This window comes from Paenibacillus sp. KS-LC4 (assembly GCF_036894955.1).
In the GTDB taxonomy this organism is placed as follows: Bacteria; Bacillota; Bacilli; order Paenibacillales; family Paenibacillaceae; genus Pristimantibacillus.
In genome coordinates, this window is record NZ_CP145905.1 from 317,501 (window position 1) to 548,186 (window position 230,686).

Below are 230,686 nucleotides of genomic sequence, written 5' to 3' on the forward strand. Positions count from 1 at the left end.
GCGAAAGCGGATTAGCCCAAACCAAGGAGCTTGCTCCTTGGGGTTGTAGGACGTCTCACATGGAGTTACAAAGGTGTGTATTAGGCGAAGAGGTCTGGAAAGGCCCGCTAGAAGAGGTAAAAGCCCTGTAGCCAAAAATACACACTCTCTGAGACGGATCCTGAGTACGGCGGGACACGTGAAACCCCGTCGGAATCCGGCAGGACCATCTGCCAAGGCTAAATACTCCCTAGTGACCGATAGTGAAGCAGTACCGTGAGGGAAAGGTGAAAAGCACCGCGGAAGCGGAGTGAAAAAGAACCTGAAACCGTGCGCTTACAAAAAGTCAGAGCCCGATCTATGGGTGATGGCGTGCCTTTTGTAGAATGAACCGGCGAGTTACGTTCACGTGCAAGGTTAAGTCGGGAAGACGGAGCCGCAGCGAAAGCGAGTCTGAATAGGGCGAATAAGTACGTGGTCGTAGACCCGAAACCGTGTGATCTACCCCTGTCCAGGGTGAAGGTGCGGTAACACGCACTGGAGGCCCGAACCCACGCACGTTGAAAAGTGCGGGGATGAGGTGGGGGTAGCGGAGAAATTCCAATCGAACTCGGAGATAGCTGGTTCTCCCCGAAATAGCTTTAGGGCTAGCCTCGAGGTATGAACGTCGTGGAGGTAGAGCACTGATTGGGTGCGGGGCCCGCCAAGGGTTACCAAGTCTAGTCAAACTCCGAATGCCATAGACGTGCTTCTCGGGAGTCAGACAGTGAGTGCTAAGATCCATTGTCAAGAGGGAAACAGCCCAGATCATCAGCTAAGGTCCCCAAGTGTGTGTTAAGTGGGAAAGGATGTGGAGTTGCAAAGACAACCAGGATGTTGGCTTAGAAGCAGCCACCATTTAAAGAGTGCGTAATAGCTCACTGGTCGAGTGACTCTGCGCCGAAAATGTAACGGGGCTAAACACACCACCGAAGCTATGACATGTACCGAATGGTACTTGGGTAGGGGAGCGTTGAATATAGGTTGAAGGTATACCGTAAGGAGTGCTGGACTGTATTCAAGTGAGAATGCCGGTATGAGTAACGAAAAGACAAGTGAGAATCTTGTCCGCCGAAAGCCTAAGGGTTCCTGAGGAAGGCTCGTCCACTCAGGGTAAGTCGGGACCTAACGCGAGGCCGAAAGGCGTAGTGGAAGGACAACAGGTTCAAATTCCTGTACCACCGTAAACCGTTATGAGCAATGGGATGACGCAGAAGGGCAGTGACGCGGACTGATGGAATAGTCCGTCCAAGCAGTGAGGCTGATGAGTAGGCAAATCCGCTCATCATAAGGCTGGGCTGTGATGGGGAGCGAAAATTACAGTAGCGAAGGTCATGCACTCCGGCTGCCGAGAAAAGTCTCTAGCCAGGTGAAGGTGCCCGTACCGCAAACCGACACAGGTAGGCGAGCAGAGCATGCTAAGGCGCGCGGAAGAACTCTCGTTAAGGAACTCGGCAAAATGACCCCGTAACTTCGGGAGAAGGGGTACCTCGGTAGGGTGAATAGCCCGAGGGGGTCGCAGTGAAAAGGCCCAAGCGACTGTTTAGCAAAAACACAGGTCTGTGCGAAGCCGTAAGGCGAAGTATACGGGCTGACGCCTGCCCGGTGCTGGAAGGTTAAGGGGAGCGGTTAGGAGCAATCCGAAGCTGTGAACCGAAGCCCCAGTAAACGGCGGCCGTAACTATAACGGTCCTAAGGTAGCGAAATTCCTTGTCAGGTAAATTCTGACCCGCACGAATGGCGTAACGACTTGGGCGCTGTCTCAACGAGAGATCCGGTGAAATTTTAATACCTGTGAAGATGCAGGTTACCCGCGACAAGACGGAAAGACCCCATGGAGCTTTACTGTAACTTGATATTGAACTTTGGTACGATCTGTACAGGATAGGTGGGAGCCTAAGAAGCATGAGCGCCAGCTTGTGTGGAGGCGACGTTGGGATACCACCCTGATCGTATCGGAGTTCTAACCTAGGACCGTGAAACCGGTTCGGGGACCGTGTCAGGTGGACAGTTTGACTGGGGCGGTCGCCTCCTAAAATGTAACGGAGGCGCCCAAAGGTTCCCTCAGAATGGTTGGAAATCATTCGGAGAGTGCAAAGGCATAAGGGAGCTTGACTGCGAGACCAACAAGTCGAGCAGGGACGAAAGTCGGGCTTAGTGATCCGGTGGTACCGAATGGAAGGGCCATCGCTCAACGGATAAAAGCTACCCTGGGGATAACAGGCTTATCTCCCCCAAGAGTCCACATCGACGGGGAGGTTTGGCACCTCGATGTCGGCTCATCGCATCCTGGGGCTGAAGTAGGTCCCAAGGGTTGGGCTGTTCGCCCATTAAAGCGGTACGCGAGCTGGGTTCAGAACGTCGTGAGACAGTTCGGTCCCTATCTGTCGCGGGCGCAGGAAATTTGAGAGGAGCTGTCCTTAGTACGAGAGGACCGGGATGGACGTACCGCTGGTGTACCAGTTGTTCCGCCAGGAGCACCGCTGGGTAGCCAAGTACGGACGGGATAAGCGCTGAAAGCATCTAAGCGCGAAGCCCCCCTCAAGATGAGATTTCCCAATTTAGTAAGACCCCTTGAAGACGACGAGGTTGATAGGTTCGGGGTGGAAGCGCAGCAATGCGTGCAGCTGACGAATACTAATCGGTCGAGGGCTTATCCTAATAAATACGCTAAAGTTTCAGAGCTTGTCTTTCGCATCCAGTTTTCAATGTGTAAATCACGTTGATATTGCAGTACAGCCCGAGGTCTGCAATGTAAGTAATCGGGAAAATGTGGCGGTGTAGCTCAGCTGGCTAGAGCGTACGGTTCATACCCGTGAGGTCGGGGGTTCGATCCCCTTCGCCGCTACCATATTTTCGGAGGCTTAGCTCAGCTGGGAGAGCATCTGCCTTACAAGCAGAGGGTCGGGGGTTCGATCCCCTCAGCCTCCACCATATATGTTTGACAATGACGCGGGGTGGAGCAGCCCGGTAGCTCGTCGGGCTCATAACCCGAAGGCCGCAGGTTCAAATCCTGCCCCCGCAACCAATTTTAAGCAATCATTTATGGAGCTGTGGTGTAGAGGCCTAACATGCCTGCCTGTCACGCAGGAGACCGCGAGTTCGAATCTCGTCAGCTCCGCCATTTTATTTTCGTTATAAGGCTCGGTAGCTCAGTCGGTAGAGCAGAGGACTGAAAATCCTCGTGTCGGCGGTTCGATTCCGTCCCGAGCCACCATTTTTATGGAGGGCTAGCGAAGTGGCTAAACGCGGCAGACTGTAAATCTGTTCCTTCGGGTTCGGTGGTTCGAATCCATCGCCCTCCACCATTTCTTTCACATCGAGAGTCATTAGCTCAGCTGGTAGAGCACCTGACTTTTAATCAGGGTGTCGTAGGTTCGAATCCTACATGACTCACCATTTTTAAAAAGCTGATTTGCAGAAAATAATCTGCGAATTTTTTTATTTATATGCAATTTCAAAAGCTCGGTATTGGTGTTATCACTAATACCGAGCTTTTTTTGTGTATTTTTATTAGGAGCGAAGCTTTAACTCTGCTAGTAGTTCAGTTAAGGAAGCGTCAAGACGAAGCTTTAATTCGTCACTTAGCTCATATCCGGCTGCCCCACCATCCAATTGTACGCGAGAAATTTGAGAGTCTACCGCATAGACGCCGCTGGAAAAATGCTTAGCACCCATGGAAGCAAGTACAGGCTTCAGGGAGTAATCAATAGACAGCAGGTGGGCCAGAGAGCCCCCAATGAAAAAAGGCGTAATGATTTTTTCTTCCAAACCCTTTTGAGGCAATAGATCGAGGAATGTTTTAAGAACACCAGTGAAAGAGGCTTTGTAGACTGGACTTGCGATAATAACGGCTCTAGCGCCTTCTACTAACGCTGTTGCTTCTACAATAGCAGGGCTGTCGAAACGGGCGTTAATGAGATCTTCCGCTGGTAAAGAAGCAACGGTAATATGGCGGAGTGTTACATTTTGGCTAATGAGCTGCTGCTCAATATATTGAGTAATGCCGGTTAGACGGGAACCAGGATTCGGGCTGCCCGATATGATGACAATCGTTGACATAATTATCGCTCCTCAAATCAATTACTTTTATTATTCCGATAAATTAACTTTTTTTTATCATAACACTTCAATCTTTTCGACGTCAATGACATTTATAGTAGGTGTTCATGATTATTAGCTCATTAGGGAATAATAGGCGGAAACAAGCTGATTAGCGATGCAAAGGGGTCCGTCTATGATGATATATGGGTTGGCGGCTTTTATAAGTTTGGCTATTGTGAGTGCAATGGTTCCGATTGTGAGAAGGTTCGCTTTGCAGCATGGGATTATGGATCGGCCGAATTCACGGAAAATTCATCGGCAGCCCATTCCCTTGCTCGGAGGGATTGCGATTTATGTGGCATGCACCGTTACGATTATTGCTTTTCAGGGAATGACATCGTTAAGCTGGACGATTGCAGTTGGTGGTGCGGTGCTTGTCACCGTTGGATTATTAGATGATAAAGCGAAGGCGGATGGAAAGGATTTCCCTGTCTGGCCTAGAGTGCTCGTTTATGGCGCAGTGTCCACGCTCCCCCTCTGGTTCCATATTCAAATAACAGGGGTGACGAACCCTGCTTCGGGCCTGTTCTTTTTTCTCCCACACTGGGTAGCCTGGCTTGGGACGTCAATCTGGATATTCGCGCTTATCAACATGATTAATTTCATGGATGGAGTGGATGGATTGGCATCCGGAGTATGTGTTTTATCAGCGGTCACGCTGTTTATTACTGCCTTGCTCAAAGGGCAGGCTGAAACGGCGATTTTAGCTGCTATTGTTGGAGGGGCGTGCTTGGGCTTTCTTTTGTTCAATTTTTATCCGGCCAGAATTTTCATGGGGGATGCAGGAGCTACGTTTCTTGGTTATACGCTCGCCGTTGTGGCCGTGGACGGAGCTTTCAAGAAAGCAACCTTCATTACAGTGCTTGTGCCGCTGCTTGCGCTAGGGTTGCCCATTATGGATACTTCCATCGTCATGCTGCGGCGGCTCGCTCGTGGCAAAGGACTGCATCATGCGGACAAGCTGCATACCCACCATGCGCTGATGAAGTGGGGATTGAACCAGGTGCAAACCGTATCCTTTCTATATTTAATTGCTGCATTGTTCTCTATGCTGTCGATCATTCTTTTACTGGTCATGGGCTGAATTACCTGTCCCAATATGTTACAATGACGAGAAAAAGCGTTCATTCGTGAGGCTTGCGATAGGAGATAGCAGAAAATGAGCACGACAGAATGGTTGAAACCGCTGGAGCGCATTTTGGACTGTCCAGTTCGTCTAGTAAAAATACAATTGTCCGAGTGGAATGATATAGCAGATAAAGATCACTATCTACAGGCAGAGGAGCCAGGACGCGCCCCAGTCTTGCAAGGACAACGTGTCCAGCGCAAGGATAAAATGTGGGTGGCTATTCGAGCAGTAGAGCATGAAGTCGAGGCTTTAGAAATAGAGGGCAGTCGCTTTGAGGCGAGCACGCTGGATTTACTAAGCTTTATGCTGCGTTGGAATGAAGCGATGCCGGCGCATGCTAAGGCTGCTGGCAAGCTTACGGAAAGCGAGAAGACTGCCCGCAGTATTGGCGAGTGGATTCAGGAGCAGTTCGAATCAGGAGAGCCGGGGCAATCAATGCCGGATCACTTGACAGCGGGAGGCAAGCTGTTTGCCGATATGATTCCTTTTTTACTAGTAACGGAATATTCGAATACGAAGCAAGCGGCATATGTGGAGCTGGAGAAGCTGCTGCGTTCCTTTCTCGCAGAGGAAATTTTATTAATACCGCTGCGGGAGCAGGAATGGCTCATTTGGGGCCCTGTTTCGTTGCTTAAGGAAGCGGATTCGGAGTTGTTTGATGATGACGATGAAGAATCGGTGGAGGATAACCTGGCTTCTATTTGTCTTGGGCTGCATGAGATGCTTGCCAGCGAGTGGATCGGTGAATGCCATCTGGCGGTCTCGCATCCGATCAGACCGGCGAAAGGCATTATAGAGACGACGGCTGCGCTGCGCGAAACGATAAATTTGGGACGGAAATTCCACGTTGGCAGCAATATTCATTTTCCGTGGAATTTGCAGCTGGAGCGTCTGCTGAATAGCATACCGGAGAGCCAGCGAGCCCGATATTTGGAGCAATCGCTAAAGCGTACAGAGCTTTTCGTAGAGGCAGAAATGCTTGCTACACTGGAAACCTTTTTCTCATTGGACTGTAATGTAAGCGAAACCGCGAAGAAGCTTTATATCCACCGCAATACATTATTATATCGTCTGGACAAGCTAAAACAGGAGACAGGGCTTGATGTTCGACAATTTCGTGATGCCGTCTTAGTCAAAATTATATTGCTATTGTACAAAGTTACGAAAAGACATTAGTTTTTTTGTAAAGTTTGTGCATAGTCATCTGAGGGCATGTGGGATAAGATAGGTCTATAAGAAAATTTCTTTTAGGGGGAAATTCACATGGCAGGCGTACGTTTAGAAGGTATTTACAAAAAATATCCGGGAACTGATAAAGCATCGGTAACTGACGTTAACTTAGATATCAAGGACAAAGAATTTCTAGTGCTTGTAGGTCCATCCGGCTGTGGTAAATCGACAACTCTTCGTATGATCGCAGGTCTTGAAGAAATTTCCGAGGGTAAATTGTTTATCGGCGAGCGTCTTGTTAATGACGTAGCTCCTAAAGATCGTGATATCGCGATGGTATTCCAATCTTACGCTCTTTACCCGCATATGAACGTATACCAAAACATGGCTTTTGGTTTGAAGCTTCGTAAATTCAAAAAAGCAGACATCGACAAACGCGTTCGTGAAGCTGCTAAAATTCTAGATATCGAGCATTTGCTTGACCGTAAACCGAAAGCTCTTTCCGGTGGTCAGCGTCAACGTGTCGCTCTTGGTCGTGCGATCGTTCGTGAGCCGCAAGTATTCTTGATGGATGAGCCGCTTTCCAACTTGGATGCGAAACTTCGTGGTCAAATGCGTGCTGAAATTTCCAAGCTGACTAAACGTCTTGAAACAACGACAATCTATGTAACGCATGACCAAATCGAAGCAATGACGATGGGTGATCGTATTGTTGTTATGAAGGACGGCTTTATTCAACAAACAGCTTCTCCGGATCACCTTTATAACCACCCAGTTAACATTTTCGTTGCTGGCTTCATCGGCGCTCCTTCCATGAACTTCGTTAAAGGTTCAATTACGGAGCAAGGCGGTACTGTTCGTTTCAAAGCGACAGGCGTAGATGTAGTTGTACCTGAAGGCAAAGCGGCTACGCTTCGTTCCAAAGGCTACATTGGCAAAGATGTAATCCTGGGTATTCGTCCAGAGGATCTGCATGAAGAGCCAGTATTCCTGGAAGCTTCGCCTAACACAATCGTTAACGCTTCGATCGAAGTTGCGGAGAACCTGGGTCACGAAATGTACCTGTACCTTAACGGTATTGGCACAGATTCAGTTATCGCACGTGTAGACGGACGCTCCGCTCTGCGTGATGGCATTACGGTTAAACTTGCTCTAGACATGAACAAAGTTCACCTGTTCGATACAGAGACCGAGCTTAACATTTTCGAAAACTAATTGCTAAAGCCATTATAGATTTCATAAAAGAGCTGTTGGATTCGTCCAACAGCTCTTTGTTATTCCACTGAGGATGACTTTGCGAAGAGGCTCATTCATTTGAGCGTCAGAAAGCGGGAAGACGTTGCTTTCGGCGCTTTTTTCCTATACGATGAGGTTATTGGTAATTAGCTTACATAAGCTGTTGTGATATAAGGAGGCCATGCTATGCCTAAGAAAGTGAAAGTATCAGAATTAGTACAGCATTTTTCATTGGAAATTATATCGGGTGAAGAAGGCTTAAAGCGTGCTATTACGGTTGATGACCTATATCGTCCGGGGCTTGAAATGGCCGGATATTTTGATTATTTTCCGAGTGAGCGAGTGCAGCTGTTAGGAAAGACGGAAATTACGTTCCTCAGCACATTGACGTCAGAGGAGCGCAGTCTGCGTATGGAGCGTCTGTGCCATTCAGACACGCCTTGTATTATTTTGACCCGTGGACTGGAGCCGCCTGATGAACTGATTGCATATTCGAACAAAACGAAAATTCCCGTGCTCGGCAGCCATGTGGCAACTACAATTTTGACCAGCCGGATTACAGATTTTCTAGAGAAAAAGCTTGCGCCTACCGCGACCATTCATGGTGTTCTGGTAGATATCTACGGAGTGGGCATGCTCATAACGGGCGGCAGCGGCATCGGTAAGAGCGAGACGGCTCTTGAGCTTGTAAAACGCGGACATCGGCTTGTTGCCGATGATGCAGTTGAGATCAGACAAACGTCTGACAGCCAGCTCCATGGGACTGCCCCGGAATTAATCCGTCATTTACTGGAAATTCGCGGCTTAGGCATTATTAATGTCATGACGCTGTTCGGTGCTGGTGCCGTACGTACACAGAAGCGGATCGCATTAGTCATCAGGCTTGAAAATTGGCAGCAGGACAAACAATATGACCGTTTGGGTCTGGATGAAGAGAAGACGCGTATTATTGATACCGACGTTCCGCTTGTAACAGTTCCTGTAAGGCCGGGTCGTAACCTTGCGGTTATTATTGAGGTTGCGGCTATGAACTTCAGGCTGAAGCGAATGGGCTATAATGCTGCGCTGCAATTTACTAATAAGCTGACCGAAACCATTGCCGAAGATACGGATGATTACGACTGATATGAAGGAGCTAATAAAAGATGCTTACATCGCTAATTGACCCCATTGCTTTTTCACTGGGGCCCCTAACTGTTCGTTGGTACGGCATTATTCTCGGCACAGCTGCCTTAGTAGGCTTGCTGCTGGCGATACAAGAGGGCAAACGCTTTGGCATTAAGCCGGATTTCTTTATGGATATGCTGCTGCTTGGCGTTCCATCCGCTGTTATCTGTGCTCGCATATATTATGTTGCCTTCAAATGGGAGGATTATAAGGAGAACCCGCTTGATGTGTTTAAAATTTGGGAGGGCGGCATAGCCATTTACGGCGCTCTGATTGGTGCCTTCCTTTGCGGTTTCTTCTATTTCCGTTATAAGGGCTACAGCTTCTTAAGACTCGCCGATGTGTGCGTGCCAGGCCTGCTTGCTGGTCAAATGATTGGCCGTTGGGGCAATTTCATGAACCAGGAGGCATATGGCGGTCCCGTAGAGGAAAGCTTCCTGCGTGACACGCTTCACCTTCCTAATTTTATTGTGAATCAAATGAATGTGAACGGCATCTTCCATCACCCGGCTTTTTTGTATGAATCGCTGTGGAGCCTTGTGGGAATCGTGCTGCTGTGCGTGCTGCGTCGTCAACGTTTCCTGCGTGCGGGTGAATTGCTAGCTAGCTATTTCATCTGGTATTCCCTTGGCCGCTTCTACATTGAGATGGTGCGCACGGACAGCTTGGCCTTCCATGGCCCAGCGTGGCTGGTAAACCTTGTGGACGCTCTTTGGTCGCCGATGACGATTTTGTTCCAGCCTGGCTATTTGGACCCGTCATATGGTAACCTGAGGATTTCTCAGCTGCTTGCGCTGCTGCTTATTGTTGGTGCCATCGCTTTTATCGTCATTCGCCGCAAAACAGGAGCTGCCAAAGAGCATTATTCCGATCCAATCGTCTCCACGAAGGTGGAGCATGCGGCTATTGCAACGGATGATGCTCCGAAAGCATAAAGGTAAAATTTAAATTCGGATGAGACGAGCTATTGCCTTCTCGAAGGCAATAGCCGTTATGTTTTTGTAAGGCTTTTTTGTAGGGCCTTTTGTAAGGCTTATAGATAAGCATTAAAGTGGACTTAGGAGGAGACAGATGTGCTAGGTAACATAAAAACGATGCTGTTTGATTTGGATGGTACCATTATTGATACGAACGAATTGATTATCCGCTCGTTTCTGGATGCGCTGCAAGGCTTCGTTCCGGCGAATTTCAATAGAGACAATATTATTCCAAGCATGGGACAGCCTTTAACGATGCAAATGCAGCAATTTTCGGGGCTTGAGGATGTAACGCATCTGGTGGCGGCTTACCGCGAGGTCAACCTTCGCCTGCATGATGAATATGTGAAGCCTTTCGACTATGTTGTAGAGGTTATTAAAAATTTACATGAGCAGGGCATCCAGATCGGGATTGTAACGACGAAAATGCGCCTGACAACCGAGCGAGGCTTGAAATATGTAGGTCTTAGCGATTATGTCGACACGGTTGTGACCATTGATGATGTCACGCATCCTAAGCCGCATCCAGAGCCAGTCAGTATGGCTATTGCTGCACTTGGCGCAGATCCGGCGACGACCTTAATGCTGGGTGACAGCTCGGTCGATATATTATCCGCTGAGGCGGCTGGCGCTTTGCCAGTTGGTGTAGCTTGGTCGATGAAGGGAGCGCAGTTGCTTCGAGATTGTGGCGCTCAGTATGTCATTGATGATATGCGGGAGTTGTACGCTTTCGCAGGATTGGAGCGGAAATAAATTGCGTAATGTCGAACGTTATCCGGTAGAGGGGCCTAATGCGCTCTGGCAGGTCTATCGTACGGTCAGCCGATTTAAGGCGGTACGTAATTTCATATTCATTCAGCTGGCACGTTATTGTCCGGTTTTGCCGGTCAAAAATATGATCTACCGTCGTGTGCTTGGCATGAAGGTCGGTCAGCACACCGCATTTGCGCTAATGGTGATGGTGGATGTTTTTTTTCCGGAACGGATTGAGGTTGGGGATAATACGATTATCGGATATAACACGACGATTCTTACGCATGAGTATTTAATTCGCGAATATCGGCTTGGTGATGTGAAAATAGGGGCAAACGTTATGATTGGCGCGAATACGACGATTTTGCCGGGTGTTACAATCGGCGATCATGCGGTGGTAGCCGCTGGCTCAGTTGTTTACAAGGATGTGCCAGCCCATGCCTTCGTTGGCGGGAATCCCATACGTGAGATTGCCAAGGGGAGTCGCCCCGCGGATCATAGCTAAAACTGCCAATGCTGAAACGCGAACAAAGCTGGTGCTGATCATGAGCAGCAGCTTTGTTCATGTCAGGCAAGGAATTCATAATATATCTCCTATTCAGCAAAGCTCTAATCTTGACGGAGCAGAGGCTTCATGTTACCATAACGTCTAGGTTCTTTATTTTGGCAGATTGCTAATATGGCAACGCGTTAACATACTAAAGTAAATTGTGGGTGAAAATAGATGTCTAAACCAAAAGTATTTGAGAAACCGATTGGTGTTAAAGATTATCTTCCAGAGGCTGTTGCAAAGCTGCGCCGAATTGAGCATGCGGCTCTTGCTTGTATGCAGGGCTGGGGCTATGAGCAGATTATTACGCCAACTATGGAGTATTACGACACCGTAGGGGTAGCAAGCTCTACCTCTGACCAAAAGCTGTTTAAGCTGCTCAACAACCGTGGAACGACGCTCGTGCTGCGTTCGGATATGACAGCGCCTATTGCGCGAGTAGTATCCTCGTTATTGAAGGAGTCCCCATTTCCGCTGCGATTGTCGTATCATGCGAATGTGTACCGTGCGATTGAGGAGGAAGCTGGCCGTGAGGCCGAGTTTTTCCAGACGGGCGTTGAGCTTGTTGGCGATGCTTCGGCTGATGCGGATGCGGAGGTTGTGGCGCTCGCTATTGCTTCCTTGAAGGCCGCCGGCGTCAAACGTTTTAAGATTGCTATCGGTCATGTCGGCTTCCTGAACGGACTGTTCGAGGAATCGCTTTCTGGACGCGAGGAGGAGCAGGAGCAGCTTAAAGCGTGTCTGCTGGGCCGCGATTACGTCGGCTATCGGGAGCAACTGCGCCAGCTGGCGCTGGAGGAGCCTGTACAGCGCGAGCTGGAAGGGATTTTAAGGCTGCGCGGCGGCCAGGAGGTATGCAAGCAGGCGCTTGAATTAAGCGCAGATGAGACGGCACAGGCGTCTATCCAGCATTTATGCGAGATGTGGGACGTGCTCGACGCTTACGGACTAAGCGAGCATGTGCTGATTGATCTGACGATGATCGGCGATTTCTCTTATTATACCGGCATGACCTTTGAAGGTTATGCGGCGGATCTTGGATTCCCAGTAGTGAGCGGCGGAAGATACGACAATTTGCTTGCTCAATTCGGCCGTCCGGCTCCAGCGACAGGCTTTGCGCTGAAGACGACGCGGATACTGGAAGTGCTCGGCAATGAAGATGAGCCAGCGAAAGCTGAGCGAGTGCTGATTGGCTATGATGAGACGGAGCGCAAAGCGGCTCTGGCCATCGCGCAGCAGCTCAGAGGCCAAGGAACGGCAGTTGTGACAGAGCGTATTGGGCTAGAGGAAGCAGCGGAGCTATCGAAGAATACGTCTGGTCGGTTTATTTTCAAAGGCGTAGAATATGTGGAGTTTTTACTATTTACCGAGGCTATGAACGAAACGCTTGGAGGGGATGGCAAATGAGCGGAGCAGGCAGGGAAATTTTGAAGGTGGCTATGCCGAAAGGCCGGATTTACAAGCAGGCATCAAAGCTGTTTCGCGAAGCGGGCTTGCCGATTCCAAGCGATTTTGACGATACGCGTAAGCTGATCATTGAGCTGCCGGAGGCAGGCATGGAGTTTATTATGGCAAAGCCTGTAGACGTGCCTACTTATGTGGAATATGGTGTCGCGGATATTGGAATCGTTGGCAAGGATGTGCTGATGGAGGAAAATAAAGATGTTTACGAGCTGCTGGATCTCGGCATTGCCAAGTGCCGGATGTCGGTAATCGGGCTGCCGGACTGGAAGCCGGTTATTAATCCGCGGGTGGCGACGAAATATCCGAATGTGGCCTCGCAATATTTCCGCGAATTGGGACAGCAGGTCGAAGTGATTAAGCTGAATGGCTCGATTGAGCTAGCGCCACTAATTGGCCTTGCTGACCGCATTGTTGATATGGTAGAGACAGGGCAGACGCTGCGTGAAAACGGCTTGGTCGAAATGGAGTCCATCTTCGGCATTACGAGCCGCTTGATCGCGAACCGTGTCAGCTATCGGATGAAGAATGAGGCGATTCAAAGCCTTTGCGATAGGTTGCAGGAAACGCTTGGTGCGAAGCTTTAGGAGTGCAGGAGCACGAGCGCGAGCATGAGGGAATAAAGCTATATATGGATGGGACAAAGCATTGAAGGAAAGGGGTTGGCGATTGTGAGAATTATGCGAGCAGAGCAGTTCGGTTTGAAGCGCGAGGTGGAATACGGATCGCCGGAGCAAAATGAAGTGGTGCGGACAATTATCGCAGACGTCCGCAACGAAGGAGATGCAGCTTTGCTGCGTTACACAGCAAAGCTGGACAGGGCTGAGCTGACGGCGGCAGAGCTTCGCGTGACGCAGGAGGAAATTGATGCGGCGTATGAGCAGGTGGACGCCGCTTTTCTGACAGCGATCCGCGAGGCCGCTGTCAATATCAGGTCTTTCCACGAGAAGCAGAAGCGCAACTCGTGGATGGATTTGCAGCCGGATGGGACGCTGCTCGGGCAAATATTGCGTCCGCTGAAGCGGGTCGGCGTCTATGTGCCCGGAGGCAAGGCAGCGTATCCGTCGTCCGTGCTCATGAATGTCATTCCGGCCCAGGTCGCTGGCGTGCCGGAAATCGTAATGGTCACGCCTCCGTCGACTGGCGGACGTGACGGCATTGATCCAGGCATTCTCGTTGCCGCTGCTGAAGCAGGGGTCAAGGAGATGTACCGCGTAGGCGGAGCACAGGCGATTGCCGCACTCGCTCACGGTACGGAAACGATTGCGCCCGTTGATAAAATTTGCGGGCCGGGCAATATATATATCGCGCTTGCGAAGCGCGAAGTATTTGGCGCTGTCGATATTGACAGCATCGCAGGACCGAGTGAAATTGTCGTGCTTGCCGACGAAGCGGCTGATCCGGCTTATATCGCCGCTGACCTGCTGTCACAAGCGGAGCATGATGAGATGGCATCATCCATCCTCGTAACGCCGTCGGAGCAGCTTGCAGGTGCGGTAGCCGCCGAGGTGGAGCGTCAGCTGGCGACGCTGCCGCGTCAAGCGATTGCACGGGCTTCAATCGACAGCTACGGCGCTGTGCTGATGGTCGATTCGCTGAAAGAGGGCATCGACGTCGTGAATAAGCTGGCGCCTGAGCATCTGGAGGTGCTGACAGCCGATCCAATGAGTCTGCTTGGCTTGATCGAAAATGCCGGAGCAATCTTCCTCGGACCTTACAGCTCGGAGCCGGTTGGCGATTATTTCGCTGGGCCGAACCACATCATCCCGACGAATGGGACAGCGAGATTTTCCTCGCCAGTCAACGTGGATGATTTTTTGAAAAAATCAAGCTTGATCTATTATAGCAAGGAAGCGCTGCTTGCAAATGGCGACAAAATTATGACGCTGGCTCGGCAGGAGGGGCTTGAGGCTCATGCACGGGCGATTCAAATCCGTTTGGAGCGCGAGGGCCGCTAACGAGCAAGCCCGGCTCATTCAAGGTTATCGCAGCAAAGCAAAATAAGGCACTTAATTAAGCTTAAGCACAACTAAACAAAGCGAACATTTATTTTACGGGAAGAAAGAAGGAATCGGTAATGGCGGAATTGACAGGACGCGTATCGGAAGTAGCTCGCAAAACAAATGAAACAGACATTAAGCTGGCGTTCTCGGTAGACGGAAGCGGAGCAGCCAGCCTTGAGACGGATGTGCCTTTCCTGAACCATATGCTGGATTTGTTCACGAAGCACGGTCAGTTCGACCTGACGGTCAATGCGAAAGGCGATATTGAAATCGACGACCACCACACGGTGGAGGATATTGGCATCTGCCTCGGGCAAACGCTGCGTGAAGCACTCGGCGACAAGCGCGGAATCAAGCGTTACGCGAGCGTATTCGTGCCGATGGATGAAGCGCTGGCACAGGTTATTATTGATGTGAGCAACCGCCCGCATTTCGAATACCGCGCGGAGTATCCTTCAAGCCAAGTAGGCAGCTTCTCTGTAGAGCTGGTACAAGAGTTTCTATGGAAGTTTGCGCTAGAAGCGCGCATTACGCTGCATGTTATCGTACATTACGGCCAGAATACGCATCATATGATTGAAGCGGTATTCAAGGCGCTTGGTCGAGCGCTGGATGAGGCGACTAGCATTGATCCTCGCGTACAAGGAGTGCCTTCGACGAAAGGAGTGCTGTAGCATGATTGCGATCATTGATTACGGCATGGGCAACCTTCACAGCGTCAGCAAGGCGGTTGAGCGTCTAGGCTATGAGGCGGTTGTAACGGCTGATCCGCAGGAGATTTTAGCAGCGGATGGCGCGATTTTGCCAGGTGTCGGCGCTTTCGGTGATGCGATGGGTAATTTGCGCGAGACGAAGCTCGATGAGGTGGTCAAGCAGTATGCCGCCTCTGGCAAGCCGCTGCTGGGCATTTGCCTCGGCATGCAGCTGTTGTTCACCGCGAGCGAGGAATACGGCGACAACGAGGGCCTCGGTCTTCTGCCAGGCAAGGTCATCCGTTTCCAAGGCGACTACAAAATTCCGCATATGGGCTGGAATAAGCTTAGCTTCGAGCAGGGGCAAAGCCCGCTATTCGCAGGCCTTACAGAGGGCCATGTGTATTTCGTCCACTCCTTCCATGCGAGGCCGGAGCAAGGCAGTGATTTGCTGGCTACAACTGATTATTATCAGCAGGTAACGGCTATCGTTGGGCGTGAGCAAGTATACGGCATGCAGTTCCATCCGGAAAAAAGCGGAGAGCTCGGCATGCAGCTGCTGGGCAACTTCCTTGCTTTGACGGGAAGCAGCAAGGCTTAGTCTAGCCGCTGGCTCGATCACTTGGAAGTTACTTTCAAGCACCATGTATGTATCGAACGAAAACGTTATTTTCCCATGAAATCAATGTCTACGGGCTGTCGCAGGTGAAGCCTTAGATGAGTCTAATATAAGGAGCGTGCAATATGCTGGCAAAACGCATTATTCCATGTCTCGATGTCAAAGACGGCCGTGTCGTGAAGGGCGTAAATTTCGTTAACTTGCGCGATGCGGGCGATCCAGTCGAGCTGGCATCCACCTATGATCGCGAGGGCGCGGATGAGCTCGTATTTCTCGATATTTCCGCCTCGGTTGAGGGCAGGGCTACGATGATTGAGGTCGTCAAGCGGACAGCTGGCGAAATTACGATTCCATTCACTGTTGGCGGCGGCATCTCGCATGTGGATGACATGAAGCGGCTGCTGCGGGCAGGAGCAGACAAGATCGGCATTAATACGGCCGCAGTTAAAAATCCTTCGCTCGTGCGCGATGGCTCGCGCAAATTTGGCTCCCAATGCATCGTTGTCGCGATTGATGCGAAGTTCAACGAGGCATGGGGCGAGTGGGAAGTGTACACGCACGGCGGCCGCCAGGCGACAGGCATTAAAGCGCTGGAGTGGGCGAGCGAGGTGGAGAGACTGGGCGCTGGCGAGATTTTGCTGACGAGCATGGATGCCGACGGCACGAAGGATGGCTTTGATCTTCCGCTGACCTCTGCTGTATCTGGCAAGCTGGGCATTCCGGTTATTGCCTCGGGCGGAGCAGGCCGCATTGAGCATTTCAGTGATGTTTTCGATCAGGGCAGGGCGGATGCAGCGCTGGCGGCAACGATTTTTCACTATAAAGAAATGACGATTCGCGAAGTGAAGGATGATTTGCGGCAGAAGGGCGTGGAGGTTAGATGACAGACTGGTTAAAGCAGATTAAGTGGAGCGAGGACGGCCTTGTGCCAGCGATCGTACAGGATGTGCAGAGCAAGGAGGTGCTGATGCTCGCTTATATGAACGAGGAGTCGCTTAAGCTTTCGGTGGAAACAGGCTCAACCTGGTTCTGGAGCCGCTCGCGCAGCGAGCTGTGGAACAAGGGCGCAACGAGCGGCCACACGCAGCGCATTGCGTCTTTATCCTATGACTGCGACGGCGACACGCTGTTGGTACGTGTTCAGCAAGTAGGTCCTGCTTGTCATACAGGAAGCTATAGCTGCTTTTTCAATGCTATCGAGCTGGCGGATAAAGCAAAAGGGGCCAATTCCAACGTAGACCCTGCGTTAACCGGGGCAGCTGCCGATGCAGCCGACCAAGGCGGCGATCGCTTCGCGATATTGGGAAGTCTGGAAGCCGTCATTGCCGAGCGTCATGCGGAGCGTCCAGAAGGTGCGTATACGACATATTTATTCGATAAAGGCATTGATAAAATTCTAAAAAAAGTTGGCGAGGAAGCAACCGAAGCGATTATCGCGGCGAAAAATCAGGATAACGACGAGCTGCGCTCTGAGGCGAGCGATCTGATATTCCATCTGCTCGTGCTGCTCAGAGAACGGGGCCTGCCACTCGATGATGTGATGCAGGAGCTTGTGCAGCGCCACGGGAAACCAGCCAGCAATAATGCAATGAAACGCGAGCAGTCCAAAGCCTAGCCAGGCGGGGTGCCGCGTTTTGCGGTTTTCATTCATATCAGTAAGAGGGGAAGGCGGGGCTGTATTATGCTAATCGATTACCACACGCATCATGTTCGCTGCGGGCATGCAGTGGGCACGCTGGAGGAATATGTTCAGAAGGGCATTGAACTGGGGCTTGATCAGCTCGGACTGTCCGACCATCTGCCCCTTATCCATGTCGATCCGGCAACGTATTATCCAGAGATGGCTATGCCGATGGAAGAGCTGCCGCGTTATGTCGAGGAATGTTTGACGCTTAAGGAGAAGTACAAACATCAAATTGATATACGTGTTGGGCTAGAAGGAGATTATATCGAGGGCTATGAGCGGCAGATCGAGGATATTCTTAAAGCATACCCGTTCGATTACGTAATCGGCTCGGTGCATTTTCTAGGTGAGTGGGATATTACCGATTTTCGCCAGACGCATGGCTGGGAAGGCAAAAACCGGCTGGCGGTGTATGAGCAGTATTATGATGCGGTGCAGAAGGCGGCGGCCACAGGGCTGTATGATTTTATCGGGCATATTGATGTAATCAAGCGTTTTGGCTTTAAGCCGGAGGAAGATGTTACGCATTTGGAAAATGCAGCGCTCGAAGCCGTCAAGCGGCATGGCGTCGCGATTGAATTGAATGCCTCGGGCTTGCGAACGCCTGCGGAGGAAATGTTTCCGAGCCGCAGAATGCTTGAATATGCGCATAGGCTGGGCATCCCAATTACGGTCGGCTCGGACGCGCATCAGCCAGAAAGACTGGCACAATACCTTGATCAAGCGCGTCTGATGTTGAAAGAAGTCGGTTTTTCGCAGCTCGCGACCTTTGATCGTCGAAAATTAGTCAGTATTGATTTTTGAATTATTCGCAATTCGATGTATAATGGTATTGACCAAGCGCAAACGGGCTGTGCCCAAAGCACAAGCTAGGGCAAGCAGGCGTTGCGCATTGAAAGCCTAGTCAGGTAAAACTTATCTGGTTTAAACGCTCAGGAGGGTATTATGTTAAGCGACAAGTTGCGTATTTTCTCGGGATCGTCTAATCCGGAACTAGCTCAGAAGATTGCTTCGGATTTAGGATTGACGCTCGGTGCCATTAAGATGTCCAGATTCAAGAGTGGCGAAATTTATGTCCACTATGAGGAAACCATCCGGAACTGCGACGTGTTTCTGGTTCAATCGTTTTCGCATCCGATCAACGAATATTTCGTGGAGCTGCTTGTCATGATTGATGCGGCGAAACGGGCTTCGGCGAAAACCATCAACATCATTATGCCGTATTACGGTTATGCCCGTCAGGAGCGTAAATCCTCGCCGCGGGAACCGATTACCGCAAAAATGGTTGCAGACGTATTGACGACAGTTGGGGCGACCCGCGTCGTTACGATTGACCTGCATGCACCAGCGATTCAGGGCTTCTTTAATATTCCAGTTGATCATATGACAGCTCTTGATCTGCTCAGCGATTATTTGAAATCGAAGAATATTAAAAACCCAGTTGTCGTTTCGCCAGATGCAGGACGTGCTTCAACTGCCGAGAAGCTTGCCAACTACTTGGACACTTCGTTCGCGATTATGATCAAGAAACGTCCGGCACACAATGAATCGTCGATTACCCATGTTATTGGTGATGTTGAAGGTCAGACACCGATTATTATTGAGGATCTGATTGATACCGGCACAACGATTGTTAATGTAGTGGAAAGCCTGAAGGAACGTGGTGCGGAAGATGTGTACGTGTGCGCTACTCACCCTCTGTTTTCCGGCAATGCAATTGAGCGTTTGGATATTCCAAGTATTAGAGAAGTAGTCGTAACCGACTCGATTCTCCTGCCTGACAATCGTCCTGACCGTTTCACTGTGCTGTCGGTTGCTCCACTTCTTGCGGAAGCGACCCGCATCATTATTGAAGGCGGTTCGATCAGCACCCTGTTCAAAAACGCAGGCGTGTAACGATATTTTTTTATGGACTCCTTACCAAAAACAGCATAAATACTTATATGAAATCGCGGGCGGTTATTAAAACGTCCGCGATTTTCATAGCTTTTTGCCTGTTGCCCCAAGGGAGCGCGGGCAATAGCAGCCACGGAGCAGCGTTTCCTTTAGTTTGAGTGCGCGAGTTGACCGTTCCTATGTTATAATCGTAGAAAATGAAGTTTCCGGGAGGTGCCTTGCCAATGAAGGGAAAGAAACGCGCAGCCACAGCTGACCCAAAGACGAAAATCATACCTGTTCAGTGGGATGCCACATTCTTTTTCGAACGGGCTGTCCGCTCGTTGGACCGATACCACTATGACAAGGCACTTAAATATTTTCGCCGTGCTGTGGAATATGAGCCGGAAAATCCGGTTAACCATTGTAATATGGCAGGCATTTTATCGGAAATGGGCAACTATGAGGAATCCAATAAAATTTTGCATTGGATTGTCGATGTGCTTGATCCTACGATGACGGAATGCCATTTCTATATGGCGAACAACTATGCTAACATGGAACAATATGAAGCCGCTGAAGGGGCACTGGTACACTATCTCGAAGAGGATGCGGATGGGCAGTACCTCGATGAGGCGGAAGAAATGATGGAATTGCTCGATTATGAGCTGGAGCGTCCAACGCGGGTAACGAGCATTAAGGCGCGTGAAGGTCTGTTCGAGCATGATCAGGCACGCACGCTGCTAGAGGAAGGCAAGTTCACCGAGGCGGTTCGCCTGCTGGAGGACATTATTGCGGCGCAGCCGGAATTTCTGGCAGCACGCAACAATTTGGCGCTCGCTTATTATTATATGGGTCTGTTCGATAAAGCAATGGGAACGATACATGAGGCGCTTGATATTGATGCAGGCAATCTGCATGCCTTGTGCAATTTGGCGATCTTCTACCAGCATGCCGAGGATGAGAAAAGCTTGGCCCCGCTAGTGGAGCTGCTGCGCAAGACGGCCCCTTTTCACGAGGAGCATGTGTTCAAGCTGGCTACGACGATGGGCATTCTTGGCGAGCACGAGGCGGCTTACCGTCACTTCCTTCGCTTGCTGAAGGACCCTGATCTGAATCAGGACCCGTGCCTTTATCATTATGCGGCTGTAGCGGCCTGCAATATTGGGCGATTCCATGAAGCTGAGCGGCTATGGCGGCAGACAGCAAAGCTCGATCCAAAATCGAATATTCCTCGCTATTACATGGAACAGCTGGAGCTGGTGAAGCAAGGGCAGCACAAATCAACGGTCAGCTACCATTATCATTTGCCGTTTGAGGAGCAATTCAAGCTTTGGGAAAATTCCTCGGATGGACTGCCCGATCATTTGAAGCGTGATCCGCTCGTTCGCTCCTCCTTCTTCTGGGCGCTGCGTCACGGCGATCGCAACACGAAGCTGCAGGTTATTCAAGCGCTCGGCATGATTGCCGACAACGAGGTAAAGGATGCGCTCAAAGCGTTTCTGATTGAACCGGGCGAAGATGATTATTTGAAGCGGATTGCGATATTCGTTCTGCGTACGATTGATGTACAGGAGCCATTGCAGGCCGTATTGGAGGGCAAGGCAACGGTCATCGAACCGAACCGTGTTCCTTCACGACTGCCCGTATGGGAAGCCAAATGGCAGGAAGTTGTCGAGGCCGCGCTTTCGCGCATGAACAAGCGTTATGATTTAATTCAACAGCATGATCTCATGACGCTGTGGGTCGAGTTTCTAAGTCGGGTATATCCGGACGTTCCGAAGCTCAGCAAGGTGGAAGGCTGGGCAGCAGCGCTGGAATATTTGACGGCTAAGATGCATCGTCGCACGATTTCGTATCATGAGGTATCTGTTCGTTATGGCACTTCCATTGCAACGGTCAGCAAAAATGCGAAGCGAATCGATCAAGTGTGCGGCATCAAGGAAAAGATGCGTTCGATTAATTCGGTATTTGCGCCAGATGAGCCGCTGGAATAGCGAGCAGGCGTGTTCTGTAAAATATAATACGGATAGGGCAAAATTGAAGGAGGGTTACAGCATGTATAAAGCGATTATTATCGGTACGGGTCCTGCGGGACTGACGGCTGCGATTTATTTGGCTCGTGCTAACATGAAGCCGCTAGTTATTGAAGGACCGGAGCCGGGCGGTCAATTGACGACAACGACGGAGGTAGAGAACTTTCCGGGCTTCCCAGAAGGCATTATGGGTCCAGACTTGATGGCTAATATGCGCAAGCAAGCGGAGCGTTTCGGCGCAGAGTTTATTACAGGCTGGGTAAACAGCGTGGATACTTCCGCGAGACCGTTCAAGCTGCAAGTAGAAGGCAAGGGCGAATACGTAGGCGAGTCGCTTATTATTTCGACAGGCGCTTCAGCTAAATACCTAGGCATTCCTGGGGAAAAAGAAAACGTTGGCCGTGGTGTCAGCACTTGCGCCACTTGCGACGGATTTTTCTTCCGCGGCAAGAAAATCGTTGTAGTTGGCGGCGGAGACTCCGCTATGGAGGAAGCTAGCTTCCTGACTCGCTTCGCAACGAATGTAGAGCTTGTTAATCGCCGCGATGAGCTGCGTGCTTCCAAGATTATGCAGGACCGCGCACGCGAAAATGAAAAAATCGACTGGAGCCTAAACCGTACGCCAGTTGAGGTTGTAGCTGGGCCAATGGGCGTTACTGGTCTTAAAGTGCGCAACAATGAAACAGGCAGTGAAGAAATCATTGAGACGCACGGTATTTTCATAGCGATCGGACATACGCCAAACACCGCCTTCCTCAATGGACAAATTGATACCGATGAGCATGGCTACATTAAAGTGAAGCCGGGCACTTCCGAGACGAACGTCCCGGGTATTTTCGCTTGCGGCGACGTGCAGGATAGCAAATATCGCCAAGCGATTACCGCTGCTGGCAGTGGCTGTATGGCGGCGCTTGACTGCGAGCGTTTCCTTGAAGGCAGCATGACGCATGACTGGAGCCAATCTCTGTAAGCTTAAATTAAAGCACAGCAAATAACCCTTTGCCGGATAAATAAGGCAAAGGGTTATTTGCTGTGTGATCATTTGTCTGAACCGTACCCTAGAGCAAAAGAACGAAGCTCAAGCATATGCTGGTAGTACAAATGGAGCCGAGCGCTATTGAACTGCTAAATAAAGCTATTGGTTCTTAGAAGCGAAGTGCGTCCACAGCTCGCTGCGCGAGGTGGTCACTGCTGAAGCGCCAGCCGCAATCGCATTTTCAACATCTGCTACAGTACGAATCAGTCCGCCAGCAAAAATCGGGATGCCCGTCCGCTCGAAAACCTCGCGAATCATGTGCGGCATGACGCCTGGCAGCACCTCAATATAGTCAGGCTTCGTGCGCTCCAGCAGCACATAGCTTTTCTCCAATGCGTGCGTGTCCAGCAGGAACAAGCGCTGTATCGCAATGAGGTCGTTTTTCTTTGCGGTACTAATTACGGCGCTGCGCGTAGAAATAAGCCCGGCCGGGCGAATCATCTGGCACAAATATTCGGCGGCGTATTCGTCATTTTTGAGACCGCCAATTAAATCGGCGTGGAGCAGAATTTTTTTGCCATGGGCATTGGCCAGCTCAAAAATGCTCTTCAATTGGCTGATATGCGTCTCCAGCAGCACGATATAGGAGAAGTCAGAAGTCATCAGCTTTTCCAAATCCTTTGTTTTTCTTGGAGCAGGCAATATTTGCTGGTTGTGAAAGGGCAAGGATGAATACCTCCTTCTCGCGGATGTGAATTATGGATATATGGGTTGGACTCAAGCTTGCAAATCCAGCGGCAGCAAGGAGCTTCCCGCCTTGACCAGAGGGAGGAGCTTCGCTTATAGTGGACAGAGAAGATTAACATATTAATGAGGTGGACTGCAAATGTCTCAAAAGATTTACGTTGGAATCGATGTTGGCGGAACGGCAATTAAGGTCGGATTGTGCAACGAGAACGGGGATTTGCTTCATACGTATGAAGGTCCCACAGAAACGAGTAAAGGTACGGATGTCATCCTTGAAAATATTGCCACTTATGCGCGTGCCATCGTCGCTGAATCTTCCTATGAATGGGAGCAGGTTGGCGGCGTAGGCGTTGGAATAGCCGGTTTCTTGGACATTCCGACGGGCTATATTAAGTTCGCGCCGAATTTGAAGATTCGCGACGTAAATTTGAAAGATTATTTGGAAGCCAAGCTTGCAACTAAAGTGCTGGTTAACAATGATGCTAACGTGGCAGCGCTGGGTGAAGCCTGGGCTGGCGCAGGGAAGGGCATCGATCACTGCGTATGCTATACGCTTGGTACGGGCGTAGGCGGCGGTATTATTATCGGCGGCAAAATCGTCGAAGGTTTTGCGGGTATGGCTGGCGAGCTTGGACATATTGCAATTGTGCCGGACCTGGAAGCCATTCAGTGCGGCTGCGGCAAAATGGGCTGCTTGGAAACTGTATCCTCTGCAACGGGCATTATCCGTATGGCAAAGGATGCCGTGGAGCGTGGCGATCGTACGACGCTTGCTCAAGTGACGGACATTATGGCGAAGGACGTTATTGATGCAGCAAAAGCTGGAGATGAAGTGGCTATACGCATTGTAAGCCGCGCTGCGTATTATTTGGGACGCTCGATGGCGCTCATGGCCGTCGTGCTGAATCCGGAATGCTTCATTATTGGCGGGGGCGTATCCAAGGCCGGCGATTTTCTGTTCGATCAAATTCGCGAAGTATTCGAGAAGTATACACAGAAAGAAGCGCAGGATGGCGTGAAAATCATCCCTGCTACGCTCGGCAACAATGCAGGTGTCGTTGGCGCTGCTGGATTGATTTTGCGCTCGTAGCGATAACATAGGATAACAGGGACATTTTCCCCGCTTGTGAGGAGGAGAAGAAGATGGAGACGGCAGCAGCACTAGCGAAGCTTGTTATTATTACAGGGATGTCAGGTGCGGGCAAAACGATTGCTGTACAAAGTCTGGAGGATCTTGGCTTCTTCTGCGTCGATAATTTGCCCCCAGTACTTATCCCGAAGTTTGCTGAGCTGATTGAGCAATCAAACGGGAAAATCGGCAAGGTTGCATTGGTTATTGACTTGCGCGGCAGGGAGTTTTTCACAGCTTTAGCGGAGTCTTTAAGTTATATTAAAGACCATTCTACCATAAGCTGTGAGATACTGTTCCTGGATGCGACGGATGGCGTGCTTGTTCAACGCTATAAGGAAAGCCGCCGTCGCCACCCGCTTGTGCCCGATGGCTTGCCGCTGGACGGCATTAAGCTGGAACGCAGAATGCTGGAGGATCTGAAGGGGTCTGCTTCGTTGGTTATTGATACGAGCAGCATCAAGCCCGCGCAGTTGAAGGAGCGCATCATTTCCAAGTTCACGAACCTGGAGCAAAACAACTTATCAGTCAATGTCATTTCCTTCGGCTTCAAATATGGCATTCCGATTGATGCAGATTTAATTTATGATGTCCGTTTTTTACCTAATCCTCATTATATAGAGCATCTGCGCCCAAATACCGGTCAGACGCCAGAGGTTTATGAATATGTGATGAAATGGCCGGAAACGCAGGCGTTTCTGGCTAAGCTGGTTGACATGCTCCAGTTCCTTCTTCCACTTTATCATAAGGAAGGGAAGAGCCAGGTCGTTATCGGCATTGGCTGCACCGGAGGAAAACACCGCTCGGTGGCGATTTCGGAATACTTGGGCCGTGTGCTGGGGAGCAGCGATACGGAACGGGTACGCGTCAGCCATCGCGATTCCGACCGCGACAAGCATTAACGGAGGGAACATATGCAGAACAGGCACAAAATAGGAGCGCCCCCCAAGATCGTGGTCATTGGCGGAGGTACAGGATTATCCGTTATGCTGCGCGGGCTTAAGGAAAAGCCTATGGATATTACAGCCATCGTCACAGTTGCTGATGATGGCGGCAGCTCCGGTGTGCTGCGCAATGAGCTGCAAATTCCGCCTCCAGGCGATGTTCGCAATGTGCTGATGGCGCTTGCTGATACCGAGCCGCTGCTCGCAGAGGTGCTGCAATACCGATTCAATTCAGGTACAGGGCTTGCCGGGCATAGCCTCGGCAATTTAATGCTGGCTGCTATGGCTGACATCACGGGCGATTTTGTGACGGGCGTACGCGAGCTGAGCAGGGTACTGGCGGTACGCGGACGGGTTTTGCCTGCCGCAGCCCAGGCCATTGTGCTTAAGGCGGAAATGGCCGACGGCTCGATCGTCATTGGCGAGTCGATGATTCCAAAGGCGGGTCAAGCGATTAAACGTGTATTTATTGATACGGAGAATGCGCACGCGTTGCCGGAAGCGGTCAAAGCGATTGAGCAAGCAGATGCCATCTTAATTGGGCCGGGAAGCTTGTATACGAGTATTATGCCGAATTTGATTGTTCCGATGCTTGCACAAGCGATTACGGAGTCTTGCGCCGTCAAGCTGTTTGTATGCAATGTGATGACGCAGCCGGGTGAGACGGACAATTATACGGTATCGGATCATATGAATGCGATTGAGGCCCACATCGGCCTGCAATTATTCGATTATGTCATTGTGAACAATGGTGAAATTTCACCGCAAGTGGAAGCCAAATATGCAGAGATGGGCGCAAAGCCCGTCGCTATTGATTTGGAAGCTATTCGCAGCAAGGGCTGCGAGATTATTGCGGATCGTTTTGTTTTATTCCAGACGTTTCTAAGGCATGATGCCGAGCGTCTAAGCCATCATATTTATAAGCTAGTGGAAAACTGGATAATTAGAAAGAGGTGACAAACCATGTCGTTTGCGGCACAAACAAAAAAGGAACTCACGCTTATTGAAGCGGATTCCTGCTGTGAGCTTGCAGAGCTATCCGCGCTCATTCGGATGAATGGTTCTGTCAGCTTATCCAGCCGCAAAGTCATTTTGGACATCTCAACAGAAAATGCTGCAATAGCCCGTCGTATTTATTCTCTGGTCAAAAAGCACTTTGAGGTACACACCGAGCTGTTGGTTCGGAAAAAAATGCGGCTGAAAAAGAACAATGTGTATATCGTACGTATACCAACAATGGTACAATCTATATTAAGCAAGCTTCATATCGTTTCAGAGGGCTTCGTATTCAACTCCGGAATTGATAAGGCGATGATTAAGAAATCGTGCTGCAAACGTTCCTATTTGCGTGGCGCATTCCTTGCTGGAGGTTCAGTGAATAACCCTGAGGGCTCCTCGTACCATTTGGAAATCTCTTCGATGTATGAGGAGTATTGCGGCTCATTAGTGGAGCTGGCCAATAAGTTCGAGCTGAATGCCCGCTGCATCGAGCGGAAGAAAGGTTTTATTTTTTACATTAAGGAAGGCGAGAAAATTATTGAGTTGCTGAATATTATTGGCGCTCATCAGGCGCTGTTTAAATTCGAGGATGTTCGAATTATGCGCGACATGCGCAATTCCGTTAATCGAATCGTCAATTGCGAGACAGCGAACCTGAACAAGACCATCGGCGCTTCCGTGCGGCAGATTGATAATATCAAATTGCTGGACCGCGAGCTAGGGCTTGAAAACTTGCCGGATAAGCTCAAGGAAGTCGCTGAAATCCGCTTGCAGCATCCCGATCTGAACCTGAAGGAAGTTGGAGAACTGCTCAAAGGGTCAGTGAGCAAGTCAGGCGTAAACCACAGGCTTCGCAAAATTGACGAACTTGCTGAAAAAATACGCAACGGCTAAACTTTTAACTTCATGTTTCCGATGGTATAATGATACAATGAGTTTAAAATTATCGGCATAATTAAGGATTGAATAAGATATAGGGGGTATGGTTTCCATGACAAGGCTTCCGGTTGTCGTTCGACTAAAAACGGGTCTTCATGCAAGACCAGCAGCATTATTCGTACAAGAAGCTAATAAATTTTCATCTGAAGTATTTGTCGAGAAAGACGACAAGAAAGTGAATGCCAAATCGATTATGGGAATTATGAGCTTGGCAATCAGCTCGGGCACTGAAGTTTTCATTAGTGCGGAAGGTTCGGACGCAGAACAGGCTGTAAACGCTTTAGCTGCATTAGTCAGCAAGGAAGAGCTCGAGAACCAATAAAAAGCCGTATGCAGCAGAGACTCGTCTGCTCGTAACCATATCTGTTGGCTATGCCGCCTTTTGGATCAGATTGATCCAGGGGCGGTTTTTTTGCGTGATACGCATACTGAAATAGAAGCTCATAACAAAACAAACCCGATTCGCCTGAACCGGGTTTGTTTTGTTTATACACCCATAGGATTAATGGATGATTTAGATTTTCTCAATAACCTTGTCAACGAGACCATATTCACAAGCCTCTGCTGCACTCATGAAATAATCGCGATCGGTGTCTTTCTCCACGCGCTCAAGCGGTTGGCCTGTGCGCTCGGATAGGATGCCGTTCAGGTGATCGCGCATTTTGATAATGCGGCGAGCACGAATCTCGATGTCGCTCGCTTGGCCTTCAGCGCCGCCCAGCGGCTGGTGAATCATAACCTCGCTGTTCGGAAGTGCGTAACGCTTGCCTTTGGCGCCTGCTGCAAGCAGGAAAGCGCCCATCGACGCTGCCATACCTACACAGATGGTAGATACGTCAGGCTTGATGTATTGCATCGTATCATAGATAGCCATACCCGAGGTAATCGAACCGCCAGGGCTGTTAATGTAAAGGGAGATGTCTTTCTCAGGGTCATCTGCTGTCAGGAACAGCATCTGTGCGATGATGGAGTTGGCTACAACGTCATTGACGCCCGAGCCCAAGAAGATAATACGATCCTTCAATAACCGGGAATAGATGTCATAGGAGCGCTCTCCGCGATTAGTTTGCTCAATAACCATAGGAACGAAATTCATATCCTGTAAACCTCCTCCGAAAAATAACAAGATTGATATTGCCGTAACAACATAATAGCGGATAAAAAGTTAAAAGTCAAAGATAGTCAGACAAATCAGATTTTTCTCAGGCACCAGCCATTTCATAGCTGAAAAATGAAATAAAAAAACCACCCTTTCATCAGGGTGGCCACATTGTCGGCATCATAAACGCCTATTGCTTGCTGTAAGCTGGTATCAGTCAATCAGAACGCGCCCGCTAGGAATCGAACCTAGATCTCAGGCTCCGGAGGCCTACGTCATATCCATTGGACCACGGGCGCATGTATAAAAGTAACAGCAAGATTTAGTATAGGTTAAATACGTATAGAAATCAAGCCAGCTAACAAAAATAAATTTGAAAAAAACGTGTCAGTAAACGGTTTCATATGAAATTGTTGACTTGAAATGTGAGATCAAGTTCGGTAAAATAGAGGTGGGACTTAAAACGGGAGTGTGGGACGTTTCATGTCCACCGCAATGCTTGAGTATCAGTTTCGCTTAACTTAGTACGGGTGGAGTGAATAATTAGAAGATGCGCCAAATGATTGAATTGCAGCAGCAGCTTCTGCCAGATTTGCTCGACGTGATGAGGAAGCGCTACAGGATACTGCACCAGGTTATGCTCTCTGATCTCATCGGCCGCAGAACGCTTGCGACAACGCTTGGTATGACGGAGAGGGTGCTGCGAGCAGAAACAGACTTTCTAAAGTCACAGGGCTTGCTTGAAATCCATGCTTCCGGCATGAGGATCAGCGAACCTGGCAAAGAACTGCTTGAACAGTTTGAGCCTTTTGTGCCGACGATTTTCGGCTTGTCTGAGCTTGAGGAGAAGATCAGAAGTTTTTTTGGCCTTAGTCAGGTTGTAGTTGTGGCTGGCGACTCTGATGTATCCGCACAGACGAAGCGGGAGCTTGGCAGAGCAGGAGGACAGGTGCTGCGTAAAGCGATGGAGCAAGGCGATGTCATTGCCGTTACAGGCGGGACGACGACGGCTCAGGTAGCGAATCAGCTTTCGGCTGTGGCGCCGCTCAAAACCAATTGGTTCGTGCCAGCAAGAGGCGGACTTGGCGAAAGCGTCGACTATCAGGCGAATACGATTGCTTCCACCATGGCGAAGCGAACAGGTGCCAATTATCGGCTGCTTCACGTTCCTGACCATCTTGGAGAGGAAGCTTATGCTCCCATTATGCAGGAACCGAATATCCAGGACATTATAGAGGTGATCCGCAGGGCGCGTATTGTCGTGCACGGCATCGGAGACGCTATGGTGATGGCTCGGCGCAGGAAGCTTGATGAGGCGACGATGCAGGGTATTGAAGCGGAGGGCGCGCTTGCAGAAGCCTACGGTTTTTATTTTGACCGCAGAGGGCAGGTCGTCCACAAGATGCCGACGGTAGGATTACGGCTCGAGGATATTGTTAAGACTGAAGTTGTTATCGGAGTAGCTGGAGGCAAAAGCAAAGGCGAAGCGATCGCAGCAGTGATGCGCTTTGGACACAATGATGTTTTAGTTACCGATGAGGCTGCCGCATTAGAAATCATTGCAATAATCGAAGAATCGGATCCATAATCATATTTTTGGCAAGTGATCTTGATGCTTCGCGCCGGGCGAGACAATGGCACTCGGCATGCGAAATGTCTTGAAATATATTTTTTTATCCCAAACACACTTTAGGAGGAAACAACAATGGTTAAAGTAGGTATTAACGGTTTTGGTCGTATTGGTCGTAACGTATTCCGCGCAGCTCTGAACAACGCTGATGTTGAAATCGTAGCAGTAAACGATTTGACAGACACAGCTACACTGGCTCACCTTTTGAAATATGACACAACTCACGGTACTCTTGATGCTACAGTTGAAGCTAAAGAAGGCGCGATCGTAGTTAACGGCCGCGAAATCAAAGTTTTCGCTGAGCGCAACCCTGAAAACCTGGCTTGGGCTTCTGTAGGCGCTGAAATCGTTGTTGAGTCCACTGGTATTTTCACAGCTAAGGATAAAGCTGAGCTTCACCTTAAAGGCGGCGCTAAAAAAGTTATCATCTCCGCTCCTGCTACTAACGAAGATATCACAATCGTTATCGGCGTTAACGAAGATAAATACGATGCAGCTTCCCACACAATCATCTCCAACGCTTCTTGCACAACGAACTGTCTAGCTCCGTTTGCAAAAGTATTGAACGATAAATTCGGCATCGTTAAAGGTATGATGACAACGATCCACTCGTACACAAATGACCAATCCGTTCTTGATGTGCCGCACAAAGACCTTCGTCGTGCTCGTGCAGCTGCTGAGAACATCATTCCTTCATCCACTGGTGCTGCTAAAGCGGTATCCCTGGTACTTCCTGAGCTGAAAGGCAAGCTGAACGGTATGGCTATGCGTGTTCCTACACCTAACGTTTCCGTAACTGACCTGGTAGCTGAGCTGAAAGTTAACGTAACCGTTGAAGAAGTTAACGCTGCTTTGAAAGAAGCTGCTGACGGCGCTCTTAAAGGCATCTTGAACTACAATGAATTGCCGCTTGTATCGAGCGACTACAACCACGATCCAGCTTCTTCCACAATCGACGGTTTGTCGACTATGGTTGTTGAAGGCAACATGGTTAAAGTTGTTTCTTGGTACGACAACGAGTGGGGCTACTCGAACCGCGTAGTTGACCTCGCTGCTTATATCGCAAGCAAAGGTCTGTAAGAGCAAGGGAAATATCCCCCACAATTACATGGAACGCTTTACGTCCCAGGCCGGTCTTGCACCGGCTGCGGGATACGCTTAATCCGCGGCGCTCCCGGGGCATCGTATGCGATTCAAGCGAAACCTTAACGGGGCGCGATTTTGTCTTCACGACAAAGCGCGCCTTCAGGTTCGCGACCCTTTGGGCCGCGCGCCAAGAGGGAGCGTTCCTTCTTTTGATAAAGAGGGAACGCTTCTTTTTGTTTGAATATAGCTAGGGCATGTCTGAAAACCCGTTCAGTGGCCCCTTTCACCGCCTTTCCGCCCCCTGCATCGTTCCGTTTGTTTGACGTACCCCCGGTACGCCTTCACAAACGCGCCTTGCATGGAACGAAAATTCGGCAAAATTGGCTGCCCTCAGAGTTCTCAGACACGCCCTAATAACAAGCTTTGCACGCTAAAATCAGGAGGTTACATTCATGGCTAAAAAAAGTGTTCGTGACGTAGAAGTAGCAGGCAAACGGGTATTCGTACGCGTTGATTTCAATGTACCGCTCGAAGATGGTAAAATTACCGATGACAAGCGTATCCGTGAGACGCTTCCTACGATTAACTTCTTGATCGAAAAAGGCGCGAAAGTTATTTTGGCAAGCCACCTGGGCCGCCCAAATGGTGAAGTTGTAGAAGAGCTTCGTCATACAGCATCGGCAGCGCGTCTGTCCGAGCTGCTTGGCAAGCCTGTAGTAAAAGCAGATGAGTCGATCGGTGAAAATGTTAAGGCGCAAATCGCGGCTTTGAACGCTGGCGATGTATTGCTGCTTGAAAACGTTCGTTTCCATGCGGGCGAAGAGAAAAATGATGCTGAGCTGGCGAAAGCTTTCGCTGAGCTAGCTGATCTTTATGTGAATGACGCATTTGGCGCCGCTCACCGTGCCCACGCTTCGACTGAGGGCATTGCGCACCACCTGCCAGCAGTATCCGGCCTATTGATGGAGAAAGAGCTTGATGTTCTTGGCAAAGCGCTGAACAACCCTGAGCGTCCTTTCACAGCTATCGTTGGCGGCTCGAAGGTTAAAGACAAAATCGACGTTATCAACAAAATGATCGAAATCGCCGACAACATCATCATCGGTGGCGGCTTGTCCTATACATTCTTCAAAGCACAAGGCCATGAAATCGGCAAATCGCTCGTCGACAACTCCAAGCTGGATCTTGCGCTTGAGTTCATCGAAAAAGCAAAAAAACTCGGCAAAAACTTCCTTATTCCGGTTGATATCGTTGTCGCTGATGATTTCAGCAAAAACGCCAATACGCAAGTCGTTGACGTTGACGGTATTCCAGCTGATTGGGAAGGCATTGACATCGGTCCTAAAACGCGCGAAATTTACGCAGAAACGATCAAAAACTCTAAGCTGGTTGTTTGGAACGGACCAATGGGCGTATTCGAAATCGAGCCTTTCTCCCACGGTACACAAGCAGTAGCGAAAGCATGTGCAGAAACAACTGGCTACACGGTTATCGGCGGCGGCGATTCGGCAGCAGCAGCTGAGAAATTCGGTCTTGCTGACAAAATGGACCACATTTCCACTGGCGGCGGCGCTTCCTTGGAATTCATGGAAGGCAAAGCATTGCCGGGCGTTGTAGCTCTTAACGATAAATAAGCAACCCATACAGTACAGGAGGGTAAATACATGAGCAGAAAACCAATTATTGCAGGCAACTGGAAAATGTTCAAAACGGTTTCCGAAGCAGCTTCTTTCTTCGCAGATGTAAAAGGCAAAGCAGAGGTTGACGGCGTAGAGAGCGTAATCTGCGCGCCGTTCACTGCGCTTCCTTCCCTTGTTGAAGCAGCTAAAGGAACGACTATCGCAATTGGCGCACAAAATCTTCACTTTGAAGACAATGGCGCATTCACAGGCGAAATCAGCGGCGTAATGCTGAAAGACCTGGGCGTAAAATACGTCATTATCGGCCACTCCGAGCGCCGTGCTTATTTTGCTGAGACTGACGAAATCGTTAGCAAAAAAGTACATGCAGCATTCAAGCATGAGCTGACTCCTATCGTATGTGTAGGCGAGAAGCTTGAGGAGCGCGAAGCTGGCGAAACCAAAAATGTGTGCAACGTGCAGACGGTAGCGGCATTCCAAGGCTTGTCCGCAGCGCAAGCAGCTGAAGTAGTCGTAGCTTATGAGCCTATCTGGGCGATTGGCACAGGCAAATCGTCGACTTCTGAAGATGCACAAGACGTTATCGGTTATATCCGCAGTGTAATTGCTGGTCTTTATGACGATGCAACAGCAGCAGCGGTTCGTATCCAATACGGCGGCAGCGTTAAACCTAACAATGTTGCTGAATATATGGGTCAGCAAGATATCGACGGCGCGCTTGTAGGCGGAGCTAGCCTTGAGCCAGCTTCCTATATCGCACTGATCGAGGGGGCCAAGTAAGATGGCTGCTCCAGTTGCATTAATTATTCTTGACGGCTTTGGTCTGCGCGATGACGTGACAGGCAATGCAGTTGCCCAAGCAAAAAAGCCTAACTACGACCGTTATTGGTCGACTTACCCTCATACGCAGCTTACAGCGAGCGGTGAAGCGGTAGGCTTGCCGGATGGACAAATGGGCAACTCCGAGGTTGGTCATTTGAACATCGGCGCTGGGCGCATCGTCTATCAGGATTTGACTCGCATCAGCAAGTCGATTCGCGATGGCGAGTTTTTCGACAATGAAACGCTGCTTGGCGCCGTGCGCCATGCAAAAGCAAATAGCAAGAAGCTTCACCTGTACGGCCTGCTGTCCGATGGCGGCGTACACAGCCACATTGCTCATTTGTTTGCCTTGCTTGATCTGGCGAAGAAAGAGGGACTTGAGGATGTATATATCCATGCATTCCTTGATGGCCGCGACGTTGCCCCTGATAGTGCAAAGGGTTATATGGAGCAGCTTCTCGCTAAAATCGAAGAGGTTGGCGTAGGCCAAGTCGCCACGGTGCAAGGACGTTATTATGCAATGGACCGCGACAAGCGCTGGGAGCGGGTAGAGAAATCTTACCGCGCTATGGTATATGGCGAAGGTCCGCAATATAACGATCCGCTTAAGGCGATAGTTGAATCGTACGAGAAATCCGTTTATGATGAGTTTGTTATGCCAACGGTTATCGTGGGCGAGGATGGCAAACCTGTGGGTCTTGTCGAGTCGGAGGATGCCGTTATTTTCTTCAACTTCCGTCCTGACCGTGCGATTCAACTGGGTCAAGTATTTACGAATGAGGATTTCCGCGGCTTTGAACGTGGGGAGCAAGCTCCTAAAAATCTGTATTTCGTATGCTTGACGCTGTTCAGCGAGACGATTGGCGGCTTTGTCGCTTATTCGCCGAAAAACCTGGATAATACGCTTGGTGAAGTGCTGGTGCAAAATGGCAAGAAGCAGCTTCGCATTGCGGAAACGGAGAAATATCCGCATGTAACGTTCTTCTTCAGCGGTGGCCGTGATCATGAATTGCCGGGCGAGACTCGCATTCTGATCAATTCGCCTAAAGTAGCGACTTATGATCTGAAGCCAGAAATGAGCGCTTATGAAGTAGCGGCGGCAGCAGTCAGCGAGATTGAGGCAGACAAGCATGATGCAATCATCCTGAATTTTGCCAACCCTGATATGGTAGGTCACTCCGGCATGCTGGAGCCGACGATCAAAGCGGTGGAAGCAACGGATGCATGCTTGGGTCAAGTCGTTGAAGCTGTGCTTGCTAAAGGCGGCGTATGTATTATTACAGCTGACCATGGCAATGCCGATATGGTATTTGATGAAAATGGACGTCCATTCACGGCGCACACAACTAATCCGGTGCCTTGCATTGTGACGGTTGCTGGAGCGACGCTGCGCAATGACGGCATTTTGGCAGACCTTGCACCAACGGTGCTTGATCTGATGCAGCTTTCCAAGCCAGCTGAAATGACGGGAGTTTCCCTGATTCAGAAGTAGTAACGATCATCAAACTAAGAGGAGTGTTCAAACATGTCTATTATCGTTGACGTATATGCACGCGAAGTATTGGATTCCCGCGGTAATCCAACAGTAGAAGTAGAAGTATCCCTAGAGTCCGGCGGCCAAGGCCGCGCTATCGTTCCATCCGGCGCATCCACTGGCGCATACGAAGCAGTTGAGCTTCGTGATGGCGACAAAGGCCGTTACCTTGGTAAAGGCGTAGAAAAAGCAGTAGATAACGTGAACACGGTTATCGCTCCTGAAATCATTGGTCTGGACGCTCTTGATCAAGTAGCTATCGACCGTAAAATGATCGAGCTTGATGGTACGCCGAATAAAGCTAAGCTGGGCGCTAATGCGATTCTTGCTGTATCTATGGCTGTAGCTCGCGCTGCTGCTGATGCACTGAACGTATCCCTGTACACTTACCTGGGCGGATTCAACGCTAAAGTTCTGCCAGTTCCAATGATGAACATCATCAATGGCGGCGAGCACGCTGACAACAACATCGACGTTCAAGAGTTCATGGTTCTGCCAGTTGGCGCTCCAACGTTCAAAGAAGCTCTTCGCATCGGTGCTGAAATTTTCCACAGCCTGAAATCGGTTCTGAAAAACAAAGGCCTGAACACAGCTGTAGGCGACGAAGGCGGCTTTGCTCCTAACCTTGGTTCCAACGAAGAAGCAATTACTACAATTATTTCCGCTATCGAGAGCGCAGGCTACAAGCCAGGCGTTGACGTATTCCTCGGTATGGACGTAGCTTCGACTGAATTCTTCAAAGATGGCAAATACCACCTGGAAGGCGAAGGCAAATCCTTCACGCCTGCTGAGTTCGTTGACCTGCTTGCTTCATGGGTTGAAAAATACCCAATTATCACAATCGAAGACGGTTGCTCCGAAGACGATTGGGATGGTTGGAAATTGCTTACTGAAAAATTGGGCGACAAAGTTCAACTCGTTGGTGACGATCTGTTCGTTACAAACACTGAGCGTCTGTCCGATGGTATCGACAAAGGCGTAGGTAACTCGATTCTGGTTAAAGTTAACCAAATTGGTTCCTTGACTGAAACTTTCGACGCAATCGAAATGGCGAAACGCGCTGGTTACACAGCAGTTATCTCCCACCGTTCCGGCGAAAGCGAAGACAGCACAATCGCTGACATCGCAGTTGCAACAAACGCTGGTCAAATCAAAACAGGTGCTCCATCCCGTACAGACCGCGTAGCGAAGTACAACCAATTGCTTCGTATTGAAGACCAACTGGGTGCTACAGCTCAATACGCTGGCAAATCCGCATTCTACAACCTTAAAAACTTCAAATAAGCCCAAACCAATGACTACTTGCTCATTATGATCAGCCAGTACTCTGATTCTGACCTTTTCAAGGTGAGCAAGCATCAATGCGAATAGGCTTCAATGCACTTCAAAAACCCCTGCCCACAAATATTGTGGAGCAGGGGTTTTTGGTAAGTAATAAGGTTTAAAGGGGTAGAAGGCTGTTGAAAAGGCAAGCGGAGTAAAAGGGTTGGGGTGGAGAAGCGCAGCGTTCGCTTAAAGCTTTCCGTAGGAAAGCAGCTTCGTAAGCATATGCTGGTGTCTATGGAATTCTACCGTTAAAGCACTTATTGTTCGGGGAATTCAATGGGCAACAGCGATCGAACCCCAACCCTTTTACGCAGCGCAGATCCTTTTAAGCAGCCTTCCACCTACCGCCGTACCGTTCTACGTCCAACAGCCAACTCAACAGCCAACTCCACACGATGCACAACAATGTAGACAACCAGCAAACCTATAGCAAGCAATAACGAGCCTTCCGAATACTGCTGAAACAGCCGAATCGACCAACCATCATCCCCTATAATCCAATAAGCAATAAAATTAGAAACTGTAATCCCATCCTCAAATGAGGGAATCAGACTATATAAATAATTTTGTGAAAGACCTATTGCGGCTATAAGAGTAAGGATGACGGAAAGGAAGACACCTTTGGAATAGATGTATAAGGCGCCCGCTTTTTTGAGAACAATCATGGTTAGGATAATCCCGGCCAAGCAAATAATAATAAACATAGCAGTATCCCCCTCTGCATAAGTAGTGTGTAAATCCACGCCCGGTTTTTGAAATATAGGAAAGGATATGATTTCGCCATCCTTTCTCTCTATTTCCCGGACCAAAACGTGCTGTGCCGCCAGAGGACGGCGACAGCCGCTTCACCTTGAAATATAAGAATTTATAAGTTTTGCACTTATAAATAGGCTTATATTTCTCCGACAAAGCTCTTCGCACGTCCTAGAAAGACGACGAAGTCGTTTTTGCTTGGTTACCTCTAATGACGAGCCTGTTCTATAAATGGTTGCTGGTTTTGAGTAGAAAAGGAGGTGTTATTTATTGGATGCACAAGTGCTGAGCCTGCAAATGTACTCCTTGCGGGATATTACGGAAAGCGATCTATTGGGATCGCTGGATAAGGTCGCTGAGATCGGCTATAAGGCAGTCGAATTCGGGGGCTATTTTCACACACCGGCAAGAAGACTGAAAGAACGTTTGGATGCACTGGGGCTTGTGGCGCCGTCCGCCCATATTCCGCTTAATTTTGAAAATTCGAAAAAAATCCCTTCAGACTTCGAGAGGCAGGTTGAATATGCCAATGAGCTGGGACTTAAATATATGGTCGTGCCGTGGGTTCCGGTGCCAGAAGTGCCAAAAATGGACGATATCAAATATTTGGCGGAGATTTTGGAGCGATGCGCTTGGCAGACGAAGCAGCAGGGTATGAAGCTATGTCTGCATAACCACGATGCGGATTGGAAAAAGGTTGAAGGCAAGCCGCTATATGTCCACCTGCTGGAGCTTGTTCCCGAAGACCTGCTGGAAGCAGAGCTGGATCTGGGCTGGATATACATGGCGGGTTATGATCCTGCTGAATACGTGAGGTATTATTCGGATCGGTTGCCGCTTGTCCATTTTAAGGATTTTCAGGTGGGGCGCAAGGATACGGAGCTGGGGAGAGGGGATGTGGGTTACGCCGAGCTGTATGAGGTGGTTAAGCAATCGGGAGTAAAATATATCATTATCGAGCAGCAGCAGTTTACGGAAACGTCACTCAAAAGCGCAGAGATGAGCTTTCATTTTATGCAAAGGCTTATGAAAAAAAAGCAGCCAGCAAAAGGGTAGCCGTTAACAGGAAATGTCAGGGTAAAACAGCAAAGTATTGTTTTCAGCAAAACGCTGTGATACAATCATTTTATATGTTTTAATGGAGCTCCTATGCTGGAGGTGGATTGAATGGATATAGCTTTGAAAATACTACTGGTTATTTTTTCGGTTGGCCTAATTGCTGTCGTATTGCTGCAAAAAGGTAAAAGCGCGGGATTGTCCGGAGCCATCAGTGGCGGCGCTGAGCACTTGTTCGGCAAACAGAAAGCTCGTGGTTTGGACTTGTTCCTGCAACGTTTGACGATTGCATTGGCTGTTGGATTTTTCGTCCTGTCGCTTATTGTTGCTTATGTCGTACAACAGTAATATTTTGTCATGAATGCGAAAAGTGGGGGAGCTTCCTCCACTTTTTTTGTTGTTTCGCGGATGCGATTGGGTAATTTCGTGTATACTAAATGATATATGATAATCTATCAACCGGTTGCAAGTGCTGATAGAATGGCCTCCGGTATATGAGGTGACGAGGAAACTAATGATACAAGAGCAGGAATTGCTTGATTTTATGCGGGAGACCGCTTATAAACCGATGACTTATCGGGAGCTGGAGCAGCATTTCGGCGTGATGGAGGCTGTTGATTTTAAAGCTTTTTTGCAGCTGCTTACCCATCTGGAGGATAGCGGAAAAATCCTTCGTACGAGCAATGACCGTTATGGCGTCCCAGAACGAATGAACCTGCTGCGGGGGAAATTACAGGTTCATGCGAAAGGCTTTGCGTTTTTGCTGCCTGACGACAAAGAGCATCCTGATATTTATATTCATGCCAATGACCAGCTCAGCGCGATGAACGGAGACATAGTTCTTGTGCGTGTGACATCCAAGAGCCAGGCGGGAGGCCGTCTGGAGGGCGAGGTTGTCCGCATTGTACAGAGAGCGGTTACACAGGTGGTCGGCACTTTTGAAAGCCATGAAGTGTATGCCTTTGTTGTGCCGGATGACAAACGGATTAACCGCGACATTTTTATCGCCAAAAATGAATTCAAAGGCGCCGTATCTGGACAAAAGGTTGTCGTGCGCATTGTAACCTATCCGGAAGGCCGTTCAGCGGCGCAAGGAGAAATTATTGAGATTCTCGGACATAAGGATGACCCGGGCATTGATATTTTGTCGATTATCCGCAAGCATCAGCTGCCGGAAGGCTTCCCGGAAGAGGTCGATGCAGAGGCGGAAGCGGCTCCTGATTCGATAACGGAGGAAGAAATTGTTCAGCAGGGGCGTCGTGACCTGAGGGATGAGGTCATTGTGACGATTGATGGCGAGGATGCCAAGGATCTCGATGATGCCGTCCATGTTAAGGTGCTGGACAACGGCAATTATTTGTTGGGCGTCCATATCGCGGATGTGGGCTATTATGTGCGTGAAAACTCCGAGCTGGATCAGGAAGCTTTCCGCAGAGGCTGCAGTGTTTATTTGGTGGACCGAGTCATTCCGATGCTGCCGCATCGTCTATCAAACGGCATATGCTCGTTGAATCCGCAGGTGGATCGGCTGACGCTTTCCTGTGAGATGGAGTTTGAAGCCAAAACACTGAAACGCGTACGTCATGATGTGTTCACAAGCGTGATACGTACGAAGGAGCGCATGACGTATACAAATGTACGCAAGCTGCTGACTGCAACCGAGGAAGAGCCGCAGACTGAGCTGAGGGAGCGTTACGCCGATTTGCTGGATATGTTCACGCTGATGGAGCAGCTGGCGATGAAGCTTCGCAAGCAGCGGATGAAGCGGGGCGCGATTGATTTTGATTTTCAGGAATCGAAGGTCATCGTTGATGAGCAGGGCAAGGCTGTCGATATTGTGAAAAGGGATCGTTCCGTTGCGGAGCAGATTATCGAGGAATTTATGCTTGTGGCGAATGAGACGGTTGCCGAGCATTTCCACTGGCTGCGCGTTCCTTTCCTATACCGAATCCATGAAGACCCGGATCAGGAGAAGCTGATGCATTTCATGCAGTTTGCCGCGAACTTCGGCTATGTTGTGAAGGGCAAAGGCAACTCGGTTCATCCGCGTGCGCTGCAAATGCTGCTGGAGGAAATTAAAGGCGCGAAGGAAGAGACGGTTATTTCCACCGTTATGCTTCGTTCGATGAAGCAGGCGAAATATGATGCGCAAAGCTTGGGACATTTTGGGCTGGCTGCGGAATTTTATTCGCATTTCACTTCGCCGATCCGCCGCTATCCTGACTTGGTAATCCACCGCATTATTCGTGAGGTGCTGGAAGGCGGTGGAGCGCTTAGCGAGAAGCGCAATGAGGCGTTGACTGCTCGTATGCCAGATATTGCTCAGCATTCGTCTGAGCGCGAGCGGGTAGCTGCCGATGCTGAGCGTGACACTGAGCAGATGAAAAAATGCGAATTCATGCTGGATAAAATCGGTGAGGAATTCGATGGGATCATCAGCAGTGTTACGAGCTTTGGGATGTTTGTCGAGCTGGATAATACAGTGGAGGGGCTTATTCGTCTGAGCGATCTGACGGATGATTATTACCACTTCCAAGAGCAGCACATGGTGCTTATCGGCGAACGCACCTCTAAGGTATACCGAATTGGCGATGAGGTGAAAATCCGTATTGGCAATGTAAATATGAATGATCATACGATTGATTTTGAAATGGTCGATATGAAGCCTCGCAGCGGCTTTAAAGGCATCGCTGATGCCGGATTCGGCGCATCGCGCGGCGGGCGCGGGCGCAGCGGCGGCTTTAACAAAGGCGGACGCAGCAGCGGTGGCGGTGCGGGAACCGACGCTAGAGCGAGGGGCGATAATACCGCAGCTGGCAGCAGAGGCGGAAATGGCGGCTATGGTGGCTTTAAAGGCAAAGGCGCCAATGCGGGTAATGGTGTGCGTGGCTCTGGAGCAGGCAACGGAGCAAGAGGCGCTAAGGCTGATGGGCAAGGTGGAAGAACAGGGAAAAATAGGAAAGACGGAAGAGCGGCAAACAGCGGTAGAGTGAGAGATGGCGGCCAGCATAGCATCGGCCAAGCAGGTAACGGGCAGAACCCGTGGCAGCAGGAGGTTGCTGCTGGGACGCGTCGTCGCGGTAAACGCGACGACCTTGGTGCGGGGCAGCGGCGCGAGTTCGATGGCGCCGCGATGGGATCGCCGGACGCGCTAGGCCGTCCGGCGGGAGAGAGCCAGCGCCAGGATGGCGGCGCTGGTGAGGAGCAGCTGTGGTGGAGCTCAGCTGCTCAGGCCGGCGGAGCCGGCCAAGGCGCGAAGCGCCAGCGCAAGGGCGCTGGGCGCGGAGCTGCGCCAGGCGCAAGCGGCGGCGGGAACGCGCCGCGCCGCGGGCGCAGGGGCGACGCCGGCGGCAGCTTTGCGCCGGCGGAGCAGACGCAGCGGATCGTGCGGGCGGAGCCGCAGGATCGAGGCGATGGGCGCGGAGGCGAAGGCGCGCCGCGCACGGATATGTGGGGGCTGCCGATTAGAGGCGGCAGCCGTCGCAGCGATGGCGGCGAGCGAAGCGGCGGCGGAGCTGGTCGTGGCTTTGAAGGCGGCAAGCGTCGTCAGGCGGCGCAGCCAGGCTCAGCGTCAAACGGCGCGAATCCTAGCGGTCATGCTTCGCGAGACGCTGCTGGTGCAGGCGGAGACGCGGCTAAGAGAAAGCGTAAGAAGAAGAGCGGAGGCGGCAATTCAACGGCTGCTTTTGTTAGAAAAAAACGTAAATAAAACATAATCGTTGAAAATTCCCGTGCATCAGCGCTGCCCCTTATACAGAGGCTCAGCAGCGCTGGTACAGCGGGCCAAGCTTTAGAAATTATTTAAGCTTGTCGCTTGCTTTTTGAATATGGGTATAGTACACTCAAAGCAATTGATGATATGGACCTGAATTCACATATTGAAAAGGGTGTCATTACAGTCATGAACCTTTTTCAATGTGTGAATTTTTTGTTTCTCAAAACGAAACAGGCGCATATTAATTTTATTTTTGGAGGTTTTACAAATGCAACAAGGTACAGTTAAATGGTTTAACGCTGAGAAAGGCTTTGGCTTCATCGAAGTTGAAGGCGGCAACGATGTATTCGTACATTTCAGCGCAATCACTGGCGAAGGCTTCAAAACGCTGGAAGAAGGACAACGCGTAGAATTTAACGTTGTTCAAGGCAACCGCGGACCACAAGCTGAAAACGTAGTAAAACTGTAGTAGTTTAATCAACTGCGAAATTTAGCCGCTTTCGACCGTAAGGTCGGAGCGGCTTTTTATGGTCTTGACGAGCAAACCATATTTTACAATATGGCAGCTGCTTTCTTGCTTTCATTTTCAAAAATTGCTACAATATATATCTAGCGGCTTTTTCAAGTTTCTGGAGCTAATAATGATGTCGAGGTGATAAGAATGGGCAAGAAAAACGACGGCAAGCAGCTTGCACAAAATAAAAAAGCTTCCCATGATTATTTTATCGAAGACACGTATGAAGCGGGAATGGTGCTAATGGGGACGGAAATTAAATCGCTCCGTAACGGACGAGCCAATATAAGCGACGCATTTGCGACGATACGTAACGGCGAAATTTTCATCCATAATTTGCACATCAGTCCTTTCGAGCAGGGGAATCGTCACAATCCAACGGATCCGACGCGTGCCCGCAAGCTGCTGCTTCATAAAGCTCAGATTCACAAGCTGCTCGGCCAATCCAAGCAGGAAGGCTACTCCATTGTTCCGCTCAAGATTTATGTGCGCAATGGCTACGCGAAGCTTCTGATTGGGTTAGGTAAAGGTAAGAAGCAGTTCGACAAACGCGATTCCGCGGCAAAACGCGATGCCCAGCGCGATATTCAGCGGGCGCTGCGCGAGAAGCAGAAGATTATACGTTAATCGTGTTGTGCGCAGGCGCAGTTCAGAGCAAACGTATGTTTTAAAGGAAAGCGTGTTGAATTTTACTAACGGTTCCAACAACATTTTAAGGATTAATCCTTGAATCGTGTTATACTAAGCAAGTAACGAAGCAAGTTCTTAGCTAAATGATGATCTGTTTGCGGCTCTTATGAGCTGGCTAGGATGAGTCATTTATGCCAACTCGGGGGCGTTCTTGGATTCGACGGGGATAGGACGAGCGCGGGTTGCGGGTAGTGGGGACGCGTCCACTTCATCAACGCTAAAGCCTATTAAATGGCAAACAACAAACAAACTACGCTTTCGCAGCCTAAGAAACTGTGAGCGTGCTCCTACCTAGCATCGCCCATGTGACTAGACTAGGGGCTAACAAGTAGTGGGATACGCTGTCTCATCTCCGCCTGGGGTGAGCTGAAGAAGACAATCAGGCTGACCTTGGAAGAAGCCGGTTACGAGGCGTCCTCCTAGGTGACATCAAAATCGTGACTACACCCGTAGATGCCTGTGTGGCGTGATCTTCGGACAGGGGTTCGACTCCCCTCGCCTCCACCAACCTTATCAGAAAAGACACCGTGTCAGGTGTCTTTTTTGTTTGTGCTGCTTACATGGTGGTTTAGAAAGGTTTAGAAAGTCATATAATTAAAGTGATATGACAGTAATCATAGATCACAATTATCGCTACTCAGAACTATGTGCTGTGAAAAATACCATACAAATATGACTAGAATTCTCTCCAGAACTCTCTCCAGAACTCTCCCTAGAACTCATAATAAGTCTAAGGGAATTATTTTTAAAAATAAGAATATCAATGAAATCCTCCATGACAAATCCGATGAGCATCACGTATAATTTTATCGGCATACAAGCAGCTTAGGCACTAAATACCATAGAGGATGTACTGTTAATGGATGGTACTTCAGAGCAAAGCTTACGCCTCCGTACAAATTCTTTTGAGAGTTCACAAAGTTGTGAAATTTTTCACATTCATATGTATCAAAGTATGTTATATTAAAGGTGCAAGAAGAAAGCAATGCTTAGCAGCAAGAAGAGAGGAAGAATGAATCATGAAAAATTACAATCCAAAGCGTTCCTGGTTCAAGCGATCTAGTCTTTCAGAACATCCTAGTTTATCAAGTAAGAAGGAAGAATACCTATCTTTTTAAAATAATATGTGAAAAAAATCACAATATAATTGGAGTTGATTATGATGTTAGCATGGCTAAAAAATAATAAATATGTTGCAATGCTTATGGTGTTCGTTCGTGTCTACCTCGGTTACCAATGGGTTGTAGGGGGCTGGCACAAATTAACGGGCGGATTCGATGCCACCGGGTTTTTGACAAACGCAATCAATAACCCGGTAGCCGATAAAACGACTCAAGAATTGGTGTATCCGAACTTTGTAAACTTCATCGAGCACTTCGCGATGCCAAACGTAAAGCTCTTTAACTTCATCATCCCAATTGGTGAATTACTCGTGGGCATCGGATTGATAGTCGGGGGGTTAACGGCCGCGGCAGCCTTCTTCGGACTTTTGATGAACTTCATGTTCATGTTCGCAGGAACGTTAAACACTAACCCATGGCTTGTTCTTCTCGGTGGAATTGTACTCATTGCAGGCACCAACGCAGGGCGGTATGGATTGGACTACTACCTGCTTCCGCTTTTGCGTAAAACACTCAAGATTAGGAAGCCTGATGGGGGCGGAAAATACACACCTACCGGCACCGCAAAAGCCCACTAACTAAACTGCGTCAGGGAAAAAATGAACCTCCTCGTGCGATCCATACGATGGGGGTTCTTGCTTGTCGTCTTTCAATATCAGGTTAAAGTCGTTGTAGTAGCTTCTATGCTCCAGTTTCGAGACGCCAATCCTTCCTTTCAATTGTGAGGTGAATTAGGGTACAATTTAACTATGTAGCTTCATAGTAAAGGGGTCTAGGAATGGAATTGGAAAAAGAAATGCTGCAACTGAATATTAACAATGCGATCAAAGGTGCGGTTGTGACGAGCTTAAAGGGTATTCTTGCGCAGTTAACTAAAGATCGTTTAAATTTCATTGCGGCTAATTGCGCGCTAGCGGGTCGCTCCAAGCTGAAGAAGCAGGAGCTTGTGGATGCGCTTTACGATCGAATTACAGATGTAACTCAAGTGCGCGCTGCTTTCCTTACAGCGGAGAAGCAGGAATGGGAGCTGATGAGCCGGCTTCTCAAGGCTCCGTATATTCAGGACAATACTGTATTTGCGGATGCTTATTTATTTTTAATGGATAAAGGCTTGGTATTCAGTTTCCTGGAGCAGGATAAGCTATACTTCGTCATGCCGGAGGAAGTTAAGGCCTCATATCAGAAGCTGGATTTGAAATCATTCAATCAAGAACGCACCGTAAGCCAGTTGGTTCTGCGATATTCAGAGGCTGCGTCTAACTTGTATGGCATTATCTCCGTACAGAAGCTCATAGAAATTATTAATGATCAGAATGAGGGCAGCTTGACGAAGGAGCAGTTTAATCATGTGTGCTTATCTGTCTCTGATAAGGTGCGGACTTGGAATGTACAGCATGGGATGCTATTTAACGATGAATTAGATGAAGAAAGTTTGCACGAATATGAAAAGTTTTTGGAGAGCGTGAAGGACAAGCCGTACTACATTCCTCCTAAGGAAGAGCTGCTACGTTATGCGGAGATTGACTATTTCGAGATGACGCCGCAGCTAGAAGCGTTGAAGAACTATATCATGCAGCACTTGGGCAAAGTTGAGCAGATGGCTGAGGCGATCATTGATGATATTCAGCTTGTTTGTTCAATGGAAGAGCCACTTAGCGTCATCATGGAAGAGTTTGAGCGCCGCAAAATTCGTTTGAACAAGAAGCAGCTGAATGAAATTGTGCCGTTAATTATTCAGGTCAATAATACGACTAGAATGTGGTCCAATCGCGGTTATACCCCTGCTGAACTAAGCCAGGAGCGGAGTCGGAGCACGAATGCCAACAATGTGCTTCAACACACGGCGGCATCCTCGAAAATTGGCAGAAACGATCTGTGCTCGTGCGGGAGCGGGAAAAAGTATAAGAAGTGCTGTCTATAGCGTCATTGATTGATAAATATTGTTCTGTGCCTCAAGCTCGACCAGATGAATTACGGTTTTGCACCGTCGCAGTTCATTTCCACCATGTAAATCCACAACCGCAAGAGGTTGTGGGTTTTTGTTGTTTTCTTTAGGCGGTGTTCTATAATATTGTTGCTTTACATGATGGAAATAGTGGTATAATTTAAATAGGAACATTTGTTCTTAAATTACTTATAAAAGGAGATGTATCATGTGTTTAAGAAATTAGAATGCGTGTGTATTCATACAAAAGATATTGAAAAATCACTCTCGTTTTACATTTCAATGGGCTTAACAGAAAGCTGGAAGATAGAACGTAGCTTAGATAACGGTTCGACCTGGACATTGATAGGTTTAAAATTCCCTTTAAAAGATAGTTCTGAACTTGTATTGAGTAATCACCCTGAAAATAACTTTACCGAAATTGAAATCTATGTTGAAGATGTTCGACAAGCATATGATGAGTTAAATAAAAACGAAGAAATCCAATGGATTAGGACTCCTTTTGCAACCGAATCTGGGCATATTGCCGTAATGGAAGCTCCTGATGGGAATGTATTTGTATTAGTTGGTAAGTAACCGATCAGACATTTTAAATGTGCTAATGGTGGTGAATCTCGTTTCTTGGCTTTACCGCCATGATTACGAGGTTTGCGATGGGCGATGCCACCCTTTTCGCCTTTTTCACGCTCCATAATATAAGTTTTATCGCTTTCTACAATGCCACTCAAACGAGAGTGACCCAATGAACGCAAGGCATTTAATATCTTGAGTCTCCAATAAAATGCGGTCGAAACATGGATTTCGAGTTCAACTGCAATTTTGGGCAATGACTTCCCTTTGTTTCCAACCATCATCAAGGAGTAACGCATCCACTTTTCTTGATTGTGTGTGCCAGAGAGAGGAGTTCCGCTAATTTAGGTTCGGCGTTCACATCATTTTTAATGGATTCTGTAATTTATTTTTAACCTATTGTAATATATAATTGACCTTAAGTAAAAAATAAATTACAATGTCTATAAAGGAGGGGGTAACTTGTCAGAATTATTATCGAACAACATTTATATGCAGCGTGCCGAAAGAAGGTGGTCGCAAAAGCATTTAGCCGATCTAGTCGGTGTCAGTAGACAGACCATCATCTCACTTGAAGCAAATCGCTACAATCCTTCCTTAGTTTTAGCATTTCGCATTGCAGAGGTTTTCGAGGTGGGAATTGAGGACGTATTCCAATATCTCCCTCAACAACCGAAAGGGGGTGAGTGATCTGGTTATGACTTATTTGCTGCCGGCCGCTTTGTTTATCTTCTTTTTGTCCAGCTTATATTTTTTGTTTGTTTTTCCGCGGGAAAAGGATGAGCGCTACAACTTGATTATGATGTATGCTTTCAAGTATGCCTACTATGTCCTAATGGTGACGCTGCTTGCAACATTTATACTTTCTAAATTATTGCATTTTGAAGTTGTAAATGAATACTTTACAGAGGCCATTCTGATCGATCTGCTTGTAGCCCATCTCGCCTTTACACTAACGGCCATAATTTTAAATCAAAGGATATAGTCAGATGTCAAGAGAGTTATAGCCATATACTATAAGGCCTTGAGGACGTTCAAATGCATATAGACCGTGCTACATCTCGTGTCGAGCAAGGTGGACATTGGATTGCAGTGGACGATATTCGTTGCCGATAGGGTTAGTCATTACAGAATCTTTTAGCCATTGCAGATCAGGCTATCATCATTGAGAATACATACGAGCCTTTAATTGTTGCGGAAATCATGCAGGGTAACTTGACCAATTGTTTAGAGGCAATACCTGTTTGGTCTAAATCTGCTCTTGTTGGATACTGATAAAAGTGTGACATCTAATCTGTAACTACACCCGTAGAAAGCCGTGTGGCCTGATCTTCGGTCAGTGCTTCAACTCCTCTGGCCTTCACAATAAAAACCCCGACCGCAAAAAAGGTCGGGGTTTTCTCCATAATGGTTTGAAGCTGTTCTTCAGGGGAGTGATGCTGTTCATTGGTCAAGGGCAACGCGCAATTGAGGCCTGTATGAAGAAGGTAGGGCATGATTCGAAAAAAACGAGCGCTATTAAAGCAGAGTCCAAACTCAGCTATCTTATATATAATCGCGACAACTATCTTGATTAACACCGATCATAGGCTCGTCAGCATTGAATTATACCGAAATACACAATAATAATTTAATTATCAAATAAAATACGAGTTGTTAAGAAAAAAATAATTATTATATTAGAGTATATACGCTTTCATAGGTTTTTTAAGTCGTCGACAACCTGAGTGAAAGGCGAGTATGCGGCTGCAATCATCATATAGAGCGAACTCTCTAAAATCACCACCTTTTGGAATTAAATATCATTAATTTTAATTAATCCAATTTACAGCAATATATCCATAAAGTATAATTAGATCCATAAGGAGGTGAACATGCGCTCTGAGGTCTATATCGAGGGTCAGCCTTTTTTAAAGCTTCAATAAGTAAGCGCTTCCCTTTCTGAGGCCCAGTTACATGTCCTGAAGCTTGTACACTGATGATCACCCGCATTTACCCACAAGCGGTACCCCTCACCAAGGAAACTGATCTGCATATTCAGTCACCCACTTCTGTTTCTCTGTTTGCAGTTTTAAAGGGGATCTGCTCGTCTTGTTGCAAGCGCAATCATTTTTAGCCGGAGGTGAAAAACCACAGTTCATCCGCACGTTCTCTAGGATGCATACACATCATGTTGACACAGAGGATCAATTATGAATATGTAATAAATTTAACCAAAGGAAAGGTGGATCCATGATGACAAAATTAAAAACCAAATTTAATGCCGGTAAGTCTCTCCACGAAGGTATTAAGCAAATACTTGTAATCGCTATGCTTGTCGGGGGGATTTTCTATGGCATGGCCCCGGGGACGATTAAGGCTGCGGAAGCGCATCAGAATAATCCGTTTGTCGGAGCTACGGGGTACCTAAACCCGGATTATTCCAGCCTTGTCGATTCATCCATCGGGCTTACCAGTGATGCGTCGCTAAAGGCAAAGATGGAAACGGTTAAATCTTATCCAACGGCAGTCTGGATTGACCGAATTGACGCCATTAATGGCGGAGCGAACAATGCCGGACGCAAAAGCATCGAGGAGCATCTGGATGCTGCTCTGGCTCAAAAGATAGCAGGCACTCCGATTACCGCTTCATTCGTCATTTACAATCTGCCGGGCCGGGACTGCCATGCGCTTGCATCCAATGGTGAATTACCACTGACGCTGGCCGCATTGCAGACGTACAAAACGGACTATATTGATGTTATCGCAAGTATTTTTGCTAAACCCAAGTATCAGGACATTCGCATCATTGCCATTATTGAACCAGACAGCTTGCCTAACCTGGTCACCAATCTCAATACACCAGCCTGTGCTCAAGCCAGTTCGACAGGCATCTACGAAGCTGGCGTAAAATATGCGTTGGACAAGCTGCATGCCATTCCGAATGTGTACAACTATCTGGATATCGGTCACTCCGGCTGGCTCGGATGGGACAACAACCGGACAGCTACAATCTCGCTGTATACGAGCGTTGTCCAAGGGACGGCAGCTGGTCTGAATAGCGTAGACGGCTTCATTACCAACACGGCGAACAGCACACCGTTGAATGAACCGAATCTGTCCAACCCGGATCTGAACATCGGAGGACAACCGATCAGGTCATCCAAGTATTATGAGTGGAATCCGTATTTTGATGAAACCGATTTTACGGCTGCATTGTATAGCGGTTTTGTACAGGCAGGCTGGCCTGCCAGCGTAGGCTTCCTGATTGATACGAGCCGCAATGGTTGGGGAGGGGTAAATCGTCCGACAACGGCTATAGGCAGTGATATTAACACCTATGTAAATTCTGGGCGTGTCGATCGCCGGAATCACCGGGGGAACTGGTGTAACAACAGTGGAGCAGGTATAGGTGAAGCACCTAAGGCGGCACCAGGGCCTGCCCATTTGGATGCCTATGTGTGGGTGAAGCCTCCAGGTGAATCTGATGGCTCCAGTTCGGAAATTCCGAACAATGAAGGCAAGGGGTTCGACCGGATGTGTGATCCAACGTATATAACTAGTGATGGAGTATTGACGGGTGCGCTTCCTAACGCTCCAGTATCCGGCCACTGGTTCCATGATCAATTCGTCATGCTGGTGCAAAACGCATTCCCTGTTCTTCCAGCTACTAATGTCGGCGAACCTACCGCTCCATTGGCTCCGGCAGCACTGACTGCGACAGCAGGCAATGCACAGGTGTCACTGAGCTGGACGGCTTCCGCAGGAGCGACGAGCTATAACGTGAAACGCGCGCTGAACGCGGCCGGACCGTTCACAACCGTTGCCGCCAATGTGAGCGGCACATCGTATGTCAATACAGGCTTGACCAATGGAACAGCCTACTATTATGTGGTCAGTGCCGTAAATGCGGTAGGTGAAAGTGCGAACTCGGCTGTGAAAAGTGCTGTGCCGGTAGCTGGAGCGACCGCTCCTGCTGCACCTACTGCATTGACGGCCACAGCAGGCGATGCGCAGATCAGCTTGTCCTGGACGGCTTCCGCAGGGGCGACGAGCTATAACGTGAAACGCGCGCTGAGTGCGGCCGGACCATTCACTACGGTTGCTGCCAATGTGAGCGGCACATCTTACACGAATACAGGTTTGACCAACGGCACGACCTACCACTATGTTGTAAGTGCTGTGAACGCTGCGGGTGAAAGTGCCAATTCTGCCGTTGCTTCCGCAACTCCGCTAAGCGTGGTTGTTCCTACTGGCGATCTGGTTTTGCAATACCGTGCTGGAGATAGCAACGCGACAGACAACCAGATCAAGCCGTATTTCAATATCAAAAACAATGGCAGCACGGCTGTAAATCTGAGTGATCTGAAAATCCGTTATTACTTCTCAAAGGAAGGCACCGCAGCTATGGACTCAGCCATTGACTGGGCTCAGATTGGCGGTACCAACATCCAGCGCACGTTTACCGATACGTATGTAGAGCTCAGCTTTACTTCCGGAGCCGGTGCGATTCAGGCAGGTGGACAATCCGGGGATATCCAGCTCCGCATGTACAAAACGGACTGGACCAACTTTGACGAAACGAATGATTATTCCTACGATTCAACCAAAACATCTTATCAGGACTGGAATAAGGTGACCCTCTATAAAGGCGGCAGCCTAGTTTGGGGAATTGAGCCTTAAAGCACGAGATAAGAATCTCCAAAGCTGATTAACAAATCAGTTGGAGATAAAGACTTACGCAGACCATCATCACCATGCAGGGGCGTTTCAAAGTCATGCTCATGACTTTGAAGCGCCCCTCAACTATTTTTGGACATACTAACAGCTATTTTTAGCTCCATTTATATCAGTTAATTAAAAGGTTTTAATACATAACGCTGAATGATTTCCTCTTGAGAAAAAGGTTTTTTCCTGCCCAGTTGCCTAACCTTTACGATAAAAGGGCTTTTAGGATTTTTCATATGGAAAAAGCCAGGTATACGCACGACTCTTGATAAATTAGTTATCAGGGCATCAGAGCTGAATTTTTAGGCTAATGCTTTTTGAAGCTGGTGTGGCATGATCTTCCTACAGGGGCTCGACTCCCCTTGCCGAGTGTCTTTTCTATTTATGTGATACTATTTATGAAACAAGCAATGAAGCAGGGCAGCTTAAGTGAGACAGAAGGAGGGAGAGCGTATGGATTGGGAAGCCCATATCGAACGGTGGAGCCGGGCCGCCGTTAGACTGCTGGGTATTAGAAAGTATAATGTTGAAAATGACACGCCTCCCACTCGCTATGTGGCGCATTCGAGCTTTTTCGTAGTTACCACTCGTGGAGAGGCGAGAGTGGGGTTGTCGGGAGCGATCTATCAGGCTCGGGCACCGCACATTCTGCATGGGGGAAAGGAAGCAGAGCTGGGGATTATGCCGCAAGGAAACGACTTTGAATGCTATTTGATTGTGTACAAAGCCGACAGTGAATCGCCGGAGGAGCGGGAGAGCTTCCATGCGCCTTATGCTGTCACTCCTTTTGCGTTGCTGCCATTGCAGGAGAAGTGTAAAGCGATGAATGACCTGTGGCAGCAAACCGCCCCAATGGAAAAGCTTCAGGCGCAATCTCTCTTTCTGCCGTTTGTATACGAGGTTATGCGACAAATCCGCACGTTAAAAATGGAAAACAGCAGACCGAACCTGGTAACCGAAGCGATTCATTATATTCAGGAGCATTACAGGGATTCGATTACAGCCGAGAAATTAGCCGGGATCTACAGCTGCAGTGCGAGCTACTTATCTCGCTTATTCAAAAACCAGATAGGAACAGGTCCAATTGAATACCTGATTCATGTGCGAATTCACAAATCGAAGCAGCTACTGCTGAAGTCGGAGGCGCGTATTCAGGAAATAGCTAGCAGCGTTGGCTATGCCGATGTCTATTATTTTAGCCGCTTGTTTAAAAAGCATACCGGCCATTCACCTCTTCAATTTAGAGAGAGCAATCGGCAGGTGGTTCAGAATAATCCATTACGTCTATTAAAATCGTCTATTGTTTCCCCGCAGCTAGTTTCCCATAATGAGAATGAGAGTTGTTATCAATGCAATGTGGAAGGGGAAGCATCAATGTTTAGATTTTCAAGACCGGCGTTCGGCGCCATGCTGCTATTATGCACAGCTATGCTGCTTAATGCATGTCAGACAAGCAGCAATACAGGGGCAGAGGCCTCCCAGCCTGCTTCAGCAGGAGTCGCTACAGAAAGCGCAGCTGCAAAAACGCGTATTTACGAGCATCTGAAAGGCAAAACGGAAATTCCCGTGAACCCTCAGCGGGTAGTCAGTCTCTTTCATTTGGGTGAGCTAATGGCAATTGGCGTAAAGCCAGTAGGCGCAACCACCTACATTCTGAGTAACCCGCTGTTAAGCGATACTTCCGGAATTGAAGATGTTGGTGTTCCTCCTGATCCTGAGAAAATTCTTTCGCTTGATCCGGATCTGATTGTTACAACGGCACCATTCGCAGAGGCTGTAGAGGGCGGGTATGAAGCACTGAGCCAGATCGCCCCAACGATTGTTGTAGAGCAGCACAACGATCCGATACAGGATGTTGAAATGTTTGGTGATATTCTTGGCAAGCAAGAGGAAGCCAAGCAATGGAATGAGGCATTTGCGGCAAAAATAGCCGATTATAAGGAGAAGGTTAGCCCGTTAATTGGGGCAGATGAAACCTTTTCGATTTTAAATGTACGTCCTGATGCTATTTTTATTTACGGTGATACCAACATGGGCGGCAACATTCTTTACAAGTATCTGGGTTTGAAGCCAACCGAAAAAGTAAAGACGGACGTCATCAATGGCGAAACGTGGGAAATATCTACCGAGGTCATTCCTGATTTCATAGGCGATCGGTTATTTCTAGCTGTAAATGAAGGGGCAGAGGAACAATTGAAGAAAGTGGAGAAGCTCATTAAAAACACTCCAGCAGGGAAAGCAGGAAAGATCTACAATATTGATTTCGATACATTTCTTCTCAGTGATCCGATCTCAGTAGACCATCAGTTGGATATCATCGTTGATTTGCTGGTTAAAGGTGAAAAATAATAAGCAAAATAGTTGTTAATACCTGACTCACCTCATGGTAGAGCATCCAAAATATTTCACATAAAAAACATTGACTCCTATAGTCAGTGTTTTTTTATTTGGCAAGAAATATGGGAATGGACTCGCTAAAACTTTTAGAAGTGAATTTAATAAACCTTTTGATTTTTCGATTCTTAACCATGAAAAAAATCAGGTGTCGTTGAGGCGGATATGCTTGCGGTTTTATCGAAGGATGAATAATTACTTTATAGTGGGAGGATGTAAAGATTTGCTCTTTCTAACTCGATGGAGACTCCTATTTAAAATCATAAAATCTGGCCTTTTGTGGTCGGCTGTCATCATTGCGGTTATTCTCACGAACGTGTTTGAAAGTTTATCTAGAACTTTACTAAACAACAGAGGGCTTTGAATCACAAAAATAGTGCCCTAAACTCCCTCTGTCGTAGCGTTAGTTATAAATACCATTACGTATAGCTAATATATGAGCAAGTGTTTTTTACTTCAACTCATACTTCGCAAGGCGCGTACCCATATCCAGATAAAAGGTATCCGTATTTAGGAAGCGAATGTTTCTCTCGGCAAATCGAGCTTGTTCTAGAATTAATGCGTTTTGCGTTTTGAGCGTGCGAGCATCTACTACGTAGAACACTGCTTTTGAAGGTTTTTCGAAATCATACCAGTAGCCTTTGGATTCGACGCCACCGAAGGCAATGCTCTGGCTTCCTAATGGCTGCAAGGTGTATTGGTCAGGCATGTTATCAAAAGTTCTCGTTGCGACAAGCTTATTATTTGTATCGTATACGGTAAGCGTGTTTTTATCCTGAACGAGATAGTGATTCCCTATGGACATAAACAATCTATCTTTGCGATCAGAGTCAGGTGTTGGCATAATACGGCTCCATTTCTTGTTTCCATCAGGTGAATAGCCGTATAAGGTTTCAATTCCGGTCTTTGCATCTAATACCGGAACAAGCAGTGTTCCGCCACTGAGAACATCAAATTCGGCATGTATATAGCTGAAATAATCCTGCGGGTATTTAGCAGTCGTCATTTTTTTGTTAGCGGAAATAGAATAGATATCTAAAATCGTAGCAGCCCCTACATAGTTAACGGAGCCGACATAATTACCTTGGATGTGCCGTATAATGCCATCATACTCTCTATTAAGAAGCTGTTTGCCCTCCGTTGAATAAAGAACTAAATGGCTCTTGTTTTGAATCGTATCAATTATGGCGATACGCCCATCATCAAGCACGTACCAATTAAAGCTAGAAGCAAGGGTTTTTACCCATCGCTGCTTATTGTTAGAATCAAGGGCGACTAGTTTTCTGTAAGTTTTCTTGTCGATCTTCACCTGTTCTACATAGTACAGGTTTCCTTTACGGTCTATATCGAATGCATTGTACGCGTGTGGCGAGTTGCGTGTCCATGTTTGCTTTCCTGTCGTATCGTCAAAAGCCATCATCTTGTAAGTGGATTTTCCTTTTACGCCGGGGTTGTAATATTGAAACATATATCCAGTACGTGAACCGTTATGCTCAGAAACGATAGGGAAATATTTTTTTCCTAGAAAGTAATAATTTTTGTCTAAAACAGTGGTTGATGTGTGATCTGGAAGCGTTATGGTCCATTGTGGCTCTGGAAGCTCTGTGAAGTCAGCGGCAGATGCGTTATGCGAAAAGAAGGTTGTCGCAATGGCCATCAGAGCGAATAATTGAATGCGTAAAGCAAACTTTCTCATTAAAGTAAAATCGCCCTTATAATATGCCCTATAAAAATAGGTATTACGCCAATCTATCATCCCGAACGCCGATTGTCAATTTATGGACGCTAAGGCGATACGGAAGGTTACAGCGTAACTCTTTATAAAAGTTGAGTACATATGAAGAAGCCCTACAGCTACCTTGAGGTTGTAGGGTTTTTCATTTTCAGTAAAAATACTGTAGCACCTAACTTGTATTTATTTTTTCGTGCAAAATGATCTAATATTTAGAAAGCGGTATTAATGCAAGAATTAACCTGAAAATATGAAAATTTCACCACAATTATTAAGGGATATTTTTCTATAAGAAAACCTTTATATATGGTAAAGTGAGTATCAGCTACCATTTCCAAACGTGGGAATAAGCTGCAAATATTAAACCCATCATGTCTTACGAAAACGGAGTGAGAGAGTATGAATTTTAAAAAAATGACTTTGTTGTTCATGGTTTTTATTATGCTTGCCGGGGGGATAGAGGCCTGGACAGGAACGGCGAGTGCCTATGCCTCGTTCGAGTATCGGCAAAACGATTACCTCGTTAATCTTCTGGAAGATGGAGACGGACAAAACCGTGTATTTAAATTCGAGACTCCCAATAAAATTACGGCCAGTAATACCAAGCTGCGTCTGTTTATCAATGCCAGAGAAATTGAAACTGAGGAATATACGGTTGATTATAATAACTATGCGATTACCATTAATAAAGCACCTGATCCGGGAGCGGAGCTTGCAATAAAATACTTAATAATTCCAACCTTTGAATGGGGAGAAGGGATTTCGGGCGGGTCATATATAGGAAATGCTCTTTCCTATGGGGATGGTTCAACAAGGGTTTTTAAACTAACTACAAAATATAATTTAAATTCGAGTAAAAAAGTTGTTCTCGAAATCGACGGATACAAGGTTCCCAACTCGGAGTTCGCTTTTAACCATGAGGATTATACTATTACCATATTAGCAAAACGCCGGGCGCCTAGTGCCGATAATAAAATATACTTTTATTTCCCTGAAACTTCTATTGTGGGTACCCAAACGTCCCCTGGTGCGACAGTAGAGGAGCCAATACCGAGCGGGGCAACAGAGCAGCCGGTTGCTGGAGGGACTACGGTGAGTCCTCCTTCTGGGGAAACAGGAGAGAGTCCTGTCTCAGGTGGTACTGGACCTACAGGTACAGAGGCTGAACCCGAATTTAAGCTGCTTGGAGGCGAAAGCTACCCGGGCTCTATTACGATAAACAAAAATTATACGCTTACAGTTAAAATAACCATTCAGGCTAAACAGCCTGCCTACTCTTCTTATTTAATGGTCAAAAATGCGAGTGGTGAGGTTGTTAAGCGAATCAGTGTGAAAGCAGGCAGTACTAAAACGTATTCACTGAGGAAAATAGGACTGGCCTCAGGCGGATATTATGTTTATTTGAAAACCATTAATCAATCAGGCGGAGTGGCAGCTTCAATCCCTATATTCGTTCCAATTAACAATGAAGCTAAACAGATTAAAGTGTTTATTTCAGGATATATGCAGGCGTATGCCCAAGCTCCGGTAAATTTAAAGGGGAATGTACTCGTTCCATTCCGATCTATTTTTGAATCGCTGGGAGCAAAAGTGGAATGGAATAACGCTACTCAAACGGTTACCGCAACGAAAGACGGAAAGACCATCGTATTAACAATAGGTTCTAAAATCGCCTATGTGAACGGTGTTGCTATTACGCTGAGCGCAGCACCGCAATTAGTCAATGGAATTACAATGGTTCCCGTTCGATTCGTGAGCGAGGCACTTGGCGGATTGGTAGAGTGGAACATTGCAGCTAATTCAGTTGTTGTTTTTCAGAGTGAGCCGATCATCGCTACAACTGTGGAAAGTGAGAAGGAAGCGGAGTCTGAAGCGACTAGTTCATCGCCTATTTTAACCAAAATATCGAAAGGTATTACCGCTCCTACGGATATTGTGTTTGTTTTTGACGTGACGGGCAGTATGGGGGGCGTCATTGATTATATGAAAGAAACGGTAAGGAACTTTGTAGATTCAGTCCCATCCGGCTCCAATTTTGCGATTGTTGCTTATAGGGATATTAATTATGTTGATCAAAACAAAAATCTGGAGTTTTATTCTTTTACCAGCAATAAAAATGCCTTAAAAACTAATTTAGGTCAGCTTAAGGCGGCTGGTGGAGGGGACGAGCCGGAGTCGGGACTTGATGCTATCCATATGGCAGTGAGCAAGTTATCAGGCAGAAAGAATGCCAAAAGAATCATTTTTATAACAGATGCCTCCGTTCATGATAAAAGTGTTACTCCTGCAAAGTCAGGCTTCACGCTTAGTCAGGTAACGGCCGAGCTGAAGGCGAATAAGGTTGCCCTTGATGCAATTGCTCCAAAGAGCGGGCCAGCGTATAAGCAAATTATTCAGCTTGTGAATAGCAATAAAGGCAAGTTGTTCGATATCAATGATGCTAATACTTTGTTGCTGAACAAATAGGTATGATTTCAAATGTTGGCTTGATGATTAATGCCTAGCTGAGGCACCTCTTTACGAGGTTCAATTAAACGGAAAAATGTTATAATAATAATGAATGGAGCTGATGCCGATGCCGATGCCGATGGATTTGCTGGACCCGCGTGTAGATTTTGTATTCAAACGAATATTTGGAAGTGAAAACAATAAAGATGTGTTGTTAGCGTTTTTGAACAGTATTTTTATTGAAGCTGGAGAACCTCCGCTGACTGAGATTATTCTTATGAATCCTTATACGGATAAAGACGATCCACTTGATAAACAGTCCATTTTTGATGTTTATGCCAAGACTGCGGAAGGCAAGCTGATAGATATTGAGATGCAGCTTTTCAATAAGTATGATATAGAGAAACGAACGCTTTTTTACTGGAGCAAACGGTATGCGAGCCAACTTAGTGAGGGTGACAAATATCCGGAGCTTAAGAAATGCGTGACAATCAACATTTTAAACTATTCGTTTTTGAAGAACGATCAATATCATAATGTGTTTCATTTACGTGAAGATAAGACAGGAATACCTTTAATTGATGATATCGAGGTTCATTTCTTGGAGCTGCCTAAGCTGGATGAACGCATCGTTCCATCAGAGGGGGGGTTGATCAACTGGCTGCTGTTTTTAAAAGGGGCTAATACATCACAATGGGAGGTACTGAGAATGAATGAGCCGAGCTTAGAGAAAGCGATGGATACACTGCAATATTTGAGCCAGGATTCGGACGCTAGACGATTGTACGATGCTAGGCAGAAGTATCTGCATGATGAAGCGTCCATGATGGATAGCGCGATGAAAGCGGGAATGAAGGCAGGCATGGAGGAAGGCATGAAGGCAGGCATGGAGGAGGGCATGAAGGCAGGAATAAAGGCAGGCATGGAGGAAGGCGTGAAGACGGGTATAAGAGAAGTGGCGGAGAATATGTTAAGCCTAAATATAGACCTAGCAACGATAGCCAAAGCCACCGGGCTAACGGAGAAGGAAATTGCCGATCTGAAAAAATAAATAAGGACTGTTCTTGAAGGGCATACGCTTGCTTTGAGATTTTTAGTCTAGTTCATCATGAAAAAAGAAGTTCGAGTGCGCATCCTTTTGGGTGCGCACTATTTGTATTTACCCATACATATAACAATAAGAGAAGCTAGAAAAAGCCCTCCCATGAAATTCACTCCGGCACCACAAACCAATGATGACTTCTAATTGACGTATAGTGTCCAGCCTATTAGACTGATGGTGCATAATGAAGATCATATATTTCATAACGAAATTAATAAAACGAATCGTGCTGGCAAGCCTCATTTTACCAAAAGGGGATGAGTTGGAGGTCTTTATAAGGAACAGGGTTTACGTTGATGTGAGGCTGCAAACATGCGGGAGAGGATGAGGGAAGAGATGAAGGTAGGACTTAGCACATATAGTCTTCAGCAAGCTTTGGATAAAAAAGAAATGACCGTGTTGGATGCCATTCGTTTTATCGCGGGGCAAGGCGGGGAGCATGTGGAAATTGTTCCTATTGGCTATAGCCTAATCGACAACCCGATGTTGGTTGATCAAATTGTGCAGACAGCCAAGGAAGTGGGCATCGACATTTCTAATTATGCTATCGGAGCAAATTTTGTTGCAAATGACGGACCCAAAGCGCTGGAGAACGAAATTCAAGCCGTCAAGAAGCATGTCGATGTAGCTAGAGCGCTTGGTGTCACCAACATGCGCCATGACGTCGCTTTCCGCCCCGCGCATGAGGGAACGGTCGCTCAGTTTGAGGCGGATCTGCCGATTTTTACAGAGGCATGTCGTACCATTGCAGATTATGCAGCCGGCTTCGGCATTACAACAAGCGTAGAGAATCATGGGTATTATGTACAATCCAGTGAGCGAATCCAACGATTATTGCATGAAACAGCGCGAGATAACTTCAAAACGACACTGGACATCGGCAATTTCCTCTGTGTAGATGAAGATCCTGTAAGCGCTGTTAAAAATAACATTCCTTATGCCTCGATGGTTCATGCCAAGGATTTTTACCATAGACCCTCCTATCGCAACCCGGGAGCAGGCTGGTTTCAGACGGCGCATGGCAATTATTTGCGGGGGGCCATAGTGGGGCATGGAGACATCGACATGTACGGGGTGTTCCGTGTGCTGAAGCAGTCTGGCTATGACGGTTATATTTCCGTTGAGTTTGAAGGCATGGAGGATTGCAGAATCGCTTCAAAAATCGCAATGGACAACGTACGCCGTTTCTGGCAAGAAGCGTAAGCATCAAGCCCAGCAGCAAATGAACAGGCCGAAAAGCAGATCATGGAGGGAAGCAAAATGTCCAAAATAAAAATCGCCGTCATCGGCGCAGGCTCTATATCTGATTGCCATTTGCAGGCATATGCCAGCAACTCGGAGGTTGAAATCTACGCCATTTGTGACTTGAACGAAGGCCGGGCGCAGGAAATGGCGAAAAAATATAAGGCTTCTAAAGTGTTCAGCTCTTATAAGGAGCTGCTGGCGCTGCCTGAAATTCACTCGGTCAGTATTTGCACGTGGAATAATTCGCATGCCGAAATTAGCATTGCCGCCTTGGATGCTGGCAAAAACGTTCTATGCGAAAAGCCGCTCTGCCAAACTGTCGAGGAAGCGCTCGAAGTGGAGAAGGCAGTGCATCGTAGTGGAAAGCTCCTGCAAGTAGGGTTTGTGCGGCGATATAGCGACAATGCCCAAATTCTGAAAAAATTCATCGAAGAGGGCGAGCTCGGCGAAATCTATTATGCAAAAGCATCCTGTTTAAGACGGCTTGGCAACCCTGGCGGCTGGTTCTCGGATATCGCGCGTTCCGGTGGCGGCCCCGTTATTGATCTGGGTGTGCATATGATTGATATTTGCTGGTATTTGATGGGCAAGCCCAAGGTCAAGTCGGTATCCGCCAACCTTTCCCATCTCTTAGGCAACCGTTCCAACATCCGCCATCTGTCGTTTTATAAAGCCGCCGACTATGATGCGAAGAAGAATACGGTAGAGGATATGGCCAATGCGATGATTCGTTTTGAAAATGGCGCAAGCTTGCTGGTAGACGTCAGCTTCACACTGCATGCCAAGCAGGACGAGATATCCGTCAAGCTTTATGGAGACAAGGGCGGCGCTGAGCTGGAGCCGGAAATTTCAATCATCGGGGAGAAATTGGATACGATCCTGAATATGACGCCGCAGGTCGATTCTAAGTCCTTTGATTTTATGGGCTCGTTTAGCAATGAAATTAACCATTTTATCGACAGCGCTTTGGGGCGCAAGGAGACGCTCAGCCCGGTTGAAGATGGCGTTGAGGTCATGAGGATGCTTTGTGCAATCTACGAGTCGGCTCGTCAAGGACGTGAAATTCAATTTTAGGAGATGACGGTGATAAGCGGGCCTTATGAAACAATAATCTCTCTTTTACTTAAGTTTTTAAACACAGAATAATCCTGATCGGACTTAATAAAATTTAATATTTTATCGGCACATTGTGCTGGACTCAGCTCTTCGGTATTGACTTCAAGATCATATTCATTATAGGAATATACATTGTCGAACTGGGAATGTGCGAGTCCAATCAAGCGATCTCCCCTGCTCTGTTCTCTTCTTGTGAGCTCTTCTTTCGAGCAGCGTACCCCTACAAATAATATAGGATGATCAACAAGTCCATTATAAAAATCATTAAACGACCTGTCATTTTCGATTACGGTGTCTACTATTACATTAAAACCCATTTCTGATAACAATTTAATTGTGGATACGTACACTGAAAATATGGAATGATCAACTATTTGCGAGACGACTTGATGATCAATTTCTCTCGTAGGTTCATCCGGAAATTTATTATTCACAAAATCATTGTAATGACTAAAAAATTCATCAATTGATAGATGGTAAAAAGAAATCGCCTTCTGATTGACCAGCTCAGTCGATATGGAGGTCTTTCCAGCACTTGACGTTCCGTTCAAAAACACAATGAGTCCTCGCTCCACATGAATCACCCTCATCTATATGATTTGCGTTTCATTCAGACAACCTTATTTCATTAAATTATTCAATTCATAAAAATATTCGAGGGACGATTCAACAATCCTGCCTGTTAATTTAGGATAGCTGGGAGATTTTGCTTTTATAGAAGGGTAGCTTGTATAGTAAGAGGGTGGATATAGAGGCTTGAGAGGAACAGGAGGAAATCAATTGAGCATACAGCATATTGGAGTGCCATTAGAGGGCTTTGCAGAATTCAGCCGGACGGTAGCCGCAGAGGGCGCCGTATTATTGAAAAATGAAGGACAGGTGCTTCCGTTTAAGGATGGCGACAACGTTGCTATTTTTGGCAGAACCCAGGTGAACTATTATCGCAGCGGCACTGGCTCGGGCGGCAGCGTTCATGTTGCTTATACAACAAATTTGCTTGACGGGCTTCGCGGGAAAAATAACGTTGCCGTCAATGAAGCGCTGGCCGCTGTTTATGAGAAATGGATTGAGGAAAATCCATTCGATAACGGCGGAGGCGGCTGGGCGGCTGAGCCATGGCACCAGAAGGAAATGCCTTTAGCGGATGAGCTGGTTTCGGAGGCTAGACGGAAGTCGAGCAAGGCTGTTGTGGTCATTGGACGTACAGCGGGCGAAGATCAGGACAATGCCGATGAATCTGGAAGCTATCAATTAACAGTTGAAGAAAAAGCGATGCTGAAGCAGGTGACGGCTTATTTTGAACAAACCGTTGTCGTGCTTAATGTATCAAATATTATAGACATGAGCTGGCTGAACGATGACAGCTACGTGCATCCCATTGCGAGTGTCATCTATTCCTGGCAGGGCGGTATGGAAGGCGGAAATGCAATTGCCGATGTGCTGGCTGGAGACGTAACGCCAAGCGGTAAATTAACGGATACGATCGCTTATTCGATCAACGATTATCCATCGACCCGCAATTATGGCAATGAATTTAAAAACGTGTATGAGGAAGATATTTATGTGGGCTATCGTTATTTTGAGACGTTTTGCCCGGATAAGGTTCAGTTCGAGTTTGGCTATGGCATCTCGTATACGTCGTTCGACCTCCAATCGGAGGATGCAAGGCTGATCACTAATGCAGGAGAGCCATACGTAGAAGTAGATGTCAACGTGACGAATACGGGAGCTGCCTTCGCGGGTAAAGAAGTGGTGCAGGTTTATTATGAAGCGCCGCAAGGCAAGCTGGGTCAACCCGCTAAAGCGCTGGCCGCATTCGGCAAAACAAAATGGCTTCAGCCAGGCGAATCGCAGCGAATTACGGTGAGTTTCCCAGTTTCTGCGATGGCTTCTTATGATGACGCTGGTGTGACGGGTCATGCTTCCGCTTATGTGCTTGAGGCAGGCACTTACCGTATATATGTAGGAACGAGTGTGAAAAAGGTAGCTGAAGTGGCTGTCGAGGGCCAAAATGGCTATGTCGTGGATGCTCTCCAAGTTGTGGAGCAGTTGCAAGAAGCAATGGCTCCAACGGAAAGCTTCACGAGAATGAAGCCGGGTGCTCGGAAAGCAGATGGCTCGTATGAGCTCATCACTGTAGAGGTGCCGCAGCGGAAAGCTTCTATGGCTAAACGGATTGAGAGCAATCTTCCTGCAACACTGGCGCAGACGGGCAATCAGGGATATACGTTAAGGGATGTTTTTGAGGGCAAGATCGGTATGGAAAGCTTCATCGCGCAGCTTAGCGATCAGGATTTAGCGGCAATCGTCAGAGGCGAGGGCATGAGCAGCCCGCTCGTTACATCGGGGACAGCGTCAGCCTTCGGCGGAGTCAGCGACCAGCTGTTCAATTATGGCATCCCCGTTGCTTGTACAGCAGATGGTCCGTCGGGCATTCGGATGGATAGCGGTCAGAAGGCGACTCAGGTCGCCATCGGCACCTTGCTCGCGGCTACGTGGAATACGGAGCTTGTCGAAGAGCTATATGTCATGGAAGGCAAGGAGCTATTAAGAAACAACATTGATACGCTGCTTGGGCCTGGTCTAAATATACGCCGGAGTCCGCTTAATGGACGGAACTTTGAATATTTTTCAGAGGATCCATTCATTTCGGGTGTATTTGCGGCAGCTTGTACGAAAGGGATTATGAAGGGCGGCTCTAACGCCACGCTGAAGCATTTTGCCTGTAACAATCAGGAGAAGCATCGCAGCAAGGTCGATGCGGTTGTCTCTGAACGCGCTTTGCGTGAAATTTATTTGAAAGGCTTTGAAATCGCCGTGAAGCAGGGCGGTGCAAATTCGATTATGACCTCCTACAATCCGATCAACGGACATTGGGCCGCCTCCAATTATGACCTGAATACGACGATTCTTCGCGGCGAATGGGGCTTCACAGGCATTGTGATGACGGACTGGTGGGCGATTATGAACGATGTCGTAGTTGGCGGGCCAGCAGATCGCAAGCTGACGAACTGGATGGTTCGTGCGCAAAACGACTTGTACATGGTGGTGCCGAACTACGGTGCGGAAATCAATGGCTGGGATGACAATACGATTGAATCTCTTGAAAATGGTACGTTGACCCGCGGTGAATTGCAGCGCTCTGCGATGAATATTTGCACGTTTATTATGAACGCGCCTGTATTTTCGAGAAAGCATGAAATCGTAGAGACGGTTGAAGCGTTCAAGGCGAATGCTTCGCTTGGGAAGGGGGCTTCCTCAGAGCAAGTGCAGGTGCTTTCGCAAAATGCACAGGTTAAGCCTGTTGCGGTCGAATCGACCTTTATACGGGTGGATCAAGCTGGGCAATATCGAATTATTGTCAGCCTGATGTCGCCAGAGACGGAATTGGCGCAAAGTGCTTGTAATGTAACGCTGAACGACCAACTGATGACGACCATTCAAACGAATGGAACCGAAGGCAAATGGATCAGACAGAAGCTTGTGAAGGTGGAGCTCGAAGCAGGCTTCTATGAGCTGAAGCTGGAATTTATCAAGCCAGGCTTGCAGCTGGAGTGGATTGAGTTTAAACAGGTGTAGGGTATAGCAGGTTCAGAGGCAGGTACGACAGCAATTATAAATAAATAGCCTAATTCAAAGCCCCGACCAATCCCGGTCGGGGCTTTACAAGGATTTTTACCTATTTTGTCGAATGATAGACGAGATGCTCTAAAGAGCGAATGAAAGGTAGGTTCCGTCGTGGATACGAGATTGTGGATGTCAGTATTACTATGCTTAGCGACGGCGCTGATGCTGTTTGTGTTGGTACTGTCCTATCGGAAACGCCATTTGCAGGTGGCGAGAACGATGGTTTACATGATGGCAGCGGCGTCCTGCTATGCGCTTGGCTATGCATTTGAAATATTGAGTGTTACCTTGGATGGCGTAAAGCTGTCGCTTCAGTTCGAATATTTAGGCATCCCCTTCGTCTCCGCCTTCTGGCTGCTTATGGTGATTCAGTTTACCGGGCTTGCAGCCCCTCACCGAAAGTGGCTTGCGCTGCTGTTATTTCTCATTCCTTCGGTCACATTTCTTCTGCATCTTACTAATGAATGGCATCATCTTGTATACGATGCCTATTTTCCGAACCCTAAAGATACCGTTCCGTTGTACAATACTATAAAAGGCCCTTGGTATTCGGTGCATGGCGTTTATAATTATACGATTTTGCTGCTGGGCATTTTGCTGTTTATTCCGATGTATATACGAGCGTTGCCCATTGTGCGGAAGCAGATTGTTCTCTTAATTCTCGGAGCGGCTGCACCGATGCTATTTAATATTGGCTATATGTTTAATGCGATTATTGACTTTACACCGCTTGGATTCGCTGTATCTGGTGTCGTGTATGCTTGGGGCATTTTTAGGTTTGGCTTGCTCCGATTAACGCCGCTTGCTTATGCTAAAATGTTTGATACCGTTCGTGACGGTGTGGTGCTGCTGGATTATGACAATCAAATTGTAAACCATAATCTTGCAGCCGAAGAAGTGTTTCCCGAGCTTATGCAAACGAAGAGCCTCCCTGCCATCGGCATGGACATACTATCGACTAGCCCCGAATTGCTACAGCGGATATCCGCAGCGGATTTCCAGGATGCACGTTTTTCATTCCAGCGGTTGCTAGGTGTCCGGCAAATGTATTACATTTGCAGCTTAACGTATATTTACGACACGGGGACGACACCGATTGGTAAAATGCTGATGTTCAGCGATATTACGGAGCTAAAGGAGAATGAGGAGCGACTTCGTGAAAAATCTCGGCAGTTGTCCCAACTGAACGCCTTTAAGGATAAGCTGTTCACCGTTATGGCTCACGATATTCGCGATCCCATTGCCCTTCTCGTCAGCTTAACCGAGCTGCTGGGCGAGGAGCCGGCAGAAACTGAGATTGCCGGCGCCGAGGTATTTCAAGAGATCAGGCGGCAGGTACGCGGTACCTACCATCTCGTCGATAATTTGCTGGACTGGTATCGCAGTCAAAATGGCAAGGTTGCGTTTCGGCCGCAGGACTGGAATCTGCAGCAGGTTGTGCGCCAAGCTTTATCACTGGCAGGGGCTCGGGCGGCGATGAAGAACATTCAAATCTCCGAGCTTATCGGCGAGAGGCTGACGGTGAATGCCGATAAAGAAATGCTGGACTTGATTTTTCGAAATTTGCTGTCCAACGCGATTAAATATACGGATATGAATGGGGAAATTGAGATCAGCGCTTCTATTGAGCGAAATGAGGTAACGGTATCCATTAGCGACAACGGGAGCGGGATTGATGAGGAGACGGCGCGACTGCTGCGTCATGATGAGCTCTTTTTCAAGGAGCCTGGCTTGGCAAGTGGGAGGGACGGAAGCGAAATGAGGTTTGGCCTCGTATTGACCCGGGAATTTCTCCGCATGCATGGCGGCAGTCTCCGATTTGAGAGCTCTAAGGGGCAAGGAACGACATTCCGATTTACATTGCCAGGGGCCGTCAGCAGCAGGACTGAAAGTGACAGTGAGGAAACGGTGGTGAAAGCTTATGAAGGTCATCTTAATTGATGACGAACCCGTCATGCATTTAATTATGCGTAAAATGCTGGAGAAATACACGGAACTGCAAATCGTTGGGGCATTCGTGAACACGCATGCGGCGGGCGATTTTCTCGCTGTAAATACCGATGTCGAGCTGGCGTTTGTAGACATCTCCATGCCGGGCGACAGCGGGCTTGCGTTTGCTTCCAAGCTGGATGGGGAAGGCTGCAAAACACAAATTGTGTTCGTTACCTCGCATAAAGATTATGCCGTGGATGCTTTTGAGCTTTCGGTGCTCGATTATTTGGTAAAGCCCGTAACGCAGGAGCGGCTGGAGCGGACGATTCATCGTGCACTGGAGGGCAGGAAAAGGATAGGTGATTCCCCGACCCCGACGGGCAGCGCTCTCGTTCAAAACCCTAATCGGGTCAGAATCACAGCATTAGGCGACTTTTCGGTGCAAAATGAACGGGGACGCGTGAAATGGATTTCCAGCAAATGCGCCGAGCTGTTTGCCTACCTGCTGCTGAACCGTGGCCGCAGAATTTCGCGTGCCAGGCTCGTTGCAGATATTTTCGCCGGCATGACGAGTTTGAATGCAGAAAAGTATTTGAATACGACGGTCTATCAGCTTCGCAAGTCATTAGAGCCGTTAGCGCTTCGGGATGCTATTCGCTCGGAAAATGACGGCTACGCGCTGGAGCTAGCCGATGCGATAATTGATTTTGAGGAATTTGAGCGTCAAACAAGCAACTGTAAAAGGGTTGATGCCGTTAATATGGAGGACGCTCTGAACGCGGAAAGGCTCTACACGGGGGATTTGTTCGGCAGCAAAGCTTACGTCTGGGCTATACACGAGACGGATCGGCTGGCGGAAATATACACCTCGTTCGTCAAAAATGTAGTGGAGGCGCTCTTCGTGCTCTCCAATACGGCAGCAGCGTCGAAGCTGCTGCTGAAGCTATATGCACAAAATCCCCTTGATGAGTCCGTTCTGAGCCTGCTGCTCCGCAAGCATGCGCAGGACGGAAACAAGAAGGGACTTACGGCTCAATACACCGACTATGTGAGACTGATCAAAAAAGAGCTCGGCATTCGTCCATCCAAAGAACTGCTCCTCCTATACGATTCTCTTGTCGGTGCATTATCTGATCGCTAAATAATGTAAATGATGCTCGTAACCTACGCGGAGCTACGCATACCTGCACTGACCTTAAGCTGATTTAAGCTTTAACGGTTTCCGGTCGTGTATACATATTCAGCTCCTGCAGCTGAATCAGCACCTTGCCATAACGCCCGCTCTGATGAATAATCACTTTGCCATCCGGATAAGTGCGGTGTACATATTCCGTAACGATTTGGCGGGCAGACACATCAGGAGTTAAGTTATGGGTTTTCAGCGCTTGCATGACCTCCTCTATTGCTTCTTCGTAAGTGGACTCGGTCGATTTGGTTTCTTTCGTAATAATGGATTGGAAGGAATAACCCTTCAAATAGAGCAGGTGGGTCAAGTAGGCCGTATCTGAGCTTTCCGGATGAACCTCCTTGCCTGTCAGCAAAGGAAGGACAGCTTGCAGCAGACTATGCTCTCTAGGCCCTGCGCCTACACTAATGTAGCAATACTTGCGAGCCGTGCTGAGTACCCGCTCTACGCTTGCCCAATCGACAATGACCGGACACATGGACACAAATACGAAATCAAAGGCGTTGCTCCAGCCTCTTGCCGCAAGATCCAGCTCCTCAAACACATCATGCACGAGTTCGATCTGTCCTTGATCAAACCTTGCTGTATTCTCTACGAACAGCTCGCTTAGCGGAACGTTAGGCTCTACAGCCGTCACCCGCGCCCCCCTGTCGGCAAAAGGAACCGTGAAGCCGCCCGAGGCAGCGCCAATATCGAGTACAGACAGCCCTTGGAAGTCGACGCCCTGCCCTTCTATCCAGCGAATAATGCGCTCGCTGCGGTGTCTTCCCCCTTCACTGAATACCTCTGCATTAAAGGCTTTTGCTTTATGGTCAAAGGACGTGCGGCCAATGCCGGCCTTCTTCATTTTATTGCCCGTCGCATTCGGGTCCTCCGTCCAGGCTTTCTCCCATATAGCTGCATTAAACAAATCGCTTTTCATATCCCTTCATTCCTCTCCTGATTATATTATGATCTTCATATTGCAGACTTTAAAGACTCTGTATATCTACAATAACCTTTAATGCAGTGAAAAGCAACTGCTCATTATTGCTCGGTACGAAACGTGCTGCGTCGTCGGAGGACGGCGGCAGCCGTATCACCGTGGGTTCAAGCACCGCGCCGTGTCCCAAGACAAGCCCGAAAATAAAATGGAACCGGACAAATAACGTGGAAGTAATTAGAGTATAAATAGAATCTAAAGAGATATTAGCAACATTTAGGAGCTTGTTCGGTTATTCTCTGTTAAAATTAAATATACAGGCAAATGATGCTGTTGCTTTTACAAATAGAAACAAGTTACCGCATTCGTGGAGGAATTATTTATGGGGAATAATTCGAAATGGTTGAAGCTGCTCGGACTCATAGGCGGCGTTGTCGCTCTAAATATTGTTATTTTGTCACCGGGACTCGTCGGGGTAGTCATAGGGGGTGAAAGTGTTCTTGCAACCGCATCAGGCGTAACCTTATTGGTCAGCAGCTTTCTGACTCTGACCTATGGAAGCTATATGCTGCTGCTTAGGCCCGCCTCTGTGCCGCAGATCGGTTCGATTGCCACACGCGAGGATTTTATGGCGGCGCTTTCCTATTACAAAAACGTTAAAGTACTGCATAAGGATATCGCACTGTCCCTCGACCAATTGGAGCGAATAGCGAAGAAGAGAGCGATCTTATCCGATATTCTCGGCCAAAGATTTGAGCAGACGGAAATCAGCTACAAGAAATTCGACTCCGTCATCGCTGAGGTCGAGAAGCTTTTTTACTTGAATATTAAAGCCATGCTGAATAAGCTCGGCGTGTTTGATGCCAATGAGTTTGCCTCCTTGGAACGGCAGCGGAGCGCGAGGATATTCTCGAATAAGCTGATGCAGGAAAAAATAGAGCTTTACCAGCAATATCTGGACTACGTGTCCGGTTATCTGGGAGCGAATGAAGAGATTTTGCTGAAGCTGGATCGTTTAGCACTCGAAATTTCACTGCTAGGGAGTGCGGATTACAAGGCGGTCGAGGAAATGCCCTGCATGAAGGAGCTGGATGTATTAATTAAGCAAACCAAATTATATCAACAATAAGAAGGTGAAGCATATGGCGAATAAAGGAAAAGCTTTTGTAGTCTTGGCACTTATTGCGTTTGTCGTTTTTGCTCTCGTTTATTTTGGGATTAACTTGACCTCGAACATAGGCAAGACGGATACGCAGATTTCATCGGAGGATGCGGGCAAGCAGCTGAATAAGCTTTATCAAGGCATTTCAGTTACGACAGCGGAGCCGATTAAAGGACAAATCGATCTTGATCCTGCCGATGTCGGGGACTCCTTGCCGGATATTTCAAAGTTTCCCGTATCGGTGACAAACACCACAGACCAATTTGTCGAGATTTTTTCCTCGACCGAGAAGTCGGGTACGGATATGGATGGCTGGCTGAACGAGGTGGCCACCGCCTTTAATCAAGCGAAGATTAAAGTGAACGGGAAGACGGTCTCGGTCAAAATCCGTAATATTGCCTCAGGCACCGCAACCGATTATATACGTTCAGGCAAATATGTGCCCGACGCCTTCACCCCGTCCAATGAGCTATGGGGTGAAATGGTAGCGGCGAGCGGCGTTCCAACGAAGCTCGTGTCTAAACGGCTTGTAGGCAATGTAGCTGGCGTTGTGTCTACTCAAGCAAAATACGATGAGCTGATTGCCGAATATGGCGCGCTCAATGTGAAGACGCTCACCGATGCGATTGCAAGCAATCAGGTGGCCATGGGCTATACCGACCCTTTCGCCAGCTCAACGGGCCTCAATTTTCTGGTGACGGCCCTTGCAACCTTTGACAGCCAGAATCTGCTGGGAGAGAAGGCGGTGCAGGGCTTTGAGAAGTTTCAGGCCAATGTGCCATTCCTTGCTTCTACTACGCTGCAAATGCGTGAGGCCGCCAAGACGGGGATGCTCGATGCCTTTGTACTGGAGTATCAAACCTATGTAAACGCGGCGGATTTCCAGAGCGGCTACGTGTTTACGCCGTTTGGCGTGAGGCATGACAGCCCGCTCTATGCGCTAGGCAAGCTGCCCCAGAATAAGCAGGATATTATCAAGAAATTTGCTGATTTTGTCGCACAGGAAAAATACCAGAAGAGCGCTGAGGAAAAGGGCTTTAATGGACTGAACGACTACAGATCCGAGATGGAAGCCGTGAAAGGCAAGACGCTGGCAGCGGCGCAGAAGCTTTGGAAGGAGAAGAAGGATGGCAGCAAGCCGATTGCCGCTGTTTTTGTAGCCGATATTTCGGGCAGCATGGGCGGGGAGCCGCTTAATCGCTTGAAGGAATCGCTGCTCAAGGGGCAGAAGTTTTTGGGCAGGAGCAACAGCATCGGATTCGTATCGTACTCCAGCGACGTTGCGATCAACTTGCCAATTGGGAAATATGACACTAACCAGCAATCCATGTTTGTAGGTGCGATCAACAGCTTGCAGGCGAGCGGAGGAACGGCCACCTTTGATGGCATTGTAGTCGCTCTAAAAATGCTGCAGGATGAGCTCGCCGTCAATCCGGATGTGAAGCCGATCATTTTTGTGCTAAGCGATGGGGAGACGAATGAAGGGCATTCGCTCAAGGATATTAAAGGGCTCATAGAAACGTACAAGGTTCCGATTTATACGATTGGCTACAATGCGAATATTAAGGCGCTGCAAAGCATTTCAAGCATTAATGAGGCGGCAAGCATCAACGCCGATACCGACGATGTCGTCTATAAAATTGGTAACCTGCTAAACGTTCAAATGTAAGTTTATATGGCGGATATAGGTTGAAGAGGAGGGGTTGCAATGTCATTTACGATGGAAGTAGTCAGTGAGGAGAAGCTGAAATCGGTCATTGAGGAGCAGGTGAAGCCTGAGCCTGAGGAGGTCGCCCAACTGCGGGAGCTGGCGACGAGCAATGTATCGTCGATTTTGGAGCTGGATTTGGATTCGCTGGAAAAGCGGAAAGCGATTTTGCAATCTATTGACCAGTTTGGCATTCAGTCGATGAGATCATCCTCGGAGAAAAATGCGCTGTTGCAGGTGGCGGTCGGCAATTTGTCTCAAACGGGCGACGAGGGCGGCCAAGTGGCGAAAGATTTGACGGAGCTGCACATCCAGCTCAAGGATTTGGACCCGAGCGTCGTCGATTTTGCCAAAAGCGGCGTGCTGGGTATGTTTTTTAATCCGTTACGTCGTTATTTTGCCAAATACCAGAAGGCGGATACGGTCATTTCGGGCATTATTTTATCGCTGGACAAAGGCAGTACGATACTTAAAAATGACAACACCACGCTGGAACTGGAACAGCATGCGCTTCGCGAGCTAACGAAAAAGCTGCAAAAGGAAATTCAACTCGGCATGCTGATGGATGAGGGCATAGAAACGCAGATTGCAGCCGCCAAGGCACGTCAGGAGTCGGAGGATAAAATCCGCTTCATAACGGAGGAGGTGCTGTTCCCGCTCCGCCAGCGCGTCATGGATTTGCAGCAAATGCTCGTCGTGAACCAGCAGGGCATTATGGCGATTGAGGTTGTGATACGCAACAACAAGGAGCTGATCCGCGGGGTAGACAGAGCGAGGAACATCACCGTGTCGGCGCTGAAAATCTCCGTCACTGTAGCAAGCGCGCTCTACAATCAACGAATCGTCCTGCAAAAAATCGAGCTGCTGAATCAGACGACCGACAGCCTGATCAGCGGCACCTCCAAAATGCTGAAAAACCAAGGAGCAGCGATTCAAAAGCAGTCGATGGAAGCGAATATCTCCGTTGATACGCTCAAGACGGCCTTCGCCGATGTGCTTTCGGCAATGGATTCCATCAGCACCTACAAGCAGGAGGCGCTGCCTAAAATGCGCCAAACGATTCAGCAGTTCAGAGAGCTGGCGGATACCGGCGAGGTGCAAATTCAGCGGCTGGAGAAGGGGCAGAAGCTGGGGCTATAGAAATGAATAAAGAGCAGGGGCGGCGGCTAGAAATCGGGATGCGCTCCTGTTCTTTTTTGTCGTTTGGGAGACGCTTCACAGCATGGACACATCTTGAGATTTTTTATAGAATGAAGCAGCCGCTATTATACTGCCAGTATTCCATGCAGAACACTAAGCTAATTCGCTGGCAATTTTGACCGAAGGTTTATTGGTTTACAATGAAGTTCAAAATGATCACAATAGGCGTCTATGTCATGCTTATTGATTGGCTGTCCCTGCATTTTTCGTTTCTGGATACGTTATTTATGACTTATGGGGTAATCAGTAGGGGATCATGCTTGAAGCATAAGCCAATAACAAGGATTCAATGGGAGGGTTGGATCAGTCGGAATTGCCGTGGTATTGTATCCCACAACAGGGCTTAAAGGATCATCTGTTGCCGAGGCCCATCCCGTTGTAAAGGAACTCAAGGCAAACTGATTGTCCGAACTATAAATATTCGTTGTACCAATGTAACTGGAATCAATACCAATGAACCCTTTTCCGGCAGTGTTTTGAAGTATATTTCCGTAAGCCGCAATAAATTTAAAGATGTTCAAGTCTGCGTTAAACAGCAGGACAGGCACATTTCCTTCTTTAGATGTGGTGTTTTTAATAAAATACAATCCAAAATCCGTTCCCACAAATTCTTCCATTACTAGTAAATGCCTGAGCGTAGCAGGTGAGGCAGGGTCCTGAGTATTATTGCTTACTACCAAATCCCCCCGGAGAGTTCCAGAGCTAGCCGTAATATTGGTGATGATAATAAATCTGCAATTCGTATTGGTTGCAGCAGATACAAAAGTATTGCCGTCAATAAAGCTTTGGCCAGAGGTAGAGGAAATATTGATATAGAAATATCCGTTCGGATTCGAAGCAAGAGGAGCGTAGGTAAAGCTGCAATTCGTTATTTGAAATTCCTTTGCTATAACGGCAATACCCAATTCGCATACGGATATTTCGCATTGGTCGACATATAAACCCGTAGCCGATAAATTTTTAAATGAAATAACGGTTTCCACGCTTAAAACCATAGGGAAGTTCTGTATAATGGACATTTTTTGGAAAACAACATTGGGCACAGTGACATAAAATATATTGACTACCGTATTCGTAGTCGTAATCACGGTCGTAAGTCCCATTCCTTGTCCCTCGATGGTCACAGGCGTGGTAACATTAATCGTGGCTGTAATGATAAAGGTCTCCGCATCCAGCAGTAGTCTGTCGCCTGGGTTAGCCGCGGCTAAAGCGGCATCGATTGTAGTATACGTTCTTGTCGAACCCACATTAAGCGTGTTGCCTGTTGCCTGAGGAACCGTTCTGGGTATGGGAGGAACTGGTTTAGCGAGCTTGTAAAAGGTATTCCCCGTGGAGAGATCAATATAAATATCGCCCAAATTTCCAATCGCGCATGCAGGATCACCTGTTCCTGTTAAAACCGGTGTTCCGGGAGGTCCCATTGGTCCAGGCGGACCAGTCACCCCCGTTGGTCCTGTAGGGCCGGTAAGTCCTGTTGGTCCAGTCGGTCCAGTCGGTCCAGTCAGTCCGGTAAGTCCGGTCGGACCAGGTGGTCCGATTATGAAATTGTTACCCTCCAAATTGTTCACCTTCCTCTGAAATATTACTATATTCTATGAATGTATCATCTAATCGGAACTAGATGTCCAACTATAAATACGATTTTCACTTCTTCTATGAGACTGCACTTTAGTCAAGTGACCTCGACCGGGTACCTTCATTTTGTATGATCTACGCAAAATCACCAAGATGAAACCCTCCTCCTGCCCAATATGGATTTTACCGGAGCTCAGATGCTCTACCCGATAGACGCCATTACCCTTATTTCCGTAATAAGGTTTAAAATATAATGTTTTATGAAACGCTTATAATGAAATGAGGTTTGCTTGCTCGATTTGTACGAATGATTGCGCTAACAAGTCATTCAAGAAAATAACACAAAGTATTCAACCTCTCCATAGGTAGTCTTATAATAAAAAATATGATAACATGTAGTATTAGATGAGGAATGTGAACAAGGATAAATTTATTCCGTTCATGCCTGTATGTCTGTCGTTTATGAGCGTGATTTTAAGCAGTAGATCAATGGGCATGATTGAAAGTTCTATTCATTAAATTGCAACTACACTGAAGGAGGATTTATCATGGCATTGGTTTCGATGAAAGATATGTTGAACAAAGGTTTAAAAGAAGGTTACGCAGTTGGTCAATTCAACATTAATAACTTGGAGTGGACGCAAGCTATTTTGAGCGCAGCTCAAGAAGAGCAATCCCCAGTTATTTTGGGCGTATCTGAAGGCGCAGCTCGTTACATGGGCGGTTTCACGGTTGTTACTGCAATCGTTAAATCCCTAATCGAGGAAATGAAAATTACAGTTCCAGTTGCGATTCACTTGGATCACGGCTCCAGCTTTGAGAAATGTAAGGCAGCAATCGACGCTGGCTTCACTTCTGTTATGATTGATGCTTCCCACTCGCCATTCGAAGAAAACGTAAAAATAACGAAGCAAGTGGTTGAATATGCACACGAGCGCGGCATTTCTGTTGAAGCTGAACTGGGAACAGTTGGCGGACAAGAGGATGACGTTATTGCTGATGGCGTTATCTACGCTGATCCACAAGAGTGTAAGCAACTGGTTGAGCTTACAGGGATTGATTGTCTGGCTCCAGCACTTGGTTCCGTTCACGGTCCTTACAAAGGCGAACCAAACCTGGGCTTCAAAGAAATGGAAGAAATTTGCCAAACGATCAAGCTGCCATTGGTATTGCACGGTGGTACGGGTATCCCTACTGAGCAAATCAAAAAATCCATTTCCCTTGGAACAGCTAAAATCAACGTGAACACAGAGAACCAAATCGCCTTCACTAAAATTGCTCGCGAAATTTTGACTTCGGATTCGGAAGTATTCGATCCACGTAAATTTTTGGCTCCAGGCCGCGATGCAATCAAAAATACGGTTATGGGTAAAATGCGCGAGTTCGGATCTTCCAACAAAGCGTAAGCTCATATATAAATGAGAAAGGGCCAGTCCGGCTGCTGCGTGCAGTTGGACTGGCCCTTTTTTGAATGGTAAGCATTTATAAGTTTCACATGTATAAATAGGCTTATATTTCTCGGACTGAAATGCGCCGCGCCGCCAAAGGACGGCGTTAGCCGTTTCACCTTGCCTTATGCCGTTCTTTTGGTTTATCGGTACGCTGGCAGCCAGCTGCCATGCGCTTCAATCAGCTCGTCGCAAAGTGAGACGATATCATCCATAGACAGCTCCGCCGACGTATGCGGGTCAAGCAGAGCGGCATGATAAATATGCTCGCGCTTCAAGGTTTTAGCGGCTTCAATCGTGAGCAACTGGGTATTAATATTTGTGCGGTTTAACGCTGCCAGCTGTGGCGGAAGGTCACCAATGAAGGTTGGAGAAATGCCGGAACGGTCGACCAAGCAAGGTACCTCGACGCAGGCTTCCCTTGGCAGGTTCGTGATCAAACCCGTATTCATGACGTTACCGGCGATTTTATATGGGTTATTGGTCTCCATCGCTTCCATAATATGCGAGGCATATTCATGACTGCGCGTATGCTCAATCTTTTTATCGCCAAGCATCGAGTCCCGTCTTTCCTCCCAGCCTTTAATTTGCTCAATACAACGACGCGGATACTCATCGAGCGGAATATTAAGACGTTCAATCAGCTCTGGATAATTCTTTTTAATGAAGTATGGATGATATTCCGCATTATGCTCGGAGGATTCTGTTACATAATAGCCGAATTTCAACATGAGCTCGTAACGCACCATATCGTGATGCTTCTCAGCTTGCTTTTCCGCTGCGAGACGTTTAATTTCCGGGTACAGGTCTACGCCGTCCTTCGTTGCTTCCAGCAGCCAGGCCATATGGTTAATGCCAGCGATCTTTGTTTTGACACCTGCTGTATCAATGCCCAAATGCTCGAATAGATGCGGTACACAAATTTGTACGCTGTGGCAAAGTCCTACAGCCTGCAAGCCGCCTTGCGAAATGAGCACATTCGTTAGTACAGCCATAGGGTTGGTGTAGTTGAGGAACAGGGCGTCTGGACAAACCTCCTGAATATCTGCTGCAAAATCAAGTACGACCGGAATGGTGCGCAGATTGCGGAAAATACCGCCGATGCCGACTGTATCGGCAATGGTTTGGCGTAGGCCGTATTTTTTCGGAATTTCGAAATCGGTTATCGTACAAGGATCGTAACCGCCAACCTGAATGGCATTGACGACATATTTGGCTCCGCGAAGCGCCTCCTTGCGGTCGGTATACGCTTTAATGACGCAGCTGCTTCCGAGTGATTCCTTCATGTTCAGCAGCAGCTGCTCAGATTCACGCAGCCGTCCCGCATCAATATCAAACAAAGCTAACTCGAAGCCTTGCAGAGCATCTGTAAGCATGACATCACCCAATACATTTTTCACAAAAACAGTGCTGCCCGCACCAAGGAATGTAATTTTCGCCAATGAATTCGCCTCCGTTTATGAATAGCCTTGACTCCTTAACTATAGTCCTGAAGAGACCTTGGGAACATGGAGTAATTCCTGAAAAACCTGTCATAATGCCTTTTCATTGCATGGTTTCATTTGATCCACTATACTATTACCTGTCATAATGAGGGGGGATGCCCTATGTCTCTGACCGAGGTCAGACATATTCAGGAGACGCCGCAGCGGCAGATGGAGCTGCTTTTGCGATTTTTCGGCAAGGAAGAATGTGAGCCTCTGCATAGCTGGGGACCGGGCTTGCGCGACTTATATATTATCCATTATGTCATTAGCGGCTCAGGTGAATTTAGTACCGGGGGAGAAGCCTACCAGCTGTCACAAGGCGAGGGCTTTCTCATAACGCCAGGTGCGATTGTTCATTATACAGCGGATGAGTCTGATCCTTGGGTATATACGTGGGTTGGCTTTGACGGGCTTCATGCCAGAGCTTTTATGCAGCGGGCCGGGCTTAGTGTGACGCGGCCGATCTTTCGTGCAAAGGGCGCCAGCTGGTTCGAGACCAGCCACCAAGAGCTTGTGGCTGCCCATGGAATGGGCAGTCGGGACATTTTGTACCAGAGCATCTTATACCGTCTAATCGGTGAATTAATAGAATGTGCAGAGCCTGCATTAGCAGAGGAGCAGTCGCTGCGTGCCAACTCCAAGGAAACCTATATTAACGAAGCAATCACCTATATCGAAAATAACTACAGCCAAAAAACAACGGTTGAGCAAATCGCTCAGGCTGTTGGCTTGGATCGGACTTATTTGTCCAGCTTGTTCAAGCAGCAATTTGACCTGTCGCTGCAAGCCTTTTTGCTGCAATTTCGAATGAATCGGGCGGTAGAGCTGCTGAGCAGCACGCAGCTGTCCGTGAGTGATATTTCACGCTCGGTCGGCTACACCGATCCCTTCCTTTTCTCCAAAATGTTCAAAAAGGTTATTGGCCAATCGCCGCGCCGAACGCGAGAGCTGCTGGAGGAGCAGGGCAAGCTTTAAGCGAGGGGTTAATGGGGTAATATTCGATTATGCATACGAGGATGCCTGTCCACCATATGCACATATTCCTTAATGAAAAAGGGCTGGGCATTGGCAATTAAGCCAAAACCTGCCCGGCGTTAGCCGCGAAGCGGTGCCCGTTTCTTTTTCCCTGCCCGCATGGACAGAAGGAAGCACAGCAGAAGCACGATACCAGCGGAGGCGTATGGGAAATTGATATTCACATCAAACAATACGCCCGCAGCGATTGGTCCAAGAATGTTGCCTAAGCTCGTAAAAGCGGAGTTCAAGCCAGCGAGGTAGCCTTGCTGATCATTAGCCATTTTTGAAATTTGGGTGCCTATGGCTGGGCGCAAAATATCGACGGCAAGGAACAGGAAGAAGGTGACGACAAATACCATCCAGTAGTTGTTTGTCAACAGCATCAGCAGAACGAATAGGCCCGCAATAAACAAAGACCACGTAATGACGTTCTGCTCGCCAAACCGATTCAAAATCCAGCCGAAGATCGTTACCTGTACAACCGCGCCAGCGATGGAGCCGAATGTAATAATAAAAGCGATGTCGGTTGCTGTAAACCCGAAGCGATGGTCAACGTACAAGCCGAATACCGTCTCATAGTTCGCAAGCCCGAACGAAGCGACAAGCACGATGACTAAGCTGAAAAAGTAGGGCTGTTTGTAAGAGGACAGCAGCTGGGACATAAAGCTGGGCTCATCAGCCGAGGCCGAGGTCTTAGAAAGAGCTGAAGCGGCAGGCGTTAGAGCTGGATTCGGCTTGGATTCTGGCAGAACGAGCAGTGTAACAATGGCGGCAACACCGCCGGCAATTCCCGCTGCATAAAAGGGCACCCGTACACCAAATTCGGCCAAATATCCTCCGATGCCTGGGCCGATAATAAACCCAGTCGTAATCGCGGCATTGATGTAGCCCATGCCTTTGGCGCGTTCTTCGTCGCTAGTAACGTCAGCGACATAGGCCATAATGGAAGGCATGCTGAAGGCGGCCCCGATTCCGCCAAGGATGCGAGAAACAAACAGCAGCCACGGCTCGCTGACCGCGCCGAACATCCATTCCGAGAGGGCGAACAGCGTGACGCCAGCTACAATCATTTTTTTTCGACCGATAGAATCGGAAAGTCTGCCTGCAAGCGGTGAAAATATGAGCTGGGCTAGGGAAAAGGCCGCTACCATGAAGCCTAGTATGCTTCCATTCAAATCCAGCTCCCGCATATAGGCCGGCATAACGGGAATCACGAGTCCGATGCCTGTAAATACGAGCAAAATATTGCCCATCAGAAGGAGTATAGCCCCTCTGTTTCGTAGTAGTAGTGACATGTTCAAAATCCTCTCATCCTGATCTAGGCTGCTTTAATCATTGGGCTTGCTCGCTTTTGGTGCTTGCGATGCCGTGAAGGACGACCTTTACAGCAGTTCTATAAATGGTCAAAACCTCATCCATCGTAGAAGAGCGTCTGGACAGCTGATTCAAGCCGAAAAACAAGCCTTCCAATATGATCGCCAAATGTTCAACCTGCATCGGCTCTAATTCGCCTCGGTCAATGCCTTCCTGAATAAGGCGTTTGTTGAATTCCAAATGCCGGTCGATCATGGCCGTCATTCGCTTCTCCACCTCACTCGTTTTCTCCTCATGATTGAAAAATTCATCTGCCGCTTTCGTAAGCGGGTGGCTGAAATCATCCATCACCCCTTGCTCAACGATGGCGTAGAGCTTCTCGGTGGACGTCTCATAGCGCGCCTGCTGCTCGTTCCATTTTTGCTCCCATTCCAAATCCCATTCCTCTAATAGATAGAGAAACAAGCCCTCTTTACTCTTAAAATGGTAATAAATATTGCCCTTGCTGCTTTCGGTCGCCTCTACAATATCTTCAATCGAAGTGCCTTTATAGCCCTTCTGGGCAAAAAGCGCTCGTGCGGCGCTTGCGACTTTCTTCTTCGTTTGTTCGCTTTGCAGCTGTTTCTTATTCATGAGGGGCTGCCCCTTCCTCTTAATTATACTGAACGTTCGTTCTATAATAATAGCAAAATATAAAGGGGAAATGCAAATGAGAGATGAAGAAGGTTTTATAGTTAAGAAACTGCCAAAAATTTTATGAACAAATACAGTTTATATGTAAAGAATTTCTGACCAAATGCCGATAATGGAAGAGTAGAATATATAATGGAGGGATTTTCAAGTGGTAAAGAGTGATAAAAATTTTGTAGCAGCAATATTATTATGTTTCTTTTTAGGATCTTTTGGCATTCACCGTTTTTATGCGGGAAAAGTGGGTACAGGTATTTTGATGCTGATTACATTGGGTTGCTTTGGTATCTGGACACTAATCGACTTGATTATGATCATTTGCGGGGCATTTAAAGATTCGGAAGGCCGTCAAATTAAAGCCTAATAATCTTTTTATACGTTAAAAGGGAAACAGAGCTCATAGGAGCTCTGTTTTTGCGTCCACGTATTTAAGCAGGCTGTGTAGCAGTGGAAGGTAGAATCAAGCCTCTTCCTTTTTAATTTTCGCAGGGTTGTTGATTTTGTAAGCGACGGGATGCTTGGTCAGCTTTTTGGCGACGATTTTAGCCTCGAAGGTGATAATATCGCCAATTTCCAGCTCCTGCTTTTTGAGCGTGGCGCTGTGGCTGGACCAGGCTTCGCCCACGGGCGTTTCTGGATCGGTAATGGACACGGCCTCATAAATGACAACCTCATCATCATTATCCGAAAAATGGTTCGGCACCGTCGTAAACTCCTTAACGGTCGCGATCATTTTTACTTTATCCTCCGGCAGCTCAAGCTTCGGCGCTTTTTCCTTTTTGGCTTTGCTTTTCGGCTTTTCTTCCGTTTGCTCTACTGCCTCTGGAATTGCTGCTGCACTTTCGACCGAGTCGATTGCAAAGCCTGCCTCCGCAAGCATTTCCTCGACCGTCTTGGCAGAGCCCCTATCGCTCTTGGCAGTAGCCGCGGAATCGCTGCTAACGGTAATGCCATTTTCGATATTTTGGGCTTCAACAGCTTCTATTTCATTACTTGCGGTTTCCTCGCTAGCCTCGTCAGCCTCAACACCAGCCGCCTGCTTCGCACCATAACCAGCCGCTTGCATTTCTTTCAAATACGAAGGGTGGATACAGTGCAACTGATCGTTACCTAGCTGTATGACGGCGGTCATCTTATCGACGAAACCGATAATGCTGCAAACGATATTCAGACCATGGCCTTTATAATAAAAGGTTTTTGTTTTGCTGGCTTTCCCTGAGAGCAAGCCCCACTCCTGGCATTTCTCAACCTGCTGCTCATCATTTTCAAAGGGCTGGTAATTTTGCGGTTCAATTACAAACGCATATTCCATCCTATTCCCGCCTTTCCGTCATTCCGGCTAAATTGTTTTAGGTACAACCAGTTTAGCATAAAAACGGCCCAACCAGCATCTTGGCTGCCATCCGTCCATGAAGCTGGCGGCGCGAGGTCACCTAGGCATCTCCAGCCCAGTCTTGCTTCAGTGTAACGAGCTGCTGGAGCGCAGCGTTGTCGAGCTCGGTAATCCATGTCTCGGAGCTGCTGGATATGACATTTTCACTCAACTGCTGCTTGGATTCCAGCATTTCGTCGATCCGCTCCTCCAGCGTGCCGAGCGCGATGAACTTATGCACCTGCACGTCGCGGGTTTGCCCCATGCGGTAGGCGCGGTCGGTCGCCTGATTTTCCACGGCGGGATTCCACCAGCGATCGAAGTGGAACACATGATTCGCCGCTGTTAGATTAAGGCCGACACCGCCCGCTTTAATCGACAAAATAAAGACGTTCGGCTGCTCGGACGCCGGGAGTGTGTTCGACTGGAACTGCTCGATCATACGGTCGCGAGTTAGTTTGGTTGTGCTGCCGTTCAAGTACAGAACCGGCTCCTGAAGCTCCCGCGCAAGGATGCCCTGCAGCAGCTGACCCATGCCGATATATTGCGTAAAAATAAGGCAGCGCTCGCCTTCGGCTCGCAGCTCCTTCACCATCGCCATCAGCCGCTCCAGCTTGGATGAACGGCTGATTAGCGACTCCATTGCAGCCTCTTCCCCGGTCGTGCCGCTGGCGATTTCCGCTTCCATGACCTCTAGCGGCATTCCATCCTCCAGCAGAGCGGGATGATTGCAAATCTGCTTAAGCTGCGTCAGCACGGACAAAATCGCGCCTCGGCGCTTGTTGCCCTCCACCCGCTGCACCTTAGCCATCAGCTCGTTGACGGTTTGCGTATAAAGCGCGCCTTGCTCGGCGGTGAGATGAACATACGTTTTCATCTCGTTCTTATCCGGCAGATCAAGCTGAATCGCCGGATCTTTCTTTTTGCGGCGAAGCATGAACGGCTTGACCAGCCGCTGCAAATCGACGACGCGCTCCGGGTCCTGCTCCTGCTCGATTGGCGTAGCGAAGCGCTTCTGGAAGCCCTGTGCGCTGCCAAGAAAGCCGGGATTCATAAAATCGTAAATCGACCATAGCTCGCTCAGCCGATTTTCAATCGGCGTTCCGGTCAGCGCAATGCGATGCTTGGCGGGGAGGCTGCGAATGGCGGCGGCCTGCTTCGTTTGCGCATTTTTAATATTTTGCGCCTCATCGAGGCAAATTGCTTCCCATGTACGGCCTTGCAGCAGCTCTTGATCGAGCATGGAGGTTGCGAACGATGTGAGAATAACATCCGCCTCGCCGGCGGCTTCGTAGAAATCGTCGCCCGTCAGCCGTTTGCTGCTGTAATGCAGCATGACGTTCAGGGATGGTGCGAAGCGGCTAATTTCCTTCTGCCAGTTGCCGAGCACCGAGGTTGGGCAAATGATGAGTGCAGCCGCGCGGCCAGCCCCGCCCGCTTCCTTCATCTGCATCAGGTAGGCGATGAGCTGCACCGTCTTGCCGAGTCCCATGTCGTCGGCGAGACATGCGCCAAGCCCGAGCTGACGCATAAAGGCAAGCCACGAGTAGCCCTCCTGCTGATAAGTGCGCAGCGTTGCTTGCAAGCCAACAGGAACGGGGAGAGGCGGCGCCTCTTTTTGCTGCACAAGCTGGTCCATCATCTCCTGCATATAGCTGTTCAGCTCGACTTCCAGCCGCAGCTGCTCGCTTGCATCCTCACCCTCATCCGCCGATGCCTCTGCGCTTTCTTCCTTGCGGGCGAAGTAGTCCTTCCGCGAAAGCAGATGGAGCTGAAGCACATCTTGAAAGGAGAGTCCTTGGGCGCTGTTCATGCCCTTCATCATTTTGCTGATTTGCTCCAGCAGGCCGGGATCGAGCGTCACCCACTGCCCGCGAAATTGCAGCAGCCGCTCCTGACGGGCGAGCAGCTCTGCGAACTCTGCTTCCGTAAGGGTAAGATCGCCGACGGAAACGCGCCAATCAAATTCAATAATGGCGTCCAGCCCGAAGAAGGAGCGGCCTTTCGCCGGGTTTTCCTCTTCCTTGACCTTGGCGCGCAGCTTAGGCTTTTTGCGGCGGGCGCTTTCCCACCAGGCAGGGAGCAGCACCTGCCAGCCTGCCTCGAGCAGACGGTTGCTGCCCACCGTCAGGAAACGCCAAACCGTGTCGCTGCTGAGCGGCGCTCGCAGCACATCGTATTTCTCGCCTGCCAAATGCTCGTCAGGCAGACTGGCGCGCAGATGATCCAGCCATCCGGCGGAGCGATCACGCACAGCATGAACCCAAGCCGCCGGAACCTCTCCGGCGACATCGCCATGCTGCGACAGCCTGACGGGCCGCAGCACCGAAGGGTCCAGCTTGTCCTGCAGCACCAGCCGCAGCTGCCACGCCTCATCGGTTTCCTCGCCCGGCTCAAGCAGCTGCAGCATAGGGCGGAACGGCGCATGGTCTGCCTTCCAGCCGACGGCCACCAGCCAGCCGGACGGATCAAGGCCAGCGAAGATCGCCTTCTCCTTCACGAACAGCAGCGGATATTCCGCGCGCAAATCAGCGGAGGCTGCTTCACTGTTATAATAGCGCTGGAACACCGCCGCCGAGAAGGCGGCCTCCAGCATGCCGAGAAAGCCATTCGACAGGCGTCCGTCCTTCACTTTCTCCTCAGCAAGCGCAAGCTCGGTAGCCAGCTCCTCTGAAGCGGAGCTGTCCCACACCCATTGCAGCTGTCCGGCACGCCATGCGGCGTGGCTTGGCAAGTAGCGCTTAGCCTCAGCGAGCTCGTGGAGCAAGGGCGCGAGCCGGATGAGCGCAGCCGACTGCTCGTCCCATTCCCAATGAATATGCGCCAGCAGGCGCTGCTCGGCAAAGAAGGGAAGCACGTGCTCCGCAGGAAGCACGACCAGCTCCACCTGCTCCATTTGCCGAATTTCAAGCTCCGTTCCATAGGTGGTGGCCGCATGCCAAGCGAATAGGCTTTGCTTGAGGCGAACGCCGGAAAGCAGATCCTGACGATCATCCACCGCATACAGCAGCGCATCGCCAAAATCGGTCAAAGCCAAATGTACCGTTATCGTCGTCCATAAAGGGCTCTTCGCCAGCTCGTTGCTCATGACAGCAATTTCCCCTTTCGCAGCTCTTCCTGTAAAGCCCGCAAGCGGCTGTAGCGCCCGGCGAAGGCAGTAATGAACGTTTCCCAGCCTTCCTCGTCCTTGCGTTTTTTGTACAGCTTCGCTAATCGCTTCAGCAGCTTGACCGCCGACTTGTAGCCGTCTCTGTTTTTCAGCAGCACATAGCGCTCCGCAGCCTGATGATAGAAGGGCAGCAGCAGCTCAGGCGCATTCTTCTCAATAGGAGCGAACATGGCGACGCGATAATACAGCGGGTCGATGCCTTCACTTAGCTGGTAGTCGATCCAATCCCGCCATCGTTCATAATGATGCAGCTTGTCCGCATAAATGGAGCGTGAGGCGGGCAGCAGGAGCAGCAACTGCTCCCACATCGCTTCCTCCTCCTGCGGCATTTCCGCCAGCACCGCGTCCCAATAGGCGAAAAAAGCGTTCAAATGCACGCCATGCTGATCCGCCAGCAAGCTCGCCGTTTGTTTCAGCCAGTGGAGCAGTCGAGTCCATTCCTTGCGCTGCTCCAGCTCATCCAGCAGGGCATAATAATCATGAATGCGCAGCTTGGAGTTGCGGTCCAGTGCAGTTAACAGCGCCTGTGCCTCCTCATCACGGCCTAATAGAAAGCAAAGCCAGCATTTGGCGAACAGCCATTGATAGCGGGTCTGGGCAATTATCTGCTGGGGCTTCAGCGCCTCCAAATGTACAAGCTCCTCGGCAAGCAGCGGACTGCCTGACAGGCGCGGATAGAGCCATTGTCTCCACAGCGCATAATAAACAGGTGAAAAATAATCCGCATACCGCTCCTCCGCGAGCAGTCTTCCACGCAAATCCGCCGTCGTTTCCGCCAGGCGGTCCCAAAACGTCGGCTCGGCATCAGCGAGCGCCGGCGACTGCTCGAACAGCCTGCTGATGCGGCGCTGAACATCCTCCATTGCAACTCGCGTATGGTAGCCGACGAACGTACCCGTATGCAGCTGCTCCATAATAAACAGGAGGCTGTGCAGCTCAAACAGGCATTCCATTGCAGGGGAAAAAGCAGGCCGCGATTGCTGAATAAGCTCAGCTGCGCGGCCGGCATAGTCGCTGTTTCTCGTTTGTGCGGCCAGCGGCTCCAGGCATTGCAGCAGCCATTTGCGCCACTCCGAAATCGGCAGCGTGGGCAGCTGCTGGAGTAAGTCGTTTTTTCTTCGCTCGTTCTGTTTATTTATAGGCATCATTTGAATCAATCTCCTGAGTCATTTCTTGAAGGCGGGCCTGTTGGCCAGCTTTATTCAGCTTCCATATCTTCAAAAAGTGCGGGGTATAGACATGTATGGTTAACCATTTTATGTATTTGGATCAGTTGGAATTTTGATGGACACAGAAGCCGTTATTCTCCGCAAAAATGGTTTTTGACCGTGTGCACAAGTATGCTGCTCTTGTTCGTTCACCGTGCTTCTAACCCTAACTATACGCGAATAAAAATAGAGTTGGCAAATCGCCTATACAAAAGCAATCGCCATGCTCCTAAACGATTAGGAACGCGGCGATTGCTTACTTAGGCCAGTATAGAGCGCGTGTTGAGCTGCTCTTCATTCGTTCCTTGCGATAGTAGTATAATGATTACTACGGAAGCAGGATGCGAAACAGGGAAAGAGGGATTGGATGTTTACTATTTTTCGGCTTGAAACGGTTCGTGGGCTTGGCTATCGACTTGAGGTGCAAAAATGATTAAATCATTATATACACGTGTAGTTTTAATCTTTCTGGTGTCTGTAATTGGAGGCACGCTCATTGCTTTTTTTGCAGCCACTTGGTTATTCGAAGATCAATTGAACGAAAATTCGCAAATCCTTTTGCGTCATTTTGGACAGGACATCGCCTTGCTCTACGAGACCATTCCGTCACGTGAAGCGGACGATATAGTAAGTAAAATGAAGCAGCTCAACTCCTTTCATATTCGAATTTATGAAGCAACGGATCGCTTTCAGTCTTTCGGAGCGCTGGGCGGACACAACCCTGCCGATATACCTGCGGAGCATGTGGAGAAAGTGTTAGATGGAGTAGGGGTTCAAGGCAAGACGGAGGGTGTTACGGTTGCCTACATTGGATTTCCGTTGAACACAGATAGGGGAATGAAAGCGATGTTTGTGGAGACGCTCTCCCCTCCTTCCACCGCATTCGTCATAAAGTGGGGACTGAACATTGCAGCGTATTCGTTAATTACAGGAAGCTTATTTGTGCTAATTGCTTCCTATTTCATAATAAGGCCGATTAATAAGCTGACAAAAGCAACCAAGCGGATAGCGGCTGGAGACTTCAACGTCAAGCTGAATATTAAGCAGACGGGTGAATTAGGCGCTTTGGCTCGCAGCTTCGAAGAAATGATGCATGATCTCCAGCGACTGGAGCAGATGCGCAGGGAATTTGTAACGAACGTGTCGCATGAAGTGCAAACGCCGCTCACCTCGATATCCGGGTATGCTATTGCGCTCAAGCAAGAAGGCATCGAGCCTAATGAGCGCAGCCGTTACCTCGATATTATTATTAATGAAGCGAAGCGAATGTCCAAGATGAGCGATAATTTGCTCAAGCTAAGCTTGCTCGAATCACAGTCACATCAGCTGCAGCTGGCAACGCTCCGTCTTGATGAACAACTAAGGCGAGTTATCGTCGCCATTCAGCCGCAATGGTCGGCGCGAAACATCCAATTTGAGCTACATTTAAAGGCGGCCATGCTAACGGCCGATCATGATCTGCTGAATCAGGTATGGACCAATATCATTGGCAATAGCATCAAATTTTCCAAGGACGGCGGCATCATTCAAGTCAGCATCAAGCAAGACATTAAACAGATTACCGTTCGAATATCAGACAACGGTATTGGTATTTCGCTAGAGGATCAGAAGCAAATATTCGAGCGTTTCTTTAAGGCAGATCGTTCTCACAGTCGAAAATATGAAGGCAGCGGCATGGGGCTGGCTATCGTTAAACAGATCATAACGCTTCATCAAGGCGATATCCGAGTGGAAAGCGAGCCGGGTCTAGGAACAACCTTTATCGTCACCTTGCCCGTCACAATGCTGGCTGAATAAGCAGGTTATCCATCAACTCACCATGTCACCATCTTATCTCTCCTCAAGCCTGCGTCATCAGGTGGCAAGCCTCCTTGCCTATGCTGACGCAGGCTTTTTGTGCTTGTTCATATTCCGTTCATCCTGCCGGCACGAGGAGTACATATTCGTCATGTAAGCTCTGCTTAACGAATTTTAAAAGCAGTCCAATATAGAGATGACGATAGGAGAAGATGCAAGTGGAAATACGAGAGGTAAACAAGATGGAGCTGGACACAACAGCAGGTAAAAAGCCAACCAGCGGTTTGAAGAAATGGCTGCGCAGGCTGCTTAAAATAATAGCGGCCCTAGGAATAGCAATCTTCGTTTTTATAGCTGTCGTTTTTTTTGTGAATAGGTTCAGCAGCAAATCAGAGCAAGCGAAATTATTGCCGTATGGCCAGTCAGTAGCTGTAGATGGGAAATATATGAATGTATCGACCCATGGACAGGGAGATGAGACCATTGTGCTCCTGCCCGGTTATGGCACAGCAGCGCCAGCCCTTGATTTTAAGCCGCTAATTGAACAACTGTCACCTTTTTACAAAGTCGTCGTAATTGAGCCGTTTGGTTATGGATTAAGCGATTTAACAGACAAGGAACGAAGCACAGATAATATTGTAAGTGAAATTCATGAAGTGCTGCAGAGTCTTGAAATCAATCGTTATATTTTAATGGGCCACTCTATTTCCGGATTATACAGCTTAGATTATGTGAACAAATATCCAAGCGAGGTGAGCGCCTTTGTCGGACTCGACAGCAGTGTCCCCACGCTCAAAGAGCAGAAGATAGGGGCTTCCCTATTAAAGCAGCTTAGTCTGCTCAGAGAATCAGGCTTCGCCAGATTGCTTTTGAAATTAGGCGATGACCCTTATGCTGAATGGCCATATGATGAGCAAACAAAAGAACAATTAAAAATACTCATTCACAAAAACATATATAATGCCAATCAATTAAATGAGGCGGAAAATATGTATGCTAATTTTGAAGCAGCAGAACCATTAACTTTCCCGAAAGCTCTTCCCGTTATGTTCTTTATCCAAGTGAATCATCCAGTAACAGATAGATGGATACCAGAGCATGAGAAGCAAATCAAGGATTCTGTTCATGGAAAAATAGTGTTATTGGAAGCGGACCACTATTTATATCGTACTCATTCGGCAGAAATCGTTGAAAACCTCAGAATGTTCATGGAACCATTAAAACAAGACAAGTAGTTGATTTCTATTGTGCTATGTAGCAATTTGCTGCGTATTGCCCTGTTTTGCGCCGGGGCGCTGCACGATTTTCACTGCACGGCTTTGCACGAGTAAAATATATCCAACATCAAAAAGGAAAATAAGGACGTACATGATCATCAGCAGCACGGAATCCGGGTAGAGCTTGTAGCTGAGCACGGAGGCGCAGAGGGTGCCGAGCATTTTCGCCCAGGCGATAAAACGGGACTGCCCTAGCAGGTCCTTCTGGAACAGCATTTGAATAAACAGGATCGACATCATCAGATTGATGCCAAAGGCGGTATATTTTCCCTCCGGGTCATGGAATTCGACCGACACGCCATAATGCAGCAAGAAGGCGGTAGCGAGCAGAGAGCCTACGATGACGGCCATTTTTTTCGGTGAATACTCATTGCGGGAGTAATACAAAAATTGCAGCAAAATGATGATGTCGAGCGCGAACCAGACGATTGTAATGATTTGCTGAAGCGGATTAAATGGCATGAGAAAGCCAAACAGCAGCTCCCACGTCAGGTTGGCGCAGAGCGCAGCCAAGGGCATGCCGCAGGTGCGGTCCCTAAAGCCTCGATAAATAATAAGCAGATAGGTGATTGTCCAAAAAAACGCCATTCCGAGCAGCAGCAGCAAGTCCATCAAGCCTCATCGCATCCTTTCCAAAAACGGTTGTTATAAAAACGTATGTTGGAGGCGGCTCGTCTATGTCTTATGTTAAAATAGAATGCAACGAAGCTGGCAGGGTGCCGCCGGGCACATTACAGCCAGAGCAAGGAAAGAAGGACGAACGTATGGCAATCTATGAAATCGAAGAGGATGAATGGCTGCGTCTAGCACGAATCGGCAATGGGAAGGATGCGTTGCTGTTCTCCAGCCCCTTCTGCGGAACGTGCAAGGTAGCCGAGCGAATGCTGGACATCGTTCAGGCAGCGGAAGTGCCAACGACGATGTATAAAATCAACATCAATTACGCGCCCAAGCTGCGCGAGGCTTGGAAAATTACGAGTGTCCCCTGTCTGGTGCTGGTGAAGGACGGCGAGCCTCAGCGGTTCGAATACGCGATGCGTTCTGTCGATTATCTTTACAAGCTGCTGAAAGAGGAGGAGTAGCGCTTTGCATTTTTAAAAAGGGTACATCGGAGCATGCTGCGATGTGCCTTTTGATTTTTCTAAATACTCGAAATGAAATGTGCCGCGTCCCCAGAGGATGGTGACAGCCGTTTCACCTTGCCTAAAAAAAACAGACAGCACCTGAAATAAACAACGGTAGGAAAATAAGCGGCTCTCCATTACGATGAAGGAGAATCAGGTGGGTATACTAGAATGATTAGAAGGTGCTTTGCAGGGAGGATGGGGAAAGATGCTGAGAGCGGTTGTATTTGATGACGAATATATTGTTCGCCACGGACTGAGCCAGATGATCGACTGGCAGCGTTATGGCGTCGAGCTGGTAGGAACGGCGGGGGATGGCTTATCGGCACTTGCGATGTTCCGCGAGCTGCGCCCAGACATTGTGCTGACGGATATTCGGATGCCGGGGATGGACGGACTTCGGCTCATTGAGACGGTGGCTGCCGAGGCGGGGGATACGATGTTTATCGTGTTCAGCGGCTTTAATGAATTTGAATATGTGATGCGGGCCATTGGGCTTGGGGTTGTCGATTATTTGGAGAAGCCGGTTACGGTAGAGAAAATAGATGAAGTGATGCGTAAAGCGATAGAGCGGATCGGCAAGCAGCAAGCATTCAGCTCCATGAAATCCAAATGGGAAGCGTCTCAGCAGGAGCTGCTGGAGAAAGCGACGTTGAATTTGCTGTTAGCAGGCGATAGTGCGCTAGGCAAATGGAAGCAAAGCTATGGCCCGGATTGGGAAGCAATTGCGGGTATTACGGTGCTGGCTTTTTCCTCGGAAGGTGTGAAGCTGGTGGAAAGCCCATCCTATCGCATCGTTGAGGTGACGAATGGAGCAGACCGGCTGTTAGCGGTGCTTCATTTCAAGCTGCCGGCAGATGAGCTATGGGAGCAGTTGATGCTGCGGGGTGAAGATGGCGAGCTAATCGCAGCTGGAGGAACCTATGAAACGTTAGCAGAAGCGCCAAGAAGCTGCAAGGAAGCACGGCGAGCGCTTCGCTACGGTCGGTTTTTGGAGGAAAGCGGCTTAGTTCGCATTGAGCAAATGGAAGGCAGCGATGAGCTGGCTGGCAACTTGACGAAGCATGAGGAAGCTGTCATTTTTTCCTTGCGCACAGGGGATAAAAAAGGACTGTGGGCTGCCTTAGATGAATTCGAGGCGTCAGTTGGGCAGCAGAAGCTGGACCCGGAGCAGGCGGAGTGCGAAATTTTGCAGCTCGTTTATGTAGGTCATGAGGTGCTGAAGGAAACGGGGCGCGATACGCGCTCCCTCGGCAAGGTCGCGCATCAGGAGCTAGGCGTCATGCATACGCGCGAGGAAATGTTCCGCTGGCTGCGAGGCAAGGTAGAGGCGATGCTGACGACGATTACTGAAGCGCGGCGTTCTACGAAGCATGCGGCTGTCGAAAAGGCGCTAGCCTATATGGAAGCCCGCTTTGGGCAGGACATTTCCTTGCAGGAGCTGGCGGAGCATGTTGGCCTGAATGCGACGTATTTCAGCCTGCTTTTCAAAGAAGAGATGGGCATCTCCTACATTAAGCATTTGACCCATGAACGGATGGAGCATGCGAAGGTGATGCTGCGAGAAGGGCTGCTGGTCAGCGAGGTCAGCGAGAAGGTCGGCTATCTTAACTACAGACATTTCACGGAAACGTTTAAGAAGCTCGTGGGCATGACGCCTAAGCATTACCGGGAAGCCCATGCTGTCGAGCGTAAGGATGACGGCCATGTCTAAAAAACGACTAGTGAAATGGCTGCGGTTCAAAAAAATCCGAAGCCGGTTTCTGGCGGCGATGATTTTGCTCATTGTGCCTTCGATTATGCTGCTCGGCTATATTTCCTTCAATATCACGAAGGACACGCTGACGGATATGAATGAAAAAACGAATTTGGATCATTTGCGAACGTCCAGCGAGGTGGCCGACCTATTATTTCGGAATATTAACAATTTTCATTTATCCATCGTTGTAAATGATGCCATTCGGCAGAGCCTGCGCAGCAGCGGGGAAAACCCCGGCATACAGCCCGATACGGTGAACGGCAGAACCTCCTCGCGGCTCCAGCGATTAATCAGCAGCAGCTTTGCGGATACGCGCTATGTGACCTCGGTCTGTCTGCTTGATCTGAAGTTTCACACCTACTGCTTTGGCCGCTCCGACGATGCGGGCGTGTATGAAGGAAGCGATAAAATAGCCAAAATTACAAGCTCGGATTGGTACAAGGGGGCGTATGAGAGCAAGGGAAGGGTTGTATATTATCCAACTGATCTTTTTGACGAATCGAATAAGTCCTTTTCCAGCGTGAAGCTGTTTCGCGATGCGGAGGAGCCGAGCGGCGAGCCAATCGGCATTCTCATCGTCAACGTTTCCAAGACGATTTTTGATAAAGTGTTCGGCGGCAGCAAGGACAATGGCTCGTTCATGGTGCTTAGCGAGGGAGCCGGCCCGACAAAAGCGGTATACAGCCATAATGATATCGTTCCGCTTGCTGGTGGGACAATCTCGGAGACGCTGAGCCACTTGAAGGATGAAGGCTTTCTAGTTAATCCTTATTATAATCAGACGACAAGCTGGACGTTTGTCCATCTCGTTGAATCGAAGGAGCTGCTGAAGCACACCCAATACATTGGTCTGGCGACGACGCTTATTGCAGCAGCATTCGCGGTGACGGCGCTGATCCTCTCCTATTTCATATCGGGGACCATCACAAGGCCGCTGCTGCGGCTGAAAAAAATGATGAACGACTGGACGCTCGGCAAGCGCGATTTTCCGGCGGAATTTGCCCAGGATGAGGTCGGTGTCATCGGTGAGACGTTCAAGCGTATTGCCCACGAAAATGAGGAGCTGAATGCGCGGCTCATCCATTCGGAGCTGAAGGAGCGGGAGGCTGAGCTTAGGGCGCTGCAATCGCAGATTAAGCCGCATTTTTTGTACAACACGCTGGATTCGATTTATTGGATGGCGATTTTGCAAAATAATAAAGAGGTCGCCCAAATGGCAGTTTCCCTCTCCGAAAGCTTCAAGCTCAGCTTGAACAAGGGTAAGGAGACCATCCTCGTGTACAACGAATTGAAGCATATCGAGCATTATTTGAACATCCAGAACATTCGGTTCAACCACCGCTTCCACTATATCGAGGAGGTGGAGGAGTCGATCAAGGGGCAGGAAATGATGAAGCTGCTGCTGCAGCCGCTGGTCGAAAATGCGATCTACCACGGCTTGGAGCCAAAGGTCGGAGAAGGAACGATTCGCTTGAGCGGTGAAGCCGACGGGTCGTATTGGATTTTTACGGTGGAGGATGATGGTGTAGGAATGGCAGATATCACCCAGACAGAGCAGGGCTACGGTATGCGCAACGTCAAGGAGCGGCTGCTGCTGTCTTATGGGCCGGATAGCTCACTAACCGTCTGGAGCCGTGAAGGAGAGGGTACCCGTGTGACCTTGCGCTTCAACTGGACGAACCTACCTAAAAAAAACCGACATTCACCTGAATAATGAAGCGCTTTCATTAAGGGCGTTTCCTCTCTACAATAAAGGTATAGAAAGCCACTTAACAGCATCTGCGACAACGAACGAGGGGGAACAACACATGAAGAATATGAAGCTTAAATCGCTCGCAATGACGGCAACCGCACTTGTGCTTACTGGAACGCTTGCGGCATGCGGGGGAGGCAATTCCGGCAGCAATACGGGGACGAATGCGGCGGCTGGCGGCGAAGGCGGCAATACAGAAAAGAAGGTAACGCTCTCGCTGCTGGTTGATAATACGCAGGATTCGGTCAATTTGGCGAATGCTTATGTCGATGCTTTCCAGAAGAAATATCCGAACATTACTGTGGAGATGGAAACAAGGCCGGGTGGCGGCGAGGGTGACAATATTGTCAAGACCCGTCTGGCGACAGGCGATATGACGGACGTTTTCTTTTATAACTCGGGCTCCTTAATGCAGGCGTTGTCTCCAGAGAAAAATATACTGGACCTGACGAATGAAGCGTTCATGTCGAACATCGTGGATTCCTTCAAGCAGACGGTTGCCGTGGATGGAAAAGTGTACGGAGTGCCGACCTCTTCCACGATTGCTGGCGGCTGGTTCTACAACAAGAAGATCTATTCCGACCTTGGGCTGAAGGTGCCAACGACTTGGGCTGAGCTGATCGCAAATAGCGAGAAAATTAAAGCGGCAGGTATTTCCCCTGTCATTGGCTCCTACAAGGATTCCTGGACCTCGCAGCTCGTTGTGCTGGCCGATTATTACAATGTACAGGCACAGGTACCGTCGTTCGCAGAGGATTTTACCGCTCATAAGGCGACTTTTGCAGGCACGCCCGCTGCGCTGAGAAGCTTCGAGAAGCTACAGGAGCTTTATGATAAAGGCTTTATGAACAAGGATATGCTGGCGACAACCTATGATGCAGGCCTCAAAATGCTTGCTGATGGCAAGGGAGCACAATACCCGATGCTGTCGTTCGCAGCGCCATCGCTCGTGCAGAACTTCCCGGACCAGATTGAAAATATCGGATTTTTCGCCCAGCCTGGCGACGATGCCTCGAAAAACGGCTTGAGCGTTTGGATGCCGGGAGCAGGCTATATTTATAAGGAAACCAAAAATGTAGAGGCAGCCAAGCAGTTTGTAGCCTTTATGGCTTCTGTAGAAGGGACAGAGGTTGCGGCTTCCGTCTCGAAGCCAACCGGCCCTTATTTGATTAAGGATGCGAAAATACCAGATGATGTGCCAACGCTAGTAAAAGACATGCTGCCTTATTTCGAATCGGGCAAAACAGCGCCAGCGCTTGAATTCGTTTCCCCCGTTAAAGGACCTAGCCTGGAGCAGATTACCGTTGAGGTTGGAGCGGGCATTAAGAAGGCAGCGGAAGGCGCGGCTGCTTACGATAAGGATGTTGAGAAGCAAGCGAAGCAGCTTGGATTGGCGGGCTGGTAAGCTATAGCTTGAATAGTAGTGAAAAATAGCTAGTGAAGTCGGCCCTGCTTGCAGGGCCGCTTTACTTCAAAATATACGCTTGAAAGTATAGGAGTGATAACGATGAACCGTATTTTTAAACGAACCTACTCCTATTGGTTCCTGCTGCCTGCAGCCATCATTTATTTTATTATTTTCATCCTGCCGACGATGATGTCGTTCTTCTTTAGTATGACGAGATGGACGCTGTCGGATTGGGAGTTCATCGGATTTGAAAATTTTATTACGTTTTTTCAGGAGCAGTCCTTAAGCATTGGCTTTAAAAATACACTGATCTACGCGGTCGTTACCTGTACGCTCAAGGTTGCGCTCGGATTGCTGCTAGGCGTATTGCTAACCTCGAAAATTCGGACCAAAAGCTATTTGCGGTCTGTCATATTTTTCCCTACCCTGGTGAGTACGATTGCTGTTGGTATTGCCTTCAGCATGATGATGCACCCGACACAAGGCGTCATCAATACAGCGCTTGCCGCGATTGGCATTGATGGGCCGGATTGGCTCGGCGATACGAGAATCGCGCTGCTGTCGGTCGCTATGGTCGATGTGTGGAAGGGCTTAGGCTTTGCCACGGTCATTTACATTGCCGGAATTTTGTCTATTCCCGCGGAATATTATGAAGCCTTGCAAATCGACGGCGGCAACAACTGGCATAAGTTCTGGAACATTATTGTGCCGCTGAGCCGTCCAGCTACGAACTCGGTTATTATTTTAGCCTTCATCGGCGGCCTGCGCTCCTTCGATCTAGTGTGGGCGATGACCAAGGGCGGCCCAGGCTTCACGACCGACCTGATCGCGTCGATCATTTACAAGCAGTATCAAGGCGGGTTCTATGGCCTCGCTACTGCGGGCAATGTGATTTTGTTCCTCGTTGTGACAGCGCTCGCCTTCCCGCTCTATACGTATTTGAACCGCAAGGAGGTAGACCTGTGAGAAAGATCAGACAATGGGGCTTTGAAATCGGTGCCGTCTTGTTCACGATTGTCGTGTTCTGGATTCCGTTCTACTTCATATTGGTCAATTCGGGCAAGGACCCTAAGGAGTCTTCGCTGCTCACGATGTCGTGGGCGTCCAATAGTCAGTACTGGGAAAATATTAAAACCGTCGTTGCGGCCCGTGATTTTATGCTGGTTCGCGCCTTCATCAACAGTACGGTGCTGACGGTGGCCTCCATCGCTATTTTGATCGTATTGTGCGCGATGGCGGGGTATGTGTTGCAGCGCCGGACAGGAAAGCTGTCTCCCTTGTTCAACTTTTTGATTCTCGCCGGGCTGATCATTCCACCTGCAATTGTTCCGACGATTTGGGTCATGGATGGGCTTGGCCTGTTTAAAACGCTGATTGGCCTAATTTTAATCGAAGTCGCACTAGGCTTTCCATTCGCGGTTCTGCTTTATAAAGGCTTCATGAGCGGCATTCCGCGTGAAGTGGATGAGGCGGCCGTTATTGACGGCGCTGGCGGCCTGCGGCTGTTCTTCGGCATTATTTTGCCGCTGCTCCAGCCCGTAACGGCAACGGTCGTCGTATTGTCCTCGGTTACCATCTTCAATGATTTCACGAACCCGCTGTATTTTTTGCCGGGCTCGGACAATGTGACGGTGCAGTTGACGCTTTATAACTTCCAAAGCCAGTATGTAACGCAATACAATTTGCTGTTTACGAACATTTTGCTCATTACGATTCCGCCGCTGCTGCTCTTTATTGTTTTTAACAAGCGGATTGTGGCCGGTATGACTGCCGGTTCGGTTAAAGGCTGATGGATGATTATAAATACAGTAAAAAGGGGATAGCTACATGTTGAATGTTCAATCCGCAAGCTGTGAATATAGAAGTGCCTTGCTCGGTACGGATATTAAGGAGCCGCGTTTTAGCTGGAGGCTGGAGGCGGGAGAGCGCAGAAGTGTTCGCCAAGCAGCTTATCAGCTGCAAGTGGCAGAGATATCGGACGGCTTCGAGACAAGCCTTTGGGATACGGGCCGGGTCGAAAGCGAGCAATCGCTTCATATTCGTTATGGAGGCCCTGCGCTTGCAGCCCGTACTGCTTATCGCTTTCGGGTTAAAGTATGGGATACAGCAGGAGAAGAATCGCCTTGGAGCGAGGAGGGCACCTTCGAGCTGGCCCTTGCTGGCGGGGCGGACTGGCAGGCAAAATGGATTACGCCGGAAGCGTCTTCTATTGCGGCAGATGCGGCTCCAGCCTATTTGCTGCGCCGGACCTTCGATGTCAAACCAGTGGGCGTCCTGTCCGCTCGGGTGTACGCAACAGCGCTTGGCGTATACGAGCTGTACCTGAATGGCGGCAAGGTGTCGGATGATTTGCTCGCTCCAGGCTGGACCAGCTATCACACCCGTGTGCAATATCAGACGTATGATGTGACAGCGGGGCTTAAGGAGGGTGCGAACGGCATCGGCGTTATGCTGGGCGATGGCTGGTATCGCGGCGGTTTAGGCTTTGAGGATAAAAATTATATGTACGGCGACAACCGTGCCGCACTGCTGGAGCTCCATATCCGTTATGTAGATGGCACGGAAGAGATCATAGCGACAGACAGCTCATGGCAAGCGGCGCTTGGCGCGGTTCAATATGCAAATATTTATCATGGCGAAACGTATGATGCGCGTTTGGAGGTCCGGGGCTGGAGTGAAGCCGGTGTTGCGGGAGGAGCAACTGGAGCGGAAGCCTCGGGTGATGCAAGGCTGGCAGCAGGGAACTGGTCGGGTGTGCAGGTGCTGGATTTGCCATACAGCCAGCTTGTAGCGCAAGAAAACTGGCCGACTAAAGTTACCGAGATCATCAAGCCGATCTCCTCGTTTATTACACCGGCAGGCGATCATGTGCTGGATCTAGGGCAAAACATCGTCGGGCGCATGAGATTTACCGTCGAGGCGCCGGAAGGAACGCAAATCGTTCTGCGCCATGCTGAGGTGCTCGACAAGGACGGCAACATTTATTTCGGCAATTTGCGTCCTGCCAAGCAGACGCTGACCTATATCGCGAAAGGCGACGGCATGGAAAGCTATGCGCCCCATTTTACCTTTATGGGCTTCCGTTATGTGCTTGTTCAGGGCTTTCCGGGTCAGGAGGCAGGAGTTCCGCTGTCGGCAGATGCTTTCCAAGGCGAGGTTATCCACTCCGACATGCCTTCATCGGGTGATTTCGAATGCTCCGACGAGCGGATTAACAAGCTTCAGCAAAATATCCGCTGGGGACAGCGCGGCAACTTCCTCGACGTGCCGACGGATTGCCCGCAGCGCGATGAACGGCTGGGCTGGACGGGAGACGCGCAAGTATTTATTAGCACGGCCTTGTTCAACTTCCAAGGGGCGCCGTTTTTTGCGAAATGGCTGCATGACCTGAAGGCGGAGCAGCATGAGGATGGCGGCATTCCCTTCGTAATTCCTGACATTGTAGGCGGAGCCAATTCGGCTGCATGGGGAGATGCCGCAGTTATTTGCCCGTGGACGGTCTACCAATATTATGGCGATGAGCGCCTGCTCTCCGAGCAGTATGAGAGCATGAAGCAGTGGATCGAGTACATCCGGGCGCAGGGCAGCGAGGAATATTTGTGGAATACCGGCTTTCATTTCGGGGATTGGCTTGCGCTCGATGCGAAGGAGAACAGCTATATTGGCGCGACTCCAACCGCATTGGTTGCTACGGCCTACTATGCCTACTCCACGCGCATTGTTCGCGATGCAGCGAAGGTGCTTGGGCATGATGAGGACGCGCAGCGCTATGGCGAGCTTCACAGCCATGTCATCGCTGCGTTCCGCGACGAGTTTATGACCAAGAGGGGGCGTATCGCCTCGCCGACGCAAACCGCACATATTTTGGCGCTTATGTTCGACTTGGTGGATGGGAGCGCGAGGGAGCGGGTAGCGGAGGATCTAAACAACCTGATCGTCGAAAATGACTATCACCTGACGACCGGCTTTGTGGGTACACCGTATCTATGCTTTGCCCTGTCAAACAGCGGCTATCATACGACGGCCGTTCGCTTGCTGCTGCAAGAGAGCTATCCGGGCTGGCTGTATTCAGTATCGAAAGGCGCGACGACGATTTGGGAGCATTGGGACAGCATTAAGCCGGACGGCTCGTTCTGGAGCGACGACATGAACTCGTTCAACCATTATTCTTATGGCGCAATCGGCGATTGGATGTACCGCAAGGTGGCGGGGCTGGATATGGACCCTTCTAAGCCTGCCTTCAAGCATATTCGAATCGAGCCGTTGTTCGGATCGACCGTGCTGACTTATGCAAAGGCCTCCTATGACTCCGTATATGGACGAATCGAGTCGGGGTGGCATGTGGATGGCAGCCGTATAGAGCTTCGAGTGGTCATACCAGCGAATACGACCGCGGATATTGTTTTGCGGGGAGCGACGCTCGCCGGCACGACAGAAGGCGGGACCTCGCTTGAAAATAAAGCGGGCATCGCATCGGCGGAGGAAACCGCAGCTGGCTTGATCATCCGTGCCGGCTCGGGTACGTACCAGTTCGTCTATGAAAGTGAAGGCTTGTTCCGCTCGCAGTACAGCGCCAAGACGAAGATGAGCGAAATTTGGATGGATGAGCGGGCGATTGCCATTGTGAGTCGGCATCTGCCAACTCTGTTCAGCGGCGCACAGGCAAACATTGCTAAGCCGTTCTCGCTTCAGCAAGTCAGCGAAAATGGCATGTTCCGTATTTCCAAAGAGACGATTGATCAGGTGTTGGAGGAGCTTGCAGCGCTGTAGTTGTTGGAGAACGATTGAGATGTAAATAAGGAGTAGGAAGAGGATACAAGTAGGGTGTAAATAGTAGGGTTTATATAGAACGAAGCCGCACGGCATCAGCCGTGCGGCTTTATTCTGTATGAATGTATTGCGAATACGTAAAAATCATGGTCAATCTATGATGAAGCTTATTCTGCTCCGGTGCCCAGCATCGTCTGGATCGTCATTTGCTTGAGTCCATGAATATAGTCCTTCTGCCAATCCCTTAGCATAAATTTCGGAAGATGGGCTATAGGCACATAAGATGCGCTGCGGCTCTTGACGTCCTCCAGCTCTTCCTCGGATAGGTTGATGCTGCAAAAAATAAAAATATCCGGATTCAGCGTCGCCGTGAAAATCGCAACCAAGCGGCTCAGGGCATCGCTCAGCTTCGGGTCATGCGGCTGTTTTTTGGAGCCAGCGGCCAGCTCCTGAATAATATCGCCAAAGCTTTGCTGTTCAAACAGGGGCAAATAAAAAATCTCGCCGGCAAAATAAGAATGGCCTCTAACCAGCTCGCCATTAACGATGATGCCTGCACCAGGGCCATTCCTTCCAAAGTAAATATAGACGAGCGACAGCTCCTGATTGTTGTCCAACTGATTGTGATAGCCAAGTACAGTGATATTCATATCATTTTCAATCCGAACTTGAAGCTGATATCGGCTTTCATAAACGGCCTTCAAATCATAGCCGTTAAATTTCTCATAGCTGGGAATATGGAAAATTTGTCCGTTCGTAACGCTTGCAGGAACGCCAAAGGTTAAGGCGCGGATGTTCGGATAGCGCTCTAAATAATCCTTCATTTGCCGCTCCAGCGCTTCCGGTCCTTCATCTAAAATACCGGGCAGCGTGTCCTGCAAGATGACCTCGCCTACATAATTCAGCAAAGTGTAGATCGTATAGTCCTTCTCCAAATAAACGGCTAGGCCCGACATATGCGCTGCATGCAGCATATAGCTTTGCGGCCTGCGGCCTCCGCTGGATTCCCGCAGACCCGACAGCAAAACCTCGCCATCCGCCTTCATTTCCTCCATCGCTTTGCTCACGGTGGGGAAGGTCAGTCCCGTGATTTGAGCGATTTCGACCTTGGTCGACTCCTGCTCATAATAGAGCGCGGTGCGGATTTGCTGCCGGATCATTTCACCCATTAGCTTTGGATTTACAAATGGAAGCTTTATTTTTGTCACCCTCCTGACGGTTATAAAATGTGAGACCTACTTGGTTAATGGCGCTTCCTTCTCGCCAATTGGCCTTGCAGCATGGGAGGTTAATCCTGCGAATACAATACCTACAAGCACGACGATTAAAGCCATTCGCAAGCCAATTGAATCGCCAACCATGCCTAGAAGCGGGGGGCCAACGAGAAAAGCTAAATAGCCGGCTGTTGCTACAGCCCCGACTCTGACGGCTACGCCATGCGGATTGTCGCCAGCGGCTGACAAAGCGACAGGGAAGCCGAAGGCTGCGCCAAAGCCCCATAATACAACGCCGATAGAAGCGATAATGTAATTGTGGCCCAAAATCACGATAAGCAGGCCGGCAATAGCGGATACAGCCGACGCCCGCAGCATAGCTACTCGTCCGAACTTATCGAGCAGCATGCCGCCAGTTGCCCGAACGATCGTCATGGCAGCTACAAAAATGCCATAGACGAACGAGCCTGTTGAAGCAGAAGTATCGTAGCCATCAACCATAATTAAAGGAAGCCAGTCATTGGCCGAGCCTTCGGCGAAGGTCATGCCCAAAATAATAATGCCAAGCAGCAGAGTGCGCGGTTCCTTCCAGATCGCGAGGCGTTCTTTCGTCGTTAGCTTAGGAGCATTTTTGTCTGTTTTACTTTCTTGTCCTGTTCCTTTAGGCACGAATCGGGATAAATAGACGATGAGCACAGCTAATAGAAGGAGAACAATACCCAAGTGTATGATGACGGGCACCTGAGACTTCGTTGCTAGCCAACCCACGACAGCGCCGATAAAGGTTCCTAAGCTGAAGGCAGCATGCAAGCCGGTCAGCAGCGATTTTTTCGTTGCGCGCTCCAGCATGGTGCCCTCAACATTCATTGCCACATCACAAATGCCGAAGCCAAAGCCGAAGATGGCTAAGCCTATGAACATAACAGAAGCATAGGTAAAAAAAGAGCTTCCAAGAACAATGATGGCGAGGCCTCCAGCAGCAATGAGCATTCCGTTCATCATGACAAAACGTCCGCCCTTGCTGGCAATAAAATGTCCTGCACCAAGCAGGCCGAGGATTGAGCCGACAGACAGTCCGAAAATAATCCAGCCCATCTCGCCGGTCGAAGCGCCGAGTGTATCACGAATGGCCGGCGTGCGGGAAATCCATGATGCTGTGGCAAAGCCGCATAAAGTAAAAATCACATAAATGGCATTACGCCATAATTCAAGCTGTCTTGCATTTAATTGTTCGTTCATAGGAAGCTCCCCTTATTCGCTGACATACTTTTTAAAGATATTTAATAACTAGGCAAGCTAATCATAACGTATTAAATCCGCATTAAAAAGCGGTCTTTTTGCGGAAATTATATGGGATTGTGGGTTTGGCATAATGTCCTGCTTCGTAGTGGTGCTGACACCGAGTGAATATTTCATTGCAATCGGCTCTTATAAATTTAAGGTTTTCCAAGCAAACTATTTTAATTTTGATGGTTTTAAAGCTGATTTAACTTAATTGCCTTATATAAATGAAAAAACTTATTTTATATAATTTACTTATAAAAACAAAGCGCAAAGGCTTTAATTTTTCGAAAGGATGAATACTGATGAGCAAGATGGACCCAAGTAAAATGAATCCGATTTTTTTACAACGCCGAATGGATGAAGTAATTGACCAAGCGATTGCTGACAAGCGTCTGGTCGGTGCTGTTATTAAAGTGGCGGTAGATGGAAAAAGGGTTTACAGCCGCGCTGCTGGTCTTTTCGACCGCGAGATGAATAGGCCCATGCGAGAGGATGCCTTGTTCCGCCTAGCTTCCGTTTCTAAGCCTATCGTTTCAACCGCCGCTCTAGTGCTGATAGGGCAAGGGCGCCTACAACTGGACGACCGCGTTGATCGCTTTCTTCCAGAGTTCCGACCACGATTACAAAACGGAGAGCTTGCAGCGTTGACGATTCGTCATTTGATGACGCATACCGCAGGTCTGACTTACCGCTTCTTTCAAGAAGAGAATGGCTCCTACCAACAAGCCGGGGTATCAGATGGCATGGATCAATCTGGTATTACGCTAGAGGAGAACCTTCAGCGTATTGCCTCTGTTCCGCTACTTTATACGCCAGGTGCCGAGTGGAAATATTCCATCGCGACAGATGTGCTGGGAGCAGTCATTGCAAAGGTGACGGAAACAACGCTCAGCGAGGCCGTGCATTCCCTCGTGACAAAGCCGATTGGCATGACCGACACCGATTTTATCGCAGTGGACCCAGACAGACTGGCTATTGCATATACCAATGATAGTCCAGAGCCGAGACCGATACTGGACCCTGACGAAATCGACTTTTTGGAAGGCACGGCAGGCTTCCGGCTTGCTCCAGGCCGTGCACTTGACCGTACAGCCTACCCTTCGGGAGGAGCTGGTATGGTCGGCAGCGCCGAGGACTTTATGCGACTGCTGGAAACGCTGCGTACGGGAGGGGCACCCCTGCTGCCGGAGACTTTGGTTCGTGAGCTGACTGCCAATCAGATTGGGGATTTGCCTATGGCCTATTGGCCAGGGCGCGGCTTCGGCTTAGGCATCACGGTGCTCAAGGACCCTATTGCGGCAAATACACCGGAATCACCGGGTACATGGCGCATGGGCGGCACCTACGGTCATTCGTGGTTCGTCGATCCAAAGCAGCGGCTCAGCGTCGTTGCGTTTACCAATACCGCATTGGAAGGCATGTCGGGCCAGTTTACGGTTGACCTTTGTGAAGCTGTTTATGATGGTATCAAAAAATAGTCATTCCAAGTAAGCTGAATCAGACGACTTTCTTCAAAATAAAAAGGATTGAAGCAGCTTCATTCAGGGGACTGACCCCAGGCTGCTTCAATCCTTTTTAAATTTCGATTAATCCTGAATGATTAACTATGCGTCTAGGACGTGTCTGAAAACTAGTTAAATTTCATTTTTGGAAATACCATTTAAGCTTGGGACATAATCGGCAGCCTTATTGCTTGTCAGCGTCTGTGCTTCTTCCGTTAAATGATCGTTATTTTGTTGATTGTTTTTCTTGTCTGCACGATTATTTGAACGGTCCAATTTGGAATCGGCGCTATTTTTGGGCATCCTATTCACCTCCATCTTTTCAATACATAGTATGAGAGGGTGGTTTGAATTTTATGCGAAAGCTCATTCACTGCCGATCAAATTGACTACAGCCACTAAGGGGCCGACAGAGTAGATACGCAGGGTTACTGTTTCAATGAAATTTCAAACGTGGAACCAGCCTCGCCTGCAAAAACAATACTGCCGTTCTCCGGCAATATGACCTGATTATTATTGCTGATCACGGTATGGTTGATACATATACCGGCTTGATTATAAACTGCAAAGGAGCCCTTCGCAGGCATTTTAACCGTCATGATCTTTCCTTTGTTTTTTGCTGAAACGGAAAACCATCTGGCTTCGCCGTCGGCTTGAATCGTTGCCCGGGATTGTTTACCCGAAAAAAGCGGTTTGACCAGCGCTTCGTTGGCGTATATGTTGCCTGCTGCTGAAAGATACTCGACTCCATTTTTCTGAAAAAAATTAATTTCCATCGTGTCACGACCGTCCATGACAGGAATTTGCAGTTGGTTAACAGCTTGGTTGGGGCCAACAATCTTATTATTCAATACATACCCGGGAGCCTCTTTAAAGGTTTGAAAGGGTATAATGGGTGTGGAATTAAGGTAAAGCATAGAGGTATATTTCCCGCTTACCATATAATATTTTTGGCCTTCGCGCTTTGCCCAAGCGTCAGCTACATCTTTGGATAATGGATTGGCTTCGAGCTTTTCAGCGTTATATTTGGAGACGGCCGTTTGTCCCAGACCAGGAATGTTTATATATAAGCGGGACCACATATAGGTACGACCATTTTTCTCAACGACGAATTTCAGCTTTTCTGTGCCCGTCTCGTTCACAAACGAACCATCAGCTGTATAAATATACGTTTCGGCAGGACTATTCGGTATGACAACCGAGGACACAGACAATTCACCATTAGGGTTCATTTCGACCTTCATTAGACTGCCTGAGCGACCACCATAAATACCTGCATATTGGGATAATTCCTTCGGCATATTTGCCTTTATCGGCACAGCATACGATTTATCCGGTTTCCGTTCTTTAATCACGCCTTTCTCCTGAAGGGCGCTAAGCAGCAGCTCGTTCGCGATTAATTGATCGAATGCGCTTGAACCACCCGAAGAAATAACGGCGGCAGACATATTGTATTCAGGCAGCACGACTAAGGAAGAATGATAGGAAATCGTGTCTCCACCTTTTGAGAGTGCCTGAATGCCGTACTCGTTGAAGGGGAACAAGCGGACACTGTCCCAGCCTAATCCGTATGACAGGTAGGAGGGAGCGGCTTCCTCTGGCCACATGCCGCTTTTATACTCCTCTTGTTCCATAGCTTCTACCGATTTAGCAGAAATAATGCCCTCGACCTGTCCCGTGAAAATTTGTGAAAAGACAGCGAGATCTTCAGCTGTGGAGTAAATGCCTCCCGATGCGATAATATTATAATTCTCTTGTGGGAGCTGTCCCTCATACACAGGAGAATAGATGCCAGCCAGCGCCATCGGATCAATGGAATCCTGCGGTGTTTTTGTATGCAGCAGGTTGAGAGGCTCAGTCAAATATTTGTGAATAAACGCCGTAAAGTCCATGCCGCTAACTCTCTCTACTAAAATCTCAGCTAACGTAAAACCATCATTGCAATAGACCGAAAAAGCTCCCGGGTCTGCCTTTAAGCTTTGCGCTGCTAATTGCTCTAGAAATGTATCATGTGCATAAGTATCATTATCTCCGTATAGGGTTGCATTGCTGGCTGTCGTTCCGAGAAGGCCGGAAGAATGATTCAGCAGCATGCGCGGAGTAATTTGCGTGTAGCGGCTGTCCTTCATTTTAAAGTCAGAGATATAGTTCACAACGGGCGAATCCAAATCGACCTTACCCTCGTCTACAAGCTTCATTACAGCTGTCGCGAGAAACATTTTACTTGTCGAACCGATGCCGTATATCGTATTTGAGGAAAGTGGAGTCGCATCCTCGCTATCATTTTTGCCTGCATGCCCTGAAATCGTCATTTCCCCAGCATCAATGAGCGCATATTGCACGCTTGTAACGCCGTACCTTTCTGTCAGCAGCTTGGCTTTCTCAGCAGCTATTTTCTTAGTCGCCTCAAAAGCATGAGGCTTGCTATCCACAGCAGCATTTGCGGCCATTGGGGCGAGCAGCGTCAGCGCGAGGGTAACAGCAACAATAGAAGTTCGTTTCACTCGTATCTTCTCCTATCCTCTTTGGTATATTTAGCTGCCTTAGAGGGCATCTAAGGAAAGTTTACAATGCTTGGATGTCCTCCCCGTGACGTCAATATGAACGGAGTATGAATAGGTGGCGAAAAAAAAGGCCATGGCGTCATAGGCAAGAGACCTTGCACATATGGCCATGGCGTGGAGATGAAGAGGAGCGCTTATCCGCTTCGCTCGACAGTCGGTTTACTTGGTTTCTTCCATAAAAGACTTAAAGTTTTCAGCAATCTCTTTGGATTTGGTATGGTGCAAATAATGTCCGCCTTCAAAGGTCATCACTTTTCCATGCACAGAATCTTTGACCTGCTCTTCATGCAGCGGCACCCAGGTTGGGATTTCTGCATTGTGAGCTTGGATAAAGAAAATAATCGGCAGCTCTTTCGGGAAGGTGAGATGCTCTGCTGCTTTAAAGTTAGAAGCAATATTTTTCATTTCATTCAGCATGGTAGGACTATTGCTGTTCTTGAGAGAAAGCAGGGTCATTTGCTCTTTGGTTGCTTCGTCATAAGGCAATCCAGCATAAGGGCTGTCCCCTACCTTCATAGCCAATCGAAGGAAGCCGGATTCTTTTAGAAGCTTAAACATGTCTATAGGAAGCTCGACGTCCATGCCAGGCTGTGTCGGAACACTGCTATCAACGCCGGCAAATGCGCTCACTTCGTTCGGATATTTATTCGCATATTCGATCCCATAAATGCCGGCTATGGAGTGGCCCATTAAAATATAACGGTCAATGTTAAGAACCTGCAACGCTTCATGGAGCTCATTGACTATATTTTCTGTCGTACGCTCTTTGTCCGTACCGTCACTTAATCCATAACCAAAAGGTTCAACTGCAACTACTTTATAATAAGGTGAAAGCTCATCAATTAGCGGTTTGAAATCGAGCGCTGGCGCTGCTGTTCCATAACCTGGCAAGAGCACGATGGTCTCCTCGCCATCCCCCTGAATCAGCACATTCATCTTTTTCCCGTCTACGGGCACGAGCATACCATAGGCGTGTATTTTTCCTAGCTCAGATTTGCTGCTGACCTTATTCACTATAAATACAATGGCGATAAAAACGACGATTGCTATAACAATTGCTGCTAATATTTTTAGTAGAATCCTAAGCCATTTTTTCATAATCGTATCTTCTCCTGTCGTTATCTCGGTAGTGGACTGCCTGAAAGGCTGTTAATGTAAGCTTATACTGCAAAGATGTCCTAGCGATGACGACAATGTGAACGGAAGATGAACGAGTGAAATAAATGCTGCGGCAGTGCAAAGAGACGTTCCACAGAACAGAATTTACTCCACTTCAATCTCTTTTACCGTTTCCCCTTCAACTAACACGGGCTGGTAATACGTGCTCACGGGCAGGTCTTTTTTTCCTTGCAGGTTTTTAATGACCCAATCCGCGGCGTCTCTTCCCATTTGCTCTTGGGGGTGAGTAAGAGTCGTAAGCTTAATATTGGCTGTTTTGGCGATATACGAATTGTCTTGGCCAATGATGGAAAGTTCATCTGGAATGGATATTTCCAGTTTTCTACAGGCATGGACAACTTCCAAGCCTACCTCGTCATTGTAGCAAACAAGAGCAGTCAGAACATCCCTATTATCGCTCAGAAACTCCTCCAAGCTGGTGGAAAGGTCCGGCTTCGTCGCCGTATCGAAGGAAAGCACCTGCTCGGGGTGAAACCGTAATTTGGCTTCGCCCAGCGCTTTAATATATCCCTTCATCCGATATTTCCCTTGTAGATCGTCCATCTTGGCAATAATGCCGATCTGGGAATGCCCTTTAGCAATCAGCTCCCGGGTTGCGAGATAGCTGGATTGCACGTCATCCAAACAGAAGAAAGGAACCTCCAGCTCTTCATAGTAGGCGTTAATCATAGTGAATGGAACCTCCTGCTCCTTGAAGGACAGGTAATAAGCAATATTGGGGTTGTATAAATTGCTTTTGGTTGGCTCAATAATAAGACCGTCCACGCCGTAGGACAGCATCATCTCCAGCGCTTTTTTTTCCTGCATAATATCATTATTTGTACTGGCTAACAGCAACGAATAGTTGTCTTCGTTTAAACGGCCTTCAATGCCACGGATAATAGAGGGGAAAATGTAATCGGAAATATAGGTCGTAATGACGCCAATCGTTTTTTTTGCGCCATTCCCCCCGGCTCTGGAGCGGTATTGACTGCTGACATACGTGCCAGATCCCTTCTCGCTTCTTAAGAACCCTTCGTTAGACAGCTCCAAAATTGCCTTTCTAACCGTCTGACGGCTAACGTTATAGCTGCTCTGCAAAGCAGACTCTGTAGAAATTTGTTCTCCCGCTTTATACGTACCCGATAGGATATTGCTTTTTATATCATCAATGATGATTTGATATTTAGGCTTCATGCAATCCACTTCTTTCGTCTTTGTTCGGAAATTTGTACGTACACATTCTAACATGATTTGCAGTGAATGAAAATGCAGTGTCATTTTTCACGAAATAAAGGGTGTCATTTCATGCTTGCTCTACGATTTTTTACATAGGAGCACGTCTGATAAAAGAGCGCTGGCTCTAGCAATTAAGAGGTAATGGCGTCGTTGTTGGTATAACTATTTGTTAGTGTTGACAAATGTACGTACAAAAAATATACTAAGGCTGTCAGCAATGGAAAGCGCCTTCTTTTGATTGAATCATTATGCTTCTTTTGTGGGATAAACGGTTCAGTCTGAAGCAGCTATCATACGAAGCAATATAAACAAGTGATTTTAAATTTTCATTCACTTTATTTGCCATCCTTCAGGTTTAACAACCGCGAACAGAGAGGGGACTTGCGTGATCATGAGTCATGAACAGTTGAAAGAAGCGATAGCTAAGGGAGAAACCTCGCTAGGTATCGAATTTGGATCTACGCGAATCAAGGCGGTATTGATTGATCATCGTTTTGAGACCATCGCGTCAGGAAGCTATGAATGGGAAAATCAATTAAAAGACGGATATTGGACATACAGTCAAGAGGCTATTATAACAGGCCTTCAGACGGCATATCGTGAAATGAAGCAAGACGTGGAACGTAAATACGAAGTCACGCTCAAGACGGTGGGCTCGATCGGGTTTTCCGCAATGATGCACGGCTACATGGCGTTCGACAGCAAGGGCGAGCTGCTTGTACCGTTTCGGACTTGGCGCAATGCTACAACGGGCGAGGCAGCAAGGGAGTTGACGGACAAGTTCCAATTCAACATCCCTGAGCGCTGGAGCATCGCTCATTTGTATCAAGCGATATTAAACAAAGAGGAGCATGTGCCTCGTATTGAATTTGTGACGACTTTAGCTGGCTATATTCATTGGCTGCTTACGGGCAATAAAGCGATTGGTATTGGGGATGCCTCTGGTATTTTCCCGATTGACGAAGCAACGCATAACTACCATCCCGCAATGGTCAAGCAGTTCGATGAGCTGATTGCGGCAGGCGGCTATTCCTTGAAGCTGGAGGAGCTTCTGCCGAAGGTGTATCTCTCAGGCGAGCAGGCTGGTGAGCTGACTGAGGCGGGTGCCCGTATGCTGGACCTGTCGCAGGACTTGCAGCCAGGCATTCCGCTTTGTCCTCCAGAGGGTGATGCCGGGACAGGCATGGTTGCCACCAATAGCGTGAGAAAACGTACGGGGAACATCTCCGTAGGAACCTCCGTTTTTGCGATGCTTGTACTTGAGAAGGAATTATCCAAGGTCTATCCGCAAATTGATATGGTTACGACTCCAGACGGAAGTCCGGTCGGCATGGTGCATGCCAATAACTGCTCCAGCGATATCAACGCATGGATGGGCTTGTTCCGTGAGTTCTCTGTAGCCATGGGCTACGAAGTGGACAACGAAAAATTGTTCAGCGTAATGTTTAACAAGGCTTTGGAGGCCGACCCGGATGGCGGCGGTTTGCTCAGCTACGGTTATTACTCAGGCGAAAATCTTACCGGAATTGACAAAGGCCGACCGCTATTCGTCCGCTCGCCTGAGAGCAACTTCAATTTAGCTAATTTCATGCGCACTCATCTGTTCACTGCTTTTGGAGCGCTTAGGCTGGGCATGGATATTTTGACCGAAAACGAGCAAGTCGCCATTGACAGCATTTTGGCTCACGGCGGTCTATTCAAAACTCCTGTCGTCGGACAAAAGATGGTAGCAGCGGCGCTGAATGTTCCTATTTCGGTCATGTCCACAGCCGGTGAAGGCGGAGCTTGGGGAATGGCGCTTCTAGCTTCTTATTTGATCAACAAGGATCAGCAGGAGAGCCTGGACGACTTCCTTGAGCAGAAGGTGTTTAAAGATGCTGAAGGGCAGGAAATTGCTCCGGACCCATCTGATGTATTGGGTTTTGAAGTATTTATGGAACGCTACAACAGCGGGCTGGCTATTGAGCAGGCAGCTGTAGACCATCTGCTGGAGAACGGGAGGGACTAACGATGTTAGAGCAACTGAAAGAAGAGGTATATGAGGCGAATCTGGAATTGCCGAAGCACGGACTCGTAAAATTTACATGGGGCAATGTAAGCGCAATGGATCGGGCAAGCGGTCTGTTCGTTATTAAGCCAAGCGGTGTCAGCTATGACAAGATGAAGGCGAGCGATATGGTCGTTGTCGATCTCGATGGCAATGTAGTTGAGGGAGAGCTTAGACCTTCCTCCGACACGGCAACTCATGCTGTCTTATATAAGCATTATCCGGAGATCGGGGGCATCGTGCACACTCACTCCACTTGGGCAACGATTTGGGCACAAGCAGGACTTGATGTGCCGGTAATGGGAACGACGCATGCGGACACCTTTTATGGAGCTGTTCCATGTGCGCGTTTCCTGAATCAAGAAGAGATTGACCGGGGGTACGAGGCTGAAACGGGACGTGTCATCATCGAAACGTTCGAGCAGCGCGGTCTGGATGTCATGGCCATACCGGCTGTCCTGCTCCATGGTCATGCACCATTTACTTGGGGCAAGGATGCGAAGTCGGCAGTTGTGAACAGCGTTGTGCTGGAGGAAGTTTGCAAAATGAATTTGTATGCGCGGCAATTGAATCATTTTGCCAAAGAGCTGCCGCAAGGCATTTTGGACAAGCACTATTTACGCAAGCATGGGAAAGACGCCTACTACGGGCAGAAGTAATCATTTTATCTACTATTAAATTTAGAAAAGAGGATGATTGTAGTGACAGTAACATTAGCTAAACAGTTCTGGTTTGTCGTAGGTTCTCAAAACCTGTATGGGGATGAGGCATTGGCCGAAGTAAAAGCAGATGCACAGAGAATGACGGATGCGTTGAATGCAAGCGGTGTGCTGCCTTACCCGCTAGTATTGCAGGACCTGGCTATCAGCGCAGATAAAATTACAAGCATCATGAAAGAGGTTAATTATCGCGACGAAGTAGCGGGCGTTATTACGTGGATGCATACGTTCTCGCCTGCAAAAATGTGGATTCGCGGAACGAAATTGCTGCAAAAGCCGTTGCTTCACCTGGCTACACAATACAACGAAAGCATTCCTTGGGCCACGATTGACATGGACTTCATGAACCTCAATCAGGCTGCTCATGGCGACCGCGAATACGGCTTCATCAATGCCCGTCTGAAGAAGCAAAACAAAATCGTCGTAGGCTACTGGGAACGCCCTGAGGTGCATCAGCAAATTGCCGACTGGATGGACGTAGCGGTTGCCTATAACGAAAGCTTTAACATTAAGGTAGCTCGTTTTGGCGACAATATGCGTAACGTAGCCGTAACGGACGGAGATAAAGTAGAAGCTCAAATTCAGTTCGGATGGACGGTAGATTATTACGGCATCGGCGACCTCGTGCAATACGTGAATGCCGTTACGGAGCAAGAAATCGACGATCTGATGGGAATATATGCGGAGCTATATACCTTTGATTATGGCACGAACAGCAAAGAGTCTTGGGAAGCTAGCGTAAGAGTGCAAGCGAGCTACGAAATCGCCATGAAACGCTTCTTTGAAGAGAAGGGCTACAATGCCTTCACTACAAACTTCGAGGATTTGCATGGCATGAAGCAGCTTCCGGGTCTGGCTGTCCAACGTCTGATGGCACAGGGCTACGGCTTTGCCGGCGAGGGCGACTGGAAGACGGCTGCGCTTGATCGCTTGCTGAAGGTGATGAGCCATAACCAAAACACAGGCTTTATGGAGGACTACACGTACGAGATGGCGGCTGGGCAAGAAGCGATCCTGCAATCTCATATGCTTGAGGTAGATCCGACTTTGGCTAGCAACAAGCCAACCATCATCGTTTCCCCATTGGGTATTGGCGACCGCGAAGATCCAGCGCGTCTCATTTTCGACGGTAAAGCGGGTGAAGGTGTCGTCGTTTCCATGGCTGATTTCGGCACGCATTACAAGCTGCTGATTAACGAGATTTCCGCATTCGAGCCGACGGTTCCAGCTCCTAACCTTCCTGTAGCGCGTGTGCTGTGGACCGTTAAGCCGAACTTCCAGGATGGAGTCAAAGCTTGGATCGAGAATGGCGGCGGTCATCATACTGTCGTTTCCTTGAACCTGACGACAGACCAAATCGTAACGTATGCGAAATTGGTGAACCTGGAGTACGTTATTATTAAATAACATCGTTATGCATTCAAGCAAATAAACGTTTTCTTTAAGGCCGGGGGTGATCCTCCGGCTTTTTATTTTGCTCTAATAAAGTGTTGTTTCAGCAGAAGTATGAAACAACAGATGAGCTTTTGTCGTCTTATAAGTATGAACCCAAATTTAGTTAATATGATTCGACTACAGGAGGAGTATAGTCATGAATTTAAAGCAATCATTTTCGAATCGAGTGAAAGATTATGTTAAATATCGTCCGACCTATCCTAGCGACGCAATAGATTATTTGTATAATATTGTAAAACTTGATGAGCATTCGACCGTTGCTGATATTGGAGCAGGGACAGGAAAGCTATCTGAACTACTGGTTGAAAGAGGTACTCATGTTATCGCAGTAGAACCAGATCAGGAAATGCGGCAAGCTTGTATACAAATACTTGGACATGAGTCCAACTTTCATGCGGTGGAAGGTTCAGCTGAATCCACATGTCTGCATGACAATTCCGTGGACTTTATCGTTTGTGCACAGGCGTTCCACTGGTTCGATCGTACGGTTGCAAACAAGGAATTTAAACGAATTTTAAAAGACCGTGGTAAGGTTATTTTAGTATGGAATACACGTCAAACAAAAGGAACCCCTTTCTTAGAAGGGATAGAGCATTTATTGTTTAACTATGGAATTAATTACTCTGAGGTGAATCACAAAAACATTTCAGAAGATGAAATGCAGTTGTTTTTTCGAGAAAATACGATGGAGAAGTCCGTTTTTAAAATGCAACAATTATTTGATTTTGAGGGTCTAAGCGGGAGAGTCATGTCCTCCTCCTATACTCCTACGCCTGAACATCCTAACTACGGACGTATGAGGGAAGAATTGAAAAAGCTATTTAATCAATATGAGGAAAATGGGAAAGTAACTTTTATATATGATACAGAGTTATATTGGGGAGAGCTTTAATATTCACTTAAGGAGCTATCATGCCTATTGCAGGGAACAACATTTTATAGGAGCGTGGTATGAATGATGGAGCCCTACAAGGTTCTATCTGAACTTCTAGCCCGAATAGAAGAAGATGTTTCTGGTACGATGGAGACAGACTATTGGGCTGATCTCCCGATCTCCGTTGTTCATTTGCGTCGACTCTTCAAGTTCGCTTTCGGCGTGCCGCTGCAAAGCTATATCCGCTCTCGAAGGCTGGCCGTCAGCTTGGAACATTTGATGCTAACGGAGAAACGGGTTCTCGACATTGCAATCGAATGCGGTTATGAACATGAGCAAACCTTCATACGCGCGTTTAAACGGGAGTATGGGCTTACGCCCGGCGAATGCAGGCATTGTGGCAAGAGCATTCACGTAACACCTCCGCTTCATTTATTTCCAAAGAACAATGTTGGTGGAAATTTGGTTTACGGGCCGGAAATGGTCATGCTGCCAGCCCTCCATTTAATCGGTCAAATGTATCAAATTGAAATCGCCGAAGCGCCGACAAAAGCACCCGAGGCTGCCAAGCAGTTTTGGTGGAGCAAACGGCACGAAGTGCCTAATCCCATGGAGCCCGATATTTATTACGGTTTAACGAGGACCCCTGACCCAGCGCTGAGTTGGACATCCTACATACCATCTATGCGCGTAAACAATCTGAGGCATATTCCTGATGGATTTACGGGCGACACCGTACCTGCTTCCTTGTGCGTCGGGTTTCGATATATCGGGAATCATCATTATGAAGAGCTTGATGAATTTCGCGCAGAGTCGCTATATAAAGCTATAGATAGGCTTGCACAGGAGCACAACGGGAAATATGAGCTTCTGGACAGCGAGTTCTTCCTAGAGAAAATTGATACGGGCGCCTATGATGGACAGTTTTGTCAAATGGAATGGTATACACCTATTAGAGTGAGGCACGCTTAAAATGATCAAAAAAGTCCATTTAATGTACCGCTATTGTGGTAGATTTTGTTGTATAGAAGCATAAAATAGATGCTTGAACGAAAGGAGACAGAATGAATTATAACGAGACGGTTTTAATCGGGGATACCTATTTGATTCCAGCAGTAACGGAATTGTTCGGATTAGAAGGCTATGAAATGAAGCTGATTCCGGCACATGAAGGAGGAAGGAATGTCGTATATAACTGTGAGAAAGGAGGGAGTGCTTCAAAAATACTCAGAATATCTTTCTTGCCCGACAGGAGCCGGGAGGATTTCCTAGGGGAAACGGAATACATTCGGTATTTATTTGAGCATGGAGGCAGTGTCTCGAATGTAATCAGCTCCCGGAAGGGGAAGCTTCTGGAGGAAATCAGCTACAACAACCATACCTTTTTTGTTTGCCTGTTTGAAAAGGCCAAGGGGAAAATGCTTGTAGAAAATAATTATCGGTACCGAGAAGGGGTGCCAATTACCGAATATTATTATAATTGCGGTAAGGTCTTGGGGAAGCTGCACCAAATATCGAAAGGGTATACGCCTGCTCATCGTCGGCATAGTTTTTTTGATAAATACAATGTGGACTATATGGATAAACTGATACCAAGCTCCTTACCTCTGCTGAAGGAGAAGCTGGTAGAGCTTCTCCATACCTTAAAAGGAGTGGACAGCAACGAGGATACATTCGGTATGATTCATTTTGATTACAACGATGGGAATTATTCAATAGACTTTGATAACGGGCAAATCACCGTATATGATTTCGATAATTCTTGTTATTGTTGGTATATGTTTGACTTGGCTGGTCTCTGGACGCACGGAGTGGGATGGATACAGTTCGAGCCAGACGCCGATAAGCGTAAAAAGTTTATGGATGATTATTTTGAAACAGTCCTCGCGGGATACACCTCCGAGACCAAGATCGAAAAGTCGATGTTGGATAAGCTGCCCTTATTTATTAAAGTTACGCTCATGGAAAATATCGTTGACGCCTTCGAGGTGATGCGTAACAACGGTGAGGAGCCGGAATGTGATGAGGAGCTGTCGTATCTTATAAAATGTTTGGAGGATGATATTCCGTATAAGGGATTTTTCCACGAGATTTACGATTGTGAAGAACCCTTTGAATATGAGGAACGAACGATTTAAATAGAATAGCCAGCACTTAGGCCGCGAGTACTTCGACGGCCTTTTCGTGCATGCAACGAAACATTAATCCTATTACTTATGCATAGATAGTTCAGAAATATCACGAAGCTCAAAGTCTTGGCTTCGAGTTAGGTATTGATTGAAAAAGCTGGCATCAATTCCTGTGAGCTGATGGAAGAAGGGGATTTCGGCTTTCCAATCATTCTCAAGCATTCGACCAATGTCGATAACTCCTTTTTTTGAAACAAAATCAATGATCGTTTTCATTTTCATTGGTTTCTGAATTGGAATTACGTTATCAAGCGGTTCGAGCTCCAAATAGCCTTTCCGATGCAAGGCTGCATAGAAGTTACGATGATCCTTTGGCTGAATGATTCCTAGATTAGCTGCTCTATACCCGAGTACCTGAAGCGAAGTTTTCCATTTCTTTTTTAAATCTAAATAATCATCTGGATTAGTAGGATGGGACACGTCCTGCATATCGGTGGTGAATTCGTCTTCAGGTAATAATAAGGCTCCAGCAAACATATTGGCTTCATTCTCAATAAGCTTGTGTTCTTTCCGGTCTAAATTCGTAAACTCCATACGATAATGCAGTAATAAATGACCTAATTCATGAGCGATATCAAAGTTCCTGCGAACGGCTGAACGCTTCATATTGCCTAAAATAATATACGGCCGATCATCCAGCGTCCAAAGGCTATAGGCATCAATTTCCTCACCAATAGCCTTTTCAAACACGAAAACACCGCTTTTCTCAATTAAAAACATAAGATCATCATTATTCGTTTTGGATAGCTCAAGCCTTTGTCGCGCCAAAAGAGCAACATGATTGATTTGAGCAGCTCTATCATCCTCGGTATGATTTAAATACGCTATAACCTCATTACGTAATTTAATCATTTTAAGGGTAGGATAACTAAGCTTGGTGGTGAGATAATTTACAAATACATCCAAAAATTCAACATGCTTAGCCTCTGCTTGCGTTTTTGAGATGACATTCAGCACTTTAGAGCGATAAGCAATATTCGATAAGTCGATATTGGCGGAAGTCATATTGTTTTCAAGCATGTCCTCTGTATAAAAATATTTACTCTTCACTTGAAAAATCCGTTTTAATTCATTTACGATTTGCATTTTAGGAGATGTATAAGCATTCTCATATTGCCAGACTGCTTGTTCGGTTACGCCTAACTTTTCGGAGAGCTCTTTACGCGAATATCCGTGCATGATTCGTAAATTGGTTAGGTTCTTACCAATAAACATGCCTGCTGCCTCCTAATTGATTTAACATAATGCTATTTTATATATCCTGTTGTTTGTCTTTTTCGATAATACCGATATCAAATGCCGCTGGGTCCATACGATCATCATTGGGTTCAGGTGCGATTACTTCTCGGTCCTCATCAGATAATGCAGCCCCTGAGATGAAATCGGACAGATCCTCGACCAGGTAAGCCATGTTATCATTTGGATTGGGCAAATAGTGCAAAATCTCGGAAATTTGATACGCTTCATCAATCGCATAAGTGAGTATGTGAAACTCATCGTAAGAAGATTTGAAATCATCCAACTCAGGCTTGACCGCACTTTCTAATATAAATAAGGAGAGCTGCTCGACTTTCTCGGTTCGTGCCCCTCTTCTTGGCGATTTTTCTGAGGCGGAAAACACCAAATTTTTATTGATTTTTGAAAGCTCATGAAGATAGGTGCGAATAGAGCCGTTACTTACGATCTCATCTGGGAGTGTAGCTTGTGAAAAACAATCTTCATTGAAGTAAGCGGCATTTTTAATCAGAAAAAGAACCTTGGAATCTCCATTGATAAATTGGAGGTAGTCCCATGTTAATCCAGCCTTTGCTTTCTTATAAGTAAAGCCATGAGCGATACATTCTTCGGCGAGCTTGCTCTCGATAAAATTACCCTTCGTCCAAGAAAACGCAGAGCTGATTTTCATTTTCGATTTTCTGTCTTTGCGATGATCAACGTAATCACGATATCCTTCGACAATCGCATCAACAATCATATGATTATGTTCAGGACTGAACTTGTATGTATCCATAGAAAACACCCCAGTTCGCTAAAATGAAGACAGTTAATATTGTAATCGAAGTTAGGGTGTATTGGAATGATTTTTTTTGTTTTTCTTAAAGTTTCAAGCTATATCTTGCTATATCTTTATAGTGGATTGTTTAAATGATGTACTGTTCTTCTTGAATCTATTCATAGGCTGCCTAAGATTACACCAATCAATGGCAACAAAGAGCAAAATGCAAACGTCTAGTTATTGCAACTCTCAATAACGACTTTAGAATAAACGGGGCAAGAGGAGAAAACGCATGAAATTAAATGCTGGAAAAATCGTAGTGCTGGGAATTGTTGCCGCGATTGTTATCCCTATTTTGCTGTACGCGGAGTTTCAACATGGCTTTTATCAAAAATTTCGCTTCGAGCAGCGGGCGGAGCATTATTTGGCGGATACCTATAAAGAAGAAATGACGATTGTGAACGTTCGCTATTTATGGGATAACATAGAGCCGCTAGCAGCGACTGTGCATCCAAAATCCGATCCATCGCTCCAGTTTTATATTTACCCCAATGAGGATCGGGAGCTCGGGTTATCGGACGATTATGCGACCACTTTATGGAAAATACAGGCGTTGAAGGAAGTGGAGACACGGCTTCAACTCGTGCAGCCGGAGTACGCCCGCCACGCGAGTATTGATTTCTCCTGCTGCAAGGTCAGTGAATATGATTTTGCGTCTATTCGCGGGGAAGTTCCACATTACGGGACGACACAGCTGCCCTTCGATTTAGCAGTTACGCTGGAAAGGGCGATGAAGGCAAGCGATATGGATCATATGTATCAAGCGGTGGCGGCTCTTCGGGAATCCTCGTCACTTGTACTAGGGAGCCTTGTTTTCCTTTTTCCGCTTGCGGAGGCAGACGCTTTCGCTGTATTTGAGCTTCCAGGTGCTGCCTTAAATGCTGTCACCTCCGCAGCGGATATGGAAGCCTACAATGCAACGAGGATACCTGCACAAGAGATGGCTGAGCGCATCGGAGCCTCTCTAGAGTGGGACGAGCAGAGAAGCGAGGCGATCTTCACCCGGGAGGATACGACATTGGTCGTTCGCAGCTGGGGAAATGAGGCGTTTCTGAACGGAGAGCCCATTGCTGATCCAATAGGCGCTTATATTGGCGACTTCATGCAGCTCATGGTGCCGGTCTGGTTGGTCGAGCACGCTTTTGATCAGAAAATAGCTCTGTGGTAGCTCACCAAATCCGAATTGAGAAAGGAGTATAGCAGCCAATAGAAGATGGCTGCTTTACTCCTTTTTGGTCTCTCCCTCCCTCAATAAACCTTCTTCTGCTCCCGATCCTCCTTAATGATCTCTACCGCTTCCTTGAAGCGCATAGCATGCACGATCTCCCGCTCACGCAAAAACTTCAGGCTGTCCTGCAAATCGACGTCATCGGTCATATCAATCAGCCACTGATAGGTGGCTCGCGCCTTCTCCTCAGCCGCAATATCCTCGTATAAATCGGCGAGTGGATCTCCTTTCGCTTGTATGTAGGCAGCGGTGAAAGGAACACCTGAGGCATTGTTGTAAAATAGCGCGCTGTCATGACTAACATAATGCGGCCCAAGCCCAGCTGCTTCAAGCTGCTGAGGAGTTGCGTCCTTAGTCAGCTTATAGATCATTGTAGCGATCATTTCTAAATGCGCGAATTCCTCCGTTCCGATGTCCGTTAGCAGACCAATGACCTTGCTTGGAATCGTATACCTTTGATTCAAATAACGCAGCGCTGCTGCCAGCTCGCCATCGGCGCCGCCATATTGCTCGGCGAGATAACGCGCCATTCGGGGATCGCATTTGCTAACCCGAACAGGGTACTGGAGCTTTTTCTCATACACCCACATGCCGTTGCCACCTCCAATAAGCTAAGCCGCCGCTTTTTGAGCCTGCATAGCCCGCCCAGATTGAGCGGCAGCCCGCTGTGCTTCATATTGACTGTCTGACAGGCTTATTAAACCTGCCAAGGCCAAGGCGTATCCGGCCACTGAAATGGAAAGCCAGAGAAGCTGTGTCCGTAGTTCATCAGCGGCCCGTACTGCATCTCGAACTGCTGGGCGCATAGTCGCCGCTGCTGGGCTAAGTAATTGAACTGCTGCAAGGCTTGATGGTCATGTGGATGGGTATCGAGATAGAGGTTCAGCTCAAGCAGGCCAAAATCCAGCTGCTGCAGCTCCAATAGCTTGGCATAGTAGGCTGTATCGCACACGATAGGCTGCTCACTCATGGCTAATAGCTCCCCCCTCCGCATTTCGATTCGTAAGGGCTGTAAAGCGCCGGCCATAAGGTTCCAAGCCGCAGCGCCTCCTCTAGCGAAAACTGCGGAAGGTTCGTCGGCTGAAAAGGAATGTATTGGTTCGGCGGAACGACATACGTCCGCACAATCATCGGCTCACACGGATCATGCGGTCCGACGAAAGGGTACCATCTTCGAATTTGTGAATTGCTGTTCATGCACAGCCTCCTTCATCCAGCCAGAGCCGCAGAATTTCCCGCGCTGCCTTGCATCCGTGCTGGAGCAATTACTTATATGTATGAGCAGCGCCCAGCTATATTGCCTGTCTGCTGCAAACTTTCCAACGCTCGGCTTGAAAATATGACTTTTTTTAGGGAGGGACAGCCCCTGATTACCCTATATCTGGAGGCAGCATCTGATTGCGCTCAAGCAGCACCCATAGCTCCTTGGCTAGTCAGGACGATAAGCGGAAGATAAAAAAAGGACAGCGCGGCTCCGATCAAGCCCGCTGTCCTTGCTTATTGGTTTTTCAACAATGGATGTCCAGCGGTGCCTGTCGCCGTTCCAGCTCCAGTTCCAGTTCCGCTGTCGCCCCCGATCCGCTTGAAAATGAGCCGAAGCAGCGGCGGAACCGCAAAGTAGATAAACCAAATGCGGAACAGCTGGTAGCAGCTGACGATAGCCACATCGGCGTGAATTTCCTTCGCCATAATGCCCATTTGATCCATTCCGCCGGGGGCCATGCTTAGGAAGGCAGTTGCAGGCGCAATCGCATGCAGCTTCTCAAGCAACATGGTAAGGCCGAATGCGCCGACTAGCAAAACAATCCCGCTGGCGACAGCGAGAAGCATCATGCGCACTTTGTTTTTCATAATCTCAGGTCGCAGCAGCAGCCCCACATAAGTGCCAATCATCAATTGTGCAGCGTTAATCATCGCTGAAGGCAATACGGGGGCATCTGCGCCCACGCCGTGAATAATTGCCGTTGCGATCATCGGCCCAAGCAAATAGGCGGAGGGCACTTTGAGCTTTTTCGCCAGCAGCGCGGCCGTCACACAAGCGATGGCAAGCGGCACAATGCTGGGAAATAATGCGGCCCAGTGCGCTCCCTCAGCACCATCCGTTATTGCTTTAGCCGTCTCATGCACGCCGCCAAAAAGAGGGCTGAACACGAGCAGCGGCACACAGAAAATAATCATCATTAATCGCGATACCTGCAAAAAGGTGACGACCGTAACATCAATCCCCTTCGTATCCTCCGCCAAAATCACCATTTGCGACAAGCCGCCGGGAATAAAGCCCATGAGCACGGTCGGCAGCGGCAGTCCGGACAGCTTGGCGAAAGTTACGGCGATTAAACCGCTGAACAGTAAAAGCAGCACGGTCATCAGCACCATGGTCGGCAGCTGATGACCCATCTGCCTGATTGTATCCAGCGTTAGCGACAGACCGATCGAGTAGCCGATCATAATGAGTGCAGTATCGCGTATAGGGCGGGGCCACTCTGGCCGCAGCTTCTCCTTGAGCAAGCGGGAGCCGAGGAAGGCGAAAACCATCGGGCCGAGCAGCCAAGACAGCGGCACCTGAAGCAGCGTGAAGAGAAAACCGCCAGTCAACGCAAGTGCAAGTGTAATAAGAAAGCGGATCACAGCTGATCAGCCAGCTCGGCAATCCGTTTGTTTGCATCCCCTTGGAATAACCCGCCGTGGTAGCAAATCACTTGCTTGATGTCAAAAGCTTTAAATTTGCCGAGGGAACGGATAGCCTCAGCCATATTAGGTGTAGCGGCAGGCACTGGCCCAGATAGCTGGCCATTGATAACGACCATGGCATCGCCCGCAAGAAGCGTCTTGCTCGGCTGGTGGTATAAAGCGACATGCCCTGGCGTATGGCCGGGTGTATGAATGACGGTAAGACCGCCGCCGAAGTCAAGCGTATCGCCATCTGCAATCGTCAAATTGACGTTCGGCCGGGATGGGTGTATGAAGGTGTTTTCAAAGGCATTCCGCTGTGGTTCAGGCATTGTCTCTAGCAGCTGCGCGATCCTTTCAGGAGATGCCTTGAGCAGCGGCTCTTGCCCGTCAATGGCCGCCTGATCTCCAAGATGAGCGTAAACGACAGGCAGCTTGCGGCTCTTGGACATAAAGCCTGGCAAGCCGCCAATATGATCTAAATCCTGATGGGTAAGTATAATTGCGCTAGGCGGTACATCGGGGAACCCCGCTTCTACGACGATTCGCTGAATGGCTTCGGCAGAGCCGGGCAGACCAGTATCCACCAGCACCCAGAAATCCGGTCCCCATATTGCTGTGGGATGGAATACTCGTTGATTGCCACCCAAGCTTAAAGTCAATTCCAGCATTTCAATTCCTTCAGCTATGCGCATGTGCAGGCCGCCGCGTCTTTCCTAATTATATGGAGACAAGCGGCAGCGCACCTCCTTTAACAGTAAAGTAAAACTTATGAGTTCAATATAAAACTTATTAGTTTCAGTGTCAACTCCACACATTGACCTTGGTCTCTCCCCATGTCAAGATAGGAGTGAGGTGGGCATACAGATGGAGGAGTTACGAAAAGGAAAAATATTGGACGCTGCTTTAGCGCTTTTTCGAGAGAAGGGCTACAGCGCTGTATCCATGCAAAATATTGCTGAAGCTTGCGGCATGGCGAAAGCTAGCATTTATAAATTTTTTGCTTCCAAGGAAGATTTATTCACCGAGGTGTTTACCGTCTGCTACCGTTCTTTACTGGAGCAGGAGGCGGAGCTTGACCGCGTGCAATCGCAGCAGGGCCTTGCGCCAAAGGAGAAATTTCGCCGGAAAATTGAATTCCAGCTGTATTATACAATGGAGAATCATTTGTTCATGCTCGACTTTAAGGAGCTGCCGATTACGGCTAATGACAAGTTTTTGACCGCATGGCAAAATAAAAAAGCCGCTATGCTGTCGTGGCATCGGGAGCTGCTTACAGAGGCGTACGGTGAGCAAATCGACCACATCATATGGGATGTCGTCACGATTTTTCGCGGCATGCTGCTGCAATATTTATCCTATGCGATTCAGAAGGTTCTAGCTGTGCCGATGGCTGAGCTGGCGGCTTTTCTGGTGGACCGGATGGACGCTGTCGTCCGCGATATGGCGGCCAAGCAGCCGAAGCCGATTATAGACGGCGCCAATGTTTATTTTAACCATTTGAACCCAAGCAATAAGACAGTACGGCAGGAGACGATCCAGCAGTTTCTGTACACGCTAGCAGAGAAAATAGACGAGCTGCCTAAGCCAGAGGCGGTTCGCGCAGAGCTGCGGGAAGTCGTTTCGCTTATTCAGCAGGAGGCTCAGGCAGAGCGGCGAAATCCGACCCTTTTGCGTGCGCTTGCAGCGTATTTGAACAATGTCTTCGAGCTAAGGGCAGATGTGCGCCAGCTGAATCTCCTGCTGTTCTGACCGTTTTCAATGGTGAAAGGATGGATTTAAACACATAAAACTATTTTTAACAACGATTGTAAAAATAGGCGGCAAATACAGCAGTAGAGTTAGAAAATTTATTTTGTCGGCGTATTCACTCCCTCCCTAAGAATGTCGATATACATATCACATATATCTTGTGAGGAGTGAATTTATGAGATTTAGCATTCGATTCAAATTGCTAGCGGGTTTTATTTCGGTAGCATTACTGCTTGTTGCAACAGGGCTATTCGCTATACTTGCAATGAACGGGATGGGCGACAAAGCAAAGGAAATGAATGAAAGATGGATGCCAAGCGTGGCGCTGCTAGGCATTATGAATGGGGATGTGTCTGACATTGAGCGTCTTGCCTTAAACATCATCGTAGAAGAGGACGCAGATGAGCTCGACAAAATGAACACGGCATTGAATGAACTGCAAGATAAAATTAAAACTGAACGGGAGCAATTAGCAGCGCTGACCCAAACGGAAGAAGAAAAGGCGCTATTGGATGAATTCGGGAAAAGCTTGGATCTTTATCTAGCCAAAATGCCCGAGTTTGTTGCATACGGAAAAGAAAATAACTTTGCTAGAGCGAGTGAGCTGCATACGGCAGCCTATCCGCTTTGGTATACAGCTAATGATAATATTACCAAAATGATCAATCTGGGAATAGAAGGTTCGAAAAATGCTGCGGATCAGTCGGTCGACTTGGCTGTGTCAAGCACAAATACCATTATTGCTGTAGTCATCGTAGCTGTAATACTGGCGCTTGCTATTGCAATCATTATTGCACAGATGGTATCCAAGTCTGTGCAAAAGGTAAGCAGAGCAGCAGAGCAAATTGCTCAAGGCGATTTGACTGGGGAGACAATCGTTGTTAAAAACCGTGATGAGATCGGCGATTTGGCTAAATCCTTTAATGCCATGACCCATAGCTTGCGCGAGGTTATTCATTCCGTTTCGATGACCTCCTCGCTTGTTGCCGCCTCCTCTGAGGAGCTGATGGCAAGCGCTGACCAGAACAGCAAGGCGTCGGAGCAAATTTCCGAGACGGTCGAGGAGCTGGCTGTCGGGACAAACGAGCAGGTCGAGATGGTGAAGCGCTCCTCTCAAGCTATCGACGAAATGTCGATTGGCGTCGAGCAGATCGCCTTGCGTGCGCAAAGCGTATCCACATCGGCGCTCGATGCGGCGACTCAATCGTCAGAGGGTAATCGGACGATTCAACAGGCCGTTGTGCAAATGGACTCCATTCAGCGCTCGATCTCCTCACTTGCTGAGCTGGTTACTGGACTTGGCGAGCGTTCGGATGAGATTGGCAAAATTACCGATGTCATTACGGCTATTGCTACGCAAACCAATTTGCTGGCTCTAAATGCGGCAATTGAGGCGGCAAGAGCAGGCGATCACGGTCGCGGTTTTGCGGTTGTAGCGGATGAGGTCCGCAAGCTAGCCGAGCAATCCTCCGCTTCGGCTATGCAAATTACCGGATTGGTTAGCGTGATTCAGAAGGATACAATTAACGCAGTCCAAGCCGTGACAATGAATAAACAAGAGGTATCGCAGGGCATCTCCGTTGTGACAAATGCTGGAGAAGCGTTCGAGCAAATTTTAGAGGCTGTTAACAAGGTAGCTGGCGAAATTCAAGAGGTTTCGGCTAGCGCGGAGCAAATGGCAGCAAGCACGGATGAGGTTGTCGGCTTCGTGAAGCAGATCTCCCACATTGCGGAGGAAGCTTCGGGCGGCGCGCATAATGTGTCAGCAGCGACACAGGAGCAGCTTGCTTCGATGGAGGAAATAGCTTCCTCGGCAGCATCGTTGTCCAGCATGGCAGAGGAGCTTCAGGATAAGATCAGCAGATTCAAAGTTTAAGCAAGTAACGCTCCTAAGCGTTATTTGAAATAATAGCAAAGAGACAGCACCCGTTCATATAAGGGTGCTGTCTCTTTGCTATTTGCGAACGTATTCCTGCGGCGTGACGCCGATAACGGCTTTAAAATCCTTAATAAAATGCGACTGGTCGTGGTAGCCAAGCTCAAGCGACAGCTGCGTCCAGTCGTGGCTGGGATTGCGATCCAGCATTTCAGCGGCATTTTGCAGCCGATACAGCTGAATGACCCATTTAGGCGAAACGCCGACATATTGGTCGAATAGACGCTGCAGCGATCTTTTGTTGATATGAAAAACCGTACACAGTTGGTCAACCTTCGTAGCGTCGCGCTGTGCTATAATCCAATCGACCATTTGATTAATGAGCGTGACCGATTCATCCTGCACGGGCAGCTTCGGTTTAATGATACGCTCGGCGAGTTCGACCATTGCTGCTCCCCCTTCCTGTGACAGCAGCAGTTCCTCCATGGCTGCACCATCGACATCGAAGATTTCACGAATGTCCAGCGGGCTGCCAGCTAGAGAGGACACCGGCTGCTGTATAAAAGGGTAGAAGCCGCCAGGGCGAAATTTTGCCCCGAAGACGCAGCCTTTGCCTTTTACAAGATAACTATACTTCTGCTTGGCTGCGCCGAAAATACCGCTTCTTCCCTGCTGAATAATAAGGTTCACGCAAGGGTTAGGCACAACCTCCTGCAAATACTGCTTTTGCTCAGACAAGTCCCAGCTGACGATCCAGAAATGCTTGACGAAAAAGGCGATATCCTCGGAAGGCGCGTAACGCGTAAGCTGAAAATTTTTCTCCCCTTCCTGCAAATGCAGGAGGCCCATGCTTGGTCGATGCCCGTGTGTGCTCATCATCCATTCCTCCGCCGTTCATTGTCATTGTCGCGTTTTTACAATACATGCTCCTGCTTGAACATTATAATAATTTTAACACAGCCAAGCATACTAGCGAGATAAGGGGAATCGGCTTTTGCCATCCTTTAAAGAAGGAGTGTAGGTATGGATCTGAGATATGATTTTTATGTTAATGCCGAGCCGGAGGCTGTATGGAATGCGTTCATGAAGCCGGAAAACACGCGCAAAATCTTTTTTGGCAGCACGCTGCATTCGACGTTTGAGCCTGGCGCCCGTTATGAATACAGGGGGCCGAATGAAAAGGGCGAAGAGGTTGTCCATGTATACGGAACGGTGCTGGAATATAAGCCGAATGAGCTATTCAGCTGTACGGAGCATCCGGGGCCCTCTTATCGTGACAATCATGCGGAGCTGGAGACGCGTCTTACCCTGTCGCTCGAGAAGGTCGGCGGCTGCACGAGGCTGACGCTGGTGAATGATAAGTGGCCAGCCGACCACCCGTCGTATGAAAATACGAAGGCGAGCTGGTGGATGATTCTCAGCAATATTAAGACGCTGGCGGAGACGGGCAAGACGCTTGATTTTGGCTGGTAGGCGCACAAGCGCAACGGGATAGAGAACTAGAGTAGTGGGAGAACCAGAGCCGTAGGCGGCTTTGGTTCTTTATGTTTTCATTAGTCCGCTGCTGGCTCGCTTCCGAGCGGCTGCTGCCTTTTCTGCTGCTTATGCAAAAGCGGCCTGACCACATACCAGAAATAGAGGGCGCTAATAAGCATAACGATAGCGGTAATAAGAAAAGGGAGCTGGATATTGTTGTGCTCCAGCATTAATCCTGTCGCATAGGCAGCCGCCGCTCCGCCTATACTGCGAAACAGAGAGCGCAGACCAGCAAAGCTGTTGCGGTCCTCGTCCGGGAGCGACGACATTGTGTTGCTGTCAATCAGCGTATTAAGGAAGGCGAACAGCCCGCCTCGCAGCAGCAGAGCGCCAGCAAACAGGCTAACGGAGCTCGTTGCGGACAGCACCGCTGCACTTATAATAGTAAGTGCGAACAGCAGCATATACGTTTTCACCTCGCCGAGCCTCGACAAGATAGAGGGCACGAGCAAGGTGCCGATGAATAAGAAGGAATAATGGGCTGCGAGCAGCGACGATACCGCTTCATTTTCCCAATTGAGCTGGTACTTTACGATCACGTTCAGGAAGGGCATGGTTAAAGCGCCAGCGATGCCGGTTATGAAAATAAACCCGGACAGCAGCCAAACCTGCTTCGTTGGCCATATTGGAGCGAATAAGCGAATGAATTTACGCGAAGCGGATTTTCCCGCCACTGTCACTGCCGCCTGATTCACGCGACCGGCTCCCGTTTTCCTAGCCTTCGTTGCCGCTGTCGGCCGAACCTCTACGGGGTGGTGCGCCTCCTGCGTTTGCTGCTTCACCGCAGCGTGGAGGTCAGAAGGCAGCTTCCAGCCGCGAATGATCGCAAGCAGCAGCATGAATATTGCCGCCAGCCACAGCTGCGGCTTAAAGCTGTCTTCAGGCGTGCCGAGCCAGCGGGGCATATACCCGCCAAGCAGCGTACCGCCAATGTTAAAGAACATAAATACAGCAAAAAACAGGCTGTAAGCCTGCGTTTCCGATTCCCGTGACCGATTATATTGAAACAACAGCTGGGTTTCTGTTGCGACAATGAACACGATGCCGCAGGACAGCATAACCTGAGCGCAATAATATAGAAGCAAGTGATCGCTCACTGCAAACAGCGCAAAGCTGCCGGACATTAAGCTGATGCCAATGACCATAATGCGTTTTCGCCCCAGACGCCCTGCAAGCATGCTGGCAGGAATGCCGACGGCTCCCCCCATTAAGGTGCTTACTGATGTCAGGTGTCCGATTGCTTCTTCATTTACGCCGTTGGACAAAAAATATAAATTCAGCACAAGGCTAGACAGCCCCATCGTCATTCCAAAGCATATTTCGCTAAAAATCAGCCATTTTGCAGCAGGAGCAAGCTGTTTAATGGCCTTGCCATATCCAAACATAACGTTCCCCAATCTGAAGTTGTACCGTATTTTCGTTAAACGATTCTACTGCTTCCCATGTGACATTTTAATATCCATGAAGTATAACATGAGTGGTTAGGAGCGTATAGAAGTATAACCGATGAACGATTATAATATATTTATCCATTCTACTTAAGAAAGTGGTGTGAGCATGAACAGCTCTGTGTACGTAGTCATTATTTTAATCGCCGGACTGATTTTATGGAGGAGAATGCGCAGCTTCTATCGTCCGATTCGCGGCAGCGGCGTCCGATTGCTGCTTCCCGTGCTTTTCATGCTGCCAGGCATAATGCTTTTCTTTAATCCCCGCATTCATGCACCGCTGCTGGAATGGGTTATCGCTGTTGTGATTGGCTTAGCGCTGTCGATACCGCTCATCTGGACGACTAATTATGAGGTGCGCGAGGATCAGCAAATTTATGCGAAAAAGAATAGGGGCTTCATCGTCGCGTTTCTAGCGATTTTGGGCATTCGCCTGCTGCTGCGAAATTACGTTTCAATGCTTGAGCCGGAAACGTTCGCGGCCTTGTTTATGGTGATCGCCTTTTCCTATGTGATTCCGTGGCGCGTCATGTCTTATCTTAAATTCAGAAAGCTCGCCAGAGGACGGCTTGTCGCATAATCTTCTGATGTATACAAGTAATAAGCAAGGCAGTTGGACCTTTAGGAGGTCTGATTGTCTTTTTTCACTTTATTCACAAGGAAGCGCATTGACAGCTTATCTGCTTTTCTCTATTATTAGTGAGAATCATTATTACTGAGCTGAAATGGAGATAACGACAACATGATTAGAACAACCAAGAAAACGCTGCTATCTATTGCAGCTATGATTTTCCTTGTATCAACCGTGCTGATGGCATGTGCGAAGCAGGAAGCGTCTCCAAGCGCTAGCAATGGAACTGCTGACAACGCAGCAGTCGCAGCAGAGAAGGCCATTACGCTATCTTGGCCGCGCGATATTGGAACGATGAATCCTCATACCTATAACCCTTCACAGCTATTTGCCCAATCCATGATTTATGAGCCATTGGTCAGCTATAAGGCAGGAGGCAAGCTTGAGCCGATGCTGGCTGAATCATGGACCATTTCGGAGGATGGCAAGGAATATACGTTCAAGCTTCGTCAAAATGTAAAATTTTCCGACGGTACATCTTTTAATGCAGCAATCGTGAAGAAAAATTTTGATTCCGTTATGAAAAACTCGAATTTGCACAGCTGGCTTGGCGTTATCAACGTTTTGGACAAGACGGAGGCTATTGATGAATACACCTTCAAAATGACGCTAAAGCAAGCGTATTATCCAGCTATTCAGGATCTTGCGGTCGTTCGCCCCGTTCGTTTCTTGGGTGAAGCCGGTTTTCCTGATGATGGAGATACTTCTAAAGGAATTAAGAAGCCTGTTGGAACAGGACCGTGGTTGCTGGCTGAATATAAGAAGGACGAATATGCCGTATTTACGCGCAATCCGAATTACTGGGGCGAAAGTCCAAAAATTGATAAAATCACTGTCAAAATCATTCCTGATCCAGAAACACGCGTATTGGCATTTGAAAAAGGCGAGCTTGATTTGATTTATGGAGAAGGTGTCATCAGCATGGATGCCTTCCAGCAATTGAGAGAATCCGGCAAGTATACTACTCAATTGTCCGAGCCGGTCGCAACAAGAAGCCTGCTGCTGAATACAACCAATGACAAGCTGTCCGATTTGCGGGTGCGTCTGGCGCTTCAATCTGGCTTTAACAAGCAGGCGATGGTTGAAGGAATTACGCTCGGCCTAGAAGAGAAGGCGGATACGATTTTGTCCAAAAACTTCCCTTACACGGATATCGACGTACAGCCTGTCGCATACAATACGGATCAAGCGGCTGCTTATCTGGATGAAGCGGGCTGGAAGCTTCCTGCCGGCAAAGCGGTCCGCGAGAAGGATGGACAGGCATTAGAGCTGGAATTAATTTTTGATAAGACCGATCCGATTCAAAAAGCGATGGCTGAAACGATGCAAGCCGAATGGAGCGCGATTGGCGTTAAGCTGAATATAACGGGCCTTGAGCTCACGACGCAAATAGAGCGCCGGAAAGCGGGCAATTATGACCTTGATTTCTGGAGTAACTATGGAGCGCCTTATGATCCGCATTCCTTCATTAATGTTGTAGCAGAGAAAGGCTGGGGCGTTGCGGAAGCCAATGCCGGCTTGCCAATGAAGCAAGAGCTCGATCAGCAAATTCATGAGGTGCTTTCCTCAACGGATGAGACGAAGCGCCAGCAGCTTTACAGCTCGATTTTGCTGACTTTGCAGGAGCAATCGGCGATTGTGCCCATTTCCTATATTAAGAAAACAGTAGTATTCCAAAACAAGGTGACGGACTTTGCGTTCCCTGCGAACCGAGACGAAAATCCTTTTGAAGGAATAAACATCAGCCAGTAGCAAGCAGCCAGCAGGGAGGCAATCCATGATTAGCTATATCGGGAAGCGATTGCTCGCAATTGTTCCCATTATTCTTTTTGCCATTCTAATAACATTCGTGCTCATTCATGTTTCGCCTGTAGATCCAGCGGAAGCCTATTTAACTGCGGCCCACATTCATCCGACGGAGGAGCTGTTGGCTGAGAAGAGGCATGAATTCGGGCTGGATCAGCCGCTGCTTGTGCAATATTGGCATACGGTCGTCAAGATGGCACAGCTTGATTTTGGACTATCCTTTATGACCAATGAGCCGGTATGGGAGGATGTGGTGTCGAAAATGCCCGCGACGGTGCAGCTCGCCGTCAGCAGCATTTTGTTTGGGATGCTCGTCAGCATCCCGCTCGGCTTTTTATCGGCCATTTATAAAAACAGCGTGATTGATTATTTTAGTAGAGGGCTTTCCTATTTCGGAGCGTCCATCCCGCAGTTTTGGCTCGGTTATTTATTGATGTTCTTTTTCGCTGTTAAGCTGGATTTGCTTCCCGTAGAAGGCAAGGGCTCTTGGGACAATCTCGTGCTCCCGACGCTCACGCTGTCACTTGCTCTTATCGCTATTTATACCCGGCTGCTGCGTGCGAGTGTGCTGGAGCAATTGCAGGAATCGTATGTGATCTATGCGAAGACGCGTGGAATCAAACAGCGGATTATTATGCTCAAGCATGTGCTGAAAATAGCGATTTCGCCCGTCATTACCGGACTTGGCATGAACTTTGGCAAATTGCTGACCGGGACGATTATCGTGGAGCAGGTCTTTTCCTGGCCGGGATTTGGACGTTATTTTGTCGATGCGATTTTCAATCGGGATATTCCGGTCATTCAGTGCTATGTGTTCCTAGCGGCTTGCTTGTTCATTATTTGCAACCTAATCGTTGATTTGATACAGCTTTATATGGATCCTCGAATTTCTCTGAAAGGAAGAACCGACCAGTGATTGCGAGACTACGCACCTTCCTGAGGGGACAGAAAGCGATTGCCATCTGCACAGCCATTTTACTCGTTTTCGCAATGGTGACCCTTTTAGCTCCATGGATTTCGCCACATGATCCTATTAAAGTCAATTTGGCGCTTAAGCTGCAGCCGCCCTCGGCACAATATTGGCTCGGTACCGACCATTTAGGACGCGACACTTTTTCGCGTCTGCTGCATGGCGCCCGGATTTCGCTTGGCCTCGCTTTCCTGATTTTCATTGCCTCTCTTGGGATTGGCTTAGTGATAGGAACCATCGCAGGGTACAGAGGGGGCTGGCTGGATGCTTGGCTCATGCGCTTTTGCGAAGCGGTCATGACGATTCCGAATCTCGTGCTCGTGCTAGGTATGGTCGGCATTTTTGGACCGGGGCTGCTGCAGGTTGTGCTCGCATTAATGCTGGTACAGTGGGTATATTACGCCCGCATGTTCCGCGGAATGGTTATCAGCTTGAAAGAACGCCAGTTTATTACTGCCGCTCGCATTAGCGGCTCCTCCGAGTGGAAGATTATTAGGAGGCATATTATTCCGAACGTGCTGCCGCCGATTTTGGTCATGGGAACGCTCGAAATGGGCTGGGCGATTATGGATATATCTGCCCTATCATTTCTAGGCCTAGGCATTCAGCCGCCGACACCGGAATGGGGAGCAATGATTCATGAAGGCAAAGCCTTTATTCGCAGTCATCCGGAATTGATGTTATATCCGGGCTTAATGATTTTGTTCGTAGTCATTACATTCAACGTATTAGGCGAGGCGTTGTCGGAGCGGTTTGGGGTAAAACGACGGATGTGAATAGAGGAATGAGACCCATGGTGGAAAAATCTCGCAAGGTACTTCAGGTAAGCGGCTTGCGTGTGAAAGTAAAGTCGGAGCAAGGAATGCTGTCTCTGATCGAGGATATTCATTTTAATATTGAGCGCGGCCAGGTGCTAGGCCTTGTTGGAGAGAGCGGCAGCGGCAAGTCGGTAACCTGCAACTCCCTGCTGCAGCTAATGGACCCGAAGCATACGACCGTCGAAGGCAGCATTCAATTGAATGGACGTGAGCTGAATGGTCTGAAGGCGGAGGAAATGCGGCGAATACGCGGCAAAGAAATATCCTTCATTATGCAAAATCCGATGAATGCTTTTACGCCGGTGTATACGATCGGCGTTCCTTTCATTGAAACGATTCGCACGCATACCGCCCTTACGAAAAAACAAGCTGCGGAGCTGGCCATCACCGCGATGGAGGCGATGAATCTGCCTGATCCTGCGAAGCTGTTGAATTTGTACCCGTTCCAGCTTAGCGGCGGCATGCTGCAAAGGGTCATGATAGCCATATGCATGGTTCTGCGTCCTGCGCTCGTCATTGCCGATGAACCGACTACAGCGCTTGATGTCGTGAATCAATTGCAGGTGCTGAGGGAGCTGGATCGTCTCCGTGTGGAGCATGGCACCTCGATTCTGCTTATTTCTCATGATTTAGGCGTCATTTCGGAATTGGCAGACGAGGTTGCCGTGATGCAGCATGGGCGAATCGTAGAGAAGGCGGACGTGTTTCAATTGTTTGACCATCCGCAGCATCCGTATACGCAAAGGCTGCTGAATGCGCGGCCGAAGCTGCCTGACCATTTGAGCGGGTATTTTGAAAATAGGGGGTAACGTATGCTGCTACAGGTAAAGGAAGTCACCCATACGTATGGAGAAACGAGGCTGCTATGGCGTTCTTCCAAGCGTACCCCTGTACTATCGAACGTTTCTCTAGCTCTGGAGGAAGGCGAGTGCCTCGGTCTGCTCGGAACGAGCGGTGCGGGAAAAAGCACATTAGGCAAAGTGATTCTCGGCTTGGAAAAGCCGCAGGCAGGACAGATTCTTTTTCAGGGACATGATCTTTATCAAGCGGATAAAGCAGCTCGCCGAGCATTGCGCCGGGATTTGCAGGTCGTGTTTCAGGATTGTTATTCATCCGTTAATCCGCGCGCGACAGCTGAGCAGATCATTGGCGAGCCATTGGAAAACTATGAGCGCCTGTCCCTACAGGAGCAAAAACGAACGATTGGCGGACTGCTCGAACGGGTCGGCTTGAAGCCGGAGGATATGCGGAAATACCCCAATCAATTTAGCGGAGGCCAATTGCAGCGTATTAATATTGCGAGAGCGATTGCCTTGAAGCCAAAGCTGATTGTGCTGGATGAATCGGTCAGCAGCCTCGATATGGTCAATCAAACGCATATTTTGAGCTTATTAAGCGAGCTGCGGGCGGATTTTGGGCTTTCGTATATGTTTATAACACATGATATTAAAGCAGCCTACTCCATATCGGATAAGCTTGCAGTAATGGAGCATGGGCAAGTCGTTGAGATGTGCGAAGATAAAGATCAAATTTTTGCATCCCCTCACAGGGCCGTGAAAAAATTGCTTGCTGCGATGCTGCCTGAGCATCCTCGCTATCGTTCACGTTCGTTGAGCGGCCGCGCAGAGGCTTAATCGCAAACGAAGAAGATCGTAAGAAAAGAAGACTCCAGTCCCACTTGTAAAGTGGATTTGGAGTCTTCTTTGTTTGCATGATTATTGACGGATTCCGCTAAGCTCGAATGCGGCAAGTCGATTCGCGGCGGCAGCGAGTACGCGGCCTTGTCACATCGCCTTGCTCCCTACGTATTGCTTCTTGCGCACATAGAAGCGGTTAGCCGCCATGCGAACGAGCTGATACGTGACCTCAGCGACGAGTATGCCGCCAACAACATCAAGCAGGGAATGCTGCTTAATGAATACGGTAGAGGCGATGATCAACCACAGGAGGACGCTCCAGGCGATACGGGAAACAATGCCCAGCTTCAGGTCCCGGTTGATCGTAATGAACAGCAAATAGCTGGTGAGGCAATGCACGCTTGGGAAGCAATTAAGCGGCGCATCATTGTTATAAATAAACTGTACCAGCGTCAGCGCCAAATTACTTGGTTCAATGTCCGGGCGCGGCACATACGTAGCAAACAATAGAAAAATCACATTGCAGCCCATAACAGCAATATTGTAGGCAGCTAGGACGCGCCAATAGATTTTGCGGTCAACAATGGCAAAGTAGATAAATGCCAAATACATAACAGGCATCCAACTCATATAAGGAAAGACAAACCAGGAGAGGAAAGGAATCTTTAAGTCAATCCAATAATAGTTGTAATGGACGGATTCAATGGAACCTACGTTTCTCCCAATCCATAAGTAAATCAAGCCTTGTATATAAATAGTTGAAACACCTAATACATGCCACCATCGTAAAAAAAACGACTTCATCACGGCCTCCTTAAGCGACGCACTTGCAATTTTCAATCATTTCTCTGCCTTAACTATAGACAATTTAGCTTCCTATTTCAAATGTTATGCGATTTCCCTGATTTCTCCTGCAACGTAATCGCGCTTTCGTGGGCAGGGCATATAGGCAGTGTGAGCCGGATTGGTACGTTATCGGGAGAATATGGCAGGATGTTTCTGAATGCCTCCCATGAGCTTATGAGATAGTGGCTAAGCGTATATTATCGGACCTGAGGCAGTCTGACCGAATTTTATACCTCCTCCAAAGTCCGCTATACTTAAAGAAACCCGATCGCTTGGGTAATTCTTATATTTGAACAAAATGGAGGTTACTCACTTGACTTACAAGAAAATGCTGGGACGCCGAAACGAAATTCTAAAACGACACCTGAACTCATTCATTCTTAAAAATAACCGGGAAGGCTTGAACGGCCAAGAGCATAACTTTTACCAAAGCATGCTCAAGGAGCTGTATCAAGGCGAATCACAGCTCAATTCGATGAAAAGCTAACGCTTAGTAAATACAAATATGCATGCATCAAAAGATATGCGGAAAAATCCAATATGGTTCCTGTAGGCTGCTGGGAAATACCCAGCGGTCTTTATTTTGTCGTTTTTGTAGATGCCAACGCTTTACCTTGCTTAAAGGTTTATGATGGCTATAGGCATTTGTAAAATTAGAGAAAACGAACCATTTGCCCATAAGGAGCCAATATAGAGTGAATACCCGTTAGGAGGCGCCCCTATGAAGGATCAAGACATTCATCCGTGGTTAACGCGGATGATCCAGGGTGATTCGGAAGCATTTCGCTATGTGTATGAAGCAACAAGTGATCATGTATACCGAACGCTGTATGTATTGTTGAATAATCGGGAGGATGCAGACGATGTGATGAATGAGGTGTACATGCAGCTTTTTAAAAGCTTGCCAAGCTATCAAACGACACAGCCGTTCCGTCCTTGGCTCAATGGCCTGATAATGAGACAGGCGAGCAATTGGCGGCGCAAGCAGTGGCGAAAAGGGAGGCTGCTAGAGCGTTTGAAGCTGTTCCATCGGAGCGGGCATGACCAAGCTGTAGCAGATGAGCCCTATCAAGCGGAAGAACAGCGGAAGGAGATGATGGATCTCATTAATGGGCTTTCCTATAAGCTGCGTGAAGTCATTGTGCTGAAGTATTATCAGCATTGCACACTGGAGGAAATAGCGGAAGCGCTGCAGCTGCCGCTCGGGACGGTCAAATCACGACAGCATGCTGCGCTGCGCAAGCTTCGTCAGCTGTCGGAGCAGCAGGGAATAGGGAAGGAGACGATTTTTCATGCCGATTGAGAAACGAATTACAGAAGCTTTGGAGGCGCGGGCCATGGAGGCAAAACGCTCACCGGAGCTTGATAACCGTATTGGCGCATGGTTTGCAGAGCAAGCAAGCATGAACAAAGGGGGGGCAAGGATGAAAAAAGGGAGAAGCAAAGCGGCTATTCTCGCCATGGTTGCTCTAATAGCCATCGTGGTAACCGGATTCTCGGCAAAATACTTTTTCTCCATTGGCGACGACCGCATACTATTGAATTACGCGACAATGGATCAGGCTCGTTATGAGCCAGAGCTGGCAGCGGAGGCAAGATCGCAGGTCGAGGAGGTTCGGCGGCAGCTTGCAGTAGGTGAATCTGCCTTGGTATATTCCAAGGCGTTAAATGAGCTTTTGCCCAACGCTGTGAATCTTCAGCTGCCAACAGGCGTATCCAATCCATTTTTGTATACCGACCTGAAGGAATGGCAGCTGGAATTGCAGCAACAGGTTCCCGGTTACCGGACATTCGATGCCGAGGCGCTTGGGCTTGCTTTTATTAATGGGAAGTCGGAGCGGGCCTTTGGAGAAGTGATAACGCCTGACCAGGATGAAGCCGTGAGCCAGCTGCGCGAGGAGTTGAAGGAAACAGATCGTGCGTATGTTTGGAAGAAGCTTGTCGACACTGGCGCTAATAAGCGTTTTCCGGCTTATACGTCTACTTACCAAAATGCACAGGGTCAAATATTTACGATCATGATGGAGGTAATGAAAGAGAAGGTCGTCATGAAAAGCCTTATTCAGGGGAAGGACATGGAGGAGGTAAACTTGAATGGCAAGCAGGCTTTGTACGGGGAAAGCCATTCGATCTGGTTTAGTCCGACAGATGAAAATCGCAGCTTGATCTTTGTGGATACACAGCAGGATTCATCAATTATTTATACGATCAGCAGCTTTGCAGTGGATGTGACAAAGGAACAGCTAATCGCCATTGGAGAGCAAATGAAGTAATGAGCTGAGGAAAAATCATTGACGGGAGAGTACGTCATAGTCGAGCATAAACACAGTAAAGACTGCTCGGCTATGGCGTTCCTTTTATAGAAAGCTTAAAATGCTTAATATCGCTTCTCCGCGAAAACCGTAGCGAGGCTGCTGTCGACCCCTTCAATATATAAAGGAACCGCGTAGACCATGCCTATATTGGTTAAGTTATGGTCTAAATTCATATCCTCAATTAGCAGGATGAATCGGCCATCCACCCGGTCCTTCCCAAGCATGGTTTGATGGAAGGCGATGCCTTCATCCATATGCAGCGGCGATGCAGAAGAAATAAAATCCATGCCTACAGCCCGCAAGGAATCAAACACCATTAAATAATTAGCGGCAGATGCAGAAAAGCCGGGGTTCTGATTGCCATAGCGAACAGGGTCCGACTCGCGAATTTCACCGAAGCCTGTGCGAATGAGCAGTAAATCTGATCCGGCGATTGCGTTGGCGAAAGGCTCTAGGTCTGCTTTAGTGATTAGTTCATTATCAGTTTTGGGAATATCGAGTACGGTCACATGGGTGAAGACGAAATAATCAATGGGAAGTTCGCTTAATTTTTTGCCTTGCGGATTAAAGTGCCAAGGGCCGTCGATGTGGGTGCCGCTATGATTGATGATCGTTATAATAAACTGATTAAATAAATCCCCTTTTTCGATGCTGAATTGCTGCTGGATTTGGACTGGTGGATTGCCTTTGTATACGGGAGTATTTACACTTAGCGGATAAGACAGGAGCAATCGCTTCATTTGGTAACCATCCCCCTGCTTTTATTTTAAAGTATGACTTGCGCGCGCTTGTCATTCTTTCGTTCAAGCAAGCAGCACGCGGCTCACTGATACAGCATGGTACTATCTTATGATGCAGCGGCATGTTCATGCTTAATGAACTCGAAAAATAACGAATAAATCCGCTGTTTCCGCGCTTTTTTTAATCGCTTACATTTACGCTGGTGTTTTATAAACAGATGTGTTATGATAAGGGTAATAAAAATTAGACCTGAATTCACATATGATAGAAGGTTATGGTTTTTGAGGTTATAGCCTGCTACCATATGTGATTTCTTATTTTTAACGAAATAAAGGGGTCATGTTTTATAAAGAAGGAGGTGCTCTTATGCAAACAGGAACAGTTAAATGGTTTAACGCTGAAAAAGGCTTTGGTTTCATCGAAGTTGAAGGCGGAAACGATGTATTCGTACATTTCAGTGCAATCACTGGCGACGGATTCAAAACTTTGGACGAAGGTCAACAAGTTGAATTCAACGTGGTTCAAGGTAACCGTGGACCGCAAGCCGAGAACGTTGTAAAGCTGTAGGCTTTAAAACGGACTAAATTCCCGCAAGGGATCAAAGACAGCTGTTCGGGATTTTTCCCGGCAGCTGTTTTTTTGCCTTGGTAATAATCAGCGCAAACGCCTCATTGCATGTGCGTTGACGAAAGGCAGGGCTAGCGCTACACTGTAAGGGAATCATGTTTAGAATGATGAAAGCGCTTACCGAAATGAGAGTCTCTTCCAATAGACTAACGGGCTGGTGAAGAAAGTGGAAAAAATAAAAGTAGGCGTAATTGGAGCGGGCTTTATCGGTCCCGCGCATATAGAGGCCTGCCGAAGGCTAGGCTTTGTAGAAGTGGTGGCGGTGTCCGGCTCGGATCAAAGCTCGACTGACAAAAAGGCAAAGGAGCTGGGTGTGCCGCTCGCTTATGGCGATTACCGGGACATGCTGAAAAATCCCGATATTCAGGCCATTCATAACTGCACGCCGAACCATTTGCATTATCAAATAACGAAGGAAGCTATTGAAGCGGGCAAGCATGTGCTTTCAGAAAAGCCGCTGGCGATTTCTAGTAGGGAATCAGCAGAGCTGCTGCGGCTTGCGAAGGAGAAAGGCATTGTCCACGGCATTAACTTCAATTATCGCCAGTTTCCGATTATTCAGCAGCTTGCATCTATGGTGAGGGATGGCGATTTAGGCAAGGTTAATTTGGTTCACGGCAGCTATTTGCAGGACTGGCTGCTGTACGAAACGGATTATAACTGGCGGATGTCGTCGGATATCGGCGGCAGATCCAGAGCGATAGCAGATATAGGCTCGCATTGGTGCGATTTGATCAAATATGTAACGGGCAAAAAGATTGACGCGGTATTTGCGGATTTCTCCACCGTGCATCCCGTACGGAAGAAGCCGAAGCAGGCTTCCGAAACGTATCAGAAGCATGGAAACAATGTAGAATATGAGAATGTAGCGATTGATACGGAAGACTATGCGACCGTCTTGCTCCGTTTTACGGATGGAACGAAGGGCGCCTTCTCCGTATCGCAAGTGAGCGCGGGGCGTAAAAACCGTCTTAGCTTCGAGCTGAATGGCACAGAGAAATCAACCTTCTGGAACCAGGAGGAAGCGGAAAAGCTGTGGATTGGCTATCGGGACAAAGCTAATGAAGTGCTGATGGCTGATCCGGCGCTTTTTGCAGCAGATGCACGTTCCTCCATTCATCATCCGGGAGGCCATAATGAAGGCTGGCCGGATGCGGTCAAGAACATGATGCAGCATTTCTATGCGTATATTCGCGACGGCAAGCACCTGAGCGGCGAAGAGCCGCCTTTTGCAACGTTTTTGGACGGGCATATTTCGATGAGCACGACGGATGCGATTTTGCAAAGTCATGAGACGGAGAAGTGGGTTAAGGTTGAGATTTTGGAAGTATAGCGGCAATAGAGACATGGGCTTCTTCTTAGGGAGCGCCATGTCTTTTTTGTTAGTATTATTAAGGAACACTCTATAAAATTAACCCTGCTGTCGATATTATAGTATAACGCTTTTAATAAAGGGGAAATGGAAATTATGACTACCGTTCAAGCTCTGATTGAAGCGATGCCTTTCATTCGACAAATGATTCGTGAAGATGTTTCGCTATCCATCATTGATGAGAAATCCTATGTTTACTATGATACAGAGGACCTGTTCAAGCTCGGATTTAAATCCGGCGACCCTTTGCTGGAGGCTAATCAGAACTATAAGGATTTGAAGAATGGCAACGAGAGGACGGTAGCTCATATTCCGAAGGAAATAGCTGGTATTCCGCTGGATTGCTTATTTCTGCCTATAAAAAATGAACAAGGCGAAATGCAAGCTTGCCTGTGCGTCGCCTACAAAATGGATAATCAAGAGCTGCTGAAGCAGCTCATGGATAAGACGGAGCTTTTTAATGGAAAATTGCTTGATGGTGTCCAGCATCTGGCTGCCCATTCGGAGCAGTTGAACTCCACATCCGAGGAAATTTTAATTAATACGAAGGAAGCGGTCGACAAGTCACGCGATGTCAATAAAGTGGCAGGCTTTATCCGCGAAATTTCAGAGCAAACCAATCTGCTTGGGCTCAATGCAGCAATTGAAGCAGCACGTGTAGGTGAAGCGGGAGCAGGCTTTGGCGTGGTAGCGTCGGAAATTCGCAAGCTGTCCGTGGATACGAAGGGGGCGACCACGCGAATTGAGCAGTCGCTCAAGCTGGTGCAGGAGTCAATCAAGCTGATGGAAACGGAAATTGCTGAAATCACATCCTCCTCCCAAGAGCAAGCAAGGCTGGTCAGCGATCTCATGGAGGTTATTGAACAGATCAACGAAACGGGGCTGGAAATGCACGGCTTTATTAAAAAAGTCATCTCGTATCAGCAATAAACCGATAGCAAAGGGCGATTTTACTCCATTTGCGCATGTATGCTATGATTCGAGCATACCCTACAACTGGAATGAAATCAGGTGAAAGTTATTAAAATCGGTTTTCGGACGATTAAGACGGCAGTTGGCGTCAGCCTGTCGATCTTAATCGCCCATTATTTGCAGCTTGAAAACTTTACGGCAGCGGGCATTTTGACGCTTCTTTGTATTCAGCGCTCTCGCCGTCAGTCGAATCAAGCAGCCATCAGCCGCTTTCTTGCTTGTATGACGGGCATGCTTTTCTCGATGCTCATGTTTCAATTGCTCGGCTACCATGCGTATGCTTTTTTGGTCGTGCTGCTGTTGTTCATTCCGTTTTGCGTGAAGCTGCGCATACATGAAGGCATAGCAAGCAGCGCGGTTATTATGATGCATGTATTTGTCCATGGCAAGGTCGAGGTATCTTTTCTGTTCAATGAGCTGTTCGTCGTCGTGATTGGCCTTGGCGTTGCGCTGCTGGTTAACAGCTACATGCCGAGTATTGATAAGGAAATGACCCGCTACAAGCAGGAGACGGAGCGTTATATTGCCGTCATTCTCAAGGAATATGCTTGTTATTTGAAGAAGGGGTATACGCTGTGGGATGGAAATGAGCTGCTGCAGCTGGAAACGGTGCTGCGGAAGGCGAGCCAAATTGCCCAACTGGATGCGGAAAATTACCGATCACTCAAGAAAGGGCCGAGCTATCGTCAATATTTTGAGCAAAAGCGCAAGCAATATGATTTGCTGGAGCGTCTGCTGCCGCTGGTCTCGCAAATTACTTCGCAGTTGGAGCAGGGTGAACGGATTGGCGAATGTATGGAGCAGCTCGGCGCTTATGTTGGCGAGGCAGAGTCTTCACGAGAAGACCGTTACGATTATTTTTATGAAATGCTGCGCGGCGTGCGCGAATATCATAAGCTGCTGCCTTTGCCGCAGACGAGGGATGAATTTGAAAACCGCGCCAGCCTGTTTGCGGTAGCTAATGAGCTGGAGCGGTTTGTCAATACACTTTAGCCCTCCGAAGCGGCAAGCAAAACAATAAAGCCAAGCTATTCTCTTCCTGTACTCTGGGAGAGGGTGGCTTGGCTTTTTTATAACGGGCTGACAGGAGCCGCTTTCAGAAGAAGGAGAAGGGCAGCCGGAAGAGATTTTTTTTCTTATTCTGCTTGCGCTCCATGCTCGCTGCAGCATTTTGCAGAGCAACAAGCGAGGAAAGCTGCCTATTGCGCTCCTGCATGCTCGATAGGGAAGCCGCCAATTGATTAAGCGTTTGACGAATTTCCTCCAGCTCCTCGCGGTGATGAAGCAGCTGAACGCCAATGACCTCGTCTGCTTTGCGCGCTAACGTTCCTTCTATGCGCTCCAGGCGTTCTGCCAGCTCTTCCTGCGGATTTTTGAGATCACAGGCGGAATCGAGTCTGTTCTCCGCAGCCTCCAGGCCGAAAGCGGGAAATTGAGCGGAAGCATCAGCGGCACTGGCAGCCACTTGCTGAAGCCCGGTGACATCGACCGTTTGAATGAGCGCAGGCAAGGTCATCTCATGAAGCAGCTCACCCGCCTCAAGCTTCGTCTTTACGCTTTGCAGCTTCTCTAAAGCAGGCTCATCAAAAATATAATGACCGAACATATCCTTGCTAAAGGAGGCGGGAAATAGGGCAACCCAGCGTCTGATCGTCGTTTCGCTCACAGCGAGCTGTCTGGCAGCATCTTTCGTTTTTAACAGATTCATTAGCGAGCACCTCGTTTCATTCGTCTTTGCTGTTAAGTATTCGTGGTGGATGAGGTACTCCCTGCTAGGGTGACAAAGGTAGTGTCGAATCGCTAAAACTAGTGTGAAACTGCCGAAAAATGCAACTGCCGCGCGAGCTTACGCGCTTTCTCCCGTAATTGGGAAATCCCTTTGTGAATATGGCGTCCAAACGTACGAGGGTTGCTTTTTTTCGACAGCAAAAGCCGGGTTTGCGCTATTCTTTTTACCTAAAAATAGGTAGTATAGAGAAAAGGAAGTTTTTCCAGCTTTACTGAGTGTCCCATTTGTATTTTTCATTATAGATTTCGGAAACCTCCGCGCCAAGCGCTCCCCAATTATGCTGCGGGTTATTGCGAATGACATTGTAGAGCCGCAGAAAGCGGTCCTTCGGCAGCTTGCGTGCATAGCGCATAACCAGATGCGGGTATAAAATGACGTAGCGCTTCAAGCGAACGGCTGCACCGGCAATGCCGACGAGAATAGGCTCCCCGCCCTTCATTCGCAAAATTTGCGCTTCATGAATGAGGGCGTAGCGGAACGCTTTCTCCTTCAGCAAGCCTCGATTCAGCTTGGCAAGCTCGCCCATATATTGGACAAGGTCCGGATTGAAGTGGTCGAGCAGCAGCGGCTCCAGCATCAGGTCCATATCTTTGCGCAGTACAAATGATTGCAGCAGCAAAATTTGCTCTACCTTAATTTGGTCCGTGCGAACGAGCGTGCCGATCTCGCGCAGCATCTCATATGCTCGCTGCTTCTCGCCGTTATGAAATACCGCGATTGCGGCTTCGCGGTCGAGCCGCAGCCCGTCCACCAGCTTAAACGACTCTCTTTGCAGCAGCTTCCCTAATTGGAAGCTAATCCGCTCGGCACGCGTGCTTCGGCGCATCATCCATAACAGGGCGAGAGACGTTACGCCGCCAGCGGCGCAAAGACTTGTCTGCAAAGTTGACTCCGAAAAGAATATTCCAGCGGCAACAAGGGCAAGGATGAGAATAGTTTCCTTAACGATGCTGCTTCGTTGCAGCGACAGCGCCTTTTTCTCCAGTTTAATGAGGGAGGATTTCCCACAGGAGGGGCAGGTTTTGTAGCCAAGTATAGTGAAGCGGCCGCAGCTGCGGCAAATTTTAAGCTTTTCATAAGCTTGTCGTGTTTTAATGTAGGGATTCAGCTGAACGGGTATTTTTTTCATCATGAGTTCCCCCGGTCGTTGCTCTTAAAGATAGCTAAGGCAAGCTGATCAAGCTGCTCTGGCGTGGGTGCTTTCTTATGCTGATTATAGTAGTGGACACCCCGGAGTAAGACGAAAAGAAACAATATTCCCAGACATACGTATGTAACCATAAGCGCGAGTCCTCTCTTATGCTTGAAGTGATTTAAGCCATTCTATCAGGTATACTGACAGTATATCATTATTGAGACAACAAGGACCAATATGCTTAATTTGTGGAGAAGGAGCCAGAAGATGATTCAAATATATCGTTACCTCACCCTGTTATTACTTATAACGTTACTTCCACTAGCCGGATTTGCTCCCGCTCCAGCACATGCAGCTGCGCAGAGCTCGCAAATCGACGCCGTTCTGGTACTGGATGTCAGCCAGTCCATGAGCACAAGTGATCCGGCCGGCATCGGCAATGAGGCGATGAAGATGTTCATCGACATGCTGTCCGAAAAGGGCGATCAGGTGGGCATCGTATCCTATACCGATCAAATCCAGCGGGAGAAGGCGCTGCTCGAAATTAGCTCGGCTGCGGATAAGACGAACCTCAAGCAGTTCATCGACCAGCTCAAAAGAGGGGCCTATACCGACATCGCTGTCGGCGTGAAAGAGGCAGTGCAAATATTGAATGACGGTGCCGACCCCGATCATGAGCCTTTGATCATCGTGCTGGCGGACGGAAACAATGATTTTAATTCGAAGTCGGGACGCACGCAGGCCGATTCGGATGCCGATATGGCCGAGGCGCTCAAGGAAGCGACCAGCAAGGGCTATCCCGTCTATACCATTGGACTGAATGCGGATGGCAAGCTGAATAAAGCGGCACTGGAAAGCGTGTCCCAACAAACGGGCGGGAAATCGTTTTCCACAAATACAGCGGCTGATCTGCCGCAAATTCTAAGTGAAATTTTCGCCAGCCACTCACAGCTGAATGTCGTGCCTGTCGATTCTTTTACAGCGGATGGCAATTATCAGGATGTCAAAATCACGGTACCAAACAGCAACGTGCTTGAGGCGAATATATCTATTACATCCTCCAAGCAGGTTGAGGCAAGGCTCATTGATCCGGCGGGCAATAAAATAGCCATTCCAAGCGATCAGGTGCTGCTCTCCACTTCCAAAACGTATTCCTTAATGAAGCTGCTAAAGCCGGAGGAGGGCGATTGGACGCTTCAAGTGAAGGGGGCGGATCGCGACAAAATCGACATCAATCTTATTTTCAACTATGATCTGGCGCTGGAGATGGATAAGCTGCAAAGCTCGTCATACAGCAAGGGAGACAGCATTCCTATTAACGCTTATCTGGTAAGCGGCGGGAGCAAGTTAAGTGATCAAGAGCAATATCGCAACATGAAGGCGGTTCTGTACGTCAATGATTTGGATAGCGGCACGACAGAGGAAGTTCAGCTGAGCAATGCGGGTGATCATTTTGAAGGCACCTACAAGGTGGCAGATAAGCATGATTATGAGCTGAAGGTTCGTGCGGAGGAGGCAAGCTTCTACCGTGAAACTGCCGCCGTAAAAATTAGTGCCAAAGGCGGCGCTTCGGCGAGCACAGGCACGGGGACTGCTGCGGAAAGCGAGAAGCCATTCCCGCTCATTCCCGTCATTATCGGAGCGCTTGTTCTAATAGCGCTGCTGGTCGCTGCATATTTCATTATGCGTTACTTGAAGCAAGCGCGGCGCGGCTTTGTCGGTCAGATCATCATAGAGATTCGCGATGAGAATACGGGCGACAAAACGTTCCCGCAATATAAAAAGCTGAATGCCTTCCGCGGCAAATTCTCGCTGCATCAGCTGCTGCAGCTGGCGCCGGAGCTGAAGGAAACGGAGAAGCTCATTTTCGTACCGGGCAACGGCGACCGCCTTGTTCTTCGTAATGGCTCGCCGTGTACGGTGGAGAAATCCGGTCGTGCGGTTGATGCCAGCGGCAGCGGCGGCCTTGAGGTCAAGAGCGGGGAGCGGTTGACCATTCCTTTGCAGCAGATCGATAAAACGATTTTTATCGAATATATAGTGTGATGGTTTTAGGGTTCGTAAAACCGCTGGGGATGGTGAAGGGTGGAGCTGCGCGGCGTGAAAGGTTTGGCCTACGATCGTCATTGCCCTTGGAATTGTTGAATAAACCGCCGAGCGGTACAATTCCAAGGACAAAAACGAACGCTCCGCTTCTCCAGCTCAAACCTTTCACTTCGCTGCGCTCCCCCTTTCACCGCCATGGTTTTAAAGAACATTAAAACCGTGGGGGTTCTAGCGGGGGAGATCACCCCGTGAACCTAACAGATGTAAAGACAAAAGATAAAAGCAGAAAACACAAAGCACAAAGATGAAAGCAGAAAGATGAAAGCAGAAAGCACAAGGCAGAAAGCAGAAAGATGAAAGCAGAAAACACAAAGCAGAAAGCAGAAAGCACAAAGATGAAAGCAGAAAGATGAAAGATAAAAGATGGAGTGCAAAAATTAGGGAGTGTGAGCAATCTGGAGTCGGCTTGCTGAGATTATAGCCGAGATCGTGTCGCTCAGGACACTTACTCCTTTTTTGAAGGACTGAGATTCCGCTATTTTGGTTTTTAAGGCGATTTCAAGGGGCAAGCGGACTGGAAAGCCGTTATCCTACCCATTATTCCGTCAAAATAGCCATTTTCAGCGCATTAACGGCTCCTGAGTCCGCTGCTTATGACTAACCCATCATTTAGTTGATATAGCGTCTCCTGTGTCCGCCAAGTCTTTCTTTGTACAAGGAGCAGGTCTCAGTCATAAGGGGCATGGAGAAAAAATATTAGAGGATTTGCGAGGGGGGAGGAGCCTTGCGGTCGTCTATTGTAGATAAGCTTTTGCGGCAATATAGGGCCGGCGGGAAGAATGGTGAGAAAAGCGGACTGGGATGAAATGAAAAGATTAGCTTAGCCTTGCGAAGCGTTAGCGCTCGTTTAAAGCTTCCCTTAGGAAAGCAGCTTCGTAACCATATGCCGTTAACTCTTAAATTTCCTCCTCGGGGAATCATGAATAGAAATTCAGGGGGAAGGACGTTTGGAGATCGGAAGTGAAGTCAAACTTTGCCTACAATGCAGCTTCCTTCTCACCATCTTTCTCATTATCCTTCTAAACAGCCATACAGCCATACAGCCATACAGCCATATAGCAATTACAGCAATGATTCATACCATTTGGAGGTAGAACAATGAAGCCGATTGTTAGAGAACATATCCAGCAGCTAGATGTTTCATTAGGCGGAGGTATCGTCAGTGAAAAAATTCGCGTCGATACGATTGATAATCCGATCCTCATTATTGGCCTCGGCGGCACAGGCATTGATGCGCTGTTGCGCCTTAAATACCAGATCAACCGCCGCTTTAAGCTGCCGGAAGATCCCCTGTCCAAACGCAAGCTGGAAAAGCCAAATAACGTGGAGTTTCTAGCCTTTGAGACCAATGAACAGGACCGCAACAAAAAATATAAAGGCATTGGTCTTGATCCAATCAATGAGTTTGTGCTGCTCTCCAATGCCGAAGTCGGCGGCTTGCTGCAAAATCGCAGCATTTTAGAGCCATATATTACGGACTGGCTGTCGCCAGAGCTAAGCATTACCGATGGCATGAACGGTGCCGCCGGCGTACGTCAGGCAGGACGTTTATTGCTTTTTACAAAGATCAACCAGGTTGTGCAAAGCATTGATAAAAAAATCAAGACGCTTTCCGTCGGCACAAGCAAAAAGCTGATGGTATTCCTGCTCACCGGTCTATCCGGCGGTACGGGCAGCGGCTGCTTCCTTGATATTTCATATATCGTGCGCGGTATAATTGAGCGCGATCATGGCTCGGCTGGCGTTGACCGCGTCAACACGCTGGGGTACCTTTTTACGCCGGATATTAATCTCGCGAACAAAAGCTTAAGCGAGCATACGAGAGAATATATTAAGAAAAATGGCTATGCCGCGCTCAAGGAGCTCGACTACTGGATGAATGTTGATGCCCGCGGCGAGCGCTTCAAGCAGCAATACGGCAGCATTCTCAGCGTCAATTCGCCGCTTCCGCCGTTTAACCTTTGCCATCTGATTTCGGCAACGAATACCGAGGGCAAGCTGCTGGAGAACGCATATGACTACTGCATGAACGTGACAGCGGAAAATATTACGAACTTCATGGCCAGCGAGGATAAGCAATCCGGCGAGGAATTTGCTATTCATGACTATATCAGCAACATTCGCACGAATATTGCACAAATGAACAAGCAGTATCCGGCGAACTACGATTACAACATTATTGGCGCTTCATCGGCGGTACTGCCGATTGAGGAGATGACGACCTTTTTGGCGTATCGCCTGTTTAGCAAAATGGACAAAATGTTCCACAAGGCACCGACGCAGGACGATGTGGAGAAATTCGCCCGCAAGCTAGGCATTGATCTCGATACGATGATCAAGACGTTCGAGTCGCGCGTGCCCGAGCCGCTTCCCGGCTTTGAGAACAGCGAGCGTCTGAACTACAGCAATGTAGTGAAAATGCAGGTGGTTAACATGGATACGGAGCTGGAGCAGACGTTTCTAGCCCGTGCCCGCGAGGAATATGTGAAGGCGAAGAAGCAGCTGCCAGGGGAAATCGTCGGCCAGTTCACCGAGCAAATACGCCGTACCTTCCTGCATCCAGAGCAGGGGCCGTTTTACGTGTCACGCCTGCTGCATACCGAGAAGGGCTTCTGCCTGCTGAAAATGCTGCTATCCTATATTGAAGTGCTGCGCGAAACGCTGCTGCGCCTGCCGCGCGACATTGAGTCGGCCAGCATTCAAGCGGAGGAGCGGATGGGCGATGCGAAGAGTGCCTTCGTGTCCAAGGACAAGAAGAAAAACAGCTACATCGAAGCAAAAATCAATGAATATTGGCTGCGCGCCGATGTAGAGCGCACCGAGCAGATGATTGAGTTCTATGAGGATCTATATCAGCTGCTGAACAACGAGAATAATCGCTTCTATAGCGTATTTACCGAAGTGCTGAACGTGCTGAACGGCATTTTTGCGAAAAATGGCGATATTTTGATCAATGGAGACGAGCAAGCCGATCACAAGGGCAACAAAACCTACTATTGGAATTTAGTTGGTGTGCCAGATATTTCTGATGTGATCGCCCGCATTATGGATAAGAAGGATGTCGATGATCTCATTCGCGACTTCTCGCAGGGGCTGCTCGATCATTCCGACCAGTGGGTGAAGGAGAAGGATATTGATATTGTTAATTCCATCTCCAACTTCCTGACCGATAAATTCGGCGATTTGATTACGAGATCAATGGAAGATTTCCTTATTATGAAATATGGCAATGACGAGTCCATTGAGAAATTTGTCGAGCGCTTTATAGCGACTAAGCTGGATGAAGAGGCGGTTGCGGTATTCAATTTGAGCAACAGCTCAGGCAACCTGCATTTCCCTTCATGGGGCTTCGTATCGGTGCCGCAGCATGCGCCAAGCATACTCAAGGGCATTCGCAATTACCAGAGCAATGCTGTAGGCAAATCGCATTTTACCATTAAAGAGAGTGAAGTGAAAAACCGGATTTTCTGGCTGAATACGAAAAACGGCGTGCCGCTGTTCGTCTATACGCCGCTCAAGGTATATGAGGAAAGCTATGAACGGACGATTCTCGATAAGGAAGGCGTCGGCCGCCATCTCGTCATGACGGAGAAGGTTAACTGGACGAATCTGCCTTCGCCAATTCCTGAGAAATCATGGGGCGATACGTACAGCAACGCGAGGGTGAAGGGCTATAATGCCCGCGTTCGCGCCGAATTCCAGCGTGCGCTGGGGTATCGGATTATTAGCGAGAAGGGCGTCGACAACAGCATGAGCAGCCGTTATGCGGTGCAGTTCACCCAGCCCTTCCAGCTGCAAACGCTTCTTAGCTCCTACAATATGGAGGCCGCTGCCGCTAAGCCGAATCTTGGCGAAGTAAAGCGTGCCGTCATTGAGCTTCGCCGCTTGCTGGCTGAAGGCTTGGCACCGGATGGAGTGAAGGATATTTTCGGCAGCCTGAATGAAGATTTGGCGCAGGAAAACCTTATTCGTTCGCCAGAGCTGCTGGCGCGTGTGCGCGAGGAACTGGCGAAATACGACGCGATTAGCGATAAGGTTGCCGAGCTTGAGAAGCTGCTGAGCCTGCATCAGGATGAGGAAAAGTGGCTGGATCAATTTATTGAGGCGCTTTATACGGAAACGATTGTGAAGAAAGGCGCGCTGTACGTCTATGACCGCGACCCAGAGGAAGAGGCGTGGGCGCCATTCGCTAATCTGATGAAGAGCAGCAGCTTCGTGGAGCATGAGGTGTTCGAGAGCTTCCGAGGGCTGGATGAGAAAAGCCGTGCCGCTCTTCTGCGCAAAGCATCGCGCCGGGTGACGGATTTGACGGCGACGGAGGATACGAAGCTGCTCGTTCATAAGCTGGATGAGCTGTTTAATGCCTTCCTCGACGCTCGCGACCGTCTGGAATACGAGCGAATTGAACTGGCGAACGGAGAAGATTTGTACCAATTCTACAAGCAAATGACGAGCAAACTAAACGACATACGCAGAAAGTTGAAGTAGGCCTATGAGAGAGCTTCTGGAGCGGTATGCAGCTGATTATGCGGCTGCCGAGCAAATGCTCAGCGGTCATGGAGACGATCAGAGCATCATTCATTATCCGACTGTATTTTTGTATATTGGCGACGAGGCGGGCCAAGCGATTGAGCCGATGATACAGATGAATGCGGCGAAATGGGAAAATAGCGCCGGCGTCATTTATTTTCACGCCGCGTCCGCTAGCGGGAAAGGACGGCAGGCGGCAAGCGCCGCCCATACCGCCAAGGTGACAGAGGTTGTGCTCAGCGGCTTGTCGCCGCTCGGCAGCGACCATAAGGCGGGGCGCAAGGAGCTATGGGAAGCCTTCCGCGGCAATGCCGGCTACTTGGCTGACCTAAACCGCGCGCTCCGCGGTGTCAGTGATACGATTGCCGATTATGGGAGGCTGTATGCCTCCTTTGATCGGCTGCATTTGGCGGTTATTACGCGTGCCGATGACCCGATGAATGCGCTGGTGCCGGATATTTCCTTGCTGGCACAGGCGATTTTTCAGCAATCGTTCAAATCCGTGCAGATGGATCTTTATACGCTAATCAGCGAGCGTGAGCAAATGGATACCTTCGCTCACGCCAGCGCGATTGGCGTGAGCTTTCTGCGCGAGCTGGAAGGGATGCAGCGGCCGGATTATACGTTCTCGGCGCTGCTTGAGGTGACGGGCGACGGGCTGGCGATTCCGGTCGTTCATCCTCCGTCACCGCTGTTCGATCTCGTCTATGTGCTGTCGGACCGCAACGAGAAGGGCATGACCGCCGTCAACGGCATTCGAGACAATTACGATATTATTTGCCACATTCAGCTGCTCAAAAACCGCAAGCGCAAGGATGCTCAGGCAGATGAAGCCTACGGCGGCTACAATAACTCGACGTTCAAGAACAGCCTGCGTACGGAATCAGGCAGGCAAGGCTTCGTCTCGGCGGGGCTGTCCAAGGTGAAGCGCCCGAATTATTCGATTGCGCTGACGGTGCTGTATCATCTTCATATGCAGCTATCCGAGCTGTTGGCGAAGGAGCCTGAGCTCAGCATGCGGGAGAAGCTTGCCTGCTTCGGCATCGACCCGGCCTCGGTCGATGCGATGCTGCTACAGCTGCTGCCGAGCGATGAGCAGCTTGCCGACATGACGGGACTTCTAACCTCCGGCGTTCGTTATGAGCAGTTGAAGCCGTTATCGCTGCGGGACGCTGAGGAGGCGCTGTTTGGGGACGGAGCCTCCGTCTTTTTCCATAATCATTTCGCCCGCACGGCGCAGCAGCGGCTGTCCGAATTTGGCGCGGCAGCGGAAATGCGCCGTGCTGTTGCCAAGTTCGAGCGGGAGCATACTGACATTAGCTTCTACCAGCTATGTGCTTGGACGGAGCCAAGCGGCGACGATGGCAGTGTGCTTGCAGGTGTGCGCAGCCGTATTAAGGAGCTGGCGATTGCCGTGGAGCAGGCGCGCGAGGAGCTGGGGCGCACGCAGTCGGGACGCGCGGAGGATGTCCGCATTCAGCGGCTGCCTTTTATGGATAAGCAAAATTTGCGTTCGTTTATCCGTGCCTTTTTTCAGCTGGTGTATGGTCAGAAGTGGGAGCTGCTGCGGCTTGAGCTGGAGCTGTCGCTGTATCGCCGCTTGGCGGATGAGCTGGAGCAGCTTCATGAGCTGTACCGGCTGCGCGTCAAGCAGATGGCGGATATGGCAGACGTCATGAAGCAGACGGCGCTGCAAAGCATCAAGACCGCTGACGATTACATCGGGCAAAATATTTTTGAATATTATGCTCGGGTAACTTGTGATATCGTGCTGGAGGTTCAGGATAAACGGGGTGCAGGCATCTGGTTTGATGAGCGTTATCTCGGCTCTGCGGCGGAGCTGCTGGAGCAGGGCAATGAGGCTTACGTGAATAAGCTCGCGCAGCTAGGCTTGAGGCATGTGCTGACGGCGGAGCCATTCGCCCAGACGTTTGAGGAGGAGCTGCTTCGCAGAGCGAATGTGACGATTGACTACACGAACCGCCAAGCGCTGGCGAAAGAGGATTTGTTCAAGCGCCTTTACCGGACGCTGGAGGAGAACGCATCGATTAACGTTCGGCTGCTGGACTACACGCATGAGCATCGCTACGAGGAAAAATATATGTTCGGCGATGCGGAAAGCGAATTTGTGCAGTACGCGCTTGGCGTCGACGAAACGTCGCGAATCTACAAGCTCGGCTGCATTCACGAGAAGCGCAGCAGCGGTGTGGAGAAGCTGAATCTGATGGGTGGCTTCCACCTGGAAGACCTGTTGTATTATCGCAATGGCAAGGTGTATTACGAGACATATAGAGAGAACGGCTATGCGTTCCACGGCGTGGACCCGGCAGGCTTGCCGGAGCTGCGCTAGAGGCACAGCGAAAAAGCCGAATGCACGTAAGAGAGGATGCTATACACATGCAGCGAAAAATAAACCTGCTACTATTGTTGTTTAGCTTAATAGGGGGATTCATCGGCTACGCCATCGGAGAACTGATGCTGACGCAGTGGACGGGCGATATGCCGCGTTCGGTTCTTATGGGCTTATATTTTGGCGTACTCGCATTATTTATCGGGCTAGGCTGCTTTGTTGCAGAGCTGGTCAATCCGCATTTGAACGGCTCATCCTGGCGCCAGCGGTACACGGGGCTTTCATGGAAGCTGTTCGTACCGGCGACCTTTGCGCTGCTATTTGTAGCGGGCTTGGGCCTGCAATTTTTTTACGGCTTGAATATTGGCGGATTAAAGCAGGTGAAAGACATCGTCCTCGTCATCGACAATTCCGGCAGCATGGCGGAGACGGACCCGGACAATCAGCGTTATGTGGCGGCGAAGCAACTGATTGACCAGATGGACAATGACAAGCGCGTTGCGATTGTAGGCTTCAGCGATTTGGCGCAGCAGGTGCTGCCGTTTACGAGCGTCGACTCGGCTGCCAATAAGGCGGCAATTAGTACGGCGATTGACTCGCTTGTGCCGACGGATGGCGGTACGGATTTCAGCCGCGCGCTGGAGGAAGCGCTGAATACGATTGAAGCGAAGGCGGATACAAAACGCGGTACGATGGTGATTTTGCTGTCCGATGGCTTCAGCGAATCCGATGTGGCTCCGCAGCTGGCGCTCTATAAGGAGCAGCAGATTGCTATTAATTCGGTCGGCCTCAGCCTCGTAGATTCGAGAGGGGCGGATTTGCTGCGCAACATCGCTGAGTCAACAGGCGGTGCTTATTACGATGTGCAGAAGGCAACGGAGGTATCTACGGCCTTCCAGACGATCTACGAGACGATTGATGATCGTACGCTCGTAACCGAGCGCACAGGACCGATGGCCGATGCAACGTTTTACAAAATCGTTCGCGTTATCTCCATGCTGCTGATCGGTGGTGTGCTGGGCGTGGCGATCGGATTGTTTTTCGACAATCGCTATTTGGCGCGCAGCTTTGGCATCGGCGGCGCAGTTGGCGGCTTGCTGTCTGGCCTCCTGCTGGAAGCGTGGCTGTCTGGCCATTCTCTCAGTGATTCGTTCACTCGCTTTGTGGCGATTGCGCTGCTTGCGCTTATGATCTCTTTATTCACCTTAATCGTGCCGATTAGGGAGAATAGCCGTCCGGTAAGCGACAGACGCCGCGGGGCTCCAGTCCCAAGGGAGCGCGGAACATCTGGCGGCGACGGAAGAGCGAAGGATAGCCGCAACCATGGATTTTAAAAGTCAGCTAGGGGGCGATTGACAGATGCGATTTGTGGAAGCAGAGGGCGATTCGCCGCGAATCAAAGGCTTGACTCATACGCTGAATGGCGACCGCTGCACGCTGCAATGGCTGTGGCCGAGCGGCGTCGAGGCGGTTTATATCGGCAAGGCGGAGGCTGAGCAGGCGGCATTCAGAGGAACGCCGGACCTTGCATCATTAAAGCTCTATACGAGGGCTGAATACAAGTCAAACAACGGCTATCATATACGGCTGGAGGGCATCGGGCGCTACCGCTTTACCGTCTACATTTATGAAGAGGGAGCGGAGGATGGCAAAGTCATCTGGCTGCAGAGCGATGGCCAAAGCGAGCTGGATGTGAGCGCCGGCAGAGCGAAGATCCGCTATTCCGTCAAGCAGAAGACCGGATTTCTTCAGCGGTATAAGACGGTTTCGATTCAGGTGACGGCGGAGGTGCCGATTGCCAAGGATGTATTATGTTATGTGAAAAAAACGGGCGGCTATCCGGCAAACAAGGATGATGGCATGATGTATCCATTTGCCGCTGCTTTCGCCTCCGGGCGGAATGTGCTGCCGCCAATCGAGGTCGGCAAGCAGGACTTCATCCGTGTATTTTTCACCGATGGCCCGCGTTTCGCACAGCTGTACGAACTGGTGCCGGAATGACAGCAGGAAGGGGAGATAAGACATGGGCTTTTTTGATTTTTTGAAAAGAAAACCGCAAGCAGAGCAGCTGCAAGGCTCTTACGATATTGTATGCCCATTTTGCTTCGGCAAATTTTCGCCAGAGGATGTCGTATTTCGTGCCACGCACAGCCGCGAGGACGATGAGGATTACGCTTTGGGCGAGGATGAGCAGCTGAATCGGTACAGAGAGCGCTTCGGCCTTGATTCCGTGTATGACATAGAGGCGATTATTCATCCCGAGGATGTGCCGGAGGAGAAGCATCTCTACGCAGGCGAAGTACTAATCGGCTTGAACGACCGCTACGGAGAGCTGACGCGCAGAAGGCTGTGTCCAAAATGCCATAACGAGCTGCCGGTAACATCGGGCAAGGTGCCAAGCAATATTATTTCGATTATCGGCGCTTCTCAGGTTGGCAAATCGGTGTATATGACAGCGCTCATCCATACGCTGCAAAATACAACCGCCGATCATTTCAACGCGGCTTGCATGCCGCTTACGGCGGAGATCAGCCGCAAGTTCCGCACGAACTATGAGGAGCCGCTGTTTGGGCGCGGCGATCTGCTGGCTTCCACACAGAAGGAAAAAATGCAGGAGCCGTTCATTTTTCAATTCGTCTTCCGCGATGAGTCCAAGCCGCCGCTGACGCTTGTATTTTTCGATGTGGCGGGCGAGGGCATGGTCGAGGAGGATTATTTGGGGCTGCATGGGCAGCACATTAAAAACTCCTCCGGCATTTTGTTCATGGTCGATCCGCTGCAAATCCGCTCCATCCGCGAGAAGCTGCGCATTAACCACGGCGACAAGCCGGGCGAGTGGGCGCCGCAATATGACGAGCCAAGGGATGTCGTGCTGACGATGTTCAAGGATTTTATCGCCTATCAGGACAACAGCAAGACGGATATCCCAACCGCGGTCGTCTTGACGAAGAGCGATATGCTGCATGCGCTTAAGGATGAGGAAGGCGAATATATTAAGTCGAACAGCAATATTTTTCACAATATGGTTCATCGCAATTATTTCAACTTAACAGAGTTCGAGAACATAGATGGCGAAATGCGACGCTTTATCGAGAAGGTTGATCGCCCATTTAAAGGGACGATGGACGTTTATTTTAAGGATACGGCCTATTATGCGGTATCGGCGCTCGGCAGCAATCCAGTCAATCAGAAGATGGAAACGGTCGTCAGTCCGATTCGAGTGGACGAGCCCTTTATATGGCTGCTGTATAAGCTGGGTTATATAGAGGGGAGAAGAGAATAGTGAAGCATTCTACCTCTATGATTGGCCAGCAGCTGTATACGCGGGAGCGGCGGGGCATTTTTCGTTCGACGGAAGGTTATGACACGGTGGCTAAGTCCGACGGGCTGGATCAGCAGTTTGTGAAAAAGCAGCTGCATCCGCTTTGCGTCTATGACGCTCCGGCCGAGCTGGCAGCAAGCGGCGAGAAGGATGGCGCCGCTTATCCAGAAACGGCATATGTGCTGCGCTTGGAGGGCGGCGAGGCGGTTGTTGGCCGCAGCGTCTATCAAGCTGTGGACTTTACGGGGCTGCGCAGCGCCTTCTTCACACACAATTATGTAATTCCAGCCGCGATTGCAGATGCAGACCCAGATAGCTATAAAGCCTACCTCGGCGCTGCCTTCGTGGACAGCTATGACATAGAGCAGGGCATGGAGCTGCCTGATTTGGCGGCGCTCCCGCAAGTGGCGGGCAGCGCTTGGACGGCCCGAGAGGCCGGGGCCGCAAGCGCTGCGGCAGGCGGCGCTGGTGCTGGTGCTGGGCAAGCAGGCTCTGGCGGAAGCGGTCAGCGGGCGGCGCTCGCTGCGCTGAACATAAGCGAGCAGCGCTTTAAGCAGCTTCTATTTGCCGTTATGGCCTCCGTTGGCGGACGCAAGAAGGTGTATGTGGCACTTGATGTGCCTATCGGACAGCTGCCTGAGCAAGCGAAGGCGCTGCTGGCGGTGCTGTATGCGAGCTTGCCTTATGCCTTCCGCAAGCAGCTTGGCTTCATGACGTTTGCCAAAGAACCGCAAAGCCGCAAAGGGATTCATCTCACCTTCGTCGAGAAGGGCAGCCTGCGGGCAGGTGATCGCAATGTAGATAAGGACTACATCTTCGATTTTGCGAATGACCGTTTCCTCAATGTGGATTTGGATAAGGGAGAGCATCCTTATTTGGATTTTGCCTGGGATGCACTGGACGAGCCGGATCGCGCCGAGCGATTTTATCAGTTCGCCGAGGAAATGCTCAGCGGCATGGGGCAGGAGCGGTTAATGGGGCTGGGCTCCTACCACGAGCTAAGCGTCCTCTTCCAGGTTGAGGAAGGCAGCGATGAGCTGTATGAGCTGCATAAAAGCGCGGTGCTGCGCGGGATGCTGGAGTATTTGCGGCCAGCAGGAGCGCTTGTGCAGCGCATTCGAATGAATGACTTATTTTTGTCCCGCTTCGATTATGAGTTTGATGCTGTTCGTGGCGGTCGCGTGCCGGAGCCATTCATCGCGGAAAGCTTCAAGGATTATTATCTCATTGATAGTAAATATAATGGCAGCAAAATCGTCGATTATTTCATTCGCTCCTTGCTCGCTGCCCAGCAGCAGGGTCAAGCGGCAGCGATGGCGGCCTACTACGGAGCGTTAGAGACTGAGCCTCTCCTATTGAAGGAGTTTGTCAGCAAAATGCTGGCAAGCGGGGCGCTGCTGGAACGGCTGCTGCTCCCGTTTCTGGATGGCAAGCTGCGGGATGCAAGATCAGCGAAGGATATCATTATTTTTATGGGCAAATGGGGCAAGGACTTCCCAGCCATACTCGATAATGATGTCGTGCACAAGCTCGTCAGGCAGCAGCTCAAGGATAAGCTGATGGATGAGGCGCAGCCTGTGCAGGTATTCCAGCAGGTGCATGAGCAACTGGACAAGCTGAGTGCCACTGCTTTCGACAGCGACGAGGGCCGCGTGAAGACGAACCATTTGACGGCGGGTATTGGCGTCCGTCTGTTCGAGCTGGAGCTTGTCGCTTATCGTACGCTGCTGACGGAGCTGGATTTGGATCGGCTGTCGCAGCGGGAGCTGCATAAAGGCAGCTTTCTGGAGAAGGCGGATCGGCTGGAGCAGTGGAACGCTCAGTTGACTGATCCTAGGCAAAGGTCGACGGCGCTTATTATTAAAGCGGCTTACGATTGGTTTTTCAAACCGCAGCCGAAGCCGAGCTTGTTCGCCAAGCTGTCCCCCGTCGAAATCGATCGCGCCCAGCAGCTTGGACGGCGCTGGATGCTGACGGTCGATTCGGAAATGAAAGCGGAGCGGTTCGAGCAGCTTGTGCTCGCCTTTTATCGCAGCTCAGACATGGAGACGATTGATTATGCAGGGCTGCTGGATACGCTGCGCAAGAGCGCAGGGGAAAAAGAGCTCATTTATCAATTTTTTGCATGGTCGGAGCGCCATGAGGATTTTATGCGGCCGCGAGGCTTCGTGCCTGCGTATGCAACCGCCATTACGAATTATTTCAGGCAGCATGACCGCGATGCCTTCAAGAGCCGCGCGAATCGGAATGAGTATTTTTCCAAGGCAGGCCCAAGGCTGCAGGCTGTTTACAATCAGGTAAGAGGGGATCTGTCTTCGCCTCTGGCGAAAATGTTTCGGCAAAATCGCAAGCCGTTTCTCTTCTCCATAGTTATAGCCTTTGCCATACTAACAGCAGGCATAGGCGGCTTGCTTGCGCTTGGCGGCGGTGACGAGCCTGCGGAAGGAGACAATCTTCCTGGCGCGACGAATAGCCCTGGCCTGACTGCTCCAGACGCAGCAATTCCCGATACACTCGTATATGCGGCGAAGCAGGAGGGTGTTGACGGCAAACAAACAACAACACTCGTATTCCGGTTCACGGATGCTGCCCTATGCAGCGCCTTCTCCCCGGATACGATAGCTGTTGTCGCAGCAGATAGAGAAACTAAGGAATATAGCGGTCTAACGTTCATTCCTAGCTGTACGGCTGCCCCTGCGGAATCCCCTGCCGGGACAGGGACGGATGAAAGCGGAGCTTCTGCCAGCCCGGGCGATATTGCATCGCCTACTCCTACAGCAACTAGCGATGCAGCGGCACTTAATACAGGCAATGTAGAAAATGCTGCCGTTGGTACAGCAGATGGCGTGTCGGCAAGTCCCGGCATCGTCTCCCCATCGCCGGATGCAAGTGCAGGAGCAGGCGACGATGCAGCCTCCAGCGGCGGAAGCAGTGCAAGCCCAAATGGAACAGACACCAGCGAGCCGGGTTCTGCTGGCAGCATAGCGCAGCCTAACCCGAGCGATTATCCGAACCGCGTCGTTGTCGATTTAGGCGAGGATGTGGAGCTGCTTCCAGCGAGCAAATTGAAGGTGGGCAGCGTTGATTATACGCTGTCCGAGCCTTTTGCTGATGCAGGCCTATCTGCTACAGATGATGCCACTAGCACTAGCACTAGCAACAGCAATAGCGAAGAGACACCATCAGCCAATCCAACAAATTAAGCATGCAGTAGCAGCCCTCTGTCAAGTTAATAGACAGGGGGCTGTTTATTGTGCAGCTGGAAGCAATATTTTTTGCTAAAGTTCATCCCAGAGCATGCCCAAGCGGCGCATTCTGAATTATAATAAAAGACAGGATAATTTTACATATAAGCAAGGGGATATAAATTATAAATTATAAATGAGAGAGATTAGAGGCGGCTGCTATGGAACGTGCAATTAGTCAATCAGCCTGCCTTGAGAGGGGAAAAACAATTGAAGATCAAGCTTAAGCATGTCATGGCTGCTCTGACGGCGCTTGCTTTGCTGTGTCTATATCGGGGGACCTTTTCGCAGGCTGAATTTTATTTCCAAGATCGCGTGATGCAGCGGGAAAGCCCGGTCGATACACAAATCGTCATTGTCGCTGTCGATGATCAAAGCTTGGAGGATTTCGGCAGCTGGCCGTGGAGCCGCAGCGTCCATGCGCAGCTGGTGGATACGCTGAGCGAGGGCAAGCCGGAGGTAATTGCCTTTGATGTCACCTTTGCGACGAGCTCGGATGAGGAGGCGGACAGCGAGTTTGTCGATGCGGTTGCGAGAGCAGGCAATGTCGTGCTGCCTGCCTACGGAACCTTCGCCGCGTCGGCGCGTTTAGGCGCGATTGAAGCGGAGGAGCTTTCCGAGCCGTTCGAGGGCCTTAAGGAAGCGGCCGCAGCGACTGGCCACATCAACACGATTACCGATTCAGATCGGGTCGTGCGCAAGGCGCTCTATTCTTTTAATAAAGAGGGCATACAGATCAATAGCTTTGCATGGGAAATTTACAAGCTGTACATGCAGCGTTTAGGCAAGCAGGCGGAAGCGTCCAAGCCGCCGCTCGATGGCTTTCAGCGTTTCCCAATTGCCTATACGAGCGGTCCCAATCAGTATGAGGCGATCTCTTATTCGGCCGTGCTGAGCGGTGACGTTCCGGCGGACTATTTTGCCAATAAAATTGTCTTGATCGGTCCTTATGCGGTCGGCTTTAACGATGATTATTTGACGCCAATGAACGATAAGCAAGCGATGAACGGCGTAGAGATTCATGCGAATATTGTCCAGCAGCTTATGGAGCAGGATTTTAAGCGGGAGCTGGATTGGAAATGGAATGCGCTCGTGCTGCTCGCGGCTGTCGTGCTGGCCTATTATTTGTTCCGCAAGCTAAATATGCTGCTTTCCTTTCTGTCGGTTGCGGTGCTTATCGCCGTATTTATCGTAGGCGGACGTTATTTATATGGGCAGGGTATTTTGCTGTCGCTTGGATATGTGGTGCCGCTGCTGACAGCCAGCTGTCTAGCGGTCGTCATTTTCAACTATGTAAGCGAGCTGGCGGAGCGGCGACGGGTGACGGATATTTTTGGCCGCTATGTGGCGCCGCAGGTCGTCAGCCAGATTTTGAAAAATGGCGAGGACGGCTTGAAGCTGGGTGGGAGCAGGCGCGTTCTGACGGTGCTGTTCGTCGATATTCGCGGGTTTACGCCGCTGTCGGAGAAGGCTGAGCCGGAAGAGATTGTTGAAATTTTGAATCAGTATTTGGATTTGACCGCCAGCTGCATCTTTGAGCAGGAGGGGACGCTCGACAAGTTTATTGGCGATGCGACGATGGCGATCTTCAATGCCCCGCTGCTGATGGAGGATCATCCGATGAAAGCAGTACGCGCCGCATGGGCGATGAAGCAGGGTTCAGTGGAGCTGGAGAAGAAGCTCATCGAGCGCTTCGGCTTTGGAGTGAAATTCGGCATTGGCATCCATACGGGGCCTGCGGTTTTCGGCAACATCGGCTCCAAAACGCGGATGGACTACACGGCAATTGGCGATACGGTCAATACAGCCGCCCGGCTGGAAAGCCATACAAAGCCGGGACAAATTGTGCTTAGCGAGTCTACATATGAGGCAGTCAAGGATCGAATTTTGGCGGAATCTCTTGGAGAAATAAAGGTCAAGGGCAAGGAGCAGGGCATTCATATTTATGAATTGGAGGGGTTAAAATGAGAGGCTTCAAATTCAAATGGCTGCTTGTATGGATAGTTGTGTGTTATGCAGCACTGCCTGCAGCAGCATGGGCGAAGGATACCGATAAAGTCGGCAAGCTGACGTCTGTTTCGGGCAAAGCCGAGGTGAAGAAGGGCGGCGGCACAAAAAGCTTCAATGCGTTCAAGGGCATGGCCATTACGCAGGGAGATACGATTAAGACGGGAAGCAATGGGAAGGTCAGCATGGATCTCGACAGCGACAAGGAAGTGACGATTGGAGCAAGCACGACACTGCTTATCAGCGAGCTGGTCAAAAGCGCCAGTGCGCTTGGCGGCAAGACAAAGCTGACGCTCCAGAATGGGTCAGTCATTATTCAAGTGAAGAAAAAGCTCACTGGCGATTCCCGCTTTGAAATTGAGACGCCAACAGCGACAATGGGCGTTATGGGCACTACATTCGCTGTTTCGTATGAGCAGGACAACACCTATGTCGGCGTGCTTGAAGGTATCGTAAGCGTTACCGGAGAAGATGGCGAGCGAATCGCAGCGCTAATGGCGAATGAGCAGATTGAGCTCAATCAAGCAGGCGAGGGCGCGAAAGAGCCGCTTATGCTCGTCGATCTTCCGCTGGCTGCGCTGGAGAAGATGCTGGAGGAGCTGGAGCAGCAGGCGGATACGGTAGCGAACGCAGCGCTCAAGCAACAAATAAGCGAGCTCGTGAAGCAAAAGCAAGCGGAGCTGGAGCAGGCGGCACAAGCAGCAGGGCAGCCTTTCAGCAAGCCGACTATTGTATATGATCAGCGCGCTTCTAGTGTGCCAGCGAGCGGTGGAGGAAACAGCGGTTCTGGTTCGGGCGGAGGCACAGCAACGCCGACGCCAACACCAGTGCCGACGGAAACACCGGCTCCGACGCCAACGCCAACACCAGTGTCGACGGAGACACCGACGCCAACACCGACGCCAGTCGTGTATGAAGGAGCGCCTAAGGCAGATACGTCTGCTTTTTACAGCAATCTAAATCATTATTTTATAAATAGCACAACGATCGTTATTCCTTTTACGACGCTGCTTGCTTACAATGAGCAGGAGGATGATCCAAATCGGACGCTTTTGGACGGCGTAATATTTGCCATTAATGATCCCGAGTTTTTCTGGGAAGCCGAGAGTGCAACGATAGATGGCAAAAATTTGGTTATCCAATTAGCTAATGAGATTCCTATCAATTCCAGACTGTATATATCTGTACGTGGAAATTATTTGAAAAACGCTCAAACAGGTGAGGTGCAGGCGGACTTTACCGAGCTTGGCCGGGATGGCAATGTTATAGATTTTAAGCCAGCGCTTAGCCAAACGAATCTTCGCTATGTACAGAATCTGAGCGAATCGACTGAATTGGATGATATATTCATCTATCATCTCGGCTATAGCAATGCCACTATGACAATGACTTTGACAAATGCAGCAGGCCCGGTAGCTTTTGATTCCGAGGTAGCCTATCACACTCAAGTGAGCGGGGAAAATCATTTCACCTTCTCCTTTAATCATCAATGGCTCGAAACTTTGGATGCAGCAGTGCCTTATACGTTGTCGGTTAAGCTGGATTTGGAGGGCGAAGAGATTGCAGATTTGACCATGAGCATTGTGGTGGAGAATTAAGGGACGTGCCTTATTTTAACGAGAATCGTGGATGCAGCGGATTATAAGATTGAATAGGAGCCGGGCAGAGAACCTACGATTACGCTAACAGAAGCCTTTTATAATCGCTTGGATGTGGGAAGCCATTTCGTTGAAGTTCTTATTATGCAAAAAGGGCAAGAGGTAAGCGCAGCGCTCATTGAAATTTTAATTGTGCCGTCATAAGTATAACCAGCTTAAAGGGAGTGGAAATTCAAATGAACAAAAAAGGAATGCTGCTAGCAATCAGTGCGCTGTTGGTCGCATCGCTGCTGCCGCAAGGAGGCATAGCCGCGGCTGCTGGGGCAGCCACGGGAGCAACAGCCAGAGCAGAAGCAGCTATGGAAGCGTCAGTCGTGGAGGCGACGGCTTCCGCAGTAATCTATGAGCTGCAAGGCCTTAAGCAGCCATGGGGCTTGACGGCAGCAGCGGGCGGCGGCGAGCTGCTTGTCGTGAGCTCGGGCAGCCATAACATCGGTCGCTGGAGCGGTGCTGCGGGTGCAATCACTGCTGCCGCTGGCAGCGGAGCAGCGGGATATATGGATGGGGATGCAGCAGCGGCCTCATTCCGCTCGCCTTCTTTTGCTGCGACGGATACGAAGGGCAATGTGTATATTAGCGATACAGACAACCATGCTATTCGCAAATTAGCGGGTGGCAGGCTGACGACACTGGCGGGAAATGGAGAAGCTGGCTACATGGATGGCGAGCAGAGCAAGGCGCGTTTTAACTCGCCAACGGGTATTGCGGTTGATACGGAGGGCAGCGTTTATGTGGCCGATACGCTTAATCATGTTATTCGCCGGGTTACGCCGGAAGGTATCGTATCGACATTTGCTGGACAGGTGCCTTCAGGAGAAACAGGTGATTATGTAGATGGGACGGCAGCGCAGGCGCGGTTTAATGAGCCCACAGGGCTTGCTTTTGACGAAGCGGGGCGCCTTTTTGTCGCAGATAGTGGGAATCATGTAATTAGGGTAATAGATAAAGGAAAGGTTACGACGCTTGCAGGGCAAAAGACAGCTGTCGATCCTTTGACCGGCTACCGGATGGGAGGCTATCAAAACGGAGCTGCTGCTGATGCGCGCTTCAATCGCCCGCGAGGGCTTGCTTATGCAGATGGTGTCCTGTTTGTGGCGGATAGCCTCAATCACCGAATTCGCGCTGTGACAGAGAGCGGCCGGGTGGTGACACTGGCTGGAAGCCATGCGGCTGGCGACCGAATCGGCACAGCTGGTCAGTCTCAGTTCAACCAGCCCTCGGGTCTGTTTTACCGCTCGGGAAAGCTGTATATTTCCGATCCACCGAATGGCAATGTGAAGGCGCTAGCGGTTGATCCGGCTAGGCTGCAGCCTGTGCGTAATGCGGAGGATCTATTGTCTGGCATTGATTTGTTGCCTGCGGGAACAGCCGTACAGCTGTGGCTGGACGGCAAGCAGCTGACGAGCGGTCCTTCACCTTACACGAGCGAGAACAAGGTGTATATCCCGGTTCGAAGCGTATTTTCAGCATGGGGAGCTGAGCTGAATTGGCATGCCGAATCGAAAACCGCCAAGCTGCATAAAGGCGATTGGTCACTGAGCCTTAAGCCGGATTCCAGTGGCAAGGTTGTCATAACGAGAGGCGTGCTTTATATCGAGGCAAGCCACTTGGAGGCCTTGACTTCATTCCTTGCCGTCTATGACGACGAATATCGCGCCGCTGTCCTGGACAGCGGGCAATAATAGGACGTTTTTATTTGGGAAGTTAAGCGTCGTATGATATGATTATAAGAAATGTGAAGCTACTTTTGGAGGGAACACTCATTACTAACGTCGTCCTTAATGATGCTATGACCATGCTGCAGCAAACGAGCCGGACTTTTTATATTCCTATCAGCCGTCTCGTGCCCGGCTTGAAGGAAGCTGTGGCATCTGCATATCTGTGTATGCGGGCTATTGATGAAATAGAGGATCATAACGACATCTCAGACCAATTGAAAGTCAAGCTGCTCGTCGGAATGGAAGAAGCTTTCCAGTCTCCTGACGTGACAGCCGCCACACAGAAGCTTTTGTCCCCTTATGAGGATGTTTTGCCAGCTGTATCGATGCGGGTAAATGAATGGGCGGAGCTGTGTCCGTCGACTGTTGCACGCACCATCTATCGCTATATCGCGATGATGTCGAAGCAAATGGCAGAATGGGTGGAGAAAGGCTGGCACATCCATACGGAGGAGGATCTCGACCGTTATACATACAGCGTAGCTGGAATGGTAGGTGAGATGCTGTCGGAAATCTGGTTATGGTTTGATGGTACGAAGTCGGATGCAGTGAAGGCGGTCGCTTTTGGCCGTGGGCTGCAAGCCGTCAATATTCTTCGCAACCGCGATGAGGATTTGGAACGGGGCGTGGACTTCTACCCAGATGGCTGGGGGCCTAAGGAAATGCTGGCGTATACGCGTCGCAATCTGAAGGTAGCGGATGCTTATATCGCGGATTTGAAGAAGGGGCCCGCGCTAAGCTTCTGTAAAATTCCACTCACGCTGGCTCATGCTACTGTGAACCTTATTGCCGCAGGCGGCAACAAGCTCACGCGCGATGCGGTGCTTAAGCTGGTTAACCGATTGAACTAGTTGCCGATTGGACAGGTCGGCGCTCATTACCCGCAGGGATAACGACTTTGCACGTAAAGCCGCTATCCCTGCGGGTTATTTGTTATTTTTGTATATATTCTGCATGGATTCTATGCTGTTTAACTTATCCTTTATTGCGCTTAAAGCGTCTGATTAATCACAATCGACAGCTTGTAATTGGCATGCTCGTTCAGGTCAGTGAGAAACTGGTCAAGCGCGGCATTGGATGGGAAGCGGCATTCCATCATGTAGCAGGTTTCGCCGCTCGTTTTGTAATGATGGAGGATGACCGTCTGCTGCTGTACAAACGCCAAATAAGGCCCATGATATAGCCCGCGTATATAAACGTGGATGAAAGCATGGACCGCAAGTCCAGCTTTAGCCTGATTGAAACGAATCGTATATCCCTCGATAAATCCCTCTGCCTCCAGCCGGCTGACACGATTTGCAGCGGCCTGACCGGTCAAATGAACGAGCTTGCCGAGCTCCTTCATCGAGATACGGCCATTTTTCGACAGCTCCTCAATAATGCGTTTATCCGTATGATCCAGCATAAGCGACAACCTCTTTCAAAAATCAAGTATTTGGTGCAATTTAAATGATTGCTGCTATGTTCATGCCATTTCTTTGATAGTAACCTATTAAAGAGCAATAATAAAGGAGGAGCAGCCTATGCAAATTACCCAAGTTCGCAATGCAACTTTGAAAATAAACTACGGTGGCCTGAGCTTTTTGATTGATCCTTTTTTGGCGCCAAAGGGTACTTATCCGCCGATTCCTAATACAGCTAATCAGGAGCAGTCTAATCCGACGGTCGAGCTTCCCTTTCCAGCAGAGCATCTGCTCCCTGTAGATGTGGTCATTGTTACACATTTGCATATTGATCATTTTGATCAGGCGGCGATTGAGCTGCTGCCGAAGAAAATGCTGATTTTAGCACAAAATGAGCAGGATGCGGCAGCCATTCGTGAAAAAGGCTTTCAGCAGGTACAGCTGTTTTCACCATCGGCGCAGCTTGGGGAAGTGAGCCTCAGTCGAACCTATGGACGGCACGGAACAGGGGAAATCGGCGATCAAATGGGCGAGGTGTCGGGAATTATTTTTCAGCATGCGCAGGAGCAGACGCTTTATGTGGCGGGCGATACGATTTGGTGCGAGGAGACGGGAGCGGCAATTGATAGCTATGAGCCGTCGGTCATCGTCGTAAATGGAGGCGCGGCCCGCTTTTTGCAAGGCGATCCAATCCTTATGACGGAGGAAGATATTTATGCCACGCATCTTGCGGCGCCGCAAGCGGTCATTCTCTCCTCCCATATGGAGGCGGTCAATCATTGCATGCTGTCTAGAGATCAATTACGCGAATATGCAGCCAGCAAAGGGCTCAGCGGCGTAATCCTTGCGCCAGAGGACGGAGAGACAATTACGAGGTAATTATAGAGTTCATGAAGTTAAAAAATCTCCAGCCTCGCTTTAACAGCGGTCGGCTGGAGATTTTTTTCTATTTATTGCTAGTTACTTAGTAAGGCTTTACAGTCTGCATGATCTACGTAAACAGTACAAGCAGCAGCGTAATTAGCGCAGGCAGCCCCTGCATAACCAAGATGGAGCGCTTAGTAGTAAGACCGCCGTACAAAGCGGCAACGAGTACGCAAATGAGGAAAAAAAGCTGGATTTGATAGCCGAAATCGGCATTCGGATGCACAAGACCCCAAATCAGGCCGGCAGCCAGAAAACCGTTATACAAACCTTGATTGGCGGCAAGCGACTTGGTTTGCTCAGCAAACTCTGGCGTTGTGTTGAATGTTTTGCGCGTCCGAGGCTTCGTCCATAGGAACATTTCCAATGCCAATATGTACAAATGCTCAGCAGCTACAAGGCCAACGAATATTGCAGCTAACATAATAAACCCTCCTGAATCCATTCAAATATTGTAAAAACATACCTATTCATCTTACTCCTAACCTCCCCCACAATCAAGCGCAGAAAATGACTTTACACGATCTTCGCATGGCTGGATTTGACAGTGCTGTGAGCAGGTGATACGTTGAGTATACGATAGCATAAGGTCAGAAGAAAGAGGCAGGTAGGCAACAGATGGATCATACTTATGAAATCATTCAGACGGATCATGAGCTTCCGCTGCACATCTTTTTTCATAATGTCAGATACGTTCCAAATCATTGGCATGACAGCATGGAGCTGCTGTTTGTGCTTAAGGGAAAGGCGATTATTGCTGTACAAGGCAAGCCATTCGTGCTTAATGAAGAGGATATTATTCTTATCAATAGCAATGATATTCACACGATTCAATCGGAGCAGGAAAATCTGCTGCTGGCGCTGCAAATTCCCGACTCCTTTCTGCGAGAGCAGGGGGTAGACACGGAGCAGACCGCCTTTGAGTGCAATTCCTGCTTTCATGCTCAAGGCGATCAGCAGAAGTTCATTGAAGTTCGCACGCTGCTGTCTAGCATTATGTGGAATTATAATAAAGCCGGATATGGCTATGAAATTAAAGTCCGCTCCCTGCTGCTGGAGCTGATATATTTGCTGCTGCGCAAATTCAGAAGCACGCAGGAAACGCGGGAATATTCTATTAATCGCCGCACGATGGCGAGGCTGCTTCATTTAAATGAATATATTCAGGAGCATTACAATCGTCCGTTGACGCTTAATGAGCTTGCTGAGCGCGAAAATTTTTCAGTCTCTTATTTATCCAGCTTTTTTCAGAAAAGCATGGGCGTGAACTTCCGTACCTATATTACGCGCATTCGGCTGGAGCATGCGGTCAAAGCGATGCTTACGACACAGGAGCCGATCATTAAAATCGCTCTGGACAGCGGTTTTCCCAACTTAAAGGCTTTTCACAAGGCGTTCAAAGCGGTTTACCAGATGACGCCTACGGAATATCGCGGTCACCGCGGACAGCCTTCCTCAGAGGCGGAATTGTCCGAGCCCTCCAGCGATAATTATTTGGCTTTTGACCGGGAAAATGCTTACACCAGCTTGTTTAAATATTTGCCAACGGAGGCGAATGCCGGAGCGATTGTTGCTGCTGCTGATCAAGGCTCCATCTACCGGTTCGTACATATCCGCGCCTCTGGAAGCGGGCGGACGCTCAAGCACACTTGGCGAAACCTATGTACAATCGGCAAGGCAAAGGAGGCGCTGTTTGCTCCCGTTCAGCAGCATTTGCGGATGGTGCAGCAGTCCATTGGCTTTCAATACATACGCTTTCATGGCATCTTCGATGATGAAATGATGGTGGCGCGGCTGGGGCCAGACGGCAAGCCCATATTCAGCTTTGGCTATGTAGATCAGGTGGTTGATTTTTTTAGAAGCATTGGGCTTCGTCCCTTCTTCGAGCTTGGCTTTATGCCGGGCGATTTTGCAGACCAGTCAAAGTTTTTCTTCCATAAAAAAAGCTATATGAGCATGCCCAAGGAGATGTGGCATTGGACCGCGCTACTGGAAGCCTTCATGCAGCATCTCTTAAATCGTTATGGCAGCGCAGAGGTGGGCAGTTGGCGCTTTGAGTTTTGGAATGAGCCTGATGGCGGATTGTTCTGGCCGGGAACCTTTATCCAATTTCTTGAGCTGTATGAAGCGAGCTTTAAGGCGATTAAGCAGGTGTTTCCGCAGGCGCAAATCGGTGGTCCCTGCGTGCAGGGAGATACGCTCGTATACCGTGGCCGCTGGATGGAACGGTATTTGGCCTATTGTACCGAGAGGAAATGCTTGCCGGATTTTCTGACGATCCATATGTATCCGTTCGAATACAGGATTGAAGAAAACGAGGATAATGGTGAAGTCCAGATGAGCGATTTCAGCTACGCAGGCGAGGATTATGTTGCCGAGATGCTCGGCAAGGTGAAGCGCAAGCTGTTGGAGCTAGGCTGGACGGGCACTGAGCTGCATGTGACGGAATGGAATGCAACGCCCCATCATCGTGAGCTAACGAATGATACCTGCTTCAAAGCAGCATACATTGCCAAAAACATCGTGGAAACGTTCGACGAGATAAGCAGTCTAGGCTATTGGACAGTAACGGATTTATTGGAGGAGCTGCCGCTGCCGCAGGAGACATTCCATGGCGGACTAGGAATGATTACAAATAATGGAATAAAGAAAGCGGCCTTCTATGCCTATGAGCTTCTCGCCAAGCTGGGCAGCAAGCTGCTGGATCGCGGCGATGGCTATTGCCTGACGATGTCGAAGGAGGGGACGTACCAGCTGCTGCTGTTTCATTACGCTCATTTTGACCAGATGTATCTTAAAAATGATATTTCAGCCATTCAGCCTCATAATCGTTATGCGGTGTTTAATCATAACGACCAATTGGAGCTGAGCATACAGCTCGAGGGGTTGGAGCCGGGGACTTACCGAATTCACCAACATATCATTAACCGGGAAGCGGGCAGCTCTTATGATGAATGGCTGCGAATGGGAGCGCCTGCCGAGCTGATGCAACCCGACATTGATTATTTGAACCAGTGCAGCGTACCGAAGCAGCATATGTGTACCGAGATAGCTGGAGATGTATGGACGCTGAAGTTTTTTCTTGCGCCTCATGAGGTGAGGCTGCTGGAGTTCAGGCGAGAATGGAATCGAGCATAATGTTACGAAAAGATGGGACAGGTGAAGGGGGAGCTGAACAAAGCTCTCCCTTCTTCTATATAAACGCCTCGCGACCGAATGTTTTATTGGTGGCGGGGTGTTTTTTTATGAAGCAGATCGCTGCGCTTTTACGGAAAATTTTCTACATGTTTACATTTTATTATTTTAATTGCCAATTTGTTATATGGAAGGAACACCCAAATGATCTATAATGCAAGTGTTCGGTTATGAAGCGTATATGTCAGCCGGGCTATGCTGAATCGGGAAGGACACATCGGGAGGTCCCCCCTGGATCGAAAGGCATTTCTCGTAATCGTTCCCTCTCGTTCAGCCATTTGAGCATTGTATGCGCTTTCTTTTAGAGTTGAACAATCGAAATGAGGAGGAGATCGTTTCATGTTTTACACAGGAAGGTACACCAGAAAACTCGCAGCTATCGTACTTGTATTTTCATTGCTCGCCGCAACAGCGTTTGCTGGGCCGGTAGTCACTTATGCAGAGGAAGAGCCTGCAATTATTCTCACTTCAGATTTTGAGGATGCTACCTTGCAGGGGTGGAAGCCCCGGATCGGCGGGGAGCTTCTGACGGTTTCAAACCAAACGGCAAATGACAGCACTTATAGTATGCTGGTTGAGCAGCGGGAGCGTTCCTATTATGGACCGATGCTTGAGCTTATTAACGTGCTTGAACGCAATGTGGAATATGAATTTAAAGCATATGTACGCTTGAAGGAGGAGCCGACAGAGAATAAGACGCTGCAAATGACTGCTTATAAAAAAGAGGGTGCGGAAAGCTGGAATGCACTCGATTCGGTCGTTATCGAGCGAGCAGATTGGCAGCAATGGCATGAATTAAAGGGCCAGTTTCAATACAGCGATAATCCGACAGAGCTGAACCTGTTTATTGAGACACCTTATATATCGGAGGAAACGGTTGATACACTATCTTTTTATGTGGATAATTTTACGATTAAGAGAGCTTCGCCGCTTGTCATAGAAGAGCAAATTCCTTCGCTGAAGGAGCATTTCTCAGAGGATTTTCCAATCGGCGCAGCAGTCTACACTTGGCAGATGGATGGCGTCTATGGTGAACTGCTCAAAAAGCATTTCAGCAGCTTGACGGCAACCTATGAAATGAAGCCGAAATTTATTGCGCCAGCTGAAGGCCAATATGTGTTTGATGCAGCGGATCGCTACGTTCAGTTTGCAGAGGATAATAATATGCAGATACGGGGCCATGCGTTGCTCTGGCATATTGACGCTGCGGAATGGATGCTGAAGGATAGTGCGGGTCAGCCAGCAAGCAGGGAGCTGCTGCTCGGCCGTATTCAAAGCTATATTGAAACGGTAATGACACGTTATAAGGGTAAGGTTGATGCCTGGGACGTTGTTAATGAAGCGATAGCCGACAATGGCGGCGATGAGAACGGCATGCGGATCAGTCCGTTTTACACGCTAATTGGACCTGATTACGTCGAGAAGGCATTTGAGTTTGCACGTGCGGCTGATCCCGATGCCAAGCTGTACTATAACGAATATTATACAGAGGTTCCAGAAAAACGAGCGTATATGTACCAGCTTGTAAAAGGGTTGAAGGAGAAAGGGCTGATCGACGGTGTAGGCCTGCAATCTCACTATGGTCTATACTCGCCGCCAATTGATGAAATTGAGAAAACGCTCAATATGTTTATTGACCTGGGACTCGATATTCAAATTACGGAGCTGGATGTTGATAGCGTCATTCCATTTGGTCAGACGATGCCCTATGATATAGCGATCAAGCAAGCACACCGCTACAAGGAGCTGTTTGAGCTTTATAAAGAGTACAAGGCGCACATTTCCTCCGTGACGCTTTGGGGCCTTCAGGATGAGAAGTCCTATAACAATCAAGCGATGCTGTTTGATGCCAAGCTGCAAGCGAAGCAAGCCTATTGGGGGCTAATTGATCCGTCGCTGCTGCCTGTGGAGACGAATCGTGTCGTTTCACTCGCAGGGACACCGGCAGCTGGTGCTGTACAGGCTAAAGAGTGGAGCCATGCGGTTGTAAGCAAGCTGAAAGGGAGCCATTCGCTGTCGGGCACGTTCCGTACGTTCTGGGATGAGGATTACTTGCATGTTTTGGTGGACGTAAACGACGTGACCTTTAATGCTAATGATCAAGTTGAGCTGTTTATTGATGAAAATAATGCTAAATCCAGCGGATATGAGCAAGATGACCGTCATATTACGCTCAAGCGCTCCGGGCAGGCGCCAAATGGGATCACCTCCATGACGAGAGAAATAACAGGAGGCTATACTATGGAAGCTTCTATTCCATGGGAAAGCGTCCAAGCGGCATTGGGTGCTGATGTTGGATTTGATATTCGGATAACGGATACAAATTCAGCTAATGGGGAGCAAGTGATTTATTGGAATGATAGTACGCTTAACCAGCAGAGTGATCCGAGCAAGTTCGGTATCATTCAACTGGAGAGCATGCCGAAAATCGCAGAGTCGGTTAAAGGTGAAGCCCAAATTGACGGGATCATGGAGACAGCTTGGAGTCAGGCAGTACCGTTCCAAGTGGACATTTTGAATCAGCCTGGAGGGGCGACTGGAGTTGCACGCTCCATGTGGTCGGATGACAGCCTATATTTGTTTGTTGAGGTGAACGACCCTATTGTATTGACTACTGGACTCAACCCTTGGGATCAAGACTCGGTAGAAATTTTTATAGATGAAAACCATCAGCGGACGCCTTTTTATCAATATGATGATGTGCAGTTCCGTGTGAATGCCGATAATGTAGCAACTTTTGGCGGAGGGGCTGCGCCATCGCGGCTGGAAAGCGCGGTAGTCCGCACGGATAATGGCTATAACGTTGAGTTGAAGATCAAATTAAACAGCCTTCAGCCAGTTCCTGGTTCCGTAATGGGCCTTGATTTGCAAGTGAATGACGATAAAGGAACGGGACAAAACAGCAATGCAAAATGGAATGATCCGACGAATGAAACGTGGAGAAACACCTCGAAATTTGGTATTTTAACGTTTGTATTACCTGAAGCAGGCGGCGGCACTGACCCTGGACACGGCCCCGGACACGGCCCCGGACACGGCCCCGGGCACGGCTCTGGGCACGGCTCTGGACACGGCCCTGGACACGGCCCCGGACATGGCCCTGGGCACGGACATGGCCCTGGACACGGACATGGCCCTGGACACGGACCTGGTCCTGGAAAAGGTCGCTAAAGGGTATATTAATAATTTGTTATAAGAGCCACTCTTTTATCATATAGACGCAAACCTTTTGTCTTTATACTGAGTACAGACGTTAATTTACATCGTTTGTAGTACGGAATATGAACAGAAGGGGAGCGCCAATATGAAGTATTCAAGTACCCAGGCAGTGGAAAAAATAGCAAGCGCACCATCGCTTCCGGATGTACGCAAGAGTAGGAAGTGGAGAAGGACGATTGTGCTGGATTTGCTGCTGCTGCCGGCGGTCATTTTAACATTCGTTTTTGCTTATATTCCGATGAGCGGTCTTGTTATTGCTTTTCAGGACTATAAGCCGTGGCTGGGCTTTGCCAAATCATCGTGGATTGGTCTTGAGCATTTCGAATACCTGTTTAGCACAAAAGAGAATATGCAGGTCATTTGGAATACGCTCATTATTGCCGGAATGAAGGTTGTTGGCGGGCTGATTGCCCCACTCGTATTTGCTCTTCTATTAAATGAAGTGAGAAAGGCGGCATTTAAACGAACCGTACAAACCTTCGTCTACTTGCCGCATTTTCTCTCATGGGTTATTTTGGGCGGCATTTTAATCGACATGCTTTCCACTAAAGGGCTGATCAATCAGTTTTTAGTAGCCGTGCTTCACATCGAGCCGATTTTCTTTCTTGGTGAAGGCAACTGGTTCCGCGTCGTCGTTGTTGTCAGTGATATTTGGAAGGAATTCGGCTTTGGCGCCATTATTTTTCTAGCCTCGCTTGCCGGTATTAATCCTTCGCTGTATGAAGCGGCGGAAGTAGATGGAGCGAATAGATGGCAGCAAACATGGTCAATTACACTGCCTTCACTTATTCCAATTATGATCGTAGTAGGAACGCTGTCACTAGGCAACATTTTGAACGCAGGCTTTGATCAAATTTTTAATCTGTATAATGCACTGGTATTTGATAAAGGCGATATTATAGATACCTTCGTGTATCGCGTAGGAATTGTGGATGGCAAGTTCGGATTCTCCGCTGCGGTTGGACTGTTTAAATCAGTCGTTGGCTTCGTACTAATCGTCGCAGCTTATCGCGCTGCATACAAATTCGCCAATTACCGCATTTTTTAAAGAGGAGGAGCTGAATTTATGTACCACAAAACGAATTCTTATAAAGTATTTTCAATCTTTAATTATACGCTGCTTGCTGTACTGTCGCTGATCTGTCTAATTCCGCTCATCCATATTCTCGCCGTTTCGTTCAGCGGTAAAGCGCCAGCTAATGCCAATCTGGTAGGACTGCTGCCGGTGCAATTTACAATTGATGCTTACTCTCAAACGCTGGCTAATGAAAACTTTTTACGCTCACTGTGGGTTTCTTTTGTTAGAACGGGGCTCGGAACGCTAATCAGTATGGTCGTTGTCATTTGTGCAGCTTACCCATTGTCTAAGGAAATTGGAAATTTCAAGCGCAAAAAAGTGTATACATGGTTTTTCGTGTTCACGATGCTTTTCAACGGGGGACTCATTCCCTTTTATATTTTGATTCAAAACCTTAATATGATGAATACGCTGTGGGTGCTTATTTTGCCAGGAGCAGTGTCCGTCTGGAATATCATTTTGCTGCTTAACTTCTTCAAGAATGTGCCGAAGGAGCTTGAGGAAGCGGCATTTATAGATGGGGCGGGTTATTTAAGAACGCTGGTCAGCGTATATCTCCCGGTCTCTATGCCAGCAATTGCTACCCTGTCATTGTTTGCGATGGTCGGCCACTGGAATTCATGGTTCGATGGAATGATCTTTATGACCGATTATAAAAACTATCCACTGGCTACCTTCCTGCAAACGATTATTGTCCAGCAGGATTTCAGTAAAGTGTCGGTACGTCCCGAGGATTTGGAAAATATTTCACAAAGAACGGTGAAGGCGGCACAAATCTTCATCGGCATGGCACCTATATTGCTCGTATATCCGTTTCTGCAACGCTTCTTCGTAAAGGGCATCGTCATTGGGGCGGTCAAGGAATAGGAAGGCGAGGAAGCGGGAGGTTGGTGAAGGGGAGGTGCTGCCTTAGCATAAAGCGAAAGGAAGAACGTGAAAATATTTATTTTGCAATTACAGCTTTCAAAAAGATATTAAATTGGGGGACGCAACTATGTTGAATCAACTTAAAAAGCCTTTTACCGTACTGATGTCTGCTGCGATGCTTGCTGGTGTACTTGCTGCTTGCGGCACTAGCTCAGAGGCAGACCCAACGAACAACAGCAGCAGCAGCGACAGCTTCTATTCTGCAAGCTTTGAGAATGGGAAATATACCGAGCCAGTTTCCATAACGACTGTATTTCCAATCGGCAGCAATGTGAAGTTTAAAAATGGCGAAAACATCGACAACAACGTTCATACGAAGTGGGCAAAAGAGAGACTTGGCATCGACATTAAATATTTATGGACGGTCAGTGATCAAAATAATGCTTATCAAACAAAGCTCCGTTTAATGCTTACATCAGGTCAGGAGATGCCGGATATTATTGCCTTCCGCGGCGAGCCGACTCTAATTAGCGACTTAATTGAATCGGGACAATTTACGGATGCTGGAGAATTATTCGACAAATACGCTTCCGAAACGTATAAGCAGGCGATGGCAGAAGATCCATCGGTATGGAATCCTTATATTCGCGATGGAAAAAGGATGGGTATTCCTATATTGGAGAACGCCTACAATAACGACCCGGTTATGTACATACGTGAGGACTGGCTGAAGGCGGTTGGCCTCGAAGCGCCAACTACGCTGGACGAGCTGGAGAAGGTTATGGACGCATTCGTTAATCAGGACCCGGATAAAAATGGAGAGAAAGATACGACAGCCCTTTCTGTAGGCTTCAAAGTCAACCTGAATACATGGATGTCTGATTCAGGCTGGATTTTTGGTATGTTTGGCGCAATGCCGAATCAATGGAACATGGGAGCGGACGGAACGCTAGTGTATGGTTCTATCCAACCGGAAATGAAGCCAGCGCTGGCCAAAATGCAGGAATGGATGGCAAAGGGCTACATCGACAAAGAAGCGGGCCTCTATGATGAGGTTAAGGCGACAGAAGCATTTACGGCAGGTAAATCCGGTATTATCGTCGGTCCTTACTGGATGACAGGCTGGCCGATCCCTGACCTGCTGAAAAACGTTAAAGGTGCGGATTACAAAGCTTATCCTCTGCCAGCAGGCCCAGATGGCAAGATTGGACGTCATGGCACCTTAACGAGTACAGGCGCGGTTCTGATTAATAAAGATATGAAAAATAAAGATGCCTTTTTCGTCTACCAGAACTATTTGTTCGACAACTGGGCGAATCCGAAAGAAGGCGGAGAGTTTGAAAATGGCTTCGCTGAAAACTATGATTTTGCGCTCGATCCGAATGGAAAACCTTATCCTGCTACAGATACCGATAAAGTTCCTGGCGGCTGGGTCGATCCAATACGTTACACCTTGACGTTCGACGGTGCCATTATTCCGTCCTTGCGTCTCAATACGCTGGCTAAGCTTGCAGGCGGAGCAGAGCCAACGACGCGGTTCGAGAAAAACCTGTCTATGTCGCTTCCTAAGCAGCTTGAGGCTGCTAAAATCGTCATTGATCAGAAGGATACTATTATGCCGCAAATGTTTACAGGGGTTCCAACGAAAACGCAGCTGTCGAAAAACGATATGCTGACTAAGCTGGAGAAGGAAGTTTTGAATAAAATCATTTACGGCAAAGCCTCGGTGGACGAGTTTGACACCTTTGTTGAGCAGTATCTCGCCTCTGGCGGCAAGAAAGTTACGGAAGAAGTTAATGAGTGGTACGCTACGGTTAAGTAAGCTCGAACTTTAGCATTAGAATGAGCTTAAGATCGGTGTATGAGTAGGCGAATAGGGAAAGAAGAAAGGGCGGCTCCTGCTTGGGAGCCGCCCTATTTGCCATACTTTTCTACAATGAAGCTTATGCCATTTCCCGGTATTCCTGTGGCGTCATGTCGAATTTATCGCGGAATACCTTAATGAAATATTGCGAATTGGAATAGCCGAGCTTATCGGAAATTTCATAAACTTTATCGCTGGAATGGCGAAGCAAATAGATGGCAAGATCCATCTTCACTCCGAGAATGTACTCACTTAGGCTAATGCCCTTTAGCTGCTTGAACAACTTGGATACATAGACCGGATGCAGCCCAACATGATCGGCTATCGACTGAAGGCTGAGCGTAGGCAAGTGAGTGGAAACAAACACCTGTATGGCCTGTATGACGGCATTTTGCTCATTGAGGGAGTGCTCATCCAGCCTTGCATGCAGTGTATCGCAAAGCTCCTCGGCCCATTCAATTAGTTGGGTTACCGAGCGGAACATCCGGTTATACACGAGCTCCTGGCCCACTAGATCGGATAATAGCGAGTGATTTTTATGCGCGATATAATGAAAGGCGGACATAAGCAGGCTTCTAATCTCTTCCAGATGCTCCTCCGTTTGCTCAGATAAGGAAAAGTAGGAAGCTTCAATTTGCCGCAAGCGCTCCTTGAAGGCCTCCCATTGCCCAAGCTCTAGCAGGTGATTGAGCGCTGGAGGCTCATACAGCACATGCAGCGAGCGGATGAACACCGCTTGCGGCTGATCCGAAAGCGATAAGAAATACCCGCTTCCCTTACCAACCTGCTTCTTCAATGCCGAGGTAGCATGCTCATACATAGCGCGGATATCCTGCTGAAGCTTGCCCGGAGAGGCAAGAATGACCGATATGCCGCCCTTCAAATATTCGTTCACATTATGATGGAGCTGGAGCGAGCGATGTGTGAGCAGCTTTTTTAGAAAGTCGTTCGTAGGCAATACTTCAGCCTGCTTGGGCCGCAGCAGAAAAACAAGATAGTCGTAGCTGTCCCGACAATGCCAAATATCAAAGCTGTCCTCATACAGCTCACAAGCAATATTGGTTACTGCATATTCGAAGAGCTGCAGGCTGTTCAAGCTGTAGCGGGTGAACTGCTCCTCCAGACGAACGAGCACCAGAAAGACGTCATCTCCATCGCGAAAAGCGAGCTGGTAGCCTGACAGCCGCTCATTTAATGTTTCGGTGCTATAACGATTTCCCTGAATCAGCTGATTCAGCAGCTTGTCTTTTAATGAGGGAAGATGCTCGCGAAACGTAAGCATCGCTTGCTCATAGGAGGCTGCATGTTCAAGCTGAAGCTCGATTAAACGTATTGTTTTTGTCAGGCAGCCTGCAAGCTTTTCCTGATCAAGCGGCTTAATTAAATATTCAACAACCCCTTGTTCAATGGCTTCTCTCGCATATTCAAATTCCGCATAGCCGGTCAGCAAAATGCAGGGGATGCTTCTCCCGCGCGCTCTAACGTGTTTTATGAGCTCCAATCCATTCATGCCGGGCATGGCAATGTCAGTAATAACGATGTCAATGGACTGACTGTCTATGATTTGAAGCGCCTCTATACCTGAATAGGCTTTATGAATTTTATCTATGCCATAGTCGCTCCATGGAAAAGCGATTTCCAAATCATCAATTACATAAGATTCATCATCAACTAACAATATTTGCAGCATGTTTTTCCTCCCGTTTTTGAATCGTAATGATATAGCAGGTGCCGCCTGATGGAGGACGCTGTAACGCTAGCCCTGAGCTTTTGCCAAAATAAAGCCGCAGCCGTTGATTGACGTTGCGAATGCCAGTCCCAATAGCATCCTCGGGATGATGCATAAACTCCTCCATATGATTAGCAATGACGGCCAGCCGCTCCTCGCTTATGCCTACTCCGTTATCTCTAATATAAATGCGAATGTCCTGAGCGTCTTCCTCGGCTTTGATCTCTATTAGCCCGGGAAGCATGGAAGGCTCAATTCCGTGCTTAATGCAGTTTTCTACCAGCGGCTGAAGAATCATTCTAGGTAAACGAATGAATGATAAACTTCCGTCAACTTCAATCGTGTAATTGATCGTTTTTTTTCGCATATGCATGATGGAAAGATAATGCTTAACAAAGTTCAGCTCTTCTTGCAGCGTGGAGTCGATATCTTCAATTTTGTTAATGTAACGGCAGTAAGAAGCGAGCTCCAGCGTCATTGCTGTCACCGCAGCGTGATCTTTAATGCTGGCTTTGCTCTGAATGTAATTTAGACAATTATACAGAAAATGAGGATTAATTTGCGCTTGGTATTGCTTAAGCCTCGCCTCTTGAATAGATAAGTCGCCTAGCAGCACCTGCTCAATGAGGAACTGGGTATGCTCGGCCATACGATTAAAGGATTTCCCCAGCATGCCAAATTCCTTCGTATGCATGGAAACTACCCTGCTGGAATAATCGCCGCGATCGAAGCGGTCTATCGCTTTTCTAAGGCCAATTATAGGCGTTCGCACTTGATTGTGAAGAATGAGGCTGTAGATAAGCGATATAAGCAGCAGCGCGACAAGGGCGATAACGAACAGTGTATTATTTCGCGAGATCGGCTTAATGAGCTGGGTAATGGGATGATAGTCAATAAAATAAAGCTCCAGCATGTCCAGCTTCATATAGCTGAGCAAATATTCCGCTTGATTTTCCTCCAAGGTGATGAAGCCGCTATTTCCTTGAATGAGTGGAAGAATCCAACTGTCGGCTTGAGCCAAGTCGGATGACCCTTCATTGCGGATCGCTATCATTTGATGAGCATCGTAAAGCAGCGGTGTTCCCGAGGTATATTGCTGCATCATTTTCCGCAAATTGTCGAGTGAAATTCTGGTCTCAATATATAGCGGTCCGAGATGGCCTTTAGTTAAATGGGAATAGTAACCCTCTCCGTCCGCCTCCATATGGATAGTCCACTGATTAAGCGGTTCATCCGGCAACTCGAATTTTTGAAAGGAGAAGCTGGGATCAGAGGATACGGTTTCCCGCTGGTCGGGATAATACAAAATGACGGTATTGTTCCAAGAGGTAGAGGCACTGTTTAACGCTAGCTTTTCAATTATGGCAAGCTTCATCTCATATTTTGAATAATCATCGCCCCGCTCCAAAACATACGGGTAGCCGCGAACCGTCTGATCCTCTGACAAGATGATGGCATTCATTAATATTTGTTCGAACTGGTTGGATAGCTGTGAGGTCATGAATTTCACCTCTCCAAGCTTGTTATTGCGCAGCTCGGTTTGAATATCCTTGACATTAAGCTGATAAATCCACCAGAAGATAACGACGATAGACAAAAACATCAGCATCAAGCCGAGCGCCAGCTTTTGAAAAATGGATAAACCGCCGTTTGTCGCCTGTCCTTTCAACATGCTCTTTCTCCCCCGTGTCTGAATAATCTTTCTTTCATTATACATGTAAAATACAGCCGATTAGGCGGCAGCTATATGGCCTTTTTTATTTTCTTTTTGAAAGAGTAGGGACGACGCGCAAGGATAATCATAAAAAGTGACATTGTTTTCAATGAAACGAGGGAAGGAAAGCGCTAAACAAACGCTCTATACTTAAAGTCAGCTGATAAAGAAGATTCATCATCACCTATATCGAATTGGAGGTTTTTACATTGACGAGAAACATTCAGGATATCGTAGCTCAAATGACGCTGGAGGAAAAAGCGGGGCTTTGCTCAGGACTAGATTTCTGGCATTTGAAAGGTGTTGAGCGTCTAGGCGTGCCTTCCATTATGGTAACGGATGGACCACACGGCTTGCGCAAGCAGCAAACAGGTGCGGATCATCTGGGAATTTTCGACAGCGTTCCCGCAACTTGCTTCCCATCGGCAGCCGGACTTGCTTGCTCATGGGATGAAGAGCTGATTGGCAAGGTCGGCGTCGCGCTTGGTGAAGAATGTCAGGCAGAGGATGTTGCCGTGCTGCTGGGACCTGGTGTAAACATTAAACGTTCCCCGCTTTGCGGACGCAACTTTGAATATTTTTCCGAGGACCCGTATTTGTCCTCCGAGATGGCGGCAAGTCACATTAACGGCGTACAAAGCCAAGGCGTCGGAACGTCGCTGAAGCATTTTGCCGTAAACAATCAGGAGCATCGCCGGATGTCGACGGATGCGGTCGTTGATGAGCGCACGCTTCGTGAAATTTATTTGGCAAGCTTCGAGGGCGCAGTGAAGAAAGCGCAGCCTTGGACCGTTATGTGCTCTTATAACCAAGTGAATGGCGTATTCGCATCGGAGAATGTGAAGCTGCTTACAGATATTTTGAAGGATGAGTGGGGTCATGAGGGCTTTGTCGTTTCGGACTGGGGCGCGGTTAATGAGCGTGATCTGTCGCTTGCAGCAGGCATGGAGCTGGAAATGCCAGCAAGCAACGGCGTAGGTGAGAAAAAGGTACTCGATGCAATCAGCAATGGCACATTGACTGAGGAAGCTTTAGATCGTGCAGTAACGCGTCTGCTTCGCATTATTTTCAAATCGGTAGACGAGAAGGTTAAGGATGCAACGTATGACAAAAACGCGCATCATCAGCTGGCAAGAACAGTAGCAAGCGAGAGCATGGTGTTGCTGAAAAACAAAGGCGGCTTGCTTCCACTTGCAAAAAACAGCCGTGTAGCCGTTATCGGCGCTTTTGCCGAGAAACCGAGATTCCAAGGCGGCGGCAGCTCGCATATTGTACCGACAAAGCTGGATCAGCCCGTTGAAGAAATTAAGGCGCTCGTTAGTGATGCTTCTGCTGTTGTATATGCTCAAGGCTATCACGCGGGTGATGATGCTATTGATGAAGCGCTGATCGAAGAAGCGAAGCGTGCGGCGAGCGAGGCAGAGGTTGCTGTTATTTTTGCAGGCTTGCCGGATCGTTATGAATCAGAAGGGTATGATCGTGAGCATCTTAATCTGCCTGAAAATCAAAATAAGCTGATCGAAGCGGTTGCCAGCGTTCAAAGCCGCATCGTTGTTGTGCTGCTTAATGGATCAGCGGTACTGCTGCCGTGGCTGGATCAAGTAGATGCTGTGCTTGAAGGCTATTTGGGCGGACAGGCTGTTGGTGGAGCTGTTGCAGATTTGCTGTTCGGAGAAGTGAATCCTTCCGGCAAGCTTGCAGAGACGTTCCCGCTCAAGCTGAGTGATAACCCTTCATTCTTGAACTTCCCGGGTGAAGGAGATCGGGTGGAATACAAGGAAGGCATTTTCGTAGGCTACCGTTATTATGACAAAAAGCAGCAAGATGTATTGTTCCCATTTGGCTTTGGTCTTAGCTACACAACCTTTGCTTACAGCGATTTGAAATTAAGCGCAGCCAGCATCAAGGATACAGATGAGGTTGAAGTAACGGTCAACGTAACCAACACAGGCAGCGTAGCTGGCAAAGAAATTGTACAGCTTTATGTAAAGGATGTTGCAAGCACAGTCATCCGTCCAGAGAAAGAGCTGAAGGGCTTTAAGAAGGTAGCGCTCGCACCTGGCGAGACAAAGACGGTAAGCTTTGTACTGAATAAGCGTGCTTTCGCTTACTACAATGTGGATATTAAGGATTGGCATGTAGAAAGCGGCGACTTCGCGATTTTGGTAGGGCATTCCTCGCGGGAAATCGTCCTTGAAGCGACACTTGCAGTAGAATCTACGGTTAAGCTGAAAAAGCACTATACGCAAAATACGACTCTTGGCGATCTGTACAGCAACGAAGAGGCAACGGCTATTTTACAGCCATATATGCAGAAGTTTCAAGAGAATAGCCCGCTTGCAAGTGTTGATCAAGATGATGCACATGCGGAAATGATGGTCAAAATGATGCAATACATGCCGCTTCGCAACCTGATGGCATTCGGAGGCGATGCTTTCACCAAGGACATGCTTGACCAATTAATTAAAGAGCTAAATAGCTTATAAATTAGCATTTAAGGCTAGGTTCAAGAGGAGAATGTGCAATGAGTGCGAATCAGAAAGCAAGTGGCGTTCAAGATGACGCGTACCACAAAGTAGGATGGTCGGAACGAATTGGTTATGGTTTTGGCGACGCAGCGAGTAACCTGATCTTCACAGGAGCGGCTACATTTTTAACGTATTATTATACGGATGTCATGGGGCTGGCTGCAGGTGCAATCGGAACGATGATGCTGATCGCCCGTATATTGGATGCTTTCCTGGACGTAGGTGTAGGGGCATGGGTAGACAAAACGAAAAACAAGCATGGTAAAGCACGTCCATGGCTGCTATGGATGATGATCCCGTTTGCCGCTTCAGGCGTACTGCTCTTTACATTCCCGGATGTAGGCCCAGGCGGAGCCCTCGTCTATGCCTATGTCACTTATTTACTCATGAACTTTATTTATTCGTTCATTAACATTCCTTATGGGGTGTTGAATTCACTTATTACGCAAGACGGCTACCAGCGCTCGATACTCAACATCGTTCGTATGCTTGGTGCGCTTGCAGGGGCAATCGGTGTCAGCTTCGCTACTCAGCCGCTCGTACAAGCATTTGGCGGCGGGGAAAAAGGCTGGATTTTAACCTTCTCCCTCTATGGCGTTCTATCGCTTATTATGTTCTACATCACCTTTAAATCGACGCGTGAGCGTGTAAAACCGTCCGTGTCTCAAAAAGAAATTCCGTTCAAGCAAGGCTTGGGCGCGTTGTTCCGCAATAAATATTGGGCGATTATGCTATTGTTCGCTGTCGTTGTCTATACGAACAATGGCATGAGCGGCTTAAACATTTATTATGCACAGTATCTGCTGAATGATGCTGGACTGCTCGGCATTCTCAGCTTTGCCGGATTGATTCCTATTGCAATTGGCTTGTTCTTGATTGCTCCGCTTATTAAGAAGTATGGGAAACGGAACGTAGCCATAGTCGGAAGCTTTATTATGATTGTAGGCTCGCTAGTCGTCTTAATTGACCCGACGAATGTAACCTTTGTTATTGTTGGCTTGGTAATCAAGGCGCTTGGCGTGACGCCAATCATCGGTACGATTTTTGCTATGCTGGCTGATACTGTTGAATACGGCGAATGGAAAACGGGCGTACGGACAGAGGGTCTCGTCTACAGTGCCGGAAGCTTTGGTACAAAAGCAGGCAGTGGCCTTGGAGCAGCTATTATTGGCTGGGGGCTGGCGTTAGGAGGCTATATCGGCGGACAAGAAACGATTAGCTCCAGCGCTAGTGGTGCGATCCACTTCATGTTTATTTATTTGCCGATTATTTTGGCGGCTATCCAGATTGTCATCCTGTATTTCCATAAGCTCGATAAGCTGTACCCGCAAATTGTTACCGAGCTGAAAGCTGTTAAAAAAGCATAAGAAGCGATGGCAAAAGCATTTTGGGCCTAATGGCGCTCGATATTATGAAGGGCACTCCGATCAAGCTTACTGCTGAAGGTCCAGATGAGGCTCAGGCGATTGAGAAATTGGCGGCTTAATTCGAAAGCCACGCATAAGGTATGCACGCGGTTAGCAAAGCAGAGCGAGGAAAACCTCACTCTGCTTTTTTTAATGAATTGAAATGATATCGAATGACAATTATATTTTTAAAAATAATCATTGTTTAATAGGGTGTGAATTTATTCAATCATGTATAAAGCTAAATCCAAGGTCGAAAAGGATATTTATTATGAAAAATTGCATCCGTTTAATTGTGTCAGATGTTTGAAAACTGTGCTATTATTATCGGAAAGCATCCAAAGGCAGCGCCCCCTATAGGGGCTTTTTTATATAGAGAAATCATGAGTGGTATTGCCTTGTTACAGCGGTCGTTCACCACATCACGATGCAAGATAGCGTAGAGAGGGATGAAGGTCATCATGGCAGTGTTTCAGTATAATCCGGAGCGCCCCTTTCGTGATGCTCCGGATATGTATTTGCTTTATTGGGGCAAGGAGGCATGTAAGCCTTGTCATCTCATAGGGCCGGTCGTAAGGGAAAACTTTAAACTGCATTTTATCCATAAAGGAAAAGGGACTGTGAAGGTGGCGGGCAAAACCTACACGCTGACAGCCGGACAAGCATTCCTCATTTATCCGCAGGTGCTTATTTCCTATGAATCGGACGAGAAGGACCCGTGGACGTACTCCTGGATCGGTTTTTTGGGAGAGCAGGCCGCTGAAATCATCGCTCGGACATCTATTACGCCAGAGAACCCTGTATTTCCTATGGATATGAAGCTGATGCCAACGTTATATGATCAGTTGACGGAGGCTGTCTCCCACCAAGTCAGCAGTGATTTGCGCCTTCAAGCTATTTTGTATGAGTTTTTGTCGCTGCTTGTCGAGTTCGTGCCTTTAACAGACAACCATATCAGTAATGCCACGCGTAAGCAGGAAGCCTACATTCACCGAAGTATGGAGTTTCTACACGCCCACTACAGTGAACGAATTACGATGGAGCAGCTAGCTGACGTACTCGGTCTGGATCGCAAATATTTGTCTTTTCTGTTTAAAGAGGCTGTAGGCATGCCGCCACAGCAGTATTTGCTTAACTATCGTATGGATAAAGCCTGCGAGCTGCTCGGCAAGGGTATTTACAGCATTAGTGAGGTGGCGCGTTCCGTAGGGTATCAAGATGCGCTGCTTTTTTCCAAAATGTTCAAAAAGGTAAAGGGAACAGCTCCGCGTAATTTTGAATAGCTCATTAAAAAAGACATTATTCCATAAATACCATCCTTGCTGACATAGGATTCATAGTCGTTTCCCGCTACAATAGGCTTATATTTAACCTGAGGGGGAACAAATAAATGAGCTATTTGGCAAGTCATAATAGATATGACACTATGACATATAACCGCAGTGGAAGAAGCGGACTGAGGCTGCCCGCTATTTCGTTAGGGCTGTGGCATAATTTTGGCGGTATTGATTCGCTAGAGAAAGGCAGGGAAATGGTTAGACGGGCATTCGACCTCGGAATAACACATTTTGATCTGGCGAATAATTACGGTCCGCCTCCGGGCTCAGCGGAGCAAACGTTTGGCAGTATTTTGAAAGCGGACTTTGCAGCTTACCGCGATGAGCTGATCATTTCGACCAAAGCCGGCTACGGCATGTGGGAAGGGCCTTATGGCGATTTTGGCTCCAAAAAATATTTGGTGTCCAGCCTTGACCAAAGCTTGAAGCGGATGGGACTCGATTATGTTGATATCTTCTATCATCACCGTCCAGATCCAAATACGCCGCTGGAAGAAACGATGGCTGCGCTTGACCTGATTGTGCGCCAAGGCAAGGCGCTGTATGTCGGCTTGTCCAACTATAAGCCGGAGCAGACGCGTGAAGCATCGCGCATTTTGAAGCAGCTCGGCACACCTTGTCTGATTCATCAGCCAAGCTACTCCATGATTAATCGCCATGTTGAGGATGGCTTGCTGGACGTGCTGGATGAAGAGGGTATTGGCTCCATCGTATTTTCACCGCTTGCGAAGGGCATGCTGAGCGATCGCTATTTGAATGGCATTGCTCCGGATTCGCGCGCGGCTGGCCCGAGTGTGTTTTTGCGTCCAGAGGAAATTACCGATGAGCTTGTCGCTAAGCTGCGCCAACTGAATGAACTGGCGGCTGGCCGTGGCCAGAAGCTGTCGCAAATGGCACTTGCATGGGTGCTACGTGGTGGTCGCGTGACTTCTGCGCTTATTGGAGCAAGTAAAGTCAGCCAGATTGAGGATGCCGTTCAGGCGCTTGCTGTCGCGCATTTCACCGATGAAGAGCTGACGCTGATTGATCAGATTTTGCAATAGACATCGGGAGATGAGGCAATGGGCTTGTGCCATAAAGGCTGCATTGTCGATAGAGAGGGAGATTTCGGTTTCCCCTACGATATTTTGTAAACACTTCCGATAATTATATGAAAAAAAGAGAGACGAATGCACAGTGCCGCGAAACCTTTGGACAATAGGTTTCGCGGCTTTTATAATACCAAGAAAAATGGCCGGAGTCAGATGGACTCGCTCATCGGTGAAGAAGGCGTCGCCTGTATATTTGACTAGTTAACGAAGTAATAGAATGGTGAGAGATGCTGCAAGTGTATCTATTAATATAGTTTGAAAAGCTTTAAAAATTATGAAATTTGTGGTAATATTATGAAACACTTTCGTTTTTTTACTTTTAGCTAAGTATACTAAAAAGATGATTAGGGGCGTGTAATAATGACAAGATTTCGCAAGAAAATGAGCTTTTTATTACTGTGTTTTGTAATAGTGTTACCTACAATCGCTTCAGCAAGCACCAATAGTGGAGATGGTACTGTAAGCATTCTAGATGAGAGTGAATTCTATGACGCAGTAGGAAATAAAATTGAGGTGTTAGAAGAATCTGATGGTACAATCGTAGTTTATATTAATAGTGTATTGGACCATAGTGCAAAAACAGACTTAACTAGGGGTACAGTTGAGTCGACGGAATATATTGATTCCACTAGGAAACAAGATAAGCACAGCATGACAGCAAATGGCAAGAAAGAGAAAAATATTGATAAAGATAAAATAGGCATGCAAGAAAAAAAGACTATTTATAAAATAGACGATCTTATTAAAGAAGATGTTTTCGTTGGATCAACTGTAGACGTAGTAGAGAAACTAGAAGTTGCAAGTTTAATTTCCGCAGCAGCCTATGACCCAATCTATACTTACCCTCCAACATGGCCTTATAACCAAGCATATACTTATAGAAATACTTATAATAATGATCAAAGGCAAATTTATGCACATGGTTATTATAAGAATGAGGCACCGACATACACTTCTTCCCAAAAGGTAAGTTTTTTAAGAAGCACCTCAATTGGGGTTGGAGTTTCACTAATTGTTGCATTATTTTCTGGGCCGGTAACTGTTGCTGTAGCTACAGGTGCTATTATAGCCTGCGTAGGTGCTTGGATATTAGATGGATATTTCACCAAGGATGTAGATGTCAATGTTCACATAAAAATTGAGTGGGAGAGTTGGTTAGCTATCGTTAATGCAAATTCCTATTATGTACAACAAGGCACCCAATATCTTAGAGTTATGAATCAGTTCGGCCCAGGAGAATCAACTAGAGAATTAGGTGGGAAGGTGGGCTTTGTTGGGAATTTCACTGAATTCTTAAGACAAAGCTCATGGAATTAGAATCATGGGAACAGTCAATAACACATTTAGCCGTATGAAATTGAAAGGTAAAATGCACCATTTTTTGTTACAGCCTATGCTGACCTCTGGGGTTTCAACCATTTTTGTAGTTGGCGCTCAATACTTGTTCATGTGGTTCGATTATGGACAGGGATACGCGAATGAGTTATTAGTGAAGGGCATTAAAACAGGATGGTATGTTATTTTGTCCCTATTCATAGTGATGTATATTGCGCTAGCCATAATAAACGTAATCAGATGGGTATATCATAAGAGAAAATCAATGCAAAACTTATAGCAGCCGCGTCACACGCCGCTGAAGAGGCCTCTCGATTATCGAGAGGCTTCTTCGAGCATGAGACAGGGAGGTTTTGTTATGAAGAAAGTGATGTATTCCCCTTCGTAATAATAGCGGCTATTTGTTCCTCGCTGCTATAGATCGTCTGCTTCTTATCCAAAATGCCTTGCTGCAGCGTCAGCAATTTGGCGAAGGAGCGTGAAGCTGCTGCGGCATCGCCTTTCTTCACGGACTGGGTTAATAGCTTGCCTTCGGCCGTTATAAGCTTCCGGCTGCTGGATATGCTGCTTTTGGCGGAGCGGATCTTAATGCGCTGCGAGGAAGCTGTCTCTAGCATGGCGCGCGTCTGCTTCGCCTTCAGCACGGTGGCGGCCTTAAGCTTGCTGTAGGCCTCGGTTTTATTTTTAATATCCAGCTTCGCGAGCTGGACGGCTTGCTTCGTCTGCGCGAGCTGTGCCTTCAGCACGGCATTCAGCTCCTTGCTTTGCAGCAGCTTGGCGGCTTCCTGCTGCTTTCGCAGCGAGGCATACAGGTCAAAGAGCGGCTGATAGCGCTCCTTCGTCTGCTTAACGTCAGCCGCCAGCTGGGCAAGCTTCTCCTCATTCAACTGCTTGATGCGCTGCCGGATGGCAGCAAGCGCTTCTTCATTGCGATAGTGGATGGCGGTGATTTTCCCTTCCCAAGTGTCTTCTTGCTGCTGGGCGGACAGCAGACTGTCGTATTGCTTCTTGAGCTGGGAGGCTGACGCAGAGTCGGCACTAGCGGTCAGCTTGTCGAAGGCTGTCTGAACGGTGGGTGAAAAGGGCAAGAGTGATGCGGCAGCAGTTGAGACAGCTGGCAGCGTCAAAAATAAGGATAATGCGATCAGACTGGTAAACAGATGCAGCGGCTTGAAAATAAACAAAGTGGAGCCCTCCTTTAAAATGATGGAAATCAAGCGCAAAAGAAAAGACGTTGAAGGGCAGCGATAGAGGGCATAGTCCCGTATATACGCAAAAAAGCACCCGCAAGAAGGACGCCTGAGGCGTCTTCTCTTACGGGTGCTTCCAACGTAAGCCGCTGCTATTCAAATAATTATTTCCCAATATACTAAACGGAAGGCCATTCGTCAAGCTCTTTCCGAAGGGCTGTTCCCTCTGGCCATTCTCCTGTATGATAGTAGGAAAAGAGCTGAAAGGGAGGATGCGGCGAATGAATGTACCGATAGGCATTTGGATTTTTGCCGGAATAATCGTAATTTTGCTGACATGGATGACACTTTGGGTTACGAAAAAAGCGTATTCGAAAAAATGGGACGATTCCGATCAGGACATGGGAACGTAGATCGAAGATTGAATGGCCCCCATTTTCACAAGGGGTGAACGTTATACGTCACACGTTACAAGTCAATCATCGTAATAGCCTGTCCGGCGCTAAGGCTGAAATTTCAGCAGCTCAGGATCAATGGCAGGAACGAGCCCTTCCTGTGCAGCGCGGTTTAGCAGCATTGCAATCGCCTCATATCCGCTATCGCCAAGATTGGCAGTGAAGTCATTGACGTATAGATCAATGTGCGCCTTCGCGACGGCTGCGTCCATCTCTTGGGCATGCTGCATGACGTATTCGCGAGGCGCCTCGGGATTCGCCCATGCATAAGCGACTGAAGCCTGAATCCACTTCGTGATGGAAGGCAGGTCGAGTGAGCGGCGGGCAATAATAGCTCCAAGCGGTATAGGCAGTCCCGTGTCGGCTTCCCACCAGCTGCCCAGATCCGTCATCATGGATAGGCCAAAGCTTGGATACGTGAAACGCGCCTCATGAATGACAAGGCCAGCATCAATATGTCCGTCGCGAACGGCCGGCATAATTTCATGGAATGGCATGATGACGATATCGCCTACCCCTCCTGGAACATGCTTAGCGGCCCAAAGCCTGAATAGCAAATATGCAGTGGAACGGTCGCTTGGCACCGCCACGCGTTTGCCTGACAACGCTGCCGCATCTGTGCGGGTTCCGGCTGTCAAGACGAGTGGGCCGCAGCCTCTGCCGAGCGCACCGCCGCATGGAAGCAGGGCATAATCCTCCAGCACCCATGGGAGGGCAGCGTAGGAAATTTTCAGCACATCAAGCGGGCTGTCGCCGCTGGCTGCCAGGCGATTGGTTATGTCGATATCGGCATACGTAATTTCCAGCTCAGGTGCATCAGGGATAAGCCCGTGTGCCCAAGCGTGAAAGACGAAAGTATCGTTCGGACATGGAGAAAAAGCGATTTTCATACAAGCACCTCCAATAATGTGGAGCCCGCAGCTTCCAAAGCCTGCAAAGCTTCGCCAATTCGCCATGCGCTCCGGTCCCTTGGACCGACAGCATTCGAAATGGCGCGTATTTCAAGAACAGGAATGCCGAAGCTTTGTGCAGCTGAAGCAACGCCAAAGCCTTCCATCGCTTCAGCTGCTGCGCGAGGAAAGCGCTCGCTCAGCACCTGGGCGGTGGCGGCAGTTCCAGTAACGGTCGACAACGTTAAAATGGGAGCAAGTGCTGCAGCAAGCCCAGCCTGAGCCAGTGCTGCGGCTATAGCTGCGGCTTGTACATTAGCCGCTATCGTAGAAGTACCGAAGCCGAGTGTGTCGAGACTGCTGAAGCCGTCTTGTGTCTCTGCTCCGAGATCGGCGGCAATGATAGCATCGGCAATGACAAGCGAGCCCACGGCCGCCCGGCCCTCGAATCCTCCGGCGATGCCCATGCAAATGACGAGCTCGTAGCTGCCCCGCGTGAGAGCAAGTGTCGTACGGACAGCGGCTTCCGCTGGGCCAACTCCTGCCTCTGTCACATGAAAGCGCGGGTTGTTTTGCAAGCCAAGGCACACCGCATCCTTCTCGGCGGTGACTGGGGTCATAATTAAAATATTTGGGCCAGCATCCATTAGGTGCAATCTCCTTTAACGGGAAAATTTCGCACCATCATGCGGGAGCAGATTGCATCTACGGCCGCATAATGCTGCGAAAAGCTAGGGTTAATGCTTTTTCCAAGCTTATTACTTAATTATAGTACGGTTGCAGACGTAAGGAAAGGCGAGCGCTTTCCCGGCTGCGGCCCATGAAATAGCCGCTGACAAGCGGCTATTTGCGTTTCATTTCAAAAAACTCACATTGCTCTCTGGAAAAGTAAGTGATATCGCTGACGCTCGTTTGAATGACGACCTGCGTATCGTCGAAACGGACGATGTTTCCGCCGGCGCACACAATATAATCATTTTCAAAGACGCGCAGCCGAAGCTCCCGTTGAAGCGCCTCCTCGAAATCGGCATCCGTTATCAATTTACGGTTTATGGCCATCCTCAGACTCCTTTACCCATTAAAATGAAACCTTATAAAAGCGGCAGGCCCTAGCGCTATGATAGACCAGCTAGCGGCCTGTTGCAACAATGCGCCTCAGATTCAGCCGATTATTGAAACGGGATAAAAACCGCCTTAACAGCACTTGGTTTGTGCGTTGACTGCTAGTACAATAGGAGGGGAAGCTTTCATGCGGGCAAGCTGGCAAGGCAAGCGGCAAGCTCCGCTGCTATAACGTCGGCCATTCCAGGCAGCGGGCAGGGCCCGCTATTTTGAAGGAGGAATATAAATCGTGTCTGTACATAATGAACGAGTTGTCGTATTTGTCGGGTCCTATGCAGAGGCTGCGGCAAGCGGCGTATATGCGTATGCTTTTGATGAAAAGGAAGGAAGGCTTTCGCTGCTGGATGAAGTATCCGGCCTTAAAAATCCTACGTTTCTGAATGTGGATATTCCAAGCAAGAGGCTGTATGCCATTGCAGAAGGAGTATCCGCAGCAGGCGCCAAAGTCGGCGATGCTGTAGCTTTTGCCATCGAAACCGATAAAATATCATTGACCGAGCTTAACCGCAGCGAAGCCATTACGGCTCCGGCCTGCCACATTCAACGCGATCCATCCAATCGCTACTTGCTGCTGTCAAGCTACCATGGCGGCAGAATCAGCCTTGTTGCGCTGACGGACAATGGCGAGGTGGGAGAGCTGCTGGATATCGCTCAGCATACGGGAGTCGGTCAGCACCCGGAGCGCCAAAATCAGCCGCATCCGCACAGCATCCAATTCAGCCCGGACGGCCGCTACCTGTTCTCGCCGGATCTAGGCATTGACCGCATTATGGCCTATCGCATTGATCATCAAGCGAGCAAGCTGGTTTTCCATGGGGAGACCTTGCTTCATGCAGGCGCAGGCCCGAGGCATATGGCTTTTCACCCTAATGGGCAATTTGCCTACGTAATTAATGAGGTGGATTCGACGATTACTTCGTTCCGTTACGATGCTGAGGCAGGCACGCTTGCGACGCTTGCAACCGTTCCAACATTGCCGTCTGATTTTGATGGTGAAAATACATGTGCTGAAATTGCCGTTTCCGAGGATGGCAAATATGTATATGGCTCAAATCGCGGGCACGACAGCTTCGTAGTGTACGCCATTAATGAAGCAGACGGCAAGCTTACCCTAGCCGGTCATGTGCCAATTGAGGGCGGGCATCCACGCCATTTTGCTTTTGTGCAGGGCGGCGAATATATCATCGCGGCTAACCGCGATACGAATAATTTGGCTGTATTCCGCATAGATGCGGCAACAGGACTGCCTGTGTATACTGGACATTCCGTTACGGTATCTGGACCCGTGTATGTGCAGCCAGTGTTAGTATAGCAGCAGGAAATAGTTAAGGTGGACTTGTTTTGAATGCGCCCTGAATATGCCTTGAATGCGGCGACAAGCGTAAAAAGAGAGGTCACCGAAGATGAAATGGCCATCAGCATGGGTACAGACTGTCAAAAGCGTACATGGAGAACGCGGAGAGATATGGCTGGCTGAGCTGGATTTGCTGCTGGCAAGCTGTGCAGAGCGATGGGAGCTTCGGCTGGCGGATCACACGCCATACGAGCTGACCTTTAATCTGGTGCTTCCGGCACTGAGGAAGGACGGGAGCGAGGCTGTGCTGAAGCTGGGCGTGCCGTCAGGAGAAAGCCGGACGGAGCTGGCAGCGCTTCAGCTATATGAAGGGCGCGGAGCGGTTCGCCTGCTGGCATCGGATGCGGAGCGCGGCGTTATGCTGCTGGAGCGGCTGAGGCCGGGACAGCTGCTCGCGGAGGTGACGGACGATGCGGCGGCCGTCCGCATCGCTGCGGAAGTAATGCGTAAGCTGGCTGTGCCAGCAGCGGACGCATTAGCTGTAGGGGAAGCGGCTGGAGGCGTAAGCTTCCCGACGGCTCTGCATTGGGCGCGCGGGCTGGAGCGGCTGCGCCAGCGCTATGATGGCGGCACCGGGCCGTTGCCGGAGCCGCTCGTCCGGCAGGCGCAGCTGACCTTCGATCAGCTATTCGCAACGGGCAAGAGCGAGCCGCAGCTGCTGCTGCATGGCGACCTTCATCAGGGCAATATTTTGTCCGCCATGCGTGATGGGGAAACGTCTGCGAGCTGGCTCGCGATTGATCCCAAAGGTGTCATTGGCGAAGCGGCTTATGGCGTCATTCCGCTGCTGATGAATCAGCTGCCCCATACACGGGCGGAGCGAATCGAGCTGCTGCGTCATCGGATTGATATCCTCAGTGAGGCTCTGAACCTCAAACGGGAGCGAGTTCTTGCCTATGGCTTCAGCCATATGGTGCTATCTGCGGCATGGTGCGTCGAGGATGGGGTTGGTGATCATGCTGCTGCTCTTGAAACAGCTGCTTGCTTTGCAGATTTGCAGCGCCCTTCATCCTGATGCAGCTAGGCGGCTTAAGAGGCATATACAGCTATGAATAAGCATTCCCATTTCACTGGAAATCGGGGATGCTTTTCTTTTATTTTGCAGAAAACAGCATGCACGCATGTCTATAATAGCAATTTCAGGGTAAAAAGCATCATTTCGCATGTCTAAGTTACTAATTTGTAACTACTTTTTATGAGGATAGGATTAAAATTCATGTAGCTTTTTGTGAAATAGGGAGCATTGGCGGTAGTATTGTTCTTTTACAAAGGTTATAGTACGATTGAAGAATCAAGGATAATTTTGGAATATAGATCAGTTAAAGCAATAAGCACCTTGGCTGTATTTTGCGCAGCAACTTGGTAGAGTTAGAGAGACAAGGGGAGTGGAGCAATTGCTTCGAGTAGAGGGCTTGTCCCATGCATTTATGAACGGAACTGAGACGACGCAGGTTCTTCAACAGATCAACTTTCGCGTAAATAAAGGGGATATGGTTGCGCTGCTCGGCAGCTCAGGCTCGGGAAAGTCGACGCTGCTGAATTTGATGGCGGGACTGATGAAGCCGACGGAGGGCAGCATTTACATTGCCGATCACAATATCGTAAATATGAATGAAAACAAGCTGGCGGAGTTTCGTCGTGAGCATATCGGGTTTATTTTTCAAGCGTATGAGCTTATTCCGAACTTGACGGTTCGTGAAAATATCGAGCTACCGCTCGTGTTTCAATCGACACGCCCTTCGATTCGCAAGCAGAAGGCGCTAAAGCTGCTGGAGCAGGTCGGCATACCGGATAAAGGGGAAATGTTTCCCTCCCAGCTGTCAGGCGGTCAGCAGCAGCGTGTCAGTATTGCGCGCTCGCTCATTACAGAGCCATCGGTCATTTTCGCTGATGAGCCAACGGGAAATTTGGATACGAAGACGGAAGAGGAGATTTTGGCCATTCTCAAGCATTTGAACAAGACGATGAACACGACCTTTATTATCGTCACGCATGAGCGCGAGGTTGCACAGCAGACCCAGCACATTATTACGCTTCGCGATGGGCTGCTGGAAAAATCGTCGCCTGTTGTCGAGTTAGAGAAGCTTCCGGAAGAGGAGGCTGTCCATTGAGAGTAAGCGATCTTACGAGGCTGTCATGGGATCAGGTCAGACGGCGCAAAGTCGTTACCATGCTGTGTGCAGCCGGCCTGTCGATTGGCTGTGCCGCTATTATTTTGGCGATGAGCATTGGGGAATCTACGCAGAAAATTGTCGAAACTCAGCTCACGAGCTATTTGAAAATGGATGAAATTACGGTTATGCCGGATAATGGTGCTTCCGCTGGTCCCGGAAGTCAAAGCACGGCAAGCGATGAAGTAAAAAATCGGGGCAAGCTTTCTGATCAAAAGGTTGAAATTATGCGCAATATTAAGCATGTCAAGGCTGTAGCGGCTATGCAGCAGCTGAGCTATATGCAAATGACGACCACGGACGATAAGCAGGCGTATGCCGAAATTATTGGTACGGATTTGTTCAGTCTGGAAGCCTTCGGCAATACGTACTGGCAGGGCTCGGCATCAGATGCTCCAAACTCTGTCGTTGTAAGCTACGGTACGACGCTGGGATTAATGAATCAAGAAGAGCAAAATAAGCTCTTTGAAGCTATGAATCTTAACCCGGGCGATCCAGCACTGCAAGAACAATACAAGGCGATGATGACTACACCATCCGCCTTGTACCAGAAGCAGATTCAGCTGGTGAACTTTGATCAGGACGGCAAGAGAAAGATCAGTGAGAGCCTTCGAGTTGTAGGGGTTCTGAAGAAGCCCAAAGGCGTATCCGACATGCAAATTTCCAATGACCGCAAAATTTACGTTTCCATTGAAACGGCTAACAGGCTGCGGGAGCAGCTATCGCAAAGCAGCGAGGAGAAGACGGCTAACGATATCTACAATCAAGTTACGGTTAAGGTGGACGCGGAGGAAAATGTGAAGCAGGTGGAGGAGCAAATTAAGAAGCTCACCTTGAACACCCAATCCAACCTATTGCAAAAAGAGCGCCTAGAGGAGCAGTTCGCTGTGTTCAAAAGCATCGCAGTAGGCGCAGGCGTATTCATCCTCATTATTGCTTCCATTTCCATTATTGTAGCCATGACGATGTCCACCTACCAACGGCGCCGTCAAATCGGCATTATGAAGGTGCTCGGCGCCAATCTGGCGCAAATCCGCAATATGTTTATTGTAGAGGCAGCCCTGCTTGGGGTGCTTGGCGGACTGCTTGGCGTGTTATTTTCATATTGGATCGTATGGGGAATTAATGCCCTTATTTTATCAATGTCAACTGGCGAGGAAAATATGTCTATCTTTATTCCATTGACCGCTATTCCGGTCGGATTGGCGTTTGCCGTGATGACGGGCATTATATCGGGGATTTATCCGGCAGTCAGCGCTTCGCGTACCGATGCATTGACCGCAATTAAGAGAGATTAGAGGCGTTCGTGCTATGGTCAGGGCATGTTAGAGCCAGCGAGCAATCAGGGGGAGAAGAAGAGATGAAGAAAAAGATTAAATGGATCATCATCGGTATTGTTCTAATCGGAATAAGCGTGGTGCTGTACTCCATGTCGAAGCCGCCGGAGATGCTCGATATGTCGGGTGATTCACAGGCCATTACATTTCAGGTGACTAAGGAGACGCTTGTCAATACGATTCAGGTAAAGGGCAAGTCGCTATATGAGCAGGAAACGTCAGTCTATGCACCGTTCAGCTCCAAGGTGACACAATGGAAGGTGAAGGACGGACAGCAGGTAAAAAAGGGCGAGGTATTGTTCGCGCTTGACCAGACCGAGCTGCAAAATCAGATTACGCAGGAGGAAGCTGAGCTTCATAAGGCTGATCTAGAGGCACAGCTGCAAGCCTTCGTTACGAATACAGAAGATGAGCTTGGCATGCTAGAGGGTACGGAGGTTGAGCGCAAGAAGGCGCTGGTTGCCAAGGAGATTGCCCGTTTGACGCAGGAGTTGAACGATGTGAAGGAGTCGATTGGGCGCAAAGCGCTGACGCAAAAACGGCTGAAGCTGAATGAATCCCAGTATCGTTCGCCGGGCGATGGCATTTTTCTATTTGATCAAGCGGCTAAGCAGCTGCAGGCTGTTGGCGACAACCAGTTAATCGGTAAAATTGTAGATTTGAACAAGCTGCAATTCATTGCCCTTGTCGGGGAACAGGATGTGTTCCGTATCAAGTCGGACATGCAGGTCAAAGTGAAGATGACAGCGATGAAGGATATTGTGCTTGACGGCAAAGTGTTGCGGGTATCCAAATTTGCGAAAAGCGGCACCGATCAAAACAGCCTCAATAAAGCTGCGGAATTCGAGGTTGTCATTTCGCTTGAGCCGAGCGAATATTTAATCGCAGGATTGTCGCTTACCGGCGACATTGAGACGAGCCGTAAGGAGAACGCATTGGCTCTCCCGTCCATTGCTATTATGAGCGATCAGGCTTCGTCCTATGTCATGCTGGAAAAAGGCGCAGGCCAATATGAGCGTCAGGACATCAAGGTCGGAATGTCAGCGGGAGACAAGGTGGAGGTGCTGGAGGGCTTGAAGGAAGGCGACGTTGTGGCCTTGCAATAAATAGGCAGCCCGGGTAGGCGCTTCTAAGCTTGCAAGAGCTTAGAAGCGCCCACCCGTTTTTTATTGGAAGCGTGGTATACAAGGAAAGGAATGCTTTGAGCAAGAGTGGAGAAAAATAAGGCGGTACGCTAGTTGACAAAAGTGTCCAGCTGGTTCATTATATAATATATGAATACATGCTCATATGTTATTTCATTTAAAAAGCGAAGCACATCGCTTTTAATAGCAGCAGGAGGTAGAGGATATGGATACGAAGAACAAGCATCAGCAAGCGGCTGGGCAGCAGTGCAATCCAACACGCGATCATGCTCACACCCATGACCACCCAGAGCATGACGGTCATCAAGGAGATCATGCTCACAGTCACAGCGAAGGGGAGCAGCATAATCACGACCACAGTCACGACAATCATGACCACGACCACAGCCATGGGGACCATCATGGCCATCACCACGGACACGACCATTCGCATGGTCCGGGCGGACACCATCATTTTGATATGAACGGTAATAAGGTCGGCTTGATCATTGCCCTGTCGATTACAGTCGGCATTATGTTTCTAGAATTTTTCGGCGGCTTAATCACGGGCAGTCTCGCGCTGCTGGCTGATTCCGGTCATATGCTGAGCGATGTGAGCGCGCTCATACTCAGCTTGGTTGCCGTCTGGTTCGCTAGCAAGCCCGCTTCCAAGACGAAAACCTACGGCTTTTACCGCTTCGAAATTTTAGCTGCGTTGTTCAACGGTATTGCGCTGTTCGTCATAGCCGGGTTTATTGTTTGGGAGGCTTATCACCGTTTATTCGATCCTCCTGCTGTAGCCAGCGGCTCCATGATGCTCATTGCGCTTGTCGGCCTGCTGGCGAATTTGGCTAGTGCATGGGCTTTAATACGCAAAGGCGACGTTCATAACAACTTGAATGTACGCAGCGCATACCTGCATGTTCTGAGTGATGCCTTAGGCTCGGTTGGCGCAGTGCTCGCGGGGCTGCTCATCTATTTGTTCGACTGGAACATCGCTGATCCCATTATATCGGTAATTGTGTCGGTGCTTATTTTGCGCAGTGCCTGGAATATTATTAAGCAAACTCTTCATATTCTCATGGAGGGCACACCGCCATCCATTGATCACGAGAAGGTGAAGCAGGTGCTTGCAAATATCGAAGGCGTTATAGATGTGCATGATTTGCATATTTGGACGATAACATCAGGACTGGACTCGCTGAGCTGTCATTTGCTAGTGGAGGATGACCGTGACAGCCAGACTATTTTGCAGCAGGCGCTTGGGAGAATCGAGCAGCAGTTTGGCATTTCGCATACGACGATTCAGATCGAAAAGTCGCAGATTCAGCATTCTGAGATGAAGGTTTAGCAGGCATCGCAAGAGCTACTTGGCAAATTACGCCTTTATAATAAAAGTCAAGTAAGAGTGCTTTCATAATCAAAATGGATTTTTAATGAAGTGGACAGGGATAAGGCATATGTAAGGGTTGTCCTCTCATTGGTAATTGGTGGAGGAAATAGATGTGGTATGGTTTAAGAGGAAATTATACCGCATCTGTTTTTACCAAAGGAGGATACAACATGAGCTTTACACAGAACACCCTTATGGGCAAAACACGGCTGGGAAAAACCCTACTGGGTGTGACTCTCAGCCTATCTATTGCATTGACTGGCAGTCTAGCAGCCCCAGCAGCAAAGGTAGAAGCCGCATCAGCTTCATCCACCGCCAGCAGCGTTATTGCAACGGGACAGCGATTTCTGGGCGTTGATTATAAATTTGGGGCAACGGCGGGCAGCACGAGCTCGTTTGACTGCTCTTCCTTTACGCAATATGTATTTAAGAAAAACGGCATTACACTGCCGCGCTCGTCGGTGAGTCAATCCAAGGTCGGCAAATATGTATCCAGAAGCAGCCTTCAGGCTGGCGATCTGATTTTCTCCGATACGAATAGGGACGGCGTCATTAACCATGTCTCCATCTACATGGGCAATGGCAAGCTGCTGCATACGTATCGGAAGGGAATTGGCGTAACGATTTCTACTTTTTCCGGAAGCACATGGGATAAAACATATGTAACCGCTCGTCGAGTCATATAGAGAGTTAGCAACTTAAGCCCCATCCCTGCTGTTTAAAGGCTTTCCCTTTGAGGTGAAGAGCACCTCATTGACATTAAAATTGGCGTTCAAACGGATAAAGGTTTGAACGCCAATTTTTCTTTGAAAGTTTCTAAAGAAGCAGAAATACTAACGGAGATTTATAGTGGAAAAGGTTAGGCTTACTATACATATGTCTCTTTTTCCGATGCTATGGTATCCTAGTGTTGTGGAAGGGAGTGGAGGAAGTTGAGCATTTGGGAAGGTGAAAAAGTCAGATTAAGAGCCATTTTACCTGAAGATTGGATGAAGTTTCATGAGAATGATCAGGATTCAGAGGGAGCCAGATCATCAGATGCTATTTATTTTCCAAGATCGGAAGCTGGAACTAAGTCGTGGGCTGAACAGCAAGCCTCAAAGGGGGCAAATGGAGACAATATTATGCTTGCTATTGAAACTCTTGATGGAGAAATAGTAGGAAGCATTAATTCTCATAGTTGTGATGCCCGCAACGGAACTTTTAAATATGGCGTAGCTGTTTTTCGTAAATACTGGCGTAATGGATACGCATCGGACGCAGTGAAAATTTTACTCCGTTATTATTTTAATGAATTGCGTTATGTGAAGGTAACCGCACATATATATGCTTTCAATGAAAGCTCCATTAGATTACAGGAGTATCTTGGCTTTAAACAAGAAGGTAAAATGAGGAATATGATCTTTACGAATGGACAACACTATGATGAATATGTTTATGGGCTGTTGAAAAGTGAGTTTGATGAGTGAAAGGGAACTGCAAAATAGACCCCGCCCCCACTGACGGAAGGCCTAGCCATGTCAGAGGGAGCGGGGCTTTTGGTTATGGACGAGCAGGCTGCTTGCCTGTGTCTGCTGCGGCAGTCCTTGCGGAGCCGCCAAGCGCGTGGGTTTTCAGAAACAGGGCGGCTGCGATCAGCATAAGCCCATTGATGATGAACACCCAACGAATCGGGATGATGCCTCCTAGCACACCGCCAATGACGGGAGCGAGCATCGTTGCGAACATGGTGCCTGACTGGTTAAGGCTGAAGGCTCGTCCTCTGAAGCTGCTGTCCGTTACCTTGACGATCAAGGCATTAATAGCAGGGTAGACGCTGGCGAAAAATAGCCCATAGACGAATCGCAGTGCACCAAACTCTACATAATTATTGACGAAAAATTGCAAGCAATTGCCGATTCCGCCCCCGAGAAGTCCAATAAACAACACCTTGGAAAAACCGATCCTTGAACCGATTTTTCCCCACTGGGGTGCGGCAATGAGCGTGGCAATCCCTACCGCCGAGAAGACAATGCCAGACTGAAGGGCGGCTTCACTGCCGCTGACGCCAAGCTGCATGACGTAGACGGTGAGCAGCGGCTCGAGAAGCATAACCGAAAATGTCGCCAGAGCGGCCAAAATCAGCAGCGTGGAGAAGGAACGGTTGGACAGCGCAAGCTTCAAGTCCTCTTTAATGGAGGAGCGGGCGCCCGAGCGGTTAAAATTCTTCTCGCGCACAAAGAAGACGGCAATAAGCGCGGCTATAAGCACGATGCCGCCCGAGAATAGGAAGGCTTCGCGATTGCCGATGTAATGACTGACGACCCCGCCAATAACGGGGCCGATAATGCCGCCTGTCGCACCTGCTGTCGCCATAATGCCAAGGGCATAGCCGGTTTTCTGCTCCGGCGTGTTGGTGGCGACCAGGGCAATCGCCGCCGGTACAAAGCCGGCAAGCAGGCCTTGGAAAATACGAAGCACAACGAACAAATACGGGTCATAAATAAAGTAGGTCAACATGTAAAGGACGGCTAGGCTGAACCCTGAGCGAATGAGCATGGGCCTGCGGCCATATTTATCGGCGAGCGAGCCCCAATAAGGGGCAATAAGCGCGCTTGCTAGAAAGGTGATGCCGAAAGAAATGCCGGACCAAGCCTCCAGATGCTGGTCAATACCGAGCTCGGTTGAGAGAAACAGCGGAATAAATGGAATGGAGGTGGTGAAAGCCGTACTCGTAAAAAACACGCCAATCCACAATACATATAAGTTTCTTTTCCAAGAAAAATCCATGTGCAGTCACATCCTGTAGGTTCCATCGTTATTTCCATTGTAAACCTATTTTCGATGGAACACTACTCTATTCCAGTTTTCTCCTAAACAGCTCCATGACTATCCACGGATGCAAGTCAGGACGGGCTTGCGTGCCGCAAGGCTATTCCGAAATCTGGCTATGCAAAATCGTCTGATTACGGCCGTTATGCTTGGCTGCATACAAGGCATCATCAGCTTGCTTGAATAAATCGGTCGTATCCTTTAAATGGGTTGTGCTGGAAGCGATGCCGAGTGACAGGGTGACCTGCCTGCCGATTGGCGTAATCGCCTGCTCCATCTGTATTCGCAGCTGTTCGGCGACATCAAAGGCATCCTCCTCCGACGTGTGCGGCAGGACAATTGTAAACTCCTCGCCTCCATAACGGAAGCAGTAATCGCCCTCGCGCTTCAGCTCCACCATCTTTGCTGCAAGCAGGCGCAGCACTTCATCGCCCTTCGGGTGCCCGAATTCGTCATTGACTGACTTGAAATGATCCAAATCCAGCATAATGACGGAGAAGGGAATTTGTCTGAGCTGCAAATCCTCGGTAATCAGCTTGAGCGTCCGGCGATTCGGAAGTCCTGTGAGGGCGTCTGTTTGCGATTCTTGGAATAACGCTTCATTTCTCCGCTTCATCTCATGAAAAGCTAGCGCAACGGTGGCATTTAGCTGATTCGCCTCATAGTTCCAGTAAACGCGCGAAGGCAGCGTGTCCGGTATATGATCCTGCTTTGTGAGCAGCGCCGCATAATTCGCGAGTCGGTATAGTGGAGAGGAAAGCGTGCGCGACAGCCACATGGTCAGAACAAGCAGCAGGAGCACGAACGGCGCCGAAACCTTCAGCATATCCGTAATGAGGTCCCAGCTCTTGCTTTCAATGTAGCTAACCGGCGTCTGGGAAACAATTCCCCAATTGGTCTCAGGTACTAGGGAATAACCTGCAAGAAATTCAACGCCTTGGCTGTTGATGACCTGCTGCTCCCCGCTTTTTCCCTGCATGAGCTGCTGTACAACGGGATTCATGCTTACATTTGCCGGATGATCCTCCATATGCGGGTGATAGATCATATTGCCTTCTCCATCCACGACGTAAAAATAGGAGCCGCTTTTGTTCTCATTTTGCACGCCAAGAATTTCTCGGAAAATATTTTCATGCTGCAAATATATCGTTCCGGCCACATAACCCCGATAGACGCCTTCCCGGCTAAAAATCGGTTGACTGACCAGCACAATCTTCCGATTCGTCGCAGAAATATAAGGCTTTGAAATACGGGGCTTCTGCACCTTGAGCGCGAGCTTCGATTCCGCGGTTGACAGCTTATGGCCGATAATGCCCAAATTATTAGGGGAGCTGGAGACGATGACGCCTTCAACATCCACAATAGCAATTGAGTTAAAATAATGGTTGGTACCCATGAAAAAATCAAGCTGCGCAAGCACATCGCTGCTTTCAAGGTCGGCACTTGATAAATAATTTGCTGTGACTTCAAGGCTATGCTTCATAGAGATAATCAGTGATTGTGTCGTTTTGCTAAGATCACCGGCCGTAATGCGATTTAATTCTAGTGTATTATGATAAAGAGATTCTCTCTGGGACTTGAATGCGATAATGACATTGATGACGATGGTAGTGAGGACGGACAAAAGCACGATGCAGGAGATGATGGATGCCAGAGTAAAGCCATTTTTGCGTTTTATTGCGCTGAACATGCTAAACCTCTTCTCGTTAAAATTCTATTAACTAGTTTATCATTTTTAAGAGAGATATTCGACATATAAGGACAGGCCAGCCGAATACTGTCATTGCTTAAGTTCGATCAAGCATTGCTCCAATTCGAGAGGGACATTATACTGAATGCAGCATTTTGAATAGAAGAAAGCCAGGTGTATGAATGCCTAAAGTAAATTTATTTTCCAAAATCGTTGGATTGTTCATTATTATGCTGCTGCCGATCATAGGACTGTACTCCTATTCTAATCATATTAGTACAGAAGTGCTAGATTCCGAGCTAAACCGCTCGAATACGAATCAGCTTGTTTTTTTTCAAAATCAAGTCAATTCCTCCATTGATCTGCTGGGGCTATGGCCAAATTTGCTCATACAGGACCCAGACATATCTAATTTACGCGACTATTACTTTGAGCCGGGAAGTCTTGATTTGCCTGCGATTACGCTGGTCAAGCGCATTCAAACCAAGCTGAGCATTCAGGAAAGCTCCTCCAATTGGAAAAGCAATCTGGCGATCTATTCGCCTACGCTGGCACGCTTCATTACGGTTAATGATGCCGTGCCCTATAATAAAGAGACGCTCGCTGCCCGTCTGAAATACGGCTGGCAGGTAGAGCCGCTTGGCGCTGATGGCTTCCGCTTTTCTTTGATGACGGCACTGCCCTACAATAATTTATCCCAGGCTACAGATACGGGACTGCTCATCGAGGTCAGCTTTGACAGCTCGAATATTCAAGGCATGCTTGATCAGTTCAAGCGTGATGGCCGGCGCGATCCTTTTTATTACAGTGAAGAATGGGGCACGATATACAATCGTACCGCAGATCAGCAGCTCGGCAATCGGCTCATCGCCCAATTGGATGAGAGCGGCTCTCTGACTAGTGGCAGCCACACCGTTAAAGTGAATGAGGAGCGCTATTTGGTCAATATCGTTCATTCGGAAACGATAGGCTGGGATTTGATTGATTATATTCCGTTATCGGATGTTCTTCAGCCCATCAACCAAACGAACCGCTTATTTTATTATTCGGTTGGTTTGCTGCTGTTGATGAGCTGTTTAATCGCGTATATGCTTTATGCGCAGGTGCAGGTGCCGATAAAGCAGCTTGTTGTCAGCTTCCAGAAGCTGAAAAACGGCGATTACGGCGTCCGGCTTACGCCGAAAGGGCGCGGTAACAATGAATTCAAGTTTGTGTTTATCCGTTTCAACCTAATGGTTCAGCAAATTCAAGATTTGTTCGAAAATGTTTATTTGGAAAAAATTCATGTACGCGAAGCGAAGCTCAAGCAGCTGCAATCGCAAATTAATCCGCATTTTTTCTATAACTGCTTTTCCTTTATATCAAGCATGGCGAAGCTGGAAAACTATCAGTCGGTCATTGCGATGAGCCAGAACCTGTCTAATTACTACCGCTATACGACCCGGCAGGAGCGAGATTTGGTCGATGCCCGGGAGGAGATTGAATTTGTTCGCAACTATTTGGATATACAGCAGATGCGGATGAATCGGTTATCTTATGAGCTGGACATACCGGAGCATCTGCTTCGTTTTCAAATTCCGCCGCTCGTCATACAGCCGTTGGTGGAAAATGCGGTCATCCACGGCATCGAGCAATCCCCAAGCGCAGGGCGTATTCGCATATCGGGTGAATTTGACGGCGAGTTTGCTGCTATTACGGTAGAGGATGATGGCGTAGGACTTGACCCGCAGCGACTGTTTTCCTTGCAGTATCAATTGACACGGCCCATGGAGCAGGAGATGGGCTGCGGCCTTTGGAACGTCCATCAGCGCTTGCATTTACGTTTTGGAGCTTGCTCAGGCATCGTGCTCTCGCCTTCGCCGCTAGGCGGCCTGAAGGTGCAAATTCGCTGGAATGTGGCCCGCGAGAAACCAATCGAACAGACAACGACAGGAAAGGAGCATCCTAATGATTGAATTGCTGCTTGTAGATGATGAAGCTTATGTTACGCTGAGCCTAGAGAAGACCATTCCGTGGGACGAGCTTGGCGTCAGCAGGGTGTACCGTGCCGAGTCGGCTGCCGAGGCGCTCGCTATAATGGAGGCGAGCGACATTGATATTTTGGTGACCGACATTCGGATGCCAGGGATGGACGGCTTGCAGCTGATCGAGCAGGCGAAGAAGCTTTGGCCGGATTTACGCTGTATTTTAATGACCGGCTACTCGGATTTTCAATATGCGAAAAAAGCGTTGCAGCTTCAGGCCTCGGATTATATCTTGAAGCCGGTGGACGATAAGGAATTTGTACGCAGCCTAATGAATACGATTGAGGAGCTGAAGGTGGAGTGGGAGCAGGCGGAGCAATACCATCAGCTCGTGTACAATATGAAGTCGGAATATGGGCTGCTGCGCCGCAATTTGCTGCATGATCTGCTGCTCGGCCGACAGCTATCGGATACGACGATTGGCGCCAAGCTGGCGCAATATGAAATTCCGCTGCGGCTAGATGCTCCTTCCGTCATTTTGCTAATTCAATATAGCAATCCTTATGATGAAAGCAATCGCAGCAGCATGGAGCTGATGGAATATGCGGTTGGCAATATTGGCGAGGAAGTGTTCGCTGAGCATATGAACGTATGGTATGGCAAAGCGCCGCATAATTGCCTCATCTTCGTTGCGCAGCCAAATGAGGAGCAGCAGCGGCTGTTGGAATTTTCGCCGGATTACAAAGGCCAGCGGAGGGCGATGCTGGAGCAGGCGGTGAACGTCTTTAGGCGACAAATCGCCCATTTTCTCCGTTCGGAAGTATCGCTTATTATTTCCGACTGGTTTTCCTTTCCGAGCGGCATGGCGAATGCGTACCGGACGGGAATGAGCGTTTACTTGTCGAGCGCGATTCATGAATCGGGCATTGCCGTCTATTTGGAAAATCATCGGGTAGAGCCAGAAACGCGAGTGAATTTGATGGAGGCGCTGTATAAGCCGCCTACGCTTATTCATTTGCTGGAATCCAAGCAGTGGGATACGGCGCTGCTCAAGATCGACGAGGTGTTCGGAAATTTAGAGCAGGTGAAGTTTTCGCGGGAGCATCTGTATGAGGTGTTTCTCTCCATTACGAATGCCTTTATGTATACGGCTCATAAACAGGGTCAATTTATTTATGAGATTGACCACGCTGGCTTTGATATGCTGCTTGACCATACGGTTATTCATTCGCTGGACAAGCTGCGGAATTGGTCGACAGATATGCTGGAGCGGCTTCGCACAGAGCTTTCGAGTACGGAGGAATATGCCAAGAGCAGTCTAGTAAAGCAGGTGCAGGAGCTTGTGTCCGAAAGTCTTGGTCATGATACGTCGGTGAAGACGATTGCGGACAAGGTGTTTTTGCACCCCGTCTATTTGTCCAAAATTTATAAAGCACAAACAGGCGAGAGTATCAGTGACTATATTACCCGGATGCGAATGGAGCGGGCGCATTATTTGCTGAAGCAAACCAATAAGAAAATTTATGAGATTACGTCAGAGCTAGGGTATCAAAATCCGCAATATTTCAGCAAAATTTTCCGCAAGCATTACGGCATGACGCCGCAGGAGTTCCGCGATCAATAGCGGACGGCGAACAGGTTGCCAAAGGTGCAGAAATGTTCGGTTATTGTCCTATGACTTCCCCAGCAATGCTCCTATAATTAAGACATAAACAATGGCACCACACAGTTGGAGGGGGAAAAACAAAAATGATTAGCGCTTACAAAAAGCAGCTGCTGCTCATATTAAGCCTTATTCTCGTTGCCAGCCTGCTCGCGGCATGCGGCAAGGATAACACGGGAACAGGCGAGAGCACGAACACAGGAGCTTCAACCGGAAATGAATATAAAGAGAAATATGATCCGCCTGTCACATTGACGACCGTATGGGGTGTAGCCCCTGAGGTGAAATATAAAAATGGTGAAACGATTGAGAACAATGTAGCGACAAAATGGGCCAAGGAGCAATTCGGCATTGAGATTAAATCGCTATGGTCGGTAACGGACACCAACAATGCTTTGGCTACAAAGCTGCGCCTCGCCATGTCCTCGGGACAGGATATGCCGGACGTGCTAGTTGTCGGCAATAATGATCCGCAGCTGGTAGCCGATTTGGTCGATTCCGGCTATTTCCGTGAAGCTGGCGACCTGTTTGACCAATACGCAAATGACACTTGGAAAAAAGCGATGGAGCTTGACCCTAACGTATGGAATCCTTATATGCGCGATGGCAAAAAAATGGGCATCCCGGTATTGGATTATGCTTATAACAATGACTACTTGCTGTGGATTCGCCAGGATTGGCTGGACAAGCTGAATATGAAGGCTCCGACAACGATTGCCGAGCTGGAAACGGTGATGGAAGCTTTTAAAAACAATAATCCTGACGGATTGGCTCCAGATAAAGTAACACCGCTTAGCATTGGCTTCAAAACGAAGCTGAGCAGTTGGATGGGTGACCCATCATGGATTTTCGGCGCTTATGGCGCGATGCCGGAGCAATGGAATGTTGGGACTGACGGAAATCTGGAATACGGCTCTATTCATGCAGGCATGAAGCAGGGGCTTGAAACGCTTTCGGAATGGAGTAAAAAAGGCTTTATTCCTAAAGAAGCGGCGCTATGGGATGAGAACAAAACGGCTGAGCCAGCAGTTGCAGGAACAGCGGGTATTATCCCTGGACCTTACTGGATGAGCGGCTGGCCGCTTGCCGATACAGCGAAAAACGTGCCAACCGCAAAATGGACGCCGATTGCACTGCCAAAAGGTCCTGACGGCAAAGCGACAAGCCATGGCACGCCATTTTCCAGCGCAGTTATTTTGATCAACAAAGATATTAAGCATCCTGAGGCTTTGTTCACTTATGAGAACTGGATGTTTGACAATTTTGCAAACCCTGCGAAGGGCAGCCCGCTTGAGGTTGGTATGTTCAAAGGCTATGACTATGATGTTGATGCCAATGGCAACACGCTTTATCAAGATGATATTCCGGGAGGCTATATTAACATTGTTCGTTATTTCCTCGTTCGCGATGGCGCCCGCATTCCAGATGCGCAAATGACAGCTTTGCTGGCTTTGGCAGATGGCAAGGAGCCGGAGACGAAGCTGGAAAAAGATATTGCCAACAGCTTTGGCAAGCAAACGCCAGAGGCGGCGAAGGTGCTCATGTCCCAGAAGGATGTTGCGCTTATGAACATGTTTACTGGCCCTACAACGCCGACGATGAAGTCCAAAATGGATTATCTGAAAAAAATCGAGCTTCAAACGTTTAACGAAATTATTTACGGCACGAAGCCGCTTGACGCCTTCGATACGTTCGTTGCCAACTGGAAGAAATCCGGCGGCGAGCAAATGACGAAGGAAGTAAATGAATGGTACGCGTCTGTAAAATAGTGCAAGTCAGCAAAGCAGTCTGCCCTCGGCAGGCTGCTTTTGTTTTTTGCGAGACTCCTGTGAAAAGTAGTTGCAATAGTGCCATCAATGTTGGCTCCGTCATGTGTTCAGGCGGTTTGGGCCGTTGCTATAATTGAGGTAATTCATACAAATGCGTTCAGGAGGATACTACAATATGAGGCAGCTAAAGCGCCACTGGCCGTTCCATCTCATGATTTTGCCATCTCTTGTTTTTCTGGTTTTGTTCAGCTATTTGCCAATGGCGGGCGTTGTTATGGCCTTCCAAGACTTTAAGCCCCGGCTGGGCATTACAGGCTCGGAGTGGATCGGTCTTGATAATTTTCGCTATATGTTTGAGCGGGAGGACAGCCTGGAGGTTATTTGGAACACGCTGGTCATTGCGGTTTTGAAAATTATTTTTAACCTCGCAGCTCCATTCACCTTTGCTCTTTTCTTAAATGAGGTGCGCAAGGAGCTTTTCAAGCGTTATGTGCAAACGATGGTTTATTTGCCTCACTTTCTGTCATGGGTCATACTGGGCGGCATTTTGATCGACATTTTGTCTAGCGATGGCGGTTTTGTAAACCGGCTTCTAGGCATGGTGGGGATCGGGCCGATCTTCTTTCTTGGAGAGGGCAACTGGTTCCGCTTTACGGTTATTGTTTCCGAGGTGTGGAAGGAGTTCGGATACGGAACCATTGTCTTTCTGGCCGCTCTATCCAACATCAATCCCTCGCTGTACGAAGCAGCCGAAGTGGACGGCGCAAGCCGCTGGAAGCAGACGCTTCACATTACGATGCCTTCCATGGTACCGATGGCGATTGTGGTAGGTACACTCGCACTCGGCAACATTTTAAATGCTGGGTTTGACCAAATTTTCAACCTGTACAACCCGCTTGTCTACGATAAAGGCGACATTATTGATACGTTCGTTTATCGCACAGCGATTATTAGCGGGGAAATGGGCTTTGGAACAGCGGTTGGCTTATTCAAATCCATTATTAGCATGATCTTGATTTTCGTCTCATACCGTATGGCCTACAAATGGGCAAACTATCGAATTTTCTAAGAATGGAGCGAGCCTGGAATGTATCATAAAACACTGTCATATCGCATATTTTCTATACTCAATAATACAGGGCTGCTGTTTATCTCGCTCCTGTGCATTATCCCGCTTGTTCATGTACTGGCGATATCGTTCAGCGCGAAGTCGGCGGCCGACGCCAATATTGTTAATTTGTGGCCGGTAGATTTCACCTTGGAGGCTTATCGCAAAACGATCGACAACCCGATTTTTCTAAACTCGATCTGGATATCTATTATGCGTACCTCCATCGGTACGGCGCTTACGCTGCTGCTGGCTTTTATGGCAGCCTACCCGCTTTCCAGAGAAAGCACGAGCTTTAAGGCACGCTCTTACTACTCCTGGATTTTCGTCTTCGCAATGGTCTTTAATGGCGGGCTTGTGCCCTTCTATATGATGATCCAGAATTTGAACCTGATGGGCTCCTTCTGGGCGCTAGTGCTTCCCGGAGCCGTTAATATTTATTTAACGATCCTGATGATGAACTTCTTCCGGGGTATTCCGAAGGAGCTGGAGGAGGCGGCGATGATTGATGGAGCAGGGCACTTCCGGGTGCTGTTCACGATCTTCCTGCCCGTATCGAAGCCAGCGATTGCAACGCTCAGTTTGTTCAGCATCGTGTTCCACTGGAATTCATGGTTCGACGGTCTGCTATACACAGAGGGTGTTCACCAATATCCACTGGCGACCTTTTTGCAAACGGTCATTATTTCGCGCGACATGAGCTCGATGAGCCTTGATCCGGTATCACTCGCCTTGATCTCGCAGAAGACGGTTAGTGCGGCGCAAATTTTTATCGGGGCGCTTCCTGTCCTGATTATTTATCCGTTTCTGCAAAAGTTTTTCGTTAAGGGCCTCGTCGTAGGCTCGGTAAAAGAATAGCGCAACAAAGGCGATCTTGCAGGTATTAGAGGATGTTCAGGAGGCTGCTTTCCGGAAACGGAGAGCGGCCTTTCGTCGTTTCGGATCAAGAGCCTGCATCAGGCGAAGCAGGATAGGTTAGTGATGGTTTTGGCGGGGCAGCCGTTGTACCCTTTCGTAAACTGCTTGCCGCCCAGCTTGATGATGTGTCTGGCAACAAAGTCATTGACTTCCCGGATGGTGATTGCGAACAACAAGAGATTAGCTTTAATTCCCTTAAATCGCCGCAAATCCACGGGCAGGGGCTTAAGCGCGTTATTTCAGATTTTTTCTACTAGCTCGTTTTTAAAGCGCCTGCTTGCACAGGTACTGCTTCTGAAAATCCTATGAATGATAGCGCTCCCAATATTCGGAATGTGCGGCGTCAAATATGTTGTATAAAATGCTGGAATGTTGCTTTTGGTATGTATATCGTTTTTCATAAAATCGCTTACAATTAGAAGAAGCATGGAGAAACAATATAATCAAGGGAGAGGTTTACATGAAAAAGGGGAAAGGATACATCAGCCTCGTGCTGGTCGTAGCGCTATTTATGACGCAAATGGCCTGGCCGCAAGCAGCCGTAAAGGCAGCAGCAGCAAATTTGGCGCTTGGCAAAATCGTTACAGCAAGCCAAGAATATATAGATCCACAGTGGGGCCAGCCGAAGGAAAACGCGGTTGATGGCAATCCAGATACAGTATGGAGCGCAGCAAGCGCTGTTAATCCGACACACTGGTTCAAGGTGGATTTGGGCAGCGAATATGATCTTTCTGGTGTTGAAATTACTTGGAAGGATGATGAAATCGTCAAGTATGTCGTAGAGGTATCGCCGGACGATACGAACTGGACGATCGCTGCCGATAAATCCGCTAACGCGGCAAAGCAGCAGACGGCAAGCCTTGCTTTCGAGGCGGACAGCATGCGTTATGTGCGCGTCACGATTTCCTTTTATGCAGGAAGCGGCTGGTGGCCGGGTATTAGAGAGTTAAAGGTAGTTGAGAAGGAAATGGTTAAAAATCCAGCGGACATTATCGGCTATGACGCGGTAAATTTAGAAACCTACAGCGGAACCGCTCCGAGTCTTCCGGCACAGGTGAATGCTGCCTATGCAGATGGCAGCTTTGGGCTGGTCGATGTGGCATGGGACGCTGTTGACCCACAGAGCTATACGGGTGCAGGAAGCTTTGAAGTAGAAGGAACGGTGGCGGGCGCAGCCTTGCAGCCGAAAGCGTCCGTAACGGTGCTTGGCTACCGCGATGATTTTATTCGCGGGGTTGATATTTCGACGCTGACCGCGATTGAGGACAACGGGGGCAAATATTACGACAGCAATGGCGTGGAGCGCGACCTGCTGGACATTCTTAAAGACCGCGGCGTCAACTACGTGCGGCTGCGGGTATGGAATGATCCGCAAAACTCAGGCGGCTACAATGATAAGGAGGATGTGCTGAGACTCGCGAAGCGAGTGAAGGCGAAGGGGCTTAAGCTGCTCGTCGATTTCCATTATTCGGATGACTGGGCGCATCCAGGCCAGCAGGTTCGCCCCGCGGCATGGAAAAACCTGACGATGCCTGAGCTGGGTCAGGCGGTATATGATTACACGTATGAGGTCATTTCCGAATTGCAGGCAGAAAATGCGATGCCTGACATGGTGCAAATTGGGAATGAGATTAACAGTGGTGTGCTCACGGGCAAGGGCGGTTCGGTTAATTTTGACGATCAGTCGCTGCTGCTGAACAGTGGTTCATCCGCTGTCCGCGCCATACCTGGCGGCGATAATGTGCAAATAATGATTCATCTTGCTGAAGGCGGGAAAAATTCGACCTTCCGCTATTTCTTTGACGGCATCGACGGTAGAGTCGATTACGATATTATCGGGTTATCTTATTATCCGTTCTGGCACGGAACGCTGGAAGCAGTGAAAAGCAACATGGACGATATGGCATTGCGTTACGGCAAAGAAGTGGTTATTGCCGAAACCTCCTATCCGTTCTCTTATAAAAATGGCGATGCCCATGAAAATATTATCAGTTCCGACCAGAAGCTGAAAACGGGCGGGGCAATATGGGACGCAACCGTTCAAGGTCAATATGACGCGATACGAACGATTATGGATTTGATTTCGGGCGTAGAGAATAACAAGGGAGCCGGATTTTTCTATTGGGAGCCGGCATGGATTCCATCGAATGTAGGCTGGATTGCGTCTGAAGGCGACGCGTGGGAAAATCATGCGATGTTCGATTATGATGAATATCCAGCTAACGGCGGATATGCTTACAAGGGCTATGCGCTGGATTCCTTGAACGTGTATAAGCATGGCTTAACGGCAGCTCCGGCAGATCGCCAGTATTTGGCGGCAGCCATTGCTGAAGCAAAGTCGCTCGTGCAGGCAGATTTTACGCCGCAGAGCTGGCCGCAGCTCGCACCTGCTATCAATCAGGCGCAGCTCGTTCATGATCAAGCGTATACGGCTCAAGGCGTAACGCAGGCTGAGGTGGATGCGGCGGAGGCGCAGCTGGTATCCGTAGTCGATGGTCTTGAAGTGATAGCTGCGGATAAAGCGGCGCTGACACAGCTGATTGCTGATGCCGAAACGAAGCAAGAGGCGGACTGGTCAGTAAAAAGCTGGCAGGCGCTGCAAAATGCCCTTGCTGTCGCACGGACGGCGTCGGGTAATGAAAGAGCAACACAGACGATCGTCAATCAGGCGGTTGCCAGCTTGCAGGCAGCGCTGAATGGCTTATCTAACGTGGACAAAGGCACACTTGTCACTACCATTTTATCGGCTGAGCAGCTCGACAGCGCGGAATATTATGCGGCTGGATGGGCGTTGCTGCAAGCTGCATTGGGGAATGCGAAGGCGGTAAACAGCGATGACCAGGCCGTTCAAACGGCGGTTGTGGCTGCGACGGAGGCACTTGCCGCAGCGATTCATGATCTTAAGCCTTTGCAGGATATTGCTGCGTTTAAAGCGGCGACTTCATCGAGCAACGCAGGCAGCGGCGGCGGCAAGGCCAACGCTCCAGAAGGTGCAGTCGATCAAAATGAAGGCACATCATGGGGTACGGATAAAGGAGCGGATAGCTGGTGGATGGCCGATCTGGGCCAAGCCTCGCTGGTGAAAAAAGTAGTGCTCAACAAATGGGCGGGCGTTGTCCATTACAAGGTGGAAATTTCCGATGATGGTGTAACGTTCCGTACCGCGGCGGATACGAAGACGCTGGCGATGCCTTCAGACAGCCACAAGCTGACAGGCAACAATACGGGCCGTTATATCAAGGTGACCATTACAGAGGGTCAAGGCTGGGTCGGTATGATGGACTTCAAGGCATTCGGGCTTGCTTTGGCCGATAAAACCGAGCTGGATGCTGCTGTCGCTGAAGCAGCTGGTTTGACGCAAAGCGAGTACACGTCGGCAAGCTGGTCTGTGCTTGCTGAAGCTTTGGCTGCTGCGCAGCGAGTAAGCGCAGATCAGGAAGCCGAGCAGTCGCAGGTAGCTGCAAGCGCGGCAGCAGTGACAGCTGCGGTTGCGGGGCTGGAAGCGGCGACGGAACCAGAGGTGCCAACGCCGACGCCAACGCCAACAGTACCTCCGGCGACACCAACGTCAGACATACCAACACCAACACCGACAGTAGCTCCTGTGTCGCCAACACCAGGGACGCCGACGCCAACGGCATCTCCGGCAGTAACGCCAGGCAACTCGTCGGGGTCGGGTACGTCGGCAGCTAGCCCACAACCAACAGCAGCGCCATCGGCTGCTGTGATTACAATCGCAAGCGGCTTGCCGGATGCTTCCGGCAAGCTGGTCGCGACTGTCACCGCCAGCGAGCTGGGCAAGGCGGCGACGCAGGCAAGCGGGAACGACGTCACGATTCGCGTCGTACCAGCAGCTGCATCGCAGCAGGCAGTCGTACAGCTGCCAGCGGCTGCAATTAAAGAGCTGACCGATCACAACGTTCCGGTGCTGCATGTATGGCTGGACGGCGTGCGCATCAGCGTCTCCGTCGAAGCCCTTGCCGGAGCAGCGGCGCAAAACACCGCTGCAACGCTGGCCTTTACAGCCGAGAAAGTAAACCCGGCTGCCCTTACAGCTGAGGAGCGCGCGCAGGTTGGCGCGAACCAAGTGTATGATTTGACGCTTGTTCAAGATGGCAAGCAGCTCGCATGGAGCGACGGGCAAGTGGAAGTATCCTTGCCTTATACGCTGAAAGCAGGCGAGCAGCCGCATCAGGCAGTCGTTTACTATTTGAACGGCAACGGTACTGTAGAAGCTGTCCATAGCGCTGTGTACCGTGAGTCGGAGCAAGTAATCGTATTCAAGGCAGCACATTTCAGCCGTTATGCGGCAGCTTATGCAAATGCTTCGTTTGATGATATCGCACAGTATCCATGGGCGAAGATTGCCATTGAAGGCCTTGCGGCTAAGGGCATCGTTCAAGGTACAGCGTCAGGCAAGTTCCAGCCTGCCGGCAGCGTAACCCGGACGCAGTTTGTGCATATGCTCGTTCAGGCCTTCGGTTTGAAGAGCAAGGAAGGTGCTACAACGAAGCTGAGCGACATTAAGGCTGGCAGCTGGTATGAGCAGTCAGTCCTTGCCGCGGAGCAGAATGGCATTATTAATGGCAGGGTGGATGGCTCCTTCGGCATCCATGCCTCTATTACACGTGAGGAAATGGCGGTTATGCTGTACCGCGCTGCGAAGCAAAGCGGATTCGCAGCCGATGCAGGAGCAGTGCAGCCTGCGAATGCATCAGCCTCCTTCACAGATGCCGAGCAAATCTCCGATTATGCACAGGAAGCAGTAGCTGCCATCAAGCAGCTTGGACTGATTTCTGGCATGGGCAATGGTGCTTTCGCGCCACAGGCGACGGCAACTCGGGCACAATCGGCAGTCGTAATTGCCAAGGTGCTTTCCGTATTATACGAATAACAATGATTCCTGTTAGGCAGTTAAGGAAGGCGGTGCTCCTGGTCGATAACGACCGGGGCACCGTTTTTTGTCAGTCATCTGAATGAACGAAGGCGAGGCCAGTTCCGTTCAAATAGATTCATTTAGATTCGAACAGATTCGAATAGATTCAAAAAAGCCGAGCCGCTTGCGGAAATGGTACGCTCCCATCATAGTAGACAGTAGAAAAAACAAAAATTTCTACGTCTACTCATGATGGGGGTTTTTCTCATGTCAAAAAGAAGTCCTGTTCCTTTAGAAATCAAACTACAAATTGTACAACGATGTCTGGATTACCGTTCCAACCCAAATGCTGAGGCTAAACACATGAGGGTGAGCCAGGACTCAGTCAAGGATTGGATCAGAAAATATAGCGCACATGGATTGGACGGGTTAACGGAATCGAAAACGTGGAAAACGTATGCCAAGGAATTGAAGCTTGATGCAATCCAGGATGTTGTGTCTGGTCGTTTATCCTTAACTGCCGCAACAGAAAAATATCATATTTCAAGCAGAAGTGTGTTGTCGAAATGGCTAACCAAGTATACTGAGGAGATCAAATGGAAACCTGCGCGTAAAGGGAAAGGACGATCTCCTATGAACAAAGGACGTAAGACAACGCTTGAAGAACGGATTGAAATCGCACAATATACGCTGGCTCATGACTTGGATTATTCAAAAGCGATGGAGAAGTTTGGTGTATCTTATCAACAGGTATATGCATGGGTACGAAAATACCAAGCAGGTCAAGAAGGAGCCCTTCAGGATGGTCGGGGACGTAAAAAGCCTGTAGAAGAACTCGGCGAGCAAGAACGACTCAAGCTACGGATCAAAGAACTAGAAGCCCGAAATGAATACCTAGAGATGGAGAATGCCTTCGCAAAAAAGTTGGCAGAGATCGAGCGACGAAAACCACGTTAACGCTGGTTCGACATGTACAGCGGTATCAAGCGATACAAGAACTATACGTTGAGAAAGGATACGCGATTGCAGCATTATGCGCGTTAGCTAGTGTGGCTCGATCTGCCTACTACAAGTGGTTAAAGTGGACACCTTCTGCCAAAGAACGTGAAGCACGTATGCTTGCTAAAGAAGTGAAGCGTCATTATGAAAAGCGAGATGGGATTTTGGGCTATCGCCAAATGCGAACCCAGTTAAATCGAAAGCTGAACCAGAAGTACAACAAAAAGCGCTATTACCGAATCATGCGTGCGCTGGAGCTAAAAGCAGTCATTCGTAAAAAACGGCCACATTACGTAAGTGCCACAGCGCTCCATGTGGCTGAGAATAAAATGAATCGCGACTTTGATGCCTCTGCTCCAAATGTAAAATGGTCTACGGATGTAACCGAACTGAAATACGGAAATGGGCGTAAAGCGTATTTAAGCGCTGTTATAGATCTGTACGACAACGCCATTGTTTCATGGGTGCTCAGTCATTCCAACAACAATAAACTCGTGATGGATACGCTGAAAAAAGCGTATACCAAAAATCCAGGTGTGTCCCCGATGATCCAGAGTGACAGAGGTTTTCAGTACACGTCCCATGAGTATAAAAGGCTTCAATTGAAGTATGGATTTACGAAGAGCATGTCTCGTGTGGGTCGATGCTTGGATAACCAGCCAATTGAACGATTTTGGGGTACGTATAAGTCAGAAAGTTATTATCTTACGAAGTATGATGCCTATGAGAGCCTATACAGCGCCGTTCGCCGTTATATGAACTACTATAACAACTACCGTTATACGGAATGTCTGGACGGCTTGTCTCCAAATGAATACCGCAGAGCGGTATAACAAAGATACCTTAGCACGTCATCCGAGTTAAGGTATCCATCTGAACTGTTTTTTTGTTTTTTTGACTGTCTACTTGACGGGGAGCACTTCAGAAACAAGCGGCTCGGCTTTTAAGCTTTTGTAAGACAGTTTATCGGGCAGCCTTTACAAGGCAATTAGTCGAGAACAGCCGTAATATGCTCGGATGTGATCGCCCAGTGCGTAGCGCTCCAAACCTTCTCTTGGTTTTGGATAAAAATAATTTGCGGAGACTCGTGCTTAACCGACGTATCTTCAGCAATTTTGTTTGATACAGGGCGGGATTCGATGACCTTTACAAGGACATAATCGGTATTCTGACGCGGATTAGCCTCCAGATAAGCTGTAAATTCGCGGTGCGCGTTCGCGCTGACCGGGCAAGTTGTACTATGCTTGAAAACAACCAGAGCACGATCCTTGGAGCCCTCCAAAGCGGCATCCCATTGCTCTGTTGAATCTATTTCACGATATTGTGTCATTTGTAACACTCCTTTTGTCCGTTAATCAATAATGGATATTAGCTTACTTCCCTTTATTGTAACCTTCTCAGAGCAAAAAGTCATCTTGCCTAGAAATTAATGACCCATCATCATCGCAGGGTCCGGTTTATCCTCCTCTTGCTCGTGATCATCCTTCAGCTGCGGCTTGCGCAGGATGAGACTTAATAATACTCCTGCTGCTGCAATGCCCGCTGATAGGAAGAAGGTATCGCCAAAGGCAAGTGACATATTATCCAGCATGTTGCTGCTAGCGCCAGCCTCGGACATATGAACCGTAAACTGTGACGAAAAATACCCCGTCAGACCAGCAATGGCAAAGGAGGTCACGACCTGCTGGCTAGCTGATGTCAAAGGCGTTACACGGCTGACGAGTCTGCGCGGAGCAGAGTTCAACACATGGGTGTTAAGCGGCATCATGGACATGCCCATCCCCGCTCCCATCATGCCAATTGGGATCATAACGAGACCGATGGGGGTATCCGCCCCAATTTGGGAAAGGGAGAACAAAGCGATTGTAATGATGGATAAACCCGTTAAAGCTAATGGGCGAGCGCCCAGCTTATCGAATAGCTTACCGCTAATCGGCATAAAGATCATTGAGCAGATGGCCATCGGCAAAGTAGTAAGTCCGCTCTCAAGCGCAGAGAACCCGCGAACATTTTGCAGGTACAAAGGAATCATCAGCATGGACCCGAATAAGGCAATTTGTGAAATCCATGATAAAATAATACTGCGAGTAAAATCGGAGGAGCGGAACACGCGCAGCTCCAGCAGCGGTTGTTTTTGCAATAGCTCAACGATAATAAACACAATGAGCGCCGATCCGCCTACAATTAATCCGGTTAAGGTGCGAGTGGAGCCCCAGTCTGTTCCCCCTTCGCTGACACCGAATGCTAGCATAGCGAATGCGATAGGAGCAAGAATCATCCCCAAAATATCGAGCGCAGGAGCTTTCTGACGTTCAAGATTAGGCAGGAATTTATTCCCGACAATTAAAGCGGCAATACCGATGGGCAAATTGATTAGAAAAATCCAGTGCCATGACGCAAAGCCGATCAGCCAGCCGGATAATATCGGGCCAATGGCAGGGGCTAGCAGCATTGGAATTCCGAGCATCCCCATAACAGCGCCGCGTTTACTCGGCGGCGCCATTTTAAAGATCATGGCCATACCGATAGGGGAAACCATGCCGCCGCCAACGCCTTGAATGATTCGAAACAATACAAGCTGCTCAGGCGTTTGTGCCAATGCGCATAGGATGGAGCCTAGTGTGAACAGCGCGATCGTAATAAGAAATATTCGTTTTGCCCCAAATTTATCGGTCATCCATCCGGCAAGCGGGATAACAGCGGATAGAGCCAGCGTATAGCCAGTAATTGCCCACTGAATGGTTTTGAGCGAGCTGTCGAAATACTCTTGCAGGTTAGGAACAGCGACATTGACGACGGTGCTGTCCAAAATAACCATCATCATTCCAATAATGATGGCCAGAAGCGGTGCCAAAATTGATTTGATGGAAAATTCCGCCTCTGAGGCTAATTGTGAAGCATTTGGTGTAGACATTTGTAGGCTCCTCGCCCTCTCTTGGGTTTTGTATACCGATCTGAGCTCAAAGCACCAGTCAGCCTAGCAAGCTGCTCCTTGACGAAGGGGGAGTAAATTGCGTAAAATTGACTAATGATTTCTTTGTAAAACTGATCGGTCACGATAGGCTTTATTTTATCTTTTTTTTGTTGAAAGTCAAATGATTTTGAGAGAAGGGATTTTATTGAGCCTGATTAGAGACAGAATTATTGAGTCTGCCGTCCGTTATTTTATGGAGAAGGGCTATGCTGCAACATCCATTCAGGATATTTCCGATGATTGTGGAATCGCCAAAGGCTCCTTATATAAATATTTTCAGTCGAAGGAAGAACTATTCAAGGAAGTTCACAAAAGTCGGCAGCAGCTGTTGGAAGATCAGCTCGCAGGGATTGTTAAGGAAGAGGGGCTTTCGCCTCGCGAAGTTTTTATGCGGGAAACGGAAGTGACGCTGGAGTTTTTTATGGTCAACAAGTTTATTATGCAGGAAATTAAGGAATTAATTAAAACGAAAAAAGAACTCGCTCCTTTTTTCATCCAAATGAGAACGATGATGTACGACCTTCATAAAAAAAGCCTGCTTCGCCTGCTTGGTGAACAAATAACGCCTCATATTTGGGATATGGTGACGGTATATGGCGGGATTATTAAAGAGTTCAACTTCCTGATGATTTTTGAAAATAGGCCGATACGCATCCCGGATATTGCCCTATTTGTTTTGGAACGGATGGAGGAAATGGCTGCAAATATTTTGGCTAAGCAGGAGAAGCCTATTTTAACGGACGTATTGATGTTCGATAGAATAAGCCCAGGAATGAAGTGCAAACAGATATCGTTTGAAGAGAAGCGCGGCCAATTGCTGGACGCCTTGCTCGCTGTTATTAAGGAGCTAGCGCTTACAGGCTCTAGACGAGCCCAACTCGTCGATGCGACCGAGGCGCTTGCTGAGGAATTTGCACGTGACCAGCCCAAAGTGGTCATTATCCAGGCGCTGCTTGGATTGCTTCAGCAGGAGCATGAGCTTAAGAGCCTCACCCTCCAGCTGGAGAAGTATGTGATGAAGCTCAAGAAGGATCATGTGGCTCCTGGCTCATGCTAATCCCTATGTTGCCGTACTGTTCACCGTCTTTCATGCGTTCAAAGGCCTCTTTGATTTGAGGGAGCCCGTACACGTGATCAATGACAGGGTGCAGCTGGTGCTGCTCCATAAAAGTCAGCATTGCGGCGAATTCCTCGCGGCTGCCCATGGAAGTGCCGATCACACTGACCTGAGGGAAAAATAGCGCCCGGATGGGTATCGTGATTTCATCCCCGGAGCTGGCGCCGAAGGTGACGATGCGTCCGTTCGGCTTGATAACCTCGAAATATTGTCCGAAGGTTGCCGGCCCAATGCTGTCCAGAATTAAATCAACGGCGTGCGGGCCCAAGCTGCGGCGCCAATCGCTATGGCTGTCTAATGCGCTGCTTGCCCCTTGGGCGATAGCCGCCTGCTGCTTGGCTTTACTGCGGGAAGTTACACTTACCGTTGCCCCTGCTGCTAACGCCATCAGCATGGCGAAGGTAGCAACCCCGCCTCCAATTCCCGGGATCAAAACATGCTCGCCCGGCTGCAATTGCCCTTTAGTGAACAGCGCCCTGTAGGCGGTCAAGGCGGATAGGGGCAGTACGCCTGCTTCTTCCCAGCTTAAATAAGCTGGCTTGGGGAAAACATTTGCTGCCGGAACAATGACATATTGGGCAAATGTCCCGTTCGTCGGACCGCCTAATATGCTTGGCACAGCAGGGACCTCGGCCGTTTTTTCCCATTCTAAGCAGGGATGTATAATGACCTCGTCGCCGAGCTTAGCGATTTTGGCATTCGCACCAACCGCCTCTACGATACCAGCCCCGTCCGAGCCGAGAATAAGCGGAGCATCGGCAGCAGTTCGCGCAGCCATTAGGAATAAATCCCGATGATTGATTCCGGCTGCCTTCATTCTTATTTTGACCTCGCCCACACCGGGCAGTAAATTTGCGCCCTCTTCATAATTCAACCCCTCTAATCCACTTGCATTCTTATGTAAAACTGCCTTCATTTTAGCTCCTCCTATCATTAATGGTTGATGAAATACTTAGCTAACCGCATTGTACACAGTGAAAATCATTAGGTAAAATGATTGAATCAGATAGTCGCTATCATAAATAATCATAGTGGAAAAGAGGTGGTGAGATGGAGAGCGGGGATTTGCGAATATTCCGTGCGGTTGCCCGTGAGGGCAGTGCGACGAAGGCGGCTGAATCGCTGAATTATGTGCAATCTAATGTTACAACCCGGATTCAATATTTGGAGTCGGAGTTGGGCCTCCCGCTATTCATTCGCTCCAATCGAGGGATGACATTAACGGAGGCGGGAGAAAATCTTTTGAAATACGCAGACCGTATCTTAGACCTGTTGGAAGAAGCGGCTCGTACAACAAAATATGCTGGCGAGCCAGCGGGGCCGCTGCGAATCGGTTCGATTGAGACGACCGCAGCCACTCATTTGCTCCCCATGCTTACCCACTATCAGTCTGAGTTTCCTGACGTCCAGCTATCGTTAGCTACAGGCAGTACCCATTCGCTCGTGCAAAGGGTTATGAAGGGCGAGCTTGATGGCGCCTTTGTATATGGTCCGATCGAGGAGCGGGGAGTCAGTAGTTTACGGGCATTTTCTGAGGAGCTGGTGCTCATATCGGAAGCTGGAGGTGGCAATATGGGCGATCTGCTAGCGAAGCCGATGCTTTTTTTTGACGTAGGCTGCACGCATCGTGCCAGAGCGGAGCATTTTTTACACGCAAGCGGGCTAACCTTCTATGAAATTCGTGAGTTTGGGACATTGGATTTAATCGTGAAGGGTGTATCGTCAGGCTTTGGCGTCTCTTTGCTGCCCAAATCCTCAATTGCCAAGGCGGAAAGGGAGGGAGTAGTTGCGTCCCATCGACTGCCCGAGGCTTACCGGGAGCTGCCCGTCGAATTTATTTATCGCTCAGACATGTTGGACTCATGCTCATTATTAGGCCTGCTAGCGTTGATTGGAGTAGGGGTGAGGAGAGGTGAAAAAGAATTAGATTATTTAGGAGGCACGTAATCGTTCCCATCATTAAGAAGCCTTTCTCGACCGTTTGGATGACGGTAGGGGAAGGCTTCTTCTATATGCGAGCAGCAACGCTATGTATATTACAAATACGTCATTGCCTATTTAATAAATGAGACAGTTCAGCGGGCAGCCGTTTGCCTGCTTGCTAGCTCTGTATAACGAATGACTAGGCGATATAAGGCTGCACAATCGCTTTCACTCGCTCCAGCCCCTCCCACATATCTCCCGGCCCATCGTAGACGAGCACGTAAGCGCCGTCGAATCCGGATGCTTGTACCTGATCGAGGCAGCGGCGAAGCTCGGCTTGATTGGGATGGCCATGCTCATTATTCATTGCTTTCACATGGATGGAAACGCTGCGCAGAGCCGTGCGGCCAATATCCTCATATTTGGCTGGCCCGCTGAAATTTCCGAAATCGGTAATCATATCAAGCGAAGCGCCTGCCTGCTCCAGCAGCTCCATACAACTGTCGCCCACACTCGTTAGCAATTTAAAGTTTTCGGTTAGGACTTTCACCCTGCGCGCAGCACCATAGTCTACCAGCTTAACCAAAGCTTCAGCAGACTGGCGAATGGCCGCGTGATCGGTTGGCTCCGCTTCCCCGGCGATAATGCGCACCTGCTTGGCGCCGCAAGCTGCCGCTACGTCAATCCATTGCTGCATCAGTTGATAGTCAGCTTCTCGGCGTTTCGCTTCGGGAGATGTAAGATCGCCATAATCGACGAGCAGTGTGTCAAAGGATAGACATGCAGCCGAAAAAGAATCCTTTAGCTGCTCCAAATAGGCCGCATCCGTAGATGGAAAATGGAAATGGCACACCTCGATGGCTTGGTAGCCTTTAGCTGCTGCGACAGCTGGCAGCTCCAGCAGCGTCAGCTCTAAGGGCTGCTCATGATCCGTCGTTTGATGGGTTTGCGTCTCAGCGTCCCAAGACGTCCAATGAAGCGGGCCAAGCAGTCTATGTAGGCTCCAGCTGTTCAGCGATAAATATGACATATAACATCCCGCCTTATCTTTTATGTGAATTACATAATAAGGTTATTGTACCACGCGCAAAATTTGCCGCAAGAGAATTTCCATTTTTCACAAAGCTTTGCTGTGGGCCGCGAGGAGCTAGGACAATAGGGGACAAATGCAATAGAACGCAAGAATATTGTCGAAATCAATCGAATGAGGGGCAAATGCAGACAAAGCCCGAATTTGAATATAAGAGTCGAGGCCCTTGCTGCTGCCTCTGATATAAGCGATGATTTTAGGAAAAGCACGGTTTCCCTGTAGCTTGCTGCGGGCTAAGCCTTTTCCAAGCGAGGGAGCCGGGCGAGGAATGGAGTGAACGACTAATCTATGAAAACACTTAAATCGGCTATGCTTCTCGGACTTATGCTTTGTCTGCTGCTGCCTTACACGGCCTTAGCAGAGGGCGGTTCCAGCGGTTCCAGTTCCAATCAAGTGATTAATGCCAAGCCGCTTATCGTCGATCTGGCCTTTGATGGGCAGAAGCTGGCGCTGCCAAGCGGGCAGTATGTGTTTGTATATAAGAGCCGGACTTATGTTCCAGTTAGATTCGTCTCTTATGCGCTACAGAAGACAGTGAAATGGAGTAGCGAATCGGCGACGGTAACCGTAGCTGAGCCAACGGCGGAGGAAGCATCGGCATTGAAAGAGCAGCTTGCGGGCATGCTTGCCAATAAAGCCGATAATGCGGAGGTGTCTGCCGCACCAGCTTTGCTTCGCCTTGCTCCAGTACAAGCAGCCTTCGTATTTGAAGGGAAGGAGCAGGACTTGCCCGTAAATCAGTCGGCTTTTTATTATAAAGGCTCGATTTATGTGCCTATTCGCTTTATGGCGGAAGCATTAGACGCTACGATCAAGTGGGACAGCACTGGCGCTGTAACAGGGGAAACCGCCGCATATCAGCAGGAAAAGGCGGAGGCTGACGGCAGTGAAGGAGGCGGAGTAGACTCAGCGGTCAGCGGCGGTACTCAGCCGGGTACTGCTGAAGGCAACCAAACAGGCATAGGCGGAAGCGGCCAGCCAAGCACAGGCGGAAGCACTCAGCCTGGAAGCGGCGGCGGAATAATCGACAATACGCCGAAGCTGGCGTATGAGGTCATTACAAGCGAGGCGGAAGCCAAGCTTGAAACGCTCAAAAACGAAGCTACCTCAACGCTGACGAATTTGTATATGGCATTTGTGGGAGCGCGGGATGAAGCGACTAAGGAGCAGGTGAAGCTGCAAGCAAAGACAGAGGTTGCCCGAATTAATAGTGATTTTGAAGCGATATTAGCGGATACGTCAGCGAGGTTGACGGCAAACGGGCACAGCACAGCCGTTATTGCAGAGTACCGCGCCGCATTTGAGAAGGATTTGGCGACTGTGCTTTCCTATGCTGAATCGTTGGCATAATGCCCTGTATGAAGCAAGCAGCTTTTTTTAAAGCGGGCAGGTCGCTGCGGCCGATTTATAGTTAATCGTTGAAAAGCTCCCCGGTTCACTGCGGGGGCTTTTCGTTTATTTTTTTAAAAGCATTGCGTTAGCAAGTTGTAGCTAGGAATGTAAATTTGATACAATTAGGATCAATTATGAAACATTTTGTTTCGAAAGAGCAGAATGAAGGGATAGGAGCTGATCAAGGTGGAAACTAGGAGCAACCGTTATATAATAGGGATATGGCTTGTTATTTTGGCCGCTTGGATTTTGTTTGTGTTTCATCTCTCCTCGCAGTCCTTTGACCAGCAGACGATAAGGCCGAAGCTGCAAGCTTGGATTGGGAAGGAGCAGCTGATCCGCCTGTTGCCTGATTTATCCATTACGTATTTAGGCAAGACGATTGAGGCCAAAACGAACCCGTATCATTTTGTTGAATTTATTTTTCGCAAGAGCGCCCATCTGTTCGTTTATGCTATGCTAGGAGCAATCTGGTTTATGCTGCTGCGGGTCGTCATGAAGGGTCGTTTGCTTGCGCCGGCGATGCTGTCGATTGTTGCGGCGGTGAGTTTGGCGGCGCTTGATGAGCGCAATCAGTTAACCAGTCTGAACCGGACGGGCAACCGTATGGATGTGGTCGTTGATTTTACAGGAGCGTGCATCGGAATTGCGGTGTGCTTGCTGCTGCTGGCAATGGTAAAGCTGTTTTTCAGAAAAGGAAGGCGATAGCCGTTTCACTTAGGCAGCACCGCTGTTCATCAGGCCTGGACAATCCTTCTTCACAGCCCCTGTCAGACATCATTTAGAACGGAGTGACTTGTGTCTGTGAATAACGCAAACTTAACGCTGCATACGGATAAATATCAGATCAACATGATGTATGCGCATTGGAAAAATGGAACGGCAGATACGCCGGCAGTATTCGAGGCGTATTTCCGCAAGCTACCTTTTGGCAATGGATATGCTGTATTTGCGGGACTTGAACGCATAGTGAAATATATGGAAGAGCTGTGCTTTGGCGAAGAGGAGCTTGCCTACTTGGCTGAGCAGGAGGAGCAGTACGAGCCCGCTTTTCTCGAACGGCTGCGACAGTTTCGCTTCAACGGCAGTATGTATGCGATGGAGGAAGGCACGATCGTATTCGCTAATGAGCCGCTTATTCGCGTAGAGGGTACGATATTTGAATCGCAGCTTATTGAGACGGCGCTGCTGAACTTTATGAATTATCAGACGCTGATTGCGACGAAGGCCTCGCGTATTGTGCAGGTCGCGGACGGCGATACGCTGCTGGAGTTTGGGACAAGGCGGGCGCAGGAGGCGGATGCCGCCGTCTGGGGCGCGCGTGCCGCTTATATCGCCGGCTTCCATGCGACGTCCAATATGCGCGCGGGAATGCTGTTCGGCATCCCGGCTAAAGGGACGCATGCCCACTCCTGGGTGCAGGGGCATGATACCGAGGAGGAGGCCTTCATGAAATATGCCGAGGCGCTGCCGGATCAGGTAACGCTGCTCGTCGATACGTACGATACGCTGGAAAGCGGCGTGCCGAATGCGATTAAGACCGCTCGTTGGTTGGAGAGCCAAGGCAAGCAGCTCAGCGCGATTCGCCTCGACAGCGGCGACCTCGCGCTATTGTCCAAGGAGGCGCGCAAGCAGCTGGATGCTGCGGGGCTGCCGCATGTGAAGATCGTGGCATCGAATGATCTCGATGAGACGCTGATCTTTAACCTCAAGGCGCAGGGGGCGCGCATTGATACGTGGGGTGTGGGCACGCAGCTGATTACCGCTGCGGACCAGCCTTCGCTGGGCGGCGTATACAAGCTGACCGCTCGCTGGAAGGACGGGCGTTACGTGCCCGTCATCAAGCTGTCTGCGAATCCCGAGAAGGTGACGACGCCGGGGCGCAAGGATGTATTCCGTATCCGCAACCTGAATACGGGGAAGGCGCGTGCCGATTATATTGCATTACGCGGCGAGGAAGAGAAGCCGGATGGCAGCAGGCTGAAGCTGTTTGATCCGCTGCACCCGTATTTGTACAAATACGTGAACGGCTATGAGGCTGTTCCGCTGCTGAAATGTATTTTCGACAAGGGCAGCCTCGTATATGAGCTGCCGTCCCTTGCGCAGGTTAGGCAGTTTCATCAGGAGCAGCTGAGCAGCTTTCTGCCGGAAGTGAAGCGCAAGCTGAACCCGGAATTTTACCCGATTCATTTAAGCGAGAAAACGTGGCAGATGAAGATGGATTTGATTCAGCAGCATCAAGAGTAGCAGCGCGATTAGCTGTATCATGAGCTGCGATTAGCTGGACGACTAAAATAGAACAGAGCAGCAGAAAGAAGGTTGTTACGATGCTGATGAATGAGAAAATCAAAGCCTCTGAGGTAGAGCTGACTGGACTAAACGGCGAGCCGCTTGGTGTCGTTTCCCGCGCCGAGGCACTCGCGCTGGCAAAGCAGCACAAGGCAGATCTCGTATGCTTGTCTATAATGAGCAGTCCACCGCCCTGCAAGCTGATGGGACGCGGTACTGCGAAGCAGGAGGCTATTCAGGCCAAACGGCAGGAGAAGGCGCAAGGCCAGCCATTTAAGGTGAAGGAGCTGCGTCTTGGTGTAGATATTGAGCAGCATGATTATGATACGAAGCACCGCCAGGCAGCGAAGCTGCTGGAATCGGGGAACGCCGTACAGCTCGTCGTGCGTGTTCAAGGCAATAAGCAGGGGGTCGAGGGCAAAACGCTGCTGGAGCGCCTGCTCGCCGATTTGAAAGGGCAAGGCAAGCCACAGTCCGGCATTCAAGTAAGCGGCAAGCAGGTCATGGTGCAGATGAATCCGCTGGGGAACGGCGCATAATCGCTCTATACGCATATTTTGGGATGCTCAGCGCATAAAAATCGGTTATAGTAAAAGCATACAGAGCCAAATACTAACACAGAGGTGATTTTAATGTCATTAAAAACACGTATTCAAGAGCTTAAAGCTCAGCTTCCGAAGGAACATCAGGAATTATCCCATTATGTAGAGCATGCTCTGCAGGCGTTGGAGAGCTTTGAAGCGGAGCACCGTCGTATCGCTGCTACGCAGGCTGTAGCTGGCGTGAAAATTTCAGGGGCAGAGGAAGTTGTTTTTTATGACACAATTTCCAGAATCAAGGAAGAGCTTGTAAACACGTTGCAGAAGACAGTAGAGGACTTCGTTCATAAAGGCGACAAAAATTGGAGCAAAAACTTTAAAGATGGCATCGACTAGCGTGCTTATTTTAAAGTAATCGGATACACAAGCAAAAACGACTTCATCGTCCTTCTAGGACGCGAAGAGCTTTGTCGATGAAATATAAGCCCATTTATACGAGAAAACTTATAAATTCTTATATTTCAAAAAAAAAAGCAAGCCTGCCTTGACCCGCGAAAATAACACTTCGTCGGTTGAGGCAGGCTTGTTAATTATTTAGGCTGCATATGCAGACACGTCGTTTAATTGGACACGTCCGGCTCTTTGAGTGGTTCTTTGTCTTTAGCCTTCTTGTGATCAAAGCGGAATACTTTGTTCATACCGTTGTAGATGAGCTTGGATTCCTTGGTGAGCAATGGTCCCAAAATCGCAAGCAGTAAGACATACAAGGCTGCGAATGGCTGAAGCAATTCCATCAATCCCCCGGCTTTGCCGAGATTCGCCATAATGATCGAAAATTCGCCACGCGAGACGATCGTCAGTCCGATATTCGCGGAAGCTTTAGGCGAGAGGCCTGCGCTTTTACCCGCAAGCATGCCTGCAAGCACGTTCCCGAACAGCGTAATGGCAACCGCACCTAGCGATAGCCATACCGCGCCTCCAAGCGCTGTTGGATCAATCGTTAGACCGAAGCTGAAGAAGAAAATAGCGCCGAAGAAATCACGGAACGGTAAAATCAGATGCTCGATCCGTTTC

184 protein-coding genes, 8 tRNA genes, 1 rRNA gene, 1 other RNA gene and 2 pseudogenes (2 of these 196 cut by a window edge) are annotated in these 230,686 nt (G+C 48.8%); 143 read left to right on the forward strand and 53 right to left on the reverse strand.

What is annotated here, in order from left to right:
* The 8 genes from V5J77_RS01405 to V5J77_RS01440 all read left to right on the forward strand — a co-directional run.
* Window positions 1-2,679 (forward strand): 23S ribosomal RNA (locus V5J77_RS01405); it begins 255 nt to the left of the window's first position.
* Between the two features lie 113 nt (window positions 2,680-2,792).
* Window positions 2,793-2,869 (forward strand) — tRNA-Met (locus V5J77_RS01410).
* A gap of 7 nt (window positions 2,870-2,876) precedes the next feature.
* Window positions 2,877-2,952 (forward strand) — tRNA-Val (locus tag V5J77_RS01415).
* 17 nt (window positions 2,953-2,969) lie between these two features.
* Window positions 2,970-3,046 (forward strand) — tRNA-Met (locus V5J77_RS01420).
* Window positions 3,047-3,065: 19 nt separating this feature from the next.
* Window positions 3,066-3,142: transfer RNA gene (locus tag V5J77_RS01425), tRNA-Asp, on the forward strand.
* A gap of 17 nt (window positions 3,143-3,159) precedes the next feature.
* A tRNA-Phe gene (locus tag V5J77_RS01430) sits at window positions 3,160-3,235 on the forward strand.
* A gap of 7 nt (window positions 3,236-3,242) precedes the next feature.
* Window positions 3,243-3,326: transfer RNA gene (locus V5J77_RS01435), tRNA-Tyr, on the forward strand.
* A gap of 15 nt (window positions 3,327-3,341) precedes the next feature.
* A tRNA-Lys gene (locus V5J77_RS01440) sits at window positions 3,342-3,417 on the forward strand.
* Window positions 3,418-3,531: 114 nt separating this feature from the next.
* Here the strand turns inward: V5J77_RS01440 and ssuE are convergent.
* Complete coding sequence (gene ssuE, locus V5J77_RS01445; RefSeq protein WP_338554020.1) at window positions 3,532-4,080, reverse strand: NADPH-dependent FMN reductase; 549 nt, start codon at window positions 4,078-4,080, stop codon at window positions 3,532-3,534.
* Between the two features lie 175 nt (window positions 4,081-4,255).
* Between ssuE and V5J77_RS01450 the strand changes: the two genes are divergently transcribed.
* The 18 genes from V5J77_RS01450 (at window position 4,256) to trxB (ending at window position 22,444) form a co-directional block, all read left to right on the forward strand.
* On the forward strand, window positions 4,256-5,206 hold the full coding sequence (locus V5J77_RS01450) for an MraY family glycosyltransferase (protein ID WP_338554021.1): 951 nt from the start codon (window positions 4,256-4,258) through the stop codon (window positions 5,204-5,206).
* Between the two features lie 75 nt (window positions 5,207-5,281).
* The gene (locus tag V5J77_RS01455; protein ID WP_338554022.1) at window positions 5,282-6,427 is read left to right on the forward strand and encodes a helix-turn-helix domain-containing protein; all 1,146 of its coding nucleotides are present in this window, start codon (window positions 5,282-5,284) and stop codon (window positions 6,425-6,427) included.
* Between the two features lie 87 nt (window positions 6,428-6,514).
* A complete protein-coding gene (gene ugpC, locus V5J77_RS01460) occupies window positions 6,515-7,636 on the forward strand; it encodes a sn-glycerol-3-phosphate ABC transporter ATP-binding protein UgpC (protein ID WP_338554023.1) in 1,122 nt (373 codons plus the stop codon).
* Between the two features lie 207 nt (window positions 7,637-7,843).
* A complete protein-coding gene (gene hprK / locus V5J77_RS01465) occupies window positions 7,844-8,782 on the forward strand; it encodes an HPr(Ser) kinase/phosphatase (protein WP_338554024.1) in 939 nt (312 codons plus the stop codon).
* A gap of 20 nt (window positions 8,783-8,802) precedes the next feature.
* The gene (lgt, locus tag V5J77_RS01470; RefSeq protein ID WP_338554025.1) at window positions 8,803-9,759 is read left to right on the forward strand and encodes a prolipoprotein diacylglyceryl transferase; all 957 of its coding nucleotides are present in this window, start codon (window positions 8,803-8,805) and stop codon (window positions 9,757-9,759) included.
* Window positions 9,760-9,897: 138 nt separating this feature from the next.
* The gene (ppaX, locus tag V5J77_RS01475; protein ID WP_338554026.1) at window positions 9,898-10,554 is read left to right on the forward strand and encodes a pyrophosphatase PpaX; all 657 of its coding nucleotides are present in this window, start codon (window positions 9,898-9,900) and stop codon (window positions 10,552-10,554) included.
* Between the two features lies 1 nt (window position 10,555).
* Entirely contained in the window at window positions 10,556-11,059 is a 504-nt protein-coding gene (locus V5J77_RS01480) for an acyltransferase (protein WP_338554027.1), read from the forward strand.
* Window positions 11,060-11,278: 219 nt separating this feature from the next.
* Window positions 11,279-12,511, forward strand: coding sequence for an ATP phosphoribosyltransferase regulatory subunit (locus V5J77_RS01485; RefSeq protein WP_338554028.1), 1,233 nt, complete (start codon window positions 11,279-11,281; stop codon window positions 12,509-12,511).
* Window positions 12,508-13,152 carry an ATP phosphoribosyltransferase gene (gene hisG, locus V5J77_RS01490; RefSeq protein WP_338554029.1) on the forward strand — a complete coding sequence of 215 codons (645 nt, stop codon included), beginning with the start codon at window positions 12,508-12,510 and terminating at the stop codon, window positions 13,150-13,152. Before V5J77_RS01485 ends, hisG begins: the two co-directional genes overlap by 4 nt.
* An 84-nt stretch (window positions 13,153-13,236) precedes the next feature.
* A complete protein-coding gene (hisD, locus tag V5J77_RS01495) occupies window positions 13,237-14,523 on the forward strand; it encodes a histidinol dehydrogenase (protein ID WP_338554030.1) in 1,287 nt (428 codons plus the stop codon).
* Between the two features lie 119 nt (window positions 14,524-14,642).
* On the forward strand, window positions 14,643-15,242 hold the full coding sequence (gene hisB, locus V5J77_RS01500; protein ID WP_338554031.1) for an imidazoleglycerol-phosphate dehydratase HisB: 600 nt from the start codon (window positions 14,643-14,645) through the stop codon (window positions 15,240-15,242).
* Between the two features lies 1 nt (window position 15,243).
* A complete protein-coding gene (gene hisH, locus V5J77_RS01505) occupies window positions 15,244-15,861 on the forward strand; it encodes an imidazole glycerol phosphate synthase subunit HisH (RefSeq protein WP_338554032.1) in 618 nt (205 codons plus the stop codon).
* A 143-nt stretch (window positions 15,862-16,004) separates the two neighbouring features.
* Window positions 16,005-16,763: an imidazole glycerol phosphate synthase subunit HisF gene (gene hisF / locus V5J77_RS01510; RefSeq protein ID WP_338554033.1), complete on the forward strand. Its 759-nt coding sequence runs from the start codon at window positions 16,005-16,007 to the stop codon at window positions 16,761-16,763.
* Window positions 16,760-17,494, forward strand: coding sequence for a bifunctional phosphoribosyl-AMP cyclohydrolase/phosphoribosyl-ATP diphosphatase HisIE (gene hisIE / locus V5J77_RS01515; protein WP_338554034.1), 735 nt, complete (start codon window positions 16,760-16,762; stop codon window positions 17,492-17,494). The genes hisF and hisIE overlap by 4 nt, the downstream gene beginning before the upstream one ends.
* A gap of 66 nt (window positions 17,495-17,560) precedes the next feature.
* Window positions 17,561-18,367, forward strand: coding sequence for a histidinol-phosphatase HisJ (hisJ, locus tag V5J77_RS01520; protein WP_338554035.1), 807 nt, complete (start codon window positions 17,561-17,563; stop codon window positions 18,365-18,367).
* Window positions 18,368-18,508: 141 nt separating this feature from the next.
* Window positions 18,509-19,459, forward strand: a complete 951-nt coding sequence (locus V5J77_RS01525; RefSeq protein ID WP_338554036.1) for a ribose-phosphate pyrophosphokinase — start codon at window positions 18,509-18,511, stop codon at window positions 19,457-19,459.
* A gap of 224 nt (window positions 19,460-19,683) precedes the next feature.
* On the forward strand, window positions 19,684-21,435 hold the full coding sequence (locus tag V5J77_RS01530; protein WP_338554037.1) for a tetratricopeptide repeat protein: 1,752 nt from the start codon (window positions 19,684-19,686) through the stop codon (window positions 21,433-21,435).
* Between the two features lie 61 nt (window positions 21,436-21,496).
* On the forward strand, window positions 21,497-22,444 hold the full coding sequence (gene trxB, locus V5J77_RS01535; protein ID WP_338554038.1) for a thioredoxin-disulfide reductase: 948 nt from the start codon (window positions 21,497-21,499) through the stop codon (window positions 22,442-22,444).
* 165 nt (window positions 22,445-22,609) lie between these two features.
* Here trxB and V5J77_RS01540 read toward each other — a convergent pair whose 3' ends face one another.
* On the reverse strand, window positions 22,610-23,176 hold the full coding sequence (locus tag V5J77_RS01540) for a glycerol-3-phosphate responsive antiterminator (protein WP_338554039.1): 567 nt from the start codon (window positions 23,174-23,176) through the stop codon (window positions 22,610-22,612).
* A gap of 160 nt (window positions 23,177-23,336) precedes the next feature.
* Between V5J77_RS01540 and V5J77_RS01545 the strand changes: the two genes are divergently transcribed.
* The 5 genes from V5J77_RS01545 (at window position 23,337) to V5J77_RS01565 (ending at window position 27,530) form a co-directional block, all read left to right on the forward strand.
* A complete protein-coding gene (locus V5J77_RS01545; protein ID WP_338554040.1) occupies window positions 23,337-24,287 on the forward strand; it encodes an ROK family glucokinase in 951 nt (316 codons plus the stop codon).
* 53 nt (window positions 24,288-24,340) lie between these two features.
* Window positions 24,341-25,228 carry an RNase adapter RapZ gene (gene rapZ, locus V5J77_RS01550; RefSeq protein WP_338554041.1) on the forward strand — a complete coding sequence of 296 codons (888 nt, stop codon included), beginning with the start codon at window positions 24,341-24,343 and terminating at the stop codon, window positions 25,226-25,228.
* Window positions 25,229-25,240: 12 nt separating this feature from the next.
* Entirely contained in the window at window positions 25,241-26,227 is a 987-nt protein-coding gene (locus tag V5J77_RS01555) for a YvcK family protein (protein ID WP_338554042.1), read from the forward strand.
* Between the two features lie 6 nt (window positions 26,228-26,233).
* Window positions 26,234-27,163: a DNA-binding protein WhiA gene (gene whiA, locus V5J77_RS01560; RefSeq protein ID WP_338554043.1), complete on the forward strand. Its 930-nt coding sequence runs from the start codon at window positions 26,234-26,236 to the stop codon at window positions 27,161-27,163.
* A 97-nt stretch (window positions 27,164-27,260) separates the two neighbouring features.
* Window positions 27,261-27,530, forward strand: a complete 270-nt coding sequence (locus tag V5J77_RS01565; RefSeq protein ID WP_046234108.1) for an HPr family phosphocarrier protein — start codon at window positions 27,261-27,263, stop codon at window positions 27,528-27,530.
* Window positions 27,531-27,722: 192 nt separating this feature from the next.
* On the opposite strand, the gene clpP is transcribed toward V5J77_RS01565, so the two are convergent.
* Window positions 27,723-28,304 carry an ATP-dependent Clp endopeptidase proteolytic subunit ClpP gene (clpP, locus tag V5J77_RS01570; RefSeq protein WP_056032494.1) on the reverse strand — a complete coding sequence of 194 codons (582 nt, stop codon included), beginning with the start codon at window positions 28,302-28,304 and terminating at the stop codon, window positions 27,723-27,725.
* 230 nt (window positions 28,305-28,534) lie between these two features.
* A tRNA-Arg gene (locus tag V5J77_RS01575) sits at window positions 28,535-28,606 on the reverse strand.
* Window positions 28,607-28,857: 251 nt separating this feature from the next.
* Here V5J77_RS01575 and V5J77_RS01580 point away from each other — a divergent pair.
* The 6 genes from V5J77_RS01580 (at window position 28,858) to eno (ending at window position 36,303) form a co-directional block, all read left to right on the forward strand.
* Window positions 28,858-29,895 carry a sugar-binding domain-containing protein gene (locus V5J77_RS01580; RefSeq protein WP_338554044.1) on the forward strand — a complete coding sequence of 346 codons (1,038 nt, stop codon included), beginning with the start codon at window positions 28,858-28,860 and terminating at the stop codon, window positions 29,893-29,895.
* Window positions 29,896-30,012: 117 nt separating this feature from the next.
* Window positions 30,013-31,017, forward strand: a complete 1,005-nt coding sequence (gap, locus tag V5J77_RS01585) for a type I glyceraldehyde-3-phosphate dehydrogenase (protein ID WP_338554045.1) — start codon at window positions 30,013-30,015, stop codon at window positions 31,015-31,017.
* A gap of 458 nt (window positions 31,018-31,475) precedes the next feature.
* Window positions 31,476-32,657, forward strand: a complete 1,182-nt coding sequence (locus tag V5J77_RS01590) for a phosphoglycerate kinase (RefSeq protein WP_338554046.1) — start codon at window positions 31,476-31,478, stop codon at window positions 32,655-32,657.
* 30 nt (window positions 32,658-32,687) lie between these two features.
* Window positions 32,688-33,443 (forward strand): triose-phosphate isomerase, encoded by a 756-nt coding sequence (tpiA, locus tag V5J77_RS01595; RefSeq protein WP_099517683.1) that lies wholly within the window; start codon window positions 32,688-32,690, stop codon window positions 33,441-33,443.
* Between the two features lies 1 nt (window position 33,444).
* Window positions 33,445-34,977, forward strand: a complete 1,533-nt coding sequence (gene gpmI, locus V5J77_RS01600; protein ID WP_338554047.1) for a 2,3-bisphosphoglycerate-independent phosphoglycerate mutase — start codon at window positions 33,445-33,447, stop codon at window positions 34,975-34,977.
* A gap of 33 nt (window positions 34,978-35,010) precedes the next feature.
* Entirely contained in the window at window positions 35,011-36,303 is a 1,293-nt protein-coding gene (eno, locus tag V5J77_RS01605; protein ID WP_338554048.1) for a phosphopyruvate hydratase, read from the forward strand.
* 383 nt (window positions 36,304-36,686) lie between these two features.
* Here eno and V5J77_RS01610 read toward each other — a convergent pair whose 3' ends face one another.
* Window positions 36,687-37,049, reverse strand: a complete 363-nt coding sequence (locus V5J77_RS01610) for a hypothetical protein (RefSeq protein ID WP_338554049.1) — start codon at window positions 37,047-37,049, stop codon at window positions 36,687-36,689.
* A 319-nt stretch (window positions 37,050-37,368) separates the two neighbouring features.
* Between V5J77_RS01610 and V5J77_RS01615 the strand changes: the two genes are divergently transcribed.
* The 9 genes from V5J77_RS01615 (at window position 37,369) to V5J77_RS01655 (ending at window position 46,715) form a co-directional block, all read left to right on the forward strand.
* The gene (locus tag V5J77_RS01615) at window positions 37,369-38,154 is read left to right on the forward strand and encodes a sugar phosphate isomerase/epimerase (protein WP_338554050.1); all 786 of its coding nucleotides are present in this window, start codon (window positions 37,369-37,371) and stop codon (window positions 38,152-38,154) included.
* 111 nt (window positions 38,155-38,265) lie between these two features.
* On the forward strand, window positions 38,266-38,502 hold the full coding sequence (secG, locus tag V5J77_RS01620; protein WP_338554051.1) for a preprotein translocase subunit SecG: 237 nt from the start codon (window positions 38,266-38,268) through the stop codon (window positions 38,500-38,502).
* A 166-nt stretch (window positions 38,503-38,668) separates the two neighbouring features.
* Complete coding sequence (rnr, locus tag V5J77_RS01625; protein WP_338554052.1) at window positions 38,669-41,863, forward strand: ribonuclease R; 3,195 nt, start codon at window positions 38,669-38,671, stop codon at window positions 41,861-41,863.
* A 274-nt stretch (window positions 41,864-42,137) separates the two neighbouring features.
* Complete coding sequence (locus V5J77_RS01630) at window positions 42,138-42,338, forward strand: cold-shock protein (protein WP_028609190.1); 201 nt, start codon at window positions 42,138-42,140, stop codon at window positions 42,336-42,338.
* Window positions 42,339-42,530: 192 nt separating this feature from the next.
* Window positions 42,531-43,010 carry an SsrA-binding protein SmpB gene (smpB, locus tag V5J77_RS01635; protein WP_056032466.1) on the forward strand — a complete coding sequence of 160 codons (480 nt, stop codon included), beginning with the start codon at window positions 42,531-42,533 and terminating at the stop codon, window positions 43,008-43,010.
* Between the two features lie 204 nt (window positions 43,011-43,214).
* Window positions 43,215-43,580: a transfer-messenger RNA gene (gene ssrA / locus V5J77_RS01640) on the forward strand.
* Between the two features lie 652 nt (window positions 43,581-44,232).
* On the forward strand, window positions 44,233-44,772 hold the full coding sequence (locus V5J77_RS01645; protein ID WP_338554053.1) for a DoxX family protein: 540 nt from the start codon (window positions 44,233-44,235) through the stop codon (window positions 44,770-44,772).
* A gap of 200 nt (window positions 44,773-44,972) precedes the next feature.
* Window positions 44,973-46,115: an SEC-C metal-binding domain-containing protein gene (locus V5J77_RS01650; RefSeq protein WP_338554054.1), complete on the forward strand. Its 1,143-nt coding sequence runs from the start codon at window positions 44,973-44,975 to the stop codon at window positions 46,113-46,115.
* Window positions 46,116-46,349: 234 nt separating this feature from the next.
* A complete protein-coding gene (locus V5J77_RS01655; RefSeq protein WP_338554055.1) occupies window positions 46,350-46,715 on the forward strand; it encodes a VOC family protein in 366 nt (121 codons plus the stop codon).
* A gap of 38 nt (window positions 46,716-46,753) precedes the next feature.
* On the opposite strand, the pseudogene V5J77_RS01660 reads toward V5J77_RS01655, so the two are convergent.
* Window positions 46,754-47,053, reverse strand: a pseudogene (locus tag V5J77_RS01660) (IS1595 family transposase); the annotation flags it as partial.
* A gap of 148 nt (window positions 47,054-47,201) precedes the next feature.
* Between V5J77_RS01660 and V5J77_RS01665 the strand changes: the two are divergent.
* The gene (locus V5J77_RS01665) at window positions 47,202-47,399 is read left to right on the forward strand and encodes a helix-turn-helix transcriptional regulator (protein ID WP_338556502.1); all 198 of its coding nucleotides are present in this window, start codon (window positions 47,202-47,204) and stop codon (window positions 47,397-47,399) included.
* Between the two features lie 7 nt (window positions 47,400-47,406).
* Window positions 47,407-47,694 carry a hypothetical protein gene (locus V5J77_RS01670; protein ID WP_338554056.1) on the forward strand — a complete coding sequence of 96 codons (288 nt, stop codon included), beginning with the start codon at window positions 47,407-47,409 and terminating at the stop codon, window positions 47,692-47,694.
* Window positions 47,695-47,998: 304 nt separating this feature from the next.
* Here the strand turns inward: V5J77_RS01670 and V5J77_RS01675 are convergent, their stop codons facing one another.
* On the reverse strand, window positions 47,999-48,289 hold the full coding sequence (locus tag V5J77_RS01675; protein ID WP_338554057.1) for a hypothetical protein: 291 nt from the start codon (window positions 48,287-48,289) through the stop codon (window positions 47,999-48,001).
* A gap of 730 nt (window positions 48,290-49,019) precedes the next feature.
* On the opposite strand from V5J77_RS01675, the gene V5J77_RS01680 reads away from it, so the two are divergent.
* Window positions 49,020-51,371: a glycoside hydrolase family 6 protein gene (locus tag V5J77_RS01680; protein ID WP_338556503.1), complete on the forward strand. Its 2,352-nt coding sequence runs from the start codon at window positions 49,020-49,022 to the stop codon at window positions 51,369-51,371.
* Window positions 51,372-51,869: 498 nt separating this feature from the next.
* The gene (locus tag V5J77_RS01685) at window positions 51,870-53,765 is read left to right on the forward strand and encodes an AraC family transcriptional regulator (protein ID WP_338554058.1); all 1,896 of its coding nucleotides are present in this window, start codon (window positions 51,870-51,872) and stop codon (window positions 53,763-53,765) included.
* 496 nt (window positions 53,766-54,261) lie between these two features.
* On the opposite strand, the gene V5J77_RS01690 is transcribed toward V5J77_RS01685, so the two are convergent.
* Window positions 54,262-55,506, reverse strand: coding sequence for a hypothetical protein (locus V5J77_RS01690; RefSeq protein WP_338554059.1), 1,245 nt, complete (start codon window positions 55,504-55,506; stop codon window positions 54,262-54,264).
* A 435-nt stretch (window positions 55,507-55,941) separates the two neighbouring features.
* Between V5J77_RS01690 and V5J77_RS01695 the strand changes: the two genes are divergently transcribed.
* The 4 genes from V5J77_RS01695 (at window position 55,942) to V5J77_RS01710 (ending at window position 61,411) form a co-directional block, all read left to right on the forward strand.
* On the forward strand, window positions 55,942-58,008 hold the full coding sequence (locus tag V5J77_RS01695; protein WP_338554060.1) for a stalk domain-containing protein: 2,067 nt from the start codon (window positions 55,942-55,944) through the stop codon (window positions 58,006-58,008).
* Window positions 58,009-58,111: 103 nt separating this feature from the next.
* Entirely contained in the window at window positions 58,112-59,041 is a 930-nt protein-coding gene (locus tag V5J77_RS01700) for an Rpn family recombination-promoting nuclease/putative transposase (RefSeq protein ID WP_338554061.1), read from the forward strand.
* A 387-nt stretch (window positions 59,042-59,428) separates the two neighbouring features.
* Complete coding sequence (locus V5J77_RS01705; protein ID WP_338554062.1) at window positions 59,429-60,295, forward strand: sugar phosphate isomerase/epimerase; 867 nt, start codon at window positions 59,429-59,431, stop codon at window positions 60,293-60,295.
* Window positions 60,296-60,352: 57 nt separating this feature from the next.
* Window positions 60,353-61,411 carry a Gfo/Idh/MocA family oxidoreductase gene (locus tag V5J77_RS01710; RefSeq protein WP_338554063.1) on the forward strand — a complete coding sequence of 353 codons (1,059 nt, stop codon included), beginning with the start codon at window positions 60,353-60,355 and terminating at the stop codon, window positions 61,409-61,411.
* Between the two features lie 23 nt (window positions 61,412-61,434).
* Here V5J77_RS01710 and V5J77_RS01715 read toward each other — a convergent pair whose 3' ends face one another.
* Window positions 61,435-62,028, reverse strand: coding sequence for an AAA family ATPase (locus V5J77_RS01715; protein WP_338554064.1), 594 nt, complete (start codon window positions 62,026-62,028; stop codon window positions 61,435-61,437).
* A gap of 205 nt (window positions 62,029-62,233) precedes the next feature.
* Here V5J77_RS01715 and V5J77_RS01720 point away from each other — a divergent pair, with 205 nt between their 5' ends.
* The 3 genes from V5J77_RS01720 to V5J77_RS01730 all read left to right on the forward strand — a co-directional run bounded on the left by V5J77_RS01720 (window position 62,234) and on the right by V5J77_RS01730 (window position 68,153).
* Window positions 62,234-65,032, forward strand: coding sequence for a glycoside hydrolase family 3 C-terminal domain-containing protein (locus V5J77_RS01720; RefSeq protein WP_338554065.1), 2,799 nt, complete (start codon window positions 62,234-62,236; stop codon window positions 65,030-65,032).
* Between the two features lie 159 nt (window positions 65,033-65,191).
* Window positions 65,192-67,021: a histidine kinase N-terminal 7TM domain-containing protein gene (locus V5J77_RS01725; RefSeq protein ID WP_338554066.1), complete on the forward strand. Its 1,830-nt coding sequence runs from the start codon at window positions 65,192-65,194 to the stop codon at window positions 67,019-67,021.
* Window positions 67,002-68,153: a response regulator gene (locus V5J77_RS01730; RefSeq protein WP_338554067.1), complete on the forward strand. Its 1,152-nt coding sequence runs from the start codon at window positions 67,002-67,004 to the stop codon at window positions 68,151-68,153. Before V5J77_RS01725 ends, V5J77_RS01730 begins: the two co-directional genes overlap by 20 nt.
* A gap of 64 nt (window positions 68,154-68,217) precedes the next feature.
* On the opposite strand, the gene V5J77_RS01735 is transcribed toward V5J77_RS01730, so the two are convergent.
* A complete protein-coding gene (locus V5J77_RS01735; protein ID WP_338554068.1) occupies window positions 68,218-69,120 on the reverse strand; it encodes a class I SAM-dependent methyltransferase in 903 nt (300 codons plus the stop codon).
* Between the two features lie 382 nt (window positions 69,121-69,502).
* Between V5J77_RS01735 and V5J77_RS01740 the strand changes: the two genes are divergently transcribed.
* The 3 genes from V5J77_RS01740 to V5J77_RS01750 are packed head-to-tail and all read left to right on the forward strand — an operon-like array spanning window position 69,503 to window position 73,130.
* Entirely contained in the window at window positions 69,503-70,249 is a 747-nt protein-coding gene (locus tag V5J77_RS01740) for a hypothetical protein (protein WP_338554069.1), read from the forward strand.
* A gap of 13 nt (window positions 70,250-70,262) precedes the next feature.
* On the forward strand, window positions 70,263-71,951 hold the full coding sequence (locus tag V5J77_RS01745) for a VWA domain-containing protein (protein WP_338554070.1): 1,689 nt from the start codon (window positions 70,263-70,265) through the stop codon (window positions 71,949-71,951).
* A 39-nt stretch (window positions 71,952-71,990) separates the two neighbouring features.
* Entirely contained in the window at window positions 71,991-73,130 is a 1,140-nt protein-coding gene (locus V5J77_RS01750; protein WP_338554071.1) for a toxic anion resistance protein, read from the forward strand.
* A gap of 314 nt (window positions 73,131-73,444) precedes the next feature.
* Here V5J77_RS01750 and V5J77_RS01755 read toward each other — a convergent pair whose 3' ends face one another.
* On the reverse strand, window positions 73,445-74,749 hold the full coding sequence (locus tag V5J77_RS01755) for a hypothetical protein (RefSeq protein ID WP_338554072.1): 1,305 nt from the start codon (window positions 74,747-74,749) through the stop codon (window positions 73,445-73,447).
* Between the two features lie 564 nt (window positions 74,750-75,313).
* Between V5J77_RS01755 and V5J77_RS01760 the strand changes: the two genes are divergently transcribed.
* The gene (locus V5J77_RS01760) at window positions 75,314-76,171 is read left to right on the forward strand and encodes a class II fructose-bisphosphate aldolase (protein ID WP_338554073.1); all 858 of its coding nucleotides are present in this window, start codon (window positions 75,314-75,316) and stop codon (window positions 76,169-76,171) included.
* A 185-nt stretch (window positions 76,172-76,356) separates the two neighbouring features.
* Here the strand turns inward: V5J77_RS01760 and V5J77_RS01765 are convergent, their stop codons facing one another.
* Window positions 76,357-77,655, reverse strand: coding sequence for an alpha-glucosidase/alpha-galactosidase (locus V5J77_RS01765; RefSeq protein WP_338554074.1), 1,299 nt, complete (start codon window positions 77,653-77,655; stop codon window positions 76,357-76,359).
* Window positions 77,656-77,820: 165 nt separating this feature from the next.
* Between V5J77_RS01765 and V5J77_RS01770 the strand changes: the two genes are divergently transcribed.
* Window positions 77,821-78,675 (forward strand): AraC family transcriptional regulator, encoded by an 855-nt coding sequence (locus V5J77_RS01770; RefSeq protein WP_338554075.1) that lies wholly within the window; start codon window positions 77,821-77,823, stop codon window positions 78,673-78,675.
* Between the two features lie 119 nt (window positions 78,676-78,794).
* On the opposite strand, the gene V5J77_RS01775 is transcribed toward V5J77_RS01770, so the two are convergent.
* Together V5J77_RS01775 and V5J77_RS01780 are read right to left on the reverse strand one after the other, a co-directional pair.
* On the reverse strand, window positions 78,795-80,012 hold the full coding sequence (locus V5J77_RS01775; protein ID WP_338554076.1) for an MFS transporter: 1,218 nt from the start codon (window positions 80,010-80,012) through the stop codon (window positions 78,795-78,797).
* A 37-nt stretch (window positions 80,013-80,049) separates the two neighbouring features.
* Window positions 80,050-80,664: a TetR/AcrR family transcriptional regulator gene (locus tag V5J77_RS01780; protein WP_338554077.1), complete on the reverse strand. Its 615-nt coding sequence runs from the start codon at window positions 80,662-80,664 to the stop codon at window positions 80,050-80,052.
* A 208-nt stretch (window positions 80,665-80,872) separates the two neighbouring features.
* Here V5J77_RS01780 and V5J77_RS01785 point away from each other — a divergent pair, with 208 nt between their 5' ends.
* Entirely contained in the window at window positions 80,873-81,085 is a 213-nt protein-coding gene (locus tag V5J77_RS01785; protein ID WP_338554078.1) for a TM2 domain-containing protein, read from the forward strand.
* 96 nt (window positions 81,086-81,181) lie between these two features.
* Here V5J77_RS01785 and V5J77_RS01790 read toward each other — a convergent pair whose 3' ends face one another.
* The 3 genes from V5J77_RS01790 to V5J77_RS01800 all read right to left on the reverse strand — a co-directional run bounded on the left by V5J77_RS01790 (window position 81,182) and on the right by V5J77_RS01800 (window position 86,410).
* A complete protein-coding gene (locus V5J77_RS01790) occupies window positions 81,182-82,033 on the reverse strand; it encodes a hypothetical protein (RefSeq protein WP_338554079.1) in 852 nt (283 codons plus the stop codon).
* Between the two features lie 121 nt (window positions 82,034-82,154).
* The gene (locus tag V5J77_RS01795) at window positions 82,155-85,181 is read right to left on the reverse strand and encodes a DEAD/DEAH box helicase (RefSeq protein ID WP_338554080.1); all 3,027 of its coding nucleotides are present in this window, start codon (window positions 85,179-85,181) and stop codon (window positions 82,155-82,157) included.
* Entirely contained in the window at window positions 85,178-86,410 is a 1,233-nt protein-coding gene (locus V5J77_RS01800) for a hypothetical protein (protein WP_338554081.1), read from the reverse strand. The genes V5J77_RS01795 and V5J77_RS01800 overlap by 4 nt, the downstream gene beginning before the upstream one ends.
* A gap of 489 nt (window positions 86,411-86,899) precedes the next feature.
* On the opposite strand from V5J77_RS01800, the gene V5J77_RS01805 reads away from it, so the two are divergent.
* Window positions 86,900-88,267: a HAMP domain-containing sensor histidine kinase gene (locus V5J77_RS01805; RefSeq protein WP_338554082.1), complete on the forward strand. Its 1,368-nt coding sequence runs from the start codon at window positions 86,900-86,902 to the stop codon at window positions 88,265-88,267.
* A 242-nt stretch (window positions 88,268-88,509) separates the two neighbouring features.
* On the forward strand, window positions 88,510-89,502 hold the full coding sequence (locus V5J77_RS01810; protein ID WP_338554083.1) for an alpha/beta hydrolase: 993 nt from the start codon (window positions 88,510-88,512) through the stop codon (window positions 89,500-89,502).
* A 15-nt stretch (window positions 89,503-89,517) separates the two neighbouring features.
* Here the strand turns inward: V5J77_RS01810 and V5J77_RS01815 are convergent, their stop codons facing one another.
* The gene (locus V5J77_RS01815; RefSeq protein WP_338554084.1) at window positions 89,518-90,159 is read right to left on the reverse strand and encodes a hypothetical protein; all 642 of its coding nucleotides are present in this window, start codon (window positions 90,157-90,159) and stop codon (window positions 89,518-89,520) included.
* 62 nt (window positions 90,160-90,221) lie between these two features.
* Between V5J77_RS01815 and V5J77_RS01820 the strand changes: the two genes are divergently transcribed.
* The 7 genes from V5J77_RS01820 to V5J77_RS01850 all read left to right on the forward strand — a co-directional run bounded on the left by V5J77_RS01820 (window position 90,222) and on the right by V5J77_RS01850 (window position 100,358).
* Window positions 90,222-90,626 (forward strand): thioredoxin family protein, encoded by a 405-nt coding sequence (locus tag V5J77_RS01820; protein WP_338554085.1) that lies wholly within the window; start codon window positions 90,222-90,224, stop codon window positions 90,624-90,626.
* Window positions 90,627-90,876: 250 nt separating this feature from the next.
* Window positions 90,877-92,382 carry a response regulator gene (locus V5J77_RS01825; protein ID WP_338554086.1) on the forward strand — a complete coding sequence of 502 codons (1,506 nt, stop codon included), beginning with the start codon at window positions 90,877-90,879 and terminating at the stop codon, window positions 92,380-92,382.
* The gene (locus V5J77_RS01830) at window positions 92,375-94,141 is read left to right on the forward strand and encodes a sensor histidine kinase (RefSeq protein ID WP_338554087.1); all 1,767 of its coding nucleotides are present in this window, start codon (window positions 92,375-92,377) and stop codon (window positions 94,139-94,141) included. Before V5J77_RS01825 ends, V5J77_RS01830 begins: the two co-directional genes overlap by 8 nt.
* 94 nt (window positions 94,142-94,235) lie before the next feature.
* A complete protein-coding gene (locus V5J77_RS01835) occupies window positions 94,236-95,585 on the forward strand; it encodes an extracellular solute-binding protein (protein WP_338554088.1) in 1,350 nt (449 codons plus the stop codon).
* A 102-nt stretch (window positions 95,586-95,687) separates the two neighbouring features.
* Window positions 95,688-96,554, forward strand: a complete 867-nt coding sequence (locus V5J77_RS01840; protein WP_338554089.1) for a sugar ABC transporter permease — start codon at window positions 95,688-95,690, stop codon at window positions 96,552-96,554.
* Complete coding sequence (locus V5J77_RS01845; protein ID WP_338554090.1) at window positions 96,551-97,378, forward strand: carbohydrate ABC transporter permease; 828 nt, start codon at window positions 96,551-96,553, stop codon at window positions 97,376-97,378. The genes V5J77_RS01840 and V5J77_RS01845 overlap by 4 nt, the downstream gene beginning before the upstream one ends.
* 37 nt (window positions 97,379-97,415) lie before the next feature.
* Entirely contained in the window at window positions 97,416-100,358 is a 2,943-nt protein-coding gene (locus tag V5J77_RS01850; protein WP_338554091.1) for a family 78 glycoside hydrolase catalytic domain, read from the forward strand.
* Between the two features lie 167 nt (window positions 100,359-100,525).
* Here V5J77_RS01850 and V5J77_RS01855 read toward each other — a convergent pair whose 3' ends face one another.
* Both V5J77_RS01855 and V5J77_RS01860 read right to left on the reverse strand, forming a co-directional pair.
* Entirely contained in the window at window positions 100,526-101,566 is a 1,041-nt protein-coding gene (locus V5J77_RS01855) for an ROK family protein (protein WP_338554092.1), read from the reverse strand.
* Between the two features lie 27 nt (window positions 101,567-101,593).
* Complete coding sequence (locus V5J77_RS01860; protein ID WP_338554093.1) at window positions 101,594-102,811, reverse strand: MFS transporter; 1,218 nt, start codon at window positions 102,809-102,811, stop codon at window positions 101,594-101,596.
* Window positions 102,812-103,158: 347 nt separating this feature from the next.
* On the opposite strand from V5J77_RS01860, the gene V5J77_RS01865 reads away from it, so the two are divergent.
* On the forward strand, window positions 103,159-104,334 hold the full coding sequence (locus V5J77_RS01865; protein WP_338554094.1) for a serine hydrolase domain-containing protein: 1,176 nt from the start codon (window positions 103,159-103,161) through the stop codon (window positions 104,332-104,334).
* Window positions 104,335-104,490: 156 nt separating this feature from the next.
* Here V5J77_RS01865 and V5J77_RS01870 read toward each other — a convergent pair whose 3' ends face one another.
* The 4 genes from V5J77_RS01870 to V5J77_RS01885 all read right to left on the reverse strand — a co-directional run bounded on the left by V5J77_RS01870 (window position 104,491) and on the right by V5J77_RS01885 (window position 109,277).
* On the reverse strand, window positions 104,491-104,661 hold the full coding sequence (locus tag V5J77_RS01870) for a hypothetical protein (protein ID WP_338554095.1): 171 nt from the start codon (window positions 104,659-104,661) through the stop codon (window positions 104,491-104,493).
* A gap of 125 nt (window positions 104,662-104,786) precedes the next feature.
* A complete protein-coding gene (locus V5J77_RS01875) occupies window positions 104,787-106,808 on the reverse strand; it encodes a serine hydrolase domain-containing protein (RefSeq protein WP_338556505.1) in 2,022 nt (673 codons plus the stop codon).
* A 273-nt stretch (window positions 106,809-107,081) separates the two neighbouring features.
* Complete coding sequence (locus V5J77_RS01880; RefSeq protein ID WP_338554096.1) at window positions 107,082-108,020, reverse strand: alpha/beta hydrolase; 939 nt, start codon at window positions 108,018-108,020, stop codon at window positions 107,082-107,084.
* A gap of 165 nt (window positions 108,021-108,185) precedes the next feature.
* Window positions 108,186-109,277 carry a GntR family transcriptional regulator gene (locus V5J77_RS01885; RefSeq protein WP_338554097.1) on the reverse strand — a complete coding sequence of 364 codons (1,092 nt, stop codon included), beginning with the start codon at window positions 109,275-109,277 and terminating at the stop codon, window positions 108,186-108,188.
* Window positions 109,278-109,710: 433 nt separating this feature from the next.
* Between V5J77_RS01885 and V5J77_RS01890 the strand changes: the two genes are divergently transcribed.
* The 6 genes from V5J77_RS01890 to V5J77_RS01915 all read left to right on the forward strand — a co-directional run bounded on the left by V5J77_RS01890 (window position 109,711) and on the right by V5J77_RS01915 (window position 116,552).
* Complete coding sequence (locus V5J77_RS01890) at window positions 109,711-111,327, forward strand: FGGY-family carbohydrate kinase (protein WP_338554098.1); 1,617 nt, start codon at window positions 109,711-109,713, stop codon at window positions 111,325-111,327.
* Window positions 111,328-111,329: 2 nt separating this feature from the next.
* On the forward strand, window positions 111,330-112,025 hold the full coding sequence (locus tag V5J77_RS01895) for an L-ribulose-5-phosphate 4-epimerase (RefSeq protein WP_338554099.1): 696 nt from the start codon (window positions 111,330-111,332) through the stop codon (window positions 112,023-112,025).
* 33 nt (window positions 112,026-112,058) lie between these two features.
* On the forward strand, window positions 112,059-113,492 hold the full coding sequence (gene araA / locus V5J77_RS01900) for an L-arabinose isomerase (RefSeq protein ID WP_338554100.1): 1,434 nt from the start codon (window positions 112,059-112,061) through the stop codon (window positions 113,490-113,492).
* Between the two features lie 184 nt (window positions 113,493-113,676).
* Window positions 113,677-114,432: a class I SAM-dependent methyltransferase gene (locus V5J77_RS01905; protein WP_338554101.1), complete on the forward strand. Its 756-nt coding sequence runs from the start codon at window positions 113,677-113,679 to the stop codon at window positions 114,430-114,432.
* A 63-nt stretch (window positions 114,433-114,495) separates the two neighbouring features.
* Window positions 114,496-115,386 (forward strand): helix-turn-helix domain-containing protein, encoded by an 891-nt coding sequence (locus tag V5J77_RS01910; RefSeq protein ID WP_338554102.1) that lies wholly within the window; start codon window positions 114,496-114,498, stop codon window positions 115,384-115,386.
* A gap of 92 nt (window positions 115,387-115,478) precedes the next feature.
* Complete coding sequence (locus V5J77_RS01915) at window positions 115,479-116,552, forward strand: phosphotransferase (protein WP_338554103.1); 1,074 nt, start codon at window positions 115,479-115,481, stop codon at window positions 116,550-116,552.
* Between the two features lie 72 nt (window positions 116,553-116,624).
* On the opposite strand, the gene V5J77_RS01920 is transcribed toward V5J77_RS01915, so the two are convergent.
* Both V5J77_RS01920 and V5J77_RS01925 read right to left on the reverse strand, forming a co-directional pair.
* Entirely contained in the window at window positions 116,625-117,818 is a 1,194-nt protein-coding gene (locus V5J77_RS01920; RefSeq protein ID WP_338554104.1) for an XRE family transcriptional regulator, read from the reverse strand.
* A 37-nt stretch (window positions 117,819-117,855) separates the two neighbouring features.
* On the reverse strand, window positions 117,856-118,614 hold the full coding sequence (locus V5J77_RS01925; RefSeq protein ID WP_338554105.1) for a hypothetical protein: 759 nt from the start codon (window positions 118,612-118,614) through the stop codon (window positions 117,856-117,858).
* A gap of 277 nt (window positions 118,615-118,891) precedes the next feature.
* Here V5J77_RS01925 and V5J77_RS01930 point away from each other — a divergent pair, with 277 nt between their 5' ends.
* Window positions 118,892-119,827: a stalk domain-containing protein gene (locus tag V5J77_RS01930; RefSeq protein ID WP_338554106.1), complete on the forward strand. Its 936-nt coding sequence runs from the start codon at window positions 118,892-118,894 to the stop codon at window positions 119,825-119,827.
* A gap of 80 nt (window positions 119,828-119,907) precedes the next feature.
* On the opposite strand, the gene V5J77_RS01935 is transcribed toward V5J77_RS01930, so the two are convergent.
* The 5 genes from V5J77_RS01935 to V5J77_RS01955 form a co-directional block, all read right to left on the reverse strand.
* Complete coding sequence (locus V5J77_RS01935) at window positions 119,908-120,477, reverse strand: manganese catalase family protein (protein WP_338554107.1); 570 nt, start codon at window positions 120,475-120,477, stop codon at window positions 119,908-119,910.
* Between the two features lie 107 nt (window positions 120,478-120,584).
* The gene (locus V5J77_RS01940; RefSeq protein ID WP_338554108.1) at window positions 120,585-120,857 is read right to left on the reverse strand and encodes a spore coat protein CotJB; all 273 of its coding nucleotides are present in this window, start codon (window positions 120,855-120,857) and stop codon (window positions 120,585-120,587) included.
* 2 nt (window positions 120,858-120,859) lie between these two features.
* Entirely contained in the window at window positions 120,860-121,084 is a 225-nt protein-coding gene (locus V5J77_RS01945; RefSeq protein WP_338554109.1) for a spore coat associated protein CotJA, read from the reverse strand.
* 300 nt (window positions 121,085-121,384) lie between these two features.
* Window positions 121,385-122,515 (reverse strand): AbrB family transcriptional regulator, encoded by a 1,131-nt coding sequence (locus V5J77_RS01950; RefSeq protein ID WP_338554110.1) that lies wholly within the window; start codon window positions 122,513-122,515, stop codon window positions 121,385-121,387.
* Complete coding sequence (locus V5J77_RS01955) at window positions 122,512-123,252, reverse strand: MBL fold metallo-hydrolase (RefSeq protein ID WP_338554111.1); 741 nt, start codon at window positions 123,250-123,252, stop codon at window positions 122,512-122,514. The genes V5J77_RS01950 and V5J77_RS01955 overlap by 4 nt, the downstream gene beginning before the upstream one ends.
* A gap of 172 nt (window positions 123,253-123,424) precedes the next feature.
* On the opposite strand from V5J77_RS01955, the gene V5J77_RS01960 reads away from it, so the two are divergent.
* Complete coding sequence (locus tag V5J77_RS01960) at window positions 123,425-124,309, forward strand: helix-turn-helix domain-containing protein (RefSeq protein WP_338554112.1); 885 nt, start codon at window positions 123,425-123,427, stop codon at window positions 124,307-124,309.
* A gap of 175 nt (window positions 124,310-124,484) precedes the next feature.
* Entirely contained in the window at window positions 124,485-126,185 is a 1,701-nt protein-coding gene (locus V5J77_RS01965; RefSeq protein ID WP_338554113.1) for a methyl-accepting chemotaxis protein, read from the forward strand.
* Window positions 126,186-126,263: 78 nt separating this feature from the next.
* Here V5J77_RS01965 and V5J77_RS01970 read toward each other — a convergent pair whose 3' ends face one another.
* On the reverse strand, window positions 126,264-127,064 hold the full coding sequence (locus V5J77_RS01970) for a helix-turn-helix domain-containing protein (protein WP_338554114.1): 801 nt from the start codon (window positions 127,062-127,064) through the stop codon (window positions 126,264-126,266).
* Between the two features lie 144 nt (window positions 127,065-127,208).
* On the opposite strand from V5J77_RS01970, the gene V5J77_RS01975 reads away from it, so the two are divergent.
* Complete coding sequence (locus V5J77_RS01975; RefSeq protein ID WP_338554115.1) at window positions 127,209-127,658, forward strand: SRPBCC domain-containing protein; 450 nt, start codon at window positions 127,209-127,211, stop codon at window positions 127,656-127,658.
* Between the two features lie 80 nt (window positions 127,659-127,738).
* Here V5J77_RS01975 and V5J77_RS01980 read toward each other — a convergent pair whose 3' ends face one another.
* Entirely contained in the window at window positions 127,739-129,106 is a 1,368-nt protein-coding gene (locus tag V5J77_RS01980) for an MFS transporter (RefSeq protein ID WP_338554116.1), read from the reverse strand.
* A 172-nt stretch (window positions 129,107-129,278) separates the two neighbouring features.
* On the opposite strand from V5J77_RS01980, the gene V5J77_RS01985 reads away from it, so the two are divergent.
* The 6 genes from V5J77_RS01985 to nikE all read left to right on the forward strand — a co-directional run bounded on the left by V5J77_RS01985 (window position 129,279) and on the right by nikE (window position 135,028).
* Window positions 129,279-129,749 carry a cytochrome c biogenesis protein CcdC gene (locus tag V5J77_RS01985; RefSeq protein ID WP_338554117.1) on the forward strand — a complete coding sequence of 157 codons (471 nt, stop codon included), beginning with the start codon at window positions 129,279-129,281 and terminating at the stop codon, window positions 129,747-129,749.
* Window positions 129,750-129,911: 162 nt separating this feature from the next.
* Window positions 129,912-131,552: a nickel ABC transporter substrate-binding protein gene (gene nikA / locus V5J77_RS01990; RefSeq protein ID WP_338554118.1), complete on the forward strand. Its 1,641-nt coding sequence runs from the start codon at window positions 129,912-129,914 to the stop codon at window positions 131,550-131,552.
* Window positions 131,553-131,577: 25 nt separating this feature from the next.
* Window positions 131,578-132,522, forward strand: a complete 945-nt coding sequence (gene nikB / locus V5J77_RS01995) for a nickel ABC transporter permease subunit NikB (protein WP_338554119.1) — start codon at window positions 131,578-131,580, stop codon at window positions 132,520-132,522.
* Window positions 132,519-133,352: a nickel ABC transporter permease subunit NikC gene (gene nikC / locus V5J77_RS02000; protein ID WP_338554120.1), complete on the forward strand. Its 834-nt coding sequence runs from the start codon at window positions 132,519-132,521 to the stop codon at window positions 133,350-133,352. The genes nikB and nikC overlap by 4 nt, the downstream gene beginning before the upstream one ends.
* Before the next feature lie 17 nt (window positions 133,353-133,369).
* Window positions 133,370-134,203, forward strand: a complete 834-nt coding sequence (gene nikD, locus V5J77_RS02005) for a nickel import ATP-binding protein NikD (RefSeq protein ID WP_338554121.1) — start codon at window positions 133,370-133,372, stop codon at window positions 134,201-134,203.
* Window positions 134,204-134,206: 3 nt separating this feature from the next.
* Window positions 134,207-135,028, forward strand: coding sequence for a nickel import ATP-binding protein NikE (gene nikE, locus V5J77_RS02010; RefSeq protein WP_338554122.1), 822 nt, complete (start codon window positions 134,207-134,209; stop codon window positions 135,026-135,028).
* Between the two features lie 150 nt (window positions 135,029-135,178).
* Here the strand turns inward: nikE and V5J77_RS02015 are convergent, their stop codons facing one another.
* On the reverse strand, window positions 135,179-135,835 hold the full coding sequence (locus tag V5J77_RS02015; protein WP_338554123.1) for a phosphatase PAP2 family protein: 657 nt from the start codon (window positions 135,833-135,835) through the stop codon (window positions 135,179-135,181).
* Between the two features lie 355 nt (window positions 135,836-136,190).
* Between V5J77_RS02015 and V5J77_RS02020 the strand changes: the two genes are divergently transcribed.
* The 3 genes from V5J77_RS02020 to V5J77_RS02030 all read left to right on the forward strand — a co-directional run bounded on the left by V5J77_RS02020 (window position 136,191) and on the right by V5J77_RS02030 (window position 138,150).
* Complete coding sequence (locus V5J77_RS02020; protein WP_338554124.1) at window positions 136,191-136,364, forward strand: hypothetical protein; 174 nt, start codon at window positions 136,191-136,193, stop codon at window positions 136,362-136,364.
* 234 nt (window positions 136,365-136,598) lie between these two features.
* Window positions 136,599-137,180, forward strand: a complete 582-nt coding sequence (locus tag V5J77_RS02025) for a sigma-70 family RNA polymerase sigma factor (protein ID WP_338554125.1) — start codon at window positions 136,599-136,601, stop codon at window positions 137,178-137,180.
* The gene (locus V5J77_RS02030) at window positions 137,170-138,150 is read left to right on the forward strand and encodes a hypothetical protein (protein ID WP_338554126.1); all 981 of its coding nucleotides are present in this window, start codon (window positions 137,170-137,172) and stop codon (window positions 138,148-138,150) included. Before V5J77_RS02025 ends, V5J77_RS02030 begins: the two co-directional genes overlap by 11 nt.
* 104 nt (window positions 138,151-138,254) lie before the next feature.
* On the opposite strand, the gene V5J77_RS02035 is transcribed toward V5J77_RS02030, so the two are convergent.
* Window positions 138,255-138,932: a cyclase family protein gene (locus V5J77_RS02035; RefSeq protein ID WP_338554127.1), complete on the reverse strand. Its 678-nt coding sequence runs from the start codon at window positions 138,930-138,932 to the stop codon at window positions 138,255-138,257.
* A gap of 367 nt (window positions 138,933-139,299) precedes the next feature.
* Between V5J77_RS02035 and V5J77_RS02040 the strand changes: the two genes are divergently transcribed.
* The 4 genes from V5J77_RS02040 (at window position 139,300) to V5J77_RS02055 (ending at window position 142,897) form a co-directional block, all read left to right on the forward strand.
* Window positions 139,300-139,500, forward strand: a complete 201-nt coding sequence (locus V5J77_RS02040) for a cold-shock protein (RefSeq protein WP_046231731.1) — start codon at window positions 139,300-139,302, stop codon at window positions 139,498-139,500.
* Between the two features lie 226 nt (window positions 139,501-139,726).
* On the forward strand, window positions 139,727-140,893 hold the full coding sequence (locus V5J77_RS02045) for a Gfo/Idh/MocA family oxidoreductase (RefSeq protein WP_338554130.1): 1,167 nt from the start codon (window positions 139,727-139,729) through the stop codon (window positions 140,891-140,893).
* A 135-nt stretch (window positions 140,894-141,028) separates the two neighbouring features.
* Window positions 141,029-141,862 (forward strand): methyl-accepting chemotaxis protein, encoded by an 834-nt coding sequence (locus tag V5J77_RS02050; protein ID WP_338554131.1) that lies wholly within the window; start codon window positions 141,029-141,031, stop codon window positions 141,860-141,862.
* 81 nt (window positions 141,863-141,943) lie between these two features.
* Entirely contained in the window at window positions 141,944-142,897 is a 954-nt protein-coding gene (locus V5J77_RS02055) for an aromatic acid exporter family protein (RefSeq protein ID WP_338554132.1), read from the forward strand.
* Between the two features lie 103 nt (window positions 142,898-143,000).
* Here the strand turns inward: V5J77_RS02055 and V5J77_RS02060 are convergent, their stop codons facing one another.
* Window positions 143,001-143,612: a hypothetical protein gene (locus V5J77_RS02060; protein WP_338554133.1), complete on the reverse strand. Its 612-nt coding sequence runs from the start codon at window positions 143,610-143,612 to the stop codon at window positions 143,001-143,003.
* A gap of 289 nt (window positions 143,613-143,901) precedes the next feature.
* A complete protein-coding gene (locus V5J77_RS02065; protein ID WP_338554134.1) occupies window positions 143,902-144,825 on the reverse strand; it encodes a hypothetical protein in 924 nt (307 codons plus the stop codon).
* Window positions 144,826-145,095: 270 nt separating this feature from the next.
* Here V5J77_RS02065 and V5J77_RS02070 point away from each other — a divergent pair, with 270 nt between their 5' ends.
* From V5J77_RS02070 to V5J77_RS02120, 11 genes are all read left to right on the forward strand, one after another.
* Window positions 145,096-146,874, forward strand: a complete 1,779-nt coding sequence (locus tag V5J77_RS02070) for a vWA domain-containing protein (protein WP_338554135.1) — start codon at window positions 145,096-145,098, stop codon at window positions 146,872-146,874.
* Between the two features lie 1,158 nt (window positions 146,875-148,032).
* Window positions 148,033-151,422 (forward strand): tubulin-like doman-containing protein, encoded by a 3,390-nt coding sequence (locus tag V5J77_RS02075; protein ID WP_338554136.1) that lies wholly within the window; start codon window positions 148,033-148,035, stop codon window positions 151,420-151,422.
* A 4-nt stretch (window positions 151,423-151,426) separates the two neighbouring features.
* On the forward strand, window positions 151,427-153,814 hold the full coding sequence (locus V5J77_RS02080; protein WP_338554137.1) for a transcription initiation factor TFIID: 2,388 nt from the start codon (window positions 151,427-151,429) through the stop codon (window positions 153,812-153,814).
* A gap of 47 nt (window positions 153,815-153,861) precedes the next feature.
* Window positions 153,862-155,148 carry a vWA domain-containing protein gene (locus V5J77_RS02085; RefSeq protein WP_338554138.1) on the forward strand — a complete coding sequence of 429 codons (1,287 nt, stop codon included), beginning with the start codon at window positions 153,862-153,864 and terminating at the stop codon, window positions 155,146-155,148.
* Between the two features lie 25 nt (window positions 155,149-155,173).
* Window positions 155,174-155,815: a beta-mannanase gene (locus tag V5J77_RS02090; protein ID WP_338554139.1), complete on the forward strand. Its 642-nt coding sequence runs from the start codon at window positions 155,174-155,176 to the stop codon at window positions 155,813-155,815.
* Between the two features lie 22 nt (window positions 155,816-155,837).
* Window positions 155,838-157,097, forward strand: coding sequence for a hypothetical protein (locus V5J77_RS02095; protein WP_338554140.1), 1,260 nt, complete (start codon window positions 155,838-155,840; stop codon window positions 157,095-157,097).
* Window positions 157,097-160,339 (forward strand): glycosyltransferase, encoded by a 3,243-nt coding sequence (locus V5J77_RS02100; protein ID WP_338554141.1) that lies wholly within the window; start codon window positions 157,097-157,099, stop codon window positions 160,337-160,339. Before V5J77_RS02095 ends, V5J77_RS02100 begins: the two co-directional genes overlap by 1 nt.
* A 252-nt stretch (window positions 160,340-160,591) precedes the next feature.
* Window positions 160,592-162,349, forward strand: a complete 1,758-nt coding sequence (locus tag V5J77_RS02105; protein ID WP_338554142.1) for an adenylate/guanylate cyclase domain-containing protein — start codon at window positions 160,592-160,594, stop codon at window positions 162,347-162,349.
* Window positions 162,346-163,986 (forward strand): FecR domain-containing protein, encoded by a 1,641-nt coding sequence (locus V5J77_RS02110; RefSeq protein WP_338554143.1) that lies wholly within the window; start codon window positions 162,346-162,348, stop codon window positions 163,984-163,986. The genes V5J77_RS02105 and V5J77_RS02110 overlap by 4 nt, the downstream gene beginning before the upstream one ends.
* 236 nt (window positions 163,987-164,222) lie before the next feature.
* Window positions 164,223-165,728 (forward strand): stalk domain-containing protein, encoded by a 1,506-nt coding sequence (locus V5J77_RS02115; RefSeq protein WP_338554144.1) that lies wholly within the window; start codon window positions 164,223-164,225, stop codon window positions 165,726-165,728.
* A gap of 107 nt (window positions 165,729-165,835) precedes the next feature.
* Window positions 165,836-166,615: a phytoene/squalene synthase family protein gene (locus V5J77_RS02120; protein ID WP_338556506.1), complete on the forward strand. Its 780-nt coding sequence runs from the start codon at window positions 165,836-165,838 to the stop codon at window positions 166,613-166,615.
* 140 nt (window positions 166,616-166,755) lie between these two features.
* Here V5J77_RS02120 and V5J77_RS02125 read toward each other — a convergent pair whose 3' ends face one another.
* Window positions 166,756-167,169 (reverse strand): Lrp/AsnC family transcriptional regulator, encoded by a 414-nt coding sequence (locus tag V5J77_RS02125; RefSeq protein WP_338554145.1) that lies wholly within the window; start codon window positions 167,167-167,169, stop codon window positions 166,756-166,758.
* Between the two features lie 118 nt (window positions 167,170-167,287).
* Between V5J77_RS02125 and V5J77_RS02130 the strand changes: the two genes are divergently transcribed.
* Complete coding sequence (locus tag V5J77_RS02130; protein ID WP_338554146.1) at window positions 167,288-168,046, forward strand: MBL fold metallo-hydrolase; 759 nt, start codon at window positions 167,288-167,290, stop codon at window positions 168,044-168,046.
* A gap of 112 nt (window positions 168,047-168,158) precedes the next feature.
* Here V5J77_RS02130 and V5J77_RS02135 read toward each other — a convergent pair whose 3' ends face one another.
* Complete coding sequence (locus V5J77_RS02135) at window positions 168,159-168,515, reverse strand: DUF1304 domain-containing protein (RefSeq protein ID WP_338554147.1); 357 nt, start codon at window positions 168,513-168,515, stop codon at window positions 168,159-168,161.
* A gap of 194 nt (window positions 168,516-168,709) precedes the next feature.
* On the opposite strand from V5J77_RS02135, the gene V5J77_RS02140 reads away from it, so the two are divergent.
* From V5J77_RS02140 to V5J77_RS02160, 5 genes are all read left to right on the forward strand, one after another.
* Window positions 168,710-171,229, forward strand: coding sequence for a helix-turn-helix domain-containing protein (locus V5J77_RS02140; RefSeq protein WP_338554148.1), 2,520 nt, complete (start codon window positions 168,710-168,712; stop codon window positions 171,227-171,229).
* A 396-nt stretch (window positions 171,230-171,625) separates the two neighbouring features.
* Window positions 171,626-174,457, forward strand: a complete 2,832-nt coding sequence (locus V5J77_RS02145) for an endo-1,4-beta-xylanase (RefSeq protein WP_338554149.1) — start codon at window positions 171,626-171,628, stop codon at window positions 174,455-174,457.
* 133 nt (window positions 174,458-174,590) lie between these two features.
* Window positions 174,591-175,553 (forward strand): ABC transporter permease subunit, encoded by a 963-nt coding sequence (locus V5J77_RS02150; protein ID WP_338554150.1) that lies wholly within the window; start codon window positions 174,591-174,593, stop codon window positions 175,551-175,553.
* A gap of 18 nt (window positions 175,554-175,571) precedes the next feature.
* Window positions 175,572-176,450, forward strand: coding sequence for a carbohydrate ABC transporter permease (locus tag V5J77_RS02155; RefSeq protein ID WP_338554151.1), 879 nt, complete (start codon window positions 175,572-175,574; stop codon window positions 176,448-176,450).
* A gap of 127 nt (window positions 176,451-176,577) precedes the next feature.
* Entirely contained in the window at window positions 176,578-178,272 is a 1,695-nt protein-coding gene (locus tag V5J77_RS02160) for an extracellular solute-binding protein (RefSeq protein ID WP_338554152.1), read from the forward strand.
* Between the two features lie 121 nt (window positions 178,273-178,393).
* On the opposite strand, the gene V5J77_RS02165 is transcribed toward V5J77_RS02160, so the two are convergent.
* Window positions 178,394-180,004 carry a response regulator gene (locus V5J77_RS02165; protein ID WP_338554153.1) on the reverse strand — a complete coding sequence of 537 codons (1,611 nt, stop codon included), beginning with the start codon at window positions 180,002-180,004 and terminating at the stop codon, window positions 178,394-178,396.
* A complete protein-coding gene (locus tag V5J77_RS02170; protein WP_338554154.1) occupies window positions 179,982-181,715 on the reverse strand; it encodes a histidine kinase in 1,734 nt (577 codons plus the stop codon). Before V5J77_RS02170 ends, V5J77_RS02165 begins: the two co-directional genes overlap by 23 nt.
* A 251-nt stretch (window positions 181,716-181,966) precedes the next feature.
* On the opposite strand from V5J77_RS02170, the gene V5J77_RS02175 reads away from it, so the two are divergent.
* The 6 genes from V5J77_RS02175 to V5J77_RS02200 all read left to right on the forward strand — a co-directional run bounded on the left by V5J77_RS02175 (window position 181,967) and on the right by V5J77_RS02200 (window position 189,436).
* The gene (locus V5J77_RS02175) at window positions 181,967-184,243 is read left to right on the forward strand and encodes a glycoside hydrolase family 3 C-terminal domain-containing protein (protein WP_338554155.1); all 2,277 of its coding nucleotides are present in this window, start codon (window positions 181,967-181,969) and stop codon (window positions 184,241-184,243) included.
* 38 nt (window positions 184,244-184,281) lie between these two features.
* Entirely contained in the window at window positions 184,282-185,652 is a 1,371-nt protein-coding gene (locus V5J77_RS02180; protein ID WP_338554156.1) for an MFS transporter, read from the forward strand.
* A gap of 44 nt (window positions 185,653-185,696) precedes the next feature.
* Complete coding sequence (locus tag V5J77_RS02185; protein WP_338556508.1) at window positions 185,697-185,771, forward strand: hypothetical protein; 75 nt, start codon at window positions 185,697-185,699, stop codon at window positions 185,769-185,771.
* A 381-nt stretch (window positions 185,772-186,152) separates the two neighbouring features.
* Window positions 186,153-186,974 (forward strand): AraC family transcriptional regulator, encoded by an 822-nt coding sequence (locus V5J77_RS02190; protein WP_338554157.1) that lies wholly within the window; start codon window positions 186,153-186,155, stop codon window positions 186,972-186,974.
* Window positions 186,975-187,081: 107 nt separating this feature from the next.
* Window positions 187,082-188,071 (forward strand): L-glyceraldehyde 3-phosphate reductase, encoded by a 990-nt coding sequence (gene mgrA, locus V5J77_RS02195; protein WP_338554158.1) that lies wholly within the window; start codon window positions 187,082-187,084, stop codon window positions 188,069-188,071.
* Window positions 188,072-188,479: 408 nt separating this feature from the next.
* Window positions 188,480-189,436 (forward strand): hypothetical protein, encoded by a 957-nt coding sequence (locus tag V5J77_RS02200; protein WP_338554159.1) that lies wholly within the window; start codon window positions 188,480-188,482, stop codon window positions 189,434-189,436.
* Window positions 189,437-189,810: 374 nt separating this feature from the next.
* Here the strand turns inward: V5J77_RS02200 and V5J77_RS02205 are convergent, their stop codons facing one another.
* Window positions 189,811-190,638, reverse strand: coding sequence for a hypothetical protein (locus tag V5J77_RS02205; protein ID WP_338554160.1), 828 nt, complete (start codon window positions 190,636-190,638; stop codon window positions 189,811-189,813).
* A 287-nt stretch (window positions 190,639-190,925) separates the two neighbouring features.
* Between V5J77_RS02205 and V5J77_RS02210 the strand changes: the two genes are divergently transcribed.
* Window positions 190,926-191,057: a hypothetical protein gene (locus V5J77_RS02210; protein ID WP_338554161.1), complete on the forward strand. Its 132-nt coding sequence runs from the start codon at window positions 190,926-190,928 to the stop codon at window positions 191,055-191,057.
* A gap of 89 nt (window positions 191,058-191,146) precedes the next feature.
* Here the strand turns inward: V5J77_RS02210 and V5J77_RS02215 are convergent, their stop codons facing one another.
* From V5J77_RS02215 to V5J77_RS02225, 3 genes are all read right to left on the reverse strand, one after another.
* Complete coding sequence (locus tag V5J77_RS02215; RefSeq protein WP_338554162.1) at window positions 191,147-191,989, reverse strand: 1,4-dihydroxy-6-naphthoate synthase; 843 nt, start codon at window positions 191,987-191,989, stop codon at window positions 191,147-191,149.
* Entirely contained in the window at window positions 191,986-192,636 is a 651-nt protein-coding gene (locus V5J77_RS02220) for a futalosine hydrolase (protein ID WP_338554163.1), read from the reverse strand. The genes V5J77_RS02215 and V5J77_RS02220 overlap by 4 nt, the downstream gene beginning before the upstream one ends.
* Before the next feature lie 196 nt (window positions 192,637-192,832).
* Window positions 192,833-193,048: a hypothetical protein gene (locus tag V5J77_RS02225; RefSeq protein WP_338554165.1), complete on the reverse strand. Its 216-nt coding sequence runs from the start codon at window positions 193,046-193,048 to the stop codon at window positions 192,833-192,835.
* 292 nt (window positions 193,049-193,340) lie between these two features.
* Between V5J77_RS02225 and V5J77_RS02230 the strand changes: the two genes are divergently transcribed.
* The 8 genes from V5J77_RS02230 (at window position 193,341) to V5J77_RS02265 (ending at window position 201,959) form a co-directional block, all read left to right on the forward strand.
* Window positions 193,341-194,423, forward strand: coding sequence for a lactonase family protein (locus V5J77_RS02230; RefSeq protein WP_338554166.1), 1,083 nt, complete (start codon window positions 193,341-193,343; stop codon window positions 194,421-194,423).
* Window positions 194,424-194,514: 91 nt separating this feature from the next.
* Window positions 194,515-195,480: an aminoglycoside phosphotransferase family protein gene (locus tag V5J77_RS02235; protein WP_338554167.1), complete on the forward strand. Its 966-nt coding sequence runs from the start codon at window positions 194,515-194,517 to the stop codon at window positions 195,478-195,480.
* Between the two features lie 379 nt (window positions 195,481-195,859).
* Window positions 195,860-196,576 carry an ABC transporter ATP-binding protein gene (locus V5J77_RS02240; protein ID WP_338556509.1) on the forward strand — a complete coding sequence of 239 codons (717 nt, stop codon included), beginning with the start codon at window positions 195,860-195,862 and terminating at the stop codon, window positions 196,574-196,576.
* A complete protein-coding gene (locus V5J77_RS02245; protein ID WP_338554168.1) occupies window positions 196,573-197,934 on the forward strand; it encodes an ABC transporter permease in 1,362 nt (453 codons plus the stop codon). The genes V5J77_RS02240 and V5J77_RS02245 overlap by 4 nt, the downstream gene beginning before the upstream one ends.
* Window positions 197,935-197,996: 62 nt before the next feature.
* Window positions 197,997-199,079, forward strand: a complete 1,083-nt coding sequence (locus tag V5J77_RS02250; protein WP_338554169.1) for an efflux RND transporter periplasmic adaptor subunit — start codon at window positions 197,997-197,999, stop codon at window positions 199,077-199,079.
* Window positions 199,080-199,323: 244 nt separating this feature from the next.
* Entirely contained in the window at window positions 199,324-200,448 is a 1,125-nt protein-coding gene (locus tag V5J77_RS02255; RefSeq protein ID WP_338554170.1) for a cation diffusion facilitator family transporter, read from the forward strand.
* Window positions 200,449-200,660: 212 nt separating this feature from the next.
* Entirely contained in the window at window positions 200,661-201,176 is a 516-nt protein-coding gene (locus V5J77_RS02260) for a C40 family peptidase (RefSeq protein ID WP_338554171.1), read from the forward strand.
* Window positions 201,177-201,422: 246 nt separating this feature from the next.
* Window positions 201,423-201,959, forward strand: coding sequence for a GNAT family protein (locus tag V5J77_RS02265; protein ID WP_338554172.1), 537 nt, complete (start codon window positions 201,423-201,425; stop codon window positions 201,957-201,959).
* 73 nt (window positions 201,960-202,032) lie between these two features.
* Here the strand turns inward: V5J77_RS02265 and V5J77_RS02270 are convergent, their stop codons facing one another.
* Complete coding sequence (locus V5J77_RS02270) at window positions 202,033-203,259, reverse strand: MFS transporter (RefSeq protein ID WP_338554173.1); 1,227 nt, start codon at window positions 203,257-203,259, stop codon at window positions 202,033-202,035.
* 142 nt (window positions 203,260-203,401) lie between these two features.
* Window positions 203,402-204,991 carry a sensor domain-containing diguanylate cyclase gene (locus tag V5J77_RS02275; RefSeq protein WP_338554174.1) on the reverse strand — a complete coding sequence of 530 codons (1,590 nt, stop codon included), beginning with the start codon at window positions 204,989-204,991 and terminating at the stop codon, window positions 203,402-203,404.
* Between the two features lie 182 nt (window positions 204,992-205,173).
* Here V5J77_RS02275 and V5J77_RS02280 point away from each other — a divergent pair, with 182 nt between their 5' ends.
* From V5J77_RS02280 to V5J77_RS02300, 5 genes are all read left to right on the forward strand, one after another.
* A complete protein-coding gene (locus V5J77_RS02280; RefSeq protein WP_338554175.1) occupies window positions 205,174-206,946 on the forward strand; it encodes a sensor histidine kinase in 1,773 nt (590 codons plus the stop codon).
* Window positions 206,939-208,579 (forward strand): response regulator, encoded by a 1,641-nt coding sequence (locus V5J77_RS02285; RefSeq protein WP_338554176.1) that lies wholly within the window; start codon window positions 206,939-206,941, stop codon window positions 208,577-208,579. The genes V5J77_RS02280 and V5J77_RS02285 overlap by 8 nt, the downstream gene beginning before the upstream one ends.
* Before the next feature lie 125 nt (window positions 208,580-208,704).
* The gene (locus V5J77_RS02290) at window positions 208,705-210,387 is read left to right on the forward strand and encodes a sugar ABC transporter (RefSeq protein ID WP_338554177.1); all 1,683 of its coding nucleotides are present in this window, start codon (window positions 208,705-208,707) and stop codon (window positions 210,385-210,387) included.
* A gap of 175 nt (window positions 210,388-210,562) precedes the next feature.
* On the forward strand, window positions 210,563-211,456 hold the full coding sequence (locus V5J77_RS02295; RefSeq protein ID WP_338554178.1) for an ABC transporter permease subunit: 894 nt from the start codon (window positions 210,563-210,565) through the stop codon (window positions 211,454-211,456).
* Window positions 211,457-211,474: 18 nt separating this feature from the next.
* Window positions 211,475-212,353, forward strand: a complete 879-nt coding sequence (locus V5J77_RS02300) for a carbohydrate ABC transporter permease (protein ID WP_046231688.1) — start codon at window positions 211,475-211,477, stop codon at window positions 212,351-212,353.
* A 113-nt stretch (window positions 212,354-212,466) separates the two neighbouring features.
* Here V5J77_RS02300 and V5J77_RS02305 read toward each other — a convergent pair.
* Window positions 212,467-212,577, reverse strand: a pseudogene (locus tag V5J77_RS02305) (type I methionyl aminopeptidase); the annotation flags it as partial.
* A 296-nt stretch (window positions 212,578-212,873) separates the two neighbouring features.
* On the opposite strand from V5J77_RS02305, the gene V5J77_RS02310 reads away from it, so the two are divergent.
* The 3 genes from V5J77_RS02310 to V5J77_RS02320 all read left to right on the forward strand — a co-directional run bounded on the left by V5J77_RS02310 (window position 212,874) and on the right by V5J77_RS02320 (window position 219,121).
* Entirely contained in the window at window positions 212,874-217,307 is a 4,434-nt protein-coding gene (locus tag V5J77_RS02310; RefSeq protein WP_338554179.1) for a glycosyl hydrolase 53 family protein, read from the forward strand.
* A 249-nt stretch (window positions 217,308-217,556) separates the two neighbouring features.
* Window positions 217,557-218,246, forward strand: a complete 690-nt coding sequence (locus V5J77_RS02315; protein WP_338554180.1) for a helix-turn-helix domain-containing protein — start codon at window positions 217,557-217,559, stop codon at window positions 218,244-218,246.
* Between the two features lie 32 nt (window positions 218,247-218,278).
* On the forward strand, window positions 218,279-219,121 hold the full coding sequence (locus tag V5J77_RS02320) for an IS3 family transposase (protein ID WP_338556511.1): 843 nt from the start codon (window positions 218,279-218,281) through the stop codon (window positions 219,119-219,121).
* A 155-nt stretch (window positions 219,122-219,276) separates the two neighbouring features.
* Here the strand turns inward: V5J77_RS02320 and ytxJ are convergent, their stop codons facing one another.
* Both ytxJ and V5J77_RS02330 read right to left on the reverse strand, forming a co-directional pair.
* Complete coding sequence (ytxJ, locus tag V5J77_RS02325) at window positions 219,277-219,618, reverse strand: bacillithiol system redox-active protein YtxJ (RefSeq protein WP_338554181.1); 342 nt, start codon at window positions 219,616-219,618, stop codon at window positions 219,277-219,279.
* 96 nt (window positions 219,619-219,714) lie between these two features.
* Window positions 219,715-221,202 carry an MDR family MFS transporter gene (locus V5J77_RS02330; RefSeq protein ID WP_338554182.1) on the reverse strand — a complete coding sequence of 496 codons (1,488 nt, stop codon included), beginning with the start codon at window positions 221,200-221,202 and terminating at the stop codon, window positions 219,715-219,717.
* 205 nt (window positions 221,203-221,407) lie between these two features.
* On the opposite strand from V5J77_RS02330, the gene V5J77_RS02335 reads away from it, so the two are divergent.
* Complete coding sequence (locus V5J77_RS02335; RefSeq protein ID WP_338554183.1) at window positions 221,408-222,319, forward strand: helix-turn-helix domain-containing protein; 912 nt, start codon at window positions 221,408-221,410, stop codon at window positions 222,317-222,319.
* On the opposite strand, the gene V5J77_RS02340 is transcribed toward V5J77_RS02335, so the two are convergent.
* A complete protein-coding gene (locus V5J77_RS02340) occupies window positions 222,285-223,295 on the reverse strand; it encodes a zinc-binding dehydrogenase (RefSeq protein ID WP_338554184.1) in 1,011 nt (336 codons plus the stop codon). The two genes, V5J77_RS02335 and V5J77_RS02340, sit on opposite strands and share 35 nt — an antisense overlap.
* Before the next feature lie 134 nt (window positions 223,296-223,429).
* Between V5J77_RS02340 and V5J77_RS02345 the strand changes: the two genes are divergently transcribed.
* A complete protein-coding gene (locus V5J77_RS02345) occupies window positions 223,430-224,326 on the forward strand; it encodes a LysR family transcriptional regulator (protein ID WP_338554185.1) in 897 nt (298 codons plus the stop codon).
* A gap of 175 nt (window positions 224,327-224,501) precedes the next feature.
* On the opposite strand, the gene V5J77_RS02350 is transcribed toward V5J77_RS02345, so the two are convergent.
* Window positions 224,502-225,332: a TIM barrel protein gene (locus tag V5J77_RS02350; RefSeq protein WP_338554186.1), complete on the reverse strand. Its 831-nt coding sequence runs from the start codon at window positions 225,330-225,332 to the stop codon at window positions 224,502-224,504.
* Window positions 225,333-225,680: 348 nt separating this feature from the next.
* Between V5J77_RS02350 and V5J77_RS02355 the strand changes: the two genes are divergently transcribed.
* The 5 genes from V5J77_RS02355 (at window position 225,681) to V5J77_RS02375 (ending at window position 230,008) form a co-directional block, all read left to right on the forward strand.
* Window positions 225,681-226,742: a stalk domain-containing protein gene (locus V5J77_RS02355; protein WP_338554187.1), complete on the forward strand. Its 1,062-nt coding sequence runs from the start codon at window positions 225,681-225,683 to the stop codon at window positions 226,740-226,742.
* Between the two features lie 228 nt (window positions 226,743-226,970).
* Entirely contained in the window at window positions 226,971-227,492 is a 522-nt protein-coding gene (locus tag V5J77_RS02360; RefSeq protein WP_338554188.1) for a VanZ family protein, read from the forward strand.
* Window positions 227,493-227,588: 96 nt separating this feature from the next.
* Window positions 227,589-229,031 (forward strand): nicotinate phosphoribosyltransferase, encoded by a 1,443-nt coding sequence (locus V5J77_RS02365; protein ID WP_338554189.1) that lies wholly within the window; start codon window positions 227,589-227,591, stop codon window positions 229,029-229,031.
* 80 nt (window positions 229,032-229,111) lie between these two features.
* The gene (gene infC / locus V5J77_RS02370) at window positions 229,112-229,612 is read left to right on the forward strand and encodes a translation initiation factor IF-3 (protein ID WP_338554190.1); all 501 of its coding nucleotides are present in this window, start codon (window positions 229,112-229,114) and stop codon (window positions 229,610-229,612) included.
* Window positions 229,613-229,705: 93 nt separating this feature from the next.
* Window positions 229,706-230,008: a hypothetical protein gene (locus tag V5J77_RS02375; protein ID WP_338554191.1), complete on the forward strand. Its 303-nt coding sequence runs from the start codon at window positions 229,706-229,708 to the stop codon at window positions 230,006-230,008.
* Between the two features lie 224 nt (window positions 230,009-230,232).
* Here the strand turns inward: V5J77_RS02375 and V5J77_RS02380 are convergent, their stop codons facing one another.
* Window positions 230,233-230,686: the 3' end of a cation:proton antiporter gene (locus V5J77_RS02380; RefSeq protein WP_338554192.1), read on the reverse strand. Its footprint extends 785 nt past the window's final position; the window shows 454 of its 1,239 coding nt (coding positions 786-1,239); its start codon lies off the right edge, out of view; it ends in the stop codon at window positions 230,233-230,235.

Excerpts from the sequence above, each read along its gene's own strand:
- clpP (WP_056032494.1), bottom strand. The coding sequence starts at position 28,304 with ATGAATTTCGTTCCTATGGTTATTGAGCAAACTAATCGCGGAGAGCGC.
- infC (WP_338554190.1), top strand. The coding sequence starts at position 229,112 with ATGCTGATGAATGAGAAAATCAAAGCCTCTGAGGTAGAGCTGACTGGA.
- V5J77_RS02285 (WP_338554176.1), top strand. The coding sequence starts at position 206,939 with ATGATTGAATTGCTGCTTGTAGATGATGAAGCTTATGTTACGCTGAGC.
- V5J77_RS02150 (WP_338554150.1), top strand. The coding sequence starts at position 174,591 with ATGAAGTATTCAAGTACCCAGGCAGTGGAAAAAATAGCAAGCGCACCA.
- V5J77_RS01590 (WP_338554046.1), top strand. The coding sequence starts at position 31,476 with ATGGCTAAAAAAAGTGTTCGTGACGTAGAAGTAGCAGGCAAACGGGTA.
- V5J77_RS02075 (WP_338554136.1), top strand. The coding sequence starts at position 148,033 with ATGAAGCCGATTGTTAGAGAACATATCCAGCAGCTAGATGTTTCATTA.
- V5J77_RS02065 (WP_338554134.1), bottom strand. The coding sequence starts at position 144,825 with ATGATGAAAAAAATACCCGTTCAGCTGAATCCCTACATTAAAACACGA.
- V5J77_RS02165 (WP_338554153.1), bottom strand. The coding sequence starts at position 180,004 with ATGCTGCAAATATTGTTAGTTGATGATGAATCTTATGTAATTGATGAT.
- V5J77_RS02180 (WP_338554156.1), top strand. The coding sequence starts at position 184,282 with ATGAGTGCGAATCAGAAAGCAAGTGGCGTTCAAGATGACGCGTACCAC.
- hisB (WP_338554031.1), top strand. The coding sequence starts at position 14,643 with ATGGCGGAATTGACAGGACGCGTATCGGAAGTAGCTCGCAAAACAAAT.
- V5J77_RS01730 (WP_338554067.1), top strand. The coding sequence starts at position 67,002 with ATGAAGGTCATCTTAATTGATGACGAACCCGTCATGCATTTAATTATG.
- V5J77_RS02255 (WP_338554170.1), top strand. The coding sequence starts at position 199,324 with ATGGATACGAAGAACAAGCATCAGCAAGCGGCTGGGCAGCAGTGCAAT.
- hprK (WP_338554024.1), top strand. The coding sequence starts at position 7,844 with ATGCCTAAGAAAGTGAAAGTATCAGAATTAGTACAGCATTTTTCATTG.
- V5J77_RS01670 (WP_338554056.1), top strand. The coding sequence starts at position 47,407 with ATGACTTATTTGCTGCCGGCCGCTTTGTTTATCTTCTTTTTGTCCAGC.
- V5J77_RS01710 (WP_338554063.1), top strand. The coding sequence starts at position 60,353 with ATGTCCAAAATAAAAATCGCCGTCATCGGCGCAGGCTCTATATCTGAT.
- V5J77_RS02315 (WP_338554180.1), top strand. The coding sequence starts at position 217,557 with ATGTCAAAAAGAAGTCCTGTTCCTTTAGAAATCAAACTACAAATTGTA.
- V5J77_RS01735 (WP_338554068.1), bottom strand. The coding sequence starts at position 69,120 with ATGAAAAGCGATTTGTTTAATGCAGCTATATGGGAGAAAGCCTGGACG.
- gap (WP_338554045.1), top strand. The coding sequence starts at position 30,013 with ATGGTTAAAGTAGGTATTAACGGTTTTGGTCGTATTGGTCGTAACGTA.
- V5J77_RS01835 (WP_338554088.1), top strand. The coding sequence starts at position 94,236 with ATGAAGAATATGAAGCTTAAATCGCTCGCAATGACGGCAACCGCACTT.
- V5J77_RS02080 (WP_338554137.1), top strand. The coding sequence starts at position 151,427 with ATGAGAGAGCTTCTGGAGCGGTATGCAGCTGATTATGCGGCTGCCGAG.
- V5J77_RS01450 (WP_338554021.1), top strand. The coding sequence starts at position 4,256 with ATGATGATATATGGGTTGGCGGCTTTTATAAGTTTGGCTATTGTGAGT.
- V5J77_RS02200 (WP_338554159.1), top strand. The coding sequence starts at position 188,480 with ATGACAAGATTTCGCAAGAAAATGAGCTTTTTATTACTGTGTTTTGTA.
- hisIE (WP_338554034.1), top strand. The coding sequence starts at position 16,760 with ATGACAGACTGGTTAAAGCAGATTAAGTGGAGCGAGGACGGCCTTGTG.
- V5J77_RS01690 (WP_338554059.1), bottom strand. The coding sequence starts at position 55,506 with ATGAGAAAGTTTGCTTTACGCATTCAATTATTCGCTCTGATGGCCATT.
- V5J77_RS01555 (WP_338554042.1), top strand. The coding sequence starts at position 25,241 with ATGCAGAACAGGCACAAAATAGGAGCGCCCCCCAAGATCGTGGTCATT.
- V5J77_RS02190 (WP_338554157.1), top strand. The coding sequence starts at position 186,153 with ATGGCAGTGTTTCAGTATAATCCGGAGCGCCCCTTTCGTGATGCTCCG.
- rnr (WP_338554052.1), top strand. The coding sequence starts at position 38,669 with ATGATACAAGAGCAGGAATTGCTTGATTTTATGCGGGAGACCGCTTAT.
- V5J77_RS01630 (WP_028609190.1), top strand. The coding sequence starts at position 42,138 with ATGCAACAAGGTACAGTTAAATGGTTTAACGCTGAGAAAGGCTTTGGC.
- V5J77_RS01565 (WP_046234108.1), top strand. The coding sequence starts at position 27,261 with ATGACAAGGCTTCCGGTTGTCGTTCGACTAAAAACGGGTCTTCATGCA.
- V5J77_RS02280 (WP_338554175.1), top strand. The coding sequence starts at position 205,174 with ATGCCTAAAGTAAATTTATTTTCCAAAATCGTTGGATTGTTCATTATT.
- rapZ (WP_338554041.1), top strand. The coding sequence starts at position 24,341 with ATGGAGACGGCAGCAGCACTAGCGAAGCTTGTTATTATTACAGGGATG.
- V5J77_RS02135 (WP_338554147.1), bottom strand. The coding sequence starts at position 168,515 with ATGTTAGCTGCAATATTCGTTGGCCTTGTAGCTGCTGAGCATTTGTAC.
- V5J77_RS01750 (WP_338554071.1), top strand. The coding sequence starts at position 71,991 with ATGTCATTTACGATGGAAGTAGTCAGTGAGGAGAAGCTGAAATCGGTC.
- V5J77_RS02340 (WP_338554184.1), bottom strand. The coding sequence starts at position 223,295 with ATGAAGGCAGTTTTACATAAGAATGCAAGTGGATTAGAGGGGTTGAAT.
- secG (WP_338554051.1), top strand. The coding sequence starts at position 38,266 with ATGGATATAGCTTTGAAAATACTACTGGTTATTTTTTCGGTTGGCCTA.
- V5J77_RS01795 (WP_338554080.1), bottom strand. The coding sequence starts at position 85,181 with ATGAGCAACGAGCTGGCGAAGAGCCCTTTATGGACGACGATAACGGTA.
- tpiA (WP_099517683.1), top strand. The coding sequence starts at position 32,688 with ATGAGCAGAAAACCAATTATTGCAGGCAACTGGAAAATGTTCAAAACG.
- V5J77_RS01945 (WP_338554109.1), bottom strand. The coding sequence starts at position 121,084 with ATGAACAGCAATTCACAAATTCGAAGATGGTACCCTTTCGTCGGACCG.
- V5J77_RS01940 (WP_338554108.1), bottom strand. The coding sequence starts at position 120,857 with ATGAGTGAGCAGCCTATCGTGTGCGATACAGCCTACTATGCCAAGCTA.
- V5J77_RS01650 (WP_338554054.1), top strand. The coding sequence starts at position 44,973 with ATGGAATTGGAAAAAGAAATGCTGCAACTGAATATTAACAATGCGATC.
- whiA (WP_338554043.1), top strand. The coding sequence starts at position 26,234 with ATGTCGTTTGCGGCACAAACAAAAAAGGAACTCACGCTTATTGAAGCG.
- V5J77_RS01485 (WP_338554028.1), top strand. The coding sequence starts at position 11,279 with ATGTCTAAACCAAAAGTATTTGAGAAACCGATTGGTGTTAAAGATTAT.
- V5J77_RS01895 (WP_338554099.1), top strand. The coding sequence starts at position 111,330 with ATGTTAGAGCAACTGAAAGAAGAGGTATATGAGGCGAATCTGGAATTG.
- V5J77_RS01810 (WP_338554083.1), top strand. The coding sequence starts at position 88,510 with ATGGAGCTGGACACAACAGCAGGTAAAAAGCCAACCAGCGGTTTGAAG.
- nikB (WP_338554119.1), top strand. The coding sequence starts at position 131,578 with ATGATTAGCTATATCGGGAAGCGATTGCTCGCAATTGTTCCCATTATT.
- V5J77_RS01760 (WP_338554073.1), top strand. The coding sequence starts at position 75,314 with ATGGCATTGGTTTCGATGAAAGATATGTTGAACAAAGGTTTAAAAGAA.
- V5J77_RS02350 (WP_338554186.1), bottom strand. The coding sequence starts at position 225,332 with ATGTCATATTTATCGCTGAACAGCTGGAGCCTACATAGACTGCTTGGC.
- V5J77_RS01545 (WP_338554040.1), top strand. The coding sequence starts at position 23,337 with ATGTCTCAAAAGATTTACGTTGGAATCGATGTTGGCGGAACGGCAATT.
- V5J77_RS01850 (WP_338554091.1), top strand. The coding sequence starts at position 97,416 with ATGTTGAATGTTCAATCCGCAAGCTGTGAATATAGAAGTGCCTTGCTC.
- V5J77_RS01915 (WP_338554103.1), top strand. The coding sequence starts at position 115,479 with ATGAATTATAACGAGACGGTTTTAATCGGGGATACCTATTTGATTCCA.
- hisH (WP_338554032.1), top strand. The coding sequence starts at position 15,244 with ATGATTGCGATCATTGATTACGGCATGGGCAACCTTCACAGCGTCAGC.
- V5J77_RS02345 (WP_338554185.1), top strand. The coding sequence starts at position 223,430 with ATGGAGAGCGGGGATTTGCGAATATTCCGTGCGGTTGCCCGTGAGGGC.
- V5J77_RS01985 (WP_338554117.1), top strand. The coding sequence starts at position 129,279 with ATGAACAGCTCTGTGTACGTAGTCATTATTTTAATCGCCGGACTGATT.
- hisJ (WP_338554035.1), top strand. The coding sequence starts at position 17,561 with ATGCTAATCGATTACCACACGCATCATGTTCGCTGCGGGCATGCAGTG.
- V5J77_RS02030 (WP_338554126.1), top strand. The coding sequence starts at position 137,170 with ATGCCGATTGAGAAACGAATTACAGAAGCTTTGGAGGCGCGGGCCATG.
- V5J77_RS02275 (WP_338554174.1), bottom strand. The coding sequence starts at position 204,991 with ATGTTCAGCGCAATAAAACGCAAAAATGGCTTTACTCTGGCATCCATC.
- hisG (WP_338554029.1), top strand. The coding sequence starts at position 12,508 with ATGAGCGGAGCAGGCAGGGAAATTTTGAAGGTGGCTATGCCGAAAGGC.
- V5J77_RS01970 (WP_338554114.1), bottom strand. The coding sequence starts at position 127,064 with ATGATGAGCACACACGGGCATCGACCAAGCATGGGCCTCCTGCATTTG.
- V5J77_RS01780 (WP_338554077.1), bottom strand. The coding sequence starts at position 80,664 with ATGAATAAGAAACAGCTGCAAAGCGAACAAACGAAGAAGAAAGTCGCA.
- V5J77_RS01685 (WP_338554058.1), top strand. The coding sequence starts at position 51,870 with ATGGATTGGGAAGCCCATATCGAACGGTGGAGCCGGGCCGCCGTTAGA.
- V5J77_RS01865 (WP_338554094.1), top strand. The coding sequence starts at position 103,159 with ATGAGCAAGATGGACCCAAGTAAAATGAATCCGATTTTTTTACAACGC.
- V5J77_RS02040 (WP_046231731.1), top strand. The coding sequence starts at position 139,300 with ATGCAAACAGGAACAGTTAAATGGTTTAACGCTGAAAAAGGCTTTGGT.
- nikA (WP_338554118.1), top strand. The coding sequence starts at position 129,912 with ATGATTAGAACAACCAAGAAAACGCTGCTATCTATTGCAGCTATGATT.
- V5J77_RS02155 (WP_338554151.1), top strand. The coding sequence starts at position 175,572 with ATGTACCACAAAACGAATTCTTATAAAGTATTTTCAATCTTTAATTAT.
- ytxJ (WP_338554181.1), bottom strand. The coding sequence starts at position 219,618 with ATGACACAATATCGTGAAATAGATTCAACAGAGCAATGGGATGCCGCT.
- V5J77_RS02220 (WP_338554163.1), bottom strand. The coding sequence starts at position 192,636 with ATGGATGCTGGCCCAAATATTTTAATTATGACCCCAGTCACCGCCGAG.
- V5J77_RS01975 (WP_338554115.1), top strand. The coding sequence starts at position 127,209 with ATGGATCTGAGATATGATTTTTATGTTAATGCCGAGCCGGAGGCTGTA.
- V5J77_RS01935 (WP_338554107.1), bottom strand. The coding sequence starts at position 120,477 with ATGTGGGTGTATGAGAAAAAGCTCCAGTACCCTGTTCGGGTTAGCAAA.
- V5J77_RS02015 (WP_338554123.1), bottom strand. The coding sequence starts at position 135,835 with ATGAAGTCGTTTTTTTTACGATGGTGGCATGTATTAGGTGTTTCAACT.
- V5J77_RS01870 (WP_338554095.1), bottom strand. The coding sequence starts at position 104,661 with ATGCCCAAAAATAGCGCCGATTCCAAATTGGACCGTTCAAATAATCGT.
- ugpC (WP_338554023.1), top strand. The coding sequence starts at position 6,515 with ATGGCAGGCGTACGTTTAGAAGGTATTTACAAAAAATATCCGGGAACT.
- V5J77_RS01820 (WP_338554085.1), top strand. The coding sequence starts at position 90,222 with ATGTCTTATGTTAAAATAGAATGCAACGAAGCTGGCAGGGTGCCGCCG.
- V5J77_RS02060 (WP_338554133.1), bottom strand. The coding sequence starts at position 143,612 with ATGAATCTGTTAAAAACGAAAGATGCTGCCAGACAGCTCGCTGTGAGC.
- V5J77_RS01890 (WP_338554098.1), top strand. The coding sequence starts at position 109,711 with ATGAGTCATGAACAGTTGAAAGAAGCGATAGCTAAGGGAGAAACCTCG.
- V5J77_RS02090 (WP_338554139.1), top strand. The coding sequence starts at position 155,174 with ATGCGATTTGTGGAAGCAGAGGGCGATTCGCCGCGAATCAAAGGCTTG.
- V5J77_RS01905 (WP_338554101.1), top strand. The coding sequence starts at position 113,677 with ATGAATTTAAAGCAATCATTTTCGAATCGAGTGAAAGATTATGTTAAA.
- V5J77_RS01980 (WP_338554116.1), bottom strand. The coding sequence starts at position 129,106 with ATGTTTGGATATGGCAAGGCCATTAAACAGCTTGCTCCTGCTGCAAAA.
- V5J77_RS01695 (WP_338554060.1), top strand. The coding sequence starts at position 55,942 with ATGAATTTTAAAAAAATGACTTTGTTGTTCATGGTTTTTATTATGCTT.
- V5J77_RS02290 (WP_338554177.1), top strand. The coding sequence starts at position 208,705 with ATGATTAGCGCTTACAAAAAGCAGCTGCTGCTCATATTAAGCCTTATT.
- V5J77_RS02025 (WP_338554125.1), top strand. The coding sequence starts at position 136,599 with ATGAAGGATCAAGACATTCATCCGTGGTTAACGCGGATGATCCAGGGT.
- V5J77_RS01530 (WP_338554037.1), top strand. The coding sequence starts at position 19,684 with ATGAAGGGAAAGAAACGCGCAGCCACAGCTGACCCAAAGACGAAAATC.
- V5J77_RS02140 (WP_338554148.1), top strand. The coding sequence starts at position 168,710 with ATGGATCATACTTATGAAATCATTCAGACGGATCATGAGCTTCCGCTG.
- nikE (WP_338554122.1), top strand. The coding sequence starts at position 134,207 with ATGCTGCTACAGGTAAAGGAAGTCACCCATACGTATGGAGAAACGAGG.
- V5J77_RS01925 (WP_338554105.1), bottom strand. The coding sequence starts at position 118,614 with ATGGATACATACAAGTTCAGTCCTGAACATAATCATATGATTGTTGAT.
- V5J77_RS02110 (WP_338554143.1), top strand. The coding sequence starts at position 162,346 with ATGAGAGGCTTCAAATTCAAATGGCTGCTTGTATGGATAGTTGTGTGT.
- V5J77_RS02085 (WP_338554138.1), top strand. The coding sequence starts at position 153,862 with ATGCAGCGAAAAATAAACCTGCTACTATTGTTGTTTAGCTTAATAGGG.
- V5J77_RS01455 (WP_338554022.1), top strand. The coding sequence starts at position 5,282 with ATGAGCACGACAGAATGGTTGAAACCGCTGGAGCGCATTTTGGACTGT.
- V5J77_RS01910 (WP_338554102.1), top strand. The coding sequence starts at position 114,496 with ATGATGGAGCCCTACAAGGTTCTATCTGAACTTCTAGCCCGAATAGAA.
- V5J77_RS02250 (WP_338554169.1), top strand. The coding sequence starts at position 197,997 with ATGAAGAAAAAGATTAAATGGATCATCATCGGTATTGTTCTAATCGGA.
- V5J77_RS01830 (WP_338554087.1), top strand. The coding sequence starts at position 92,375 with ATGTCTAAAAAACGACTAGTGAAATGGCTGCGGTTCAAAAAAATCCGA.
- V5J77_RS02300 (WP_046231688.1), top strand. The coding sequence starts at position 211,475 with ATGTATCATAAAACACTGTCATATCGCATATTTTCTATACTCAATAAT.
- V5J77_RS01680 (WP_338556503.1), top strand. The coding sequence starts at position 49,020 with ATGCTTGTCGGGGGGATTTTCTATGGCATGGCCCCGGGGACGATTAAG.
- V5J77_RS02095 (WP_338554140.1), top strand. The coding sequence starts at position 155,838 with ATGGGCTTTTTTGATTTTTTGAAAAGAAAACCGCAAGCAGAGCAGCTG.
- V5J77_RS01745 (WP_338554070.1), top strand. The coding sequence starts at position 70,263 with ATGGCGAATAAAGGAAAAGCTTTTGTAGTCTTGGCACTTATTGCGTTT.
- V5J77_RS02225 (WP_338554165.1), bottom strand. The coding sequence starts at position 193,048 with ATGGCCATAAACCGTAAATTGATAACGGATGCCGATTTCGAGGAGGCG.
- V5J77_RS02235 (WP_338554167.1), top strand. The coding sequence starts at position 194,515 with ATGAAATGGCCATCAGCATGGGTACAGACTGTCAAAAGCGTACATGGA.
- V5J77_RS02295 (WP_338554178.1), top strand. The coding sequence starts at position 210,563 with ATGAGGCAGCTAAAGCGCCACTGGCCGTTCCATCTCATGATTTTGCCA.
- V5J77_RS01705 (WP_338554062.1), top strand. The coding sequence starts at position 59,429 with ATGAAGGTAGGACTTAGCACATATAGTCTTCAGCAAGCTTTGGATAAA.
- V5J77_RS01525 (WP_338554036.1), top strand. The coding sequence starts at position 18,509 with ATGTTAAGCGACAAGTTGCGTATTTTCTCGGGATCGTCTAATCCGGAA.
- V5J77_RS02355 (WP_338554187.1), top strand. The coding sequence starts at position 225,681 with ATGAAAACACTTAAATCGGCTATGCTTCTCGGACTTATGCTTTGTCTG.
- V5J77_RS01610 (WP_338554049.1), bottom strand. The coding sequence starts at position 37,049 with ATGTTTATTATTATTTGCTTGGCCGGGATTATCCTAACCATGATTGTT.
- trxB (WP_338554038.1), top strand. The coding sequence starts at position 21,497 with ATGTATAAAGCGATTATTATCGGTACGGGTCCTGCGGGACTGACGGCT.
- V5J77_RS01580 (WP_338554044.1), top strand. The coding sequence starts at position 28,858 with ATGCGCCAAATGATTGAATTGCAGCAGCAGCTTCTGCCAGATTTGCTC.
- V5J77_RS01885 (WP_338554097.1), bottom strand. The coding sequence starts at position 109,277 with ATGAAGCCTAAATATCAAATCATCATTGATGATATAAAAAGCAATATC.
- V5J77_RS01825 (WP_338554086.1), top strand. The coding sequence starts at position 90,877 with ATGCTGAGAGCGGTTGTATTTGATGACGAATATATTGTTCGCCACGGA.
- V5J77_RS01665 (WP_338556502.1), top strand. The coding sequence starts at position 47,202 with ATGCAGCGTGCCGAAAGAAGGTGGTCGCAAAAGCATTTAGCCGATCTA.
- V5J77_RS01965 (WP_338554113.1), top strand. The coding sequence starts at position 124,485 with ATGAGATTTAGCATTCGATTCAAATTGCTAGCGGGTTTTATTTCGGTA.
- V5J77_RS02145 (WP_338554149.1), top strand. The coding sequence starts at position 171,626 with ATGTTTTACACAGGAAGGTACACCAGAAAACTCGCAGCTATCGTACTT.
- V5J77_RS01805 (WP_338554082.1), top strand. The coding sequence starts at position 86,900 with ATGATTAAATCATTATATACACGTGTAGTTTTAATCTTTCTGGTGTCT.
- smpB (WP_056032466.1), top strand. The coding sequence starts at position 42,531 with ATGGGCAAGAAAAACGACGGCAAGCAGCTTGCACAAAATAAAAAAGCT.
- V5J77_RS02330 (WP_338554182.1), bottom strand. The coding sequence starts at position 221,202 with ATGTCTACACCAAATGCTTCACAATTAGCCTCAGAGGCGGAATTTTCC.
- V5J77_RS01880 (WP_338554096.1), bottom strand. The coding sequence starts at position 108,020 with ATGAAAAAATGGCTTAGGATTCTACTAAAAATATTAGCAGCAATTGTT.
- V5J77_RS01645 (WP_338554053.1), top strand. The coding sequence starts at position 44,233 with ATGATGTTAGCATGGCTAAAAAATAATAAATATGTTGCAATGCTTATG.
- V5J77_RS01740 (WP_338554069.1), top strand. The coding sequence starts at position 69,503 with ATGGGGAATAATTCGAAATGGTTGAAGCTGCTCGGACTCATAGGCGGC.
- eno (WP_338554048.1), top strand. The coding sequence starts at position 35,011 with ATGTCTATTATCGTTGACGTATATGCACGCGAAGTATTGGATTCCCGC.
- V5J77_RS01840 (WP_338554089.1), top strand. The coding sequence starts at position 95,688 with ATGAACCGTATTTTTAAACGAACCTACTCCTATTGGTTCCTGCTGCCT.
- V5J77_RS01920 (WP_338554104.1), bottom strand. The coding sequence starts at position 117,818 with ATGTTTATTGGTAAGAACCTAACCAATTTACGAATCATGCACGGATAT.
- V5J77_RS02130 (WP_338554146.1), top strand. The coding sequence starts at position 167,288 with ATGCAAATTACCCAAGTTCGCAATGCAACTTTGAAAATAAACTACGGT.
- V5J77_RS02375 (WP_338554191.1), top strand. The coding sequence starts at position 229,706 with ATGTCATTAAAAACACGTATTCAAGAGCTTAAAGCTCAGCTTCCGAAG.
- V5J77_RS01955 (WP_338554111.1), bottom strand. The coding sequence starts at position 123,252 with ATGCGCATAGCTGAAGGAATTGAAATGCTGGAATTGACTTTAAGCTTG.
- V5J77_RS01775 (WP_338554076.1), bottom strand. The coding sequence starts at position 80,012 with ATGTCACTACTACTACGAAACAGAGGGGCTATACTCCTTCTGATGGGC.
- V5J77_RS02210 (WP_338554161.1), top strand. The coding sequence starts at position 190,926 with ATGAATGTACCGATAGGCATTTGGATTTTTGCCGGAATAATCGTAATT.
- V5J77_RS01875 (WP_338556505.1), bottom strand. The coding sequence starts at position 106,808 with ATGGCCGCAAATGCTGCTGTGGATAGCAAGCCTCATGCTTTTGAGGCG.
- gpmI (WP_338554047.1), top strand. The coding sequence starts at position 33,445 with ATGGCTGCTCCAGTTGCATTAATTATTCTTGACGGCTTTGGTCTGCGC.
- V5J77_RS02070 (WP_338554135.1), top strand. The coding sequence starts at position 145,096 with ATGATTCAAATATATCGTTACCTCACCCTGTTATTACTTATAACGTTA.
- V5J77_RS02170 (WP_338554154.1), bottom strand. The coding sequence starts at position 181,715 with ATGTTGAAAGGACAGGCGACAAACGGCGGTTTATCCATTTTTCAAAAG.
- V5J77_RS02050 (WP_338554131.1), top strand. The coding sequence starts at position 141,029 with ATGACTACCGTTCAAGCTCTGATTGAAGCGATGCCTTTCATTCGACAA.
- V5J77_RS02260 (WP_338554171.1), top strand. The coding sequence starts at position 200,661 with ATGAGCTTTACACAGAACACCCTTATGGGCAAAACACGGCTGGGAAAA.
- V5J77_RS01860 (WP_338554093.1), bottom strand. The coding sequence starts at position 102,811 with ATGAACGAACAATTAAATGCAAGACAGCTTGAATTATGGCGTAATGCC.
- V5J77_RS02270 (WP_338554173.1), bottom strand. The coding sequence starts at position 203,259 with ATGGATTTTTCTTGGAAAAGAAACTTATATGTATTGTGGATTGGCGTG.
- V5J77_RS02160 (WP_338554152.1), top strand. The coding sequence starts at position 176,578 with ATGTTGAATCAACTTAAAAAGCCTTTTACCGTACTGATGTCTGCTGCG.
- V5J77_RS02115 (WP_338554144.1), top strand. The coding sequence starts at position 164,223 with ATGAACAAAAAAGGAATGCTGCTAGCAATCAGTGCGCTGTTGGTCGCA.
- V5J77_RS01800 (WP_338554081.1), bottom strand. The coding sequence starts at position 86,410 with ATGATGCCTATAAATAAACAGAACGAGCGAAGAAAAAACGACTTACTC.
- V5J77_RS02215 (WP_338554162.1), bottom strand. The coding sequence starts at position 191,989 with ATGAAAATCGCTTTTTCTCCATGTCCGAACGATACTTTCGTCTTTCAC.
- V5J77_RS01930 (WP_338554106.1), top strand. The coding sequence starts at position 118,892 with ATGAAATTAAATGCTGGAAAAATCGTAGTGCTGGGAATTGTTGCCGCG.
- nikD (WP_338554121.1), top strand. The coding sequence starts at position 133,370 with ATGGTGGAAAAATCTCGCAAGGTACTTCAGGTAAGCGGCTTGCGTGTG.
- lgt (WP_338554025.1), top strand. The coding sequence starts at position 8,803 with ATGCTTACATCGCTAATTGACCCCATTGCTTTTTCACTGGGGCCCCTA.
- V5J77_RS01770 (WP_338554075.1), top strand. The coding sequence starts at position 77,821 with ATGTCTCTGACCGAGGTCAGACATATTCAGGAGACGCCGCAGCGGCAG.
- ssuE (WP_338554020.1), bottom strand. The coding sequence starts at position 4,080 with ATGTCAACGATTGTCATCATATCGGGCAGCCCGAATCCTGGTTCCCGT.
- V5J77_RS01790 (WP_338554079.1), bottom strand. The coding sequence starts at position 82,033 with ATGGAATATGCGTTTGTAATTGAACCGCAAAATTACCAGCCCTTTGAA.
- V5J77_RS01700 (WP_338554061.1), top strand. The coding sequence starts at position 58,112 with ATGCCGATGCCGATGCCGATGGATTTGCTGGACCCGCGTGTAGATTTT.
- V5J77_RS01960 (WP_338554112.1), top strand. The coding sequence starts at position 123,425 with ATGGAGGAGTTACGAAAAGGAAAAATATTGGACGCTGCTTTAGCGCTT.
- V5J77_RS02125 (WP_338554145.1), bottom strand. The coding sequence starts at position 167,169 with ATGCTGGATCATACGGATAAACGCATTATTGAGGAGCTGTCGAAAAAT.
- araA (WP_338554100.1), top strand. The coding sequence starts at position 112,059 with ATGATTGTAGTGACAGTAACATTAGCTAAACAGTTCTGGTTTGTCGTA.
- V5J77_RS02120 (WP_338556506.1), top strand. The coding sequence starts at position 165,836 with ATGACCATGCTGCAGCAAACGAGCCGGACTTTTTATATTCCTATCAGC.
- hisF (WP_338554033.1), top strand. The coding sequence starts at position 16,005 with ATGCTGGCAAAACGCATTATTCCATGTCTCGATGTCAAAGACGGCCGT.
- V5J77_RS02035 (WP_338554127.1), bottom strand. The coding sequence starts at position 138,932 with ATGAAGCGATTGCTCCTGTCTTATCCGCTAAGTGTAAATACTCCCGTA.
- mgrA (WP_338554158.1), top strand. The coding sequence starts at position 187,082 with ATGAGCTATTTGGCAAGTCATAATAGATATGACACTATGACATATAAC.
- V5J77_RS02310 (WP_338554179.1), top strand. The coding sequence starts at position 212,874 with ATGAAAAAGGGGAAAGGATACATCAGCCTCGTGCTGGTCGTAGCGCTA.